Raw genomic sequence first — 230,686 nt, forward strand, 5'->3', positions numbered from 1 at the left:
CGATTACGATCTGGGCAGGCTGGACCGGCGCTTCCTCGGCGCCACCATGCGCGTCAACGCCACCAATCTGTTCGACACGCACTACCAGACCTGCCAGTCCGGTTACTGCTATGCCGGCGAGCGGCGGCAGGTCATCGGGACCTTGTCCTATCGCTGGTAGCTCGAATTTGTTGTTTAAAGCATGATCCGGAAAAGTGCGAAGCGGTTTTCCGAAAAGATCATGCTCAAACAAAGAGCTAAGGCGCGATGACGATTCAACCTAATCTCATCGCGCTTTAGACGCGTTTTCTTCACGCGAACCGGCGTCCACTTCGCTCGAAAACGCTATGTCACACCGGCACCCGCACGACGGCCCGCAGGCCGCCCATCGGGCTTTCGCTGAGCATGATGTCGCCGCCATGCGAGCGGGCGATGTCGCGAGCGATCGCAAGCCCGAGCCCGGTGCCGCCTTCGTCCTGGTTGCGGGCATCGTCGAGCCGCAGGAACGGCTTGAACACTTCCTCGCGCATGTCAGCGGGGATGCCCGGCCCGTCGTCGTCGACCGTGACGTTGAGATAGCGGTGATCGCGATGGCCGGTGATCGAGATCGTGTTGGCGTGGCGCGCCGCGTTGGAGACGAGGTTGGCGAGGCAGCGCTTGAACGAGGCCGGCTTCACCGTGACGACGGGCAGGCCGTGGAACGCAACGGTCGCGGTATGGCCGTGGCGTTCGGCGTCGCTGCGCAATTCCTCCAGCGCCAACGCCATGTCGGTCGGCTGCGCGACCTCGCCGGAATCGCCGCGGGCGAAGGCGAGATAATCCTCCAGCATCATCGACATCTCGTCGACGTCCTTGCGCATCGCGTCGATCTCGGGGCCTTCGCCGATCAGGGCAAGCTCGAGCTTGAACCGGGTCAGGATGGTGCGCAGGTCATGCGACACGCCGGCGAGCATCGCGGTGCGCTGCTCGATCGAACGTTCGACGCGCGCCTTCATCTCGATGAAGGCCTGCGCCGCGCGCCGCACCTCGCGCGCGCCGCGTGGCCGGAAGTTCGGCGCCTCGCGGCCCTTGCCGAAACTTTCGGCGGCGTCGGCCAGCCGCAGGATCGGCTTGATCTGGTTGCGCAGGAACAGCACGGCGACGATCAGGAGGATTGTCGAGGTGCCGAGCATCCAGAAGATGAAGATCTCCGAATTGGAGGCGTAGGCCGCGCTGCGCTGGGCGAAGATCCGCATCACCGAATCGTCGAGCTGCACGCGGATCTCGACCAGATTGGATTTGCCGACGGTGTCGATCCAGAACGGACGGCTGATCTGGCGGCCGAGCTGCACCGACAGGGTCTGGTCGAGCAGCGAGAAGAACGGCTTCGGCCCCGGCGGCGGCATGTCGCCGGCGGGAAGGAAGTCGACCACCAGCTGCAGTTTCTGGGCGATGCGGCGAAGCTGCGCGCGGTCCTTGTCCTGCGGGTAGCTCTTGTAGACGTCGATCAGCGCGGCGATATCGGAGACCACCGCGGCCGACAGGCGCCGCGTCACCGTGTTCCAGTGCCGCTCCATGAACACGAACGCCACCACGGTCTGCAGGATCACCATCGGCACGATCATGATCAGCAGCGCGCGGGCATAGAGGCCGGTCGGCATCCAGCTCTTGAACGCATTGCCCATCCAGCCGTTCGCCTTCGAGACGCGCTGCGAGGCGTTGCGGATCAGGGTCAGGCCGGAGTCGAGCGTGCTCATGGCAGCATCTTATGGCGAGGCGACCAGGCGATAGCCGATGCCGCGCACCGCCTGCAGGAACAGCGGATTGGCGGGATCGTGCTCGATCTTGCGGCGCAGGCGGTTGATCTGCACGTCGACCGCGCGCTCATTGACGGTGCCGCCGGAGGTCAACTCGGCGCGCGGCACGGTCTCGCCGGGCGCGCTGGCGAGGATGCGCAGCATCTCGCGCTCGCGATCGGTGAGATGGATGATCTCTTCACCCTGGCGCAGTTCGCTGCGCTCGATGTGGAAGATATAGGGGCCGAACGCGATCTGCTCGACGACTGCGACCTGCGGCGGCGCGGTGCGCTTGAGGATATTGCCGATCCGGAGCACCAGCTCGCGCGGCTCGAACGGCTTGGCGACATAATCGTCGGCGCCGATCTGCAGGCCCTCGATGCGGGCTTCCGCCTCGTGGCGCGCGGTCAGCATGATGATCGGCACCGTCGAGGAGCTGCGGATGAAGCGGGCGAGGTCGAAGCCGTTCTCGCCGGGCATCATCACGTCGAGGATCAGCAGGTCGAAATGCAGCCCGAGCAGCTTGGCGCGCGCATCGGTGGCGCTCATTGCCGTGGTGACCCGGTAGCCTTCGCCGGAGAGAAAGCGCGACAGCAGGTCGCGAATGCGGCGGTCGTCGTCGACCAGCAGAAGATGCGGCGCGTCGTCTGCCGGCTCGACCGGCGCGCGCATCATGGTTGCAGCCTGCACCGATTCACTCCCTCGTTTTTCTGCCGCCGCCGAAGATCGCTTCGAGCACCTTGTCGGGATCGTCGCGGTCGATCATCGCGCGGAGGAATTGGCGAACCGTCTCGACGCCGGCCGGATCGATGCCGGCGACCGCCCGGTTGATGCGGTCGGTCTGCAGCCCCGCGAGCTTGGCGACCAGCGCCTCGCCCTTCGGGGTGGCGTAGAGCAGGCGCTGCCGGCGGTCGTTGTTGCCGGTCTTCTGAACGATGTAGCCCTCGTCCAAGAGCTGCTTGAGCACGCGCCCGAGCGACTGCTTGGTGATGCGCAGGACGTCGAGCAGATCGGCGACCTTCAGCCCCGGATAGCGGGTGACGAAGTGGATGACGCGGTGGTGGGCGCGGCCGAAGCCGAACGCCTCCAGCTCCTGGTCGGCGTCGCCGACAAAGTCGCGGTAGGCGAAGAACAACAGCTCGATGATGTCCCAGCGCAGGTCGCGCCCCGCCCCCGGAGCGTGGTCGTCTCCCTGCGAATCGGGGTTGGCAGCCATGCCTGAGAAATTTATGTCAGTCATATTGACGTATCTTGGGTTCAATGTTACAAAACTGCCTGTCACGACGAAACATTAGGTCGTTTTGTCCTCGACAGCGTTTAAGGCGGCCTGAACGAGCCTGTGAGGCGGTTTGGGCCGCAAATTGGACTACCGTGCGATTGTCGAGCGGCATTTCGGCAAACATACTGGACTTCAGCATTCCGCAAAAGCATGTCTAAACGGCATGTTGGCGATGGAAGCTGCCGGCGCGGCCGGCGGTGTGAAGTTCGGGCCAGCCGAGCCGGAAGGCTCCGGGGGAAACAGGCCGGCGCCGGGTATCGCGCCGGTTCCGACAGCGGAAAGCAAGAAAAATGACTTTGAAATTTGACATCCAGCCTTCGCCGAATGCGACGTCCGACAAGGATCGCGCGGCGAAGCTCGTGGACCCCGGCTTCGGCCGGGTCTTTACCGATCACATGGCGATCGTCCGCTACAGTCAGGGCAAGGGCTGGCACAGCGCCCGCGTCGAGGCCCGCGCGAATTTTCCGCTCGATCCGGCCGGCGCGGTGCTGCACTACGCCCAGGAAATTTTCGAAGGTCTCAAGGCCTACAAGCGCGACGACGGCGGCGTGAACCTGTTTCGGCCGGACGCCAATGCCCGCCGCTTCCATGATTCGGCCGAGCGCATGGCGATGGCGCCGTTGCCCGAGGATTTGTTCATCGATGCGGTCGAGCAGCTGGTGCGGATCGATCGCGCCTGGATCCCGGGCGGCGAGGGCAGTCTCTATCTGCGGCCCTTCATGATCGCGAGCGAGATCTTCCTCGGCGTGAAGCCGTCGGCCGAATACATCTTCTCGGTCATCGCCTCGCCGGTCGGCTCCTATTTCAAGGGCGGCCCTGCGCCGGTGTCGATCTGGGTGTCGGAGAATTACACGCGCGCCGCGATCGGCGGCACCGGCGCCGTCAAGTGCGGCGGCAACTACGCCGCCAGCCTGCGCGCGCAGGCCGAGGCGATCGAACGGGGCTGCGACCAGGTCGTGTTCCTCGATGCGGTCGAACGCCGCTACATCGAGGAGCTCGGTGGCATGAACGTGTTCTTCGCGTTCGACGACGGCTCGCTGCTGACGCCGCCGCTCGGCACCATCCTGCCCGGCATCACCCGCGACTCGATCATCGCGCTTGCCAAGGATGCCGGCACGCGCGTGCGCGAGGAGCCCTATACGATCCAGCAATGGCGCGCTGACGCCGCCAGCGGCAAGCTGAAAGAGGCGTTCGCCTGCGGCACCGCGGCCGTCATCTCGCCGATCGGCAAGGTGTGCTCGGCGAGCGGCGATTTCCAGATCAGCGGCGGCGTGGCCGGCCCGGTCGCCATGGGCCTGCGCAAGAAGCTGGTCGACATCCAGTACGGTCGCACCAACGACCCGCATAACTGGATTAGGAACGTCGAGTGACGGACGCAACGTGATTCCGGGTTCGCGTCTTTGACGCGCCCCGGAATGACAGCCGGAAGCCGATGGCGGCGGTTGCCGCCTTGCGCGTCCACTGGTAAACGCCGCCAATGGCCGAGAAACCCAAAAAACCCCAGAAACTGAAGGCGCGCCTGCCGCGCGGGCTGGAAGATCGCGGCCCGGCCGCGATCAATGCCACGCGGGCGATGGTCGAGAAGATCCGCGCCGTCTACGAGCTCTACGGCTTCGAGCCGGTGGAGACGCCGGCGATGGAATACACCGACGCGCTCGGCAAGTTCCTGCCCGACCAGGACCGTCCCAACGAGGGCGTGTTCTCGTTCCAGGACGATGACGAGCAGTGGATCTCGCTGCGCTACGACCTCACCGCGCCGCTGGCGCGCTACGTCGCGGAAAACTTCGACGCGCTGCCGAAGCCGTATCGGTCCTATCGCTTCGGTTACGTCTTCCGCAACGAGAAGCCGGGTCCCGGCCGCTTCCGCCAGTTCATGCAGTTCGACGCCGACACGGTCGGCTCGGCGACGCCGGCGGCCGACGCCGAGATCTGCATGATGGCGGCCGACACGATGGAAGCACTCGGCATTCCGCGCGGCTCCTATGTCGTGAAGGTGAACAACCGCAAGGTGCTCGACGGCGTGCTCGAGGCGATCGGCCTCGGCGGCGACGACAATGCTGGCCGCCGCCTCACCGTGCTGCGCGCGATCGACAAGCTCGACAAATTTCCAGCCGATGAGGTCCGCAAGCTGCTTGGTCCCGGACGATGGGATGGCGGCGAAGAGGGCAAGGGCGACTTTACCAAGGGCGCCGACCTGAGCCCCGCGGATGCCGATATCGTCCTGGCCGTCACGCGGCAGCGCGACGATTGGCGAGAGGCGATTGCTGCGGCGGAGGCCTATCTGGCGAAGAGTGAAGTTGGTCAGGCCGGCGTGAGCGAGCTCGAGGAGATCGCCAAGCTGGTCGCGGCGTCCGGCTATGGCGCGGATCGCATCCGCATCGATCCCACCGTTGTTCGCGGTCTCGAATATTACACCGGCCCGGTCTACGAGGTTGAGCTGCTGCTCGACACCAAGGACGAGAAAGGCCGCCCGGTGCGGTTCGGCTCGGTCGGTGGCGGCGGCCGCTACGACGGCCTGGTCTCGCGCTTCCGCGGCGAGCCGGTGCCGGCGACCGGTTTCTCGATCGGCGTGTCGCGCCTGCAGGCCGCACTGACGATGCTCGGCCAGCTCGACGCGCGGGCCGAGTTCGGTCCCGTCGTCGTCACCGTGTTCGACCGCGACCGTGTCGCCGACTACCAGAAGATGGTCGCGCAGTTGCGCCAGGCCGGCATCCGGGCCGAGCTCTATCTCGGCAATCCGAAGAACATGGGCAATCAGCTCAAATATGCCGACCGCCGCAACTCGCCCTGCGTGATCATCCAGGGCTCGGACGAGAAGGCGCGCGGCGAGGTGCAGATCAAGGATTTGATCGAGGGCGCCAAGGCCGCCGCTGCGATTGCCTCCAACCAGGAATGGCGTGAGACGCGTCCGGCGCAGTTCTCCTGCGCAGAGGCCGATCTCGTCGCCCGGATCCGCGAGGTCCTGGCGCGGCATGACGTGGCGTGGGGATAGCCATTCGCTTGTGACGTCATGCGCGGCCTTGTGCCGGGCATCCGCCTCTTGTTTGATGCGCGGCGACGTGAATGGCCGGGAGGAGCCCGGCCATGGCGACAACAAGAGGGAGAGCAACGATGCCTGAGATCACCGTGAGCATGGCCGCCGGCCGCACCGACGAGCAGAAGCTCGGCATGATGCGCGACATCACCCAGGCGCTGGTGAAGAATCTCGGCGTCGATGCCGACGCGGTCGTGATCCAGATCAATGAGGCGCCGCTGCATCACAAGATGAAGGGCGGCAAGTCGTTCGTCGAGCGCGCGGCCGCCGCGAAGAAGTGACGCGCGAAAGCGCGTCATCCCGGGGCGCGCATTAGCGCGAACCCGGGATCTCGATGAACAATCTCCAGATTCCGGGTTCACGCTTCGCGTGCCCCGGAATGACGAGCAAGGCGCCAATGGACGCACGCGACTTCATCAGGATCGGCATGAGCGCCGAGCGCATGCTCGTGGTGCCGCCGGAGCGCACCGTCGGGCATTTCGTGCCCGGCATGCCGATCGTCTATGCGACGCCGATGATGATCCTCGAAATGGAGATAGCGTCGGGCGATGCCATCCGCGCCGCACTGCAGCCCGGCTGGGTCACGGTCGGGACCGAGGTCGATATCCGCCATCTCGCCGCCGCGCTGGTCGGCGCCACCGTGCGGACGACCTCAAAAGTGATCGCGGTCGAGCGCCGCGTGATCCGCTTCGAGGTCGAGGCCTTTGAGGGCACGCGCAAGCTCGGCGAAGGCCGCCACGCCCGCGGTCTGATCAATGTCGAAAGCTTCAACAAGCGCCTGGCCGGGACGTCGGGTTCGGCGCAGTAGGCGGCCTGTGTCGTTGGTCCGGCGAACTCGTCATGCGCGGGCCTGACCCGCGCATCCATCAAGGAAGAAAGCGTCCTTGTTCGATGGATTGCCGGGTCAAGCCCGGCAATGAGTGTGCATGCGCTATTTCGCCAATTCCCTTGAGCGCCTTGTCGCAGCGGCGATCGCGCGGGTCATCAGCGGCTGCATGCCGTCATTCGCCATCAGCACCTCGAGCGCGGCAGCGGTGGTGCCGCCGGGCGAGGTGACGTTCTGCCGCAGGGTTGCCGACGGCAGATCCGAGCGATGCAGCAATTCGCCGGAGCCGGCGACGGTCGCCCGCGCCAGCGTGGTCGCGAGCTGCTCGGGCAGGCCGGCCGCAACGCCGGCGCGGGCCAGCTCCTCGGCGAGCAGGAACACATAGGCCGGACCGGAGCCGGAGACCGCCGTCACCGCGTCCATCAGGCTCTCATCATCGACCCATTCGATGAGCCCGGTCGCTTTCAGCAGCGCATCGGTCATCGCGCGCTGCGCGGCGGTGACGCGCTTCGACGGCACCGCGACCGTGATGCCGCGGCCGATCGCCGCCGGCGTGTTCGGCATCGCGCGCACCACCGCGCCGCCGACAACCTCTTCCAGCGCTGACATGGTCGTGCCGGCCATGATCGAGACGACGAGCGTCGAGGGGCCGACGAAGGATTTCAGCGCGGCGCCGGCGTCGCGGAACGATTGCGGCTTCACCGCGACGACAAGCGTGTCGACCGTGCCGAGATCCTTCGCTTGCGGATTGAGCCGCACGCCCTTTGCGGCAAGCGCGGAGATTTCCGGCGAGAGATGCGGGTCGATCACCGCGACGCGCTCGGGTGCAAGGCCCTGCGCGAGCCAGCCGGTCAGCATGGCGCCGCCCATCTTGCCCGCGCCCGCGAGCGCGATGGTGCCGGAAGTATTCGTCAATGCGCTGCTGGATGTGCTCACAGGTGGCTCCGCAAACTCTGTGTCGTCCCTGCGAAAGCAGGGACCCATAACCACAAGCGGTTCTAGTGAAGCGAGAAGCGAGCCACAAGCAGTTTGCTCAACCACTGGGGCCGCGGAGTATGGGTCCCTGCTTTCGCAGGGACGACGCTGAGGGCGGGGATGGACCGAAACGAAACCCTTACGCCTCGCCCTCGGTGTCGAACATCGCCGCGGCCATCGCCTCGGCGGTCGACTTGCCGGCCCACACCACGAACTGGAACGCCGGGTAGTAGCGCTCGCAGGCGTGGATCGCGTTGACCACCATGGCCTCGCACTGCGCGGTGGAGGCGGTGAGACCGCCGGGCAGCACCAGCGCCTGACGATGCATCACCATGCCGGTGTGGGTCCACAGATCGAAATGGCCGACCCACAATTGTTCGTTGATCGCGGCGACCAGCCGCTGCACCTCGGCGCGGCGCGCCTGCGGCATCTTCATGTCGAAGGCGCAGGCGAGATGCAGCGCCTCGATCTCGCCCATCCAGGTGAACGAGAGCTGATAGTCGATCCAGTCTCCCTTGGAGACGATCGTCACCTCGTCTTCGCCGGAACGCTCGAACGCCCAGTTGTTGTCGGTGGCGATATCTTCGACCACCGCAAGCGGGTTGTTCCGGGAATCGATAATGCTTTCGACGAGGGACATGCCGTCTCGGACCTTGTTCTTATGATCGCTTGATACGCACACGGAAGCCGGCACTTGCGACATACTGCGTCGTGGCCGAGTGCAGTTCCTTGACCGGGCTTCCGGATGCCCCTGGACCTGACGCCGATGAAGTGATGTGATTTGCGGAATCCGCGCAACCGCACGCCGAGTCCGTCCACAGCCAAAGCGCGCATCGTCCACAGCTGATCTCCGCCACATCTGTGATTTTGAGAACAAATCGGAATCTAAGCGCTCGCGTAACGCTTTGTTAACCATTTGCAGGCGCTTTGCCGCACGCGTGAATCAGCCTTCGGGCCCTCATATCGCCTCTGTTAGGGCCGCAACGCGCTCATGGGGACATGCCGTTTCCCCATGCCAAAGGCCTTGCCCGGCTGTCGCGCTTTGGTCATATTTCGTCTCAGGCACGTCCATCCCGGGCGTGCCGATGTTCTCAGGGCGGGGTGAAAATCCCCACCGGCGGTAAGGGTGATGAGCCCAAGCCCGCGAGCGCCTTCCTCCGCGAAGCCGGCGGAAGGGTCAGCAGATTCGGTGCAATTCCGAAGCCGACGGTTACAGTCCGGATGAAAGAGAACGGTTGCGGCGGCCAACGCGATTTTCGTGTGGGCTCGTGTCGTTGTCCGTGTGCCCTGATTCTGGTCCTGAAAGAGGAAAGCCATGAATCAGATGTTGCAAGACCAAGACGTTCAAGCTTCTCAAATCCAAACCTCCCAAGCAGAAAGCGCTCCCGATACGCCGGCCATTCCGCCAGCGCCGGAGCATCCGCACTTCGCAAAGCCGCAGCGCGTTGCCTTCGTGCAGTCGTCCTGGCATCGCGAGGTGGTGGAAGAGTGCCGCATCTCCTTCCTGAAGGAGATCGAGGCGAGGCACATCACCAATGTCGACGTGTTCGAGGTGCCGGGCTCGTTCGAGATCCCGCTGCATGCGCAGCTGTTGGCGAAGACCCGCCGCTACACCGCGATCGTCGCGGCCGGGCTCGTTGTCGATGGCGGCATCTACCGCCACGAATTCGTCGCCGACACCGTGATCAAGGCGCTGATGGATGTGCAATTGCGCACCGAGGTGCCGGTGTTCTCGGCGGTGCTGACGCCGCAGCAATTCCACGAGACCGAGGTGCATTACGAGTTCTTCCGCAAGCACTTCGTCATCAAGGGGACCGAGGTCGCGGAAGCCTGCGCCAACACGCTGCTCAGCCTCGAGCGTCTGCGCGGCCAGGTCGCGGCGGGAATCCCCGGCTAGCATCGGCGGAAAAGCGATTCCGGCATGCGTGCCGGGATCGCTCTCGCCTGCGGCGCGTTCGGTTATGCTTGCGGCATAAAACCAAAACGCGCGGGAGGCGCCCCATGACCGAACAACATTCCTCCGACTGGCTCGGCCTGTCGGGCCGCGTTGCCGTCGTCACCGGCGGAGGCGGCGGTATCGGCCGCGCCACCGCGGTCAGTTTCGCGCGGGCCGGCGCCAGGGTCGCCGCACTCGATCGCGACGAGCGCTCCCTTGCGGAGACCAAGGCAGAGCTTCGCGAATTCGGCGACGGTCATCTCGTCGCGACTTGCGATACGACCAGCGAGGACAATGTCGCGGCAGCCGCCGATGCCGTCGCGCGCACGCTCGGCGCTTGCGACATCCTCGTCAACACAGCGGCGGTGCTGCGCCCGGGCGGGCTCGACACGCTCGCCCTCGCGGAATGGAATGCGGTGCTGGCGGTCAATCTCACCGGCTATTTCATCTGCGCCCAAGCGTTCGGCCGCCAGATGCGCAAGGCCGGACGCGGCAGCCTTATCCACGTCGCCTCGATCGCCGCCAGCAATGCGCAGGGGCAGAGCGGCGCCTACAGCGTCAGCAAGGCTGGCGTCGTGATGCTCTCGCAGCAACTCGCAGCGGAATGGGGACCGCATGGCATCCGCAGCAATGTGGTCAGCCCCGGCCTTGTCGTGACGCCGATGAGCCAGGCTTTCTACGACACGCCTGGGGTCACCGAGCGGCGCACCGCCGTGGTGCCGATGCGCCGGATCGGCGCACCGCAGGACATGGCGGACGCGACCCTGTTCCTGGCCAGCGACCGCGCGTCATACGTCAATGGCGAGGAGATCATCGTCGATGGCGGCTATGCGCGGACGCTGATGAGCCACGTGCCACGGCCGGGGTTTTAGCGGGGTGGCTGCAGCATACTCGGTGTCGTCCCGGCCTTGAGCCGGGACCCATCACCACCAATGCGAATTGATTTACAACGCTGGAGCCACAGCCTTCGCAACAACAAGGCCTGTGGTTATGGGTCCCTGCTTTCGCAGGGACGACAGCAAATATCGATTTAATCGAACAGGCTGGAAACCGACTCTTCCGCCGCGGTGCGGCCGATCGCTTCGGCAATCAGGCCGGCGATCGAGATCTGGCGGATGTTCGGCGCCTTGTTGACGGCTTCGGTCGGCAGGATCGAGTCGGTGATGACCAGCTCCTTCAGCCGCGACGAGGCGATGCGCGCGGCGGCGCCGCCGGACAGCACGCCGTGGGTGATATAGGCCGAGGCTTCCTTGGCGCCGTGCGCGATCAGCGCCTCGGCCGCATTCACCAGCGTGCCGCCGGAGTCGACGATGTCGTCGACCAGGATGCAATTGTAGCCGGCGACGTCGCCGATCACGTTCATCACCTCGGACTCGCCGGGGCGCTCGCGGCGCTTGTCGACGATCGCAAGCGGGGTGTTGATGCGCTTGGCGAGGCCGCGGGCACGCGCCACGCCGCCGACGTCGGGCGATACCACCATAACCTTGGCGAGGTCGAATTTCTCTTTGATGTCGCGCACCATCAGGGGCGCCGCGAACAGGTTGTCGGTCGGGATGTCGAAGAAGCCCTGGATCTGGCCGGCATGCAGGTCAAGCGTCATGACGCGGTCGACGCCGGCGTGCGAGATCAGGTTGGCGACGAGCTTGGCCGAGATCGGCGTACGCGAGCCGGACCTGCGATCCTGCCTGGCATAGCCGAAATAGGGCACCACCGCGGTGATGCGGCGCGCCGAGGAACGGCGCAGCGCGTCGGTGATGATCAACAGTTCCATCAGATTGTCGTTGGCCGGAAATGACGTCGACTGCAGGATGAACATGTCCGAGCCGCGGACGTTCTCCTGGATCTCGACGAAGATCTCCATGTCGGCGAAGCGCCGGACCACGGCCTTGGTCAGTTCGATGCCAAGTCCCTTGGCGATCTCCTGCGCCAGCGCAGGATTGGAGTTGCCGGCGACGAGTTTGATTGATCCGTTCTTTGCCGACATCGATGCTTCCCCCCGCGCCTTGCTGGATACGACGTTCAGCATCTCAAGTCCTTACAGAACCGGCGGGTTTTCGGTGCGCGAGGGAATATCAGGCAGGCGCATCCGATGGCAACCCATTAGCCGGCTTTGGCCGCCGTTTTCCTGGGCAAAAAACGCATTTCCCCGGGCTATAACGGGGTTTAGTCGGCGGAATAGCCGAGCGCCATGGTCTCGGGCGCGACGGGGGCCGGGGCACTTGCCACCGTGGGCCCGCGGAGGTCCGGTGCCGGGGCGGTCGCGGGGCTGTCCGCCGCGCCGCCATTGATCATGCCGGACAGGCCGCTGAGGCCGGCCTGGGCGATCTTGCGCAGCACCAGGTCGTCGGCGGCGGCCCAGGCGTCGCGGCCGGCCTTGCCGGCGGGCTCCTCGCCGGAGAGCCGCAGCGCGCGTTGCTGGTTGCTGTCGTAGACGTCCCACACCCACGCGATCATGGTGCGGCCGCGCACCACCTGCGCCGACAGATAGCTGCGCACGCGATAGGCGGCAGCGCCCTGGCGCGACACGATCGACAGGCTGCGCAGCTTGGACTCGCTGTCGAGCACGCCGACCATGCGGTCGAACACCTGGGGCGGAGGGCCGTCGATCGATTCGAACGCAACCGTTGCGCCGCTGCTTGCCGGCGTGGCCATGGCGTAGGAGTCGGCCACGTTGCCGCCGGCCGCGCAGCCGCCAAGCGCGCACGCGATCGCAAGCCACGAGCATGCGATCGCGGCACGCACGGCTGTCCCAGTTTGAAACTGGCGGTTCGACGCTTCCCTCATTGCGTCCTGCGATATCGTTAAAACGGCTTAACGTCTAGGGCAGGACGGCCACAGCACTTAACCGATCCGGGCGGCGCGCCGCGAGATTTCGGATTTCCCTGCTCAGTCAGAGAGATGGTGCCGCATGGCTGCGGTGATCCAGGTCCATTCGCGGTTCGGGCTCGCGTCCGGCGATTGCCCGCGCATGATGGCGACGAGCTCCCAATAGCGCGCCGCACGGGCGTCGTGCAGGGCATATTTACCGCGGATCCAGTTGCGGAATTCCAGATCAGGTTTTCGCTTCAGCAATCGCGCCGATGTTTCCAGCCAGTCGCGCGCCAGCGTCTGGCCGGCCTCCGACGTCGGGCCGAGGTCGCGCGCGATGATCTCCCTGGCTCTCGCCAGCACGGTTTGGTTGGCCGCCTGCCAGGCGGCGAGATCCAGCACGTGGTGATTCCAGACGTCCTCCGCGTTGGCGCGGATGTTGGCGACGAGGGAAGGGTCGTTGAGCATCTCCGAAAGCTCGATCCAGGCATCGCACTGCTCGGGCGTCGGCTCGTCCGGCAATTCGGGCACGCTGGTCTCGATCATCTGCCGGATCCATTTCCGGTCGATGTTGATGCCGTCGGACACCTTCTCGAAAAAGCGTTCGACGACGTTGCGGCGCTCGGCGCGGGACAGCTGCGTCATGGTCAGGAATCTCCTCAAATCTGCTTCGGTGAGTTGCGGTGAACGCAACGCAGCCCGCAGGGCCGAGGCGACGCGGCGCTGTGCCGCGATCTCCGCTTCCAGCGTCTCGAGGCGAAGCTGCAGCGCCTCGACCAGCGAGAGCTGCTTGGTCAGGACCTCACGGATGGCATCGAGACCGAGGCCCGCATCGCGCAGGCAGCGGATCAGGTCGAGGCGAACCAGTTCGTCGTCGGTGAAGACGCGATAGCCGCTCGCGGTGCGGCCGGCCGGCGGCAGCAACCCCTGGTCCGAATAGAAGCGGAGCTTGCGGACGGAAATTCCGCTGAGCCGCGCCGCCTCGCCGATGCTGTAGGTGCGTTGTGTCATGCGCCGCTTGTCCGGTCTCCAGCAGGTGGAGAGTCAAGACGCTTGTCGCACAAGAATCGCCCGATTTTATTCTGACGCGTTTCCCTCACCGCGAACCGGTATCCACTTCGCGGGAAAACGCTCTGGATGCCCGGCGTCAGCCTTCCAGTGCGATGGCGTGAACGAGCCGGCCGTAATCGGCTTCCTTGCGGTGCACGGAGCGGCGGTAGCTGAAGCAGCGCTCGTCGGAATAGGTGTCTATGCCGAGATCGTCGATCATCAGCACGCCGGCATTTTCCAGCCGCATGCGGATGAAGCCGGCAAGATCGAACATCGCGTGTCCGTCGCGTTCGGCGGGCATGAAGAACATGCCGTTCTCCGCATCGGCCTCGATGAAGCGTTCGACGAATTCGTTGCCGACCTCGTAGGACTCCTTGCGGATCAGCGGGCCGATGGCGGCGACGATGCCGCCGCGCTCCGCACCGAGCTTCTCCATCGCGTCGATGGTCGATTCCAGCACGCCGGTCAGCGCGCCCTTCCAGCCGGCATGCGCCGCGCCGATCACGCGCGCATTGGGATCGACGAACAGGATCGGGCCGCAGTCGGCCGTCGTGACCGATATCGCAAGGCCTTCGGTGCGGGTGACGAGCGCGTCCGCCTTCGGGCGCGCGCCGCCATTCCATGGACCGGTCACGGCCACGACGTCAGGCGAGTGAATCTGGTGCACGCTGACGAGGTGATCGAGCGGCACGCCGAGCTGCGCCGCCATCCGCCGCCGGTTCTCCGCGACCTTGGCCGGATCGTCGCGCGAGCCCAGCCCGCCATTGAGGGCGGCATAGATGCCCTCCGACACGCCGCCTTCACGCGAGAAGAAGGCATGGCGCAGGCCCGGAATGGCCGACAGCAGCGGTGATCCCAATGTCATTGTTCGGTCTCGTCAGGCTGATCGCTCAATCCGGCGATCGAGGTGAGGCGTGGGTCGGAGATGGCCATGACCTTGAACATCGAGCCCATCCCGCCGCGTCCGGAATCGGTCAGCCGCTTCAGCGCACCGGCAACGTCGGCGGAGACTTCGGGGCTTGCTTTCGCCATCAGCCCGGCCGCACGGGCCTCGACGCCGAGACGCTTGAGGAAGTCGCCCTGCGTCACCGGTCCGTGGACGAGCGCGCCGACATCCTCGGCGGCCCGCGCCATGGCCTGGAAATCGACATGTGCGGTCACATCGGCCTGTCCCGGGTTCTTCAGCGGGTCGGCGAAGCTGTGGCGTGCGATCGCCTGGAAAGTGTCGCCGGCGTCGCTGCGCAGATGGCCGTAATCGATGATCAGCGCGGCGCCGTCCTGGTCGCGCAGCCGCGTGGCGAGCTTCATGATCTCGTTGTCGGGCCGCCATTCGAACACCGCGCCGAGCGGCGCGGCGCGCACCAGCGGCGGCAGCAGCACCTCGAAATGCGGCACAGGCTCTGGCGCGGGAGCGAAATACAAGTTGCCATTGGCATCCATCCCGACCGTCCGCTCGTGCCAGCCGGTCTCGCGCCGGACCATCTGGTGGATCGGCAGCACGTCGAAATATTCGTTGGCGAGGATCACCGCCGGTCCCTCGGGCACGTCGTCGATGCTGTCGTGCCAGGTGACGTTGCGCACGCCCGCCAGCGTGGCGTACTGCTTCTCGCGCAGCACCGGGTTGACCTCGACGAGGTGGATGCTGAGCGACTGGTAGAGCGGCGGCAGCACGCGCAGCGCACGCAGCGCGTCGGACATCATGGTGCCGCGGCCCGGGCCGAGCTCGATCAGGCGAAGCGTCGCCGGCGAGCCGATCGCGCGCCAGATCGAGGCGCTCCACAGCCCGAGCAGCTCGCCGAACATCTGGCTGACCTCGGGCGCCGTGGTGAAATCGCCCTCGCGGCCGAGCGGATCGCGCGACAAATAGTAGCCGTACCGCGGATGCATCAGGCACAATTCCATGTAGCGCCAGACCGGCATCGGCCCGGACAGCTTGATCAGCTTCCTGATCTCATCCAGCAGCGGGGAGGGTTCGTTCACGGCCTTCCTTGGATTGCACTTGCTTTGGATTGAACTTGTTCAGGTTGAACTCGGCGCCGGACCGTTCGCCCGGCGGCGAACGGCGGCCGTGATGATGATAACGCCCACAATGATCATTGGCACCGACAGCAGCATGCCCATGGTTAGTCCGCCCCACAAGAATCCGAGTTGCGGGTCGGGCTCCCTGAAGTGCTCGCCGATGATTCGGGCAACGCCATAGATCGTGATGAAGCTGCCGAGGATCAGGCCGGGACGCTTGAGCGCGCCCATCCGGATCATGATCGCCAGCGCTGCAAACAGCACGATGCCCTCGAGCCCGGCCTCGTAGAGCTGGCTCGGATGCCGCGGCAGCGGCCCGCCATTGGGGAAGATCATGGCCCAGGGCAGGTCCGGATCGGCGTGACGGCCCCACAATTCGCTGTTGATGAAATTGGCGAGCCGGCCGAGGAACAGCCCGATCGGTGCGACCGCGGTGGTGATGTCGCCGAGCGACAGGATCGGGATGTTGTTGCGGCGGGCAAACAGCATCACCGCTGCGACGCAGCCGAGGAAGCCGCCGTGGAACGACATGCCGCCCTTCCACAATTCCAGGATTTCGCCCGGATGCGCGATGAAGAAGGGCAAATTGTAGAACAGCACGTAGCCGGTGCGGCCGCCGACGATGATGCCGATGGTGACCCAGAGGATGAAATCGTCGAGCTGCGGCAGCGTGATCGGCGCCGGGCCGCCCCACAGCCGCTCCTTCTTGATCAGCGAGCGGGCGTAGATCCAGCCCAGCACGATGCCGACGATATAGGCCAGCGCATACCAGCGGATCACGATCGGCCCGAGCGAGAGCGCTACGGGATTGAACACCGGAAAGTCGATCAGCAGGAACGGCATCGTTCGTCTTGAGACTCAGCTCACGAGGTTGCGCCGGTAAAGCGCGAGTAGCCGCTCCCAATGGCGTTCGGCGGCGTCGCGGTCATAGACCGGACGCTTGGGGAACGCAAAGCCGTGATGTGTGCCGGGATAGATCTCGACCTCGTTGTTCGATCCCTTCATGCCGGCCTTCACCTGCTCGATGATGTCCTGTGGCGCGTAGATATCGGTCTCGGCGCAGGCGAAATAGAGTTCGGCCTTTGTCTTTTGCGCGGCAAGATGCGGACTGTCGGGCTGGTCGGTCGCCAGATGCGTGCCGTAGACCGAGGCGGCGGCCTTGACGCGATCGCCGAAATGCGTCGCGGCGTTCACCGCATAGCGGCCGCTCATGCAATAGCCGACGGTGCCGATGATCGCGGTGTTGGCCGCCTTCTGCGTCTCGGCATAGGCGAGCAGGCTCTTGGTGTCTTCCATGACCAGCGGAATGTTGAGCGAGTGCATCAGCTCGAACATGCGTTTGCGTTCGGGCGATTCCGGATCGGGATTGATCGGGCCGAGCTCCATCACGCCGGCGCGGTAATACATGTTCGGCAGCATCACATAATAACCTGACGTGCCGAGCCGGCGCGCCATGTCGCGCAACTCCTCGCGGATCGCCGGCGCGTCCATGTAGAAGATGACGACGGGGAAGGGGCCGCCGCGCTCGGGATGGGTGATGAAGGTGGTGGTCTTGCCGTCCTTGGTCGGGATCTCGACGGTCTGGTCGATCATGGCGTTTCTGCTCGCGTTATGTGTGCGATTTCTGTTGTGAGTTCATACGATTGCAAGGAAACCGGAGCATGACAAGGCAAGCCTCGGGAGGCCTGCCATTCGCGGCGGACTTGAACCGGATGGCTGAGATCGCCATTGTCTTTGGCGCGAGGCAGGAACGCGGAGAGTTTTGCGAGATGACCCAGACCAGCAACCGGTTTTTCGATGAGATCGGCCGTCTGATGAACGATGCCGCGGGCGCCGCCCAGGGCGTCAAGCGCGAGGTCGACACGGTCATGCGCAACCAGGCGGAACGGATCCTGCGCGACCTCGACGTGGTCAAGCGCGAGGAATTCGACGCGGTCAAGGACATGGCCCGCCTGGCGCGCGAGGAGAACGAGGCGCTGAAGGCGAGGATCGCGGCGCTGGAAGCCAAGCTCGGCGGTACGGTCGGCTGATCTTCCACCTTCCCCTGGAGGGGGAGGGTGAAGCAAGAAAATTTCCTTCATTTCCTTGTCATTTCGGCCCTTTGGGGCTAAAAGCCCGCCACGTCCGCGGCCCCCGCACCCCTGGAGGCTTGCTGTGGACCTGAGCATGGGCCGCGCTGCGGCCTTTAACTTTTTAAATACAAGGACTTAACGCTATGGCGACCGTCAAGGAATTGAAGGCGACCGCGCGTCCGAAGAGCGGCAAGGGGGCCGCCCGGGCAGAGCGTCGCGCCGGGAGAGTTCCCGGAGTGATCTACGGAGACAACCAGCCCCCGGTGACCATCTCGGTCGACGATCGTGAACTGCGCCAGCGCATCCTGGCGGGCCGGTTCCTTACCACGCTGTTCGACATCGATCTCGAGGGCAAGAAGCATCGCGTGATTCCGCGCGACTACCACCTCGACCCGGTGAAGGACTTCCCGCTCCATGTCGACTTCATGCGGCTTGGCGAAGGCGCCACCATCCGCGTCAGCGTGCCGCTGCACATCGTGAACGGCGAAACCTCGCCTGGCGTCAAGCGCGGCGGCACCGTGAACATCGTCACCCACACCCTCGAGCTCGAATGCGCGGTCGACAACATCCCGCAATATATCGAAGCCGACGTGGGCAGCCTCGAGATCAGCTATTCGCTGCATCTCTCCGACGTCAAGTTGCCGAAGGGCGTGAAGTCGCTGACCCGCGAGGACGCGACCCTGGTCACCATCGTGCCGCCGTCCGGCTACGCCGAAGAGCAGAAGGCCGCGGCTGCGGCTGCTGCCGGTGGCGCTGCTCCGGCCGCGGGTGCTGCAGCTCCGGCCGCTGCGGCGGCTCCGGCTGCGGGTGCTGCGGCTCCGGCCGCGGGTGCCAAGGCTCCCGCCGGTGGCGACAAGAAGAAGTAATCGATCAGGTCGGCGCGCGATCGTCTGATGGCGCGCCGACGCGGGATGCCGCGCCATGCGCCTTTTTGTCGGTCTCGGTAATCCCGGCGCGAAATACGCCGGCAACCGGCACAATATCGGTTTCCTGGCGGTCGATGAGATTGCACGGCGTCATGGTTTCGCATCATGGCGCCGTCGCTTTCAGGGCGAGACCTCCGAGGGCGTCGTCGATCGCGAGAAGGTCGTGCTGCTGAAGCCGACCACCTACATGAACGAGTCCGGGCGCGCGGTACAGGAAGCGGCGAACTTCTTCAAGCTGACGCCCTCCGACGTCACCGTGTTCCAGGACGAGCTCGAACTGCCGCCGGCCAAGGTGCGGGTCAAGATCGGCGGCGGGATCGCCGGCCATAACGGCCTGCGCTCGATTTCCGCGCATATCGGCAACGAGTATCGGCGAGTGCGGCTCGGGATCGGTCATCCCGGCGTCAAGGAGCTCGTGCACAGCCACGTGCTGTCGGACTTCGCCAAGAGCGACCGGGCGTGGGTGGAGGCCCTGTGCCAGGCCGTCGCCGACAATGCCGGCCTGTTGGCGACGGGCCACGACGCTTCGTTCGCCAACAAGGTGCACCTGACGATGCAGGCCAAGGGGTTCGACAAGGGTGAGAACGGCGGCGAGAAGCCGGCCTGACCTCCTTTGTCGTCATGCCCGGCCTTGTGCCGGGCATCCACGTCTTACCTGCCGCGTGCACCGTAAGACGTGGATGGCCGGGACGAGCCCGGCCATGACAGATCAGAGAATGTTGAGGAAGACATGGGATTCAAATGCGGGATCGTCGGGCTGCCTAACGTCGGCAAGTCGACGCTGTTCAATGCGCTGACCGAAACGGCGGCCGCCCAGGCGGCGAACTATCCGTTCTGCACCATCGAGCCGAATGTCGGCGAGGTCGCGGTGCCCGATCCGCGGCTGGAGAAGCTCGCGGCTGTCGCGAAGTCCGCGCAGATCATTCCGACCCGGCTGACCTTCGTCGACATCGCGGGCCTCGTCCGCGGCGCGTCGCAGGGCGAAGGTCTCGGTAACCAGTTCCTCGCCAACATCCGCGAGGTCGACGCCATCGCCCATGTGGTGCGCTGCTTCGAGGATTCCGACATCACCCATGTCGAGGGCAAGATCGCGCCGCTCGCCGACATCGAGACCATCGAGACCGAGCTGATGCTGTCCGACCTCGACAGCCTGGAGAAGCGCGTCGACAACCTCTCGAAGAAGGCCAAGGGCAACGACAAGGAAGCCAAGGAGCAGCTCGAGCTCGTCAACCGCGCGCTGGTGCTGCTGCGCGACGGCAAGCCGGCGCGTGCGCTGGAGCGCAAGCCGGAGGAGGAGCGCGCGTTCCGCATGCTCGGGCTCCTGACCTCGAAGCCCGTGCTCTATGTCTGCAACGTCGAGGAAGCCTCGGCCAAGGACGGCAACAATTTTTCCAAGGCGGTGTTCGAGCGCGCCAAGGAGGAGGGCGCGGTCGCGGTCGTGATCTCGGCCAAGATCGAATCCGAAATCGCGACGCTGTCGCGCGAGGAACGCACTGACTTCCTGGAGACACTGGGTCTGGAAGAGGCCGGGCTCGATCGGCTGATCCGCGCCGGCTACCGGCTGCTCGATCTCATCACCTATTTCACCGTCGGCCCGAAGGAAGCACGCGCCTGGACCATCGACCGCGGCACCAAGGCGCCTGCCGCCGCCGGCGTGATCCATACCGATTTCGAGAAGGGCTTCATCCGCGCCGAGACCATCGCCTATGCCGATTACATCGCCGGCAACGGCGAGGCCGGCGCGCGCGATGCCGGCAAGCTGCGGCTTGAAGGCAAGGAGTACGTCGTCGCCGACGGCGACGTCATGCATTTCCGCTTCAATACCTGATCGCGCTGTTCAGCCGCGCATGAAGCGGCAGCGAATTCGGCACCGCTCTATCCCCACGTCGTTCCGGGCAAGCGAAGCGCGACCCGGGACCCATAACCACCAATTTTCGTGATCAATGGGGCTGTGGCCCCAGCGTCCTTTCACAACAGGCTGCTGTGGTTATGGGTCCCTGCTTTCGCAGGGACGACATCCAGTATGGGGTGGCGTTTTAGATCACCGATCCGCACGCCCGATCACGTCCATCAGCTCGGCGATCTTGCGCCGCTGGTCGGCCTTGTCGCCGGACGAGATCGCATGCTCGACGCAATGCGCCACATGATCGCGCAGCACCTCTTCCTCGACGCGGCGCAGCGCCGCGCGCGCGGCCGCGATCTGCGTCACCACGTCGATGCAATAGCGGTCGTCCTCGACCATGGCGGCCAACCCGCGGATCTGACCTTCGATCCGTTTGAGCCGTTTTAAGCAGGATGTCTTGACCTCGTCTCTCATAGACCTCATATACCCCCCTAGGGTATACAAATCAAGGGGCCGGGTTAGCGGCCGGGAAGAGTTTCGTGGCACACGCAACACACGACCATTCGCACGCGGATCATCACCACAATGGCGCGGCCGCGCATTCCTGCTGCGGCGGCAAGCATGGTCACGACACGCCGCCGGCCGAGGCGGCGTTCGCGATCGATCCGGTCTGCGGCATGAAGGTCAACCCGGCGACCGCCAAGCACCGCTTCAGCTACCAGGGCGAGGAGTACCTGTTCTGCAGCAGCCGCTGCCGCGAGCGTTTCGAGACCGACCCTGAGAAGTATCTCAAGCCGCGTGAACCCGAGCCGCCGGCGCCCGCGGGCACCATCTACACCTGCCCGATGCATCCCGAGGTGCGTCAGGTCGGTCCGGGCAGCTGCCCGATCTGCGGCATGGCGCTGGAGCCCGAGCAGGTCTCGCTCGACGACGGTCCCGATCCCGAACTGATCGACATGACGCGGCGGTTCTGGATCGGCCTCGCGCTGACCGTGCCGGTGTTCGTGCTCGAGATGGGCAGCCATCTCGGGCTGATGCAGCTGGTGCCGCAGCACTGGTCGAACTGGGTCTCACTCGTGCTGGCGACGCCGGTCGTGCTGTGGGCCGGCGCGCCGTTCTTCGTGCGCGGCTGGCAGTCGCTGGTCACCCGCAATCTCAACATGTTCACGTTGATCGCGATGGGCACCGGCGTCGCCTATGTCTACAGCGTGGTCGCGACGCTGGCGCCGCAGCTGTTCCCGCCCGCGTTCCGCGACATGCATGGCGCGGTCGCGGTGTATTTCGAGGCGGCGGCCGTGATCACGGTGCTGGTGCTGCTCGGCCAGGTGCTGGAATTGCGCGCCCGCGCGCAGACCTCGGGCGCGATCCGCGCGCTGCTCGGCCTCGCGCCGAAGACCGCGCGGCGCATCACCGAACATGGCGACGAGGACATCGACATCGACGCGATCAAGGTCGGCGACCGCCTGCGCGTGCGGCCGGGCGAGAAGGTGCCGGTCGACGGCGTCGTCGTCGAGGGCAGTGCGGTCATTGACGAGTCCATGGTCACAGGCGAGTCGATGCCGGTCACGAAGGCCGAAGGCCAGAACGTGATCGGCGGCACCGTCAACCAGAGCGGCGGCCTCGTGATGCGCGCCGAGAAGATCGGCCGCGACACCATGCTGTCGCGGATCGTCGACATGGTGGCGAAGGCGCAGCGCTCACGCGCGCCGATCCAGCGGCTCGCCGATCGCGTCGCCGGCTGGTTCGTGCCGGCGGTGATCGCCGCCGCCGTGCTCGCCTTTATCGCCTGGACGGTGTTCGGCCCCGAGCCGCGCCTGACCTTCGCGCTGGTCGCCGCCGTCACGGTGCTGATCATCGCCTGCCCGTGCGCGCTGGGATTGGCGACGCCGATGTCGATCATGGTCGGCGTCGGCCGCGGCGCGCATTCCGGCATCCTGATCCGCGACGCGCAGGCGCTGGAGCGGATGGAGGCGATCGACACGCTGGTCATCGACAAGACCGGTACGCTCACCGAGGGCAAGCCGAAGGTCGTGCACGTCATTGCCGCCGAAGGACTCGACGAGAGCGATCTGCTGCGCCTGGCGGCCAGTGTCGAGCAGGGCAGCGAGCACCCGCTGGCACAGGCGATTATCGCCGCTGCCAGGGAGCGCAAGCTCGCATCCGCCGCCGTCAGCAATTTCGCCTCGCCTTCCGGCAAGGGCGCGACCGGCACCGTCGAGGGCAGGCAAGTTGCGCTCGGCAATGCGGTGCTGATGGCCGAGCTGAAGATCGCGACGGCAGCGCTCGACGAGGCGGCCGAGGCGGCGCGGCGAGACGGCGCGACGGCCATCTATGTCGCGGTCGATGGCCGCGTCGTCGGGGTGATCGCGATAGCCGATCCGGTCAAGCCGTCTGCGACGAGCGCGCTGCAGGCGCTGCGCGCCGAGGGCCTGCGCATCGTGATGCTGACCGGCGACAACGAGACCACCGCGCGGGCGGTGGCGAAGACGCTCGGCATCGACGAGGTCGAGGCCGGCGTTCTGCCGGAGCGCAAGAGCGAGGTGGTGCAGCGGCTGCGCGGCGAGGGGCGCACCGTCGCGATGGCCGGCGACGGCGTCAATGACGCGCCGGCGCTCGCCGCTGCCGATGTCGGCATCGCGATGGGCGGCGGCACCGACGTCGCGATCGAGAGCGCCGGCGTCACGCTGCTCACGGGCGATCTGATGGGCCTCGTGCGCGCGCGGCGGCTGTCGGTCGCGACCATGCGCAACATCCGTCAGAACCTGGCGTTCGCGTTCGTCTACAACGCCGCCGGGGTGCCGATCGCAGCCGGCGTGCTGTATCCGCTGTTCGGCATCCTGCTGTCGCCGATGGTCGGCGCCGCCGCGATGGCGCTTTCCTCGGTCAGCGTGATCGGCAATGCGCTTAGGCTCGGCAGGGTGAAGCTGGACTAGACGTTTCCTACCTCGCCCCGCGTGCGGGGAGAGGTCGGATCGCATCGCAAGATGCGATCCGGGTGAGGGGGACGCTCCACGAGTCTGTCTCTCGCCTTTTTGTGCGGAAGCAGCCCATCACCCAGCCCTCTCCCCGTAAGAACGGGGAGAAAACGCGATCACGCCGGCAACAGCAGCTGTTCGCGGCGCTCCATCTCGGCATCGAGCCAGGTTGCGAGATCCTCGCTGATCTCGACCATCGGCAGCCGCACCTCGGGGCTGTCGATCAGCCCCTGCCGCCACAGCCAGTGCTTGGCCGGCGCGGGGCTTGGTTCGGCGAACAACAGCCTCGTCAGGCCGACGACGCTCTGCCAGGCGGCCAGCGCCGTGTCGCGCTGGCCCTGCTGCAGCAGCGTGCGGATCGCAGCGAAGGTGTTTGTTTCCAGATGTGCGGACAGCAGGATCGCCCCGTCGGCGCCGTCCGAGAGCGCATCGAAGGTTTGCGCATCCTCGCCGGTCAGCACGCGGAAGCCGGCCGGCCGGCGGTTGAGGAAGTCGATCGACTGCGCGCGGTCGGCGCAGCAATCCTTCATGCCGGCGATGTTCGGATGGTCCGCGAGCGCCAGCAGCGTTTCGTTGGTCAGGTTCACCGCCGTGCGATAGGGGATGTTGTAAAGCACGATCGGCCACGACGCGTGATCGGCGAGCGCGTTGAAGTGCTGCACGAGCCCGCGTTGCGAGGGCCTGATGTAATAGGGGCTGGCGATCAGATAGCCGTTGATCGGCCAGTCGGCCGTATCATCCAGCGCTTCCTTCATCCGGGCGGTCGAGGCGCCGGAGAGCCCGAGACAGACCGGCAAATGGCGGGAGCTGGCACTGAGCTCGTCGAGCACGACGCTCACCAGCCCCTCCAGTTCGTCCACGCTGAGCGCCATGCCCTCGCCGGAGGTTGCGCCGAGAATGAACCCGTCGACGGGGCCGCTGGCGTAGTGCCGTACGAGACGCCGCAGCGACGTGACGTCGAGTTCGCCGTTACGGAATGGCGTGATCAGAGGCAGCCAGAGGCCCTGCAATTGCTGGTGTAGATCGGTCATGTTCCATCTCCTGGGGAAGGCAAAGCCGGAGACGGGACCAACAAAAAACCCCGTCCAGGCGGCGGGGTTTCGGGATCGGTTTGAATGCGAAGGTGATCTTATCGCGCGCGATCTCGTGTCCCCGGGAGGGGAGCTTTTTTCGACGACAGAACGGCGCACGAAGTCGTGATCATGGGACAATGATGCTGCACTGCGAGGTTGTTGTCAATGCACATGCTGATCGGCGCGTGCGGCGCGTTTTGCGCATGACGTGGAGGTGAAAGGGCACGGCGATGAAAAAAAGCCGGGCTCAAGTGAGCCCGGCTTAAGGTATTGGCCACGTGAGGCCGACACAATCACCTTCCAAGAGGGATTACTGAACTTCCGCGCCACTGGAGGAGGGGGACATATGCGCGACGCGAACGCTCAGCGTGTAAGCAATATGATCCCCATCGACGGCCTGCAGCAACTATCCAGGTCGCATGTCAGTCATGCGGAGACCGGGGGCAGCACGGATATCCCTATAAACCAGCCCTATAAGGGCGGCTTAATCACGACGGCCAGCGCTGCGCCTTGCTGACCACGAAGTCGCGGAACACCTGCACCCGAGCCACCGTCTTCAGCTCTTCCGGATAGACGAAGTAGGTGTCGAGCGCGATCGAGTCGGACTCGCCGAACAGCTGCACGAGGTTGTTCTGTTCGACCAGATAGTCCGGCAGCGCGGCGATGCCGAGGCCCTGCTGGCAGGCGCGCACGAGGCCAAGGATGTTGTTGACCTTGAAGTAGGGCTCGCGCGGACCGGAGCCGTTGCGGCCGGCATCGATCAGCCAGCTGCGGTTCTGCAGATGCGCCGGCACCTGCGAGTCGCCGAGCATGATGATGCGGTGCGAGTCGAGATCATCGAGCGTGCGCGGCGTGCCGAAGCGCTTGATGTATTCCGGCGAGCAATAGGCATGGAAGCCGATCGAGAACAGCTTGCGCTGGATCAGGTCCGGCTGGGTCGGCTTGCGGGTGCGGATCGCGACGTCGGCCTCGCGCATCGAGAGGTCGAGATCCTCGTCGGTGACGATCAGCGAGATCCGGATGTCGGGATAGAGCGCGGTGAACTCGTCGAGCCGCGGGATCAGCCAGTTGATGCCGAGCGCCGGCGGCGTCGTGATCTTGAGGTCGCCGCTCGGCCGCTCGCGGCTGTCGGTGAGCTTTGCGCGGGCCGCCTGCAGCTGCATGAACACGTCATGCGCGGTGCGGAACAGGAGGTCGCCCTGTTCGGTGAGGATCAGGCCGCGGGCGTGGCGGTGAAACAGCGACACCGAGAGCTCCTGCTCCAGCGCGCTGACCTGGCGGGAGACCGCCGATTGCGACAGGCCAAGCTGTTCGCCGGCATGCGTGAAGCTGCCGGCCTCCGCCGCTGCGTGAAAGACCTTCAGCTTGTCCCAATCCATATCCGTAAATCCGTCGCGAGATCGTGCCATGATTATTCCGCCGCTGCGCGATCGCTCGCGCGAAGAGCCAGGAAGCGTTCCGCCTCGAGCGCAGCCATGCAGCCGAGGCCGGCGGCGGTGACCGCCTGCCGGAAGGTTTCATCCGCCACGTCGCCCGCGGCGAACAGGCCGGGCATCGAGGTCGCGGTGGAGTTCGGCGCCACCTCGACATAGCCCGACGGTTTCAATTTGATCTGGCCTTTGACGAGCTCCGTCGCCGGCGCATGGCCGATCGCGATGAAGACGCCGTCGGTTTTGAGGTTCGTGTGCGAGCCGGTCTTGACGTTCTTCAGCCGCACATGGGTGACCTTGTTCGGGTTCTCCGATCCGCAGATCTCGTCGATCGCCGAGTCCCACACCACCTTGATCTTGGGATGCTTGAACAGCCGTTCCTGCAGGATGCGCTCGGCGCGGAAATGATCGCGGCGATGCACGATGGTGACCTGGGAGGCGTGATTGGTCAGGTACAGCGCCTCCTCGACCGCGGTGTTGCCGCCGCCGACCACCACGACTTCCTTGCCGCGGTAGAAGAAGCCATCGCAGGTCGCGCAGGCCGACACGCCGCCGCCCTGGAACTTCTCTTCCGAGGGCAGGCCGAGCCAGCGCGCCTGGGCGCCGGTGGCGAGGATCACGGTCTCGGCGAGATAGATGTCGCCGGAATCGCAGGTCAGGCGAAAGGGGCGCTGGCCGAGTTCCAGCTTGTTGACGAGATCGGTGACGATCTTGGTGCCGACATGGGCCGCCTGCTTCTCCATCTGCTCCATCAGCCAGGGGCCCTGGATCACATCGGCGAAGCCGGGATAGTTCTCGACGTCGGTGGTGATGGTGAGCTGCCCGCCCGGCTGGATGCCCTGGATCAGCACCGGCTCGAGCATCGCGCGTGCCGCGTAGATCGCTGCGGTGTAGCCGGCGGGGCCGGACCCGATGATGACGACCTTGGCGTGGACAGGCGCGGGCATTAGCTGATCCCTCTCTTCTGGGGACTTTGACGGGGACTTGTGTGGGAAGCACCCCGGAAGCAGGTCACGGCGGTGCTAAAAGTGTCAAATCCAAGTCTAGGATATCTGGGAAGCTATGCAAGATTTGCAATCCATGGCAGCGATTTTTCCCCGGAACTGAAGTCACATTCGCGAAATCGTGCGCTGCACGCGCAATAAAATTGCGCAACGCCGGTTGGCTGCGCTATGAGAGTTGCCGGCGGACCCGCCAAGCCTTCCAAACCCCTAGGGAACTGTAGTCGCGTGTCGAAGAACCTTGACGAGATCGACCTCAAAATCCTCGCCGAGATCCAGGCCGATGGCCGAATCACCAATGTGGAACTGGCCAAACGCGTCGGTATCTCGCCGCCGCCCTGCCTGCGCAGGGTCCGGGCGCTGGAGGAGGAAGGCTACATCCAGGGATACCGCGGCCTGCTCGATCCGCGCCGCCTCGGCTACGACGTCACGGTGTTCGCCTCGGTGCATCTGTCGAGCCAGGCCGACGCCGACCTCCGCGCCTTCGAGAATTTCGTGCGCGCCGAGCCGCTGGTGCGGGAATGCTGGATGCTGTCGGGTGAAGTCGATTTCATCCTCAAATGCGTCGCCCCCGACATGGCGACGTTCCAGGATTTCGTCACCCATCTGACGGCGGCGCCGCATGTGCGCAACGTCAGGACGTCACTGGTGCTGCACAATTCGAAATATGAGGCCGCGGTGCCGCTGGGCGTGAAGGTGGCGGGCTGAGGTTTGCGCTATTCCGCAGCTTGTCTGAAGTGCGGCTCCTCATCGCGCGAAGCGCGCCAGATCGCCGTGTCTACGCTCACCGGCCCACCGCCTGCCGTTGCGAGGTAAAGACAGGCAAAGCAGAACAGGATTGCAGCTGTTCCGCCGTTGTTGAGCGGCAGAAGCACCGGCTCGCCGGTCTTCAGCATATGGCCGAGGAAGTAGGCGAAGGCCATTTCACCCGAAAGGATGAAGGCAGATATCCGCGAGAGCAGTCCGATCATCAAGAGCGCGCCGAGCACCAGTTCAAGCCAGCCCGCAGCCTGGATCAACGGCGGGATGTTAGCGAAGTACGCGAGCGCCGGAAACTTGAAGATTTTTGCAACGCCGTACTGGAACAGGAGCAGGCCGGTGATGAACCGGAACAGGCTCAAGAGATACGGCTGAAAGCTCGCCGCAAGTCGGTCCACATTCATTGCGCTCTCCACCATTAGTCCCCAGCGTCAACAATGGCGGAGCTGTTTGGTTCAAGGGGTTGCGAGATCGCGAGACCGCAACCTCCTCACAATTTCGTGGATACATGCGCGGGGCGCATCTTCGCCCTCTTCGTTGCGCGCCGGCGGAATGGAACTCGCGCTGCCTGCTGCAGGTCCGTCATGTCAGCACGCTTCTGCCGTTGGCGTGCTATGGCCTGCGCTTTCGCAAGGCCTCGAGGCCGAGCGGTCCGCCGCCTGCCGCGGCGAGGTAGAGGCAGACGAAGCAGAACAGTATCGCAAGCGTGCCGTCGCTAAGCAGCGGAAAGAAGCTGACAGGCGCGTGCTCGATGAAATAGGCGAATGCCATCTCGCCGGAGAGGATGAAGGCAACGATCCGGGTGAACAGGCCCAGCATCAGCATCCCGCCGAGCACCAGTTCGAACATGCCGGCGATACCGAACAGCGAGAACGGCGTCACCTGCGCGAACATCTCGACATGCGGAAACTTGAACAACTTGGCGACACCGAACTGGAAGAGCAACAGCCCGGTGATGAAACGGAGAATGCTCAGCAAAACGGGCTGAGCGGTTGCGCTGAGGCGGTCCAGGTCCATGCTATCCTCCAAAATGATAATGCGCGCCGTTGCCGGCGCGCATTATGGAGAACGAGGCGACGCTGTCACGCCCTCCGCGTGCAATTCATTCGGAGCGCTATGCGGTCTTGCCTTCGCGGATCGTGTCCAGGCTCAACGGGCCGGGGCCGGCGAACATGAAATAGAGGAAGACGAAGCAGTAGACCGCGGCGAGCTCGCCTCCGTTCAGGATCGGATAGAAGCTCTTGCCCGCGTGTGCCATGAAATAGGCGACTGCCGTGAAGCCCGCGAGGATGAACGCAACCGGACGCGTAAACAGACCAAGGATGAACAGCGCGCCGCCGACAAGCTCGATCAGTCCGCCGACGCCCATCAGCGAACCGATTTCGACGTTGGCAAACATCGGAACGGTCGGAAAGTGGAGAATCTTCGCGGTGCCGTGCTGCAGCAGGCTGAGCCCGACGTAGATGCGAAGGATGCTGAGAAGGCTTGGCGAATATCGCGCAGCCAAAGTGCTGATCATGTTGCTGGGTCCCCAGATAGTTATGCTCTATAACCATTCCGGGGCCGATTCATTAACAAGTTAATCAGCGTTGCCAAGTCACAATCGTGTCAGCGCATATCCCGTGCAGCAAAAAAGCCGCGTTGGAAAACGCGGCTCCTTTGTAGCTCCGGCTTAGGCTAAAACTACCGCCACTCGACCTTGGTGATCTCGTAGGCCTTGGCGCCGCCCGGCGCCATCACCTCGACGGTGGTCCCCTTCTTCTTGCCGATCAGCGCGCGCGCGAGCGGCGAGGTGATGGAGATGCGGCCCTTCTTGGCGTCGGCCTCGACTTCGCCGACGATCTGCCACACCGCCTTCTTCTCGGTGTCCTCATCGATCAGCGTCACGGTCGCGCCGAACTTGATGGTGTCGCCCGACAGTTTCGAAATGTCGATGATGTCGGCGCGCGCGAGCTTGTCCTCGAGCTCGGCGATGCGGCCCTCGTTGTGCGATTGCTCTTCCTTGGCGGCGTGATACTCGGCGTTCTCCGAGAGATCGCCGTGCGAGCGCGCTTCCGCGATGTGTTCGATGATGCGCGGACGATCCACCGATTGGCGATGCTTCAACTCGTCCGTCAGCGCGGCGTATCCGCCCGCGGTCATCGGAACCTTATCCATCATCTTCGTCCTTCATCGCGCGCGCCCGGCGGCCGTGCACGAATATCCAGTTCAGCTAACGCAGGAATCAGGGCGCCAACGCGCCCGGAAGCCCAGTGATATTCGGCCCCGCTAAGGGCCGTGACAACATCCAATCGCGCGGTGAGTTCCAGCCATTCGGCTAATTGACCGCTTCGGGTCTTCAGCCCGGGCAGCGGTCAGCTTTCGGAAAAGTAACTCTGAAGCGTGCGGACCTCAAGGTCCCCGGCCCGATAGGCCCGGATTCCCCGTGCGGCCGCCACCGCGCCCGAAAGAGTGGTGTAATATGGCACTTTATGCAAGAGGGCAGCCCGCCGCAGCGAGCGGCTGTCGGCCAGCGCCTGCGGACCTTCGGTGGTATTGAAGACCAGCTGGACGTCGCCATTGGTGATGGCGTCGACGATGTGCGGACGGCCTTCGAGCACCTTGTTCACCTTTTCCGTCGGCACGCCGTTGTCGCTGAGGTAGCGCTGCGTGCCCGAAGTTGCCATCACCTTGAAGCCGAGCGAGTGCAACAGCCGCACCGCATCCGCGATGCGCATCTTGTCGTCACCGCGCACCGAGACGAACACCGTGCCCTGCCGCGGCACGCGCGTGCCGCCGCCGAGCTGGCTCTTCGCGAACGCGACCTCGAAGGAGCGGTCGATGCCCATCACTTCGCCGGTCGAACGCATCTCCGGTCCGAGCACGGTATCGACGCCGGGGAAACGCGCAAACGGGAATACCGACTCCTTCACGCCGACATGGCCGAGCTTCTTCTTCTTCAGCTTGAAGTCGGCGAGCTTTTCGCCGGCCATGATCCGCGCCGCGATCTTGGCGACCGGCGTGCCGATCACCTTGGCGACGAACGGCACGGTGCGGGATGCGCGCGGGTTGACCTCGAGCACGTAGATCTCGCCGTCCTTGATCGCGTATTGCACGTTCATCAGGCCGACCACGTCGAGCCCGAGCGCGAGCTCGCGGGTCTGCCGCTCCAGCTCCTCGATGGTCTTGGCGTCGAGCGAATGCGGCGGCAGCGAGCAGGCGGAGTCGCCGGAATGGATGCCGGCTTCCTCGATGTGCTCCATGATGCCGACGATGAAGGTGTCCTTGCCGTCGCAGAGGCAGTCGACGTCGACTTCGGTCGCGTCGGACAGATAGCGGTCGAATAGCAGCGGGTTCTTGCCGAGCACGGTGTTGATCTGCCCGGTCTTGTCGTTCGGGTAGCGCGCCTTGATGTCGGCGGGCACCAGCTCGGGCAGTGTTCCCAGCAGGTAGTCGTTGAGCTGGTTCTCCTCGCGGATGATCTGCATCGCGCGGCCGCCGAGCACGTAGGACGGACGCACCACCAGCGGCAGGTCGAGATCGGCGGCGACCAGGCGGGCCTGCTCGACCGAATAGGCGATGCCGTTCTTCGGCTGCTTGAGGCGCAGCTTGTCGAGCACGCGCTTGAAGCGGTCGCGGTCCTCGGCGAGGTCGATCGCATCGGGCGAGGTGCCGAGGATCGGCACTTCGGCGGCTTCGAGCGCGCGGGCAAGCTTCAGCGGGGTCTGGCCGCCGAACTGCACGATCACGCCGTGCAGCGTGCCGTTCTTGCGCTCGGTCGCGATGATCTCCAGCACGTCCTCGGCCGTCAGCGGCTCGAAATACAGCCGGTCGGCGGTGTCGTAGTCGGTCGATACCGTTTCCGGGTTGCAGTTGACCATGATGGTCTCGTAGCCGGCGTCCTCGAGCGCGAAGCAGGCGTGGCAGCAGCAATAGTCGAACTCGATGCCCTGGCCGATGCGGTTCGGCCCGCCGCCGAGGATGATCACCTTCTTGCGGTCCGACGGCGCGCTCTCGTCGGCAAATTCGCCGGCGAACGGCCGCTCATAGGTCGAATACATGTAGGCGGTCGGCGAAGCGAACTCCGCCGCGCAGGTATCGATGCGCTTGAACACCGGGCGCACCCCGAGCGCGTGGCGCTTGGCGGTAACGTCGGCCTCGGTGGTCTCCGTGAGCACGGCGAGCCGCGCGTCCGAGAAGCCCATCGCCTTCAGCATCCGCATCGCGAACGCATTGGTCGGCAGGCCGCTGCTGCGGATCTTGCCTTCCATCTCGACGATGGCGCGCAGTTCGGCGAGGAACCAGGGATCGATCTTGCAGGAATTGAAGATATCCTCGTTGGACCAGCCGAGCCGCATCGCCTGCGCGACCTGCAGCAGGCGGTTCGGCGTCGGCGTGCCGAGCGCCGCGCGGATCGCATTCTTGTCGTCGCTGCGGCCGAGGCCCTCGATGTCGATCTCGTCGAGGCCGGTCAACCCGGTCTCGAGCCCGCGCAGGGCCTTCTGCAGGCTCTCCTGGAAGGTGCGGCCGATCGCCATCACCTCGCCGACCGACTTCATCGAGGTGGTCAGCGTGGAGGAGGCGCCGGGGAATTTCTCGAACGCAAAGCGCGGAATCTTGGTGACGACGTAGTCGATCGTCGGCTCGAACGAGGCCGGCGTCGCGCCGCCGGTGATGTCGTTGGCGATCTCGTCGAGCGTGTAGCCGATCGCAAGCTTGGCGGCGACCTTGGCGATCGGGAAGCCGGTGGCCTTCGAGGCCAGCGCCGACGAACGCGACACGCGGGGATTCATCTCGATCACGACCATGCGGCCGTCGTCCGGATTGATGCCGAACTGCACGTTGGAGCCGCCGGTCTCGACCCCGATCTCGCGCAGCACCGCAATCGATGCGTCGCGCATGATCTGGTATTCCTTGTCGGTGAGCGTCAGCGCCGGCGCCACCGTGATCGAATCGCCGGTGTGCACGCCCATCGGATCGACGTTCTCGATCGAGCAGATGATGATGCAATTGTCCTTCTTGTCGCGCACCACCTCCATCTCGAACTCTTTCCAGCCGAGAACGGATTCCTCGATCAGCACCTCGTTGGTCGGCGAGGCGTCGAGGCCGCGCTCGATGATGTCGAGATATTCTTCCTTGTTGTAGGCGATGCCGCCGCCGGTGCCGCCGAGCGTGAAGGAGGGGCGGATGATCGCGGGCAGGCCGATGTCGGACAGCGCCATCAGCGCTTCGGCCAAGGCCTGCTGCTGGTAGCGCTTGCGCCGCTCGTTCTCGCCGCCTTCCCACTGCCGTTCGAAGGCTTCGAGTTCGGGGCCGGACAGCTTGGCCTGATCGGCGAGGTACTTGTCGCGGTCGGACTTCTTCAGCGCCGACGCATTGGCGAGCCGCGACCTCGGCGTCTGCAGCCCGATCTTCTCCATGGCGTCGCGAAACAGCTGGCGGTCTTCGGCCTTGTCGATGGCGTCGGCGGTGGCGCCGATCATCTCGACGTCGAACTTCTCCAGCGTACCCTGCTTGCGCAGCGACAGCGCGCAGTTCAGCGCGGTCTGGCCGCCCATGGTCGGCAGCAGCGCGAAGCCGCCGGGCACGACGTGGCGTTCCTTTTCGATGATCTTGGCGACGATTTCGGGCGTGATCGGCTCGATATAGGTCGCATCCGCCAGCTCCGGGTCGGTCATGATCGTCGCCGGGTTGGAATTGACCAGGACGATCCGATAGCCCTCTTCCTTGAGCGTCTTGCAGGCCTGCGTGCCGGAATAGTCGAACTCGCAGGCTTGGCCGATCACGATGGGACCGGCGCCGATGATCAGGATGGTGGAGATGTCGGTTCTTTTGGGCATCAGCTCTCGCGGACTGGAATTTAGGCACAAAAAAAGGGCGCGCTTCCCGCGCGTCCCTCGAGCCATGCGCTACATGTTGTAGCACCGGAAGCGCGATCCCTCGCGCGCGGGTGGTCTTTAGACCAGTTTCCGCACCCGCGAAACCCCCAAAAACGCGCAATCAACCGCGATTCTGGGGGAAAATCCGTATTCGGCATATGCCCGGTTGGGGGTGCTCGGGATGTGGGGAGGGGCTACCGGCCCGGCTTCGCGCTGCGGGCTACGCCGTGGCAGCCTTCGCTACGAGAAGGCCTGCCGGGCCGAAGCTGCGTCAGCAGCGAAGGCTGGAGGCCCGGCCTGGATTTGAACCAGGATAAACAGTGTTGCACCACTGCCGCGTCGAAGCTTCCGCCACCGGGCCGAGCGGATCATTGCTGATTATTTCAGTGGCCGCCACGTTTACTGGTGGGTAACGTTAATAGCCGGCGCAACCTGGGATCAGTGGTGCGCCACGAACGTCATCCGCCACGGATTGTGCCCGATGTTGCGCGGCGCGCGCGTAGCGCTGAACCCGGCGGCGCCCAGCTTCGCGATCATCTCGTCCTCGCGGTAGCGCTGCAGTCCGATCCTGGTGCGAAGCTGGCGGTAGTCGGACAGGGCGGTTGAAGCCAGCCCGACCAGCGCATCGCGCAGGAAGCCGTGGGTCGCGGCGAAGCGCAGCAGGGCCACGACATCCCTCGCCATCCCGACTTCGGGCCGCAGGATATCGCCGAGCACGAACCGGCCCGTGGGCTTCAGCAGGCGGTGGATCACGTCGAACGCGGAATCGAGCTCCTGCGGCGTCATGTATTGCGCCACCGAGTTCATCACCACGAGGTCGATCGAGTCCGCGTCCATGTGCTTGAGGTCATCGAGCGAGCGGACACGGATTCGGGTGTCGGGCGCAAAGCGCGCGACCAGACGGCCGCGTACGCCGGGCGCCGGCTCCGCCAGATAGAGCTGGGCGCAGGCATTGGCGACCTTCGCCGCCGACAGCGCCTCGCCGCAGGCATAGTCGAGCACCACGGCATCCGGCGAAGCGATGTAGCCGATGATGTCGTTTGCGATGATCTGGAAATGCAGGTCACGGTGCAGTCGGCTCGCATAGATCGTATGCGTGGAATCGTAATAATCGATCCATTCATCCATCGCGTTTGGTATCCGGCAGAACGGGTTCCTGGCCTCAGGAACGGGTGGGCTGATGATGCGTTAGCGGTCCGGCGGCCAATGTTCAATGCGCCGAAATACGGGTTCCTAACAGGAAGGTCCAACGTGAGCAAAGCCAAGACTGACAAGATCTCGCCCGATCTCGACACGCCGAGCGACCTGCCGCAGGCTGCGGTGGACACGATCTCGGTCTCGCTCAACACGCTTCTGGCTGACGCCTTCGCGCTCTACCTGAAGACCAAGAATTTCCATTGGCATGTCAGCGGCCGGCATTTCCATGATTACCATTTGTTGCTGGACGAGCAATCGGAGGCGATCTTTGCGACCACCGACCAGCTCGCCGAGCGGGTGCGCAAGCTTGGCGGCGCGACGCTGAAGTCGATCGGCGATATCGCCAAGCATCAGACCATCAAGGACAATGACGACGATTATGTGCCGCCGCGCGAAATGCTGCGCGAGTTGATGGAAGACAACAAGCACATGGCGGCTGCGATGCGCAAGGCGCACAAGCTGGCTGACGAGCAGGAGGACTCCGGCACCGCAGGCCTGCTCGAAACCTTCATCGACGAAACCGAGCGTCGTACCTGGTTCCTGTTCGAGGCCAGCCGCCAGGAAGGCAGCAACGCGGCGTAGGCGTCAGCGCTTCCACAGCCGCACCAGCGGCCCGTCCTTGCCCATCACCGGATCGGTCGCGGGGATCGCGACCTGTGGGATCGTCTTCAGCGCCATGGCGTGGTTCTCCGGCGTCGGCCGCTGCAGATCCATCGGCGGGCCCGGCGGATAGGCGCCGACCACGCAGAAATCGTCGCTCGCCGACAGGCATTGATGTCCGGTGCCGGCCGGCAGGATCGCGACGTCGCCTGCCGCGATCTCCAGCGCCCGCCCATGGTCGCCGCCGAACTGCACGCGCGCGCGGCCGCGCGCGACGCCCAGCACCTCGTGCACGGTGGCGTGGTAATGCGCGAAGTCGTAGACGCCGTTGCGCCACATCGCGCCCCAGCCGTTCTTGCCGAACAGCTGCTCGATGATGGCCTCGGGATTGCTGCTGACGTCGACGGTGGCCTGGTAGACCAGGAACGGCATCGGGTTGTTCGGCACCAGGCCGTCGTCCTGGAAAACGATGGTCAAGGGTTCGATATCGGTACGGACGACCGACATGGTGGCTCTCCAGCGCTGCGAGGTGCCGTGGTCTCCAGACCAACAAACCGTCGGTCCGCAAACCGTTCCAGCTAGATTTTGAACTTCAACACGTCTTCCTTGAATTTGAGCCCGTGCCCGGGCCGCTCCGGCGCGGTGATCATGCCGTTGGCGATCTCGGGCGGGTCGACCCAGAGATCGTCGATCAGCGCCATGTTCTCGCACCAGATGCCGTTCGGAATCGAAGCCAAGAGGTGCACATTGAGTTCGGGAAACAGATGCGGCGCGATGGTGATGCCGAACGTGTCCGCGAGCGCCGCGATCTTGCGCAGGTCGGTCATGCCGCCGCGCATCGGGTCGGGTTGCAGGATCGGCAGGCAGGGATTGAGAAAGAACGGCCGCAGATCGTAGCGCGTGAAATGCGTCTCGCCGCCGACGACGCGCATGTCGAGCGCCGCCGCGATGCGCTGGTAACCGGCGAAATCATCGGCCGGCACCGGCTCCTCGAGCCAGTAGATGTCGTACTTCTCGAACTTGCGTCCCATCTCGATGGCGACATCGGCGCTCCAGCCCATGTTGACGTCGATCATGATGTCGATGTCGGGCCCGAGCGCCTCGCGCATGCGGCGCACATTGTCGAGGTCCTGCGCCGGCGTGTGGACGTGCGCGACCTGCATCTTGATCGCCTTGTAGCCCTGCTTTACGAAATGCAGCGCCTTCTCGATCATCCCGTCGCCGCCGGCACCCCGGAAGCAGCCGGAACCATAGATCGGGATTTCCGAGCGATAGTGTCCCCACAGCCGGTGCAGCGGCAGGCCGGCCCGTTTCCCCACCGCGTCCCACAGCGCGATGTCGAGCGCCGACATGGCCATCGCGGCGATGCCGCCGCGGCCATAGGTCATCGTCGCCGTCCACAGATCGCGCCAGATCGCCTCGATCGCGGTGGCGTCCTTGCCGATGACGCGCGGGATGATGCATTCCTCGAGACAGGCCGCGATCGACTTCATCGCCGGCTTGAACACAAACAGATAGCCCATGCCGGTGACACCGCCGGACGTCTCGACGTCGCAGATCAGAATGTCGCGCGTCGCGCCGAGCGCCGCGCCTTTCAGCCAGGGATCGTCGGCCCAGGGCAGCCGCAGCATCGTCACGCGGATGTCGCGGATGGTCATGTCTGAATGGGCTGAAATCATCGGCGTTCCTTTCCAGGCCGGATCATGTTTGCCTGATCTCGGACAGGGAAACTCAATCACAGAGCGCAGGCCGCGATCCAGCGCGCTTCGTCATGCCTCCAATGCGCGAAGACGCGATTGCCTTCAGGTCGTCTTGGGCAACTCGAACACCATGCAGGTCGTTGTGGCGTGCGCGAGCAGCTTGCCCTTGCCGTCGGTAATCCGCGCTTCCGCGGTCGCAGCCCGGCGCCCGGCGTTGAGCACGTGGCCCTCGGTGCGGATTTTGCCGGTGTCCTGGCTCATGCCGCGAACGAAGGAGATCTTGAACTCCAGCGTGGTGTAGCCAAAGCCCTGCGGCAGCATGGTCTGGACCGCAAGCCCCATCGCGGAATCCAAGAGAATCGCGGCGTAGCCGCCATGCACCGAGCCGATCGGGTTGTAGTGGCGCAGGCCCGGGATGCTGTGGATCACCACATGGCCGGTCTCGGCGGAGCAGTCGAACGGCTCGACATTCTCCATGATCGGCGGCTCCGGCAGGGTCCGGGCGAAGATGCCGCGCACGAAGTCGAGCCCGGACATCGATGCCATCACCGCCATCGAGGAGACGCCGTAGACGGGCTTCGGGGTGGTGGGGACGGTCATGTCGGCATTTCCCGTGATCTGATGCGAAGGCGCGTTGTCCATCGGTGCTCACAGCACAGTCCGTCATGCCCGGACTTGATCCGGGCATCCATCTTTCTTCGAGGGATGGAATGCCGGGTCAAGCCCGGCAATGACGATCGGGCTCTAAGCCGCGCGCTTGTTCTTCCGCATCAGATCGGCAAAGCGCTGGAACAGGTAGTGCGAGTCGCGCGGGCCGGGCGAGGCTTCCGGGTGATATTGCACCGAGAATACCGGCTTGCCCTCGAGTGCGATGCCGCAATTGGAGCCGTCGAACAGCGAGATATGGGTCTGAGTCGCACCTTTCGGCAGCGTCGCCTGGTCCACGGCAAAACCGTGGTTCATCGAGGTGATCTCGACCTTGCCGGTGGTCCCGTCCTTGACCGGATGGTTGGCGCCGTGATGGCCCTGATGCATCTTCATGGTCTTGGCCCCGACGGCAAGGCCAAGCATCTGATGGCCGAGGCAGATGCCGAAGGTCGGCGTCCCCGACGCGATCACCTTCTGGATGACGGGCACGGCATATTTGCCGGTGGCGGCCGGATCGCCGGGGCCGTTCGACAGGAACACGCCGTCCGGCTTCATCGCCAGGATGTCTTCGGCGGCGGTCGTCGCCGGCACCACGGTCACCTTGGCGCCGACGCCGGCGAGCAGGCGCAGGATGTTGCGCTTGATGCCGTAGTCGATCGCGACCACGTTGAATTCCGGCGCGGTTTGCTGGCCGAAACCGTTGCCCCACACCCAGGGCGTCTCGTCCCAGGTGAAGCGCTGGCCGGAGGTGACCATCGGCACCAGGTCCATGCCCTCGAGGCCGGGCCATTCGCGGGCTTCTTCCTTCAGGCCGTGCAGGTCGAACTCGCCGTTTCTGGCGTGCGCGATCACCGCATTGGGCATGCCCTTGGAGCGGATCAGCGCGGTCAGCGCGCGGGTGTCGATGCCGGACAGGCCGATGATGCCGCGCGCCTTCAACCACTGGTCGAGGTGCTTGGTGGCCCGGTAATTCGAGGGATCAGTGATCGCCGAGCGCAGGATCACGCCGCGCGCGCCGGGCGTCGCCGCCATGTTCACCGTCTCGATGTCTTCCTCGTTGGTACCGACATTGCCGATATGCGGGAAGGTGAAGGTGATGATCTGGCCGGCATAGGACGGATCGGTGAGGATCTCCTCATAGCCGGTCATCGCGGTGTTGAAGCAGACCTCGCCGACGGCGTGGCCTTCCGCGCCGAGACCGAAGCCTTCCAGCACGGTACCATCGGCGAGCACAAGGAGCGCGGTCGGTTTATGGTCCGGCCAGGCGGGAGCGTTTTCGGATGTTGTCATGAGCCCTTTAAATAGACGGCGCACCCTGCGGCGTCAAAGCGAAAGGGCACGGATTCACACGGCAATACCGGCCGATTTGACAGGCCCGAACGGCCTTTTAATCTAAAGTTCCCTGAAGCGGCCGTTTGCTTGCCGAAAATGACCCGTCCGGAGCTCCCGCATGGATAATACGATGCCGATCCTGCTCGTCCCGGGCCTCATCTGCTCGCCGCGGATTTTCGCCCCGGTCATCCCGGCGCTGTGGCGATGCGGGCCGGTGACGGTCGCCAACCATGTCAGGGACGACAATATGGGGGCGATCGCCCGCCGGATCCTGGCCGAGGCGCCGCCGCGCTTTGCGCTCGCCGGGCACTCGATGGGCGGCTACATCGCCTTCGAGATCATGCGGCAGGCGCCGGACCGGGTTGCGAAGCTGGCGCTGATGAGCACCCAGGCGCGGGCCGATACGCCGGAAGCGACCGCGCGTCGCCGCAGCATGATCGAGCGTGCCAGAACCGGCCAATATCGCAGCGTGGTCGACGAGCTTTATCCGGGCTTCGTGCATCCGTCGCGGCAGGGCGATGCAAGCCTGCGCCGGATCGTCGACGACATGAGCGAGGACGTTGGCGCCGAGGCCTTCATCCGCCAGCAGAACGCGGTGCTCAGCCGGCCGGATTCGCGGCCGAGCATGGCCTGGATCAAGTGCCCGACCTTGGTGCTGACGTCGGATACCGATAACACCGTGCCGAATTCGCTGTCGGACGAGATGGCTAACGGCATTCCCGGCGCAAAACTTGTGGTGCTCGCCAATTGCGGTCACCTGCCGCAGCTGGAACAGCCGCAGGCCTGCGCCGATGCGCTGGTCGAATGGCTGAGGAACTAAAGCGTTTTCAAGCGAAGTGGACACCGGTTCGCGCCGGAAAACGCGGCAAACAAGAGTTGTTCTGCCGCTGCAAACTGCCTAGATGAGGGGATTGCTGGTTCAAGGACAACGAAATGCTGCGCGACGACATCAATACTGCGGTCAAGGAAGCGATGAAGGCAAAGGACGAGCGCAAGCTGTCCACGCTGCGCATGGTCAATTCGACCATCAAGAACGCCGACATCGACGCGCGCGGACAGGGCAAGCCGCCTCTCTCCGATGCCGACCTGCTCGGCCTGCTGCAGAAGATGATCAAGCAGCGCCAGGAGTCGGTCGAACTCTATGACAAGGGCGGCCGCGCCGAGCTCGCGGCCCAGGAGCGCGAGGAGATCGCCGTGATCTCGGCGTACCTGCCGAAGCAGATGTCCGATGACGACGTGAAGGCCGCGATCTCGGCGATCATCGCCGAGACGGGTGCCGCCGGCATCAAGGACATGGGCAAGGTGATCGGCGCGCTGAAGGCGAAATACGCCGGCCAGATGGATTTCGGGAAGGCCAGCGGCCTGGTGAAGGCGGCGCTGACGGGCTAGCCGTTCGTCCCGGCTGGCTTGCGGCGCAAAGTGCCGCGAGCCGAATTGCGGGAACCTTTCTGCTGACGGAGCATCTGACGGGCATGACCTCGCGATGACTCCGCAAAGGAAAGGCCCCGATGAACCCGATTGTGCATGCGCTGGATCGTGCTAGAGCCGCTCAAACCGAATCCGACAAGCCGACCCGGGCCGAAGTCGAGGCCGCAGTCCGCACCATCATCCGCTGGACCGGCGACGATCCCGAGCGGGATGGTCTGCTTGAAACTCCGGCGCGTGTGACGCGTTCGTTCGAGGAATTCTTTGCGGGTTACGACCAACGTCCCGCGGAGATCCTGGAAAAGACCTTCGAGGAGATCGAAGGCTACGACGAAATGATTGCTCTGCGGGGCATCCGCTTCGAGAGCCATTGCGAGCATCATATGGCGCCGATCATCGGTCAGGCCTGGGTTGCCTACATCCCGAACGGCCGCGTGGTCGGCATCAGCAAGCTGGCACGGGTGGTCGACATCTATGCCAGGCGTTTGCAGATCCAGGAGAAGATGACGGCGCAGATCGCCAACACCATCAACGACGTCTTGAAGCCTCAGGGCGTGGGCGTCATCATCAAGGCGTCGCATCACTGCATGACGACCCGCGGCGTGCACAAGCCGGATACCGATCTCGTGACCAGCCGCATGCTGGGTTGCTTTCGCGACAATGCGCTAACCCGCCAGGAATTCCTCGGCATAGCGGTTTAGAGCGTCACAGGGCGATGGAGGAATGATATGGCCGATCAGCAAGCTCCTTCCGGTCCGGATCTGACACAAGGCGTTGCCCTCTCCGACTTCACGGGCGCGATATTGCTCGGCCATGTCGGCGACGAGGACGTGCTGCTGGTGCGCTCGGGGGCGGATATCTTCGCCATCGACGCGCATTGCAGCCATTACCACGGTCCGCTCGCCGAAGGCCTCCTTGAGGGCGAGACCGTCCATTGCCCCTGGCATCACGCCTGCTTCGATATTCGCACCGGTGAAGCGATCGCCGCGCCCGCCTTCAACGCGCTCGCTGTCTGGAAGGTCGAGCGCGAGGGCGATCGCGTCGTCGTGCGCGAGAAGCGCGCGCAGCCGAAACTCCGCGTCAAGGGCCCGGTCGATGCGCCCGGCAGGATCGTGATTGTCGGCGGCGGCGGAGCAGGGTTCGCCGCCGCCGAGATGCTGCGGCGGCAGGACTATCGCGGCAGCATCGTCATGTTGAGCGGCGAGGCCGCGGCGCCGGTGGATCGTCCGAACCTGTCGAAGGACTTCCTCGCCGGCAGCGCGCCGGAAGACTGGCTGCCGCTGAAACCGGACGATTTCTATCGTGATGCGGCGATCGATCTCAGGCTCAGGACCGAGGTCAAGTCGATCGATACCGGCCGCCGCAATGTCGTGCTCGCCGGCGGCGAAACGATTCCGTATGACCGGCTGCTGCTGGCGACCGGCGCGGAGCCGGTGCGGCTGCCGATCCCGGGCGCGGATCAGCCCCACGTTCACGTGTTGCGCACCGTCGACGATTGCCGGGCAATCATCGCCTCGGCCAGCGGAGCGCGCCGCGCGGTTGTGATCGGTGCGAGCTTCATCGGCCTCGAGGTGGCGGCCTCGCTCCGCGCGCGGGAAATCGAGGTCCACGTGGTCGGGCTGGAACAGCGGCCGATGGAGCGCGTGCTCGGGCCTGAGATGGGCGATTTCGTCCGCGCGCTGCACGAAGAGCATGGTGTCGTATTCCACCTCGGCGACACGGTGACTGCGATCGAGGGCAAGCGCGCCCGCCTGAAGAGCGGGCCAGTGCTCGATGCCGATCTCGTCGTGGTCGGTGTCGGCGTGAAGCCGCGGCTGGCGCTGGCGGAAGCGGCCGGGCTCGCGATCGATCGCGGCGTGACAGTCGATGCCTATCTCGAGACCAGTGTTCCCGGCATTTATGCGGCCGGCGATATCGCGCGCTGGCCCGATCCGCACAGCGGCGAGACGATCCGGGTCGAGCATTGGGTGGTGGCGGGGCGCCAGGGCCAGACCGCCGCGCGGAATATGCTTGGGCAGCGCGAGGTGTTCGACGCGGTGCCGTTCTTCTGGAGCCAGCATTACGACGTGCCGATCAACTATGTCGGCCATGCCGAGCAGTGGGACGAGATCGCGGTGGATGGCAGCATCGCCGGCAGGGATTGCGTGCTGCGCTACAAGCGCGGCGGGCGCGTGCTCGCGGTCGCATCGATCTATCGCGACCTCGATAGCCTCAACGCCGAGGTCGCAATGGAGCGGGCGTCAGCCTGACGGCTTTCTCCTCGAGGATGTTCGGAGCCCGGATGCAGCGAAGCGAAATCCGGGTGAGTCTGTCCACTCGATGAGAACCCCGGATTGCGCGGAGCCTGTCATCGGGCGCGCGGTCGCGCGACCCGTTGGCTCCATCCGGGCTACGCATTCTTCAACCGGGCATCACATTCTTCGTCAGCCCGGGCTTGTCCCGGGCATCGACGTCTTTACAATCTGCCACGGCAAGGCGCGGATGGCAGGGAAAAGCCCGGCCATGACGAGGGACGGAAGCAACACACACCATGCTCAAGGAAGCCGCTACTTACGACGAGCTCTATCGCAACTTTCGCTGGGACGTTCCCGCGCGCTTCAACATGGCGACCGCGTGCTGCGACCGCCATGCCGACGGCACCGGGCGGCTCGCCCTGGTCTATGTCGACGAGGATGGCGGCACCACGCGCACCTCGTTTGACGAGGTCGCGGACGCCTCGCGCCGCTTCGCCAATGTGCTGACCGCCGACGGGCTGGTGCGCGGCGACCGCGTCGCGGTGTTCCTGTCGCAATCGCTCGAACTGCCGGTCGCGCATCTCGCGGCGTTTCGCGCAGCGATGATCTCAATCCCGCTGTTTGCGCTGTTCGGCGAGGACGCGCTCGAATTCCGCCTGTCGAATTCTGCTGCCAAGGCCGTGATCACCGATGAAGCGGGCTGGGAGAAGATCGCGAAAATCCGCGATCGCCTGCCCGAGTTGAAGAGCGTCTATATCGTCGGCGAAAAGACGCCGGCGGGGACGAAACCGTTCTGGAGCGCGATCAAGTCGGCGTCTCCGGAATTTGCGACCGTCGACACCTCGGCCGACGATCCCGCGCTGATCATCTACACGTCCGGTACCACGGGCAACCCGAAGGGCGCGCTGCACGCGCATCGTGTCGTGCTCGGCCATCTGCCCAATGTCGAGATGTGCCACAACTTCCTGCCGAGGCCCGGCGACCTGATGTGGACGCCGGCCGACTGGGCCTGGATCGGCGGCCTGATCAACGGCCTGTTCGCATTCTGGTACCACGGCATCCCGATGGTCGGTCACCGCGCCCGCAAGTTCGAGCCGCAGGCGGCGATGCAGATGATGGCCGAGCTCGGCATCCGCAACGTGTTCCTGCCGCCGACCGCGCTGAAGCTGATGCGGCAGGCCAATGTGAAGAATTCCGGTGTCAGGCTGCGCAGCATCTTCACCGGCGGCGAGTCGCTCGGCGGCGAATTGCTGGATTGGGTGCGCGACACCTTCGGCATCGACGCCCATGAGGTGTTCGGCCAGACCGAATGCAATCTCGTGATCGGCAGCAATTCCAACCTGTTTCCGATCCGCCCGGGCTCGATGGGCCGCGCCACGCCGGGCTTCGACGTCCGCATCGTCAACGAGAAGGGCGAGGAGCTGTCGCGGGGCCAGCGCGGCATCATCGGCGTGCGCCAGCCGTGCCCCTGCACCATGATCGAGTACTGGCGCAATCCGGAAGCGACCGCGAAGAAATACGCCGGCGAATTCCTGCTGACCGGCGATCTCGGCGTGCAGGATCAGGACGGCTATTTCTGGTACGTCAGCCGCGAGGACGACGTCATCACCACGGCCGGTTATCGCGTCGGCCCGTCCGAGATCGAGCACACGCTGATGAAGCATCCGGCGGTTGCGATGTCGGCGGTGGTCGGCATCCCCGATCCGATCCGCACCGAATCGATCAAGGCCTGGATCGTGCTGCGGCCGGGCTACGCGCCGGGCGATGCCCTGGCGCGCGAGATCCAGGAGTTCGTCAAGGTCCAGCTCGCCGCCCACGAGTATCCGCGCTTCGTGCAGTTCGCCGACAGCCTGCCGATGACGGCGACGGGCAAGGTGCTGCGGCGGGAGCTGAGGGCGCTGGGCTAGATTCTCTCCGCTGTCGTCCCGGGCAAGCGAAGCGCGACCCGGGATCCATAACCACAGGATGCAGTTGTTACGTGACGCTGTAAGTCCAGCGAACTTCGCACGCAAAGCGGTGGTTATGGGTCCCTGCTTTCGCAGGGACGACAACGGAGTATGGAACGACTGCCTCACGTCGGCATCGGGATTCCCAATTCCTTCAGCGCGGCCATCATGCGCGCTGGCGGCTGCATCGGGATCGCCATGGCCTTGCCGGTCTCCACGAGGCTCTTCAGACTGGAGAGGATCGCCGGCCAGCCGGTGCGGCCGCCTGTGAGAATGTCGTCGCTGATCGGACGGTCATGCGATTGCAAGAGCGTCAGCTTCACGCCGTCGCCGGCCGGCTCGATCTCCCAGGTGACGAGCGTCGGCCCGAGCTTTTCGACCAGCTGCGGCCAGTTGACGTTGAAGGTGACCGTCAGCCGCTTCAGCGGATCGCACTCGATCACCTCGCCGGAGATGTGCAGCGCGCCGTCGGGCGTCCGCACGACGTAGGCGCCGCCGATTCGAAGGTCGACCTCGACCGCGTTGCCGGAGAAATACTGCCGGCTGAATTCGGCAGTCGTCAAAGCCTGCCACACCTTCTCGGGCGTGGCGGCGATGTAGATCGCGTAGACGATTGCCGGTTTGAATTTCTCGATGTTCATGTCTGTACGCACCCGTCGATAGATTTTCATTGTCATTCGAAGCCGTCGATCCCGAGCGCGGCCGGCGGGATCGTGACCGCCTTGCCGGTCTCGAGCAGGCTCTTGAGTCCCGACAGGATCGCCGGCCAGCCCTTGGAGATGCCGTCGAGCAGCTTGCTCCCCGCACCGAAGCCCTCATGGGTCACGGTCAGCTTCACGATCTTGCCATGGGCTTCGAGCGTGAAGACCACCTTGGTTACCGGCTCCTTGCGCATGTCCTCGTCGAGCACGTGCTTGAAGGTGTAGGCGAGGCGCCGCGGCCGGTCGGCCTCGAGGATCTCGCCGGTGTCGGTGGTCTTGCCGCCCATCACCAGCGCGAGCGGCGAGCCGACCTTCCAGTCCGATTGCAGCTCGGTGTCGAACCAGTATTGCCGCGTGAACGCGCTCTTGGTCAGCGCGTCCCACAGCTTGTCCGGCGTGGTCTCGATGTAGGTGACGTAGGCGAATTCGGGCTTAGGCATGGTAGGCCTCCCTGGCGCCGCTGGTGAGCAGGTCGGCCGGCAATTCGCGTCCGGTCTCGAGGAAGCTCTTCAGGCTTGCGATCACCATCGGCCAGCCGCCGGAGATGTCGCGCAGCGTCTTCGGGCCGAGATTGTTGTGCGTCACGGTCAGCTTGACGACCGTGCCGTGCGGTTCGATGTCGAAGGACACGCGCGAGACCTGTTCGCGCTCGGCGCCTTCCTTCACCACATCCCAGCTGTAGGCGAGCTTTTTCGAGGGATCGGCGATCAGCACCTCGCCCTGCACGCTGCGGCGGCCGTCCTTGGTGAGAGAATAAAGCGAGCCGACCTTCCAGTCGGAGCTGACGCGATAGCCGAACCAGAAGCGTTCGGTGAAGTCGCTCGATGTCAACGCGTGCCACAGCTTGTCGGCGGTGGTCTCGATATAGGTGACGTAGACGTAGTCCGGTTTACTCATCACGCTTCTCCAATTGTCTTTTCAACTCACTCAGCGCGGCGAGTTTCCCGCGCTCGAACTTCCTGATCCACCGCTCGCCGATCTGATGGATCGGAACCGGGTTGAGATAGTGCAACTTCTCGCGGCCATGCCTGATCGTGGTGACGAGGTTGGCCTCCTCGAGAATCACAAGGTGCTTGGTGACGGCCTGACGCGTCATGTCGAGGCCGTCGCAGAGCTCACCGAGCGTCTGCCCGTTCTGATCGTGAAGCCGGTCAAGCAGCGTTCGCCGTGAGGCATCCGCGAGGGCTTTGAAGACTTCATCCATGGGCAGGATAATAGGCAACCAAATGGTTGCATGTCAAGAGCGTGTGTTTTGGCATCGGCAGCGCCGTGCTAGCCTCGCCGGCAGCCAACGCAGATTGGCGTGGAACATTGGGTGGTGCGCATGGGCGGTCGCGTTACGGCAGTTTGCTGCACGTTGGTTCTTGTCCTGCTCGCGAATAATGCGAGCGCCCAGCAGAAGATCGGAGATCCGCCCGAAACCTCCAACATGAGGCTGGTTGGAACCAACGATTTGCAGACGCGTAGCGCCTATCAGCCGACCATCCATCATCAGGGCGACAGATGGATCGCCTATATCGGTCATCACGGCGGCACCGACGACATTCCCGATCCCGTCAACCCGATGACCGGCAAGGCCGAGCCGAACGGCACCTCGATCGTCGACGTCACCGATCCCGCGCACCCGAAATATCTGCGGCACATTCCCGGACAGGAAGGCAAATACGAATCCGGCGGCGCGCAGATGGTGCGGATCTGCGACGGCAAGGATCTGCCGAAGGGCGATCGCAACGCGGTCTACATGCTGCGCACCTTCGGCAGCGAGGCGCATGAGATCTGGAACGTCGCCGATCCCGCCAATCCGGCGTTCGTCACCCGGATCGGCGGGCTGAAGGACACGCACAAGAGTTTTTGGGAATGCGGCACCGGCATTGCCTACCTGGTGTCGGGCGCGCCGGACTGGCGCACGCGGCGCATGACACAGGTCTATGATCTCTCCGATCCCGCGCATCCCGTAAAGATCAGGGACTTCGGCCTGCCCGGGCAGGAGCCGGGCGCGACCGGCGCGGTGCCGACCGAACTGCACGGGCCGATCTCGACCGGGCCAACGGGCAACCGCGTCTATTTCGGCTATGGTACCAACAAGGGCGGTTTCCTGCAGATCGTCGACCGCGACAAGCTGTTGAACGGACCGAAGGAGCCGACCCCGGACAATCTGAAATTCCCGGAGATCGCGCGGATGCCGCTGTCCGCCATGAACGGCGCGCATACGGTGTTTCCGCTGCCCGGTATGCCGATCGCGGAATTCGCCCATGACAAGGACGGTAAGACCCGCGACATCGTGATGATCGTCGACGAGGCGATCCAGAACGAATGCGGCGAGGCGCGCCAGATGGTGTGGTTCGCCGACGTCACCACCGAGGCGCGGCCGATGCTGATCTCGAGCTATACGGTGCCCGAGGCGTCCGGGGCGTTTTGCGAGCGCGGCGGCCGGTTCGGCTCGCATTCGTCGAACGAGAGCATGGCGCCGGTCTACTACAAGAAGCTGGCCTTCATCGCCTTCTTCAACGCCGGCGTCCGCGCGATCGACATCCGCGATCCCTATCATCCGAAGGAAGCGGGGTACTTCATTCCCTCCATCACGGCGGCGACCGACAAGCGCTGTGTCACCATCGACGGCAAGGACCGCTGCAAGGTCGCGATCCAGACCAACAATGTCGAGACCGACGAGCGCGGCTACATCTATGCGGTCGACCGCGCCAACACCGGCCTGCATATTCTCGAACTGACCGGCGCGGCGCGCGCCATCGCCGGTCTGCCGTGAGCGCGCGATGATGCGCTCCTGGCCGGTCATCGCGGCGATGGTCCTCGTGCTCGGCGGGCTCTCCGCAGTTGCGGGCTACGAGATGGCGCCGCCGCGCGGGGACGCGTGGCGCGAGATCGCCTGGCCGTTCCCGCGCGACGGCTGGCCTGCCGGCCGCGCCTTCCGTTGCGGCGCGGCGGAGTGCGGTGACGACGTCGAGGTTTATCTCAGGCCAAAACTCGGCTTCTGCAATTGCGACAGCGGCGTCGCCGATGACGACGAGGTCGACCGCGTCGCCGATGTCGACATGATCAGCCCGCGCTTCGTGCCGCTGAAGGCGGGCGATGTCGTCGATGTCGCGGACATGCCGGGGCGGATCAGGGTCTATGATATCGAGATGCCCAAGGGGAAGCGCATCGCGATCGGGATCGCGGTGTCACATCGCTGCGACCTGATGGCGGTCGCTGCGCAGGGCAGGGGAGATGCCGCAGGGGTGCAGCGGGCGACGTTGAAGTTTCTGGAATCGCGAGAGATCAGAGCATGGATGATTGTGGCAATGGAGGGACATTGAGGAGTCCGTCTCTCGCATGCGAAAAAGCGGGTGGCCCAATATTCCAGAGACGCTGATGCTTGGCTGACAGGCCGCGGCGTACGGATACCCCGCTTTCGCGGGGTATGACAGAGATGATCAGGAGCCGCTTCCTCTTCGCCCGTCCTATGTGCATAATTCAGTTTGAACGTCAGTGAGCTCCCCATGTCCCTGCAAGCCTATTTCGCCTTCGTCGCCGCCTGCATCGCGCTGGCGCTGCTGCCCGGTCCGATCGTCACGATGGTGATCGCCAACGGGCTGCGCTACGGCACGCGCGCCGCGCTCACCAATGTGCTCGGCGCGCAGGTCGGACTTGCGATCGTGATCGGCACCGTCGCGGTCGGGTTGACCTCGCTGATGGCGACGATGGGCTACTGGTTCGACTGGGTGCGCTTTGCCGGCGCCGCCTATCTGGTCTGGCTCGGCTTCAAGCTGATCCGCTCGCCGGTCGAGGGCGTCAGCACCGACGACACGCCGCCGCCGCCGCGCGGCGGCTTCTTCCTGCAGGGCTTTCTGGTGCTGCTTTCGAACCCGAAGGTGCTGGTGTTCTTCGGCGCCTTCATCCCGCAGTTCATGGATATGGACAAGCCGCACGTTCCGCAGGTGGCGCTGCTCGGCCTCACCTTCATGGCGACTGCTGTGCTGACCGACGCCGCCTACGCCTTGGCGGCCGGCCGCGCCCGCAAATTCTTCTCCAAGGAGCGGACCCGGCTGATGTCGCGCATATCAGGCGGCTTCATGATCGGCGGCGGCATCTGGCTGGCGCTGACCCGGGCGCGATAGACCCGCTGGGATAGCCTCAAGATCGTCGTTGACAAAGCCGCCGATTTCCAGCCTGGGCTGGCAGCGCAGACGTTTGCTCTAGCCCGGAGGCCGTCAGCCGTGCTTTGATCGGCGACGAAAATTAACCCCTCGTCTGGGGGCATGTCTTTGACCACCGATAGCTTGGATCGGCGTCTGGCAGCGGTTCTGGCGGCCGATATCGCCGGCTACAGCCGGCTGATGGGAATCGACGAGGAAGGCACTCTGGCCAAGCTGAAGTCGGTCAGGCGGGCGTTGCTGGATCCAGCGCTGGCGGCGCATCGCGGCCGTGTCGTCAAAACGACCGGCGACGGAATCCTCGTTGAATTCGCCAGCGCCGTCGACGCGGTGCGCAGTGCCGTCGAAGTGCAGCGCCGAATGGCCGATCAGAATGCTGCCGTGCCAACGGAACAGCGGCTCGAATTCCGAATCGGAATCCACGTCGGCGACATCATCTTTGATGACAACGACATCTTTGGCGACGGCGTCAACATCGCAGCGCGCCTCGAGGGGATTGCCGAGCCGGGTGGCGTCTGCATTTCCGATGACGTGCAACGGCACATTCGCGGCAAGGTCGATGCGACCTTCGAGGACATGGGGCCGCAGGTCCTGAAGAATATTGCCGAGCCTGTTCGTACATGGAGAGTTCGCGTCGGCGGCGCCTCCGCAGCGGCCGCGGTCGCGAAGCACGCGTTCACTGCTCCGGCTTCCCCACCCGCGCTTGCCGAGAAAGCCTCCATCGCGGTGCTGCCGTTCCAGAATATGAGCGGCGATCCGGAGCAGGAATACTTTGCCGACGGCGTCGTCGAGGACATCATTACCGCGCTGTCGCGCTTCAGATCGCTGTTTGTGATCGCGCGCAATTCAAGCTTCACCTACAAGGGAAAGTCCGTCGACATCAAGCAGGTCGGGCACGAGCTCGGTGTGCGATATGTGCTGGAGGGATCAGTGCGCAAGTCGAGCGGCCGCGTTCGGATCACCGCGCAACTGATCGAGGCTGGCAGCGGCACGCATCTCTGGGCGGACAGGTTCGACGGCGAACTGAGGGACGTGTTCGATCTGCAGGACCAGGTCACCGCGAATGTCGTCAGCATCATAGCTCCGAAGATCCAGCAGAGCGAAATCGAACGAGCCCGAACCAAGCCGACCGACCGTCTCGATAGCTACGATCTCTTTCTGAGAGGCATTGCGGCCTATGCAGATCGCTCCAGGTGGGGCGACGCCGAACTCGGCGAGTGGTTCAACAAGGCCTGCGCGCTCGATCCCAACTATGCGGCCGCTCAGGTCATGCTGGCCTATTCGTCGCTGCTGAAACAGACCACGCGCGGCACGCCTCTCGGCGCGCAGGAGTTGGCGAAGGCGCTGCAGATCGCCGGGCTCGCCTGCGCGCTGGCCAGCGACGATCCGTTCGTGCTGGCGCGCGCGGCTCACATGTTTGCCTATCTCGGCCACGACTACGATCGCGCCGAGACCATGATCGAAGAGGCGATCTCGCTCAATTCGAACGATGCTGCGGCGTGGGGATATCGCGGCTGGATTTCGCTCATGTGCGTCGAGCCGGCACGCGCGATCGAAAGTTTTGAGCACAGACTCCGGCTCAGCCCGATCGATCCCGGGCGGGCGTCCATGTGGAACGGAATCAGTTTCGCGCATTTCATGCTCGGTCAGTATGAGCAGGGCCGTGCGGCCGCCGCCAAGGCGCTGGTGATCGGCGAAGACGCACACACGCTCAGCGCGTTGATCATGAACGAAGTCGGCTTGGGGCGCCTTGACGAGGCGCGCGTCATCGCCGGCCGCCTGCTCAAACTGCGGCCCGATTTCCGCGCGTCCTACGCGCGGCAGAATTTTCCGACCAGGGCCGTCGAATGGGGCGACCGCATGGTCGCCGTGCTGTGTGAGGCCGGCATTCCGGCGTAGGAATTCCTGGATCTATGCATTCCAGACGCGACGTTGCCTCGAGGCCGCGAATGGGCGCTTGATCCTACGCCACGATCCGCTCGACCACGTCGCGCACCAGGCCTGTCAGCAGCTCGAGCTTGTATCCGGTCATCGGCAGCGGCCTGGCTCCCGAGATCGCCAGCTCGGTGGCTTGCGCGATGGTCGCCGCGTTAATCTGCTTACCCTGCAGCGCCGCCGCGGCCGCGGTCAGACGCAGCGGGACCGGAGCGATGCCGCCGGCGGTGATGTGGACCTGCTGGAACGCGCCGCCGGAGATCACCGCACGCACGCAGATCTCGACCAGCGGCCATTCCGCATGCGTCCGGCTGATGGCGCGCTTGTACAGCGCGCGCTCGCCGGCGAGCGGAACGGGGAGCTCGATCCGTTCGATGCGTTCGCCCGGTGCAAGCAGATTGTCGGCCGCGCCGTTGCTGCCGTCGCCGAGCAGCTCTGAGATCGACAAGCCGCTGCGCCGGTCGGTGGTGATCTTCGAATCATAGGCGAGCAGCGCCATCGCCATCGTCGACGGATGCGGCGCGACGCATGGGCCGAGATCGAACGCGACGTGATAGAGATGGTTGCCGGATCGCGCCGGACAGTCGGCGCCGCCCTTCTTGAGGCAGGCGATCTGCAGATTGCGGAAATACCAGCAGCGCGAGCGCTGCGCGAGGTTGCCGCCGAGCGTCGCCATCTGCCGGATCTGCGGCGTGGCGAGGCCCTGCGCGGCTGCGGCGATGCCGGGGTAAGCCTCGGCGAGCCGCGGATCGGATGCGATCGCAGCGATCGTGGTCAGGGCGCCGATGCGGGCCGAACCGTCCGCATTCCACGTAACGCCGATCGTGTCGGGACTGGCGGCGAGATCGATGATCGCACCGCACGACAGGCCGCTGCGGCGGCGCTCCGACAGATCGGTGCCGGCGGCGCGGAATTCGGGTGCGGATATGACGTCTGCAGTCGCGACACTCATGCGGCATCCCTCCCTTTCAACGCGGCGACGATGCGGTCGGGCCGGATCGGAATCTCGGTGAGGCGGAGGCCGATCGCGTTGTGGATCGCGTTGGCGACGGCGGCCGAGGTCGGCACCGTCGACGCCTCGCCGATGCCGACGCTGTTGCCGAGCACATGGTCGAAGCCGGCTTCGTCGAAATGGACATCGATCTCCGGCGTGTCGGCGATCCCAGGGATGCGATAATCCTCCATCCCCGCGGTCAGGACGTCGCCAGTCTTCGGATCAAGCTCGCGCGCCTCATAGAGTGCGTAGCCGAGGCCCTGGATCACCGCGCCGCAGGCCTGGCTGCGCGCCAGCGCCGGCGCTGCGATCTTGCCGACCGCGATGCCGGTATGCACGTTGAGCACGCGGACATGGCCGAGCCAGGTGTCGACTTCCACCTCGATCACCTGCACCGAGCTCGGCACGCCGGCGCCGACCGCGATGTTCGAGAAGCGGCGCATCATCCAGCCGAAGACGAAGCCCATCAGGCCGACTTCGCGCAGCGGCGAGCGGATGCCGGGCGCAGTGTTCTTGCCGTCCTCGCCGCGCGTCTCCACCACCGCGATGTCGGGCGAGCGCGCGATCAGCTCGCGCCAGGGTGCGTTGGAGCCGGGCGCCGGCTTTCGCGTGGCCTGTTCGAGCATCGCGGCCTTCAGCTTTCGCACTGCCTGCAGCGTCGGCGGCATCACCGAGGCGGTGACGCGGCTGCCGCCGGAGCCGGGGCCTTCGGGCAGCGAGGAATCGCCGATCCGCACATCGATCTCACCGGGTTCGAGATCGAACTCGCGCGCGATCGCGTCGGCAAGCACGCTGCGGGTGCCGGTGCCGATGTCCTGCGTCGCCGTGCTGGCGACGATGCGGCCGCCCTTGACCGCGACCTCGACCTTCACCTTGGGCTGCCACAGATAGAGCCAGTAGCCCGTGGCGACCCCGATGCCGCGGCGATAGCGCCCGTTCTGCGCAGGTTTGCGATTGCGCCAGATCTCGAGCCCGGATGCCCAGTCGTAGAGCCGCTGCCGGTTGGGATCGGGATCCCAGCGTTGGCGCAAGGCGATCGGATCGACGTTGAGCCGCAGCGCGGCCTCGTCGATCGCCTGTTCCACGGCGAACGCCATCGGCGGACCGCCGGGGCCGCGGAAGGCGGCGCCGGGCGGCAGATTGCTGATGACGTCGAAATCCGAAAGATCCTTCGCCTCGGCCGGATAGATCAGCCGCGCCAGTCCCGCGATGGTCGAGTTGGTCGCGGCGCCGGTATCGGCATGCGCGGTGACCGAGAGCGCCTTCAGGCCGCCTTGCTCGGAAGGCAGCAGCGCGACCTTCAGCTCCGCGGCCGGCCGATAACCGGCGACCGAGAGTTCTTCCTGGCGATCATAGGCGACCCGCACTGGCGCTTTCGCCGCGCGCGCCAGCTCGATCGCGGCAATCGCCTCGGTCCCCAGGCTCGCCTTCGAGCCGAAGCCGCCGCCGACATGCTCGGCGATCACGCGGACCTTGTCGTGATCGAGCTTGTAGCGTTTTGCGATCTGCTCCTTCAGGTGAAACACCTGCTGGGTCGAGGCGTGCAGGGTCAGCCGGTCGCCATCGAAGCGCGCCACCGCGGCGTGGGGCTCGAGACAGGCATGCTGCTGCGTGGCGGTGCGGAAGGTCGCCTCGACGAGCAGCTTGTTGTTGGCCTGGCGCGCCTCGTCGACCCAGTTGCGGGCCTTTTTTGCGCGTGTCGAGAACACCGCGGTCGGCCCGCGGATGTTCTGCTTCCAGGGCGCCGGCCCGCCGGCCGCTTCCGAGACGTTGCCGGCCCGCTTGCGGCTCGCCTTGTCGAACACCACGGGCGCATCATCCTTGCGTCCGGCGTCGAGCCCGACCACTGCGGGCAGGCGTTCGCTGATCAACCTGATCGCGGCCAGCGAGGCAAGCGCGCTCTTACGGTCCTTTGCGGCGACCGCCGCAATCGGCTCGCCGACATAGCGCACAATCCGGTCGTCGCCGAGCAGCGACACCGCGGTAACGCCGGGGAGCTCGCGCGCCGGCGCGAGATCGAGCGTGGTGATGCGCGTATGCGCCTCGCGCGAGCGCAGGATCAGGCCTTCGAGCTGGCCGTCATGATGGATGTCGACGGTATATTTCGCCGCGCCCGTCACTTTGTCGCGCGCCTCGATGCGAGGCGCCGTGACGTGATCGCCGTCGAAGCGGCCGGCGCAGGCATCCGCCACCGCACGGAAGATCCCGTCATAGGCGCCGCAGCGGCAGAGATGGCCGGACAGCGCCGCGCCGATCTCCTCGCGCGACGGCACCGCCGTTCCCCTGGTCGCGCGCCAATGGTCGCAGAACGCGGTCGCTTCCACGATGAAGCCGGGCGTGCAGAAGCCGCATTGCAGGGCGTCATGCGCCATGAACGCCTTCTGCACCGGATGCAGACCGGACGCGCCGATGGCTTCGACCGTCGTCACCGATTTGCCGGCGGCGGCGTGTGCCGGCATCAGGCAGCTTGCTACCGGCGCGCCGTCGACCAGCACGGTGCAGGCGCCGCAGACGCCGGCGCCGCACACGAGCTTGGTGCCGGTGAGCTCGAACTGGTCGCGCACGATGTCGATCAAGAGCGCATCGGGATCATCGGGCAGGGATTCGACGCGGCCATTGACGGTCGTCGTGCTCATGGATGTCCTCCGCTTGTCCTGCGTGTCGGCCTCTTGGGGATTGCCGCCTTCTTGACGGGCGGTTTTTGCAATTTTGGCAAAGGTTTCGGCTTGGCGCCGGCGCAGAGCGTCCGCACCATCATCGCCATGTCCTTCAGGAACGCATCCGCCGGCTGCATCGCCGGATACTGCGACTTCGCTGCGTACATCGCCATCTCGACCAGCCGCGCGAATTCGGCCGGCGGGAGGTCCTGCGGCAGCGCGAGCTGCTGCTTGCGCACGATCCGCGTGATCGTCGCGACCATGCGCTCCGCATATCGCGCGGCGTAGGTCTGGTAGAGGTCGCGCGCGTGCACGAGGTGCTCGGAATACAACTCCTCGAGATGCGGCGAGCCGTCCAGCGAGCCGATCATGGTCGACATCCGCGCGGTCATGCCCGCGGCGAGGATGTCGCCGAGATCACCGCCCGCGGTCTCCGCCGCGGCAACGGCGGTCTCCTCGGCCGCGATCGCGCTCTCATGCACGCGCTCGATCACGGCGCGGAACAGCGCTTCCTTGGATTCGAAGTGGTGATAGAGCGCCTGCCGCGTCAGGCCGGCCGCCTCGGCGACCTGCTCGATCGAGGAGCGGCGAAAGCCGTGCCGGCGGAACACTAGCATGGTGGCATCGAGAATGCGGGTTTTCGGTCCCATTTGACGATTTTGACAAATATAGAAGAACTGTCAAATCGCGATTTGGTGAGGAGGCTGTGCTGGGGGCTTGATCACCATTCCGCGAGGCCCGCGCCCATGTGAACCGCCTTGCGAATGGTCGCGTCGAAGAAACGTGGAGCTCCAAAGACGACCTTCTCGTCCGGAGCTTGCGAGGATACGCACATGACCCAGGTCTTCTTCCATTGCTCGACCACGCACGGGGTGCTGATGGATCGCCGCGGCACCTCGGTGACCAGCCTCTCGGAGGCATGCGAGGCGGCGACGTGCATGATGCGATCGCTGGTCGCAACGGTCAGCCTGGAAGACTGGCGCGACTGGGTCGTGCATGTCAGCGACGAGTCCGGCGAGGAGATCGTGATCCTGTCCTTCGCATCCGTGCTCGGCAAGCCGCACTGAGAGGGCGCCATGCTGTCACCGCACGCATCATTGCTCGCTCTGCGCGACAGCTGGAACGCGATCACGACGGGCTTGCAGAATCTGATCGCGCGAATTCGCGATCCCTACCGGCCCGAGCTGCACTACATGCGCGGACCGGGTCCCAAATGGCATGCCAAGCATGCCGTGCGAGCCGCGCCGGCCGGTTGAAGGCGGCGCGGTTCAGCTCTCGCTTCTCGCCGGGCGGTGCATCTCGCGCCGCCACGCCGCCGGGCTGACTCCGACCACGGCGGAAAACACCCGCGTGAAGTGGCTTTGATTGGCAAAACCGGCCGAAATCGCGATCTCGGACAGCGACAGGTCACGCGCCGCCATCAGCTGCTTGGCCACCTTCAGGCGCTGCTGAAGCAGCCATTGGTGCGGCGGCAGGCCGGTGGAGATGCGGAAGGCGCGCGAGAAATGGCCGACCGAGAGACCAAACTCGGCTGCGATCTGCTGCAACCGGATTTTCCCGCCGAGGTCGGACGCAAGCCTGTCGCAGGCCTGCTTCGCCTGCCATGCGGCAAGGCCGCCACGGGCCGGCGCGGTGATGCGCCGCAATCCGCCATAGGTCTGCGCGACATGCGCAGTGAAGGCGAGCATCATGTGATCGACGAAAAGCTGGTTCGTCTCTTCCGGCCGCTTTAACGCTTCAAGCAGCGAGGCACCGAGATGTCGGATGACGCCGTCGTCGTGGCCGATGCCGGGCTCATATGCGAGCTCATCGACGCGCGGTGCGCCGGCCTGCCTGGCGACGTCGTCCAGCGCCGAACGCGGCAGATAGAAGAAGATCGAATGGAACGGTTTGTCGATCACGTAGCGCGGATCGCGCTTCAGGTCGTACAGATAGGTCGCGCCGCGGCGGATGTTCGATTTGGTGACATACCGGCCTTGCTCCCAGCATTCGCAATCGTCGTAATCGCGAAACTTGAGGCTGACGAGGTAGGCGTCGTCGGCGGGCAGCGAGCCGGACATATCCCGCACCGGGCTGTCATTGCGGGTTTCGGTCACCGCGAGCTCGGCGCTGCGCAGCGTACGCGTGATCAGCGAGGGCGCGTCCTTCAGTTGCAAGGGCTCTCCGAGCCTTCGTCCGTAGACGCCCGCCTGTGCCATCCTCGAAAATTTCCGCCTGCGAACCCGACCGGGCCTGCCGTGACCGGCATCCTGCGCGGTGATAGCTCATTAGCGAAAATCGGCAAGGCGCCGTTCGGCGCATCACGCGATGATGAACGGCCGGCAGACTCCGCCGCGGCAATTATTTCAAAATGATTTCAAGGTGTTTTGACGGTTTGATCCGTCGGGGCCACGAAATGCCGCACCTCCGGCGCGGCGCAGAAACGGACAAAGCATGGTGGTTTCAGGAAAGACGCTCGAGCCGCGTCGCGTTTAGTACGCTCCGACAGTTCCGCGCCTCATCGGTCGACGGAGCGGCCCGCAGGGAGGGAGCGCATGAGCCTTCAAACGCGAGCACGCCTCATGAGCAAGCCTGTCCTGCACCATCCTTTGCGCGAGCCTCCGCCCGCCGCGACCGGCACTTACCAGAACACCGTCCCAGTTGCCGAAGGGCGTCCAGATGCGGAGATGGCCCGCGTGCTCGGCACCACGCCCTTTCGCATGGCTCTGGATTCATCCGGAGCGGGAATCGCCCATTGGAAGCACAAGCCGTTGCACGACGTCGTCGAGCCGATGACCCATCATGTCATCATGGCTTATAGCGGCGCGATGCAGCGGATCGAGCGGCGAACGGGACGATCGGTCGCGATCGGAACCTTCCGTCCCGGCGTCGTGATCATCATCCCCGAGGGATCAAGCTCCCGCTGGGATATCCCGAAGCCCGCTGATATCGTTGTTCTCTATCTTCCCCGCAAGACGACTCAGCGCGTGGCCGACCAAGCCGGCGGCGGCGCTCCGATCGATCTGCTGGAGCGGACGGCGCATCCCGATCCCATCACATCCCGCCTGCTGCTCAGCGCGGCCGACGTCCTGGATGGCAGTGCGGCGCTGGATACGCTGTTCAGACAGCAACTGACGGACCTGCTCGCCACGCGTCTCTTGGCCGCGCATACCGGTTCTCCAATCCCGATCGGGCCGACCACGGGAGGGCTCTCGCCGACAGTGCTGCGCCGCGCCATCGAGCGGCTGCGCTCGGACAGCGACGCCGATGTCTCGCTCGCGGCGCTGGCGACCGACGCCGGCCTGTCGCGCTTTCACTTCTGCCGTGCATTCAAGGAAAGCACCGGGCTCTCGCCGCATGCCTGGCTGCGCCAGCACCGGCTCGAGCAGGCCATGAACATGCTGCGCGACACCGACGCATCCGTGGTCTCGATCGCGGCCGCGCTCGGCTACGGCTCGCAGACTGCGTTCGCCGCCGCGTTCAGGAAGCTGACCGGGGAGACCCCGAGCGACTGGCGGCGGCGTCTGCGGTAGCCGCAATCGCTCTTCAGGTCGCGCAATCGCTCTGGGGCACTCGCAAATCCAATTCGCTACATCACTGCCATCCAGAGGAGACATCATATGCGAATTGTCATCATCGGCGCCGGCTTTGCCGGCATGTATGCCGCGCTCTCCGCGGCCCGCCTGCGCGACATCCAGGGCGTATCGCCCGAGGAGCTCGAGATCGCGCTGGTCGCGCCGGAGCCGACCCTGGTGGTGCGCCCGCGGCTCTACGAGCCGAAGCCGGAGACGCTGACCGCGCCGCTGCTCGACGTCTTCAACGCGATCGACGTCGTCTACGTGCAGGGCAGCGCCGAAGCCGTCGACACCAAGGCCCGCACCGTGCAGATCGTCACCGCCAAGGACGCGCGCAAAACGCTACCCTATGATCGCCTTGTGGTGGCAACCGGCAGCCGGCTGTTCCGTCCGAACGTGCCCGGCCTCGCCGAGCATGGCTTCAGTGTCGACAATCTTGCGGACGCGATCGCGCTCGACCGTCATCTGCACGACCTCGCCAGGCAGCCGGCATCAGCGGCGCGCGACACCGTGGTCGTTGCCGGCGGCGGCTTCACCGGCATCGAGGCGGCGACCGAGATGCCGGCGCGGCTCCGGGACATCCTCGGCAGCGACACCAAACCGCGCGTCATCATCGTCGATCGCAACGTGGCGATCGCGCCCGACATGGGCGAGGGCCCGCGCCCGATCATCGAGGACGCGATGCGCAAGCTCGGCGTCGAAGGCCGCTTCGGCGCCGGCGTCGCCGAGGTCAGCAAGTCCGGCGTCACGCTTTCCAACGGCGAGCATATCGAGGCCGCGACCGTGGTCTGGGCGGCGGGCATTCGCGCCGCGCCGCTGACCGAGCAGATCCCGGCGGAACGCGACAATTTCGGCCGGCTGCTGGTCGACCGCGATCTGCGGGTGCCGTCGGTCGCTGGCGTGTTCGTCACCGGCGATGCGGCGCGTGCCGCTTGCGACGATGTCGGCAATTACGCGCTGATGTCGTGCCAGCACGCGACGCGGATGGGCGCCTTTGCCGGTAACAACGCCGCGGCCGAGCTGCTCGGTGTCCCGACCAAGCCTTATCACCAGAAGGCCTATGTCACTTGCCTCGACCTCGGCGAGGCCGGCGCGCTGTTCACCCGCGGCTGGGAGCGCAAGGTCGAGATGGTCGGCGACGTCGCCAAGAAGACCAAGCGGGAGATCAACACCGTCTGGATCTATCCGCCGCGCGCCGAGCGTGCCGCGGCGCTCGCATCCGCCGATCCGGAGCACGTCACCGAAGTCTGAGGCTCGGCGAGAGCACCGCAACTGCGATCATCGCTTCCGCGCGCGGCGTCGTTCGATCGCTGTGCGCGGAAGCGACTCGAAGTATCGCGGAGCGAAACGCAGTTTAGAATCGTCCTTAGAAACGCTCGAAAAATCTGAGGCGCATTGACGCAGTTTCGCTGCGTTCACGTTGCGAGCTCGCAACACCATCGGCGATAAGCCCGACACTGGACGTGTTCTAATCACCGATCGGCTGCATACGTCTTTCATCGTGTTAGTGACGGCGAAGATGAAGGCGATGTGAGTTGACGGGGGTCGGATGTTTCGTCGCACTGCGCTGGCGGCCGGGTACATGGCCGGCAGCGGTTTGTTCGTGCTGAGTGTGGTGATGCCGCGTGAAAGCGTTGCGCAATCGGCGCTGCCGCCGGTGACGGTCGAAGCGCCGAAACAACAGCAGCAGGCGCGACGAACGCAGCCAGCGCGACGCGCGGCGCGTCCTGTACGCACGACGCCGCGATCGATCGCGAACCGGGCGCCCGCGCAGAACGTTCCAGCACCGGGTGCGGGTGGCGGCGGAGAGCGCGGCAACGGGCCGGTCACCGGCTATCTCGCCAGCCAGAGCGTCACGGCAACCAAGACCGACAGCCCGGTGCTGACGACGCCGCAGTCGATCTCGATCGTCACCCAGGATCAGATCCAGGCACAGGGTGCGCAGAACATCACCGAAGCGCTGCGCTACACGCCCGGCGTGACGATCGAAAGTTTTGGCGCCAACGCGTTCTTCGACGAGTTCAAGTTGCGGGGCTTCACCGCGCCGCGTTATCTCGACGGGCTGCGGCTGCCGACCGACACCACGACCTTCGCGGTCCCGCGCATCGAGACCTATGGTCTCGAGCGGATCGAGGTCCTGAAGGGCCCGTCATCCGGCCTGTATGGACAGTCCGATCCGGGCGGCTTGTTGAACCTGGTCAGCAAGCGGCCCACCGAGACGCCGCATTACGAGTTCGAGGGCACGTTCGGCTCGTTCGATCGCTTCCAGGGCGCCTTCGATATCGGTGGTCCGGCCGACAAGGACGGCCGGTTCCTCTACCGCATCGTCGGCCTTGGCCGCGACAGCAACAGCCAGACCGACTTCGTTCAGGACAACAAGCTGTTCATCGCGCCGAGCTTCACCTGGCGGCCGACCTACGACACCAGCTTCACCGTGCTCTCGCAGTACCAGAAGGTCGACAACAAGGGTTACCAGCAATACGTCCCGGGACAGGTGTCCTTCCTGCCCAACCCCAACGGACATATTCCCTACAGTCGTTACCTCGGCGAGCCCGGGCTGGATGGCTATCATCTCGAGCAGTTCGCGGTTGGCTACGCGTTCGAGCATCGCTTCGACAACATCTTCCAGTTCCGGCAAAACCTGCGCTACACCCAGGTCAGCAACGACCTCGCATCGGTGCGGACCGAGGGCATGGTGACGGATCGTCTGGTCGCGCGCAGCTACAACTACGTCAAGGCCAATGCCGCCAATGTCGCGCTCGACAATCAGCTGCAGGCGGATTTCGCGACCGGGCCGCTGGTCCACAAGGTGCTGGCCGGTGTCGACTACTTCGATCTGTGGGCGAATACCGACTATCGCACCACGCCGATTGCGCCGATCGATGCCTATAGTCCGGTCTACGGCACCGCCGTTCCGTCAGCCAGCTCGCTGGTGCCGTTCATTCTTCGCGACGACAGGCAGTCGCAGCTCGGCGCCTATCTGCAGGATCAGATCAAGCTCGATCGCTGGACGTTGACCATGAGCGGGCGCCAGGACTGGGTCAGCTCCGGCTTCACCAGCATGGCGTTCTATCCGCCCGCCGGGCATTATTCGCGCGACGACTCGGCGCAAACCGGGCGCATCGGCCTGAGCTACCTGTTCGATATCGGCCTCGCGCCCTATGTCAGCTACGGGACCTCGTTCACACCGAATCTCGGCGCCGACAGCGCCGGCCGGTCGTTCAGGCCGACGACGGGCGAGGGCGCGGAGGTCGGCGTCAAGTTCAAGCCGAACGGCTCGAACTTCATGGCGACGGCGGCGGCGTTCGATATCCGTCAGCAGGACGTGCTGACGGCCGATCCCCTCAATCCGCTGTTCAACGTGCAGACCGATGCCGTGCGCGTCCGCGGCCTCGAGCTCGAGCTGAAGGGCAACCTCACGCGCGAGCTCGAGATCACGGCGGGATACACCCATCTCGATCCGCGGGTGACGACGAGCATCGCCGGGTATGCCGGCAAGTACATGATGAACACGGCGCAGGACCAGGTCGCGGTCTGGGGCAAGTATACCTGGTATGACGGCGCGCTCGCGGGCCTTGGGCTCGGCCTCGGCGTGCGCTATGTCGGCGAGACCTACGGCGACAACTTCAACACCTTTGTCATTCCCTCCTATTCCTTGCTCGATGCGTCGGTCAGCTACGACTTCGCCTATCTGCGGCCGGACCTGAAGGGATGGAAGGCACAGGTCAACGTGACCAATCTGACCGACCATTTCTACGTTGCGTCCTGCCTGACCGGGCTTCCCTATTGCGGCCTCGGCAATGGCCGCACGGTGCTGGGCACGATGAAGTACACCTGGAACTAAAGCATGATCCCGAAAAGTGCGAAGCGGTTTTCGGAAAGATCATGCTTCAACAAAAGCATGATCCCGAAAAGTGCGAAGCGGTTTTCCGAAAAGATCGTGCTTCAACAAGAGGCTAAAGCTCGATGACGATCCAACCTGATCTCATCGCGCTTTAGGTGACGAAATTGACTGCGACGACCAGATTCTTGCGGCGATGGGGCGCTGTCCATAAATGGACCAGCCTGATTTGCACGTTGTTCATGCTGCTGCTCTGCATCACCGGCCTGCCGCTGATCTTCCACGAGCAGATCGACGATCTGCTGCACAGCCAGGTCAAGCCGGCCGACGTGCCGCCAGGCACGCCGCCGGCCAATCTGGACCGTCTGCTCGGCAACGCGCTGGAGCAGGCGTCCGGAAAGGTCCCTCACTTCCTGATCTGGGATCGCGACGATCCGAGCGCGATGTTCGTCAGCGTCGGTCCGACCATCGATGCCGATCCGACCAACAATTTGCTGATCCGGATGGACACCCATACCGGCGCCTATCTCGATGCGCCCGATGTGACCGGCCGCTTCACCTACATCATGCTGAAGCTGCACACCGACATGTTTGCCGGACTGTCCGGCAAGCTGTTCCTCGGATTGATGGGGATCCTGTTCTGCGTCGCGATCATCTCCGGGATCGTGGTCTACGCGCCGTCGATGCGGAAGCTGCGCTTCGGCGCCTACCGCGCGCAGCGGACCCGCGTCGTGCGCTGGCTCGACGTCCATAATCTCGCGGGCATCCTGCTCGTCGCCTGGACACTGGTCGTCGGTTTCACCGGGGTCATCAACACCTGGGCCGATCTCGTCCTCAAGATGTGGCAGTTCGGCCAGCTCGCCGAAATGACCGCGCAGTACAAGGACCGGCCGGTGCCGTCGAGGCTGACCTCGCTGAATGCGGCGGTCGAAGTGGCCACCCATGCGGTGCCCGGCATGACGCCGAGCTTCGTCGCCTTCCCGGGAACCCTGTTCAGCAGTAAGAGCCACTACGCGGTGTTCCTGCATGGCGATACGCCGCTGACCTCGCGGCTGCTGAAGCCGGCGCTGATCGACGCGGAAACCGGCAAGCTGACCGATACAAGGGACATGCCCTGGTATGTGACGACCCTGTTCGTCTCGCAGCCGCTGCATTTCGGCGACTATGGCGGCATGCCGCTCAAGATCGTCTGGGCGCTGCTCGACATCCTGACCATCTTCATCCTCGTGACCGGCGTGTATCTGTGGATGCGCCGCCGCAAGGCGGGCGTGAGCCAGGAACGCGCGATCGCCAACGCCGCCTCCCTCGACAACCCCGCATTATCGTCGTGACGTCAGCATGATCTCGCATCGTTCATTGACCCAGATCTTCACCGCTCCGCTCGTCATCGCGATCGTGAGCACGGTCGGATTGATCAGCGCGCTGGTCGGCGACGGCTGGTGGGATGCGGTCTCGTGGGCCGGGCTCGGCCTGCCTGTGCTGCTCTATCTGGTGTTCATCTGGCGGCGCCAGCCGAATTGATTGGATTGGCCTGATCGCGCCTCGAATCGGTCGCGCAATCAGCAAAGCCGATCCAATCGGAATATGCCGATCCCTGCGGTGCCTCATCCGCGGAGATGCGCGAGAAGCCGAACCGGCAATCGAACAAGCAGTCGCGGCCGCGCAGGTGCCTGCGTGTGGCGTCGCGCCGGCATTGTAAGATGACGGGTTTTCACTCCGGGAGCCCCGCCATGCGTAGCGGGTTGACCAATGCATCCAGGTCGCCCTGTCGACGATACGGCAGCAGCCTGGCCCAGCGGGCCAAGCTAAAACTGGGGTGGCCCGCCAGCAGGTCGGTTGAGATGCTGCGCGCTTCATCTTGCCGGCCGAGATTCCAGAGCGCCGCTATGAGTGTCGACTGCGCGGTCAGCCAGAGCGGCCGCTGCCTCAGGACGCGGGAGGCTATATCGTGCGCCGCCGCGAAATCTCCGAGATGAAATCTTGCGCGCGCTTCGTCCACCATGGATTCGTTGCGCTCAATCGGGCTGAGCCGTTGGGCGTGTTCCTCGTAGAGGACGGCTTTTCGGAAATTGCCGGCGTAGCCGTGGTACATGCCCGCCATGTGATGGGCGTCAGAGCTGCTGGGAGCGAGGCTGATCGCCGTTTCTCCTGCTGCCACAGCTTCATCATGACGGTGTTGATAGATACGAACATAGCCGATCACCAGGTATGCTTCCCCAAAGCTAGGGTCGGCGGCGAGAGCCCGATCAGCGCAGCCCAGTGCGGCTTGATACGCTTCATTTTCATCCTTGATCCAACCGAAGCGCGCCTGGTCAGTCAGGGTAAGACCCAACAAGTAGAGCGCCGGCATAAACGAGGCATTGATCTCGACCGCCTGTTCAAAAAGCTTCCGCGCCTGTGCGTGGGTTTGCCTTGCGAAATTAACGTACAGGGCGCGTCCCTTTAAGACATACTCATAAGCCAGTGGACTGCCCGAGCGTTTTCTCCACACCCTTGCGCGTTCGCCGACGGTCAACTGGACTTCAAGCGCTTCGACGATCTCTTGCGTAATTCGGTCCTGGAGATCGAACACGTCGTCCAGGTCTCCGTCAAAGCGATCCGCCCAGAGATGACCGCCGTCTCGACCATCAATCAACTGCGCCGTCAACCTGATGCGATTGCCGATCTTTCGAACGCTCCCCTCCAGCAGATAACGAGCACCCAGGATCTGCCCGATTTCGCGAATGTCCCTGTTCTGTCCCTTGAATGCGAAGCTCGAGTTGCGAGCTATCACCATCAATTCCTGAATCTTTGACAGGGTCGTAAGGACGTCTTCCGCGATCCCGTCCGCGAAATACTCCTGCTCGCTGTCGCCGCTCATGTTCTGAAACGGCAGCACCGCGATGGACGGCTTTCCCGAAAACGGGCGCACGCGATGGGATTCGGCAGGAGTCGGATGGCGCTCAGCCGAAGTTCTGGCGCCAATCTTTATGCGCCAGGCGCGGATCGGTTCAGTGATGTTTTTCAGATTCTGTTGGCCCATGTCTTCGAAGGCTGCATCGACCTTGCTCCGGATCTGCCGGTAGGCGTCGTCAGACAGGCATATGCCGCCCGGGTCCGCGATGTTCTCCAGCCGCGCGGCGATGTTGACGCCGTCGCCGAAGATGTCGTCGTTGTCGATGATGATGTCGCCGACGTGAATGCCGATGCGAAATTCGATCCGCTGCTGTTGCGGTGCGGATGCATTAAGCTCCGCCATCCTGCTCTGAACCTCTACAGAGCTGCGCACTGCATCGACGGCGCTGCCGAATTCGACCAGCATGCCGTCGCCGGTCGTTTTGACGATGCGGCCGCGATGAGCGGCGATCGTTGGATCAATGAGATTCTTTCTGGCCGCCTTGAGCCGCGCGAGCGTGCCTTCCTCGTCCGTTCCCATCAGCCGGCTGTAGCCGGCGACATCTGCCGCCAGCACTGCTGCCAGTCGCCTTTCCACTCGCTCGGGCGCCACGGACTACCCTAACTTGGAAGTTCAACCCGCCAATTAAAGCACGTCGAGCTGGCTTCGGGCTAGAGGCCAGGCCCTGGCTGACCGTTAGTCGCTAGTGTGCTGAATGCGAAGTTCGTGCGATTTCGCGGCAGCCACTTTCACGAACTTCGCATTCATAAAGCACACTAGAATCATAAGTTTGCTAGTGTCCTTATCGAATCCGAAATTCGCTCCGAAGGTGCGGCAAATGATGCGAACTTCGGATTCGGGACACTAGATCAGCGCGTCCGTGCGCAGCGTCGCCTCGATCTCGCCGAGGATGCGCGCCAGTCGCTCGGCCCACGCCGTCTCGCCGGCCTGGTCGGAGATCAGGTCCTGGCGGATCTCGATGCCCGAGTTCATCAGGCCGCGCGTCTCGCCATGCACGGGGATCGTGTAGTCGGTCTCGTCGCTGACCGCATAGGGCTCGTTGTCGCCGACCACGAGATCGCCCTCGGCGCGCAGATGCTTCAGCAGCAGCGGCGGCAGTACCGTGTCGCGGTGGTAGAGCGTGCCGATGTGCCAGGGCCGTGCGATGCCGGCGTAGATCGGCGTAAAGCTGTGCAGCGACACCAGCACCGTCGGCAGGCCCCGACGCGCACGCGCGTCGATGATCTCGTCGATGCGTTTGTGATAGGGATCGAAGATCTGCGCGCGGCGCATCTCGGCTGCCTCGCGCGACAGGCCTTCATTGCCCGGCACCGTGGTGGCCTCGCTGATCAGCGGGATCGAGCTTGCGACATGCGGCGGACGGTTGCAGTCGATCACGAGCCGCGAATAGCGTTGCGCGATCAAATGCGCGCCGAGCCGCTCCGAGAGCCGGGTTGCGACCCCGGCGATGCCGATGTCCCAGGCGATGTGCCGCACGAGCTCGCTGTCGGACAGGCCGAGAGCGCCGAGCGGAGAGGGAATCAGCCTGCCGTAGTGGTCGCAGGTGAACAGGAACGGCGAGCGGCCGCCGGCATTGTGTTCAAGAACCGGTGAAGCGTCGGTGCTCGCGAGCAGGAACGATGGACCGCCTCCGTAATTCAAGGGCTTTTTTCCTCGACTTTGCCTATTCAGGCGGCATGCTGATCTGGAATCGGGCAGCTTTCTCTATAGATTATGCCGCCCGAAATCACGATGATTGTTTGAAGATGCCGCTGCTGACTATTCATCACAAGACCGTTTATCGCTACGCGCGCCCGGTGGCGTTCGGCGAACACCGCATCATGCTGCGCCCCCGTGACGGCCATGATCTGCGCGTGCTCGACAGCGCACTTGTGATCGATCCACAGCCGATGTCGCTGCGCTGGATCCACGACGTGTTCGGTAACAGCGTCGCGATCGCCGCCTTCGACGAGCGCGCCGACACGCTGTCCTTCGTCTCGACCGCGACGGTGGAGCACAATCCGGCCGATACGTTCGCGCTGACGCCGGACGATCCCGCCTATTTCTATCCGTTCCTCTACGACGACGAGGAATTCCCCGACCTGCAGCAGTTCATCACGCCGCAATATGGCGACCCGAACGGCGAACTGTCGGCCTGGGCGCTGCGCTTTCTCGATGTCGAGGCGCCGACGCCGACTTTCAAGATCCTCAGCGGTATGACCCACGGCATCCGCGAGGCGTTCAGCTATCGCAAGCGCTATGAGCAGGGCACCCAGCATCCGCTCGACACGCTGCGCACGCAGTCCGGCACCTGCCGCGACTATGCGCTGTTCATGATCGAGGCGCTGCGCCGGCTTGGCATCGCCGCGCGCTTCGTCTCCGGCTATCTCGCCATGCCGCTCGGCAGCGCACACGGCTATGTCGGCGGCGGCTCGACCCATGCCTGGGTGCAGGTCTATCTGCCGAGCGCGGGCTGGATCGAGTTCGATCCGACCAACGGCATCGTCGGCACGCGCGATCTGATCCGCGTCGCGGTGGCCCGCGACCCGCGCCAGGCGATCCCGCTGCACGGCGTCTATCTCGGCGCGGCGGATGCCTTTCTCGGCATGGATGTCGACATCAAGGTGGTCTCGGTCGGCGAGAATGCGGAGCAGGAGACGGCCTGACGATGCAGATCAAGGTCGGCTTCGAGATCACCTACACGGCGGCGCAGCCGACCCCGATGGTGATCATGCTGTCGATCCATCCGTCGCGCTACGCCGACATCGTCGGCACCGAGCGCCTTTCGACCGAGCCGGACGTGCCGATCGGCCTCTATCGCGACGGCTTCGGCAATGTCTGCGGGCGGCTGGTTGCCCCCAGCGGTGGCGTCACCTTCCGCGGCAGCGCGCTGGTGCGCGATTCAGGACTGCCTGACATCGTCAATTCGGTGGCGCAGCAGCTGCCGGTCGAGCAACTGCCCGACGACATGCTGCTCTATCTGATGCCGAGCCGCTATTGCGAGACCGACAAGCTGACCGATGTCGCCTGGTCGCTGTTCGGCAACACACCGCAGGGCTGGGCGCGGGTGCAGGCGATCAGCGATTTCGTGCACCACCACGTGACGTTCGGCTATCAGCACGCCCATCACATGAAGTCGGCGCACGACGTCTATGAAAGCCGCGCCGGCGTCTGCCGCGACTTCGCGCATCTGGCGCTCACCTTCTGCCGCTGCATGGGCATTCCGGCGCGCTACTGCACCGGCTATCTCGGCGACATCGGCGTGTCGCCGAACCCCGCGCCGATGGATTTCTCCGGCTGGTTCGAGGTCTATCTGTCCGGCCAGTGGTACACCTTCGATGCCCGCCACAACACGCCGCGGATCGGCCGCATCCTGATGGCGACCGGCCGCGACGCTGCCGACGTCGCCCTCACCACGAGCTTCGGCCGCATGACCCTGACGAAGTTCGTCGTGGTGACGGATGAAGTGGTGGCGGCCTAGCGTCCCTCGGGATTTTCTGTCATTCCGGGATGGTGCGTTAGCACCAGACCCGGAATTTCGAGATTCCGGGTCTGGTCCTTCGGACCATCCCGGAATGACAACTGAACCCATGACCGACCTTCTCTTCGTCTACGGCACGCTGATGCGCGGCTTCGACCATCCGATGGCCAAGCTGCTCGCGGGCAATGCCGAATTCCTCGGGCCGGCGCAGTGCCGCGGCCGGCTCTATTTGGTGAAGCATTATCCGGGTCTGGTCGTGTCGGACGATCCGGCCGACATCGTGCATGGTGAGCTGTTTCGCTTGCGTGAGCGCGAGGCCATGCTGCGTGAATTCGACATGTACGAAGCCTGCGGCGAAGGCTTTCCGCCGCCGACCGAATATGTCCGCGAGATGCTCGAGGTCACGCTCGCCGACGGCAGCACGCGTGAGGCGTGGACCTATCTCTACAACTGGCCGGTCACCGAGCTGCCGCGGATCGCGTCAGGAAAGTTTCTCGAGCATTAGCGCTCGGACGTAACCGCATATGAGGTCATGGCCGGGCTTGTCCCGGCCATCCACGTCTTTGTTGCAGCCAGCAAGGAAGACGTGGATGCCCGGGACAAGCCCGGGCATGACGATGAAGAGGGTACGTTACACCTCCCGCACCACGCGGATATCGACCTCGCGCTCGACATAGGTCCATTCCTCGGTCGCGCGCAGCATGCCGACCAGTTCGTCGAACAGGGTGACGTGGTCGGGGGCGAACTCGAACCAGGTCAGGAAGTCGAAGGGCATGCCGAGGTCGCGCGAATGAAACAGCTGGCGGGCGATCGCGGGGAGGAATTTCAGGGTGCCTTCGATGTGGTGCGACTTGTCCTCGAAGATCTTGCGGCGCTCCTCCTGCGTCAGCTCCCACCACGCCGCGGATTTCCTGATCGGGATCAGCGCCGCGTGCGTTGCCTCGCTGCGGCCGAGCCCGGCCTGCACGGCCAAGAGCTTCTCCCGCTCCTCCTTCTCGGTGTAGCGCAGATGGCTGGCGACGCCGGCGAGCCGCCAGGAGGTCTGCGCCGGCAGCAGCGGCAGCGCGATCGACTCGCTCGCAACGATCGACAGCGCCGCGACCTTCGGCAGCGTCTCGCCCTTCACCCGTGTGATGGACGTGACCTGCCAGCCGCCGCTCTGTCCGCCTCTGAATGTCGTGAACATGGCCTATCCAATCCCGGAAGCGGGGAGGGGGCAAGGTGGCCGCACAGGCTCTCCACCGTGGATTTGGGGGTAGCCCGCTCGACGGAGCCCTGACCGGCCAGACCTGTGAATAGCCCGGAAAAGCCCCACATTGTTCGGCATGGCGGCCCGTGCCGCTATATGGCTAACCGGTTGTCCGCGATTCGCCGCCCGAGCCCAAAATCCTGACTGATGCGTTTCACGCCCGAATTCCTCGATGAGCTGCGCGCCCGGCTTCCGGTCTCGGAAGTCGTGGGCAGGCGCGTCAAGCTCAAGAAGGCCGGCCGGGAGTGGAAGGGGCTGTCGCCGTTCCAGCAGGAGAAGACGCCGTCGTTCTTCGTCAACGACCAGAAGCAGGCCTGGTTCGACTTCTCGTCCGGGCTGAACGGCAACATCTTCGACTTCCTGATGAAGACCGAGGGCGTGACTTTCCCCGAGGCAGTGGAACGTCTCGCCGCGATGGCGGGTGTCCCGCTGCCGGCGGTGACGCCCGATGCCGCACGGCACGAGCAGCACCGCCGCACCCTGCACGACGTGATGGAACTGGCGACCAAGTTCTTTGCCGACACGCTGGCCTCACGGGGCGGCGCCAAGGCGCGCGGCTACCTCGCCGACCGCGCCATCTCGCCGGCGACCCAGCTTCAGTTCCGGATGGGCTATGCGCCGCCGGACCGCTTCGCGCTCAAGGAGCATCTCGGCGCGTTAGGCATCTCCACCGACGACATGGTGGAGGCCGGGCTTCTGGTGTCCGGCGAGGACAAGCCGGTGCCGTTCGATCGCTTCCGCGACCGCGTCATGTTCCCGATCACGGATGCCCGCGGCCGCGTCATCGCGTTCGGCGGGCGTGCGCTGGAGAAGGACGTTCCGGCAAAGTACCTGAACTCGCCGGAAACCACGCTATTTCACAAGGGCGACAATCTCTACAATCTGTTCACCGCACGGCAGGCCGCGCATGATGGCGCGCAGCTGATCGTCGTCGAGGGCTATGTCGATGTCATCGCCATGGTCACGTCGGGCTTTCCCGGCGCTGTCGCGCCGCTCGGCACTGCGCTGACCGAGAACCAGCTCGGCCTGCTCTGGAAGATGGTCGACGAGCCGATCCTCTGCTTCGACGGCGACCGCGCCGGACAGAAGGCGGCTTATCGTGCTGCCGACCTTGCGTTGCCGCAGCTCAAGCCCGGCAAGAGCCTGCGGATTGCGCTGCTGCCGGAAGGGCAGGATCCCGACGATCTCGCCCGCTCCGGCGGCCGCGGCGCGATCGAGGACGTGATCTCGGCCGCGCGTCCGCTCGCCGAAATGATCTGGTCGCGCGAGATCGAGGGCGGCAATTTCGATACGCCCGAGCGCCGCGCCGCGCTGGAGGCGCGGATCGGCGAGCTCACCAACGGCATCCGCGACGAGGTGGTGCGCCGCTATTACCGGCAGGACCTGCAGGAGCGGCTGCAGCGCAATTTTGCGCCCGAGGGCGGACGCGGCGGTTATGGCCGCGGCGGCTACGGTCGGGGGAATTTCGGCGGCGGCCGCGGCGGCGAATCACCCCGCCAGTTTGCCCCCCGGGGACCTGCCCAAAACGGCCGACAGGGAGGCCCACAGGGCGGCCGGTTCGGTGCCACCCCCGGGTTTTCACGGGGTCCCTATCAGGCCGCCAGCCCCCAATTGGCCAACAGCCCGATCATGCGCGGCCAGCGCAGCGCGATCTCCCGCCGCGAGGCCCTGATCCTGCAATCCCTGATCAATCACCCCTGGCTGCTGCACGACCATCTCGAGGAGGTGGCGGCGCTGGAGCTCGGCCATCCCGAGGCCCACAAGCTCAGGGCCGCCATCATCGCCGCCTTTGGCCCACGACCATCACCATTCCCCTGACGCCGAGGAGCAGGCCGAGAAGATGCGGGCCGACCTCGAAGCGGGTGGATTATCCCCGATTCTTCAAAGGGTTGAGCGGGCGATCACAACCCAGGCGGTGTGGGGCGCGCAGGTCGGCGCGGCGCGCGAGGATGTTTTATCAACCTGGCGTCAACTCGTTGCCTTGCATCAGAAAACCCACGCCTTACTTAGGGAAAGAAAAGATGCGGAAGCGGCTTTGGCTGAAGACTCCAGCGAGGCCAATCTGGCATGGTTGCAGGATATCCAGGCCCGGATGGCAGAAGCCGACGGGACCGAAGCCCTGATTGAAGGGTTCGGCGAATTATCGGGCCGGTTCCAGCGTAATGTCTGATAACAAAAATGCTGCGGACGGCGCTGGTCGCACCCGCAAAAAGACTCGCCAAATCTATGGTTTGGCTGCAAAAACAGGGTTAAGCGAAACTTAATAGCCTCGCGGCTATTGCAGATTGGAAACCGTCGAGACGGATGACAGGGGTGGCGAGATATTGCGCCGCCCTTTGTGCGTCGAGAGAGTAAATCTAGATTTCGTGCGGATGCGCGTGCGTGGCGCCATTTTGCACGACCGCGTTTCGGGAGCTTAGTGAATGGCCACCAAGGCAAAGACGCTGCAGGTTAAGGACAAGGAAAAGGACGACAAGGCAGCGGATGCTCCTGAGAAGGATGCCGCTGACGCGCCGTCGCCGTTGCTCGACCTGTCGGATGCCGCGGTGAAGAAGATGATCAAGCAGGCCAAGAAGCGCGGCTTCGTGACCTTCGATCAGCTCAACGAAGTGCTGCCCTCCGATACGACCTCGCCCGAACAGATCGAAGACATCATGTCGATGCTGTCAGACATGGGCATCAACGTCACCGAGGCCGACGATAGCGAAGGCGAGGACGAGAAGGACGACGGCGACGACGAGACCGACAACGAGCTCGTCGAGGTCACGCAGAAGGCCGTCACCGAGGTCAAGAAGTCGGAGCCCGGCGAGCGCACCGACGATCCCGTGCGCATGTATCTGCGCGAGATGGGCACCGTCGAGCTGCTGTCGCGCGAAGGCGAAATCGCGATTGCAAAACGCATCGAGGCCGGCCGCGAGGCGATGATCGCGGGCCTCTGCGAAAGCCCGCTGACCTTCCAGGCCATCATCATCTGGCGCGATGAGCTCAACGAAGGAAAGATCTTCCTCCGCGACATCATCGATCTGGAAGCCACCTATGCCGGCCCCGAGTCCAAGGGCGGCATCAATCCGAACCTGATCGGCAACAACGGCGCCGAGGGCGCCGCGGCTGAAGGCAATGGCGGCGATGCGCAAGGAAGCGCGCCGGCCCACGTCGCGCCGCCGGCAGCGCCGCCGTCGCCGACCCCGTTCCGCGCCGCGCCCGCCGGTGGCGAAGCCGCCACCGAGGAGAAGGATCCCGCCGAGGCCGCCGCCGAAGGCGACATGGACGACGACGAGTTCGAGAACCAGATGTCGCTCGCCGCCATCGAGGCCGAGCTGAAGCCGAAGGTGGTCGAGACCTTCGACAAGATCGCGTCCGAGTACAAGAAGCTGCGCCGCCTGCAGGAGCAGGACATCGCCAACCAGCTGCAGAGCGAGTCGCTGTCGCCCTCGCAGGAGCGCAAGTACAAGAAGCTGAAGGACGAGATCATCGTCGAGGTGAAGTCGCTGCGCCTCAACCAGGCCCGCATCGATTCGCTGGTCGAGCAGCTCTACGACATCAACAAGAAGCTGGTCTCGTTCGAGGGCCGCCTGCTGCGCCTCGGCGACAGCCACGGCGTCGCGCGCGAGGACTTCCTGCGCAACTACCAGGGCTCCGAGCTCGACCCGCGCTGGCTCAACCGCGTCTCCAAGCTGTCGGCCAAGGGCTGGAAGAACTTCGTCCATCACGAGAAGGACCGCATCAAGGACCTGCGCCACGAGATCCAGTCGCTGGCGGCGCTCACCGGGCTCGAGATCGGCGAATTCCGCAAGATCGTGCACGGCGTGCAGAAGGGCGAGCGCGAGGCCCGTCAGGCCAAGAAGGAGATGGTGGAAGCCAACCTCCGGCTCGTGATCTCGATCGCCAAGAAGTACACCAACCGCGGCCTGCAGTTCCTCGACCTGATCCAGGAAGGCAATATCGGCCTGATGAAGGCGGTCGATAAGTTCGAATATCGCCGCGGCTACAAGTTCTCGACCTACGCCACCTGGTGGATCCGGCAGGCGATCACCCGCTCGATCGCCGACCAGGCCCGCACCATCCGCATCCCCGTGCACATGATCGAGACGATCAACAAGATCGTCCGCACCTCGCGCCAGATGCTGAACGAGATCGGCCGCGAGCCGACCCCGGAAGAGCTCGCCGAGAAGCTCGGCATGCCCTTGGAGAAGGTGCGCAAGGTCCTCAAGATCGCCAAGGAGCCGCTGTCGCTCGAAACGCCGGTGGGCGATGAAGAGGATTCGCATCTCGGCGATTTCATCGAGGACAAGAACGCGATCCTGCCGATCGACGCCGCGATCCAGTCCAACCTGCGCGAGACCACCACGCGCGTGCTGGCCTCGCTCACCCCGCGCGAGGAGCGCGTGCTGCGCATGCGCTTCGGCATCGGCATGAACACCGACCACACGCTGGAAGAAGTCGGCCAGCAGTTCTCGGTCACCCGCGAGCGCATCCGCCAGATCGAGGCCAAGGCGCTGCGCAAGCTGAAGCACCCGTCGCGGTCGCGGAAGCTGCGGAGCTTCCTGGACAACTAATATTTCCGATTGTCATTGCCGGCTTCGACCCGGCAATCCATCGAAACAACAACGGCGGGCCTGGGGCCCGCCGTTTTCATTTTGATCCGTCTCCGACGTCATTGCGAGGAGATTGCTTCGCTGCGCTCGCAATGACGTGGATAGAGTTAACTGGACGCCGCTACTTCTTCTTCGCCCCAACTCGCTCGATGGACTTGATCTCGAGCGGCGGGCGGCCGCCCTTTTCGGCGATCTCGCGGTCCTGCTCGCGCAGGAAGGCGCGCACCGGCTCGTCGCCGTCGAGCCCGCCAATGAGCTCCGACGGCACGCGGCGGTTGGAGCGCTGCGAGCCGTCTTCATAGAACACGTTGAAGAAGGCGAATTCGCCTTTGGGATTGGTCCCGGGTTTTTTCGGCATGCGCGGCTTGTCCTCGATCGGGGCGCCGCTGTCAAAGCAAATCGCCGGTGCCCGCGCGCCGGTCTGCCCTGCGCGATCGGGTTGCGTGCGGCCCTTGCGCAACGCCGGGCGCAGTTCGGTCCGGCATGCGCTCGCGGCGCTCGTCCGGTCACATCAACGACATATACGGCTCAGCCCTCGAACAGCACGAACGCCGCCCACACGCTGGCGTCGCTCGCGCCCGCGACCTTGCCGTCGCGCGCATCGCGCCTCGTCTGGCGCAGCGCATCGGAATAGGTCAGGCCCTCCGCGAGGTGCTCGTAGAACCGCACGGTGAAGTTCGCGGTGCCCTCGTCGGCGACCGGCCACAGCGTCAGCAGCGCGCGGCGCGCGCCGGCGATGCCGAGCGCGGTCGGCAGGCCGCGCAGGCCGCTGACGAAGCTCTCGTCGCCGCGGCCGGTTTCGCAGGCCGACAGCACCAGCAAGTCGAGCCCGGACAGGTCCCAGTCCATCAATTCGAAGGCATAGAGATAGCCGTCGTTCTCGTCGCGCAGCGGAAATCGGCCGTCGCCGGCGCCCGACAGCACGATGCCGCTCTGCCACAGCGTATCGAGGCCCGACGCCGTGCTGTCGTGATAGAAGCCGTGCGTCGCCAGATGCGCGATGCGCGCCTTGCCGATCGCCGCGCGCAGCGTGCCTTCGCTGACGCCGCGCCCGGTCAGCATCTCGACCGGCGCGCCGCGGGTGCGGGCGAGTTTTGCGATCGCCTCGATCTCGGTTCGGGTTGCGGGCAGCGGCATCGGCCCCGGCTCGCCATATTCGATGCCGCCGGCGAGCAGCATCGCGCCCTGCTGATCGAGCGTCTCGCGTGCATGGATCGCGATCAGCGCATCGGGGCTGGTCAGCATCCGGATCGTGAACTTGTCCTCCAGCAGGCCGCCCTCGGCGCCGGGCAGCAGCGCGAACGGCACGGCGAACAGGAAGCCGTCGGGCACGACATAGAGCGTGGTCTTGTCCTGCAGCAGCGGCTCCAGCGGCGCGAACAGCCGCGCCCGGAGGTTCTGGAAGCGGCCTTTGACGTCGGACGCGTGAGCGTCGGGATCGGGCACGGCGGCCCGCGTCGCGCGCAGCCGCGCGATCTCGGTGCGCACGCCGGTGTCGACCATCCGGCCGGGATCGCCGAGATCGACCACGCGCGGCTCGCTCGTTGCAGTCTCGACGATCGCGTAGAGCACCGTCGCCGCCAGCGGCGCACTCGCCTGGCGATCCGCCTTCCATTGCCGGGTGATGAAATAGTTGACGACGGCTTCCTGCGCCGCGAGCAGCTGCGACGGACGGATCGGGTCCTGCGGCAGCTTCATGCCGATCGCATCGAGCCGCTTCTGCAGCGCCTTCTCGGCCGCGTCCTGCCGCCCCCACACCGATCGCGCCCAGTCGTCGATATTGCCCGACGAGAACAGCTCCTGCTTTTCGCCGTTGAGCCGGAGCGCCGTGCGCAGCAGCGTCGCGGTCTCCTCGTCCTTGCCGGCCATTTGCGTCTTGAGCTGGCGCAGCGCCGTGGCGTCGGCGCCGCCGAGTGTCTTCCAGCGCAGCACGGCGGCGGCAAAGGCCGGCTGCGCCACGGCGGAGCCGGCGCCGGTGGCGAAGCGGCCGAACGCGAACAAGAAATGGTCGGCATGGGCGCGGATCGCTTCGGCGACGGCGCGATCGCCCGATGTGCCGACCTCGCGCTTCATCCAGTCGAATATCTCGCGGTCGAGCGCGGCGAAGGCCTGCACCGCGCGGCTCGGATCAGCAGCGATCAGCGCGGCCGCGATGCCGAGCTTGATCTCGAAGCTGATCGGATGCTGCGCCGTGAAGGCACGGGTCGAAATCGCCAGCGCGGTCTCGCGCAGCCGCATCCCCTTGTCCCGCTCGCCGCGCTGCTCGCGTTGGCCGGCAGCCAGCACCGCGGATTTGATGCGCAGGAAATCCGCAAAATTCGCCTCATTGGCGACGATCGCCTCCAACCGCCCCAAGTCGGCCGGCGCGATCGCGGCGTCGCCGGCGGCGAGCATGTCGGTGTAGAACAGCCAGGCGTCGGCCTGTCCGGCAAAGCTCGGATCCTTCGGCGCCATCGCGGCCGCGATCGCGCGGTGCCGGCGGAAGTAGCGGCGGGCGTCGTCGAAGCGGCCGAGATTGAGGAAATCCTGGCCGGCGTTGTTGACCGTCACCAGCGTGTTGAGATGGTTCTCGCCATAATGTCTGGCGCGCTTCTCGATCGCGAACAGATCGAGCTCGAGCGCCTTCGCCGGCGCGCCGATCTCGCGCAGCATGTCGGCATAATTGTTGGCGAGCTTCCAGGTGGTGCGGTGGTCGGGCCCCAGCGCCTTCTCCGCGCGCTCGAAATTGTGCCGGCCCAAATTGGTCGCCGACGCCGCCGAGCCGTTGGCGGACAGCGCGACCGCGAGCTTGTCGCTCGCGATCAGCGATTCCTCGGAGCCTTCGCCCCAATAGGCGTTGAACGCCGCGATCGCCTTCATGTAGAGCGGAACGGCTTCGGCGATCCTGGCGTGGTCCGACAGCAGGATCGCGTACATCAGCAGCACGTCGGCATTGCCGGGCGGCCGTTGCGCCGCCGCCTTGCTCTGGAACGCGCGCACGAACAGTTTTTCGGCGAGATCGTCGCGCTTGACCGCGCGCAGCGTCGCGGTCGCGTCGAAATACTGCTCCATGACGAACTGGGCGTCGTCGAGCTTGTCTGCGGCATCCAGTGCTGCAAGCAGCTGTGCATAGCCGGCGTCGACCTTGCCGCCGCGCGTCAGCGCGACGGCGTTCTTCATTTGCGCGGCGATCGCCTGCGTGCTGCCGGCGCCCTGCGCCGGCGCACGCTTGGCGGGGGCGTTCTGCGCGGCGGCGGTGTCGATCGCTGCGCTCAAAACAGCGCCGAGCGCGAGCACGACACCGATCGATGCGGCAGCCCTGCGCGCGCGTGCGAAACCCCCGGCGATCGTCATCGGCAGCACATCCTCTTCCCCAGACGCGTCATCGGATGGCGTCCCCAGTGAAGGCGGCGTCGCAGCCGGCGTGCCTGGCTTTAGCGGCGCGGCTTTGCATGAACAAGACAGCGCGGCCGGCCGCCTGGCGGCGGAAGCGGCTTGCCCAGCCCGTGCTTTTGGTCGCGGCCGGCGGCTTCGGCGTTCATGCGTCGCGTCCGCAAATGCTGCCGTGCGGTGTGTCGCTCGCCCGGGCACCGCCGCTTGCATGCCACCGGCAGTCAAGCCAACGGATGATGTTACCGCCGGTAGGCCGGCCGTTCGCGCAGAAGCGAGGGAACGGCTGGCGGCGGAGCCGCGCACGCCGGCGCAGTTTCCCGGCAGCCTTCTTTCGTATTGGCGCGCAAACGAGCGACGGCCGAAAGCCGAGCTTTTTCTGACCATCGTCACTTGCGCCATGCCGTCCGATTCGCGTATGAGGCGCATCCTTCTCTTTCTACAACCATCCCTTCGAGAACCCACCGCCGATGTCCAACGCCACAATCGACGCCAACAAGGCGCTCGTGCTCGCGCATTACGACGCCGTGACCAACCGCCACGATCCCGAGGCGATCCGGGCGCAGCTGGCGCCCGACTTCTTCGACCATGCGGCGGGCAAGCGGCTGAGCGCCGAGGACGTGATCGCGCATTCGGCCGCGATGCACGAGACCTTCGCCGACCTGTCGGCGGTGGCGGAATGCCTGGTGGCCGAGCGCGACATCGTCGCCGGCCGCTTCGTCTGGCGCGGCCGGCACCGCAGCCCATGGCGCGGCATTCAACCAACCGGCCGCCACGTCGAATTCCGCGGCATGACGTTCTGGCGGATCAGGGACGGCAGAATCTCCGAGCGCTGGGCGGAGTTCGATTTTGTCGGGTTGGAGCGCCAGCTCAGGGATTGAGCTTCAGCTACGTGCCGATCGATGGATGGATGCGCCGTGGTCATTCCGCGTGCGAACATGGATTGAGGCGCGTAGCTGCCTGCCGAGGATGGAGCGTCGTGCCGACACTTTGACTGCCTTGTTTGCTCCATGGCATGATCAGCCAATCGAAGCAGGGAGATTTTTTTGCATGCTCAGGTGTCGTTTGGCGGTTGTATTCGGCGCCTTGCTGCTTGCCACCCCCTCCTACGCCGCGCGCTGCGGCGGCAGTTTTCCCGGCTTCGTCCAGTCGTTCTCGCAGGAGGCGGCGAGCGCCGGCATCCCGCAGGACGTGATCTCGGCTGCGCTCGGCGGCGTGCAGCAGGATGGCGGGGTGCTCGCCTTCGACCGGCGGCAGCGCTACACCTTCAACAAGACGTTCGAGCAGTATGTCGCAACCCGGGTTGGGCCCGGGCGCATCAATGGCGGCCGCGCGATGCTGCAGCGGCATGCCGCGCTGCTGTCGAAGATCGAGCAGCAATACGGCGTGCCGCGCCAGATCCTGGTCGCGATCTGGGGGCTCGAGACCGATTTCGGCAAGGGCGACATGGGCAAGCTGCCGGTGTTCCGCGTACTCGCGACGCTGGCGCATGATTGCCGCCGCACCGACCTGTTCCAGGGCGAGCTGCTCGCCGCGCTCAAGATCGTGCAGCGCGGCGATCTCCGTCTCAACGATATGATCGGCGCCTATGCCGGCGAGATCGGCCAGACGCAATTCTTGCCGTCGTCCTACATCAAGTACGGCGTCGATTTCGACGGCGACGGCCATGTCGACCTGCGCCACTCGGTCGCCGACGTGCTGGCCTCGACCGCGAACCTCCTGCACACTAGCGGCTTCAAGATGGGCGCGCCCTATGGCGAGGGCACCGCGAATTTCGAGGCGATGCGCGAGTGGAACAGGGCGGTGATCTATCGCAAGACCATCGGGTATTTTGCCGATCAGCTCGTGGGGCGGTGACCGCTCTGCGGTCATCCCGATGCGCAATTGCGCATCAGGGCGCGCGCCTCGGCGCGAACCCGGGATCTCGAGCCGCATATCTGCTGTCATTCCGGGATACACCGATAGGCGCAGGCCTGGAATCCATCGGGCCGCATCACGCATGGAAAAATGGATTCCGGATTCAGCCCTGCGGGCTGCCCCGGAATGACGGGTTGAGAATTCTGGTGTCTCCATGGAAACCATCGGCAGCCAAAAAATCTGGTCGTTCTTCGACCGCCGCGGATGCCAGGTCGCGAAGAACTCGGCGGTGCGGGAGGGGCCGGGCCATCGCGTCGGCTCCTATCTCGAGCTCGCCACCAAGATCGCCGAGCTGCAATTCCTCAACCGCGATCATGTGCTGCTGTTTCGCGGCCAAGGCGCCGACTACAGGAACATCAAGCGCAATTCGTCGCTGAAGCCGACGCTGTTTCGCGGCGGCCGCGGCAATCCCGATCAGGCGACGCTGGTCGGGCGGTTCGATGCGTTGCAACGCGCCGAGCGGATCCTGATCGCCGAATACGCCAGGGAAAAGCTGCTCGGACTGGAGCGGCTGAAGCGGCATCGCATCCTGCGCTGGTCGATCCTGCAGCATTACGAGGTCTGCACCACGCCGCTGCTCGACGTCACCCATTCGATCCGGATCGCCGCCTCCTTTGCCTCGCTGGCGGAGACCGGCACCGCCTTCCTCTATGTGCTCGGCGTGCCGAATTTGAGCGGCGCGATCACCGCGAGCGCCGAGGCCGGCCTGCAGATCGTGCGCCTCTCCAGCGTCTGCCCGCCGTCTGCGGTGCGCCCGCACATCCAGGAGGGCTATCTGCTCGGCGAGTATCCGGAGATGTCCGGCACCGAGCAGAAGGAGAACTACTTTCCCTACGAGATGGATTTCGGCCGGCGGCTGGTCGCCAAATTCTCGTTCACGCCGGCGTCGTTCTGGAAGAACGACAATTTCCCGCAGGTGACGAGGAGCGCGCTCTATCCGTCGGAACGGAGCGATCCGCTGTTCCGGCTGGCGCTCGCCGTGAAGAGGCAGCTGGGCGGGTAATCTCGTTTCGCGATGACGCGCAGGTGTGACTCGCAGGCATAGTATGACCCGCGGGTCGTGCAACATCCTCGGTGTCGTCCCGGGCTTGGCCCGGGACCCATAACCACAAATTTCGGTTGAGTGCACGACGCTGTGGCCCCGGCGTGTCTCGCCAACCCGATCCTGTGGTTATGGGTCCCGGCTTTCGCCGGGACGACGGCTGTATGCGCGTCGCCGCCGCAGGGCCTCGGGTCGCGGCGTCGTGCGTTCGCTCACTGATCGTGCAACATCCTCGGTGTCGTCCCGGGCTTGGCCCGGGACCCATAACCCCAAATGTCGGTGTTGCACGACGCTGTGGCCCCGGCGTGTCTCGCCAACCCGATCCCGTGGTTATGGGTCCCGGCTTTCGCCGGGACGACAGGTGTATGCGTGTCGGCGCCGCAGGGCCTCACGTCGCGGCGTCGTGCGTTCGCTCACTGCTCGTGCAACATCCCCGGTGTCGTCCCGGGCTTGACCCGGGACCCATAACCACAAATGTCGGTTGGTTGCACGACGCTGTGGCCCCCGCGTGTCTCGCCAACCCGATCCTGTGGTTATGGGTCCCGGCTTTCGCCAGGACGAAGGGTGATGCGCGGGTTGCTCCGCGCCATTGTGCTACTGGCTCGCCCTCGCGGCATCGCGCGCGATCCGCCGCGCCGCCGTCTTCTCCATCATCCGTTGCATCGTTTTCCAGTAGGTCGCCGGGCGGAAGCGTTGTAGCAGGTCCATGAAGTATGCGTCCTTGCCGATCAGGATGCGCGGCTGGTTCTTCTCGATGCCGGCGATGATGCGCTGTGCGGCCGCGGTCGGCGTGGTCCTGGCCAGCGCGTCGAAGCGCTCGATCGATTCGGCGCGGCGGGCATTGTCGGTGACGCCGGTGCCGGCGCGCGAGTTGCGCGCGATGCTGGTGGCGACGCCGCCGGGATGCACCACGGACAGGCGCACCGGGCTGTTCGCCACCGCAAGCTCGTGGCGCAGGCTCTCCGAGAAGCCGCGCACCGCGAACTTGGCCGCGCAATAGGCGCTCTGGCCGGGCGGGGCGATGATGCCGAAGATCGAGGAGACGTTGACGATATGTGCCTCGCGCTGCCGCGAAAGCTGCGGCAGGAAGGCGCGGGTGCCGCGCACCACGCCCCAGAAATTGATGTTGAACAGCCACTCCATCTGCGCCTGATCGAACTCGCCGAACTCGCCGAGCAGCGCGACGCCGGCATTGTTGACGACGATGTTGAGCGAGGGATGCGCCGCAACGGCGGCCTCCGCGAATGCCGTGATCTGGTCCGGCTCGCTGACGTCGAGGCGGTGCACGGTGACCTTGCGCGGGCTCGCTTTCGCGATCTCCGCGGCGGCGGCCTGCAGGCCGGCCTCGTCGCGGTCGGCGATCGCCAGATCGCAGCCGCGCAGCGCCAGTTCATGCGCGAGCGCGCGGCCGATGCCGCTGGCGGCTCCGGTCACGGCAGCGGCGGATCCAGGGATCGCGGTCATGTCGGGTGAGCTCCATCTCAACGGGGGTGGTGGTTGCCAGGTGAGGAACACGGCATTTCCACGCTTTTCTCAAATTGGAACTGAACCATCCAGTGATTTTGGGCATTTAATCTATGTTACGCGCTCGAACCGAAGCATTCAAACCAAGGGAGCCACACCCATGGGACAGTCAAAGCCCTATCGTGCGAAGGCCCTGGTGGTTGAGGACGACCCGATGCAGCGCGAGATGATCGGGCTGCTGCTGGAGGAAAGCGAGTTCGACGTCATCGCCTGCGAGAGCGCCGAGGCCGCCGAACTGGTGTTGCAGGGCAACGGCGACAACGTCGTGCTGATGATGACCGACGTCGAATTGGCCGGACACATGACCGGCATCGAGCTCGCTTATGCCGCGAAGAAATACAGGCCCGATCTCGACGTGATCGTCACCTCGGGCAAGCCGCTGCGGCAGCGCCTGCCCGAAGGCGCCTTGTTCTGGGCCAAGCCCTGGGCGCCGCTGGACGTGATCCGGGTCGCCGAGATGAAGGCGTCGGAGCTTTCGCATCGCGGATGGCGCAGGTCGTCATAACGGGGCGCCGGCGCCGGGCGGAGGCCGGCAGCCGCTTCCGCCGTCCCCGTCGCCGTGATATTGGCGGACGATGTCCCGCCCGCCGAGGATTTGAAGTGACGGATTTGAAGTGACCTGGTCCTTTCTGCTGACGTCGCTGATCGTGGTGGCCTCGCCCGGCACCGGCGTGCTCTATACGCTCGCGGTGGCGTTGACCCGGGGAGCGCGGGCGAGCGTGGCGGCGGCGTTCGGCTGCACGCTCGGGATCGTGCCGCAGATGATCGCGGCGATGCTCGGGCTCGCGGCCATCCTGCACACCAGCGCCGTGGCGTTCGCGGCGCTGAAATGGGGCGGCGTCGTCTATCTGCTCTACATGGCCTGGCAGGCGCTGCGCGAGCGCGGCGCGCTCGCCGTCGACACCGAGATCAAGCCGCGCTCGCGCCGGCGCGTGATCGTGACCGCGATCCTGATCAACATCCTCAATCCAAAGCTGTCGATCTTCTTCCTGGCCTTCCTGCCGCAGTTCATCGCGGTCGACGAGCCGCATCCGCTGGCGCGGATGGTCGAGCTCAGCTGTGTCTTCATGGCGATGACCTTTGCGGTGTTCGCAGTCTACGGGCTGTTCGCCGCCTCGGTGCGCGACCGCGTAATCACCCGGCCGAAGGTGATGGCCTGGCTGCGGCGGAGCTTTGCCGCGGGCTTTGCCCTGCTCGGCGCCAGGCTCGCCTTCGCGGAGCGCTGACGTCGCGGCCGTCAGGCCCTGATGCAGGCAATAAAAAAGCAGGCGTTGCGCCTGCTGCCATGCGCCCCGCCAGTTCGGGGCCGATCGATGTAGGGTGGTGAATTCGAGGTTGACGTCGCTGCGACCGGTCGTCCCGGTCCGGGTGCCCGGGCAGGGCGAGAGCCGCTACCCGGGCTGGAATTCGTTACTTCTTGGCGGCCTTCTTCTTGGTGGCCTTTTTCGCCTTCGCCTTCTTCGCCTTCTTCGCTTTCTTAGCCATAGTATCCTCTCAGGGTTTCATGGATTGAACGCGACTCCGAGGCATGCTTGGCGGAGGGCCAGCCTCGCAACATCCTCGATATCAAACTCAGCAGATTCGGAGGCTGCTGCCGCGTGCTGTCACGGCGCCGTCATCGTGTTATCCACAACTGTTACGCGTTTTCGCCAGCTTTTTCGCAAAGCGTTGCGCATGTCGCGCGTCGCGGCGTCGTCGCATCCGTCATGCTTAACGATGCGCAAACGGCGGATGCGCAGATCTTCATCGATTCAAAACCACAGCGCGGATTGGCACGTTGTGGGTGACGCTCCGTTAAGCGGCGCGGCCGCATGCTGTTCCGCAAGACAACGGGGATTGTCATTTGAGGAAGCGCCCGGAGGGGGCAGACGGTCATTTCAGGAGAGGCGAGGCCGATACGGCTCTCGAACAGGGGCGATGTTGAGCGTTCCGACGCTTTGGACGGTATTCATTATCAATTTTCTCGCGCTCGGGCTGATCTGGGCCTATGTCGCGCGGAGCTATCCTGCTTTCGGCGCGGCGCGGTTCTGGACCGCGTCGGCGCTCGTCGCCTCCGCCGGCGCCAGCTGCGCGATGCTTCGCGTGATGCTGACGGACTCGCTGCTGCCGCTGCTTGCGGCGGGGACCTTGATGGTGTTCGCCGCCGGCCTTGCCGCGATGGGCATCGAGCGGTTCTACGACAAGCCCGCGACCTGGCGCGCCACGTTGCTGACCACAGCGCTGGCCTTCGCCGGTCTCGGCACCTTCATCTTCGCCTATGACAGCATGCCGATGCGCATCCTGGTCTACACCATTGCCCAGGTCATGCCGTTCGCGCTGACGCTGAAGCTGTTGCTGTCGTCCGAGAACGGCCGCGTCAGCCCCGGTGCCCGGCTCGCCGGCATCGTCGCCTCCGTGCTGATCGGCATCTATGCGCTGCGCGCCGTCGGCGCGCTGCTGCAGCCCGGCGAGTTCTCCTTCGTCCGCTTTTCTGCGGGGCAGTCGCTGGTGATCCTGCTGATGGTGTTCCTGTCGATGGCGCTCAATTTCGGCTTCCTGCTGATGGCGATCGACCGGCTGCGCAACGAGGTCGCCGACCTCGCGCTGCTCGACGATCTCACCGGCGTCGGCAACCGCCGCCATCTCCTGCAGCGGCTGACCGAGGAATGCGCGCGCTCCGACCGCAACGGCGAGGCGTTCGCGCTGCTGGTGATCGACCTCGACGGCTTCAAGGGCATCAACGACACCCATGGCCACGCCGCCGGCGACGCCTGCCTGCAGCATTTCACGCTGATGGCGCAGACGCGGCTCCGCCCGGGCGACATGCTGGCCCGCACCGGCGGCGACGAGTTCTGCATCGTGCTGCCGTCCTCGACGCTGCGCGAGGGCGCGATGATCGCGCGCCGCGTGCTCGAGGTCTGCCGCGCCGACGCCGAGCAGTGCACCGGCAGGGACATCCCGATCGCGGTCTCGATCGGCGTCGCGCAATGGACCCGCGAGATCGGCCTGCATCCCGATCGCCTGGTCGCCGCCGCCGACCACGCACTCTACGATGCCAAGAAGGGCGGCAAGAACGGCTACGCGACCTACGAGCCGAAGCTGCCCGAGACGGTCGAGGCGAGCCTGCGCAAGCGCGCCTGAGCGTGCTAAAGCATGATCCGGAAAAGTGCGAAGCGGTTTTCCGAAAAGATCATGCTGAATAGAGAGACGACACCGGATCTTCAGTGATGATGCTTCGCCTGCTCACCGCGCTCGTTGCGCTGGTCCTGTCCGCTGCCGTGTCAGCCGAAACGCCCGATCTCGCGGCCATCGCGCGATCGCAAGGCACGCCCGAGATTCCCGGCTTGAAGATGGTCTGGCTGGCGCCCTGGGGTGACGTCGCCAAATCGCATCCCTGGCGCAATATCATCGTGCACCAGACCGAGGGGCCGCAAGGCTCGGCACGATACGGCGCCGAGGCGCAGCACAAGAACCCGACCCGGCGCGGCGTCATGGTCTGGGTCGAAACCGACGGCACGGTCTATTGGGCGGTCGCCGACAACCTCGTTCCGACCCACACAGACGGCGCCGATCGCAACGACAACAAATACGTCGACAACAGCAAGACCTATCACCAGGTGAACAAGGACACGTCGATCGGCGTCGAATTCGCCGGCAATTATCCCGACGTCACGACGGGCCCGACCGACGCACAGGTCGCGGCCTGGCGGGTGCTGGTGAAGCTGCTGCGCGCGCGTTACGGCATTCCGCCGGAGCGCGTCTACGCCCACAACTGGATCGACTTCAAGGATGCCCGCTACTGCGAGGGCTGCACGCTCGCCACCATGGCGCGAGAGTGGGGCGAGTAGGGCGGCGTACTCATCAAAATCCGGGACGCCGGCGTTCGGGGACGAAGCGGCAACCCGACCCGACCTCAGGGATACCGCCTTCTGACCCGAAGCGGTCATGTGGCTGTCCCAACCCCGACTCCCACCTTAAAGGTGACAAATTTTCAGACATTGAGAAGAGCAGGCGAAAGTTTGCTGCGTGACGTCGGAGTGCACCAAGATGAGCCCTTCCGGAGCTTTGATCGCGATCCTGCCGTGCAATGACCTTGATGCGTCGGAGCGGTTCTACAATCGGCTGGGCTTTGCGCGCCCGGACGGCGAAAGGCCTGCTCCGGGAGAGCCCGACACCTATCGCATGCTGTCGAACGGGAAGGGCGGATATCTACATCTGACGGACGCGGTCGAGGGATGGCTGACGCCGGGCAGAAACCCTTTTGGGCTTTATCTTTATCTCGAGAGTGTTGATGCCGCGGCCCGCGAATTTCAGCAATCGCCCGAAGACAAGCCGTGGGGGATGTACGAATTTGCGGTCTCTGATCCAGATGAAACGCTGGTCCGTGTCGGTTGGCCAACCCGCCTCCGCACCGGAGCGCAATAATTCGTCTGCTTTTGGCCCCTAGCCGACATAGCCAAGAGCGCCTGCTTTGTCCGCTTCGTCGGATGGGTGGGGCCGGCGATCGAATGTGGACGATGGGTGTTGCAGAACAAGGACTGGCGTTAACGACGCTTGGCGATTTCCAGCTTGAGCGACATCGCTTCGAAGCTTGTTAAAATTTGCCGGATACCCCTTCCGGGCATAGCGATCAGGGGAGAGGTATGGGTAAGCGAGCCAAACGTGGAAAGACCGAGACGCTCGCGCTACCGGTGGCCGGAAGAGTTGCAATCGGCGCAGTAGCCGCTGCCGCATTGGGGTACGGTTTGCTGTCGCGCCCGGCGAGCGTCCAACCGATACGGAAGCAAGCCGCGCACCAGGCCCCGGCGCCATCGACTCCTATTCACGTAGCGGCACCGGTTCAGGTTCCAGCGCAAGCTCCGGTTCCAATCCCGGTCCCCGCGCCCCGGATCGAAACACCAAACGTCGCTGACGCTCCCGGAAAATTTGTTCGGCAGGTGGTTGACTACGTCAGTCACCAGCCGCCGGGCACCGTCGTCATCGATACCGGAAACACATTCCTCTATCTCGTTCTGAACGGCGGGCAGGCGGTGCGCTACGGCATCGGTGTCGGCCGCGAAGGTTTCACATGGTCCGGTGAACAGGTCGTGGCCCGCAAGACAGAATGGCCGGACTGGCGTCCGCCGGCAGAGATGATTTCGCGCCAGCCTTATCTGCCGCGGTTCATGGCGGGCGGCCCCGGCAATCCGCTCGGTGCCCGGGCGATGTATCTGGGCGATACCGAATACAGAATTCACGGCACCAACAAGCCCGATACGATCGGGAAGCGGGTTTCGTCCGGCTGCATCCGGCTGACCAATGACGACGTCATGGACCTCTATGATCGGGTGAAAGTCGGCGCGAAAGTGATCGTGCTTCCGGCACAAGCCGCCCATCGACCATTCCCGGGCGCGCCGCCCGACGCTGCCGTCTCATCGCAGGAACCGGCGTCGCCGTCGAGCCGGCCCTCGGCAGCCAACGCGCAACCGCAGTCATCTCGACCGAAGATGGCCGACGCCCAGTAACTCAATTCCTCTGTCCCAGATCTACAACTTGAGAAGCAGCCCCTGATCAAAATGGGCTAGGTGGCCGCACCGGAACTTGCGGCATGCCAGGCGTCGGTGCGCTGTATGAGACCGTATGATCGCGTGCGTGGGGCATTGGTAGTAGCGCGCTGCAGCAACAGCGGTTTCTTGTGGATCAAATTCGGGAAAGTCGTAGCGTCGTGAGTAGAGGCTGTGCCGCTACAGCCTTCCAGCCCCGGCAGCCCCAGCTCACCCCCTGAGCTGGGGCTTGCCCGTTCCTCGTTCGATGGTCGATCGAGATGGATGACGTCGAGTACGGCCTGATAGGTCTAGCGATCGTTTTATTCGTCGTCGGCGGGGGCGCTCTTCTGCTCGGATGATCAGCGCTACAACCCCCACACCATCGCGATGGCCAAGAGCACCAGCATGCCTTATCGCATGGTCGAGGTGTGGTGGAACGTCGGCCAAATCCGCACGACTGAGCACATCGTAAATCGGCAAATGCCCGCGGCAATTGCCATCCCGAACTAGTCCTAACCAACAGACGGGCAGGCAAATCGCGTGCGCAAAAGTAGTAGCGCGCCGCAGCATTGCGGTTGGCAGTGGATAGAAACTGGGAAAAAGGCGCAATGTAGCGTCGTGGGCGGAGGGCGGCCGCCACAGCCTCCGAAGCCGCGTCAGTTCCAGCTCAATCCGCCTTCCAGCTGGGCGCACCGGACGGGGAGGGAGATCTCATGAAGGCAGCGCTCTTGGCATTATCGCTCGTTGGTCAGCCGCCCGTACAAATTTCAGACAGTGTTCCCAACTTCGATATCAACGCGCTTTGCGCGGACGTTTCCGTTGACGATAAAGCGTCGGGACTTCCCCAGGACGCGAGTAAGTGCGTGAGTGACGAGGCGGTTGCGCGGCAGCAGCTAAACTCGATCTGGCTAACTGTCCCGGCAGGACCGCGAGAAAGTTGCGAACTCGAGGCGGGGTCAGGGCAAGTACAAAGCTATGTCGAACTCCTCATTTGCTTGAAAATGATTGACTGGGACTCGCCATCGACAGTGCCCTCTCAGAGGCCCAAGCAAGGTTCGAAAACGCCAGGCAATTGAGCGCCGTTCGAAGAATTGCGGTTGAAAGAGGCCGCCAGCTGAGGCGGCGGTAGGTCAGTTTGAGAACTGCCCCCCGAGAGATTTTCCTTGGTTAAATAACGATGTTTACCAGCTAGGACGGAACGGCCCTATTCTTGGGCTGTGAAGCGTACGGAGAGGTCACCATCATGTTGGCCGATCAAACGCACGGACCGGCAAAATGAAATGGCTCCGATCTGGCGGCCAGACCGGAGCCATACGCGCGACCAAGACAATTCAGTCTTCCGAGCGCAGGGCCGCCTCGACGCGCTGGATCAGCCGCTCCCGCATCTCAGGCATGGCCCCGCCGAGCAGGAGGAAGACGCGGACGATCGGCAAATAGGGCTGCATCGCCGCCGTCAACGCCGCAGGGGCTATGCCGGCCAGCCGCGCATACTCCGCCTGCAGAACCGAATTGACCGTGGCCCGCTCCGGATCGTCGGCATGTTCCGGGGCAAGCTCGGCAATCAGGACATGGCACTGTGCAATCTCATAGGCGGCGGGCGCACGAGCCGCGCCGAGCCAGTCGATCAGTCTCGGACCCTGCGCCGTCATGATCACGTTGCCGGGGTGAAGGTCGGAATGGCACAGCACGTCATCGGGCGCGAGGTGCTCGATCAGCGCGAGGACGCCGGTGGTGATGCGCTCCGGAAGCACGCTGCCGCCGAACCGCAATCTGGCGTCCATCGCCTCGCGCAGCGAGAGTGCGTCCGGCGGCGGTCGCGTCTTGTGGACGGCACGGCAGAGCGTCGCAAGGATTGCGCCCGCTTGTTCACGCGTGATGGCGCCGGTGCGCGTAGCCTGCGTCAGGGTCGGCCCATCGAACCGCGGCAGCACGATGCCAAAGCGGCCGTCCAGGGTGACTTCGCCGAGCACCTCCGGCGCTGGACCGCCGGCGGCGAAGACCGCGCGGGTCATTTGCGCCTCGTGCCGGACGACCCACTGCGGGATACCTGGCCTGGACAATTTGACGACCTGACCGGGTGCCCAGGCGTGGACATCAGCGAAGACGCCTTGGCCGATCTTTTCCCCCAGCGATCCCTGCATGCCCGTTCTCCGCCGTGCAGAGGAAACACCGGCGGCGAGCAAAAAGAAACCCCTCCGTCGCGGGGCCGCCGGACACCATGATCGCCTTGTAACCTGCAGAGACCTTCGTCCACTCCGCAAACTGCGACATCAAAGAGCATCGCATGCTGCGATGTCGCACGTGGTTCAGCCCTGCCAACGTAGCCGGTTAAACCGGTACGATGCCTGCTCACCGTCTTCTGCTGTGGATCAGAACTTGGCGAGCACCCGGCTGGTCAACCGTTCGTGGAGCGGCACCAAACCGTGGCTCGAAATTCTCTGCGCTAGCGGCAAGGCTTTGGGAGTCTCGTCCGAGCCTTCAGCTCGGTTCAATCCAATGGGAAGGATTCGAGACGTACATGGTTCCTCGCGTCAAGAAAGCGGACAATTCAAGTCCCACACCTAAAAACGGCAAGTCGAGCACAATGACGCCCGAGCCCTTGGCTGCCTCGAATCCTCCGTACAGCGTGTGGAGTGCATTTCTCACGTTCTGAAGCAAGCCAATAGCCGTAAAGGTGTTTCGCGTATTCAGCGCGGGTGCCACGTACCTGCCGTTTTTCAAGCCATCGATGAAGTACTTGCTGTTGTGGATCGATTGCAGTGCCGATTTCGAGATCAGCTTTTCGGTAAATGCGACATTGACGCCCCAGTCATTCAGGGGTTCACGGTGCAACTCATATGGAACACTGAAACCAAAGCCGATAACAGCAACGGCCCCTCCGCTGCCTCCAAGACCAAGTCCCCACCGGCTGCTAATAATCTGGAGATCGAAGGTCTCCAAATCTCCCAGGTTCACGACGTACGCGGTCGTGCTCTCGATGCCGCCGATTAACAACTGTCCGCCGGACTTAACGCCGAAGCCAAGCCAACGCTTGAAGAATTTGCGTTCCTCCGGATAAAATTGAGGTTTCGATTGAGGCGGCGGTGGCGGCGGTGGCGGTGGTGGATTTGGCTTAGTCCAGACTGAGATGATCACACCGCGCCAGCTTTCGTTTTCCACCCCGTCCATTTCACCTGCATACTTGGCCGCGCGTTCCCCTTTCGCCACCTCGAGCGCAACTTTGAAATTGTTGGGCACTTGCTTGCGAAGCAAATCAATTACGGCCCGCAGCCTATTATGCGACAATTCCATGTTGAAATCGTCGCTGCCGGTACGACTTGCAAGTCCTATAATTGTAAGGCTTCCTCCGCTCCTCAATTTTGGAGCGACGACACTGATCAGCCAGTTGGAATGTTCCGGCTTTATGGCGAACTTGCCGACTTCAAAGTTGAATAACTTCGCCGCAATCGTATCCGGTGCCTGCGATCCGTACTCCTGGATTTTTCCGGGTGATGCCATGCTGACTATCTCCCAACGGAGAGACCGACTGCGGAACGGGTAGAACCCGGATTGAAATATCCGCGTATCAATGGGTCGCTTTGGAGTTTATGCCGGTTCATCGTCGCCCTCGGATTTCCCGTCAGCGACTTGAAGGGTGCCGTCGAAGTCGGTGAAGGCGAAGCCATAAGACACTCCGTGGTTTTCGGCGGAATGAGCGTACGGCGGCTTGGGTTTCATCGCGATGTCGCGGCATAGCGCGGCAGTGGGCGAGCAGGGCCACGTACTCCATTAAAATCCAGGACGCCTGCTTTCGGGGACGAAGCGGAAACCCGATCCGAGTTCGGGGATATCGCGTTCTGACCCGAAGCGGTCCGGCACGCGGATGGCGCGTCGTCGCGCGCGCCATCCGCTCCTACAATCTATCTCTTGCTATCCCTTGCGAAGAAAAAAGAGCCTAGGCCTTCAGGTCCGTGATCCGCATGATCGCGACCACATTCCCATCGTTGTACGCCTGCTCTTTTGTTTCCTTGTTACAGGTCCAGACAAAATTCTTCTTGCCGGTAAAGGTCTTTCCCTCCTGTTCAAGCCGAAGCTCCCCTTCAGTGATATGGCAGATCATGGCATTCATCATCGGGGGGCCCATGGTCTTCGATCCCGGCTGCATAATGACATCGCGCATTGAGACCGTCTTAAATCCTGGGATCAGGGATGGTGTCTCGCCTTCATATTCACGCACCACGACACCTGGCCAAGGTGCCGTATCCTTGTAGCCCGTGGCTTGAGCCGCGGCGGGCTTGATCATGGCAGTCGAAACCGCTGCCAATGCGATTCCCAGTGCGGACCTTCGATCGACCTTCCTCATCGCTTTTCTCCCGACGTTACCGAACGAGCGGCCGCAAATGCAGCGCGCAAGGTTCGTGGTGAACGGTGGTGCGAAACCGAAAAAAGAACGGCCTCTAAGAGAGCGTGCCTGCCGATAGCACCAGTGCTGCTCGTTTGCCCGGACGGTGATTTCGGCACGTCCCGCTTCAAGGGCCGTGACATTCTACGCCACCTGACGCATCCGGGGAACAGGTGGCGTTGCACGAAGACACTGCAGCCTGTCGGGAAGGTCCGAAACTGGCCCGTTAGCCGACATGACCGAGTGCGCCTCGCGTGTCCGCACCCGAGGGCTGATGCGGACATTCGTCGGCAGGCGGATTGATGGCGACACGCCCCGGATCGAGGTGCGTGCCGAGGACCACTTTGCAAACAACAAAAAAGCCGGCGTTGCCGCCGGCTTTCGTGTCTGTTGGCTTTATCGCTGCGCGATCAGTGCGCGGCTTCGAGCGCGGCTTCCTGCCGGGCGATCGTGCCCTTGACGGCCGACTGCACCTTCTCGAACGCGCGGACCTCGATCTGCCGCACGCGCTCGCGCGACACGCCGAACTCGGCGGCGAGATCTTCCAGCGTCATCGGCTCATCCGCCAGACGCCGCGCCTCGAAGATGCGGCGTTCGCGCGGGTTGAGCACGCCGATCGCACCGTTCAGGGCCTGGCGGCGATGATCGAACTCCTCGCTCTCGGCCATCAGGGCTTCGGCGTTGGGCGAGTTGTCGACCAGCCAGTCCTGCCATTCGCCGGCTTCGCCGTCGTCGCGGATCGGGGCGTTGAGCGACGCGTCACCGCCGAGGCGGCGGTTCATGTCGATCACGTCCTGGTCGGTCACGCCGAGGCGCTTGGCAATCAGCTTGACCTGGTCGGGGTGGAGATCACCCTCTTCCAGGGCGGAGATCTTGCTCTTCGCCTTGCGCAGGTTGAAGAAGAGCTTCTTCTGGTTCGCGGTGGTGCCCATCTTCACGAGCGACCAGGAACGCAGAATGTACTCTTGTATTGACGCCTTGATCCACCACATGGCGTAAGTGGCGAGACGGAAGCCCTTCTCGGGCTCGAATCGCTTCACCGCCTGCATCAGGCCGACATTGCCTTCCGAGACGACCTCGGAGATCGGCAAGCCGTAGCCGCGATAGCCCATGGCGATCTTGGCCACGAGCCTGAGATGGCTGGTGACGAGCTTATGCGCCGCGTCGCGATCGTCATGCTCGCGCCAACGCTTGGCGAGCATGTACTCCTGCTGGGGTTCCAGCATCGGGAACTTGCGGATCTCGGCGAGGTATCGAGAGAGGCCGGATTCTCCATTGAGGACCGGCAACGTAGCTGTACGGGCCATTTGAGCGCCCTCCAGTGGTTCAGGCCCCCGATAGCGGCGGGCCCGGCAGGTGGCCGCTGGGTTAAAGCCGGCCATGCTGCGATGTTCCGCGCTGGATATTCAGCGCAGGTGCAACATACACCAAACTGTCCGTGATAGGGAAGGATTGCTGACGTCACGTCCCCGTGTGGCAGGTATAACCTGTTGTCATAACGCGGCTTTTCCGGAAGGGGTGCGTCATACCGCCGCTTCCAGCGCCCGTTGCAGGAGAAGCAGGTCCTCCGGCAAGGGCGCTTCCCAGTGCAAAAATTCCCCGGTCCGGGGGTGCTCCAATGCCAGCAGATAGGCGTGGAGGGCCTGCCGGCCGAGGGCGGTGAGTGTGTCCTTACCTTCCGCGCCGAGCTGCCCGGCCTTGGTCTTGAAGTGGGCGCCGTAAACGCTGTCGCCGAGCAGCGGATGGCCGAGATGGGCAAGGTGCACGCGGATCTGATGGGTCCGCCCGGTCTCGAGCCGGCACGCCAAGAGCGAGGCGACCGGCTTGCCGTCGCGGCCGGCAAAGCTCGAGAGCACCTCGAAATGGGTGATCGCCTCGCGGCCGCCCTGGCGCACCGCCATCTTCTCGCGGGCGTGCGGGTGGCGATCGATCGGCGCGTCGATCGTGCCGTGGGGCCGGTTCGGCACGCCCCAGACGAACGCCATGTAGCCGCGCTCCATGGGGCCGGTGCGGCCATGGTCGGCGAACTGCGCGGTCAGCGACTGATGGGCCTGGTCGTTCTTGGCGACCACCATCAGTCCGGTGGTGTCCTTGTCGAGGCGGTGCACGATGCCCGGCCGCTTGACCCCGCCGATGCCCGACAGGCTCGAGCCGCAATGCGCGATCAGCGCGTTGACCAGCGTTCCGCTGGCGTGGCCGGCGGCGGGATGCACGACGAGACCCCTCGGCTTGTCGATGACGATGATGTCGTCATCCTCGAACACGATATCGAGCGCGATGTCCTCGCCCTGCGGCTCGGCGGGCGCGGCCTCCGGTACGTCGATTATGATCGTATCGCCCTTGGCGACATGATAAGCGGGGTCGCGGACGACGGCGTCCTTGACGGTCACGGAACCGGCGAGGATCAGCGCCTTCAGCCGGGACCGCGACAGTTCGGGACTGCGCTGCGCGAGCACGCGGTCGAGCCGGGCCGAGCCCTCGTCGCCGGCGACGACGACCTCCAGCTTCCGACCGCCATTCGAAGAGACTTGTTGCGAAGACACTTGCAAAGATAGAGCCTTGTGATGACCGACACCGCTGTGACCGAACCGACCCCCGACCAGGCCGCGCTGATCGCGCGGGTGCGGCGCATGATGCTGATCGCGGGCCTGACCTCGGCACTGGCCGTGGCCGTCGTATTGATTGCCATCGGCTACCGCCTTTATCGCAGCGAGGGAAGCCCCGTTTCCGTTTCCGACGTCACTGCTGCGCTGCCGAAAGGCGCGCGCATCGTCGCCACCGGCGTCGCCGGCGAACGATTGGTCCTCACGCTTGATGTGGGCGGTGCAACAGAGATCCGCACATTTGATGCAAAGACGCTGAAACCTGTCGGCAGGCTGAGCTTCGTCAACGAGCCCTGATCGCAGCGATCGCGAAGCCGGGCAGTCGATCAACCGAAAGCTGCAGCGTATTTTTTGCGCATGCATTCGCGCATCGAGAAGGTGTGCCGCCATCTTTTCGGCCGAGTTGCACGTTCAGCTTGCGCCATGTCGCGATCCAACCCCAGCGCTTCCATCGAACAGTCTGGTGAGTCCGATGTATCGGGCTCGTGCGCCGACCCGACGCGCCGCGCGGTGTTGACCGCGCTCGCGAGCTGCGCCTGTCTCGCCGCGATCGAGCCTGCGGCCGCCGACGATGACGAACAGCCCGGCGCCAATGAGCGGCCGCAAAAAGCCGATCGGCTCGTGCGCGCCGAGGGCGACAAGGCCGGCCAGGTCATCAAGTCGGAAGATCTGACCTTGGGCGGCCCGCCCATTCGCGCCTGGCCGCAGGACCCGAACACCTCGGTCGTCCGCAAGGGCTCGCGGCTGAACGAGGTCGTGCTGGTCAAGCTCGATCCGAACGAACTCGACGATGCCACGCGCGCCCGCGCCCCTGACGGCATCGTCTGCTACTCGGTCGTTTGCACGCATGCCGGATGTCCGATCACCGCCTGGTTGAAGGAAGAGCAGGGCGACAAGAACGTCCTGAAATGCCTCTGTCACAACTCCGAATACGATCCGCGGCAGAATGCGCAGGTCGTGTTCGGGCCGGCGCCACGTCGCCTCGCGGCATTGCCGCTGACGGTTGCCGACGGCGCGATCACGGTCGCAGCGCCATTCGTCGGAAAGGTGGGTGCTCAGCAGGGAGGATGAGGCCACATCGGGATTTCTGCACGACCTAAAGCATGATCCGGAAAAGTGCGATGCGGTTTTCCGAAAAGATCATGCTCAAAATAAAATTGAAAAATCAAAACAGAGCAGGGAGGTAGCATCTCATGACAAGCAAGCAGTGGTTACTGTCGAGTTGTGTCGCATTCACGTGCCTCATTTCGACCTATGCCGTCGCGGGGCCGATCGAAAACTACAGTTCGGTGACCTCAGCGCGTCTCGAAAATCCCGAACCCGGCAACTGGATGCTGTATCGCCGGACCTATGACGGACAGGGGTACAGTCCGCTCAACCAGATCAACACCTCCAACGTCAAGAACCTCAAGCCGGTCTGGACCTTCTCGACCGGCGTCATCGAGGGCCATGAGGCGCCGCCGATCGTCAACAATGGCGTGATGTTCGCCGCGACCCCGATGGGGCAGGTGATCGCGCTCAACGCCAAGACCGGCGAGGAGTACTGGCGCTACAAGCGGCAGCTTCCCGACGATCTGTTCCAACTGCATCCGACCAGCCGTGGCGTCGGCCTGTGGCAGGACAAGGTCTACTTCGCCACCACCGACGACCATGTCGTCGCGCTCGATGCCAAGACCGGCAAGGTGGTCTGGGACACCAAGGTCCAGGACTACAAGAAGGGTCAATACCTGACGCTGATGCCGCTGGTGGTCGACGGCAAGGTGATCGTCGGTGGCTCCGGCGGCGAGTTCGGCGTGCGCGGCTATGTGGTCGCCTACGATGCCGAGAGCGGCAAGGAGCTCTGGCGCACCTTCACCATCCCCGGCGAGGGCGAGCCCGGGCACGAGACCTGGAGCGGCGACGACTGGAAGTCGGGCGGCGGATCGGCCTGGATGACCGGCACCTACGACAAGGACAACAAGACGATCCTCTGGGGCGTCGGCAACGCTGCGCCGTGGCCGGGCTCGGCTCACGCCGGCGACAACCTCTACACCAGCTCGGTGATCGGTCTCGATCCCGAGACCGGCAAGATCAAGAAGCACTTCCAGTATCACCAGAACGATTCCTGGGACTGGGACGAGGTCGACGCGCCGATGCTGGTCGACCTGCAGCGTGACGGACGGTCGTTCAAGAGCCTGATCCACCCGGGACGCGACGCGATCTTCTGGATACTCGAGAACAAGCCCGACAAGATCAACTACGTGTCCGGCTGGCCGTTCGTGAAGACCAATGTCTGGAAGGGCATCGAGGCCGAGACCGGCCGGCCGATCGTCGATCCCGAGCACAAGCCGGTGATCGGCAAGCGGGTCGAGTTCTGCCCGTCGCTGTGGGGCGGCAAGGATTGGCCGTCGGCGGCGTACAGCCAGAGCACCAAGCTCGTCTACGTTCCCGCCAACGAGAACTTCTGCGGCGGCTTCACCGGCGAGAAGCAGCCGCTGGTACCCGGCCAGCTCTGGCTCGGCACCAAGCCGGAGGACATCGGACTGACGCCGGCGCCGAACGCCGATCATTTCGGCGAGTTGCAGGCGTGGGATCCGGCCACCGGCAAGAAGGTCTGGCAGCACGACTTCAAGACCTCGCAGCTGTTCGGCTCGGTGACGGCGACCGCGGGCGACCTGGTTCTCGCCGGCGGCACCAACGACCGGATGTTCCGCATCTTCAACGCCAAGACCGGCGAGCTGTTGTGGGAGCAGAAGACCAACTCCGGCATCATGGCGATGCCGATGTCCTATGAGGTCGACGGAACGCAATACATCGCGGTCCAGTCGGGTTGGGGCGTCGACGCGCAACGCATCCAGGATGCTCTGGCCGGCAAGGTCAAGGGCTTCGAGAACAACGTCCCGCAAGGCGGCGTGATCTGGGTGTTCGCGCTCGACAAGAAGTAAGCCACGTGATCCGAGCTTCGGTCCTGATTGAAGGACCGAAGCTCCGGCTCTCATGACGCGTTTTCTGCAAGCGAAACGGTGTTCGTTCGTTCGAAAACGCTTCTTACCAATAGGGGGCGATGCGATCGGGAAGCGGCGGATGGGGAGACCGCCGCTTCCCGGTCCGCGCTTGCGCTATTTGCCCTTGGTGTCGACCTTCCGCTTCTCGTCGTCGTTCATCTGCTTGATCGTGGGATCGCGGCTGGCCTCGCCGGTGGTCTGGCCGGTGGTCGCTGGCGGGCCGCTGCTTGGAACCGAGTTCTGGTCGGGCAGCACCCGCGCCGGACGCGTCGCCGTTGCGTTTGGCGGCGAGGCGGTTTGTGCGAGTGCAGCCTGTGTCGCAAAAAGAAAGACGCCCGCGGACAAGGCTGCCGCGAGCGTCCCGAATGTCTGAGGCGGGGTTCTCATCGATCTGCTTCCTCTAAAGCGCGATCGATGAGAACGGCCCGTCTCGTCTAACGTTCCAGCGTCAGGTCTCCAGCTGCTTGCCGATCGGAAGGGCGCGGATGCGCTTTCCGGTCGCGGCAAAGATCGCGTTGATCAGTGCCGGCGCGAACGGCGGCACGCCGGGCTCGCCGACGCCGCTCGGCGGGGTGTCGGCGCCGGGCGGCACGATGTGGACGTTGGTGATCGCAGGCGACTCGTCCATCCGGATCACCGGGAAGTCGTCGAAATTGCCCTGCTGCACCTTGCCGTCCTTGAAGCTGATCTCGCCGTATTTGGCGAGGCTCAGTCCCATGATCGCAGCGCCCTCGATCTGCGAGTGGATCCGTTCCGGATTGACATAGGTGCCGCAATCGATCGCGGTGTCGACCCGCGGCACCGAGAACTTGCCCTTGTCGTCGACCGCCACCTCGACGATGGTCGCGATGTAGCTGACGAACGAGCGGTGCACCGCGATGCCAAGGCCGTGGCCCTTCGGCACCTTGCGGCCCCACTCGCCCTTCTCGGCGACCAGCTCGACCACCTTGCGCAAGCGCGCGGTGTCGATCGGGTAGCTGTCATAGGGCTCGCCGTAGTTCCAGGGATCCTTCACCGAGGACAGGTTGACGATCCGCGGGCTTCCGATCAGCTCCAGCAGCATCTCCTTCTGGTCGCGGCCCGTCGCATGCGCGATTTCCCCGACCATGGATTGTACCGCGAAGGCGCGCGGGATGTTGGAGACCGAGCGGAACCAGCCGATCCGCGTGAACGCGGCCGCTTCCGGATTCTCGCACTGCAGGTTGGCGATCTCGAACGGGTTGTCGATCAGGCCCATGCCGAGTTCGAACGGCGCTTCGTGATTGGCGCCGGCGGCGAAGGTCGAGGCGATGGTCGGCGCCACGCTGCGGTGCCGCCACGCAATCACCTTGCCGCTCTTGTCGAGACCGGCCTCGATCCGTTCCACCGAGACGGTGTGCAGGAAGTCGTGATGCACGTCGTCCTCACGCGTCCACTGCACCTTGACCGGCGCGCCGAGCTCCTTCGACAGCAATGCCGCCTCGAGCGCGAAGTCGCATTTCGACTTGCGGCCGAAGCCGCCGCCGAGCAGCGTCACGTTGACGGTGACATTGTCCTCGGGGATGCCGAGCGTCTTGGCGACATCCTCGCGGGTGCCGCCGGGGCTCTGCACCGGCGCCCAGATCGTGGCCTTGTCGCCCTTGACGTCGGCCACCGCGACCGGCGGCTCCATGCTGACATGGGCGAGATGCGGCAGATAGTATTCGCCCGTTATCACCTTGTCGGCGCTCTTCAAGGCCGCATCGACGTCGCCTTCCTTGCGCACCACGAGGCCGGGCTTGCGCGCGGCTTCCTCGAGCGAGGCACGATAGGTGACGGAGTCGTATTTGGCGTTGGCGCCGTCGTCCCAGACGATCTTCAGCGCGTCGCGGCCCTTGATCGCGGCGCCGGTGTTGCGCGCGATCACGGCCACGCCGCCGAGCGGCTGGAACTTGGACGGCCACGGCCAGCCCTTCACCTCCATCACCTTCTCGACGCCCGGCACCTTCTTGGCCGCGCTGTCGTCGAACGACTTGAGCTTGCCGCCGGTGACCGGCGGACGCGCGATCACGGCGTATTTCAGGCCGGGCAGGCGGACATCGGCGCCGTAATGCGCCTTGCCGGTGGTGATGTCGTGCAGGTCGACGATCGAGACCTGGCCCTTGCCGAGATAGCGGAAGTCCTTGGGGTCCTTCAGCTTGAGGCCCTCGACGCTGGGCACCGACTCCTTCGCGGCGTCGGCAGCGAGTTCGCCGAAGCCGGCCTTGCGGCCGCTCGCGCTATGCACCACCTCGTGGTTCTGCGCCTTCACCTCGGTGACCGGCACGCCCCATCTCTTGGCGGCGGCGGCTTCCAGCATCGAGCGCGCCGAGGCGCCGATCTGGCGCATCGGAATCAGATAGTGCCGCGTGCTGCGCGAGCCGTCGGTGTCCTGGTTGCCGAACTTGACCTCGTCGCCATGCGCCTGCTGGACATGGACGCGCGACCAGTCGGCCTCCATCTCCTCGGCGACGATCAAGGGCAGGCTGGTGCGCACGCCGGTGCCCATCTCGGAGCGGTGCGCCAGGATGGTGACGATGCCGTCGGGGGCAATCGCGACGAACACGCGCGGGTCGACCACGACGCCGTGCGGCATCTTGCCGGCACCGGTCTCATAGGCGAACGCCTGGCGCGTCATCACGGGGGCGGCGAGCACGAAAGAGCCGGCGATGCCGAGCCCCTTGAGGATGCTGCGGCGCGAAACGTTCTCGACCTTCACGTGCTTCTCGAAGCCGCGAAGCTTGCTGGGGTTGGTGCGGATATTCATGTCACACCCCCGTCGATGCGAGATGGACGGCATTCTCGATCCGCTGGTAGCAGCCGCAGCGGCAGATATTGCCCGCCATGGCTTCGCGGATCTGGTCGTGGCTTGGCTTCGGGTTCTGGTCCAGCAGCGCCGCGGCCTGCATGATCTGGCCGGCCTGGCAGTAGCCGCACTGCGGCACGTTGACCTGGCGCCAGGCCTTCTGCACCGGATGGTCGCCGGTCGGATGCAGCCCCTCGATGGTGGTGACCTCGCGGCCGACGACGTCGGAGACCGAGGTGATGCAGGCGCGGACCGCCTCCTTGTCGACGATCACGGTGCAGGCGCCGCACAGCGCCTGGCCGCAGCCGAACTTGGTACCCGTGAGGCCTGCTTCGTCACGGAGATACCAGAGCAGCGAAAGATCCGGGTCGCCGTCCCAATTCTGTTCCTGGCCGTTGATTTTTAGTTTGATCATGGTCTGTCCTCGCTCTGCTTAAGCTATTGACCTGTGCGGCGCGAGGTGCGGAACGTCTTCCATGGCCTGCGACCGCGCTGATGTTTGTTGTGCCAAGATATTCGTGAGCCAAATCTGCTGTGCGCCAAGGCCGTCAAGCGCTTGCGCTTTGTTCCAAGCACTCCTCTCGCTTGTCCGGCGCCGTGCGGGGCGCAGCATGGTGAAGGGCTGCGATGTTAGCAGAGACGGACGCCGGGTGACTTCACAGCCAAGTGTTTTGCATTGCCATTTGGCGAAAGCAGGGCCGTGCACGACGACGACATGACATCTCAGGGTGGCCATCATGCAATCGCGAGGGCGGTGCCACTGTCGCGTGCAGGTGCGACGCGCTCGGGCAAGGCACGCGCGGCATTGCGCCCGGCACCGTCTTCCCCGGTGCGCAATTGCGCGCCTGAGGGCATCGCGCGGCGATGAACCCGGAATCCAGAGGTATGGCGCCGGATGCCCCCGGGGTTCGTAAAGCATGGCTGACAAAATCCCCGCCGCAATGCACAAGGCATCTTGCGGCCGCCGGATTTCGAGGCTATTGCCTTTCGTCTCAACGCTCCCTTCGTCTAGCGGTTAGGACGCGGCCCTCTCAAGGCTGAAACAGGGGTTCGATTCCCCTAGGGAGCGCCAGCCTCGCACCTTTCGACTTGATTTCCCTTTGGTTTTCGGCGTTTTCCCCAAACCTGCGGAAGTGGTTTGGGGAATCCTGTTCGCGTTGTGTCCTTCAAGTTTGATCACCGCGTCTTCAGCGAGGGCCGCCTGATCAGCCTCCTCCGTGTAGCGCTCAGCTTCAGCTAGCGTCGTGTGTCCGAGGACAGACATGATCATCTTCGCCGTTGCGCCGGCTTCGGCGAGCAAACGTCCGGCGGCTTTCCGTAGACCGTGCGGCTTGCAATCGAGAGGCAGTCCGGCCGTCGAGATAGCGTCGCGCATCCATCCACTGAAACCATCAACCGTGAAGGACTTGCCATAAGCAGTCGTAATGATCACGACGCGTTGCATGTCATATGCGTCGAGCGCCTCGATGGTGTCCCGATGCAACGGGATGAGAAGTTCGCGCCCGGTCTTCTGTTGCTTTATCCTGATCTTGCGTTCTGGCGTGATGTGCGTCTGCGCCATCCTGACTACGTCGGAGCGACGCTGACCCAGATTGAGGAACAGGTGAAACGCAGTGCGCTGCTTGGTGCCGAGCGGCCAGCATTTTTTGAATTGCTCAATTTCGTCGTCGGTCCAGGACCGAATTTTCTTGATCTTAGGCCGCTTGATACCCAATGACGGATCATGCTTCAGCCATCCGATATTGATCGCGTGACGGATCAGTATCCGAAGCTTCTTCAGTGTATCGAGTGCCGCGCCTGGGCGATTCGCATAGGGTTGAAGAATGCCAGTGATGACTCGCTCGCGCGAGAGCCCGGCGATTGTGCGATGACCGTGTTCGACCCGGAGCGTCTCAAGACGGCCATTGTAGCCCGTCTTGCTCGTGTCACGGAGGCCAATGTATTCGGCGCTCTTCATGTAGGAAGCAATAAGCGCCGCGATAGTGCCAGGCGCAGCCGGCACAAACCGATCTCGGACCGGTACAAATTGGCCGAGCAACGCGGCTTGGTACGCCACCATAAATTCTTCGCTCGTGGGATCATTCGGCAAACGAGAGCGAGGTCCTTTGCCACGGCGAAACGATAGATACGTATGGCCTTTGACATGATTACGCTCGACGTGAGGCGGCAGCTTGCGGGGCATCGACATCATTCCACGTGTCGTCTACGCGGGTATTATTGCCATCGGAAGGCAGTTGATCAATGGCGATGTCAAGTTGACGGACATCCCAAGCCCGACGCCGCTCCCCGAGCAATCGTGCTCGGGGCATTTGGCCGTTCTTCACCATCTCATCAAACGTGTTGGGCGACACGCAGACGTAAGCGGCGGCGGCTTCGCGACTGATGAGCCGTGGTGCAAGTGATGGCGGTAGCGCTGTTTGCCGTGGCATCGCGATGCCCTGTGCCAGGCGATCCATTCCGCCGATCTGTAAATCGCAACATGAAGGTGCTTGGCTCGTCCAAGCAAGGGCGCGCGGTCCCATTCCGAAGCCCATGCGTGCAATGGCGCACAAATCGGACGGTAGTACGGGACAATGCGTGTTCAGCCTCAAAATTCTCGTCGATGAATGTCGGGCCTTTGCGAAGGAACAGAAGAGGCTGTCCCGCGAGCAGGTCGGTCAGGCAGGCATGGGTCGCAAGAGCTGAAGTGACGATCAGGAATTGGCTGGCACGATTGGCGGACAGTTGGTCCGCGCTGTGCGTCCTGACAAGCTTTCGCGGATCCTCGCCGAGACCCCAAGAGTTCCACTATGCCGCCAAAGCACCCCAACTGGCTAAACATGGTTGAGATCGAGATGGGCGTTCTCGCCGCAAATGCCTCGATCGGCGCATCGACAGTTTCCCCCGCCTCGTTGCCAGACCACCGGAGAAACGGCGCAATGCTGACCACGCCAGCGTCAAATGGTCGTTACAACCCAAAAGGCTCGCGCAAAAAAGCGCGCACCTATCCACGGCCCTCGGCCAAATCAGGTCGATTTCAACGAATTAAAACCTCTGTGTTGAGGTACTAGTCAGCTTCTCGAAAGCCAACCTTCCTAGAATTCGAAATTGGTCTGGATGCCGATGCCGCCTTTGACTGAACTGGTCACGAACCCAGGGCAACCCGCTGGGCGGATCGGCGACTGGCTTTGCCACTCTTAAGAGCAAGGAGAGCATTATGGATTCCAATCGGATAAACGGTGCCGGCTCGCCAGGTTGCCAAACGGGGTACGTCTGTAGACAGGAGGATCATAATCTATTTGGGCGGGCTGTGAATGAAGCCAGGTCACTGTCTGCCGTGCCTGTACCAGCAAGGGCTCCGATTTGGAGTTCGAGCGCTCCATACGGGAACTTCTCACGCAATGGCTACACTTGGAACAACGACGTGTGGGGAGCGGGCGCTGGGCCTCAGACGATTTCTGCCCCGCGGCAACGTCAACAGCAAGACTTTCCGCGAACGAGTGATGGCGACTCTCGTCAAGGCCGACGAGCTTGGCCTCACATTGAGCGATGGGATCATGCCGTCCCTCGACCTCTACGAGGACCTCTGCAAGCACCTGGCCATTCTGACCCGGCGTGTGGAAGCGGTTTCCAAAGATAACCCGGTCTGCCGGCGGCTGATGACCGCGCCGGGTGTCGGACCGATCATCGCGCTGTCCTTTGTAACAGCCGTCGATAATCCGCTCCGCTTCTCCAACGATGAAGATATCGGTGCCTATTTCGGTCTTACGCCAAAACAGTACCAGTCAGGAGAGACGGATTATCAGGAAGGCATTTCCAGGCTTGGCAACTCCATGACGCGCGTGCACTTGGTTCAGGCCGCCACCGTCTTGCTGTCTTCGAGCAGGAAATGGTCAACACTCAGGGCCTGGGGAATGAAGGTTGCCAAAAGGCGCGGCTTCAACAGAGCGCGCATTGCCGTCGCCCGCAAGTTAGCCATCGTCCTACACCGGATGTGGATAAACGAGCAGGATTTCCGTTGGAGCAACAAGACAGAAGGTAGCGAATTGGCCAGCTCCGCAGCTGCCTGAGGAATCCTTTCGGTTCACGCCGAAAGGTATCTCCGCGAGGAGACGGAAGGGATGGTGACCGCGCAGACCGGGATGGCGGCGATAGCTCATGTTTCTATCGACATGCCGAGCTACCCATGGCGGCACCCTCTTCTGAACGAACCCTATCATGCGGCCAGCTTGACGAAACTGCGCTGATCAGACCGCGAAGAGACCCAGGCTCCCTCGTAGAGATTCTTTAAATCACGCCAGCCGCGACCGGCGTGAATGTTGGGAACGCTTGACCGTCTTAACGGCCAAACCCTGTTTTGCGTCTTGCATATGCAACACTTTGCAGCAGCCCGGCGTGTATGTTTGTCCATCTCCCTTGGCGCGACGCTTTATTATGCGGCTGCCGCCGCAAAGGCCCCTCAGGGCTTCGCCCTCGCGCGCTTCAAAGCCCCTTCCGCCCAGAACGCAAGAAAACTGCCGCCAAGCGAAGGGCGTCAATTTTCTTGCGTTCTGGTTCCCCGCGAAGGGGCTTTCCGCTTGCTACCCCAATCTCGCCGATGGGCAGGGTTGCAGCAGCAGCTGCTGCAACCCTGCAAAGGAAGCGTGACCGATCTCTTGCCAAATCCGCGGCTAGAGACCCGGTCTACACCAACGTCAACGTGGGCGGAGCGACTTGGAATGTTTTTGAAGGCTTCAACGGTCACAAGGTCATCTCGCTCCTGCGTACTTCGAAGACCAACAGCGGGACAGTGGACATCAAGAGTATCCTGCAGTGGATCAAGTCGAAGGGCTACTTCGGCGATATAAACGTTGGTAGCGTTCAATACGGCGTCGAGATCACCTCGTCCCCAGGGGGAATGAACTTCAACTTCAACACCTGGAGCGTGACCTCAAAGTGAAGATCCGCGGGCGGTGAGGTGATTTGAGAGACTTCGGGTGACGCGCGAGGCCGGCACACTATTCAGCCAAGATCAAGCGGGTCACTGTCGACGCCACCGTGCAGCCCGAAGGTCATCAGCTTCCCAACGGACGCTACGCTTTTGCATGCTGCGATCCAGGAGGTGAATCGCATCTGGCGAGGAAGCAAGACGTCAGTCTACGGCAATCCTATTCTCGCGTGGCCAACTGCGCCGGGGTCGTTACCGCGATCGAGGTGACCAGCGGCCCTGGCCCTGACGGTCTGATAATGAGGTGCGAAGCGCGCCGCCAATTCGGATGCCTTGCGGCTTCCGTGCCGCTGCCGACGAAGACGCCCTGCACGATGCTCGGCACGTAGATCGAGATGATGAAGACAACGACGGAGATGCCGCCGATCGTCGCATCGACAATCCCCCCCGGGGGGTTCGTCGCCGAGACCGCCCCTGGGAGAAACGATCGCGCCCCGCGTCAAATGGATGTTCATAACCGAAAGCCTCGCGCCAAAATGGCGTGCTCCTATCCAAGGCTCTCAGCCAAATCAGGCCTATTTCAACGAACCAAACCCTCTGTGTCGAGTTACTATAACCTATCTTAAAGTTGGCGGACCAGGATCAGCAGGCAAGCGAGCTGAACGAAAGAGGCCGAGGAGCTTCTGCGGATAGAACTCGCAGCCAACCAGAAAGCGGCGCCTCCAATGCATGCCGGCGAAGAAGCATTCGACGAGCCAGCGCCGAGAATAGCGAAGACCGAGAAACGGCCGAGCTGCTCTTAAACAACAATGAGAAACTTGCTGCGGTCCAAAGAGACCAGGCGGAGCACTTGCACAAACAGCGAGAACTCGAAGACGCCCGCAGAGAGATGGATCTCACGGTTGAGAAGAACGTACTGAACAGCTTGCCGGCGCAATGACGAAAGCCAAGCAGAAAGCCGAGCATGAGCTGATCTCAAAGCGAGGTCCTGGAGCTTGAGCTGGAAAAGTGTTCAATGCAAGGTTTCCGAACGACGTTTTGAGCCGGCAGCAAGGGGCGCACCGGGGAGCCGACGTTGGTTCAGCGTATTAACGATGCGATCGGGATGACTGCGGTGGGTGCTGGGAATCAAAACGGATCGAGAGCGTTCTGTCTGGCAACGTCACCAGTCTCGCGCGGCTGCGGCCAGCGTTCCGTTGCGACAAACCTTGGTTTAGGGTTTGCAGCCTATTCTATATTGCCCGCTTACCTTCGTAGAGTTGAGCAGCCGTCAGGTTGCTTGTACTTTCGATGTTGAAGCTGGATCATTCGATCGACGGGTCGGTGCGAAGCGTTAGGCTGAATTGATACCTTGCTCGAAGTCGTTGCGTTTCATTCAGGCGTGAGGACGAAACATCTTGGATCGGACCTCTGGTCGATTGCGCGGCAAAAAAGGACATGGGTCTCTATCCTAAGAAGGTGCTCCCCGATCCGAGATCGCGATCAGCGATCCGAATGGCAGGGCCGACTTTCATCCAGGCAACGAAGATGGTGAAGCGAAGGAGCGGGCTGTCTCTGCTTTGGAATGTGTGAGCCGTTAGAGCAGTCGTTTCCGCTTATCTCATGCTGCAGGCCTTAGCCGTAGTCGTCTCATTGATGTCCGTGGCCGTACGCGACTTGCTAGCGAATTTGCGTCACCCTCTTTGAATGCGAGTCGAAATGGCATTTACCGAGCTTTTCATCAAACGTCCGGTTTTGTCTGTCGTAGTTAGTCTCCTGATCCTGCTGATCGGCCTTCGCGCGGCTGCCGTTCTGCCGATCCGGCAGTATCCCAAGCTATCTAATACGGTCGTCAATATAACGACCTCCTATCCTGGCGCCTCCGCCGACATGATTCAGGGATTCATCACGACTCCCCTGGAGCAGGCAGTCGCTTCCGCAGAGGGCGTCGACTACGTCACTTCCTCATCGGTGCTCGGTACCTCAACGATTCAAGTCTACATCAAGCTCAATTTCGATCCCAACGAGGCGCTCACCGAGGTGCTCTCTAAGGTTAACTCTGTCAAATATTTGATCCCCAAAGAATCGAACGATCCGGTTGTCACTAAGTCAACCGGGCAGGCCACCGCTGTCATGTATATCGCCTTCTCCAGCGAGGAGCTGACGGCCAGCGCGATCTCCGATTATCTCTCGCGCGTCGTGCAACCGGTTATGTCTACTGTAGACGGCGTCGCGGCGGCAGACATCTTGGGCGGCCAGAGTTTTGCGATGCGGCTATGGCTCGACGCCGCGAAAATGGCGGGGCACGGCGTTTCGCCCGCTGATGTTTCGGCTGCAATCGCCGCCAACAACTTCCAGGCCGCGGCCGGCCAGACCAAGGGCTATTTCACTATCTCCGACGTCACGGCGAACACCGACCTGCGCAGTGTCGATGACTTCAAGCGTATGGTCGTCAAGTCCAATGACGGCGGCTTTGTGCGCATGGAGGATATTGCGACAATCGAGCTCGCCGCGCAGACCACAGATGTCAGCGTGTCCATGAACGGCGAGCACGCGGTCTTCATCGGCGTGCAGGCGAGCCCCCAAGGCAATCCGCTAAACATAGTACGAGGTGTTCGGGCTCTGTTTCCAGAAATGGAACGTAACCTGCCGCCATCACTGAAGATGAAAGTGGCCTACGATTCTACCAAATTCATTCAATCGTCGATTGATGAAGTGGAGAAGACGCTAATTGAGGCCATTGTGATCGTGGTGGTGGTGATCTTCCTATTCCTGGCATCGCTGCGGTCAGTCATCATTCCTGTCGTCACCATTCCGTTGTCGCTCGTTGGCGTCTGCAGCATGATGCTGGTGCTGGGATTTTCATTCAATCTCCTGACCCTCCTTGCGATGGTGCTCGCAATCGGTCTCGTGGTCGACGATGCGATCGTCGTGGTGGAGAACATTCACCGCCATCTAGAGGAAGGTGCGCCGCCCCTACAGGCTGCTACGAGGGGCGCTCGCGAGATCGTCGGTCCGGTTGTCTCCATGACGATTACATTGGCCGCTGTGTACGCCCCAATCGGCTTTCTCGGCGGCCTCACCGGGGCGCTGTTTCACGAATTTGCGTTTACGCTGGCGGGGGCAGTGATCGTGTCGGGCGTGATCGCTTTGACGCTGTCGCCGATGATGTGCTCGGTCCTCCTGAAGAGTGCTGAAGAGGGGCGGTTTGCCAGATCTGTGAACCGCGTGTTCGGCGCCATGACCCGCTGGTACGGGCGCAAACTCGACCGCTCACTCGATTATCGACCGATTACCGGGTTGTTTGCGCTGACCATGCTGGGCCTTGTCGGCTTTCTCTATTTGCACACGTCCAAGGAACTAGCACCCGAGGAGGATCAAGGGATTGTATTCGCACTGACCAAAGCGCCGAAATACGCCAATATCGACTACCTCGACTATTACGGCGCCAAGCTCGAAAAGGCGTTCAAGAAGTTTTCCGAGACTGATTTGAGCTTCGTGCTCAACGGTATTAGCGGCTCGCGGGGTGGCATGGCCGGCATGTTGCTCAAGCCATGGGACGAGCGCGGGCGATCATCGATCGCGCTAAAGTCCTTGGTCCAAGCCGAGCTGACCAAAATCGAAGGCATTAACGCATTTGCTTTTAGCTTGCCGCCGCTTCCAGGTGGTTCGGATGGCTTGCCAGTGCAGATGGTGATCAATTCGACGCTAGGCTTCCAATCCGTCTATGAGCAGATGTCGAAGCTGAAGGATGCTGCGCGCAAGAGCGGCCTGTTCATGGTCAGCGACTCTGACCTTGAGTTTAACCAGCCGGTGGTGCGAATCAAGGTCGATCGATCCAAGGCCAACGAGCTTGGCGTCACCATGCAGAACATCGGTAACGCGCTCGCCACTCTGCTTGGCGGAAACTACGTCAATCGCTTCAATCTGCAGGGCCGCTCCTACCAGGTGATCCCGCAGGTGCCACGGGAGCAACGCCTGGCGCCGGAAGCGATCGGGAATTATTATGTGAAGACTGCGACTGGCTCGATGCTCCCGTTGTCTACCGTAGTCTCCATCGAAACTGCGACCGATCCGAACGCGCTCACCCACTACAACCAGCTCAACTGCGCGACCTTTCAAGCCGTGCCGATGCCCGGCGTCACGATCGGTCAGGCCGTGGACTTCCTGGAAGCGGAGGCAAAGAAGCTGCCCGCAGGCTTCAGCCACGACTTCCTTGCCGACGCCCGGCAATATCTGCACGAGGGTAACCAACTGGCCATCACCTTCGCATTTGCCCTGATCGTCATATTCTTGGTGCTTGCGGCGCAGTTCGAAAGTCTGCGCGATCCCCTCATTATTATGATCAGTGTGCCGATGGCAATCGTCGGCGCCTTGATACCCTTATTCTTTGGCTGGGCGACGATGAACATCTACACTCAGGTTGGACTGCTGACGCTGGTCGGTTTGATTTCCAAGCACGGGATCCTGATGGTTGAGTTCGCCAATGAGCTCCAGATCAAGGAGAGACTCGACCGTCGCGCGGCGATAGAAATGGCGGCGCGCGTCCGACTTCGTCCAATCTTGATGACGACGGCCGCGATGGTCACGGGCCTGGTACCCCTATTGACCGCAACGGGAGCTGGTGCGGCGAGCCGCTTCTCAATCGGGCTCGTGATCGTCGCTGGCATGTCTGTTGGCACGCTATTCACGCTCTTCGTGCTGCCGGCGGTCTACGTCGCGATCGCGTCCGATCATCGTGTCGACACGAGTTCCGGCCACGAGAATAACGCCACCGAACTCGACTTCACCGTCGCCGCTGATGCCCAGCTGGCCAAGCAATGACACAAAAATCGATCCGGGTTGGCTCGATTGCTGCTCTCGATAGTCGTCCGTGAAGAATGCAGATCGGCCTGAGAGGTAGGCAGAAGTTGTCTCGATAAAGTATTCGATTTTGCAGGAAAGCCGGGTGTTGGGCTGTGCTTTCTTGCGTTTTTGGATTTTGCTTTCGAGCGATTCGTGATTCCCTGACGGCGGGTCGTCGGCATTGGGAAAGCGATGAGCAAACCGCGGGATGATCGCCAGAAAGACCTGTTGCTTCCTGCGCTCGATCAAATCATCGACATGGGCCACCCGCTGGTGCGGCTGGCAACGCTGATTGACTGGAAGTTTCTGGATGACCGCTTTGGTTCGGTGTGCCAAACCGGTCCGGGGCAGCCTGGTCTGCCGACGCGGCTCGTCGCCGGCCTGTTCATTCTGAAGCACATGCACAATCTCTCGGATGAGGTGCTGTGCGCCCGTTGGATCGAGAACCCCTATTACCAATACTTCTGCGGCGAGTTGAGCTTCTGCCACCGGCTGCCGTTCGATCGATCGTCGATGACGCGCTGGCGCCAGCGGCTCGGCGAGGAGCAACTCGTCGCGCTGATCCAGGAAAGTCTGTCGGTGGCGCACAAGACTGGCGCCCTCGGCCCTACGGACCTGGAGCGGGTGGCGGTCGATACCACGGTGCAGCCCAAGGCCGTTGCGCATCCGACCGACGCACGGCTGATGCATCGGGCCATCACCAAGCTCGTCGGGCACGCCAAGCGCAACCGTGTGCCGCTGCGTCAGAGCTATCTGCGCCTGGCCAAGCGCGCTGCCATCATGGTGGGCCGCTATACCCACGCTCACCAGTTCAAACGCGCCCGGCGCCAGCTCAAGTTCCTGCGGACACGGCTTGGCCGGGTCATTCGCGACATCCGCCGCAAGATTGATGGCGATATGGTATTGGAAGCTCGCTTCGACCCGCTGCTCGGTTTAGCGCAGCAGGTACGCAGCCAAGACCAGCATCAGCGCGGTCCAAAGGTTTATGCGTTACATGCCCCAGAGGTCGAGTGCATCGGCAAGGGTAAAGCCCGCGCGCCTTACGAGTTCGGCTGCAAGGTTAGTATTGCCACACCCGTGACGTCTCCAAAGGGCGGACAGTTCGTGCTCCATGCTAAAGCCCTGCATGGTAATCCCTTCGACGGGCACACGCTCGGCCCCGTGGTCGCCGACATGGAGAAGCTCACCGGCGTGGAGGCTCGCCGCATCCATGTCGACAAAGGGTACCGCGGCCACAACCACCCGCATCGGTTCAGGGTTTGGATCTCGGGGCCGGTCCGCCGCGTCACGGCTTCCATCCGGCGCGAGATGAAGCGTCGTGCGGCTGTCGAGCCCGTCATCGGCCACGTCAAGGCCGAGCACCGCATGGACCGCAACTATCTCAAAGGCCGGGTCGGCGACCGCATCAACGCCGTCCTCGCCGCGGCCGGCTACAACTTCGGCCTGCTCCTGCGATGGTTCGCAGAACTTTTGCGCGCCATCATCCGGGCGCTTGCTGAAACTGTCCCGGCTTAAAACATCGCTTAAATCAGCGGTCGTCCGCGTTCTTCACGGAGGACTCGATAAGGGCATTGCCTGCCGACCGCGGTAATTTGATAGGCCCGAAAATTCGTGACGAACCGAAGGATGATCCTGGTTGCTGAGCTCGTCGATCCATCGTTCGCCCGCGAAGAACTACGCCGCCAAGAAATACGATCCTTTCAGGACGCCGGTGTGGTGAGCGACGGAGTCTGGGATGGCTTCACGTTCCCTTGCACAACGAGCTCTTCATGCCTGTGCTGCCGAGCTTGGCATGCATCAGGTGCTCAGCGAAAAACATGTCAGCGATCCGTTGCTGCTCGGCCAGGGCGAATTGCCGGACGGTGACGGCCGCGGAACGCCCAAATTCGTACTCGCCGGGGGCGAGAGAATTTATACTCCCCTGATGAAAAAGAGGCGTTGCCATTATTCCGGCGCCTCTTGAAGTAGAATTATTTACTCCGCGTGGCCGCCGTATTGGCTGTGTGATCGTAGTCAGGTAGTGGGAAGTACGGCATGGCTTCTCAACTGAAGCCGATAATAGGAGCAGATGTTGAACCGGTGCACTTGACCACATCCACTGCCACTATGAAGGCGGCATGAGCTGTCAAACGACTGGTCAGAATCCGCCTCAATCCAGATTGACCAATGTTCGGGTCTGATTCCCTGACGCATGGCGCGACGCCCTCCTAAGTGCGAAAGTTACGAATGCCTGAGTTTGATGCAGCTATGTTGTTTTTGGCCGCCACAACGTGTTTTGCGGCCTTTGTAAATGGAGCCATCGGATATGGGTTTTCGTCGCTCACTGTACCCCTAGCGCTGGTCTTCTACACCAATCGCATTCTCAACCCAGCGATTGTTATTGTCGAGGTCTTCGTCAACGTTTGCGTCCTCTTCATCAATCTGAAGGGCGTGCCGGCGGTTTGGAGACGAGTGTTTCCCATTTTGCTTGGGCTCTTGCCGGGCATTGCGCTCGGCGGCTATGCGTTGGCCTCGCTGCAGCCGGGCTGGATCAAATTCGCCACCTACACGATCATGCTGCCCCTTATCCTGCTGCAAGCCGCGGGTTGGCGCCGCCCTATCGAAGCAAGCTGGCTGATCGGTCTGCCATTTGGGTGGATGCTGGGAATCCTTTATTCGGTGACGACCATCTCCGGTCCGCCTTTGGCGATGTTGTTTAACAATCAGGGCCTAGTCAAAAACGAATTTCGCGCCGGTCTAGCCCTGGTTCGCGTGGTTGAATCGAGCGTGACCGCCTTCGTCTATTACAAGCTAGGCCTGTTTATCTCCGAAAGCGGCAGCCTTCTCTATGCGTTTATACCCAGTGTTGTGCTCGGTATCCCGCTGGGATCTTACGCCATCCGCCGGCTTGATCCGGAGATATTCCGACGCATCTGCATGAGCTTTGATGCTTGGATCGTCGGCTTCGGCCTCTCACGGGTGCTGATCGAGCTCGATCTAGTGCGGAGCTCTTGGGCTTATAGCGTGATGTCGGCGACGATACTGATCGATCTTTGTCTGCTATACTCGTTCTTTACCACGCACAGTCCGGCCTGGTCAGAGCGACGGTCTCGGCGCGCTGCGGATATTAGCGCCTGAACGATGTCGGTGAGCACCTCAGTATCGAACGCGCGCGCGTCCTGGACCTAACCAGCCCGATAGAAAAGGTAATCGATGACTGCGCGCGATGCTGATGTGGGCCCGTCGGCGTCAACGATAATGACACGGAGCATCTTGCTGATTGCCTCACGACAACTAGGTGTTTAGTCCCGGCATTTTCTGGAGCGGGTTGAGTTTGAATCGTTCTGGCTGGGAAGTCCAGGATTTGCAGATGTATTCGTAAGGAGTGAGACCCTTCAGGGTCTTGAGCCGCCGAGCGTAGTTGTAGGCGTTGATGAAGTCGGCAAGGTGAGCTTCGAGCTGATCGTGTCGATCGTAGTGATAGCGTTGGACGGTCGCTTCCTTGATCGTGCGGTTCATGCGTTCGACCTGGCCATTGGTCCAGGGATGCTTGATCTTAGTCAGCCGATGTTCGATGCCATTCTCTTGGCAGCGCATATCGAACATATGTGTCACATATCTTGCCGTCGGGCCGTCTGCGTAGCGCGGCGGGAAGGTGAACTGGATCCCATTGTCGGTGAGAACCGTGTGGATCTTGTAGGGGACAGCCGCGATTAGAGCTTTGAGGAAGGCCGCGGCGGAGGTCCTTCCCGTCTTGCTGACCAATTGCACGAAGGCGAACTTACTGGTGCGATCGATCGCGACGTAGAGGTAGAGCTTGCCTTCAGCGGTCTGGAGCTCAGCAATGTCAATGTGGAAATAACCGATCGGGTAAGCCTTGAACTTTTTCTTCGGAGGCTTGCTGCCTTCGACCTCCGGCAATCGGCTGATGCCGTGGCGCTGGAGGCAGCGATGCAGGGATGATCGCGTCAGATGCGGGATGGTCGGCTGCAGCGCATAGAGGCAATCGTCGAGCGGCAATAGCGTATGCCGCCGGAAAGCGACGATGATCGCCTCCTCCTCGATGGAAAGGGTAGTCGACTTGGCTTCCTTTGGGCCAGTCGGAAGATCAGCGACGGTGTCGCGCTGCTTCCACTTCGCGACAGTCTTCTGGTTGATCCCGTAGCGCTTGGCGAGTGTTCTCAGGCTCTCTTGACTATTCTGTATTGCTCGACGGACTGCCTCCGTCGTCCTGGCGCAGCCGTGTAAAACTTGTCCCATAGCGCTTCCTTCGAATCGTGCGATAAGGATGCACCATCAAAGCTTGGGACAAAACACCTAAGGCTCCGGTGGAATCACAGTTCTGAAACCGTCGGATCAGTGCCGTTGCTTTTGGTGTGAACTTCCGGATTGGCATCGCATGCTGTCGAGGATCTTACGGCCGTGTTCGCGCTAGCTGTAGCCTTCTCCTCGAAGTACACGCAATTCTGGGTGCCGTCGGCTTTGTACGTTTTGCAACAAAGCCAGCTTTAGCTGTTGCGCCTCTGACTGTCGGAGACGAGCAAAAATAGCGTCCCCGCAAGGCTAGCCCGAGAGAGATAGGCCGAAACACGCATCCGGATGCTTCACGATCACTCCTCTTTACTCGCCTGTTTTGAGGTGGCCCGAACTTTTTGCGGTGGCATCGCATTTGCAGGGATGAAAATGTCAACGTGAGGCCATCATCGCCGAGCTGCGGGCCGCTTGCAGGCGACGCACAGGATGAGGGGCGCCGTGCTCACGAGCCCGTTCTCTCAGGAGTGCCTGTGATACCATCTGCCAGTTGGGCTGCCGGCCTGCTTGGGACGCGGCTTGCGTTTTTTGTCGCCGGATTTGGCCTGGCGGCGTGGGCGCCTTTGGTGCCGCTCGCCAAGGAGCGGCTCGCGGTAGACGACCGCATGCTTGGGCTTCTGCTGCTCTGTCTCGGCGCGGGATCCGTTCTCGCTATGCTTTTGACCAGCGTGTCGAACGCGCGGTACGGCAGCAAGCCCATTATCCTCGTGGGTGGACTCGGCCTGGCGCTTATCCTGCCTTGGCTTGCTATCGCCGGAACACCTCTTGCACTCGGTGTCACGCTGTTTGCTTTCGGAGTTTCACTCGGTTCGATCGATGTCGCCATGAACATTTATGCGCTCGAATTGGAGCGCGGCGCCGGCCGCCCACTGATGTCCGGTTTCCATGCCCATTACAGCATCGGAGAGTTCACCGGCTCTGCCGCCGTGACCTCGTTCCTCTCGCTTCAGCTTGGTCCGCTTTTTTCGACGTTGGTCTGTTCGGCGTTAATGATGACCGCGATTGTGTTGGCTTGGCCGCGGTTGACGGCGACGACTGTGACGCAGCAAGGGCCATTGTTTGTCTTGCCCCATCGCAGTGTATTGCTGATAGCTGCGCTCGCGGCGATCACTTTTCTCGTTGAAGGTGCAATGCTTGATTGGAGCGCTTTGCTTCTTGTTGGGCAAGATCTTCTCGCGGAGGCACATGGAGGTCTTGGTTGTATGCTCTTCGCCGTCGCGATGACCGCAGGACGTCTCGGCGGAGATGCCGTGGTGGAGCGAATCGGCGACCGTGCCACGTTGATGCTTGGAACTCTACCGATCATGACAGGCTTCTTGGCTGTGGTCGCCGCGCCGGTTGCGGTGGTTGCCATGGCGGGGTTCCTGCTTATTGGATTGGGTATTTCAAATGTTGTACCTGTACTGTGTCGCCGCGCCGGCAAACAGAAAGTGATGCCGGTAGGCGTTGCGATCGCGGTCATCACGACAGCCGGGTACGCCGGTATACTGATGGGGCCCGCCAGCATCGGGCTCGTCGCACATATGACTGGCCTGCCTTTTGCGTTCGGGATGTTAGGCGCGCTCATGTGCATCGTCATGCTGTCGGCGCGGATGGTGATGGCCGACCCTCGATAGGCCGCTGATCGTGAGGAAAAGGACACCGGCACGTTCCGAGCTAATGATCGGTCGGGGCGGCGTTCGAGATTGGGGTCGATCAGGTTCAACTGGGTAGCAGTAGAGCAGCACATCTCGAGCATGACATTTTTGTCTCCTGCGAGATGGTTGGCTGAGCCGTAACCAGAATATGTGGGGTCACTCGGGTGATCGGACGTCCAACCGAGCGCTCTTGTTGACGAAGAGCGTTGGGCGACGCGTGGCAAGGTTAATCATTACGCGAGGACGGGGCCAGCTAGGCTGGGACATTTGCTGCCCCGCGGATCCTCGGATGGGTCTGCTTGCGCTCGCTTGTCGGGGACAAGCAGTTCACTCTGGCGCAGTCCATTTGCTGTCGGCGAGAAATGCCCGGTACGCTAGCTGAATCCCGTCCTCCAGCGTGGTCTGGGCGCGCCAGCCGAGCCTGGCCAGACGGCTGACGTCGAGCAGCTTGCGCGGCGTGCCGTCCGGACGCGAGGTGTCGAAGCTGATCTCGCCGCGAAAACCGACCGCCGCCGCGACCATGAGCGCGAACTCGGCGATGGTGATGTCCTCGCCGGTGCCGATATTGACCAGTTCCGGCGAGGAGTAGGTCTTCATCAGATGGACGCAGGCGTCTGCGAGATCGTCGACATAGAGGAATTCGCGGCGCGGCGTGCCGGTGCCCCACACCGCGACGTTGCCGGCACCCGAAACCTTGGCCTCGTGGAAGCGGCGGATCAGCGCGGCGACGACGTGGCTGTATTCGGGGTGATAGTTGTCGCCGGGGCCGTAGAGATTGGTCGGCATCACGCTGATGAAATCGGCGCCGTACTGGCTGCGATAGGCCTCGGCCATCTTGATGCCAGCGATCTTGGCGATGGCATAGGGCTCGTTGGTCGGCTCCAGCGCGCCGGTCAGCATCGAATCCTCGCGCAGCGGCTGCGGCGCCAGGCGCGGATAGATGCAGGACGAGCCGAAGAACATCAGCTTCTCGCAGCCATTGGCGTGCGCTGCCTGGATCACGTTGCTCGAGATCGCCAGATTGTCGTAGAGAAATTCGGCCCGCAGCGTGTTGTTGGCGACGATGCCGCCGACCTTGGCGGCGGCGAGGAATACAGCCTGAGGCCGCTTCGCGGCAAACCAGGCGCTGACCGCGGTTTGGTCGCGCAAATCGACTTCGCTGCGCGACACCGTCAGGAGATCGGCCTCCTCGCGCGCCAGCCGGCGCATCAGCGCCGAGCCAACCATGCCGCGATGGCCGGCGACGAAGACCGTCTTGCCCTTCAGCTCAAACGCCGTGCTTGCCATTGGCCGCGTCCTGCCTGGCCTCGACGAGATCGCTGGCGACCATTTCCTTCACCAGCTGCGCGAACGGCGTCTTCGGCGTCCAGCCGAGCTTGGCGCGCGCCTTGCTGGCGTCGCCGATCAGAAGATCGACCTCGGTCGGGCGGAAATAGGTCGGATCGATCTGCACCAGGGTGTTGCCGGACGCCTTGTCGACACCGACCTCCTCGACGCCCTTGCCGCGCCATTCGATGCAGCGGCCGACCTCGGCAAACGCCAGCTCGACGAACTCGCGGACCGACCGCGTCTCGCCGGTCGCGAGCACGAAGTCGCCGGGCTCGTCGACCTGCAGGATCCTGTGCATGCCCTCGACATAGTCGCGGGCGTGGCCCCAGTCGCGCTTGGCGTCGAGATTGCCGAGATAGAGCTTGTTCTCGAGGCCGACCTCGATGCGGGCGACGGCGCGGGTGATCTTGCGCGTCACGAAGGTCTCGCCGCGAATCGGGCTCTCATGGTTGAACAGGATGCCGTTGCTGGCGAACATGCCATAGGCCTCACGGTAGTTCACCGTGATCCAGTAGCCGTAGAGCTTGGCGACGCCATAAGGCGAGCGCGGATAGAACGGCGTGGTTTCCTTCTGCGGCACCTCCTGCACGAGCCCGTAAAGCTCCGAGGTCGAGGCCTGGTAGAACCGCGTCTCCTTTTCCATGCCGAGGATGCGGATTGCCTCCAGCAGCCGCAGCACGCCGATCGCATCGGCGTTGGCGGTGTATTCCGGGCTCTCGAAGCTGACCTGGACGTGGCTCTGGGCCGCCAGGTTGTAGATCTCGGTCGGCCGGATCTGCTGCACCAGGCGGATCAGATTGGTCGAATCGGTCATGTCGCCATAGTGCATCAGGAACGGCACGTTGCCGGCGTGCGGATCCTGGTAGAGATGGTCGACGCGCGCGGTGTTGAACGAGGACGACCGGCGCTTGATCCCGTGCACGGTGTAGCCGAGACCGAGCAGATATTCGGCGAGATACGCGCCGTCCTGCCCGGTCACGCCGGTGATCAGCGCAACGCGCCGCTTTGAGTCCTGAGCCGCCATGGTCTTTCTTGGTTGCGCCGGAAAGAAAGCGCCCCTTCGAACCGCGATTGCGGAGCGCTTCCTCGAGATATCTAGATCCGCAAGCGCGCGACATCCACAACTAGAGAAATCAATCGTTAGCTCCAGTCATACACTTCATAGAGAAATGCGCACTATATACATTGATTTATCTGGACTAGAGAGGCGAGAACCATTCAGATTGGAAAAAGAACGGCAGTTAACAAACGCAACCCGCCTGACACCCGCGATGATCCTAAGCAAACGAGCTGGGAGCTAAATGACGATGGTCTGTGTTCCTATCCATGTTCGGCGCATGTTATGTTCATCTTGCGTGGTCTCGCCGCACTGGCCAATAGGGGCATCGACCTCCGCACTTCTTAATAGCGCGACTCTGCAGAGAGTGGACGGCCGACGCAAGACGGAATGAGAAAGGCTAGCAAACGTTTGTATCTTTCTTCGAACGTTTCGATATTGAAGACTTACGTTCGTACAATAGAGCGTTCGACGACGATCGTTTAAGTCGTCGTCCCGCCGAGTATAGCTTGCACCCAAGTACGATGAGCCTCTTAAGCCAGCACGACAGAAATGTCTCCAATAACACGGGCCAAGTCACACCAGAGCGGCTGCGTAAAACACCGAGAAGACCATGTGGAAAGTGAAGCTGCATCCTTCTACCTGTCTAATGGAGCGCGGCCGGTGCAAGCCTACCTAGGAGACCCTCGGTGAGGCGCGGGGATTTAGTTGCCCATGCGCCAGCTGCTAACCCGATCGGCCGCGTCGCCGTTCGCTCCATTGGGATTTGGAGCTGAAGAGTCGTGAATGAGGTTCATCAGCGACGATATGACGGCTTACGCGATATATCCTCGCCGTGGTACGTCGACGCCGACGGTTATCGTCGTCATCGAGCAAAGGGTTTGTTCGTGTAGGGATTAGATGCCGTACAAAGCCGATCGAGATCACCTCGAAGCAATCACGCCATTCGCGGCCGCGTCGCAGTTTGTACTCGATGGTGACAACCAAAAAGCGGAGTGTGGCTGAGCGAGGCGATGATGGTTGAAAGTCACGCTTGTAAATGGCAGCCATACAGGCAGCCACATCGAATTCAGAACTTGATATCCATCACCATCGGCTAAGCGATCCTCCAAAGGGGCGTTCTGGCTCCTTGAACTTGGGCTGCATTGATCGACATGTGTGGAATAGTCGGCATCTTGGGACGTGGTCCTGTCGCTGGGCAATTGGTCGCCTCGCTCAAGCGATTGGAATATCGTGGCTACGACTCCGCGGGCGTCGCGACGCTCGAAGGTCTCTGTATCGAGCGCCGGCGCGCTGAAGGTAAGCTGAAAAACCTTGAGGAGCGGCTGCGCGATTATCCGCCGTCGGGCCATAGCGGTATTGGTCACACTCGCTGGGCGACGCATGGAAAACCCACCGAGAACAATGCTCATCCGCATGCAACGGATAATGTCGCGGTCGTTCATAACGGAATCATTGAGAATTTTCGCGAGCTGCGAGCTGAGCTGGAGCAGAATGGAGCCCATTTTAGCTCGGAGACGGACACCGAGGTGGTGGCGCATCTCGTCGAATCTTATCTCAAGAATGGCTACTCGCCGCAGGATGCGGTACAAGCCGCGCTGCCACGGCTGCGCGGGGCCTTCGCTCTGGCATTCCTGTTCAAAGCCCACGACGATCTTCTGATCGGTGCGCGCAAGGGATCGCCCCTTGCAATCGGGCATGGTGACGGCGAAATGTATCTGGGATCGGACGCGATCGCGCTCGCGCCCTTGACCGATACTATAACCTATCTTGAAGACGGCGACTGGGCCGTGCTTAACCGCACGGTCTGCGTGATCTATAGCATAGACGGGACCGTTGTCCGTCGGGAGCCATCAAGGTCTGGAGCGTCGTCATTCCTGGTCGACAAAGCGAACTATCGCCACTTCATGGCCAAGGAAATCTACGAGCAGCCGACGGTAGTCGGTCAGACATTGGCGCATTATCTCGATATGGTGACCGAGCGCGTAGTCCTACCGCTCTCATTACCGTTCGACTTTAACTTTGTTCAGCGCATCTCGATTGCCGCGTGCGGCACGGCAAGCTATGCCGGTCACATCGCCAAATACTGGTTCGAGCGGTTGGCACGCTTGCCGGTGGAGATTGATGTAGCGTCCGAGTTCCGTTATAGGGAGGCGCCCTTGCGCCAGGGCGATCTCGCGATCGTCATCTCGCAGTCGGGAGAAACCGCTGACACATTGGCTGCATTGCGCTATGCCAAGAGCCAGGGCCTACACACAATATCTGTAGTCAACGTCTTGACGTCGACGATTGCGCGGGAGAGCGAATCCGTCTTGCCGACGCTGGCGGGACCTGAAATCGGCGTTGCCTCCACCAAGGCATTCGTGTGTCAACTTGTAGTGATGGCGACGCTTGCCATCGCGGCAGGCAAAGCGCGCGGTGAGTTGTCCGAGATTGATGAATCGAGGCTCGTGCGCGAGCTCATCGAAGTGCCGCGGCTAATTGCTGCTGCGCTGTTGGTCGAACCGCAGATCGAGAAACTCGCGCGATATATCGCCAAGTCGAACGACGTTCTCTATCTCGGCCGAGGGACATCGGCGCCGCTAGCATCGGAAGGTGCGCTCAAGCTGAAGGAAATCTCCTATATCCACTCAGAAGGCTATGCCGCCGGCGAGCTCAAGCACGGACCGATCGCATTGATCGACGAGACCGTACCCGTTGTGGTGATCGCGCCTTACGATCAGGTCTTCGAGAAAACCGTCTCGAATATGCAGGAAGTCGCTGCTCGAGGCGGCAACATCATCTTGATCACCAATTCGACGGGGGCATCGGAAGCAACGGTGGATACGCTCATGACCATTGTGTTGCCAGACATGGCTGCAAGCTTTACTCCGATGGTCTATGCGATCCCCGTGCAGCTTTTAGCTTACCATACCGCCGTCGTTATGGGGACGGATGTGGATCAGCCGCGCAATCTTGCAAAATCGGTCACAGTCGAATAGGCGCCGCCTCAACGCCGAGGTGCTCTTCCGTCGTCTAGCCAATAGGTTGTATTGGCTACGGCAGTTCTGCGAATGCACGACGGATAGCATGGTCATGATTGGTCTTTGACTGCTGCTGGGGGTTGAGCCGCGCGCCGCCGGAATTTCGAGACCACGATCTGGATGATCTAGCGCTAACACGAGCCACGTCAGCTTGTGGTAAGCCAAGCTGCCTATCACCTCCGCAGGGCCTGACTGGCCTGAACTAAATGCGGAAATGTATGCCCGATCGGAGCACCAATCGTCATGTATAATCGGATCAATGGCTCGTCCTATTACCAATCCTCGCGCTTTGCCGAAGATGACGAGCAAACGGATGCAAGCAGCTTCGCTGATGCGTTTGCCAATATGCGCTTAACCGAATCGACGTCGAGTGGCGGCTCATCTTCAGCAACAAGACCGTATTCGCTCGTTTCAGATCCTCCCATAATAGAGTTTAAAGATCGTCATTCATTCCGAGAGGCGGCGAAGACCTATCATAGCGATGAAATCAAGCACATCGCCGATAACCCGCAAGAGTACTCGAAATTCGTCTCCGATAAGGCAAAGCGAACTGTAGAAGTTGCTAAGGACTATGGAACAACTCGAGATTCCGACGATGCGAGATATTTCAGCTACCAATTAGGGAACAAGAGTGTCGGACTTCTGAGAATGGAGGGCGGCGACAGCATGACGGTGTTCGACGTGGAAAGATGGCAGGAGCTTTTTCCCGGACGGACTGGGACTACCTCTACCGTGGACTTTCAAGTTGTTCATCCGCTTGTCGAGAACGCCGGCGATATCCTGCTTGAGCATCAACTGAGAGAGGATGGCAAAAGGCCGTTGCTCAATTTGCGTCCGGCGAATCAGGAAGCAAGAGCCCGTGCGGCAAAGATGGGGTTCGTTGAGGTCGATGCCGACAACATGGTTCTCGACCCAGAGAAGTCAGGCAAGTGGATCAGGAACGGTGACGGTGATTGGCAGCGAAAAGGCACCAATTCGCGCTATCTTTCAAAAGCTGACGACAGTGAAGGCAGCGATACTAAGATCGCAGAAAGCTCCTCGACATACGATTATGAAGACGATTTTATGTGATCATAAGATCTGCTGAAAATTCCGGTTCTCGCGCGATCGTCACTTCGCTCGGCGGTCGTTTGCCACTTACAATCAGAAGAGCTCCCGCTGATTCTAGCCAAAAACTGCCCAACGTGCACCGGATAGTTATTCTTGCCGAGCCATTGACTCAGGAGCAGAGCCTCCGACAGGCAAGCTAATAGTTTGAATTGCTCGGAAGGGGGATGAACTGCGTGAGGATCGGGCAAAAAACGCCCGGCCGCCGTAAGGCGGCCGGGCGCTTTTCACGTTGAATATCTGGGACAGCTTGACGGTGTCCAGGCCATCTAATGATGCGCACGAGTTCACGTGGGCTGAAGGCGCCGGCAGGAAGGGGAGGTCCGAAGGAGGCACGGAACGATGCTGCGCTCCAATAGACAAGAAGTTCAGGTCTGTGACGGGCGCGTCGCCGCGAACAGGAGCTCGTGCCGCAGAGCTCTTTGGCTGCCAACCAAGATCACCCTAAGTTGTCAGCAATTGTTCCCCTAAAGGCACTCACAGATCATCTGGGGTGAGGGGGGAGCTCTTTGTCGTACATAAGTGGTATCCAGTCGCTACGAGCCTAAGCGAAGCAAGCGCTCGTCTGTCGGGAGCTTCCGGTAAACATTATCCGGCCATCAACAGGCTGGAATGAGCGGACACAGTGCCACGCACTCCGGCCTCGGGCGGCAAGCTCGTTCTGGCCGGCCTGAGCGCCTGTTGGTCAGGTCACGGACCAACAACGCAACTAGATAGAGCTTGCCCGCTGCCGATGCCTTCTAATTTCGGAGTGCTATAGGAGATCGTAGCGGGTCACGATAGAGATTCAGCACTCAAATTCGCTTGGGCGAGCTCAGGGTGACAAGCCGAGAAGACGGGTGAAATAGACTTGTCAAGGAGCCCAGCCCGACCTCAGCGGAGACTAACGACAGGGCGACGGCGGCCGGCGGATGGTTTCAGATGTCTCCGCCCTCCAGTGCGGCATCAAGGCACTCGATCAGGGCATGTCCTGTGAAGGGCTTGGCCAAGAATCCGGTCGCTCCCGCGCTCAGGGCTGAGGTGCGCACGCGATCGTTGGGAAACGCCGTAATGAAAATGAACGGCACGCTGTAACCTCTGTTCCGCATTTCTGTCAGGAGGTCCAAGCCGGTCATAATGGGCATCTGCACATCCGTGACGACACAGGAGGTTTCGTTCAACCGCGGTGACCTCAAGAACTCCTCAGCCGACGCAAATGTTTGGACTATATAGCCACGCGATTTCAAAAGGTTCTCTGTCGCCGCACGGACCGATGCGTCGTCATCAACGACAGAAATCAAAGGCGTGGACAAGGCAAGCCCTCCTGGCGCGGGACTAGCGTTTGCCGAGGCATTAGCCGACCCTGGGCGAAAAGTGGGCTTGAGTGGTTAAATTGTAAAATCATACTTAGGTTTGTTCAGGGCGGTTAGCACGGATTCCGAGCGCCTCAGTCATTCTAATCAAATCCGCCAGCGACCGGGCGCGCATCTTTTTCATCACGTGTCCCCGGTAGATCTTAACCGTAATCTCGGCGAGCCCCAACTCGGCGGCTATCTGCTTGTTCATCAGGCCGGTGGCGACCAGTTTCATCACCGCCTGCTCGCGCGGGCTTAATGTTTCAAATAGGGACTTCAGGTTCGCGACGGTCTTCTCGTCCTCTCGTCTTTTGCGATCGCGTTCGGTCGCTGCGATCACGGCGTCCAGCAGTTCCTGATCGCGGAACGGTTTGGTAAGAAAATCGACCGCTCCGCCCTTCATGGCCCTGACGCTCATGGGAATGTCGCCATGGCCCGTAATGAAGATGATAGGAATATGAATGCTCGACTTGGCTAGCTCGGTCTGAAACTCAAGGCCGCTCAAGCCTGGCAGCCGGACGTCAAGAACCAGGCAGCTAACGACATCCGGAAGTGTGCTTTGCAGCATTTCGCGGGCCGATCCGAACGCAACGACGTCCAGGCCCACCGATTGAAAAAGGTTCGTGAGCGATCGGCGCATCGAAACGTCATCTTCGACAACGAAGACAATCGCATTTGCCGACGTCTCGGCCTTGCTGCCTTCGCGCTGGGAGTTAGAGCGTTCGCTCACGACACGACCTCCTGGTGCAATGGCAGATCAAACCGAAAGCTTGCTCCCGGCCCCCGCTTGCGGGCGATTGAAAGGCGACCTCCATGAGCTTCCACAATCGAGCGACAGATCGAAAGGCCCATGCCAAGGCCATTCGACTTTGTCGTGAAAAACGGGTCTAACACTCGGTCGGCGTCATTCTCGGCGATGCCAACGCCACTATCAGTCACAGCAAGCCACACGTGTCCCATATCGTCCCTGGATGACTGAATCACTAGTTCGCGCGTCCGGTCCGTAACTGCGTCCATAGCTTCGATCCCGTTCATCACCAGATTGATAATCACCTGTTGCAACTGAATTCGGTCTCCGTAGATCGCGGGCAGCGCCGCCGTCAAATCAGTCTTTAGCGCCACTTGGTGGCTAATCAGCTCTCGCGTCACGAGCGCAATGACGTCCTTAACGACGTCATTAATGTCGAGTGGTAGCATCTCGATCTCGCCTTTCTTCGCAAGCGCGCGAACCCGACGGATCACCTCGCTTGCTCGGATTGCGTCTTCGATTATCCACTCAACCGATGACCTTGCGGCGGAAAGATCGGGGGGGGCGCGGTTCATCCAACCGAGGCACGCGTCGGCGTTGCTGATAATAGCGGCAAGTGGTTGGTTGATTTCATGGGCGATGGTGGCTGTCAGCTCTCCTAACGTCGTCACACGCGTCACATGCGCAAGCTCCGCCCGAGCCTTTCGCAGCTGTTGTTCGGCTTGATCTGCGCGAATGATAGCCGTGATGTCCGTGCTGACGCCGCGGTAGCCCAGAAAATTACCGTCGACACTAAAGAAAGGCTTGCCACTCGTTCGGACGTAGATCGGAGTTCCCATCCGATTGATGGTGCGATAGACCAGATCCCGAAATGGGAGGTGCGCCTCCAGGGTCGCTCGATGCTGCCGCCACTTCTCAGGCTCTTCTTCGACGTCGCACGCGATATCCCAACGAAGCATACCCATCAATCCTGTCGCCAAAATTCCCGCAGCGCTGGTGTGCTCGGACAGGTGGGTGACCTGATGATCCGGCCCGGTCTCCCAGAGCCAGTCGGAAGCCGTTTCGGCGTAGTCGCGAAAGCGCTGCTCGCTTTCCAGCAGCGCGGCAAGTGTGCTTTCCAGGCGGTCTCTGGCTGCGTATTGCTCCGTGACATCCATATGTGTTCCAATGAGCTCGCTGACATTGCCGTCGCTGCCAACCACGACATGGGCCACAGAATGTATGTGCCTCATCGAGCCATCAGGGAGGAGGATTCGAAAATCATACTCGAATCGCCCATCCTTGTCGTCTCTAGCCAGGCGCTGCACTTCCTGAAGGCGAGGCAGGTCGTCCGGATGGATACGCGAACGAATGGTCTCTATCGATACAGCCTCTTGCGGCTTGAAGCCGAAGAGACGATCCACTTCGGCGGAGCGATAGATGAAATCGAGACGGTAGACGTCCCAGGACCAACTGCCCGTGTGACTGAGACGTTGGGCTTCGGCAAGATAGGCCTCGCTACGGCGCAATTGTTGCTCTGCTTGCCTTGCGGCCGTGATATCCGTCGCCGCCCCGACGAAGTCGATGTCACCAGTCGCGGTTCTCGTCGTTCGTGCCCGCGCATGGATATGCTTCACCGATCCGTCCGGTAGCACAAGCCGGTATTCATGCTCGAAGTTCTTTGGATCTCGCATCGCTTGATCGATGGTCTCCTTGACCGACGCCCTATCGTCTGGATGCGTGCGTGCGACGATCAGTTCCGGCGCGGGAACGGTCTGCGGATCCAACTGGAGAATCCGATATAGCTCTTTTGACCAAAAGGCCTCGCCGGTGGCGACGTTCCAGCTGAAGCTGCCTGTATTGCTCAACTCCTGTGCCTGAGTCAAATGTGCCTCGCTTCGCTGCAGGGCAAGTTCGGTCCGCTTTCGTTCTGTGATATCTTCGCAGGCTATGAGGACAACGGGCCGCTCATCGGCCCAGAGCATCGCTTTGGCGTTTTCACGTACCCACAATATCGAGCCGTCTTTCCTAACTTTCTGCGCCTCCCAGGTTTGCGATTGACCGATCTCTTCAAGGCACGTCCGAATGCATTTGTGAGCAAACGCGCGATCCTCCTCCAGAAAGACTCCCAGGATGGATTGACCAATCAGTTCGGAACACGCATAGCCGAGTTGTGTCGCGCCGAACGTATTGACGTTGAGGACGGTGCCGGCTTCATCGACCATCACGTACATGGACGGATTGTGCTCAAAGATTGCGCGCCACCGCTTTTCACGATCTTTCAGGTCGGCAGCGCTGCGCCGGAGTTCGGCCGCGGTCTCACGCGCAGCCTCTCTTTCCTGGCGGACCTTTCCAATCAGGTGCGTTCCGACGATCGAGACAGTGAAGAAAGCGACAACTACCAGAAGAACTTGAGGGTCGTCGATCCGCAAACTAAACGCCGGCGGCGCAAAGTAGTATGCCAAAGCAGCGATAGCTAAGACCGAGAGCGCGGATGATGCAACAAAGCTGCCGATCAACGAAAACAGCAATATCACTAGCAAATAGCCAAACGCCGTCGCAGCGAAATGTGTTTGAAGGTGCAAGGAGGCGAGCGTCACTATCGCCAGCGTTATGCTGCCGAAAGTAAACTGCGTGGCTGACCGCTTGAAATTATTGATCTGGTCATACATTCTTGGACCGTCCGGCCTTTCTCCGGCGGGAGAGCTATAACATTTTAGGCGAAAATGGGGCAACCCTTCCGGCCCTGAGGGACGCACTCGCCTTCGGTTCCGGTCAATTGCTTGCGGCTGAACTCAGCACGTGCCGAAGAAAGGCGCATTACAAACGTAGGTATAGTTGTCCTAAACCTTTCATTATGGCGCGCTGACATGCGTACGACCGAGGCTGAGATGTCCGCTTTCCTTCGCTGACTATATTGCTCGGCGGGCGCTCGAGGGCTGCGAAGGCCGCGGCCGAACCACAGCTGCGCGGCGCCAAGGCACGTTCCAACGACGCGGACAACGCCTACATCGAGTCAACGAAGACACTGACCCTGCCCAATGAGGCACGCGTCGCCAAATTCATAAAGATCCACGATACGCTGTGGAGCCCTGACGTGACGTCAGTTCGACGAGTCCATTTCAGCCCGCGAAAGTGCCAGACTGGTCCACGGTGATCATACGCGCGCCGGCCTGATGTTGCAACGCGCGCCGGAACAAACGGATGACTGAGTCGGAGATCGCCGCCACTCGTCGGCCGGAAGAGGCCTGTTCAGTGGCCAAACGGGCCAGGCTAACTGTGGCTAGACCCAGTACCTCGGCCCGTCAGGCAGGCAGGTCTTGCCGGAATCTATTGTTCTTCCGCGGTTACGTCGGCATTGGCTAGGGAAATAATCGTCGAAAAAGCTATTTCGTCATCCACGTTTGCATGGATGTTGGGCGTGACACGGAACAAGTGGCGGTCCGCAGGTCCCGCAGAGAAGTTCTGGCTCGCAGTTTCAAGTCGGCTGTGCCGATTTGGAACTGCGAAAGAACTACGGAGTTGGCGACGCTCAGTCGAGCGCCTTGAAATCACGAATAGGGCCTACCTGCTTGAGCTTCGTGTATCGATATCGCTGGAAACGGTGGACTGCTTGAGCCGGGCGTGCAGTCTCGCGTTGTCGAGCTCGCCTTCCCACCAGGATACAAACACCGCCGCGATGCCATTGCCGGTAATGTTGGTGAGAGCTCGCACCTCGCTCATGAATTTGTCGATCGAGAATACGATCGCCATGCCCGGCACCAGCGCTGGATTGACCACCGACAATGTCGCGGCGAGCGTGATGAAGCCTGCGCCGGTGACGCCACTTGCTCCCTTCGATGTGAGCATTGCCACGAGCAAGATCGTGAGTTGCTGGCCAAAGGTAAGATCGACCCCGAGTGCCTGGGCAATAAACAATGTCGCAAGCGTCATATAGATGTTGGTGCCGTCGAGGTTGAAGGAGTAGCCGGTTGGCACCACGAGACCCACCACGGGCTTTGAGCAGCCCAGCCGCTCGAGCTTCTCCATCAATTGCGGCAGCGCGCTTTCCGAGGACGAGGTGCCGAGCACGATCAGAAGCTCGTCCTTGATATAGATAATGAATTTGAAGATCGAAAAGCCGACGATCCGCGCAATCAGGCCGAGTACGACGACTACAAATATCGCGGCCGTCGCATAGAATAGCACGATAAGCCCGATCAGATTACCGAGCGCCGCCGGCCCGAACTTGCCTATCGTGAAAGCCATCGCGCCGAACGCACCGATCGGGGCCGCTTTCATGATGATGGCGATCACGCCGAACACCGCGTGCGCGATGTCGTCAATCATGCCGCGCAGCCGTTCTCCACGCTCCCCCAGCGCCATCAGCGAAAAGCCAAACAGGATCGCGAACAGGAGAACTTGCAGTACATCGCCGCGAGCGAGGGCGCCGACCACAGTATCGGGAATGATATTGAGAAAGAAATCGACGGTCTTCGAGGCTTCCGCCTGCTTGACGTAACTGGCGACCGCCGCAGCGTCCGGTTTGACCGCAAGACCATGGCCGATTTGGACCAGATTGCCCATGACAAGGCCCAATACCAAGGCAAAGCTCGATACGATCTCGAAATAGACCAGCGCTTTGACGCCGACGCGCCCGACTTTCTTTGCATCCTGAATATGCGCGATGCCGGATGCGACGGTGCAGAATATGATCGGCGCGATCACCATCTTGATCAGCTTGATGAAGCCGTCACCGAGCGCCTTGACCCAGTCGTTGGTCGCGACCGACGGCCACAGCCAGCCGACGATGGCGCCAATCACGATCGCGATCAACACCTGGACGTAGAGAATTTTATACCAAGCCTGCGACGCGCGCACAGGCGCCGCAGTTGCCATGGTGGTCATGACGCTTCCTTCCCGAATACACTCGAATGCGAGCCGCTGCGTCGTTGAGAGGCGACGGCATCATACGAGGCTGTCATTTTAGCCGTGTCCGATTGAAGACGGTTCCGAGAGCCGGCGCGTCATTCCAAAGGCAGGCGTTCAGTTACGTTATCTTTTTTCGTCAAGCAAGATCTGCACCAGAGGCCTAACGCGCCGACGACCGGGGCGTCATTGGATACGCCGCCTGTCTTCTGACGAGGTCTGTTTGAATTGTCGAACAGCATTTGTGAGGTCGATCGCAAAGGCGTTGCTCAACGTCACGCCGCATTTTGCTGGCAAATCACCGAGTCTCGTCTCGGCACAGAAGTACTAGAGTGATCGGTACGCTTCGATAGCTAAGGTTGATGCAACAATACGCAACATTGGTAAAATTGATTATTTGGATCGCAGGCATCCAGGCGGTGGAAGCTGTGACATCTAGCGGTGATGTGAGGCGTATCCGCATCGGCGCTCGCTGAGCCGTTTAGGCGTCTGGGTGTTACGATGGAGCTCTCAACTCGATCATTCCACTTTTGGCAGTTTTGAACGTTCTTTTTCTGAGCGCTTTTCCTGGCAGGACGAGACCAATGTGACTAGTTCTGGCTGCGATTGTACATTTGCGACGATCGAATGACGGAGCGCAGCAGTATAAAAGTATAGAGGGCGCGGTGAAACCGGATGGTTCGGCAGATTTCTGCGCAAAAGCGATTCTGCTTCCGCATTGCGAAGGCGCCCGATCACCGTGCGCATATCCTTCTGTGCAAGGTGCGTCTTTGCAGCCGCGAGCCCGGCGCTAAGAAGAGGGCTTTGCGCCCACGGCGTAGGAGACGAGCGGCGCCTTCAACTTGGGGTGCCGAAAGCCGCTTCCTCGATATTCGGTATCCCTCCAGAGAGCGCGCTTCTCCATGATGATGGTGCGAACAAAGTGCCGCCATTCGCGGCCGGCCTCTCACCTGGAGCTCTCAAATGCCCGATCCGATGTCACGTCTATCCACGCGGTTCCTGCGTACACCGGAGGCTGCGCGTTATCTTAGCCTATCCGGCCGCACGCTCGAAAAGCACCGCACATATGGCGCGGGGCCAGCGTATCGAAAGATCGGCGGTCGCGTCATCTACGCACTAGGTGTTTTGTCCCGAGCTTTGATGGTGCATCCTTATCGCACGATTCGAAGGAAGCGCTATGGGACAAGTTTTACACGGCTGCGCCAGGACGACGGAGGCAGTCCGTCGAGCAATACAGAATAGTCAAGAGAGCCTGAGAACACTCGCCAAGCGCTACGGGATCAACCAGAAGACTGTCGCGAAGTGGAAGCAGCGCGACACCGTCGCTGATCTTCCGACTGGCCCAAAGGAAGCCAAGTCGACTACCCTTTCCATCGAGGAGGAGGCGATCATCGTCGCTTTCCGGCGGCATACGCTATTGCCGCTCGACGATTGCCTCTATGCGCTGCAGCGTAAGCGGAAAAGAGACCCCGTCTGGCGCAAGGGGTGAGCAATCGGCTATCGGCTGCTGAGTTTGTGAGCCGATGTGAGCTTCTATGTCTGCGCCTAGTTCTGGAACTAGAACCTTCCATATGATCGAAGCGGTCGCCGACCGTCTTGAGGGAGCGCCGCGGCAGCTTCGTCGACGCTGGTCGGACGAGTTCAAGGCGCAAATTGTGACAGAGGCGCTGGAGCCTGGCGCGAGCGTATCGGCGATCGCTCGTCGGATCGGCATTCACCCGTCGCAGCTGTTCGCGTGGCGCCGTGACGCTCGGGCGGAACGACATTATCGCGAGCGGCACTCGAGTTGCGGGGGTGAGATGGCGTCTGTGTCAGGCGCGGTGATCGAAATTGCCATTGGCGAGGTGATCGTGCGCGCCGGCGTGGACGTCGACGAGGCGCAGCTACAGCGGGTGATCCGGGCGGTACGTTCGGCATGATCCCCTCCGGCGTGAAGGTGTTCCTGGCCAGCCATCCCGTCGACTTCCGCAAGGGTATCGATGGGCTTGTTGCGCTGGTGCGCGATGCGGGCTCAGATCCGTTCGACGGTGCGCTTTATGTGTTCCGGGCCAAAAGAGCCGACAGAATCAAGATCGTATGGTGGGATGGCTCCGGCGTGTGCCTCTATTTAAAACGTCTCGAGAAGGCGAGGTTCTGCTGGCCGCGGATCGGACATCATCGGGTACAGATGAACCCCGCGCAGTTGATGGCACTGGTGGATGGGATGGACTGGAAGCGGGTCCGGACCGTGGCGGTCAAGCGGCCGGAGATTGTTGGGTAAAAGCACTGCGGCGAAGTGAATCAGCGGCCTGAAAGGGCAAGAGAAACGGAGCAAAATGTGCTCTGGTCGGGTCAATGACGCCGCCTGATCTTAGTCTCCCGAATGACGTAGAGACGCTGAAGGCCATGGTTCTTGCCATGGCCGAGAAAGCGGCCCGCGCCGATGCTCTGGAGAGCGAGGTCGCCGATCTCAAGGCCCGCAGCGCCGATGCCGATGCGCGCATCGAGCGGCTGACGCAGATCCTGAAGGCCTTCGACCGCGCCCGGTTCGGCCGACGATCGGAAAAGCTCGGCTCGGCGAACGGCGACGATGAACAGCAGGCCTTCGTCTTCGAGGAGATCGAGACCGGCATCGCTGCGATCAAGGCCCAGGTCGGCAAGGGCCGTGCGCAGGCGGATGGCACGCGTGCACCGCGTCGGCGCAAGGGCTTTGCGCCCCATCTGGAACGGATCGAAACTGTCATTGAGCCGCACGAGCTGGCTGAGCATGCAGGCAAGCAGAAGGTGCTGATCGGCGAGGACGTGTCGGAGCGCCTGGATGTGGTGCCGGCGAAGTTCCGTGTGATCGTCACGCGCCGTCCCAAGTATGCCTTCAAGAACGCGGACGGCGTCATCCAGGCGCCGGCCCCGGCCCATATCATTGAAGGAGGCATTCCGACGGAAGCGCTTCTGGCCCAGATCGCCGTCGCCAAATATGCCGATGGCCTGCCGCTCTACCGGCAGGAGGCTATCTACGCCCGCGATCATGTCGAGTTGGACCGCCAGCTGATGGCACAATGGATGGGCAAGCTCGGCTTCGAGCTCGAGATCATGGCCGACTACATCTTCAGCGAGGTCAAGAAGGCCGAACGGGTCTTTGCCGACGAAACCACTTTGCCGACGCTCGCTCCGGGCTCCGGATCGACAAAGACGGCCTACTTATGGGCCTATGCCCGAGATGACCGAACCTTTGGCCGCAACGGTCCGCCGATGGTGGCTTATCGCTTCGAAGACAGCCGCGCCAGCGAATGCGCGGTCCGACACCTCAATGGTTATCGCGGCATCCTGCAGGTGGATGGCTATGCCGCCTATAACAAGCTCGCGCGATCCGATCGCGGCAATGATGGCATCACCTTGGCTGGCTGCTGGTCACACTGCAGGCGCAAGTTCTACGAGCTGCATGTTGCTGGGAGCTCAGAAGTGGCAACGGCGACGGTCGAGCGGATGGCGAAGCTCTGGCAGGTCGAGAAAACCGTGCGCGGTCAAAGCCCCGACGCTCGCGTTGCCGCGCGCCAGCAAGCCTCCGCGGCGATCGTCACAGATCTCTTCGATCTCTGGCAGCAGACCTTGCGGCGGATCTCCGGCAAATCAAAATTGGCCGAGGCGATCCGTTATGCCGTCTCGCGCCGTGCCATCTTCGAACGCTTCCTGACCGATGGCCGCATCGAGCTCGACTCCAACATCGTCGAACGCGCCATCCGGCCACAAACAATCACGAGAAAGAATAGCCTCTTCGCGGGCAGCGACGGCGGCGGACGAACCTGGGCAACCATCGCAACGCTGCTGCAGACGGCGAAAATGAACAACGTCGATCCGTTCGCCTGGCTTGCCCTAACACTTCAGCGTATCGCCAACGGCTGGCCGAGCAGCGAAATCGACGCGCTTATGCCATGGAACCACGCCGCCTAACGGCCTCAGCTTGCCGCTTACGCTGCAGCCGACCATCCCGCATCTGACGCGATCATCCCTGCATCGCTGCCTCCAGCGCCACGGCATCAGCCGATTGCCGGAGGTCGAAGGCAGCAAGCCTCCGAAGAAAAAGTTCAAGGCTTACCCGATCGGTTATTTCCACATTGACATTGCTGAGCTCCAGACCGCTGAAGGCAAGCTCTACCTCTACGTCGCGATCGATCGCACCAGTAAGTTCGCCTTCGTGCAATTGGTCAGCAAGACGGGAAGGACCTCCGCCGCGGCCTTCCTCAAAGCTCTAATCGCGGCTGTCCCCTACAAGATCCACACGGTTCTCACCGACAATGGGATCCAGTTCACCTTCCCGCCGCGCTACGCAGACGGCCCGACGGCAAGATATGTGACACATATGTTCGATATGCGCTGCCAAGAGAATGGCATCGAACATCGGCTGACTAAGATCAAGCATCCCTGGACCAATGGCCAGGTCGAACGCATGAACCGCACGATCAAGGAAGCGACCGTCCAACGCTATCACTACGATCGACACGATCAGCTCGAAGCTCACCTTGCCGACTTCATCAACGCCTACAACTACGCTCGGCGGCTCAAGACCCTGAAGGGTCTCACTCCTTACGAATACATCTGCAAATCCTGGACTTCCCAGCCAGAACGATTCAAACTCAACCCGCTCCAGAAAATGCCGGGACTAAACACCTAGAGGATTTGAGAGCATGGGCCGATCTCGGCACCAAGACGTCGACGTCCGATCCCGGCAGGGCGACTGTGCTGCCGGCTAAGAAGCGCCCAATGTTGCGCCCCTACGCAGGCCAGGAACATCGCCGATAGCCGTACGAAGCCGCGACAGTGCAGGACGAGGTGCGGCGGGATGTACACGATGGCGAGCTCGGATTGAGCCGGCAGCTGTTTTGGTTAGCGGTACCACCGATGTTTTGTTAGGGCCGAGGTGAAGTCGATGAGCTTCTCGTTGACCCTTCTCTGTATACAGAGGTGCCATCACAAGCCCGTATATTCGTCAATTTTCTGGCTTGTTTTGAGGTCACTGTATACAGACAGTGTCCAATGCAAGGAGCCGCCTATGAGCCGTTGCTTTCCGACGAATGTCTGGTACGTGGCCGCTTGGGATGCTGAGGTGAGGCAGGCGCTGTTGCCGCGCACAATCTGCGGCAAGCACGTCGTGATGTATCGGCGCGCCAACGGTGAGGTGGCGGCATTGGAGGATGCCTGTTGGCATCGGTTGGTGCCGCTTTCAAAAGGGCGTCTTGAGGGCGACAGCGTCGTCTGCGGCTACCACGGGCTGAAATTCAACGCGCAGGGCCGCTGCATCTTCATGCCCTCGCAAGAGACGATCAACCCCTCCGCCTGTGTGCGTGCCTATCCTGTGGTCGAGCGCGATCGCTTCGTCTGGCTGTGGATGGGTGATCCGGCGCTAGCCGACCCGCGCTTGGTGCCGGATATGCACTGGAACGATGATTCCGCCTGGGCCGGTGATGGCGACACCATCCACCTGAAATGCGATTATCGTCTGGTTGTCGACAATCTCATGGACCTGACGCACGAAACTTTTGTGCATGGAGCCAGCATCGGCAATGACGCCATCGCGGAAGCACCGTTTGACGTCACCCATGGTGAGAAGACCGCTACCGTAACGCGCTGGATGAAGGGGATTACCGCGCCGCCGTTCTGGGCCAAGCAATTGCAAAAACCTGGTCCGGTGGACCGCTGGCAAATCATTCGTTTCGAGGCGCCGTGCACCATCAATATCGACGTCGGAGTGGCGCCCGCTGGAAGTGGCGCGCCGGAAGGCAACCGATCGGCTGGCGTCAATGGCATTGTCCTCAACACCATTACGCCCGAAACGGAAACGAGCTGCCATTACTTCTGGGCCTTCGTGCGCAATTATCGCCTGAACGAACAGCGCCTGACCACTGAACTCCGCCAAGGCGTTTCTAGCATCTTCCGTGAGGACGAGGTCATTCTCGAGGCGCAGCAGCGTGCGATCGACGAAAATCCTGACCGGGTCTTCTATAACCTCAACATCGATGCGGGCGCGATGTGGGCCCGCCGCTTGATAGATCGCATGATCGAGGCCGAGGATCCACAGCACAGTCGGCAGGCCGCGGAGTAGGGCATGGTCGAGCGCGACAGTGATCGCTCCGTCTCACAGACGGTGCGCGCCCAGCTCAGCTTGCGCGATCTGATCCTGTCGGGCGACTTGCGGCCGGGCGAACGGATCTCCGAGTTGCAAGCTGTGGAGACGATCGGCGCATCGCGTACTCCGGTGCGAATGGCATTGGTTCGACTGGAGGAGGAAGGACTTCTGGAAGCGATCCCTTCTGGCGGCTTCATGGTGAAGGCATTTTCCGAACGAGATGTCCTGGATTCGATCGAACTGCGTGGCACGGTGGAGGGGCTGGCCGCGCGATTCGCCGCCGAGCGCGGCGTTTCGTCGCGCGATCTTGAGCCTCTTAAAGGATGTCTCGACGAGATCGACGGCTTGGTGAGGCAGGATCCAATCTCCGTCGAGGCTTTCTCCTCCTACGTCGCGCTCAATGCGCGTTTTCACGCGCTGTTGACTGAATTGTCGCGCAGTCCGCCCTTGATCCGGCAGGTCGATCGCGCGTCGGCGCTACCATTCGCTTCGCCTAGCGGCTTTGTGATGACCCAATCGACGCTACCGAATGCGCGCCACACGCTCTTGATTGCGCAAGATCAACATCGCGTCGTGATCGATGCAATCGAAAACCGCGAAGGCGCACGAGCCGAGGCAATCATGCGCGAGCACGCCCGAGTGGCGGCACGCAATCTGCGCGTTGTGCTCAGGAATAAGACGCATTCTGATCTGCTGCCGGGACTGGCGCTCATCAAGATGCCAGGCGATTAAAGGAAATCTCCATGCGGTTCATTGAAAGCTGGACACAAGCAGCGCTCGTCGCGTCGCGCGATCTGACACCGTCGATCCGTGAGTTCCTGATCAAACCGGAAAACTTTGATGGCGCGGCCTATCCGGTCGGCAGCCATATCAACATCGCCGTCACTATCGATGGACGTCCTGAGACGCGGTCCTATTCCCTGGTCGGCGAAGCTGACCGAGCCGGCTATCGTATCGCCGTGCGGCGCGCGGAGGACTCCCGCGGCGGCTCGCAGTATATGTGGTCGCTCGCGCCGGGCGCGCGGTTGACCATTACATCGCCCGCCTCGCTGCTGCCGATCGACTGGGCGCGCAGGCACTACTGCCTAATTGCGGGTGGGATCGGCATTACGCCACTGGTTGGGGCAGCTCAGGCGCTGGCGCGCCGCAATGCCGACTTCACTCTGCACTATGCAGTGCCTTCCCGTGAGCAATCCGTATACTTGGATGTTCTCTCTCCCTTGCTGAACGATCAGCTTTTTGTCCATGCAGGCAACGAAGGGCGCCGGCTTGATTTCGACGACTTATTCGCATCACTGCCGCCTGACGCCTTGACTCTCTTCTGTGGTCCGATGCGGATGCTCGATGCCGCGCGCCGGGCCTGGACCGGCGCGGGACGCGCACTATCCGACCTACGCTACGAGACCTTCGGTTCGAGCGGCTCGCTGCCGGCTGAAGGTTTCCGGGTGCGCCTTGCAGATCGGGCCCTCGAAGTGGAGATTCCGCGCGATCGCTCGTTGCTGGACGTGCTCAACGAGGCCGGTTACGAGGTGATGGCAGATTGCCGGCGCGGCGAGTGCGGCGTCTGCGCCATCGACATCGTCCACATTGACGGTGAGCTTGACCACCGCGACGTTTTCTTCAGCGAACAGCAAAAGCACGCCAACGAAAAGATCTGTGCATGTGTCTCTCGCGCCCGTGGTACTATTACCGTCGACATACTGCATCGCCCAGACGCGCTGTAAGTTCGCTGCAACGTGTTGGCTTCGGTAGCAGGTCCTGGCCCAGTCGCTCGGCATAATGGCCATGTCCAAAGGTAGTGCTACGTTACCATAGAACGGTGCGCGCATGCTTACCGGACGAAGACGATCGGCGACGCCTGGTTATCCTTCTTCCAAGTAAGAAAAAAGTCGAGCACGACATGTACTTCTAAACCTCTGTTCAGCCGCGTTCATTCCCGCAAGGGATTTGGCGGGCCGTCTGCGCCTGCACGCGCTGGCCCTCGAGGGGTCCTAAACAGACCAGCCAATCCTACGAAGCAGAATCCACACGAGGATTTGCATCGAGTGATCACGGAGCGTCGCAACACCCAAGAGCATCTCGGGCGGCAAGCTCTGCCGCTTGATTGTGTCGTCGCTGTCTGCTTGAGAACAAAGATGCCGGAAATCTGACAGCGCGTTAGGTCCACTCCACAGCGAAAGGGCATCTAGGCGCACTTTTCTTACGTTAAGCACAGAGCGCGCCAAATCTCGCGAGCGGCACGGGGATTGCTGGGTGGCGAGCGAGGAGCTGCCGCCGCCAGACCGGGCGAAGCGGCGCTGTCACCGGAGTTTCCGATGAGGTGTTTGCGATGCTGATTTTGCTCGCAGAAGCGACGGGCGTCAGTGTCGCGGCCGCCACGCCGGACGATAAGCTTGCCGGGTGGTCGACTGAGGCAGGACGACCCGAGACCGTGTCGAATATTGGCGCGAGCGACGATCTCTACGGTCATGCCACGCAGTTAGCAACATTTCAGGCGTTTCGTTCGGGCGACAGCATTCGCCCGACTGGACTGCATGAGAACGGCCCTGCGGCCCCCGAAAGCCGCTTCAAATCGGCGGCATCGACTTCGAACGCGAGCTGAAGAGGAGACGCGCAAGCCATCGTCGTTCACGGTGCTGTCGATCTCCAGGCATATCGCGGCTTGGACGAACACAATGAATCCGGTTGCCGTGCCGCAGGCGGCGCGGCTGGTGCAGGGGGCACCCGCCCCACAGGCCGATCGATTGCTTGCGACCGGAGACCCAGACTACAGCTCCGCTGCACTGTCGCTAACAGGCTATAAGGCAGGTATGCGCTGGCTGTTAGCGAGGCGTCTTATGGAGCGATCCGGCAAGGCGCTCCGTTCTTGGAGGTTCGACCTGACCAAAATGCGGTACGCGCCAAATCCCTCAGCGAACTGGACGTGCAGGCGATCGCTGCGCCGGTTTCGCGGCGGGCTCTCACAGATGGGCTGACGCACATGGACGCCCTTTCGCCCGAGATCTGGCAATCCGTTGCGCTCACGATCGAGCTCGCCAGCGTGACGACGACGATCCTGCTGGCTGTTGGCGCGCCGCTCGCGTGGTGGCTAGCACGCTCGAAGACCGTTTTGAGCCAGGCGGTTGCAACGATCGTCGCGCTGCCGCTTGTGCTGCCGCCGACGGCGCTCGGGTTCTGCGTACTCGTCCTGCTCGGCCCGAACGGACCCGGAGGTCTTCTCGCCTCCTTCTGGGGCGAGCACACGCTCGCCTTTACCTTTGCGGGAATCGTAATCGGGTCGGTCCTCTCCGCGCTCCCCTTGGTGGTGCAGCCGATCCGTAATGCCTTTGTTGCAATAGGTGAGCTTCCGCTGGATGTCGTGGCCAGTCAGCGCGGTTCTGCGCTGTATGACTTCATGACCATTGGCCTGCCGCTGGCGAGATTTGAGTTTTTCAAGGCTGGCGTCGTCGGCTTTGCTCATACGATCGGCACGTTTGGCGTCGTGATGATGATTGGCGGCAACATTCCTGGGCGCACCAAGGTGTTGTCGGCTTACGTCATAGACTACGTTCAAGCATCGCGCTGGCGGGAGGCAAGTTGGGTTGCTGGCGGTATGGTGATGTTCGCGCTTGCGGTCATTCTCACCTTGACCCTCATCGACAAACGTTGTGCCAGGAGAAGTACATGAGCGCAGGCCGGCGCAAAACACCTTCGGCGCGCCGGCCAGATACATTCGATCACGACGGCAGCCGTCTCGCAAGTCAGGTCCATCCATCCATTGGCGAGAGCTCAATGAACAAGCTTGTTGTGGCCGCGGCGGCCGCTGGAATCGGTTTCAAATCAGTACACTCTGCGCCTCTGCCCGAGGCCAGCGCGGATGACGTCGGCCTTTCTCAGCAGCGCCTTGCGAAACTAGACGAGTTCTTCGCTCGCGAGATCGCAAGCGAGCTCGTGCCGGGCGCGGTGGTTGCAATCGCCAGAGACGGCAAGTTGATTCACTACAAGGCGTACGGGCAGCTCGATCCACCAAAAGGAACGTCGATGCGGCTGGATGCAATATTCGCCCTCGCGTCTATGACCAAGCCGATGGTGGCGGTTGCTGGGCTTAGCCTCACGGAACAGGGGCGCCTGCCTTTGCGGGCCAAGCTTACGGATTACTATCCGCAATTCGCCAACATGAAGGTGGCGGTGCCGCAGCCTGACGGTTCATTAGAATTCGAAGCGCAGAGTTCTCCGATCTACATCCACGATCTTTATCGCCACACATCAGGCCTAACTTATGGCGCGCCGAATAGCTCAGATCAAGTGGCGCGTCTCTATCCGGAGTTCGCAGCTCCGCCAATCAAGGGCGATAAGGAGGCTTTCATCGAAGGCATCACCAAGCTGCCGCTGGCGCACCAGCCGGGAACAGAATACGAATACGGTTTCTCGACTGACGTGCTTGGAGCTGTCGTGGAACAGGTTAGCGGGCAGCGAATGGGCGATTATCTTGCCGACAACTTGTGGAAGCCGATTGGAATGCTAGACCCACTTTCCATCTGTCGACATCACAACGCGAACGCCTCGCGCGTCCATTTCCAAACGACCCGCTGACGGGAAAGCCACAAAGCATCGAGCTCCTCGGAAGTCCGACGAGGTTTGACTGCGGGGGAGCCTGCGCATTTGCGACAGTTGGTGACTACGTGCGCTTTGGACAAATGCTGCTCAACGGCGGGGAGCTCGACGGGCAGCGCGTTCTCGGCCCCAAAACGGTGCATCACATGATTCCAATCACCTTGGGCCGGAGATCAAGAACAAAGTCGGCAATGTGGAGCCGCACCGTGCCGGCTTTGAGTTCGGGCTCGGAGTAGCTGTACGCATAAGCGACGGTCTGTCGGCCGTTCCAGGTAATCCAGGGAGTTCACCTGGACCGGCGCTTACGGAACTCAATTTTTCTGTGACCCCAAGGAGCGTCTGATCGTGGTGGTTGGAACGGCGGCACCCGGAGAGATCCGCAAGTACTACCGCGAGCAAGTCCAGAATATCGTTTATGCCGCAATAATCCGATAGTTCGCCTGGTGGTTGCCCGTCAACTGCAACAACTGCTGTTCAGCATTGTCATGCCGCACGCCTGTCACGGCTGCGTCGAAAGTGAGCATGACGCATTCATCGTATAGGGCGATACCCTACTGTTTTGTTGGAGTTCTCACATCGACGTTCAAAACCGGACGCTATTGGCGCGGTGGACGGTAGTCACAGGCGCAGCTTGTGCCTCGCTAGCCGGCCTTGCTCATCCGCATTGCGCCCGGCGAGCGGCGGTTTGGTACCTGTCAAGTGTTTCACGCACCGTGGCCTGCTTCTTGCTGCTTAACATGAGTAAGCGGTATAGCCCGGCGAGTACTTGGAAGGGATCATGGGCGAGGCAACGGAAACTTTCTACGGCGTGATCAGACGTCAGGGCATCACGCGTCGCAGTTTCCATAAATTCTGCAGTTTGACCGCTGCGAGCTTCGGACTCGGCCCGCTCGCCGCAAGCACTATTGCCATTGCGCTAGAGACCAAGCCGCGTGTGCCCGTCATCTGGCTGCACGGCCTTGAGTGTACCTGCTGCTCGGAAAGCTTTATCCGCTCGGCCCATCCGTTGATCAAAGACGCGTTGCTGTCAATGATTTCGCTCGACTATGACGATACGATCATGGCGGCGGCAGGATACCAGGCCGAAGCCATCCTGGAGGAAACCCGTGCCAGATACAAAGGCAAGTATGTGCTTGCCGTCGAAGGCAATCCACCGCTGAACGAGGCGGGCATGTTCTGCATCGACGGTGGCAAGCCATTCGTTGAAAAACTCAGGTCGATGGCGGAGGAGTCCATGGCGATCATCGCTTGGGGCACGTGTGCGTCCTGGGGCTGTGTGCAAGCTGCCAAACCCAATCCGACTGGTGCGACGCCGATCGATCAGGTGATCACCAACAAGCCGATCATCAAGGTGCCCGGATGTCCGCCCATTGCGGAAGTCATGACCGGCCTGGTGACCTTCATCACGACGTTCGGAAAGCTTCCGGAACTCGATCGCCAGGGGCGGCCAAAGATGTTTTATTCCGAGCGCATCCACGACAAGTGCTATCGGCGTTCGCATTTCGACGCCGGCCAATTTGTCGAAGAGTGGGACGACGAGTGCGCACGCAAAGGCTATTGTCTCTACAAAATGGGGTGCAAGGGCCCGACCACCTACAACGCCTGTTCGGCCGTTCGCTGGAACGGCGGCGTTTCGTTCCCGATTCAATCCGGCCACGGCTGCCTCAGTTGCTCCGAAGACGGCTTTTGGGACAAAGGTTCGTTTTACGATCGACTCACGACCATCAAGCAATTCGGCATCGAGAAGAACGCCGACCAGATCGGCATGGCCGCTGCCGGTGCGGTTGGCCTGACCGTCGCCGCGCATGCGGCGGTGACGGCCGTGAAACGGTTGACCGACAAGGCGCATCGCGCAGCTCACAAAAGTAAACCGAATTGAGGGAAAGGTCGACGGTGGCCGTCCGGACACCCAATGGGTTCAATCTCGATCGTTCTGGCAAGCGTATTGTCATCGATCCACTGACGCGGATCGAAGGCCATCTGCGCGTCGAGGCCAATCTCGATTCGGACAGCGTGATCCGCAACGCCGTCTCGAGCGGGACGATGTGGCGCGGCATCGAAGTAATTCTGCGCGGGCGCGATCCGCGCGACGCCTGGGCGTTCACCGAACGGATTTGCGGTGTCTGCACCGGCACCCATGCGCTCACCTCGGTGCGCGCCGTTGAAAACGCGCTAGGGATCACCATTCCGGAGAATGCCAACTCGATCCGCAACATCATGCAGCTGTGCCTGCTTGTGCATGACCACCTCGTACATTTCTATCATTTGCACGCGCTGGATTGGGTCGACGTGGTCTCCGCGCTCAAGGCCGATCCCAAGTCGACCTCGGCGCTGGTGCAGTCTATCTCGCCCTGGCCGCTGTCATCACCCGGCTATTTCAAAGATTTGCAGATCAGGCTGACTAAATTCTTTGAATCAGGGCAACACGGTCCGTTCAAGAATGGCTATTGGGGTCATCCGGCTTACAAGCTGCCACCGGAAGCGAACCTGATGGCTGTGGCGCATTATCTGGAGGCGCTCGATTTCCAGAAGGAAATCGTCAAGATCCAAGCCGTCTATGGGGGGAAGAACCCGCATCCAAACTGGCTAGTCGGCGGCGTGCCTTGCCCAATCAATATGGATGGGACAGGCGCGGTGGGGGCGCTCAATATGGAGCGTCTCAACCTGATCTCCTCGATCATTGACCGTTCAATCGAGTTTGTCGAGCAGGTCTATCTGCCCGATATCGCAGTGATCGGCTCGTTCTATAAGGACTGGCTCCATGGCGGCGGACTTTCAGGCCAAAGCGTGATGTCCTACGGCGACATTCCCGAAAACGCCAACGACTGTTCGGCGAAAAGCCTCAAGTTGCCGCGCGGCGTCATTCTCGGTGGCAATCTGAATGAGATCCTGCCGATTGACCATGGTGATCCCGAGCAAATCCAGGAATACGTCGCGCATTCCTGGTATAAATACCCCAGCGAGTTCTCCGGACTACACCCTTGGGATGGCATCACCGAGCCGAGTTTTCAGCTTGGGGCAAAGGTCAAAGGCAGCAGGACAAATATCCAGGAACTCGACGAAGGCGGCAAGTATTCCTGGATCAAAGCGCCGCGCTGGCGCGGCCACGCTGTCGAGGTCGGGCCGTTGGCGCGATACATCATCGGTTATGCGCAAGGCAAAGCCGAATTCAAGGAGCCGGCGGACAGATTACTCAAGGGGCTCAGTCTTCCCCTGACTGCGCTATTTTCGACGCTCGGCCGCACCGCGGCGCGGGCGCTCGAATGCCAGTGGGCGGCGCATCAGATGCGCTATTTCCAAGGTAAGCTCGTACTCCACATCAAGGCGGGCAATAGCGCAACTGCCAACGTCAGCAAGTGGAAGCCGGAAAGCTGGCCTAAGGAGGCCAAGGGCTACGGTTTCACTGAGGCGCCACGGGGGGCGCTCGGGCACTGGATCAAGATCAAGGACACCAAGATCGACAACTACCAATGTGTCGTGCCGACGACGTGGAATGGATCTCCTCGCGATTCCAAGGGCAATATTGGCGCTTTTGAAGCCTCCCTGATCGGTACCCCGATGGCCGACCCGCAGCGGCCGCTGGAGATCTTACGCACGATCCATTCCTTTGATCCATGCTTGGCGTGCTCGACCCATGTGATCAGTCCTGCCGGCCAAGAACTGGCCTCAGTCAATGTTCGTTAGGGACATGCTGGATAAATCTCCGCAACGCCTTGCCGCCGTCGATTCGGCGCAAGCTGGTCGCGGCGTCGGCCGTGACGTCACCTACGTTTATGAAGCGCCGGTGCGGCTGTGGCATTGGGTCAATGCGGCGGCCATTCTGGTGCTCGGTGTCACCGGCTATCTCATTGGAACGGGGACGCCTGCGATGCCGGGGGAGGCTAGTGGCAATCTCCTATTCGGCTATATCCGCTTTGCGCATTTCTCTGCGGGATATGTGCTGAGCGTCGGCTTTCTGCTGCGCATCTACTGGGCCTTGATGGGAAACTCGCATGCCATGCGGATCTTTTGCGTGCCGCTCTGGCGCAGGTGCTTTTGGCGCGAGGTGTACCACGAGATTCGCTGGTACGCCTTCGTTGCAGTCGAGCCGGAGAGGCACGTCGGGCACAACCGGCTGGCTCAGCTCGCGATCTTCTTCATGTTCACGCAGACGATGACGTTCATGGTCGTGACAGGCTTTGCACTTTATGGGCAGGGTGCCGGTGATGATAGCTGGCAGTACGAGCTGTTCGGCTGGGCATTTGCAATCTGGCCGAACAGTCAGGACGTCCATACCTGGCATCATCTCGGCCTATGGGTGATCGTGACCTTTGCGGTGGTCCACATCTACGTGGTGATCCGCGAAGACATCATGTCGCGCCGGAGCATCTCCTCAATAATTTCCGGCGAACGCGAGTTACGCGATTGACCGGGAAGCGGTTGTCGGGTCCGGAGAATAAGAAAAGGATCCTGGTGCTCGGCATCGGGAACATCCTATGGGCGGACGAGGGATTCGGCGTGCGCGTAGTAGAGGAGTTTCACCGCCGCTACGCCATCGAGGACAACGTCACTATGCTCGATGGCGGAACGCAGGGTCTCTACCTCGTCAGCTTTCTTGAGCAGGCCGATTGCCTGATCGTGTTCGATGCCATCGACTATGGACTTCCGCCCGGGAAGTTGAAGCTCGTGAGAGATGACGAGGTACCAAAATTTAGCGCTGCCAGGAAGATCAGCCTGCATCAGACCGGCTTTCAGGAGGTCCTGAGCGCGGCCGACCTGCTCGGACGCTGCCCGCGAGAGCTCGCTCTCATCGGCTGTCAGCCGCTGGACCTGGATCATTGGGGTGGTCCGCTGACTGATCCTGTGCGCTTTCAGATTAACCCCGCGATTGAACTGGCTTGCAAACTGCTTGCCCAGTGGGGCTCGCCGGCAAAACTGCGGATCGCGCCGCTGCCTGCTTCAGAATGGCTGTTGGCGAACAATATCGACCGTACAAATTATGAGATAGGGAGCGCAGCCGATCTAGCGGCCTGCGGCTGACCATGTGCCTTGGCTTGCCAATGACGATCGTTGAGACCGACGGCATCACCGCGCTGTGCCAGCATGGCAATGAACAGCGGCATGTTTCGGTGATGCTGCTCTCCGGCGCGTCGGTCTGCGCTAAGGTGCTCGTCCATATCGATACCGCAGTGCGGCTCTTGGACGAGGGTGAAGCGAGGCTGATATCGCGAGCACTCGACGGACTTGAGGCCTGCCTCAACGGCCAGGACTGCGATCGCTTCTTTGCGGACTTGATCGGTCATGAGCCGCAATTGCCCGAGCACCTACGCTAGCGGTACCGCTTGCGGACATTGGGCTGCGTGCTCTTGCTCCCAACTGGAGTTTGCAATCGCAGCGCAACATTCACACGAAAATGTCGAGCCGCTGGTTCGAGCGGGGAATGTGATCGGGCGAGACGATGATGGCATGTGGCTTGCTAATACCTCGCCTAGCAGAACCAAAAACTATCACAAAGGTGTCCGATGAAGTTCCATTCGGTGCAGCACGATCTGCCGTGGCCCGGTCCGTCCGATGTGGAGAGAGCGGGGGGCGCGGCGCTGCTGCCGGCGGCCAATCCCCCGCATTCGCTCTGGGCCATCCACGTGGCCATCGGGCTTTCTGAATGGATCAAGTCGTTCCGGCGGCGCGTGCGGAGGGCAGTGACTGCGCGGGGCGCCGGTGACGAGCCGGGCGGGCGCCGCAGCCTGCTCGGCTCGCAGACGCCGATCGAGTGCCATCAGCAGGGTACACGGCGCATGATCCTCACGAGCCTGGTCCGTTTGCTCAAGATCGACCCCACCTTGGCACCGACCGCTCGACCACGCGCCGGTGGCGCTCGTATCGCCAAAAGCACCGCCTCTCGGCATGCCCAACGGAAGGCCGCATCATGAAAGCAGCGGCCCGCGTCGGATCCGACGGCGCCGAGCAGGCGGTGAGCGAGTTTCCCTTGGGGTTGAAAAGTCTCGACGTAATCCATGGCGGACTGACGACTGTGGTGGCGCCGGTCAAGTGCGCTTGGCGCGATGGCGACGAGCTTGCAAGGGACCGTGCGAATGCCGTCGCGCTATTATCGAAGGCCGCTGCCGCCGCCGGCGGCCAAAGAGGCGGCGCGCGGATGCAACTGTACGGGCTGGCGAACCTCAGTGATCTCGAACGCACGCTGATTGCCGAAGTGCTTGGGGAAGGCGAGGTTGCTGGCGTTGTCGCGCTGCCGGATGGCTCCCTAGCGCAAATTTGGGAATCCGTGCTTGCGGGAATCTGGCGCGTGCGCATCGGGACCGAGCCCGCACATGAATATGTCGAGGTCGGCGCGATCCCGCAGATTGTGCGGCGTGCCGCAACCGACCTGACTTCCACTGATCTTGTGATCGCCGCTCCGCCGGACGGCGCGATGAACGTGCTGCCGGTGCTCGCCGAAATACGCGAGCGGGCCCGTGCCTGGCGGTCTGGCATGCGCGCGCATGTCATCAACCTCACGCTGCTCCCGATGAACGCTGTCGATCTGGCGTTTCTGCACGAAAGCGTGGGCAACGGTCCGACCCAGCTAGTCTTCCGCGGCTACGGCACATGCCGGGTGCAGGCGACCGGGATCCGGAACGTCTGGTCGGTGCAGTTCTTCAATTCTACGGACAACATCATCCTGGATACGCTGGAGGTCGGCGGCGTGCCGATTGTTGCGTTGGCCGCGGACGAGGATTTCGAGGATTCCGCCGAACGCCTGCGGGAAATGATCGAGGTTTACGCCACATGAATAGCTTGGAGAATAGGTGGCATCGGACGGATTCCGGCAGACGGCGCGCCTGCAATTGGCGTTGGCTGGATCATGCGCAACGGACCGAAGAGCGATGGCGGCGCAACTGCTGCGCGAGCGCGTGGCGCCAAGAATGAAAAGTTTTTCAGATTTCGCACCTTCAGGTTCGGCTTCGCGTCCGTTGAAAATGGTGCTTGAGCGCGAACGGGACGATCGTAGGAGCAAGCACGCCGATGTGTCGACGTCTGAGAAGATGCTCGCAGCAGCCTATTGGGTTATCGCCGGTCGAACCATGCGCACGCGACCGACCTTGAACGATCCGTGTACAGGGTCGAAGCGATCGGGTTTCGCACACGCGCAGGGGAGGGCCGTTAGCATGAAGGGCGCGACTTGGGCCATGAACGTGGTTATCTTCCTGCGTAACGGTACCTGCCAACGGCATGCTGGGCAGAGATCGAACCTGCGCTTGCGAGTTCGATCCGGTGACATTGAACTTGCTGTCAGCGAAATCGCGTCGTTGAGCTCGATTGCCCGTTGCTCCCTGCTCTCGGCGACCTCGGCACACAAAGACAAGGGGGACGTCCGTGCCGAAGCAGTGGTCGGTGCTATGATATGGCCGGACATGCGCCGAGCTCAATATCATATTCATGCACCACATCTCTGTTTGATCGACCGCCGGCATTTCTTGCGCGAGATGATGGCGGAGCGCTGCGCATGACTCTTTTCGCCCGCAACAAAATCGATGTCACCATATTGCTTGCTGCCGACGTCATCGCCGCGGTCGAGATCCTGCCGCGAGCCAGGCCGCCGTTGGCGCGGCTGTTCACCGGCAGGCCGGCCTCGTCGTTGTTCGAGGCGCTGCCGCGCCTCTTCACGTTATGCGCCGCTGCGCAGCAAGCCGCATTGCAGTCCGCGACCGAGGCGGCGCGCGACGAAGAGATCGTTCTGGCGACCAAACAGCGTCGTATTATGCTGGTCGTTGCCGAGCGCATTGCAGAATTGCTGCGGAGCCTCTTTGTCGGACATCATACGCCGAGCAGCACTGCGTCGGCGATCCGGTCCCTCATACAGGGATTGTCAGCGCTTGTCGGCAGCGCACGGCCAGCTCGCGGTTCAGCTCGACGCGAGGCTACAGCACAGATTGTGGCTGCGCTCGCTGCACTCGGCATGCCGGATGAAGATGGCGCGCCGATGCCCGGTAGCCCGTTCGCGCTTTGCATTGCAGCGCTTGACGAGGTCGACTTGAAGTCTATCCCGATCGCGCACTCGTTCCTGTCCGTTGCCGACGACCGCAACATCATTGAACGGCTGCTCGGCGATGACCCGACGTTTTGCCATTGTCCTTACCTTGGGGGGCATGCGCCCGAGACGGGTCCATGGGCGCGCCAAATGACGCGTGATCGGCTCTGGCTGGGTCGGTCGGGTGCCGTCGAGCGGCTGAAGGCCAGAATTGCAGAAATCGTTCGGCTATGCGACTGGCTCAAGGCCGGTGCTCATATCGAGTCGGCGGAGCCTGGGATCATCGAAAGCTACAGGCTAGGTCCTGGCCGTGCAGCGGCCGCGGTCGAATGCGCCAGGGGCCGGCTCTATCACGCGGTTGAGCTCGATCCTCAGGGGCAGATATACCGCTTCGAGTTTCTTGCGCCGACGGAATGGAATTTCCATTGGCGCGGTCCGCTTGTCCGGAACCTGCAGGGCGCGGTGCTGACGGCGAGACGACATCAGCAAGCGGTTCGTGCAGTGATTACATCGCTTGATCCCTGCGTCGGATTCACACTCAAGTTTCGCGAAGTTGACGATGCATGAAATGGCGCTTTGTCAAAGCATCATCGAAATCATCGAGGACGAGGCGCGCCGCCGATCGCGTTCGCAGGTGCGCAGCGTCTGTCTGGAGATCGGGACCCTGAGCCATGTCGCGCCTGAAGCGATCAAGTTCTGCTTTGCAGTCGTTGCAGCGCGGACCATTGCCGAAAGCGCGGCTCTTAAAATTGTCGAACTTCCCGGTGGGGCCTGGTGCATGAGCTGTTCGAAGAGCGTCGAAATTCCCCGGCGCGGTGAGCGCTGCCCTTGCTGCGGCAGCTACCAGTTGCAAGTAACCGCGGGCGAACAGATGCGGGTAAAGGAGCTGGAGTTCGATTGATGTGTACCATATGCGGCTGCAGCGAAGGAATGCCTTCAGCGGAAGTTATCCAAGCGCATGATGCGCGAGACCAAGGGCGTCACCATGCTCATGGGCAGGACGATTGCGATCGCCATCATGCCCATCGTCATCGTGACCAGGGCCAGCCGCATTCGCGCGATGCTCGCCGCCGCCATGATCACGATCATCATCCTGGCCATCACCAGGCGCATCGGGAGCAGGCGCCTGCGAGCTGCGGCGCCGGACCGGCCACGTTGAAGCTCGCGCCCATGAACAGCGAGCGGCTCGTTCAGATCGAGCGCGACATCCTTGGCAAGAACAACAGGATCGCCGCAGACAACCGCGCGCGTTTCGTGGCCGATAACGTGCTGGTTTTTAACCTTGTGTCCAGCCCGGGTGCAGGCAAGACCTCGCTGCTGGTCCGCGCCGTGTCAGAGCTCAAGCGCAGTCGCCCGATCGGGGTTATCGAAGGCGACCAGCAGACCTCGAATGATGCCGAACGCATTCGCTCGGTCGGCGTGCCGGCTATTCAAGTCAATACCGGCAAGGGTTGCCATCTCGATGCAGCAATGATTGGCGAGGCTTATCGCCGCTTGCCGCTGCTGACGCGCGGTATTCTCTTTATCGAGAACGTCGGTAATCTGGTTTGTCCGGCAGCCTTCGATCTCGGCGAGGCCTGCAAGATCGTGGTGTTGTCGACCACCGAAGGCGAAGACAAGCCGCTTAAATATCCGGATATGTTTGCTGCTTCGTCGCTCATGCTGATCAACAAGATTGATCTGACCTCGCTGCTAGCGTTCGATTTGCCAAAGACGGTCGAATACGCAAGACGAGTCAATCCAAAGGTCGAAGTGCTGACGGTCTCGGCGCGCACCGGCGAGGGTTTTGGCGCCCTGTACGCCTGGATCGATCGGCAGGGGCGCATCAAGGATGCGCCGGAGAGGACATAGGGCGATGAGCGCCGCGGCTATCGCCTGCGATCCGACACGGCTGCGCGTGCGCGTGAGCGGGGCTGTGCAAGGGGTCGGCTTTCGCCCCTACGTGTATGGCCTTGCCAAGCGATACGGATTGGTGGGGTTTGTCGTCAATGACTCCGAGGGCGTCACAATCGAAGTCGAGGGCAACTGGGCTGCGGAGTTTGTTGTCGCTTTGCCGCTCGAGGCGCCTCCACTGGCACGCATCGACGAGATCTGCGTTCAACAGACCGCGGCGCTCGGGACGAAAAACTTTTCGGTCACCACGAGCCAAGCTGGCAGATTGTCGACGCGGATCGTCGCCGATGCCGCGACCTGCGAGCAATGCCTCAGTGAGCTGTTCGATCCCGAAAATCGTCATTACCTTTATCCCTTCATCAGCTGCTCCCATTGCGGTCCACGCTATACCATCGCCGAACGGCTTCCATACGATCGCCGCAACACGGTTATGAAGGCCTTCAGCCTGTGTGCCGCCTGCGCGGCCGACTATGCCGATCCGGCGAGCCGCAGGTTCCATGCGGAAACGATCGCGTGTCCGACCTGCGGCCCTCGGCTCAGCCATGGGATCAATGCCATTGTCGCGGCAATCGCCGGCGGCCAAATCGTCGCGATAAAGGGGCTGGGCGGGTATCAGTTGCTTTGCAACGCGCGTAACCAGCGCGCCGTTCAGCGTTTGCGCAGCAGAAAGCAGCGCCCTCAGAAGCCATTCGCGGTCATGGTCGGTTCCATCGCGCAGGTCAACGAGATCGCGGAAGCGAATGGGCCGGAGCTTGCGCTGCTCGAATCCTCAGCACGTCCCATCATCCTTCTACCTACGCGCAATGATCTGGCGCCTGCCATAGCTCCTGGCTTGTCGCGCGTGGGTGTTATGCTGCCGCTAGCCCCGCTGCATCACCTGATCTTCCATGAGTTTCGCTCCACAGCAGCATGGCTTGCGGGACCCGGCCCGGTTATCGTTGCCACCAGTGCCAATCCTTGCGGCGAACCGCTTCTGATCGACAACGCGCAGGCGCGGCGGCGGCTTGAGGGGATCGCCGATCTTATCGTGATCCATGATCGCGAGATTCTGACGCGTGCCGATGATTCCGTGATGTCAGTGGTGGCAGGCCGACCTCAATTCATTCGCCGTGCGCGCGGCTATGTTCCCGAACCGACCCGTCTTGCGCGGTCGGTGCCGCCCGTGCTTGCCGTCGGCGGCGCACTGAAATCGACCGTCACCATTACGCGGGGCAACGAAGCGTTCGTCTCCCAGCATATTGGCGATCTCGACACGGCTGAAGGCCTCCGTGCGTTCGAGGAGACGATCCGGCATCTCACTTCGACCCTTGACGTGGAGCCCGTCGTCATTGCCCACGATCTGCATCCCAATATGGCGTCGACCCGGTTTGCGGAAGCGAGTGGTCGCACGCTGATCGCTGTCCAGCATCACCACGCACACGCCGCCGCCGCCATCGCTGAGCATGGCCATGCGGGACCTGCGCTTGCCCTGGTGCTCGACGGCCATGGCTTCGGCTGCGACGGCGGAAACTGGGGTGGTGAGCTATTGTTGTGCGAAGAATCGAGGTTTCGACGCATCGGGCATCTCGCGCCCCTGCAGATGCCCGGCGGCGATCGTGCAGCCCGCGAGCCGTGGCGCATGGCGAGCGCAGTATTACACCAGCTCGGGCGGGGAAACGAAATCGGGCCTCGCTTTGCAGCGCAACGACAGGCTGAGCGCGTGCCGGCATTGCTCGATCGGCCGGGCGGGGCCACCACGACCAGCGCGGGCCGCTTGTTCGATGCCGCGGCGGCATTGCTGGGGGTCGCGAGTTTGCAGAGCTATGAGGGCGAAGCTGCGATGAAGCTCGAGGCGCTGGTGCGGCGGACTGCTATTCTCGAAGCCGGCTGGACCATCGAGCGCGGCATGCTGTCGCTTCGTTCGCTATTTTCGCGGTTGATTGCAGGCGACCTCGACGCCGTGGACGGAGCCGGCCTGTTTCATGGCACCTTTGCCGCCGCCTGCATTGACTGGGTCACGCACGCTGCGCGGAGAACCGGTGTCAGTACCATCGTACTAAGCGGCGGCTGCTTCCTGAACGCGGTGCTGGCGGAAGAGATTGACCGCGGTTGCCGCAGCGCAGGCCTCACCCCGCTGGTGCCACGCCAGCTGCCGCCCAACGACGGTGGTTTGAGCCTTGGACAGGCCTGGATTGCCGCTCTGCGGATTACGAACAGTCGTCAGCCCTAGACGGAGCAGCCTGATATGTGTCTTTCGATCCCGGCAAAAATCGCGAAAATCCTACCCGACGATATGGCGATCGTGTCCGTTGATGGGGTCAGCCTGGAGATATCGATCGCTCTCGTTGAGGAGCTCGACGTCGGCGACACCGTTCTTGTCCATGTCGGCTATGCGCTGTCCAAGATCAATCCGACAGAAGCCAAGCGCACGTTGGAGCTGCTGCAGGAGCTGGGCAGTGCAGGCCAGGAACGCTGATCATGAAATATGCCGACGAATTTCGTGACAAGACCATCGCGCAGGGGCTCGCGCGCGCGATCGGCGCCGAAGCCGGACCGCGACGGACTTACCGCTTCATGGAATTCTGCGGCGGACATACTCATGCGATCTCCCGGTACGGGCTGGAGGATTTGCTGCCCGCGAATGTGCGCATGATCCACGGGCCCGGTTGTCCCGTCTGCGTTCTGCCCGCCAGCCGGATTGACATGGCGATCCGGCTCGTCGAGCGGCCGGAGGTCACTCTGTGCGTCTATGGCGACCTGATGCGCGTGCCTGGCTCGCAGGGGCAGTCCCTGCTGCGAGCCAAAGCCCTCGGCGCAGACATTCGGATGGTCTATTCGACGCTCGACGCAATCCGGCTCGCCGAACGGGTGCCAAGCCGCGAGGTGGTGTTCTTTGCCATCGGATTTGAGACCACGACGCCGCCGACGGCGGTGATGGTCCGGATTGCCGATAAGAAGCGGCTGAAGGGCCTCAGCGTGTTCTGCAACCACGTGCTTACGCCTTCTGCGATGCACAGCATTCTCGAGAACCCGAACATGCGCAAGATCGGTGGGGTCGCAATCGACGGCTTCGTTGGTCCTGCGCACGTCAGCACCATCATCGGTACGCAGCCTTACGAGCCCTTGGCCGAACAATTCGGTAAGCCGGTCGTCATCGCGGGATTTGAACCGCTCGACGTGATGCAGGCGATCCTGATGCTGGTGCGGCAGGTGAACGAAGGCCGCTACGAGGTGGAGAACCAATACAGCCGTGCGGTTACGAGCCAAGGCAATCGACGCGCCAAGGACGAGATCTCGCAGGTATTCGAACTGCGTGAGCAGTTCGAATGGCGTGGGCTTGGGCTCGTCCCCAACAGTGGACTGAAGCTGAAGCGGGCTTACGCGGGATTCGATGCCGAGGCGCGTTTTGCGATGCACGAGCTGCGTGTCGCCGACAATCCGGCATGCGAGTGCTGTGCGATCCTGCGCGGCGCCAAGCGGCCGGTCGACTGCAAGCTGTTTGGAACCATCTGCACGCCAGAAACACCCATAGGATCTTGCATGGTTTCCTCGGAAGGCGCTTGTGCCGCGTATTGGACCTATGGCCGAGTTCGCGATGATCAGGCGAGGCGGATGTCATGAGCGTAAAGGCCTATCAGCGCAAGCTCGACGTCGAGAACGGACGCGTTGATCTTTCCCACGGATCCGGGGGGCGTGCCATGGCACAACTGATCTCCGGTATTTTTCACCAAGCCTTCGGTAATGAATGGCTTGCCCGCTGCAATGATCAGTCGGCGTTTGACGTTGCGGCAGGCAGGATGGTGATGACGACGGACGGCTATGTGGTCTCGCCGCTGTTCTTTCCCGGCGGCAATATCGGGTCACTGGCTGTGCACGGCACAATCAATGATGTCGTGATGGCCGGCGCGCGTCCGCTCTATCTATCGGCTAGCTTCATCATCGAGGAGGGGTTCCGGTTTTCAGATCTAAGGACGATTGCGCAGTCGATGGGCGCGGCGGCGCGCGGTGCCGGCGTTTACATCATCACTGGAGACACCAAGGTCGTTGAGCGCGGCAAGGCCGATGGTCTGTTCATCTCTACGACTGGGATTGGGGTTCTGGCCGATGGGCTCGATCTTTCCGCGGACAAAGCAAGGATCGGGGACCGTGTGCTGGTGTCGGGCAGCCTTGGCGATCATGGAGTGGCGATCATGTCAACGCGCCAGCACGCTGCTCTTCAAATTGAGATCGTCTCGGATTCCGCATCGCTGCATAACCTAGTGGCTGTCATGATGGCGGCTGGCGGCAGCGGCATCCGGGTGATGCGTGACCCTACGCGCGGCGGTCTTGCAGCGGCTCTCCATGAGATTGCGCATCAATCTGGCCTTGGGTTCAGTCTGCAGGAAGCAGCCATTCCCGTAAAGCCTGCGGTTGCGGCGACCTGCGAGCTCCTTGGGCTTGATCCGATCCATGTCGCCAATGAGGGCAAGCTCGTTGCGATCGTCGCGCCTGATACGGCTGATGCCGTGCTTGCAGCCATGAAGACGCATCCGCTCGGGTGCGATGCAGCCGATATTGGCGAGGCGGTTGCTGACGATCACAAATTTGTCCAGATGGCGACCAGCTTCGGCGGCGGACGAATTGTCGATTGGTTGTCGGGTGAACAATTGCCTCGAATCTGTTGAAGGCGCCGCGCCCACCTGCGGCGAGCCTGAACGAAACAATGGTTAAGTAAGCGAACATAGTCAATCAATCCGCTCGGCATCTGTTTGTTTGAAATCCTGCGTAGCTGGCCAAAGATCGCTGAATTCCTGCGCCATTTAGCCGCCTGCATCGCAATATCGCTGTGCTCTTGCGATTAAAAAGGCCCTCCAGGCAGGGAGTTTTCAAATGAAGGTCGGAGTCCCCAAGGAAATCAAGGCGCACGAATATCGCGTGGGCCTTACCCCTGGAGCCGTCCGCGAATACGTGGCAGCGGGCCACCGCGTCGTGATCGAGACCAATGCCGGCGCCGGCATTGGTGCAACCAATGACGATTATCGCGCCGCCGGCGCAACGATTCTGGATTCCGCAGCCGAGGTATTCGCATCGAGCGAGATGATCGTAAAGGTTAAGGAGCCTCAGCAATCCGAATGGAGCCAGCTGCGGGAGAGCCAGATCCTCTTCACTTACCTGCATCTGGCGCCAGATCCGGAGCAGGCCAAAGGGCTCCTAAAATCCGGGTGCACCGCGATCGCCTATGAGACCGTAACTGATGCCCATGGTGGTCTTCCACTGTTGGCGCCGATGAGCGAGGTCGCAGGTAGGCTTGCGATCGAAGCGGCGGGTAGCGCGCTGAAGCGGAGTGCAGGTGGACGAGGGCTGTTGATCGGTGGAGTGCCCGGTGTTCAGCCGGCTCGGATCGTGGTGATCGGAGGTGGCGTCGTTGGCACGCACGCGGCACGCATGGCGGCCGGTTTGGGCGCAGAGGTCACCGTCATCGACCGTTCGATACCCCGGCTCCGCGAGTTGGACGAGCTATTCGAAGGGCGCGTTCGTACCAGGTTTTCCACCATTGAATCCGTGGAGGAGGAGGTATTTGCGGCGGATGTGGTAATTGGTGCGGTGCTCGTTCCAGGAGCGAGCGCGCCGAAGCTGGTGCGCCGGAGCATGCTGAGCTCAATGCGCAAGAGGGCGGTCATCGTGGACGTCGCCATCGATCAGGGCGGCTGCTTTGAGACATCGCATCCAACCACTCACGCCGATCCAACTTACGAAGTGGATGGTATCATTCATTACTGCGTGGCCAATATGCCCGGCGCTGTTCCGCTGACCTCGAGCCAGGCACTGAATAATGCCACGCTGCCGTTTGGTTTAGCTCTGGCCAACAAGGGTTTTTCCGCCGTGCTCGAGAATCCGCACCTGCGCGCGGGCCTTAATGTCCATCGGGGCCGGCTAACTTACAAGGCCGTCGCCGAGAGCCTCGGACTTCCCTTCTCTCCGATCGAACAGGCTGCGGCCTGATCAGAGAGGCCCCACACGGGCGTTTCCTCCCTGACTTGGGCCACCCTTCGGGGTGGCTTTTTTTTCGGCTCTATCAATCTGCTCAGCACCGCTGGGATTTCTTTGGAACGCGGAGCGAAGGATCCCAGACGATCGCGCTCGGCTCGCAGTCGTGGCCGCATGCGAGAAAAACCACTTTCGTCCCATACAGGGTATAGAATGCAGGCCTGCCGGTAATCCGCGGAGAGTGAATATTGCCTGCAGCGGCTTGCTCTGAAGGCATGCGATCATCGAAGCGACTTTATCTGCGCGATCGCCGCGACGTTTCTGGCTGTGCTGCGGAGACGCGGACCGGCGACGACTGCACCAGCTCTTCATCGTCGCGCTGTAGCTCGATCCGCTCTGTTCGGTGAGAGAACCGATGTGCAGCAGAGCACTCGGAAGAGGCGGTGCCCGATTGTAGCCGCGCCACCGCGGCCATGCGAAGGATCATGCCTTTGAGTCGGCGGGCGCGGTTCACCTCGCCGGCTGACCGCCGCCGGATCGACTTGAGCTCAAACTAGGCGTTCAGATCAAGCCGCCGTGATGCCGATTGTCGCATTTGCGACAACCGTTGAGGCGGCGAGATGCGCTTTGGAAAATAGCCGAGACAAATCAAGCCTAAGATCTTTGGCATAAGACTTGAAAGCAAGAAGTGGTCCCGCACTTTTGCTTATGGAATCGCAGTGATGGCCTACAAGATAATCGCATCCCAGTGCACCGTCTGCGGCGCATGTGAGTTCGAATGTCCCAACGCCGCGATCAGCCTGAAGAACGACATATATGTCATCAATCCGGCCCAGTGCACCCAATGTGAGGGGCATTTTGACGCGCCGCGATGCGCTGTCGTTTGCCCAGTGCCCGATACCTGCGTGCCGGCATAAGGGTGGCCGATGAGGGGGGCCGGTGCAAAACATGATGAAGACTCGAGCGACGGCAACAGCTGCCTGGATCGATCATCTGATTCTCTTACTCGCTGGTCCCGTAACGTGCGCGATCAGCGGAGGCGGCGCGGAGCAACCATCGTCGACTGAAGTCGTCCATGCGCGAGCGGAGTAGGCAGTGGTAGCCGTGCCAGAGACGATCGAGCGCGTCCGGCGCATCGACGTCGACCAGTATCGATATGGGTTTGAGACGCTGATCGAGTCCGACAAGGCCCCGAAGGGGCTGTCGGAAGACACCGTCCGCTTCATCTCCGCAAAGAAGAATGAGCCGGCCTGGATGCTGGAATGGCGCCTGGAGGCGTATCGCCGCTGGTTGACCATGACCGAGCCGACCTGGGCGCGCGTCGACTATCCGAAGATCGACTACCAGGACATCTACTACTACGCGGCGCCGAAGCCGAAGAAGACGCTGTCCTCGATCGACGAGATCGATCCGGAAATCCTCAAGACCTACGAGAAGCTCGGCATCCCCTTGCGCGAGGTCGCGATCCTCGAGGGCGTCGAGCCGCCGCCCGGTGGTGAGCAGACGCCGAACCGCAAGATCGCAGTCGACGCCGTGTTCGACTCGGTTTCGGTCGCGACCACCTTCCAGAAGGAGCTCAAGGCGGCCGGCGTGATCTTCATGCCGATCTCGGAGGCGATCCGCGAGCATCCCGAGCTGGTGCAGAAATATCTCGGCACCGTGGTGCCGACCTCGGACAATTACTTCGCGACGCTGAATTCGGCGGTGTTCTCTGACGGCTCGTTCGTCTACGTCCCGCCGGGCGTGCGCTGCCCGATGGAGCTGTCGACCTATTTCCGTATCAACGAGCGCAACACCGGCCAGTTCGAGCGCACGCTGATCATCGCCGACAAGGGCTCCTACGTCTCCTATCTCGAGGGCTGCACCGCGCCGCAGCGCGACGAGAACCAGCTGCACGCCGCCGTGGTCGAGCTCGTCACGCTCGACGATGCCGAGATCAAGTATTCGACGGTGCAGAACTGGTACCCGGGCAATTCGGAAGGCAAGGGCGGCATCTACAATTTCGTCACCAAGCGTGGCGACTGCCGTGGTCGTAATTCGAAGATCTCCTGGACCCAGGTCGAGACCGGTTCGGCGATCACCTGGAAATATCCGAGCTGCATCTTGCGCGGCGACAATTCGAGCGGCGAGTTCTACTCGATCGCGATCTCGAACGGTTTCCAGCAGGTCGATAGCGGCACCAAGATGATCCATCTCGGCAAGGATACGTCGAGCCGGATCATTTCGAAGGGCATCGCCGCCGGCAAGTCGCAGAACACCTATCGCGGCCTGGTCAGCGCGCATCGCAAGGCAACCGGCGCGCGCAACTATACCGCTTGTGACTCGCTTCTGATCGGCGACAAATGCGGCGCGCACACCGTGCCCTATGTCGAGGCCAAGAATTCCTCGGCGACGTTCGAGCATGAGGCGACCACGTCGAAGATCTCCGAGGACGTGCTGTTCTATTGTGCGCAGAGAGGTTTGAGCGAGCAACGGGCCATTGGCCTCGTCGTCAATGGTTTCGCGAAAGACGTTCTGCAAAAATTGCCGATGGAATTCGCGGTGGAAGCGCAGAAGTTGATCTCAATCTCGCTCGAGGGATCCGTCGGATAACCAAACGTTCCGCGAGCCCTCCCGATTGCGGCTTGCGTTCCGGATGACGCATTTCAGGGGTCAGATCACAATGGCGCTACTCGAAGTTCGAGATTTGCATGCCGGTATCGAGGACTGCAAAATTCTTCGCGGCCTCGATCTTACGGTCAATGCGGGTGAGGTGCATGCGATCATGGGGCCGAACGGCTCCGGAAAGTCCACACTCAGCCACATTATCTCCGGCAAGCCTGGCTATCGAGTGAGCACTGGTCGAATCCTGTTCAAGGATGAAGACCTACTCGCGATGGAAGCAGACGAGCGCGCCGCCAAGGGCGTATTTCTTGCATTCCAGTATCCGGTGGCAGTTCCCGGGGTGACCACCATGAACTTCCTCCGCGCGGCGCTCAACGCCCAGCGTGGGGCGCGCGCACAAATGGAGTTTTCGACCCCCGATTTTCTGAAACGAGTTCGCGAGGTCGCTAAGTCGCTCAACATCCCGGAAGGCGTGCTCAAGCGCGGCCTCAATGTCGGATTTTCCGGCGGCGAGAAGAAGCGCAACGAGATTTTGCAGATGGCGCTGCTCGAGCCGAGCCTGTGCATCCTGGATGAGATAGATTCCGGCCTCGATATCGACGCGCTGCGGATTGTCGCGGACGGCATCAACGCTCTGCGTTCGCCGGAACGAGCGATGATCGTGATCACCCACTATCGGCGGCTGCTCGACTACATCGAGCCGGACGTTGTCCACGTAATGTCGAAAGGGCAGGTAAGGAAGAGCGGCGGCAAGGAACTCGCGCTGGAGCTTGAGGCTTGTGGCTACGCCCAATTCGAAGGCGCGGCGTGACCGCTCAAGGAACTTCCCGATGAAGCAAATTGTGGCCAAAGCCGCCGCCGGGCGCGCGATGGGCAATCTCTTCGCCGCGGCGCATGGACGGCTGCCTGGCTCCGGGCCCGTCGCGCATATTCGTGCGAGGGCATTTGAGGCCTACGAGCGTGCCGGCCTCCCGCATCGGCGCATCGAGGCTTGGAAATATACCGATCTGCGCGCCCTGATTGGCGAGGTCCTTCCACTCGCTCCGCGACCCGATGCGGCTGCGCTGGTGCGCGCAGCGAGGTCGGTTAAGCAAGCGGCAGCCGATCAGGCGGTCAAGCTCGTCTTGGTGGATGGTATATTCGCCCCCGAGCTTTCCGATGTCGGCAGGCTAGAAAACGGGGTCGATGTGCGGTCGCTCCGAGAGGTCCTGGAAAATTCTGCCGATAGCGCGATAGCCGCTCTGGTGCTGTCGACGACGACTGACGCGGTGATCTCGCTCAATGCGGCAATGGCGACCGATGGCTTGGTAATTTCGATCGCTGAGGGCAGAGCGGTAAAACGTCCGATACAGATCGTTCACGTCGCAACCGGATCGTTGGTGTCCACCTTCACGCGTTCCTATCTGCAGCTCGGCCAAGGCGCGCATGCGGCGGTGCTGGAAAGCTTTGTCTCGGCCGAAGGCACGAGCGCCTATCAGACCAACGATGCGACCATCGTCCTGGTTGGTGACGAGGCGAGCCTTTCGCATATCCGACTAGCAGCCGATGCTGCTGACGCGGTGAACATCTCGTCAGGGATCATCGCGGTCGGCGCCGGGGCGAGGCTTGATCTCTTCAGCATGACCTGCAGCGGCTCCATCAGTCGCTATCAGGGATTCGTCACGTTGGCCGGCGAGGGATCCGAGCTTTCGGCGAACGGGGTCAATCTCATCAGGCACAAGCAGCACGTCGACACGACAATCGTCGTCGACCACGCCGTGCCTCATTGCACCAGCCGGGAGAAGTTCCGTGCGGTTGTCGACGATTGCGGTCGTTCGGTGTTCCAAGGCCGGATTGTCGTTCGTCCCGGCGCGCAGAAAACGGACGCCACGCTGACGACGGGAGCGCTGCTTCTGTCCGACGAGGCCGAGGCCGACAACAAGCCCGAACTTGAAATCGTTGCCGAGGACGTGACTTGCCGTCATGGATCGACATTAGGCGCGCTGGACGGCGCTCTCGTATTCTATATGCGCGCTCGCGGTCTATCCGAGAAGGACGCGCAGGCGTTGCTGATTAAAGCATTCCTGGGTGAGCCGATTGAGGAAATCGCTACCGAAAATCTGCGCGATCTTGTGAGCGCGCAAGCTGAACACTGGCTGCTGGCGCGGCGATGAGCATGCATCCCGCGATGAGCAATGGCAGGTACGACGTTGACCGGCTGCGTGCGGACTTTCCAGCGCTGAGCATGACGGTCTACGACAAGCCGCTAGTCTATCTCGACAATGCTGCCTCGGCGCAGAAGCCGAAGGCGGTACTTGACCGCATGATGCGGGTGTACTCAAGCGAATATGCCAACGTACATCGCGGTTTGCACTACCTCGCTAACGCGGCGACCGAGGCGTATGAAGGCGCCCGCACCAAGTTGGCTCGATTTGTGAACGCCCATCTATGCGAAGAGATCATCTTCACCCGCAGCGCCACAGAGGCAATCAATCTGGTCGCCCAGACCTTCGGCCGCGAACGCGTCACCCCAGGGGATGAGATCGTTCTCTCGGTGATGGAACACCATTCCAACATCGTGCCGTGGCATTTTCTCAGGGAACGGCACGGTGCGGTGATCAAATGGGCGCCAGTGGATGATGACGGCAACTTCCTGCTGGATGAATTTGAGCAGCTTCTGACCCGGCGCACCAAGATGGTTGCGATCACACACATGTCGAATGTGCTCGGGACTGTCTTGCCGGTAAAGGAGGTGGTGAGCATCGCGCACGATCGTGGTATCCCGGTGTTGATCGATGGTTCGCAAGGATGCGTCCATTTGAACGCCGACGTCTGCGACATCGATTGCGATTTCTATGTGATGACGGGCCACAAACTCTATGGTCCGACGGGCATCGGCGTGCTTTACGGCAAATCTGAGCATCTGGCGTTGATGTCACCCTTCAATGGCGGCGGCGAGATGATCCGTGAGGTCTCACGTGCCGGCGTCATCTATGGTGATCCGCCGCACCGGTTCGAGGCGGGTACCCCGCCGATCGTCGAGGCGGTCGGTCTGGGGGCGGCTGTGGATTACATCAATTCGATAAGCAAGGAGCAGATCCGCGAGCACGAGAGCGGGTTGCTTGCTTACGCTCAGCAGCGGCTGGGGGACATCAATTCCCTGCGCATGGTCGGGACACCGGCCGAGAAGGGGCCGATCATCTCGTTTGATATGAAGGGTGCCCATGCGCACGATATTGCCACCGTCATCGACCGGGAGGGTGTAGCGGTGCGGGCAGGGGCCCATTGCGCGATGCCGCTGCTCAAGCGCTTCGGTGTTCTGGCGACGTGCCGTGCGTCCTTCGGCCTCTACAACACATGCGAAGAGATTGATGCGCTTGTCCGTGCTCTTATCAAGGCGCGGCAGCTGTTCTCGTGAGCCGGCGCGTGGGCCACGTCTAAGTGGCTAGGCAGCTTGTATCGACCTCCGCAGGCGATGACGTCATGCACAAGATCATCATCGTCATCGCTGATGATAAGCATCGGTCGTCTCGGCAAACATAGGTGGTATTGGCAAGCCGGAGCCGCCCAGCCGGCTTTACTTATTACTGGCCGCTTCCGACCGAGCGCGATTGCTAGGTGCTGCAAACAACGGCTATTCCGCGGCTGCGAGAATTGCGACGTAATTTGAAGCCTATCCAGGCCTTGTTCCATTTCGAACAGGGCCAAGACGAAGAATTCTCCGTGCAAAGCGCGATGTCGCCTTCGCAACAACAACCAGCCCCATCGGACGAAACGCGCTAACTGTTTTTATTTATTATGCTTTTTGTGCTCGCGCCGCGCTGGCATGCTCGTTGCAGTCTTGTTCAAGAAGCTGCTCCCGCAACAGCCAATTCTTGAAGGACATCAGCATGAGTCTCGCCACGACCCAGAGCATCGCAGAAATCAGGGCTCGCAACAAAGAGCTGATCGAGGAGGTGCTGAAAGTCTATCCGGAGAAGACCGCGAAACGGCGTGCCAAGCACCTCAACGTTCACCAAGCCGGCAAGTCGGACTGCGGGGTCAAGTCCAACATCAAATCAATACCTGGTGTGATGACAATCAGAGGCTGCGCCTATGCAGGATCCAAAGGGGTGGTCTGGGGACCGATCAAGGACATGGTCCATATCAGCCATGGCCCGGTCGGCTGCGGTCAGTATTCGTGGGGCTCGCGTCGCAACTATTATGTTGGCACGACGGGCGTCGATAGTTTCGTGACCCTGCAGTTCACCTCCGACTTCCAGGAAAAGGACATCGTATTTGGCGGCGACAAGAAGCTGATCAAAGTCCTTGACGAAATCCAGGAGCTGTTCCCGCTCAACAACGGCATCACCATCCAATCGGAATGCCCGATCGGACTGATCGGGGACGACATCGAGGCCGTGTCAAGATCGAAATCCAAGGAATACGGCGGCAAGACCATCGTGCCTGTTCGCTGTGAGGGCTTTCGCGGCGTGTCGCAATCGCTTGGCCACCACATTGCCAATGACGCGGTGCGCGATTGGATCTTCGACAAGCTAGAGCCCGACGACGAACCAAAGTTCCAGCCGACGCCCTACGACGTTGCGATCATCGGAGACTACAATATTGGCGGCGATGCCTGGTCATCGCGAATTCTGCTGGAAGAAATGGGCTTGCGGGTGATTGCGCAGTGGTCCGGCGACGGTTCCCTCGCCGAACTCGAAGCAACGCCGAAGGCAAAGCTCAATATTCTGCATTGCTACCGTTCCATGAACTACATCTCCCGCCACATGGAGGAGAAGTTCGGCATCCCCTGGTGCGAGTATAACTTCTTCGGACCGTCGAAGATCGCAGAATCGCTGCGCAAGATTGCGGGCTATTTCGACGACAAGATCAAGGAAGGCGCCGAACGAGTAATTGAAAAATACCAGCCACTGGTGGACGCCGTAATTGCAAAATATCGCCCCCGCCTGGAGGGCAAGACTGTGATGCTGTACGTCGGCGGGCTTCGTCCACGTCATGTGATTGGCGCGTACGAGGATCTCGGCATGGAAGTCGTGGGCACCGGATACGAGTTCGGCCACAACGACGATTATCAGCGCACCGCCCAGCACTACGTTAAGGACAGCACGCTCATCTACGACGACGTCAATGGCTATGAATTCGAGCGCTTCGTCGAAAAGGTCCAACCAGATCTGGTTGGCTCGGGCATCAAGGAAAAATATGTTTTTCAAAAGATGGGTGTGCCGTTCCGGCAGATGCATTCCTGGGACTATTCCGGTCCATATCACGGCTATGACGGCTTTGCGATCTTCGCGCGGGACATGGACATGGCTGTCAACTCGCCGATCTGGAAGAAGACGAAGGCCCCCTGGAAGGAAGCTGCGAAGCCGAAGCTCTTGGCTGCAGAATAACAAGCACTTGGTTCCACAATAGAGCGACCAATCCCGCTCTCTGCGGAGAGCTTGGGCGACATCATTTCGATAGTGAAGGATCTTAACAATGGCGCAGAGTGCAGACCATGTGCTCGATCATCTCGAACTGTTCCGCGGTCCAGAATACCAACAAATGCTGGCCGACAAGAAGATGTTCGAGAATCCCCGCGATCCTGCCGAGGTCGAACGTATCAAGCAATGGACGAAAACGCCCGAATATCGCGAGAAGAATTTCGCGCGGGAGGCGCTTGCGGTAAATCCGGCCAAGGCTTGCCAGCCGCTTGGCGCCGTATTCGTCTCGGTTGGTTTTGAGGGCACGCTGCCCTTCGTCCATGGCTCGCAGGGCTGCGTGGCCTATTACCGCAGCCATCTGTCGCGGCACTTCAAGGAGCCGAGCTCCTGCGTGTCTTCGTCGATGACGGAAGACGCCGCTGTATTCGGGGGGCTGAACAATATGATCGATGGCCTCGCCAACAGCTACAACATGTACAAACCCAAGATGATTGCGGTCTCGACGACCTGCATGGCCGAGGTGATCGGCGATGACCTGAACGCCTTCATCAAGACATCAAAGGAAAAAGGCTCGGTTCCGGCGGAGTTCGACGTGCCTTTCGCGCACACTCCAGCGTTCGTCGGCAGCCACGTCACCGGCTATGACAACGCACTCAAGGGCATTCTCGAGCATTTTTGGAACGGCAAGGCCGGAACGGCGCCGAAGCTGGAGCGCAAACCAAACGAGGCAATCAACATCATCGGCGGTTTCGATGGCAATACCGTTGGAAACCTTCGTGAGATCAAGCGAATCTTAGCGTTGATGGGCATCAAACACACGATTCTCGCCGATAACTCTGAAGTCTTTGATACCCCGACTGATGGCGAGTTCCGGATGTATGACGGCGGTACCACGCTGGAGGACACGGCCAACGCGATTCACGCCAAGGCGACAATCTCCATGCAGCAATGGTGTACGGAAAAAACGCTGCCGTTCGTGTCCGAGCATGGACAGGACGTTGTGTCTTTCAATTACCCGGTAGGTGTATCCGCGACGGATGATCTTCTCGTGGCCTTATCACGCATCAGCGGCAAGGAGATTCCGGAGCAACTCGCGCGAGAGCGTGGCCGCTTGGTTGATGCTATCGCGGATTCCAGCGCGCATATCCATGGCAAGAAGTTCGCGATCTACGGCGATCCAGATCTCTGCTATGGGTTGGCTGCCTTTCTGCTCGAACTCGGCGCCGAGCCAACTCATGTGCTGTCCACCAACGGCAACAAGGCGTGGCAGGAAAAAATGCAGGCGCTGTTTGCCGGCTCGCCATTTGGACAGGCTTGCCAAGCCTATCCGGGACGAGACCTCTGGCACATGCGCTCGCTCTTGTTCACAGAGCCGGTCGACTTTCTAATTGGCAACACCCATGGCAAGTACCTGGAGCGTGACACTGGAACGCCATTGATCCGCATCGGCTTTCCAATCTTTGATCGGCATCACCATCACCGCTTCCCTGTATGGGGCTATCAGGGCGGCCTGAATGTGCTGGTGAAGATCCTCGACAAGATCTTCGACGAAATCGACAAGAAGACCAGCGTTCTTGGCAAAACTGACTACAGTTTCGACATCATTCGTTAATGACGGGCAGTGCGCGTGCCGTCGACGAAACACGCGGCGATGGCACGCGCGCAGGATGGTTGACATTGAAATTTGCTTCCGCTGAGAGGAAAATGCTGATGAGTTCGCTAGCGGCCACGGTCCAGGGTATTTTCAGCGAACCGGGCTGCGCCAAGAATGGAAGTAAGTCGGAGGCTGAGCGCAAGAAGGGCTGCGCCAAGCAACTGCAGCCGGGCAGCGCTGCGGGTGGCTGTGCCTTCGATGGCGCCAAGATTGCGCTTCAGCCTTTTACCGACGTCGTTCACCTCGTGCATGGTCCGATCGCGTGCGAGGGCAATTCGTGGGACAATCGCGGCGCGGCGTCTTCCGGCTCTAGTCTGTGGCGCACCGCATTCACAACCGATATGAGCGAAACCGATATCGTATTCGGGGGCGAGAATCGGCTCTGCAAAGCGATCAAGGAGATTATCGATAAATACGACCCGCCGGCGATCTTCGTCTATCAGACCTGCATCCCGGCCATGATCGGGGACGATATCGACGCAATCTGTAAGGCGGCCTCGCAAAGGTTCGGCAAGCCGGTGATCCCGATCAATTCTCCGGGGTTCGTTGGTTCCAAGAACCTTGGTAACAAGCTCGCCGGCGAGGCCTTGCTCGATTATGTGATCGGAACGCAAGAGCCGGACTACACCACACCGTACGATGTCAACCTGATCGGCGAATACAATCTCTCGGGCGAACTCTGGCAGGTAAAGCCGTTGTTCGATGAGCTTGGCATCCGGATTCTCTCTTGCATTTCGGGCGATGGCAAATATCGCGAGGTCGCTTCATCCCATCGTGCGCGGGCGGCGATGTTGGTGTGCTCGAAGGCCATGGTCAACGTCGCACGCAAGATGAAGGAACGCTACGGGATCCCGTTCTTCGAAGGGTCGTTCTACGGTATTCAGGACTCAAGCGATTCGTTGCGTCAGATTGCCCGCTTGTTGGTTGAGCGCGGCGCGCCGAAAGATCTGCTCGGGCGCGCCGAAGCTGTGATCGCACGCGAGGAAGCGAGGGCGTGGGCTGCGATCGAGCCGTACAAGCCACGAATCACAGGCAAGAAGGCTTTGTTGATTACCGGCGGCGTCAAGTCATGGTCAGTCGTTGCGGCATTACAGGAAGCCGGCCTCGAACTGGTCGGAACCAGTGTGAAGAAATCGACAAGGGAGGACAAGGAACGCATCAAGCTGCTCATGGGGCAGGATGCTCACATGATCGAGGATATGACGCCCCGCGAAATGTACAAGCTGTTGAAGGACGCTAAGGCAGACATCATGCTCTCGGGCGGCAAATCGCAGTTCGTTGCACTGAAGGCGGCGATGCCCTGGCTCGATATCAACCAGGAGCGTTGCCACGCCTATATGGGCTATGTCGGAATGGTCAAGCTAGTGGAGGAGATCGATAAGTCGCTCTCCAACCCGATGTGGGAGCAGTTACGCCGACCGGCGCCCTGGGAGGCATTGGCCAAGGCGATGGTGCAGTTGAAATCACCGGTCGCCGCGATCGCCTGCGATCCGGCGGTCTCGGAGGCGGCGCGGCGCGGGAGGAAGGTCTGTTTTTGCAATACCGTCGATCTCGGCACAATCGAGGATGCGATCTACGCGCATGGCCTGACGAGCGTCGAGGCAGTCAGAGACCACACAAATGCATTCGGTGGCTGCTGCAAGCGACGCATCGAGGACGTCCTGGCGTCCACGCCGCTCGCTGGGCTGCAGGCCGCCGAATAGGGAGATGTCATGGCCATCGCCATGGTGCCGACAAAAGCATGCGCCGTTAACCCGTTGAAGATGAGCCAGCCGATCGGCGGCGCATTTGCCTTCATGGGCATATGTGGAGCGATGCCGCTTCTGCACGGCTCACAAGGTTGCACGTCCTTCGGGCTCACGCTCTTTGTGCGGCATTTCAAGGAGGCTGTACCTCTGCAGACCACCGCAATGAGCGAGGTTGCGACCGTGCTCGGCGGCTATGAAAATCTCGAGCAAGCGATACTCAATATCTACAACCGTACTAAGCCAAAGATCATCGGAATCTGCTCAACCGGCGTCACCGAGACCAATGGAGACGATGTGGATGCCTACCTCAAGTTGATCAGGGACAAGCATCCGCAACTTGCGAAATTGCCGCTGGTCTATGTCTCGACGCCTGATTTCAAGGGAGCATTCCAGGACGGCTGGGAGAAGGCTGTGGCGCGCACAGTGGAGTTGCTGGTGGAAGGGTCAAATGTCAATGGCCTGCGCGATCCATCGAGGGTGAATGTTCTTCCAGGATGTCACCTCACGCCGGGTGATCTCGATGAACTCCGCGCCATCCTTGAGGATTTTGGGTTGCGGCCGTCCTTCTTGCCTGATCTGGCGGGGTCGCTCGATGGGCATATCCCCGACGAGTTTACGGCAACGACCATCGGCGGCATCGGCGTCGACGAGATTGCGAGCATGGGCCGCGCCGGGTGGACCATTGCAGTCGGCGCGCAGATGCGGCGAGCAGCAGAGCTCATGCAGGCCAAGACTGGCGTGCCATTTCGCCTGTTCGAACGCCTGTGCGGTCTCGGTCCGAACGACGACTTCATGACGTTTCTGAGCGAGATCAGCGGCCGCCCCGTGCCACCGAAATATCGGCGCCTGCGCGGTCAACTTGCCGATGCAATGCTGGACGCGCACTTCCATATTGGCGGTCGTAGAGTTGCGATCGCGGCCGAGCCAGATCTCCTATTCGACCTCTCCAGTATGCTGCACGACATGGGCGCGCACGTGACTGCGGCCGTGACGACCACGCAGTCGGCGGTGATCGAACGCATCAAGACGGAGGAGGTGCTGATTGGCGATCTCGAGGATCTGGAAGAGGTTGCCAGAACCAAGCATTGCGACCTGCTGATCACGCATTCGCATGGCAGGCAAGCGGCGGCTCGGCTGAAAATTCCGTTCTATCGAGCCGGCTTTCCGATGTTCGATCGGCTTGGCGCGGGGCACCAACTAACCATCGGTTATCGTGGCACGCGGGATCTGATCTTCGATATCGCCAATCTTGTGATCGCGGACCGCGAGGAAAACCATCAGCCGACGCCCGATAAATGGCGCGCGTCGGCCGCACTGCCACTAATGTCGGGCCATCGCAGTGCAGCTGAGAGGGCGATCGCATGAAGGTCGCATTCGCAACACAAGACCTAAGACGCGTCGATGCCCATTTTGGTTGGGCAAAGAATATCGCCATCTACGATGTCGCGCCAAACGGACACGTGTTTCTCAAAGCGGTTGAGTTCGAGGGAGATCTCGCGGAAGACGGCAACGATGACAAGTTGGCTCCGAAGATCGAAGCGATCAAGGATTGCGCAATCCTGTACGTTGCGGCCATCGGCGGTGCAGGCGCTGCGCGGGTGGTCGCCAACAACATCCATCCCATCAAGGTAAGCAAGCCAGAAAATATCCTTGTGCTGCTCGAAAAGCTCGAGCACGTCCTGAAGGGCACGCCGCCGCCTTGGCTCCGCAAGGCCTTGGCGAAGGACCAACGGCGCACATTCGAGTTCGACGGATGAGGTGAAATGACCGAGGCAGCAGAAAAAGAGCGGCAGGGCGGCACCCTCGATGGGCCCTTCCTCAAGGAGCTAGTCAAGATATGGCGCGCTCAAGATACCAACGGAGCCTGGGAGGCCAAGAGCGATTTCGACCTGCTCGAACCTTATATCTTGGACAAGGAGAAACGGCGTGCAATACCGATTGTCGGCGATCCTGATCCCGATACCCTGTGGCGGCTGGAGCTGTTCTTCAATGCGATCGCACTCTCAATTGAGAAGGAAACGGGCGTGATGATCCAGCCGATGCTGAAGATGCATCATGAAGGCTTTGGCCGCATGGTGCTGATCGGAGGTCGGTTGATCGCAGTGAACAAGCAGCTGCGCGATGTGCATCGCTTCGGCTTCGATAATCTCGCAAAACTCGCAGAGGAGGGCGACAAATATGTCAGGGGCGGAATCGACTTTATTCGGAAGTTTCCGGACGTTGCAAACTATTGAGGGCACTCATGAGCGATCGTGAAACACTGAAGGCAGAACTAAAGAAGTTGTCAGCCAAAGCGCTGCAAGCAAAAATGGATCTGCACGACCTTTCAGAAGAACTTCCCATCAACTGGACTTCGATCATGGTGGTAGCGCAGGAGGCGCACGATGCCTATGCCGAACTTGAACGCAAGAGCCATGATTTGAAATCGCTAGAAAAAACTTGAAGGGTTTCGAAGCATGTCATTTGCAACGCGCGATGGCCGTGACTGGACGCCGGATTACCTGATCTCGATCGATGCCAAGAATTGCATTGGCTGTGGCCGTTGCTTCAAGGTGTGCGGTCGAGACGTCATGACGTTGAAAGGAATCAACGAAGAGGGCGAACTTGTCGATCTCGACGACGACGATGAGATCGAAAAGAAGGTCATGGTTCTGAGTGATCAGGGCGCTTGCATCGGATGCGGTGCCTGCGGCAGGGTTTGCCCGACGAATTGCCAGACACACGTTCTAGCCACAGCAGAAGCTGCCTGAGTGACGGCAAGGTCCCCCTCGCGGCTGGCGCGATATATGCGAGGGAATAGTCGCATTAAGCGTTCCAACCTGCTGTTGTCTCAATGACGAAGAGATGGTGGTGTAGACCTGTGCCGTTAAGCCAGTCCTTGATGGATCGACCGTCGAGGGGATCATGCAATGCCTGCCTATAGATTGCGGCTTGATGACTGGCGGTTGTTTGCCGGTCGCGCGGATAACTGCTCGTTGTGTGGGACTTCGGACAGATGCTCTGCGCCTATGGGTCAGCTTGTAGTCAGCTAAGTTACTTATTCTCGTCCGCGAGCTCGCGCGGCACGAGCTCAACAGGTGCAATTTTGCCGATAGGAAAGCGATCTGATGTATGGCAGAATCGTCGGCTCATCCAGCCAGTCTACACGCGCTAGCCAAGCTGATGAATCGGGAGAGGCTGGTGATAGCCCCCGCTTTGCGGAAACAGTTGCGGGCATCGAGTCAGGTGGATCGTCGTCGGCGCCGTATTCTAACGATTCCGATCCGCCCATTATAGAGATCGAAGACCGATCTACCTTCATGGAAGGAGTGAGGAGATATTTGGGTGGCGACATCAGGGACATCGTTAGTAACCCACAAGAATACTCGCGTTTCGTATCCAAGAAAGCTGAGCGCGCAGCAATGGTCGCCGGAGGCTATTCCAGTAAATACGATGATCCGAACATAGAGGCGAAATTTTACAGCTATCAACTGGGTGACGAAAGTGTTGGCCTTCTAAGAGTAGGAAGCGGCCCGGTTGAGATCAATGAAGAACGTCTTCGCCGGCAGTTTGGGCGCGACGATATCACATCTGTGGTGGACCTTCGGGTGACTCATCCGCTGGTCGAGAACGCGGGCGATATTCTGCTGGAACATCAACTGCGAATCGACGGCGCTAATCCGTTGGTCCTGTCACGTCCTGCCTTGGACGGCATGGAACGCCGCCTAGGGGAAATGGGCTTTGTTCACGTGGGTGATAATGACTGGGTGCTTGATCCTAATCGGCATCCCGAAGTGTGGACAAAGAACGAGAACAGCCAGTGGCAGCGAGTAGACAGGCCTACGAAGTATCTTTCCAAAGTAGTAGAGGACGAAGTACAAGGAGCGGACAATGATTCCGATGCTGCAACCAGCATCGAATCAAATGCTTCTTCCGACGATGATCCATCGTTCTACCTGGAGCGCTACCTTCAAGGACTGCGCATGGGGTAAAGCAGGCGCGATCTCGACACCCGCGCGGAAGATGACCGGCTTTTCCTGACTGCACGCGCCGGCGCAATAGTCTCCGCCTAGGGAGCGTACGCCTGCAGCGTGCGCTCCGTTGCCACCTAGGCTAGAGATCAAAACGGCTGAAGACGCTGGCCGCCAACTCTTGATGGACGATCGCAGCGTGCGACGGGTTGAGTTTACAATGTCGCTCCAGCTGGCGAGAAAAGGCCGGCACATCTCTTGACAAGAACTCCGGTGTCCGCGCCTGCAGGTCCGCGTTGCCAGATTTTTGGTGCAGTTGGTTAGTTGGAAGAGCCATGAATGCAGTCAGATGTCATCTACGCGATTTGCAGCTTTAAAGATATTCCAAGCCGCCGGGCCATGGGATTCCATCTTATGGTCATCGATGACGAGGGCAATCAACGGCCGTGGTCCATCGTTGTGATCCGATGGGGCAAGAAGGTGTTTGGCTATATCAACAAATGCCCGCACGACAGCGTCAATCTAGATTGGGAACGAAACGAATTCCTCGATCCATGCGGTGTCCGGCTGATGTGCGGCAAACACGGATCGACCTTCGAACTCGGCACCGGGCGGTGCGTCGACGGTCCATGTAAGGGGAGAGCGCTGACGCCGATCGCGTTGACAGTGCTGGACGGCGATATCTGCGCCGTCGGCGTCCGTCTTGTCGAAGGCGATGCGCCCTCCAACGAATGAACCGTTGCGCTCAGACCGGTCGATTTTCGTTGCGATTCTTGACGGGTTCCATCCTCTTCAGTCCATCTTCGTACGAGATCTCGTCATAGGACAGATCGAGATTCTTTGCCGCATCGAGCAGGTAATCAAGCTTGCCACCTGAATCGAGCTTCTTGATGTCGTCCTTGTTGATCCCGACCAGGTCCATCATCTCCTTCCAAACTGTGGACTCATCGCACGGGAGGACGTGGAACGTAGCATTGCCAAGCTTGACTCGGTATTTCGCCAGCAGATCTATATTGTTGCAGAACATGAAGTAGCTGCCGTCGCGGCTTAGCGCGCCGTCCAGCACGCCTGCAACGTCGGCAAGATACGCGAAGGAATGCAGATAGCCGGCCAGCACCGGAATGGTTTGCTCTCCGTCCTGCGCGATGGTCAGAACCTGCTCGATCGAATAGTCCGGCGGCCGTTTCTCGTCCGCGACTTGGGCCTGGAATTTCAGTGCGACGTCGCCGCGAAAGCCGAACCGGCCAGGCTTAATGGTCCCGCCTTTGAATACGGCATTGAGCAGGCGGCCCTCCTTCTCAAGTCTACCGAGTGCGGTGTTCTCGATTGCAGTCATTAAAATCGTCCTCGATCTAAGCGTTTAACCGACGCGCTGGCCGGTGCGAGACGCAATGCAAATTGCTTGCCGCCCGTGCGCAGCAGTCTTCGGCGTTGCTTGCAAGGAAGGGACGTAAATGGCTCCGACCGCATCAAGCCGACTTGTCGGAAATTCGACACGAGTTCCAAAGCCGACAGGCACGACCCGAAAAGGTGAACATCATCAAACGTCTGCATGCTGGCACATGACTTGCCATTGGCAGGCAGCCCTGAGCAGATGAAGGATAAGTCATGATCAACCTGACGGATAGCGCGGTGAATGCGGTCAAGAGCGCGATATCATCATCGACGCAGCCGGCAAGTGGCCTGCGCATTATGGTCGAAGCAGGTGGCTGCAACGGGTTCAAATACAGGATGGGTCTGGCCGAGGAACCGAAGCCCGACGACAAGGTGATCGAGTGCGGTGGCCTGAAGGTGTTTGTCGACAGCAAGAGCCATGAGCATCTGGTCGGTACAACCATCGATTTCGCGATGGCGCTGGAGAGCCCGGGCTTCACCTTTCATAACCCGAACGCCGCCTCGAGTTGCTCCTGCGGAAAATCGTTCAGCTAGGCTGGAAGAGACGTCAAGCATGCTGCCTGAATCAGAGCAACTGAGGCAATTGCGGACAGCCGCGAACGGCCGAGAACTGCGTATTCGCGCTGTAATCGAGGTTATCCGATCCATTTTGCAACGCGGCGGCCACAGTCGGCTGATTCGGCTCGATGGCAGCGGATCACGGTCAGCCTGGTGCCTGCGCGTTCTGCAAGCTTCCGGGCGGGTCGCTGGAAAGCATTCAGGCGTGGCTTGCCGATAGGCTAGGCGAATTCGTCTGTCATCCCGGTTGCTGCCGCAGCCAAGGCATGAGATTGAGCGAGGGGCAAGTGGCGATTTATCTCGATAACAATGCGACGACGCGGACCGATCCATCCGTCGTGCAAGCCATGTTGCCCTTCTTCACCGAGCAATTCGGCAATGCGTCATCCAGCCATGCCTTTGGCGGCGAGGTCACGATTGCGATGAAGCAGGCGCGCCGTAGCTTGCAGGATCTGTTGGGGAATGCCCACGATCATGAGATCGTTTTTACCTCCGGTGGGACCGAGGCGAATAACGCCGCCATCCTCTCGGCGCTTGCGACCCAGGAGGACCGCGACGAGATCGTCACCACCTCGGTTGAGCACTCCGCCATCCTTTCGCTGGTCGAGCAATTGTCGACGAAAGGCGTCAAGACGCATATCGTGCCCGTAGATTCCCGCGGCCGGCTCGACGTCGAGGCGTTTCGCTGCGCGCTCGGTCCACGCACAGCGATCGTCTCGATCATGTGGGCTAATAACGAGACCGGTACGATTTTTCCGGTGGAGTTTCTAGCCGGGTTGACCCGTGAGGCAGGCGCGCTGTTTCACACAGATGCGGTCCAGGCCATAGGTAAGATACGTGTTGACCTAAAGGATAGTGCGGTGGACATGCTGTCGCTTTCAGCGCATAAGCTGCATGGCCCGAAAGGGATCGGCGCGCTCTATCTGCGCAAAGGGACAAAATTCCGCCCGCTGATCTCGGGCGGACCGCAGGAACATCGGCGCCGCGGCGGAACTGAGAATATCCCCGGCATCGTCGGTCTTGGAAAAGCTGCGGAGTTGGCGGTCGAGCGGCTCGAGCCGGAGCGTGTTCGCATTGGTGCGTTGCGCGACCGCCTGGAGCAGGGGATTTTGCACAATGGCGAGTGCGCGGTGCTCGGCGGTGCCAGCAACCGGCTACCGAACACGGCCAATATCGCCTTCGATGATCTCGATGGCGAAGCTATCGTCCATCATCTCAATCGTGCGGGCATTGCCGTGTCGCTGGGATCAGCTTGCAACTCCGGCTCAATGGAGCCGTCGCATGTTCTGCGCGCTATGCAGGTGCCATCGCGGAGCATGCGCGGCGCGGTGCGTTTTTCCCTGTCGCGTGAAACCTCTGTTGCGGAGGTCGATGAGGTCGTATGCGTACTGTCCGACATCGTGGCTCGCCTGCGCGCCAACTTGCGGGAGTCTGCCAGTCTGACCAACCATGCTACGCATTCGGGGGAGTTGAGTTCGTGAAGATCATGATCCGCCGCTCCCCCGACGCGGGCCTGTCGATCTACGTGCCGAAAAAGGATCTCGAAGAGCCGATCGTGGAATCCGAGCACGAAACGCTATGGGGCGGCTGGATCAAAATAGCTAATGGCTGGGTGCTCGATTTGCCGCAGATGGCAAGCGATACGCGCTTGCCGGTGACAATCAACGCCAAAAAACGGGGCGAAAACGGTGACGATCCGTGAAGACGACCCAGCAAATCGATTTTGTCCACGCGACCGATGCTAAGGCCATTCTCGCGGACGTCACTGCCGGGCTGAGGGCTGCGAGCGTTGTTCCCTATCTCGGTCCTGGCCTCGCCGAACTGTCGAGACCCGACGTGCCGACGACCCCCGAGGCGTTATCTGATTTCTTCGGCAGCAAGGTTGCGCTGCCGCGGCGGGCCAAGGGTAACGTATGGGCCGCGGCGCAGCACATCGAGATCAGCAAAAATCGCTCCACAGTGACGGCATTGATGGCGCACGCCTTCGCTCGGCCGGTCGCGCCGATCCCGTTGCACCATCATCTTGCGTCTCTGTCACTGCCCATCATAGTTGACACTTGGTATGATGGGTCGATGCGCAGCGGCGCTGGACAAGCACGATGGATGGGGCGAAGTGCAGGGTACCACCCGCGCCGGCATTGGCGAGAATCGCTGGTATCGCTTTTATGACCCGGCTGGCCAGGAGGTCGACAGTATCGTAGCGGACGGCTGGGCGACGGTGTTGTACAAGCCGCACGGCAGCGTGCAGCCGGCAAAGAACTTCCTGATTTCCGACTCCGATTATGTCGAGGTGCTGACCGAAATCGACATCCAGACACCTATTCCGGACATCATCAAGCAAAGGCGGATCGGACAGAGCTTTCTCTTTCTCGGTTGTCGCTTTAACGATCAACTGTTGCGTAGCTACGCCCGGCAAATCATCAAACGGTCGGCCAACACGCACTATGCGATCATTGACGTGGATGCACTTTCACGCAATGAGCTCCGTTTTCTACGTGAGCAAGGCTTGACACCGCTTGCGGTTGCACTGCCTCGCGCGGTCGAGATACTGCTCGCCCGTTAATGGCGTTGCGAAGCCGGATCGCCCAGCTCGCATTGGCCTGTTGTGAGAGGCCGCATCGCATCAAAGCCAATAGGGATGGGAGCCGGGCGCGCGAGCCTGGCGGGTAAATGAATGCACGCGGCCGTGGAGCTCGGCGGCAGAAACACGACGTACTTGTCGCGTTTCCTGCATACGCATGATCGTTTTTCCTGTATGCGTTGGCGTCAATGTTCCCGCTAACACTTTGGCGCATGGCTGCAATGTCAGCGTCTCCGCGATGGCATGTGAGTTGCTACTGCTCTTCTTGAGGCGCTCGGGCTGATCCTGAGAAGCCGATGATTGCCTGCAGGGAGAAGTGGAAAATGAACGCGGTCGTCGGGCGCGAATATGCCAAAGCTGCGGTAGATGCCGGCAAGATGGTGCAGCCGACCGCCGAGCATAAGGGCTGCCGCACCTCGTCCAACATCGGCCAAGCGAGCTGCGGCTCGCGGGCGGGGCAAGGCGATCTGCCGACCGAGACCTGGAAAAAGGTGAAGAACCATCCCTGCTACAGCGAAGAGGCGCATCATCATTACGCCCGCATGCACGTCGCGGTGGCGCCAGCCTGCAACATCCAGTGCAATTACTGCAACCGCAAATACGACTGCGCCAACGAATCACGCCCGGGCGTGGTGAGCGAGAAGCTCACGCCTGAGCAGGCGGTAAAGAAAGTGCTTGTGGTAGCCGCCACTATTCCTCAGATGAGCGTGCTTGGCATCGCCGGTCCCGGCGATCCGCTGGCCAATCCAGAAAAGACGTTCAAGACGTTCGAACTCGTCGCCAAAGCGGCTCCGGACATTAAGCTGTGTCTGTCAACCAATGGGCTGAGTCTGCCAGATTACGTTGACGTCATCGCCAAGTCCAAGATTGACCATGTCACGATCACCATCAACATGATCGATCCCGAAATCGGCGCCAAGATCTATCCCTGGATTTTCTTCAACCACAGGCGCTACACCGGAATTGACGCGGCAAGGATACTCACTGATCGCCAGCTGCTAGGCCTGGAGATGCTTAGCGAACGGGGAATCTTGTGCAAGGTCAACTCTGTGATGATCCCGCATATCAACGACCATCACCTGGTCGAAGTCAACCAGGCGGTGAAGTCACGCGGCGCCTTCCTCCACAATATCATGCCGCTGATCTCCGCACCCGAGTACGGCACAGTATTTGGCCTCAACGGTCAGCGCGGGCCGACAGCGCGGGAATTGAAGGCGCTGCAAGATTCTTGTGAAGGGGAGATAATTATGATGCGGCACTGCCGTCAGTGCCGGGCCGATGCTGTGGGTCTGCTCGGAGAGGATCGCAGCGCAGAGTTTACCACCGATCAGGTCATGAAGATGGACATCGAATATGACCTCGAGATGCGCAAGGCTTATCAAGACCGCCTAGAGGATGAGCGTGCCGCCAAAGCCGCGGCCAGCAAAGCCGAGCTCGGGAAATTGGCTGGGGAAGCGAGTGAGATCTCGCTTCTGGTGGCAGTCGCAACCAAAGGCTCGGGGCTAATCAACGAGCACTTCGGACATGCGAAGGAATTCCAAATCTACGAACTTTCCACTTCGGGCACAAAATTCGTCGGCCACCGCCGGGTGGACGCCTACTGCCAGGGCGATTATGGCGAGGAGGATAGGCTTTCGACCATCATCCGAAGCATCCATGACTGCCATGCGGTGTTTGTGGCCAAAATCGGCGGTTGCCCGAAAAGCAATCTGATCAAGGCTGGAATCGAGCCGATCGATCAATACGCGCATGAGTTCATCGAGAAGTCGGCGGTCGCCTGGTTCCGGTGCTATCTCGACAGGGTGAAAAGCGGTGAGATCCAGCACGCGAAGCGCGGCGACGCGTCGATTCGGCAAGGAGCCCTGATCTCTGCCGCGTAGGGAGGTTATGTGCCATTCAAGATCATTGCCTCGCAATGTACGAGCTGCTCAGCCTGCGAACCCTTATGCCCGAACGTGGCAATCTCGGAGAAGGCGGGAAGCTTCGTGATTGAATCAGCAAAATGCACCGAATGCATAGGTTATTTCGACGAGCCGCAATGTGTCGCCGTCTGTCCGGTCGACAATACTTGTGTCGTTGACACGTCCTTGCCGCGCTACCAGGCGCCGGCCTAAAGGGTGAACTCCATGAACGGATTGCCGGTGCTTGATGATGTGGACGAAACAGTGTCCAGGAATGCGGCCTCATGCGCTTGGTTGCGAAACGAACCCCATCGCAGCCTCGCCGTCTGGCCCGGATCTTCGTTTGATGCGAGGGACTGATGCCGATGCTGGCCGGCCAGGACGATGAAGTTAATCGTGCCGTCGCGCGCCGCATCACGCCGCAGCCGTTCGACCGATTGATGAGCGATGAGGAGGTCGAGTTCCACCACATTGTGGCACGCGATGTCCAGAATGAGTGGCCGCTAGCCATAGCGATCGACCCGGACGCCTCCGTGCGGTTCGAAAACACACAACGGTTGCTGCCGAAGGCGCAAACTGCTCCACACTGCGATCCTGACCGGCACGTCCGCCATGAAATGGCGCGCTGCATTGCCGCTGGTGAATCGCCAAACGTCTTCGAGGCTGAGGACAAATCGATGCAGGACCTCGCTCGCGCGGGTATGGCAGCGTTTGAGGGAGAGCTGCATGAATAAAATCGTCCGCGACAGCGACGTGATCGAGCTCAGCGGGCCGCCTGTCTTCAGCTTTAGCGAGAAGGTGCGAGCCAATCGCACCATCCGCAATGATGGCACCTATCGCGGCAAGGAGATTGGCGAGATTTTGGTCAAGAAGGGCGACGTGGGTTACGTCGTTTCGATCGGCACGTTCCTGCAGCAATTCTACATCTACGGCGTCGAGTTTCTGGAAAGCGGCTATCGCGTTGGCATGAAGCGCAAGGAGCTTGAGCCGGTGGACCCGGGCGAGGAGATCGATGATTTGCCATTGCCGGAAAAGGTTGTGTCATGACTGAGGTCCGCTTTCCGAAGTATCGGCGGGGCCAGCGCGTTAAAGCCGTAGTCGATCTCATCAACGATGGTTCGTTTCCCAATACGGAACCGGAGGGGCTCGTTCTCGGCGCCGGAGCAACCGGCGAGATCGTCGGGGTCGCTATCCATACCGAAGCGGACGTGCCGATCTATACTGTCGATTTTGGTGAGCAGCTGCTCATTGGCTGTCTCGAAGAAGAAATCACGGTGCTCTGAAGGGGGGCTTTCGCGATGACTGCCGCGCTGATGAGGAAGGTAAAGACCGGGCTGGTCCCTCACCCAAACGAGGTCGATCGCAAGCGGATCGAGCGCGGCTTGAGCTCGCGCAAGCGCTATCTCTACGTCTTGCCGAATGTGACGCCGGTGAGGGGTGGCTATCTGATCGAGAGTCCCTGTTGCTCGCGCAATATCGACAAGGATGGCGGTCTCGTTGATGTCGCGCTAATTCTATATGATGCGGTGAGTGGGATTTGGAAGCTGTTTTGCAAGGATCACGCGCGAGGGATCTGGGAGTTTTACAGCCTTTACCACCGCCTGACTTCAGCAATCGATGAATTGAACGCAGATCCGGAGCGTCTGTTCTGGCAATGACGACCGCCTTTGACGAGTGATAGAGGAGCCATGATGGCGCTCACAGCGGAGGAACTGTTCGAAATCGAACGGCTACTTGCGGCTGATGCCCCTGCACTGGCCCCTTTGCGGAGCTGCGGCGCCGTTTTCCGCGGCTAGCGTGCGTGCGCTGCGAAAAGTCGGATGTGGCGGATCGGCCGTTCCGGCAGTTTCCTCGCTTTGACTTGCATTTGCTCGATGGGTCGGATCACTGCGTGCAGATTACAGCGGATCCGGCGCGGGCAACCGGCATCGTATTGGCAAAAAGGAATGTTGCCCGGTGAGTGGCATTGAATTCGCAGACCATCGGCTTGATGGCGCGGAGAAGATGGAGGCAAATACATCCTTCATTCCACTGTCTGATCCCGATATCAGCTTCGCCGAGCTCTCCGCCGTGGAAACGGGTCTGTGCTCACCGCAGATCTCCAATGGGTGGGGCACTGAGGCGTTCGAGCAGGCTTTTGCAGCCTATCTTGGCCGCAAATATGCCGTTGCGGTCTCGAGCGGCCCCATCGGGCTCCTGCTGGCGCTCAAGGCGCTCGACATCGGGCCAGGGCAGGAGGTCATCGCCTCGCCCTATTCCTTTCGCGAGACGGTCCATGCGATCGGTCTTGCGGGCGCACGGGCGGTGTTTGCTGACATTGACTATTGGTCGGGAACCCTGGTCCCAGAGAAAGCCGAAGAGCGCATTACGGCCAACACGCGGGCGATGGTCGCCGGCAATCCCAATGGTCACCCCGCGCCGTGGTCTGAACTGCGGGCGATCGCGCAGCGCCATCATTTGGCGCTTTTGGAGGATTCCACCGAAGCAATCGGATCGCGCTACAGGGGCGAGCTCGTCGGCCGGTTTGGCGATGTGGCGGTGTTCGACTTTGCCCAGCCCTCGGCTCTAAGCTGTGGCGAAGGCGCAATGGTGGTAACGGACGATATCGACATCGCGGTTGGCTTGCGTCGCTGTCGTGCCCACCGCCTGGACGAGCGCTCCTCAGTGATCGTCGGTGCCACAGCACCATACCAGGCCGGCATGAGTGATCTCACGGCCGCCTTGGGGCTGGCGCAGCTCAAGCGTCTCGATGAAATCCTGGAGCGTCGTCGGCTGGTAGATCAGCTCTACAACGCGCATATGCAATCATTTGAGGGAATCAAGCCGCCTTATGTTGGTCCCCATGTGACCGAGGTGAACTGGTTGCTCTATCTCGTCCATCTCGGGACACGCTTCACTCGATCCAGCCGCGATGCCATCGTCGATGATCTGCGCGCCGCTCGAATTGAATCCGCCGCCTATAGCCATCCGCTGCACTTGCAACGCCACTATTTTGAGCTCGGCTATCGACGTGGCGATTTCATGGTTGCGGAAAAGATCGCCGATCGCGCTTTGGTCCTGCCGTTTCACACCCATCTCACGAATAACAAGATCGAGTTTATTGTCGAGACCATGAAAGATGCGTCGGTCAACGTGGGCGCAGGGGCAGCGATCTACTGAGCGTGCGTTATCCACCACATGGAAGGAGGACGATTGAATGGCGATGATGCGACTTTTGTGACATTGCGCGAGATGAGCAAGGCGAGCGAGGACCGGCCCGCGCGCGAAGAAGACCTGCTTGCAGGTAGCGAGGCGCGGTCTCCAAGCCGCGGTCGAGGCGCGCCAAGCTCGGGTCTTTAAAGTCGGCCAAATACCGGATTGCTATGAACTCGCAACAAGTCATCATTCACGTCCGCTTCGCTCCGAACGGGAGGGTGATCCAAATTAGCGAGCGCCCAGCGAAGCTCACGCCGACCCAATGGTTTGATGTTCTCAGCAGCCGCGCTGGATCGACCTATCGGCCGCTTGCACGTGGCCGCGGCGCTTTTCGCCCGGCCCGGGCAGCGGTCGAAGCCTTCAAGCAGGAAACTGTGAGGCCCGGATGAGCAAAGGGATGGTCGGCCCGATCGGTGATCAGATCGAGGTGTTCGCCGTGTGTCCGGCCGACGCCATCGAGCGGAGTAACGCCAGGGGCTTTAGCTTGTCGCGGATCGACGACAGCGGCGAGAGCCGGCCTTTTCCAATTGTCGTGGTTCGCACCTTCGGCGACGACTATCTAGGGTACGTCAATCGTTGTCCTCATGACAGCGTATGGCTCAACATCGGCTCCGGCGAGTTTTTCTCCTCCGATCGCTCCTTTCTTAGATGCGGACGGCACGGTGCGAGATTTGAGATCGACACTGGATTGTGCATCGATGGTCCGTGCAATGGACAAGCGCTTGAGCCGGTTGCGCTCGCCGTCATCGAAGGTGACGTCTGCCTTTGTGGCGTCAAGCTGCTGGAGGACGATCGGTTTTCCAATGCGTTTGAGGACAGCGACGAAACCATGGATATAACGATCCATCCCGATTAACAGGCGTATCACTTGGCCGTTGCTCAAGTTGCTGCCCCGGCGCGTTGCCACCGAATAATGTCATCGTACTTGTGAGTGCTGGCGCGGCCGCGCGTCAATGCCTTTGAACTTGAGGGGCAAACAGGCGGCCCGTCGTATCCCGGGCATGCAACCGCGATCTTGGGCGGTACCAACGAGGTGATTTGGCGCTAGCTCACTAAATCAAGCCAGCAGGCCATTGCCCCCGCTGAATACAATATCTTCGCGAAGGAAATGCCCTCGGCGGTTACAAGTTCGCCGAGGGCATCGTCTGGGCTGGGTGAAATGGGGGGACCCAGACTGACAGGACCGTTTGGTCTGGAGGAATGACGATCCTGTGTCGCGATCCTTGGACGGTCGCCGAAGCGGGCGTAGCAATTGCAATTCCACGCTTCCGTTCATGCGATGCCCTTAGCGAGTGCCGTCACGATGGTCAGCCGACGGCGGCGGCCAAGGTTGAACGCATGAGCGGGCACGTGCGCGTGGCCCGGCGATTTTGCGTGCGGACTCGAAATGCAAAAAGGCGGAAGCGGCAGCGTGTCAAGCGCGATGCGACACTTGTCATGCACGAAACAGTGGAGGGCGACATTGTCGCAACCTTGGCATAATTGTCAGTCGCGCCGGCGTGGAGAATGAAATCGATTGCAGAAATGAGCGCCACGCATCTGGTGCGGAACTTGCTTGGAGAGGTTGATGGTTGCGTAAATGATACGGAGGAAGAGTATCGCGAGGGTGAAACTCTGTTCTAGATGCTGAGAATCTGTCGCTGATTCAGCGATAATCATCATTATGTCGCCCGCTCATTTCGCCTGCTTTCGCAAGCTCGAGTGGGAATTAGTAGGATCAATTGGTCGATGCGGCGTTCGACTGAAGAGCAGATTATACGAGCGGATACGCTCGGATCCTGTCTTTTTCAGATGACGGAGCCCATTGATTGCAGGATAGGCGCATGAACGCAGAAACTGAATTCGAGCTTCCTCAACTTTATAGACATCACGTCTTTGCCTGCCACACGCAGCGTCCGCCGAATCATCCGCATGGCAGCTGCGGCGCTTCTGGGGCGCAGGCCCTCTGGGATCGTTTGGGTAAGGCAATTGAAGCCCAAGGTCTCACCGATGTCGGTTTCACGGTGGCGGGCTGCCTTGGCTTTTGTAACTCCGGTCCCTTGATGGTTGTCTATCCTGACGGAGTCTGGTATCGCGCCACCACTCCTGAGGACGTTGATGAAATCGTAGAATCCCATCTCAAGCAGGGCAAACGTGTCGACCGCCTTGTGATGGTGCTGAGGCGAAGCTAAAGACCTCGCTTTAGCGCCGCTCGTCCCGGGGTATCAAACGTGGCTGGCCTATCCGGCCAATAGCTGGCATCTCGGAACAGTTGACGATGACCGGTGCCCTAATGCTTCCAGTACGTGCGCAGCGGCGGACGACTGACCCGTCGCTATGGCTCTGTCCGCAACATTCGGTTGGAGGGAGGCTCGATTGAGTCTTGCTCATGATCGCAGTCGAAGAGCCATGAGCTCAAGTTCTCGCAAGGCGGTCATTTTCACACGGTAGCGTGCCGGCTTGAATTCTAGGCTCTGATAAGCGAGCAGCCGCTTCTGCTATCGCCGATAAACACGAGCAGGATCATTTGAATCGCTATTGGTTCGATCTGTTTGTGTTCCACAGCTTACCGCCACGTTCGTAGTCCGCAGCGAGTGCAATGCTGCGAATGGCTCCCGGCCTTCGGCGAGACGACGTGTCTTTTACACATCATCTCGCTTACCTTTGGACTGCACTAAGCGGGGGGAGACGCACCCGACGATTCGGCGCGTCCGAAAGTTCACTGAAGCGTGTGTCTAGCTTCAGAACTTGTAAGTGACGCCGCCGCTGACGAGCCATGGGTCGATATTGGCGCGGCCGGTGACGGCGATCGCATTGTTTACGGTCGCCGTATAATCCGGCCGCAACCACAACTTCTTCACGTCGAAGTTGAGGCCCCAATGGCGGTCAAGCATGTAATCGAAGCCGAATTGGACCGCAGCGCCGAACTGGTTGCCGATGTGCAAATCCGTCACCGCCAGGCCGGCGAGCGATGTATTGGCTGCCGATTGCTTGAAGAATACGGTGTAGTTGATGCCCGCGCCGATGTAGGGCTTGAACGGGCTGAAATCGGTGAAGTGATATTGCAGTGTCAGTGTTGGCGGCAACAGCCAAGCTTTGCCAATATCCAGGCCATTTAGCGTGCCGGTGCCGCTGATGTGATGGCGGGTCACGCCGAGAATGAGTTCGGCGGCAACGTTGTTTGTGAAGAAATAGGTGATATCGAGCTCCGGTACCGCTTGGTCGCTGATCGATAGGCCGGAAGCGGGCGAGGACAGCAGCGGCGCCCCGGCGACATTGACGGAGCTGCCTGCGGTATCCGGCAAAACGCCCAGCGCGCGCAGGCGGATCATCCACGGATTGATGGGTTCGATTTGAGGTGCTTTGTAGTAGATTGGGGCCCGCGCCAGGTCCGCGGCCTGTACCGAGATGCTTTCCAACGGACACGTGAGCGCAAGGAGCGATGCCGTCGTCAGAATTGTTTTTGTCCTCATCGAATTCTCCATTCCAAAGTTCGCGCGCAAAGTCGCGCGAGATCTCTGTCACACATGGAGGACGGCGAAAGATTTGATGCTGATCAAATGGCGAGACGGCGTAGCGCAATTATGCAGCCACGTTGCATAAGGATCACGAAGCGTCGCTGTTCCGTGCGAATCGTTATTCAGTTTAATGTTCTGTCTGAGCCGAATCTATTCAATAAGCCGTATCTCGGCTTGAAGCTCCGAGCAAACGCAGGCTGCAGGAATCATGCGCAATAAACGCGGTCGAACTGGGCGGTGTCATATATCGCTGGCGACGGAAAGGTCATATTCAAACCGAGCAAATCTGAGCGCCGCTGGTTACGAAGAGCCACGTACGTCGGCGTTCTCAGCGAACTGCCGTCGGTCATATTGAAAAAGCCGGAAGTGGGAGGGACGTTGTTCCATTGGTTGGCGGCATGGTATTATGATCGATCGCATCCTCACATTTACGGACAGTGAGTGCTCTTTTGTTCCTGGTAGCATCCCTCAAGGCCATCTGGCGTGTCCCGGCCAAGCAGCGACAGCACAGATTCATGATCAAATCCGGCGCATCTAGAGCCATCGACGTTGATTAGCGGGCGCCTGATCAGCAAGCATCAACGCGAGTGCACTCGCTGCGTCGACTGCGTCAGGATTGACTTCGCCCGACTTGATACGAGGTGCGGCTCGGTTAAACCAGGATGCGATCGGCATATTGCTGAAGAAGCGTCGCAATTGCTCCGCAGCCCACGGCTCCTTCAATATATCCTTGGCTATCACATCATGGCCAGCGGCCTTCAGCGCCAGCATCTGACGCGCATTGCTTACGCAGCCGGGCTTCTGATAAAAGAGGATTGTCGCCATGCTATACCTATGTCGGTAAGCTGAGCTGAACGATCGGCGCAGAGCTGGACCTCATTTAGCTTCGACCTGCAGGGCCCTTGTAAGGCAGCTTCTTGCTGCCATTAAGCTATGCGCGCCGATCTGATGAGATGGATGAATCGGGAGGTCAGCCGCACAATTGATCTCGTCATCCTCGACCACGAACCCCATCGCCGGCCACTTGCCTTAGAGGTTGTGACCTCGACCTGCATATTGCTCTCCGCAAATTGCCGCCACCTTCTTGCAAGAAGAGGAGCAAGTCCCGTTCCAGTTGAGGAAATTGAACCAGATCATGCCAAACCGGCGTTTTCCGGTTGATGGGTGTGGCCGTTGTTCGTTTTCTGACAGCCGCGCAGATCCTGTCCAGTGCAAATCTCCCTGGGGTCGCTCAGCGTTTCGTTGGCTTTTTAGAGCGTAATCAGAAGCTTAATAAGCGCGGACAGTGTTGGCATGGCGATTGCTGTTGAGCTGCAGCAACACTGAGTGAGGGCTGGGTGCACGCCGACGCGTAAGACGAGCGATGCGCTCCTTCCCTTGAGCCCGTGTGCCCCGTTTCTGAGAGAGAAACAAGCTCGCGTGTCGGAAGCACGCAACTTTTGGCAATCGGTTGATGGAGAACAACATGTCTTCACTGAGACAAATCGCGTTCTACGGAAAGGGCGGCATCGGCAAGTCGACCACTTCCCAGAATACGCTGGCGGCACTGGCCGAGATGGGCCAGAAAATCCTGATCGTGGGATGCGATCCTAAGGCGGACTCGACCCGCCTCATCCTGCACGCCAAGGCGCAGGACACGATTTTGAGCCTTGCAGCGAGCGCTGGCAGCGTGGAAGACCTCGAACTCGAGGACGTGATGAAGGTCGGCTACAAGGACATCCGCTGCGTGGAGTCCGGTGGTCCTGAGCCGGGTGTCGGCTGCGCCGGCCGCGGCGTCATCACCTCGATCAATTTCCTGGAGGAGAACGGCGCCTATGAGAACATTGACTATGTCTCATACGACGTGCTCGGCGACGTCGTTTGCGGTGGCTTTGCGATGCCGATCCGCGAAAACAAAGCGCAGGAGATCTATATCGTGATGTCTGGAGAAATGATGGCAATGTATGCCGCAAACAATATCTCCAAAGGTATCCTGAAATACGCAAACTCTGGCGGCGTGCGGCTGGGCGGTCTGATCTGCAACGAGCGGCAGACCGATAAGGAGCTGGAACTGGCGGAGGCGCTGGCCAAGAAGTTAGGCACTCAGCTGATCTACTTCGTGCCGCGCGACAATGTGGTGCAGCATGCCGAGCTACGGCGCATGACGGTGCTGGAGTATGCGCCCGATTCGCAGCAGGCCGATCATTATCGCAATCTGGCGACCAAGGTTCACAACAATGGCGGCAAAGGCATCATTCCGACCCCAATCTCCATGGACGAGCTCGAGGACATGCTGATGGAGCATGGCATAATGAAGCCCGTCGACGAATCCATCGTCGGCAAGACCGCCGCCGAACTCGCGGCCTCGTAAAGGTCGCGGGTCGCGGCCTTGTGAAGGCGCGCGACGGATGCCGGTCTCCCTCACCCCCCATCCGGGGAGACCGGCATTCTGACGATTATCTGACAGCCAGAGTGGAGCGGGGCAAACGTGACAGCTGCGGGAACCCAAGACATCATGCCAGAAGCGCACTTCCTTCCGCTTATGGCTTCTTGCGCCGTCGACGCGAGCAGCAAGGTGCAAAGAGGAATTGCGACCTACCGAGCGCTCACTGGCGTGTCTCCTGAAGATGCCGACATTGCGACCGACAGCAGTTTCGATTGCCATGTCCTGGCGTCAATCCTGGCGGCCGCCTCGATGGATGGTGGCCCGCTTCCCGAGAAGGCCGGCCTGTCCGGCCACCAGCTGGCGACCCTGCTGGCGCAGCAATTTCCATCGGTTGAGGTCAATATCTCGGAGCAGCTCCTAGCGTTTAAGTGCGATGAGAATGACGAGATCGCGATGGTGCGCGATCTCTTGCTCAAGCAACGCTCGACGGAAGGGCATATCGGCGGCTGGCTGGCCGCGATGATCGCGCGCCGCGCCATAGAGCCAGATCACCTGTGGGAAGATCTCGGATTACGCAATCGTGGCGAACTCTCTCGGCTGCTAAGCCGCCACTTCTCGCCGCTCGCCGCGCGCAATATCAACAATATGCGCTGGAAGCGCTTCTTCTACCGCTCGGTGTGCGAGGACGAAGGTCTCGCCATGTGCACAACGCCCGTGTGCACGCAATGTGACGACTTCAATCTCTGTTTCGGCGAAGAGGGCGGCGAGAGCCGGATGGCCGAGCGCCGCCGCGACCTTCTGTTGCAGGCGGCTCGCCCGGACGTCAGCGGCGACTGGCCCATTTGAGTTGTCACAAGGATCGTCGATCTCACAGTCATCTGAGAACGCCTCACGGGCTTTGGCGACCTCCGCAGGAGTCGAGGGGCGCGGCTCACGCCGTTTCGATGCGAGAGCGACGATGAGTCCAAGGTGGCAAGCCGCAAGGGCTCCGCGACAATTCCTGCATCCCGGCGTGCCACAACCGGGTTAGCGTTCGAGCCAGCGTGGCAAGAGGCAAGGTGAGGCGTCCGCTTCCTAAATCTGTCGCGTTTGCGACAAATCATTTGAAGGAAGCTAGCCGAGGGAGACTGCGGTTTTTCAATGGGTTGCCAGGGATGGCGGGCTGGCACGCGGGTTGCTGAAGCGTAGGTGGATCAAAGAACAATAAGGAGCCCTTTCGTGATGGCCGCCACCACCAAACAGTCTTGGCCCGAGCAGGCGCGCGCCAAGCCGACTGTGCTCAACGATACGACGTTACGTGACGGCGAGCAGGCGCCCGGCGTTGCGTTCACCACAGAAGAAAAGCTGGCGATCGCGCAGGCGCTGGCCCGGGCCGGCGTGACGGAGATCGAGGCGGGAACGCCCGCGATGGGCAAGGAGGAGATCGCCGCCATCCGCGCTGTCGTCGAAGCAGAGCTTCCACTGACCACCATAGGCTGGTGCCGGATGCGGGAAGCAGACATCGACGCGGCGATCGAAGCGAAGGTGTCCATGGTCAATATGTCGATCCCGAGTTCCGATGTACAGATCGCGGCCAAGCTTGGCGGTTGTCGCGATCTGGCGCTGGAACAAGTGAAGCGAGTGGTAGATTATGCGCGTGAGCGGGGACTTGAGGTCGCCGTCGGCGGCGAGGACTCCTCCCGCGCCGATATCGATTTTCTCATTAGACTGATAGCTGCGGCAAGAGCGGCGGGAGCGCGTCGATTTCGTATTGCCGATACGCTTAGTGTACTCGACCCCGACACAACCTTTGCGCTGGTCGGAAGTTTGCGTGCGACCACGGATCTCGAACTCGAGTTTCATGGTCACGACGATCTCGGCCTCGCAACCGCCAATACGCTCTCTGCCATCAAGGCTGGCGCGAGCCACGCGTCGGTAACCGTTATCGGCCTCGGCGAACGGGCCGGAAATGCACCGCTCGAAGAAGTCGCAGTCGCGCTCAAGCAGCTCTATGGCTGCGAGACCGGCATCATATTGCCGGAACTCGAGAACGTCGCCGTGGTGGTTGCAGCCGCAGCCGCACGTGCGATTCCTCTGAACAAGGCCATCGTCGGAGAGCATGTGTTTACGCACGAATCGGGCATTCATGTGGATGGCCTGTTAAAGGATCAACGCACCTACCAGTCGCTTGATCCGGCTCTGCTTGGGCGCTGCAACCGTTTTGTGATAGGCAAGCATTCTGGGCTCTCGGCGATCACTGCGTTGCTCACTGAATTACAGCTCGTCGCCAGCGCCGATCAGGCTAGACAGATCCTGTCGCAAGTCCGCAGGCATGCCATCGAGCACAAGCTACCAGTCGAGCGCGAAGCAGTCGCGGCGATCTGGCGCGAAGTGTGCGGAAGCTTGGCGCCCCGCCCCGCGTGAAGAGGCCTGCCCAGCAACGTTTGCGCAGACCATTCTAAAGCCAGGCGCCGCGATGACGGTCTGTTAGTTGATCGGCGGCAACGATGACGGCCTGCCTCCGCTTGGTTGTACGAGGTCGGGGCTGCAGGAGGATCACCGGGCACTGCCGCGTTTCCGCCGAATGTCCACAAGCAAATTCAAAAGGAGATTTTGGATGAGTAACTCGCACCCAGCAGCCGGTATCCTGGACCGGCTCGGCAAGGCCTCGTCAGCGGAAGAATTTTTTTTGCTGTTAGACGTCGAGTACGATCCCAGGATCGTCAATGTCGCGCGCCTTCACATCCTAAAGCGCATGGGACAATATTTTGCCAAGGAGCAATTCGCTGGTGCCGTGGAGCCGGACATCAGAGCTCGTTGCAAAGCGATGCTGGAGCAGGCTTATGCCGACTTCGTGGCATCGTCACCAATCGACGAGCGAGTATTTAAGGTTTTGAAGGATGCGACCACGGAGCATGACAAGCCGAAGGCCTTTGTCCCTTTGAGCGAGTTGAAGTGATCTTGCGCTCCACCGCAGCGAGGTTTGTCCCGAATGGCGTCGTGGCAGCCCCTCGTGCAGTCTTTCTCTTCATACAGATCAGCTGCCTGCAATTATGGTTCGAGCGGCGCTGTCGTATTCCCGACCCATGTTCGGACTGGCCATGTCCTGGGTGTTAGCAGCCATTCTAGGTGTCTCCCAACTCGTTGCTTCCGCGCGCCTTTTCTTGGTTCTTGCAACTGGTACGACACTTGCTGTTGTGGTGCCGATCCCGTCATCGATGCCGACAAATGGTAGCCGTCCAAGATGAGACTTGAAGGAAAAGCTTTCACGTTAATTCTACTGCCTGCCGAGAGCTGCGGCATCATCTCGTGGCTCATGCTCACGCAGTGCCATCCGAATGTGATTGAAGCCGGTATCGAGCGCAAAATGGTGATCAATGGGTAAGTCGTCCGTCCACGCTGCTGCCAGGGAAGGTATGCATCGCATCAAGTTGGTGCCCGATTTTGCGCGGGTCCACATCTACCCCGCGGCCGATAGCAATATTGGTCTGGAGAAGGGGCGCATGTTGGCCCACGGGCGCTGGAGGCTAAACACGGATCGCATGACAATGTGGTGGCAAAATAACCCTGCTTGTCACAGCCAATGTGGACCGCTAGGTCGAAAGCGAGGTGAAGCTACTGCGCAGCAAGCGGAGCCGCGTACTCGAGCATGGAGAGGGTCGGACAGAGCGATCGACGCGGCCTCGCCGCCTCGCTGGCGCTGGTCGAATAGAGTGCGCAAGAAACCTGTATCGTGGCGCTCTCGGAATCTGACACGCCAGGTACGCTCACCCCAGGCGACGTCCCTCGTTGCGCGATTGGGCCGCACCGAGCAGACAGGACCACCGAGCAGCCGGCCACATGCTGATCAAAGGTGATCCTAGCCAACCGAAGTGGAAAGCGATCCTGTGGCGCGGGCGCCCGTATTATTGAGGGGAATTTAAAGCATGAGCAATGTCACCAAAACGGCCGCGCCGACGGCGGCCGGCCGCGCGGCGGCCAAAAAAGAGCTGCCGGAGCACTTTAAGGCATACAAGCATGTCTGGGTTTTCGTCGAGCAGGAGCGAGGCCAGGTGCATCCGGTTTCCTGGGAGCTCATGGGTGCGGGGCGCAGGCTTGCTGACAGGCTGAAGGTGAATCTCGCCGCGGTCGTTATCGGTCCGGAAGGGCAGCCGACGCGCAACGCCGCGCTGGAGTCATTTTGCTATGGGGCCGATCTAGCCTATCTCGTGAGCGATAATGTTCTGTCGAATTACCGCAACGAATCCTATACGAAAGCGCTAACGGAACTCGTCAACACCTACAAGCCTGAAATTCTGCTGTTGGGCGCGACGACACTCGGTCGCGATCTTGCGGGTTCGGTGGCGACCACCTTGTCGACGGGGCTCACCGCCGACTGCACCGCCCTCGACGTCGACGCCGATGGTTCGCTTGCGGCGACGCGTCCGACCTTTGGCGGCTCGCTGCTGTGCACGATCTATACCTTGAACTATCGTCCGCAGATGGCAACCGTCCGCCCGCGCGTCATGCCGATGCCGGAGCGCATCGTACGCGATGCCGCTCGCATTATTATCCATCCGCTGGGCCTCGTTGAAGACGATATCGTCACGAAAGTGCTGACGTTCATTCCCGACCGAGATTCCGAAACGTCCAATCTAGCCTATGCCGATGTCGTTGTGGCCGGCGGCTTGGGACTGGGATCGCCCGAGAATTTTCGGCTGGTGCGCGAACTGGCGGCTCTGCTTGGCGCCGAGTTTGGCTGCTCGCGTCCTCTGGTGCAAAAGGGGTGGGTGACGTCTGACCGGCAGATCGGCCAGACGGGCAAGACCATTCGGCCAAAGCTCTATATTGCGGCCGGCATTTCCGGCGCGATCCAGCACAGGGTCGGCGTGGAGGGCGCGGACCTGATCGTCGCCATCAATACCGACAAGAATGCGCCGATCTTCGACTTCGCCCACGTCGCGATCGTCAGTGATGCCATGCAGTTGCTCCCGTCGCTGACGGCAGCATTTCGCGCCAGGCTTTTGCCGAATTCGCGAGCCCGCATCGCGGTCTAGAGGAGATGATGTGATGATTGAAAGAGAGGTTCGACGCGATCGTTGTTGGAGCCGGTATGGCCGGCAACGCGGCGGCATTGACGATGGCAAAGCGCGGCCTGAAGGTGCTACAGCTCGAGCGGGGTGAATATCCCGGATCGAAGAATGTGCAGGGCGCAATTCTCTATGCCGACATGATGGAAAAGCTGATCCCCGAGTTTCGCGAGGAGGCTCCGCTGGAACGCCATCTGGTCGAACAGCGCTTCTGGATGATGGACGATCGCTCCCATGTCGGGATGCACTACCGCTCGGATGACTTCAACGAGGAGCGGCCCAACCGATACACGATCATACGCGCGCAGTTTGACAAATGGTTCTCCTCAAAGGTGCGGGAGGCGGGCGCGACCGTGCTGTGCGAGACCACAGTCACCGAACTCGTACGGGACGACCATGAGAGAATCGTCGGAGTTCGTACAGATCGCCGCGACGGCGAAATACACGCCGACGTCGTCGTGCTGGCCGAGGGTGTCAATGGCCTGCTCGGCACGCGAGCGGGTCTGCGCTCACGGCCAACGCCGGATAATGTTGCGCTCGCGGTGAAGGAAATGCACTTTCTGCCTCGCGAGACTATCGAGGCGCGGTTCAATCTCAAGGGCGACGAAGGCGTCGTGATCGAGGCGGCCGGTACCATTTCTCGCGGCATGACCGGAATGGGTTTCATTTATGCCAACAAGGAGTGCATTTCGCTCGGCATCGGCTGTCTCGTCGCCGATTTCCAGCGCACCGGCCAGACGCCCTACGGCATGCTCGACCATTTCAAGCAACATCCGTCCGTGGCGCCGCTGATCGCAGGTTCCGAAGTCAAGGAATATGCGGCGCATCTCATTCCCGAAGGCGGTTACAAAGCAATCCCGCAGCTCTACGGTGAGGGCTGGGTGGTGGTGGGGGACGCGGCACAGCTCAACAATGCCATTCATCGCGAAGGCTCCAATCTTGCGATGACCTCAGGCCGCATCGCGGCCGAAGCGATCGCCCAGGTGAAATCGCGCCGCGAGCCGATGTCCACGAAAAATCTGTCGCTCTACAAGACGATGCTGGACGAGTCCTTCGTCATCAAAGACCTCAAGAAATACAAAGACATGCCGACGCTGATGCACACTCATTCGCAAAGCTTCTTTCTTACCTATCCGCAGCTCATCTCCAAGGCGCTGCAGAACTTTGTACGCGTCGATGGTACGCCGAAAGTTGAGAAGGAGAAGGCGACCCTGAAATCCTTCGTCAAGGCGCGTTCATGGACAGGTCTGTTCGGAGATGCGTGTCGTTTTGCTCGAGCCTGGCGCTGAGCGGCAACGGTGTGAAGTCCTGCAATTGGAAGGTCAAAACATGAATGTCGAGCCCTCAGTGCGCGTCGAAGACAAGCTGTACTACAATCGCTATCTCGTCGATGTCGGTCACCCTCACGTCACCGTGCGCGCACACACGACGCCGTCGCCGCAGCTACGTGCGCTTTTGAAAGTCTGCCCTGCGCGATGCTACGAACTCAACGACAATGGCCAAGTTGAGATAACCGTCGACGGCTGCATCGAGTGCGGCACCTGTCGCGTGATCGCTGAACCTACCGGCGACATCAAATGGAGCCATCCGCGCGGCGGGTACGGCGTGCTGTTCAAGTTTGGGTGAGAGTGCAACGAAGGGCCCGCGGTGTGATCGCCATAAAGCAGGGCACTTTGTGGCGCATTCCTGCTCGTCTGCACGGAGGGTGAAGTTCGAACGAGCGCGCACCCGAGGGGACGCGCAGCAAGACAGCTTGAGGATACTACACGCGCTTAGGATTGGCGAAGGAATGGTCGTAGTGCCGTTGAATGGCGCCACAACCGATGACGCGCAAAGGAAATCAACCCTTCGCCTTCGAGGGGGCGAGCCCGGCGGCCTCGATCGCAACCGCCACTGATTGCACAATCGCAGCAAAGCGCACGGCAGTCTGGATCACTCCGGAACTGACGCCCTCAGCCCGCAGCGTCTTCTCGTGAGCGTCGACACAGGCACCGCAGCCGTTTATGGCCGAGACCGCCAAAGACCACAGCTCGAAATCGGACTTGTCCACGCCAGGATTGCCGATCACGTTCATGCGCAGTCGTGGCGGCATGCTCTTGTATTCCGGGTTGGATACGAGGTGAACGAATCGGTAGTAGACGTTGTTCATCGCCATCACAGAGGCTGCGGATTTCGCTGCGGCAATCGCGGCAGGTGCCATCACGGCAGCGGCTGCCGCTTCGATCGCGGCAATCAGGGCTGCATTGCGAGTGGCAATCGCAGTCGCCAGCAGCAGGCCGTATTGTCGCTGCGGCGACAGCGTATCATCGCCCAGCAAGGACGCCAGGTTAAGCCTGACGTCCTTGGCGAAATCGGGGATCGTCTCATTCAACTGCTCAATTGACGACATGCTGCCTCACGCAACCTTCAGGGTTTCCCCGCCGACCTCGCGGTTGCAGGCACAGAGTTCGTCGGTTTGCAGCGCGTCCAGAACGCGGAGCGTGTCCTTGGGGCTGCGCCCGACATTGAGATTGGTCGCATAGACGTGTTGGATCGTGTTGTCGGGATCGACGATAAAGGTGTAGCGGTAGGCGACGCCCTCGGGCGAACGCACGCCAAGGCCATCGACTAAGGTCCCTTTGGTGTCCGCAAACTGCCAAATCGGTAGATTGTGCAGGTCCGCATGCGAACGTCGCCAGGCGAGCTTACAGAACTCATTGTCAGTCGAACCACCCAGTACAACAGCATCGCGATCGGCGAACTCCTTGGACAGTCGGCCGAACTCGGCGATCTCGGTCGGACAGACGAACGTGAAATCTTTGGGGTAGAAAAAGATGATCTTCCATTTCTCTGGAAAGCTTGTTTCGGTCAGCGTCTCGAATGCGCTGCGTCCGTCTTCTTCTTGCGCCTGAAAGCCGGGCTTCACGCCCGTGATTTCGAACGGCGGCAACTGACTTCCAATTCCGAGCATGCTGACCTCACAAGTGTGCTTTGCGTAAGTTGTGCCATCACTGGTGAAGCAAGCGACATGCCATCCGTTCTCAAGATCGGATTGTCCCAATTGACCAGCGGCCTGGCTGCAGACACTGATCCTGAGGTCTGATGGCTCATACATCCACCGCCAATCATGCTGTCTGGATACGAGATGCTTGATCGCTTGGAACGCCGTGTGAGCGCCGCGTAAGTGATGAGTGGAGCGCCGCAGTGCAAAAGTCGCAGCCAAATTCTTCGACCAGCGATTGATCCGCTGGTTGAGACGTCTAAGTGGCGACCGAGAATGGATCCTCCGCGCCCTCGCAGAGCATCACGGTAGCTCACGGTGTGAAACGGCCGCCGAAGCTAAGGCTGTTTTCGTAGGGAGCGAAGGAGCCCGACCGGCGATGGCTGTGTCGACACTGGCGATATTCTCGCAGCCGTCATCAAGCTGTCCGGTATCATCGTCCCAAAATAGCCCCAGCTCGGGCTGAAGGTGTGGCGCCGCGCCAAGCGCGTGGCGACGTCGCACCACCATTTCTCTACGGCTTGGCGATCGCAATGTAGCAGCGTGCCAACATCACCGGTAAAAGCTCTCCAGTCGGCAAGGCATTTTCTTGGAACCGCTGTCAAGAGCGGGACACCCCGAGTGATCGCGTCAACGAATTCAGCGCGCAGGCCGCGGCCAGCGGCTTCTTGTTTGGCGAATTTGCTGATCACGAGGAGATCGATCTTGTTGCGAAGCGCCTGGGAAACGACAACTGCGGCCTCGGCTAGTCCGTTTGGATCGAGCTTACAGGATGCCGCCCCGCTGCCGAGCAGCTGGGAAATCGAGATCTCTCGCCCTGTCGCAACGTCGACTGCGAGGATAACGTGCGTGCCGCTTGCATTCCTGAAGTGTCGCTGGACGAGGCCGCCGACGCGTACGTGATGCCGCGCGAGATCCTGGACGAAATCGGCAAGCAGCTTGTCGGCGTCGTCTTCTGGCTGGTAGAGAATCGCTGCCACATCTGTCGGATCGATATTATCAAGCTTGTCGATCATGGTCGTGGTCCTATTTCCGTTCGCTTCGTGTGTCCGCGCTCAGCTGTAAAAGACCTCCTACCGGTGTCGCAGGCGTTATGAGCAATCGCTCGGGGGTCGAGACCGGCAAGGCTCGCGCGACCTCGGCGAATACGTCCATTCCGTTACTGAGCCTTAGCGCATCAAAGGAGCGGCGTGTGATGCGGGCCAAAAGCGGCACGCCCGAGCGGCCAGTTTCGAGCGCCAGAACCAGCGTGATCTCAGCTTCGTCGAACGGCAGGGAGGCTTTGATGCGTGCCGGAAAGACATTCAGGAAGGAGCTTGCGCGCGGAGCTTCGCGCACGATGCTGACGTCGGCAGCTGCGATGCGCAGCCGTAGCTGCGCGCCAGGTTTGAGCGGCGCCCCAGGTATCAACAGACGCGCGCCTCTGAGGCGGACGATGACCAGTCCATAGCGCCCGTCATAGCCGCCGACCACGGTATCAACGCAAACCGCCGCTTCGCCCCGCGCTGCAAGCGCTGGATTGCTCTGAACGACGTGCAGCGGCCCGGCCGCAGTCACAATGCCATCTTTCATCATGACGAGATAATCGGCGAAGCGCTCGATGTCGGCCATGTCGTGGCAAACATAGATCATCGGCAACGTGAGCTCCTCACGCATGCGCTCGAGAAATGGCAGAATCTCGCGCTTGGCGGCACGGTCGAGCACAATGAGCGGGTCGTCCAGCAAAAGTAGCCGCGGTTGAGCTAGTAGCGCGCTGCCTAGAGCAAGTCGCTGTCGCTCGGCGCCAGAAAGATGTGACGGCGAACGGTCCAGCAATGGCGCCAAATCGAGCAACTGAACCACGCCATCAAAGTCGATCACTGTCGATGTCGATTTCGATGCGTTGTACAGAAGGGTGTGCTTGACAGACAAATGAGAAAAAAGAATCGGTCGCTGGAATACATATGCGACGGGACGCAGATGAGGCGGCCGAAACGTCGTTTCGTCCTGCCAAATTTCACCATCGATGCCGCAGAATCCACCCGGCAGACGTTGGACGCCGGCGATGCAGCGCGCGAGCGTGGTTTTGCCGCACCCTGGCGGACCGAAAATTGCTGTGACACCCTTGGCCGGCACGCTGAATCGCGCATCCAACGGGATGTTTGCGGGGGCGCCGTTGAAGGCGACTTCGATATAGCCCGGTTTTGCTTCTCTCACGAGCCCGCGCCTATGCTGTATCTTTCCATCAAATCACGACGAGAATGGCCGCAAAGGCGATGATCACCATGCTAGCGAAAATCCACTCCGTTTTGCACCAGCGCGGCGTTTCCGCCCCGAGGAGGCCAAAAGGTGCCGCGGAGCATTGCAGATCGACGGTGTTACGACGGCCGGCATCTTGAGCATCTCCCTGTCATCGAGGAACGTGGCGATCGACGCTGCCGGAAGCGCTGACCGATCACACATGCAAGGCGGGCGTCTAGTATCGCGGAATCCTCAGCCGGCTTGGCCGGACGCAGTTTGTCCGCCGGATGAATTGGCGTGGCTTGCGTCGTTTGGCTGTAGACGCGTCGGGTACCCCCAGGGCTTGATACCGCCTCGTGGTCGGCAATCGGCTCGAACGGCGCCACAGCGTTAAGGGCCGATGTGAAGTGTTCGCCGACGGCAGGGTTCATGGCTTCTGCGACTCCAGGTGCAAGCAGCATCAAAGCCAGGTCAAATCGGATAAGCCTCATTGGGACTCCGAAGATGGTCCGCTGCGGCCGCTTTTTCTCGCGGCAGCTCCTTGTTCCTCACCCAGCAATCTGCGTGCCGGTTAATAGCATGGTGCACGGGGAGGCTTCGAGCTCGTATGGGCCCCCACCCCGCGTGTGAATCGCCCCATCGTGTCGTCGAGTTCCAGACGTCCGCGTCGCGAACCGGCCATGCAGGATGGACGGGATGGAAGCTGAAGATGATACCGTCGGCTCTTGCGGCGAGAATGGGTTGGAGAGGCCACGACCGCGACATTCGCCCCTCATGATTTGTCGTCTGGCTGTTCTGCGCCGACGAAAAGGGGGTGCTCTCATTGGCTGCATTTGGCCACTTAACTAGAAGGTAGTGATCTCCTGGACGGTCCACAGCCTTTGCGATCGCCCTTGCAGTTCTGAGGGCGATGTCTCAATGCGAATTCACAATTGATCTCCTGATCTCATTACCCGCACGCAGGCGTTTTCGTCTGCGAACAATCGCTTGCGCCAACCACTCTCGCGTCCTGATACGCGCGCGTATGAGAGGCTATGACTATCGCCCCGCTGCGCATCAGCGCACCGCAGTTGCCGTATCGAGATTGCGACATCGCAGTCTTGGATGAAGCGGACCCGACGGCACCGGCTAGGGTCATCTCCACTGATGTCGCCACGGGCTTGATCGTCGGCAGCCCGTCAATTGCACCGGACCGCTGGGACGGTCAATAAAATGTCAACGCAGACGAGGTCATCCATCTGATCGGCGGCACTGAGCGCCTAGCGTCGATAGGCGTTGAGATCGGGGCGCGCGATTTGGCGAGGCAGAGCCGTCGGGTATCTGATGAACTGCAGCTACGCCGGCGTTTGTGGCGAAGGAAGAGGCGGGCGTCGCGTTGTTAGCTCTCACGGCGCATTCATTTTGAACACGCGGTGCTCGCTCGCGGACTGGCGTCGTCTGCCTCAGGTGATCGCGCGCAGCATGCGTGTTGTGCTCGGCCCCTGATGCGCGCCTTGTTCAACACCATCGATCTTGTTGCGCTGACGGCATCGTGGTCAAAAAAGCCGCGGGCTTGCGGATCAGTTTGTTGGCATAAATTCTGCTTACCACAAGCGGCGTGCAAGTGATGCGACAATGTCGGCGAATTGTTCGTCAGAGTACCATACGGCTCTGCCTCGAGGCTGATTGCAAGTTTCATGTCGCTTAACCTGCAACAAGGTCAGCCAAATGGCGAATTGCATACCGCGAAGTAATCTCAGATCGGTGTCGGCATGCAAGAGGAGAGGTTGATCATCAAGTACAAAGTTGGTGCCCTAATGCTTGCACTGTTGGTTCAGCAGGAATGCAAAGCTGCGCACGGCCTGGTAGACGAGGTCGTGAATGCGCCGGTTGGACGGTCCGATTACGAGCGTGCGCTCACGATTGAGAGCCGATATAGCCGGCTTACTGTCAATGTTCCCGACGTGCCGTTCTGGCTCGGCGAGGGCGAGGCGTTCGTCTATCGGCGGACGACCCAAGGCAAGCACCAGTTCATGCTGGTTGATGCCGACGAAGGCTCAAAGCAGCCGGCTTTTGATCAAGCCCGCCTCGCGGCGGCGCTGAGCAGGGCGAGCCACAAGAACTATTGGCCCGAGGATCTTCCGTTCGACCGTTTCGAGCTGGCCGACAAGGGTGGCAAGATTACCTTCAATCTCGCGCATACGCATTGGAGTTGCGATCTTGTACGCTATGACTGCACAGGCAATGCCACGCACCCGGGCACCTATCCGCAGAGCCCGTACGACGACACGCCGCTGGCAGAGAACGATCCGAACAAGACAAGCGCGTCACCTGACGGCAAATGGCTGGCCTACATTAGAAACTACAATATCTTCCTGCGCAGCCAGGACGACTTGCAGGACATCCCGTTGACCTGGGACGGGGCTGAGAGTGACTATTATGCTCTCTCGACGCTAAGATGGTCTCCAGCTTCAACTCACCTGGCCGTCTACCGAGTCCGTCCCGGCCACCGACGGGAGGTCCATTACCTCGAATCATCGCCGGCGGACCAGCGTCAGCCCAGACATTCGACCATGGTGTATCCCAAACCGGGCGATACCCTGACGCGACTCCAGCCCGTGCTGTTTGAGGTCAGCAGCCGACGCGCGATCGCAATCGATAATGCAGCGTTCCGAAATCCTTACGGTCTTTCGGCGATCCAGTGGTGGAAGGATGGGCGGGGATTCACTTTCGAATACAATCAGCGTGGGCACCAGCTCTATCGCGTGGTGGAGGTCGACGGCGCCACGGGCCGAGCGCGCTCGCTGATTGATGAGGCAAGCAAGACCTTTGTCGACTACCAGCCATTGGTGATGAACCGTGTTAACACTGGAAAAACGTTCCGCTACGACGTCGATGATGGGAGGGAGATCATCTGGGCCTCGGAGCGTGACGGTTACGAGCACCTCTATCTGTTCAACGGCCGGACAGGCGAACTCAAGAACCAGATCACCAGAGGAGAGTGGGTGGTCCGTGCGGTGTATTGTATCGACCCGATAAAGCGTCAGATCTGGTTTGGCGCCAGCGGCATGAACCCTGGCGAGGATCCCTATTTCGTCCATGCCTATCGCATTGACTTCGATGGAAAAGGACTCACGGCGCTGACGCCTGAGCCAGCCAATCACCATATCGAGTTCTCGCCCAGCGGTCGCTACTATGTCGACCTGTGGTCACGCATCGGCGTTCCGCCCCGTATGGTGTTGTACCGTGTCAGTGATAATGCCGAACTGATGCAGGTTGAGAGCGCCGACATTTCTGAGCTCCTTGCCGCTGGCTGGCAGCCACCGCTCAGCTTCCACGCCAAGGGGCGCGACGGCGATACGGACATATGGGGTGTCATTCACTTGCCGATCAATTTCGATCAGCGCAAAAGGTATCCCGTGGTGGAGCACATCTATGCGGGCCCCACTGGTTCCTTCGTTCCCAAGTCCTTCTCGGCTTCAATCGAGCCGCTCACACAACTCGGTTTTATCGTTGTTCAGATCGATGGAATGGGTACCAACCATCGCTCACGCGCGTTCCACGACATTGCCTGGAAAAATCTGAAGGATGCCGGCTTTCCCGACCGGATCCTATGGCACAAGGCGGCGAGCGCGAAGTATTCCTGGTATGATATATCCAACGTCGGCATTTTTGGCACTTCCGCCGGTGGGCAGAACGCGGTGAGCGCGTTACTTTTCCATCCTGATTTCTATAGGGTCGCGGTCGCGAACAGTGGCTGCTACGATAACCGGCTAGACAAGATCTGGTGGAACGAACAATGGATGGGGTGGCCGGTCGGCATCGAATACTCGCAGTCCTCCGCGATCGACAATGCCGACAAACTACAAGGTAAGCTGCTGCTCATAGTCGGCGAAATGGACCGCAACGTCGATCCGTCCGCCACGTTTCAGCTTGCTGATCGGCTCATCAAGGCGGGAAAATACTTCGATATGCTTTATGTGCCAGGCGCAGATCACGGAACACCGGGCAGTTATACACAGCTCAAGCTCCTGGAGTTCTTCGTCCGTAACATTCTCGAGCAGACACCGCCAAACTGGAACGCGGAATCAATCGAGCTGCCGAAGAGCAAACCAGGCCATGATGGCTGACGATCCATCGAGATCCACGCCCCGGGCCGTAGCGCTCCACGAACACGTTCTCGAAATTGAGGAATGCTCGTTGCCTCGAGAGGCGGACGGGCTCAGGCAAGTATTTGCTTCTGTGGCAGAAGCCGAGGAGCCAGCCGGAGGAACTCAGAGCCGGAGTGTTGGACTGCAAGCTCGAGTCTGAAACGGTGCATTCTGACTTGGCTGCGGAAAGCTTGAGTCCCCGCGCCATTTCCCTCTTCGCAGTTGACGAGTGCTTGGCACCGTTAGGTGACAGTCCTATTTGTCCATAGAGGGCTTTGGCGTTGTATCGGTACGCGTGGGCAATATCGGATAATCAATCTTAGGCAGCTGGCCGGTAAGCGAATTTAGAAACGCGACGATGTCGTCTTTTTCTGTATCGTTGAGCTTCGCTCCGAGTTGTATCTCACTCATCACGCCAACAGCTTGCTTGAGGCTCCAAACTTGGCCCGAATGGAAGTAGGGAGGACGCAATGCGACGTTGCGCAACGGCGCGGAGCGGAAAACATACTCGTCGCTGGGCAGCTTGGTGACGGCGAAGCGGCCCTTGTCGTCCCTCGGCAGCAGGCTTGCGGTTGGCCGTTCCATCACGCCGAACGGGAAGTAATCCTGGCCACCGACGTTGATACCATTGTGGCAGGATGAGCATCCCTTTTCTATGAATAGCTTTAATCCTGCTTTCTGCTGAGCACTGAGAGCATACGGATCGCCCTCGAGGTATTGATCGAAAGGAGCGGCGGGCGTGATCAAAGTTGCCTCGAAGGCCTCGATGGCCTTGGCGAAATTGTCAAAGGTAACGGGCGTCGCATCGTTAGGGAATGCCTTGCTGAACATGACGATATAATCCGTCATTGAATTCAATGTGTTGAGAAGGCGAGCGGGCGTCGCGTTCATTTCCGCACTGGCCTGGACTGGGCCTGCAGCCTGCGCCTTGAGGTCAGCCGCGCGCCCATCCCAGAACTGCGCCACATTGAAGACCGCGTTATAGACCGTTGGCGCGCGACGTGAACCTAGCTGCCAGCGATGACCAACCGACTTCGGGCCGGCATCAACTCCACCGGTCCCAAGGTTGTGACATGTATTGCAGCTAATGACCCCGCTCGCCGATAGCCTCGGATCGAAGAACAGGGTCTTGCCGAGTGTGACTTTTTCGTGGGTGATAGGGTTGTCCTTGACCGCAGGAACGATAGAGGGGATCGGCTTGAAAATCTGCCTCGCCGCACTTATCAAATCATCATCGGCGCCTGCCGTTGACGAAGCCAGAATCCCAGCGGCCAGAACACATAACCTGCCTACGGTGTAAAGCTCTCGTACCGCTGATTTCCTCATCCCAGGCTTCGCCCTTGTCATAATTCGTGCGCGAACAGGTGCGGGTCGCCGCTCGCCCGCCTGTCATCGGAATGAGTCCCTACAGTCAAGGACGAATGGCGTCTTTTCGGTATCTCGCCAAGATCTCATCCGGTATCGTTGTTGGTAGCAACCGCTGTGCCAGTTTGGTAGCAACCGCTGTGCCAGTAGAGAAGGTCCGGCTGTTTGATGTGGTCTTCAGTTACAGGAACGGCAGCAGTCGGTCCGAACCCTTGGAATCAACCGATCGTCCCACACGCGACAATCAGCACCCTGAGAAGGCATTCCGGCCCACGATTTTGGCAGGTCGTAAAGCTGTCGGTCCCATGATTTGAGCGCGCAGGCTTGCGACCTAGGTCGGGCGCTTATCAAAACGAGCAGCGTCGACGTAATTCGTCGCGTGTGATCGACGCGATGGAATCATGTGCCCTTGCGAAGCCTTCAACAATGTGTTGGCCCTCGCGTAGCCGGGCAGTTACCGGTCGGCGTTGGGTGATGTCTGACACGCGCTGCCGCCGGTGAAGTGTCTAGTTGTCAAGAAACTCTCCTTATTGTCTCTCGTCAAGATATGGATATGCCCTTCTTGGAGCGCATTGGTAATACGATCAAAGTGCTTGAATCGACCGTAGCGTCAGGTTGTAGGCAATGCGGGACCGACCGCCTTTGCAGAAATGTCATGTTGGGAACTGACGTCGCGAATGTCACAAGACCTAAACACATTAGCTAAAGTGGGCTGCAGTGCGCTGGAATGCAGCCATCCTGTGCTGTGCTGTGCTGTGCTTTGATCTTGACCGCAATGCCTGGCGCGCGATGCAACGATGATTCGGATGTCCCGCAACAACGACACCAAGTCCGCTCCTGCCAATGCGGCGACCTGCTTTGCTAGGCAGACGATACTCGCAAGGGCAAAAAACAATAGTGAAGGGTATGCAGCTTAAGAGAGGTTTGTTGAGGCAAAAGCGACGGACGGGTTGGACTTACCCTGCGCTTTGCCATGTAACCGCCCTTGTTGCGATTGCGATCGCAGCCACAGGATTCGCTCGCGCGCGAGAACGAAGATCAGAAGAGATCTTGACGTCTTGCAGACCAGACGTGATGCGCTTCTGTGACCGATTTACAGGGCGTAGCGACGTGGACGCGGCCATGTTCTGTCTTAGAGACAATTTCAAGGGGTTGCGTGTCGAATGTCGCCGGGTGATGCCAACCGCGGCGGAGAGAAAGAGCGGATCAAGAAAACGAGGTGTCAACAACGTTCCGGTCCTGCATCGAGACTGAGACACCGGAGCAGAAGCGCTTCTTAAGCAGGCCCCCTGATGATTGACCGCGCAGCCACGAGAAGCCGCTCGCATTAGCCGCCGATCGAGCTCCCGACGGAGCCGGTTGATGCCGTTGAGGCGTTCTCAACAAGCGCTTCGGTGGATTCACTTAAACCGATCGGATTGCTTTCGGACGATTTCACTCCAGAACTCAAGACCAGAGGAAATGCGGTCGTCAAGAGCCGTTCGAAGGCGGAAAGCTGTTCAAGGAGGCGCTTCTCAACGGCCGCACTCTCCTCGCGAGGCAATTCCGTCTTAAGCAACCTACGACAGCGCCAGATCTCGTTTCGCACCCATCTGATTTCACTTAACTTATCATCAATCGAAGTCATCACAGATGCAAGTTTACTTGGACATTGGAAGTAGAACCAACGCGTACGCGTCAGCACTGAGACGCTCCATCCGCATTCATGCCGATAGAGTTACGCGTGATAACACGCCATTCGTCGCCATTGCCTGGCGGATGTGGCAAGCGGTTCAATGTATTCAAGACTGTCATCAACACATATCACCTTACGCTGGGCGTGCGACCGTAATTTGCTGCGGATCACCGCGGTTTTTCGGCGCTACGATCGTGTGAGTTGCGTAATTCCTGCCCTCCACAGGGTTGATCGGCGTCGAACTCACAGCAGTAGTTTACGAGGGGGAACGTAGCGATGTTGACTCCAGCAGCGTGGGTACGACCGTCGCGGCTTCATTGCGCTCGCCGTCCCCGGCGGTGATCAGTGTCGCGCTTGCGCCGGACAATCGCAATCGTTTCTCAATGGGCATGTCTACGATTAGGGTTGTCGCGCTCACCAGCATCATGGAAATGGCTAGGCGGCAAGATAAGACGAGCTTACCGCGAGATCCTGCGCGTGCGACTCGATCGAATGAGGCGCAGGAGGGGGCTTGGGACCTCAGGGGGTAAATGTCATTCGAAGTCGTGTCGAACTGAATAAGGGCTGCGATCGTCACCTTGATTGTCGTCTGTGCAAGGTCCACGCCACGATACCCATTTAATAGCTTGAACCCCACGCCGCGTCAGGTTGTAGTCTCGTAAAGACAAGCAGTTCAATATGTTCGGGCAGAGGTGGCTTCCTAATTGCCGATGTTGTCGCTTGCGGGCCATTGGCAAGAAAACAATTGGCATCCATCGGCGCGGGCGATGCCGTGCTGGGCGTTGTCAATCGCCCTGCTACGGCTGGAATCGTGATGTATCATGAGGTAATGGAATGATGCGCGCAGTAGAATGTCGCTGACAAATTCTACAATCGCATTTCTTGCTGTGCAGCGAGGGCTCGCCAAGTGAGCAGCCCGGCTCTCGCAAGCAGGTGCTTCAACTGCAAGGCGGTTAATATTCAGCCGGGAGCGGTGACCGGTCGCATTGAGCTGGTAGCCGCACAAGGTGCTGCGGCGAAAGATCGAAAGGTCCCATGTCTGCTCAAGCCAATCTGACGACGGCGCTAAGCGAGATCGATCGTGCTCGCGACATCGTTGAATTCTCAACCGTGGTGGTTGCTCGGGACAAACAGCTGCGCAAGACGGACCATCCGGTTTTTCTGCAAAAGGCAGCCATTGAGTTTCAATCTAGATTCCTGCCGGGTTTCGAGGAAAGCATCCGTGCCGGGAGATCGTGGGGCTATGCCACGACATGCAATGCGGTGAGCCGAAAGGCCGGAGGTCAGGCGGGCCGGGACGCTTGCGAGAGAATAGCGTCTCGCGTGTCGTTGCTTGACCATGGGTTGATTGGGAAAATTGGAATAAGAGCTCTTTCTATTTTTGCAGCATCATTCGGTCGGCACTCCAATAGAGCGGAATGTCGCAAAGGGGCGATCAGAATAGCTAAGTTTTGTCGTGAGGAAAGCAGGCCGCTTCAAGAATTGAACAATCTGAGCCTGGCGGCGCTGGTAAACGGCTTCAGCAAATGGCCGGAAGAGAAAGAGTTTCGCCAAGCCGCCGTTACAATCGCGGGCGATGTCATTCGGCGCGCGCGCCGTCATCACCAGCTCTCTGACTTTACACAGCAAGGGTTGGTGAGCCTGGTCAACGGATTTAGCAAGTGGCCGGACGAAGCGGCCTCGCGCCAGGCCGCAGCCGCGCTTGCACTTGAAATTCTGCATCGTTCCGGCCCGCTCTGCGAGTTTCCTCAGCAGGGATTGGCCATCCTGGTGAACGGTTTCAGCAAGTGGCCGGAAGAGCTGGCCTGTGGTCAAGTCACGATTGCGATCGCAAGCGAAGTTCTTGAACGGGTCGCCCGGCTTCATGAGTATAGCGAGCAGGATCTAGCAAATTTGGTGAATGGCTTCAGTAAATGGCCAGATGAGGCGGTCTCTCGTCAAGCCACTGTCGCGATCGCAAGTGAGCTCCTGCGCCGTGCTGACCAACTTCCTCATTATAGCCAGCAGGGACTAGCGAATCTGGTGAACGGGTTTTGCAAATGGCCTGACGATGCGACCTGCCGTAAGGCTACAGTCGCGATCGCTGGGGAGGTACTTTGGCGTGCTGATCAGCTCCCCGATCTTACTCAGCAGGGCTTGGCAAACCTGGTGAATGGTTTTAGCAAGTGGCCGGAAGAGCCGGCGTTTCGCCGAGCAGCGGTTTCACTCGCTCGTGAGGTTCTACGCCGTGCCACTCAGCTCTGCGACTTTTCTCAGCAGGGACTCGCGAACTTAGTGAACGGCTTCAGCAATTGGCCGGAGGAACTGCAGTGTGGTCAAGTGACCGTGGTGCTCGCGGGCGAAGTCCTTCGTCGTGCCGGCCGCAAGTCGGGGCTCTCAGACTTCACCGCCCAGGACCTCAGGGGCTTGCTGATCGGTTTTAACAGATGGCCGCAGGAGAGCGCAGCTCGGCAAGCCACGATCGCGATTGTCACGGAGGTCCTTGGCCGCGGTGTCCGGTTCTTTGACTTTACCAAGTCGGAATCGGAGAGTCTGTTGGATGACTTCAGCAGATGGCCGCAAGGCGCAACGGGCCATGAGGCGATAGCGAAGATCATCGGGGAACTGCAACTCATACAAAGTGAAGCTACCCAGCCTCGTACGGGCAAGAAGTGGTCCCACCAAACGAGGTAATCGACCAAAGAAATCTCTTCCTAGCGGTGTTCAACGCACATGATGCGGCGACGTCGCAATGCGACAATCCCACGCAGCGATGCCCTCGTGATGCCGTCGGCGGCGTCTACAGTTCACAGAATTGAGCAAACAATCAGGAGGATGTAGTTCTTGATCCAGGCTGAGGAGGCTGTCGTCGAGCAGATGCTCTCATCGTTGGCGATCAGCTTGTTGCAGAATCGTGTTGCGCCTTCCTACGAACAGGTGATGCACCATTTCGGTTTAGCCTGCGAGAGGGCAGGGTTGATCGCTACGGAAGAGGTGGCAATTCGGATATTAAAGCGCGTCTCACGCGAGATCAACGAGTCGCAATCGGTGCTCGAGTTTATCGGTCGCGGGGCGAATCTACTACATTGAGCTCGAGGCGAAGGACTTCCATCGCATCTGCAGATGCAGCTATCAATCGTTCAACCGAGAAGGCATTCCGGCAAGAGAGGCCGATGGCTAGCCATCCGCCCCTTGTTCCTCGCTCCGAAGCCCGTCAGCTTATCGACAGCTCGGTCTCGTAGCATAAGGTCTTTGCTGGTTGGCTGGCAGGTCCGGCTTCAGATCTGGCGGAACAGATTGGATGGATTCAATCATCAAGCGATACCACCAAGCCTTGGTGCGGGCGCTCTGCGTCCGCCTGCAGCGGACCGGCCGAAAGACCGGCAGGGCGTTTGCGCCAGTCGTGGGTCGTGACCGCGCGATGATCGCCAGCTTTGTATCATCTGCCGATGAGCGCAACAACCATGGTGAGGTCTGACGGCTTAAACGTGCGGCTCCGGACGCATTCGCTTCATTTGGACAGGAATAAACGGCGTCGATGAATACAGAACAACTTGGCTCAGGCTCTCCTTCCGAAACTTCCGATTCGGAAACCTCCGAGCCGGGGTCTCCGGCCACAACGCAGTGGCGCGAAGCCCTGACGGATGCGTTGGCATTCGCCGGTGAGGCATCCAGCCGACAGCACGAGACCTTGGCGGGCTGGGCTGCCGAATACGGGCAGGGGCAACATGAGAATCGCCAACAGGCGGTAAGTCGAACGATGGATTGGCGGCAGACGGGCGACGTCAATGAGGCCCTAGATCTGTCGTCGCTGTCCCTGACCGCCTTGTCTGGACCGATCCTGGCCGGGCTGCGTCGCCTGAACGTCGACGACAATCAACTGAACAGCCTTCCCGCGGACCTTCCGGCTGGTCTCCGGTGGCTCTATGCCAGCAATAATCGGCTGACCAATCTGCCTGAGCTGCCAGCTGGCCTGCGACGGCTATATGTCATCAGCAACGGGCTGACCAACCTGCCGGCACAGTTACCGCCCGGGTTGCGGCGCCTGAACGTCGATAACAATCAGCTGGCCAGTCTGCCTGATCGCCTTCCGGCGACGCTTGAGGAACTGGACGCCAGCGGCAATCGTCTGACCAGTCTGCCCGAGCTTCCAGGTGGGCTCCAGCGCCTGAACGTCGATTACAATCAGTTGACGGCTCTGCCCGAGCCTCTTCCGGCCGGGCTCGAATGGCTCAGCGCTAGCCATAACGAGCTGACCAGTCTGCCCGAAACGATGCCTCCCGAACTGCTATGGCTCGGCGCCAGCAACAACCAGCTAACCAGCGTACCCGACACCTTGCTGACACAGCTAAGCCGTGACTCGAGCGTTGATCTGGAGAATAACCCGCTCCCCGATTGGGTGCAGGCCGGCCTGGCGACAGCGGTACATGCCGCAGGCTATGCAGGTCCGCAGTTTTTTTTCTCGACCGCCGAAGGAGCTGTGGAAGTCGAGCCGCGGTCTCTGCAAGAGGTTATTGCGGACTGGCTCGAGGCCGAGCCATCGGTAATGGCCACCTGGCATCGCTTCGAACAAGAAAGAGGGGCCCCGGAATACGCGCGGTTCCTCGACCGGCTGTCGAGAACAGTGAACTCTAGCGATGAGGGGTTCCGACGGACGGTGGTTAATGATCTGCGGCAGGCCACGACGAACAGCAACTTGCGCAAGCAGTATTTCGACCTGGCCCTTGACGCCAGTGAAACGTGCGAAGATCGGGTCACGTTGACCTGGAACGCCATGCAAAACGCACGCATGATCGAGAACGTCAAGAATGGCGTCTATGATAATGACGGCCGCCTTGCCGTTCTCATCGATCTAGGCCGGGTCATGTTCCGCCTGGACGCGCTGGAGGGGATTGCCCGCGAGAAGGTCAAATCGCTGCAAACCGATGGTCGCATCGGCGATGTCGACGATATCGAGGTCTACCTTGCCTATCAGACGAAGCTGAGGGAGCGCTTGGGACTGGAGCACATCGCTCCAGCTATGCGCTTTTTCGACGTCTCGGAAGTCACTGACGCTGATATCGACAGGGCAGAAACGATCGTGCGGGACAAGGAGGCGACGGAATTCGCCAACTATTTGGCGACGCGCTGGGAGCCTTGGGAGATTGTGGTGAAGCGCATTGCACCGGAAGCCCATAACGTGATGGAGACCCGGCTCCACGAAGCGATGGGGGACGAGTTCAAGCACCGGCTGAATCACCGGCTCGCGGGTCTTCACCTGATCGGCGACGAGGACGCCGAGCGGTTGCTCGGACCCGAGATCTCAAATGAGATCGCCAGCGAGATCAAGGGCGAGCTAATGCGCCAGGTACTTGCTGAGCGCGGCCTCCAGCTGTGAAGCCGCATTCAATTCCAGGGCCCGCTAGTCCGATGCTTCCTATCGGCGGGTGTCATGACGGCGGGGCAATCTGGGTAGGCGGAGCCAGGCAATCAGAGGGTCTTCCGCATACTTTGTGCCGCATGAGCGATCAGGATTAGATAGGTTGTCCGGTCGTTCTCAAGCAGCCAAGAGCGCGCGACGACGCATGCGGGTGGCGCCAAGCACATTTGTGTGCTGTTGCACCAGAGCTATCTACGCCTCGCTAAGCGCGCAGCCATCATGACGACCGCTATACTCACGCTCATCAGTTCAAGCGCGCCCGGTGCCAGCCAAGCTCCTTCGGACACGGCTTGGCCGGATCATTCGTGATATCCGCCGCAAGATCGGTGACGATACAATGCTGGAAGCTCGCTTCGGCCAACTGCTCCGGTTTAGCGCAGCGGGGGAGGGGGGGGGCGCAGCCAGGATCAGCATCAGCGCGGTCCAAGATCTAAGCGTTACATGCGCCGGAGGTCGAGCGCAACGGCAAGGGCAAAGCCGGCGCTCCTTACGAGTTCGGCTGCAGGGTCAGTATCGGCACCCCTTGACGTCTCCGAAGGGCAGAGAGTTCCTGCTCCTTGCCAAAGCATTGCATGGCAATCTCTTCGACGGGCACACGCTCGGCCTTGTCATTGCCTACATGGAGAAGCTCACCCGCGTGGAGCCTTGCCGCATCCACGCGACAAAGAGGCGCCATGGTCACAACCACCCGCATCGGCTCAGGGTCTGGATCTCGGGCCAGGTCCGCCGCGTCACCGCTTCCATCCGTCGCGAGATGAAGCGTCGCGCGGCTATCCATCGAAATAGATGGCGAGTCGGAACTTCAAGTTACCCTTGTTCGCCGTAGGCTCTCGATATTCGTCGCCCGGGATCGATAAGGCCCCCGCAGCATTACGTTCGATTCCAGATCGCGAAACATGGTATAATTTCGTCGGATCCACTGATGCAGCTCGGAGGACCAGTCCTTCTCGTTGCGCAGATATCCGGTAAAGGAAAAGCTAAGTCGGTCTATATATCTCTTTAGAAACAGGGGCAGCGCGGGAATTCGAAGCACCCGCTCTGTATCCATTGCTTCAGGCAATCCTCCGCACAGCACGAATTCATTGTGGACGGTGACCAGCGACGCCGCAGGAACCTGCCGCCGCAGCATTTCATAGCCACGAAAGGAGATGCGGTCAGCGCCCGCAACGAAGAGGATGATAGGCGCGACACGGCAGCGCGCAGCCTCTTTCATAAAGCCGATCTCCTCGCACATCTTGAAAAATTCATCGAAGGCGTGGAAGCCGAGGTCGATCACCTTGGCTACCCGATCGTGAATGATCAGCGGGTCCATCAGCTGCATCTTGCCATAAGTATCGATCACATCTGCGGTCTCCGTGATGTTGGGGAGGTAATCGAGCAATGACGGCTCCTTCAGATTGACATCGAAGGAGAGCGCCGTGCCATTCTTCAGCAGCAAGTACTCGCTCACGAGGCGAGCGAGGAGAGTTTTGCCGACCTGCGGGCTAGGAGAGCAGATGATGTAGATGGGTGTCGCTAACATAGCCAGCAGATCAATCTCGCGTCGTGCTTGGGCTCAACCCGTCGTTCGTTGATAATGCGACTACTTCTCGGCACTCCGGGCCGCTGACTTGGCGCCGGCCAATTCCGTCAAGTTGATTCGATCAAATTCGCTCCAGACATTAGCCAACCAGTGCCGTACATAGCCGCGCAGCACGAAGGAGTTGTTCGCCGGCTCATCGTTCCGCCCCTTGTTTGCAACGAAGTCTACGAATGGGACAGAAGCGACTTCGACCTGCTCATAGGCCATCTCGTTGAGCTTCGGTATGGTCAATTCGGTCGCATGCTTGATGCGATGAAAATAGGAATTGTAGGTCGACTGGTCCCACTGGAAGAACTGAGTGTCGTTGATGAAGTTCTTGACCAGATAATACTTTGCGCCTTCCATGAAGGTCGCAGTCTCGGCGATTTCGTCCAGCGAAGCGATGGATGATCCCAGGATATGGAATACGGCAAAGGTGATCCGGCCGGACCGCGCCGAATCCAAAAAGCCGATGTCGCGCAAGGAGGTCAACGCTGTGGATAGTAAGCCGGCGCGAGCGTCGATGACAGTGACGGACAGCCCTGAGTTCAGGGTATCGAAGATCTTCATCTGGTCCGCAGTCGTCGTCATATCGACGATTTCCGTGATTGCGGGATAGAAGCGCTTCAGCGTTCCTCGCGGCGACTCCGTGTCGAATGCGCGTGTTTGCACGTTATTGACATTAAAGTAGTCCAGAAGCGTTCGTGACACGGTCGTCTTGCCGACACCTCCCTTGTCTGCACCCACCACAATCACAACTGGCTTCACCATAGAATTCTCCTGAGACACACTCGCTATTGCCGTGCGCGAAGTGCGCAAACGGCGAGTCTCTGCTTTGGGTGTGAACATGGCAGAAAGAAGGGGCAATTGAATCTTCGATGCGGGAGCGGCGCAACTGATGAGTTTTGGCAACGTCGAGCCATCAGAGCTTTTTGATTGCAACGGCGATGCAGTCGAGAACAGTAGCTAATCGCCCGTGGTCGTGCTTCACGTGAGGTTCGTGAAGAGCTGAAAGAGCAATTCGTCAAGAGCCGCTGTGCGCAGGTGGTGACCATCGCGATCACCATCAACTGCACAGTTCTGTTGATCATTGATCAGCATTAAATGACTTGAATCTCACGTAACGTCAGATGGTAGGCTTAGTGGAAGCATGATCGAGGCGGTGCCGCGCGGGTGCGCAGGCGCTTTCCGCCCGTCGGGTTGCGCGGCTGTGATGACCTGGTCGATCATCAAACGTCTAACTCGACAATCATGGCGGCCGTCGTCTTCAGCAGGTGACGTGGCTAGTCAGTTCGAAGATGACAATGAAAGAGTCGAGCCATGGTCTGCGCGATCTGCAGAACTCGAGCTGGAAGCCAAACGCGCGCCCGATTTTTTGCAGTGTTTCGGAGTTCCGATTCGCTACGCCGAGCTCGATCTCGGCGACCTGACGCGTCGTAAGCGCGAAGAGCTTCGCGGGCTCGGGTTGCGTTAGCCCCAGACCATGCCGCACAATGATCGATGTGAAGGCAATTCGGAAGAAGGTCGGACTGACGCAGGAGGAATGTGCCCCGCGCTTCTCTGTAAAGCTGGCCAGCCTGCGAGATTGGGAGCAAGGGCGATATGCTCCCGATCAGACCGCGCGCCTATCTGACGATTATCGATCGTGATCCGGTCGCCGTGGAGCGTACGCTGGCGCAAGAGTGTGAAGCAGCTTGAGTGTCTCTAGGGGCGCCAGTCTCGCGCGCGCCCGACGTGAGGAGTCTTCCACGGCGTACCCTAGACGACATGCACCGGGTGATCTGTGCATCGCTGGCGCCACGGTACATATCGCCAGTCCTCGACGGTAGCACTAGCTGAGCACAACTGTAAGGCGCCTAAAGGCAGAGTTTACCTCAGCAGATCGAGTAAGGATCGGAAACGGGAAGCGTCGACCTCATAGCTCCTGCTTCTTCGTCCCGGAATCCTCCAAAAGGAGCAATTTATAGCGCTGTGAAGACTTCAGGGTGCCGCGGATCGCTGCTTGAGCCAGAAGGTGAAAGATTAGCAACAAGGCAATCGGCGAGCGGTCATTTGTGTGGCCCAGCCGTTGGTCCGCGAGTTTGAGCCGGATCCCCCGGGGTAGTCAAGTGCCAGTTCTCCATCGGAAGGAGAAATGGAGAGCGAGCCTTGTGGCTACGACGCCGAGCTGCCCAAAAGCTAATTTGGTTCTCTCGGTAAGGTGGGTGATGGCGTGGCGCTTAGCTGGTCGACGTGTGGCGGGGACGTCGTGGCCGATGGGACAGGGGACGACCGGTCTGCGCCCAGCGGGGCGCGCCCGACAATAACCGTGAGTAGACCCTGGCCCCACAGCCGCTGCGCGACCCTCTTGGCGTCCTCCAACGTCACGGAATCGACGACGGCGTTGTGCTTTTCGAAATAGTCGATCGGGAGCTTGTCAAGCTGATGCTGCAGCAGTGTTCGCGCAAGCTTTGATGATGAGTTGAGCGCCAGCATCTGCGAGCCTTTCAGGCAAGACTTTGCGTCATCGAGTTCCTGCTGGGTGGGCCCTGCCTCGGCGATGTGGCGGGCTTGCTTCTCGATCTGTTCGACCGTCTCGCCGGCGCGATCGCTCGGGTCCCGCTTTTGCCGACAAACATGGCCGAATGATCCCTCCAGACCAGGTGCTCGCGTACGAAATAGGCTAGCCCGCGCTTCTCGCGGACTTCGCGGAACAGCCGCGACCTCAGACCGGCACCGCCGAGGATATGGTTGACGACATAGGCGGCCATGAAATCGGGCTCGCTGCGGCGAACGCCGGGACCGCCGAAAGCCACGACTGTCTGCGGCACGTCGAACGGAATGAACACGCGCTGCGGCGGCTTTGCCGCGACCACGTCGGGTACCGGCGTCGCGTCCGCCTTGGCGGGCAGGTCGCCAAAGGTCTTGTCGAGAAGCTTGCAGAGAACCTCTGGATCGACGTTGCCAACCACCGCGATCTTGAGCGTATCTCTTGCGATCACGCGTCGGACATGGCTCTTGAGATCCGCGACCTTGATCTTCGGCAAGCTTTCGATCGAGCCTGCGGCTGGGCGAGCATAAGGATGATCGTTAAAGGCGACCTCGAGGAACTTGCGATCGGCGAGCGACGATGGATCTGTCGAGTAATGCCGAAGGCGCGCGAGCATGCTGGCACGGATCCGTTGGACATCGGTCGGGTCGAAGCGGGGCGAGATTAGCGCCATCCGTAAAAGGTCGAAGGCCTCGTCCCCGTTGTCCTCGAGGGTGCGCAAGGCACCACAGAAGTGATCGTGGGTCGATCCAAAGCTTAGCTCAATGGCACGACGGTCGAGTCGCTCATGAAAGGCCTTGAAGTCGAGATCGCCGGAACCTTCGTTGAGGAGGCCAGCAACCATGTGGCCAACCCCAGGTTTGTCGGTGGGATCTTGGGTCGCGCCGCCGCCGAAAGCGAATTCCATCGCGATCAACGGGACAGTGGAATCTCGGACGAACCAGGCTTCTATACCGCAAGACGAGACCAGACGCTGGACCTTGGTCGTAATGGCGGCAAGCGAAGGTGGAGAGGCGAGCATCGCGATTGAGAGCGACGCTCCGCCGAGGTGAACTTCACGTCGTGCACAAGAATAGGTCACTGCAGGTTCTCCCGGTGCTGTGGCGCTGACTCTTTGATGAGATACCCGGTCACCGAGCGTCTCTTGTCGAGCCATTTCCGCGTGGCCTCCTGCACCTGCTGGGCGCCGACGGCGCGGATGCCGTCCGGCCAGCCTCGGATATCGTCGATGCAAAGTCCCGTCGCCAGGCCGCGGCCATACCAGAACGCGAGCATTTCGTGATTGTCCTGGGCGTAGATTGCTTGCGCGATCAGCCGGGTCTTGACCCGCTCGAGATCTTCGGTACTCGCGGGATGATGCGCAATGTCGGCGATCTCCTCGTCGGTCGCGCGCTCAATCTGGCCGAACTCGACGCCAGGTTTTGGTGTGACGGAAATCAGAATTATGAGGGATCGAGTGCGGTAGCGTGGTAGCCCGCCGAGGCACTGACCGCGAGCTACTTGTCGTTTACCAGCGCGCGATAATGATATGAGTTGACGCCACTGCCCATCAGTTTCTCGAGCACCTCGAGCGCTGCACTGTCCCCGGCGTCCGCGGTGTGAGCCGACGGTGCGAGATAGCAGCGGTGCAAGGCAGGTTGCTCGACGAGGGGATCGGCCAGCGTCACGGTGCGCGGCGCGGCCGGCGTCGGCTCCTGCGGTCGCAGGCGGTCCGCGGGGATCGATGGCTGCGGGGGGATGCCGCCAAAATTCTTCTGCACCATCGGGCGGATCTCACTGACCTCGACGTCACCCGTGATGATCAGGATGGCATTGTTCGGCGCGTAGAAGCCCTTGTAGAAGGCGAGCGCGTCCTCGCGGTCGAGCTTTTCATTCTCCTGCCGCCAACCGATCACAGGCCGGCCGTAGGGATGGTTGAGGTAAAGCGCTGCCATCATTTGCTCGAAGAGCCGCGCACCTGGAACGTTGGCGACGCGTATATTGAGTTCCTCGAGCACGACGTCGCGCTCGGACAGCACATTTTCGTCTTTGAGAATGAGACCAGTCATGCAGTCAGCTTCAAATTCCATCATCTTGCCGAGGTGCTCGCGCGGCACATGCTGGTAATAGCTGGTATAGTCCTTCCCGGTGAAGGCATTTCGGTAGCCGCCGACGCGCAATACGGTCTGGGAAAACTCATCCGACGGATGTTTGGAGGTGCCCTTGAACATCAGGTGTTCGAGGAAATGCGCCAGCCCCGATTTGCCCGCCGGCTCGTCCGCCGAGCCGACCTTATACCAGATCATCTGAGTAACAACGGGTATCCGATGATCCGGGATTACCACCACCTGCAGGCCGTTCTGAAGCGCGAAGCTAGCTGGTCGATCCGACCTGATCGTGTCCTGGGCAAAGATGCTCTCCCTCCGCAAGAAAGGATAGGTTACGATCTGTGCTATCATCCGTTCTGTGTTCGACCGCCAGGGCGGTGCGCCTCATCAAATCTATGGCGCTAGTGGCGATATCTTGCGCCGCAGCGGTGACCGAAAGCCGGTTCTTCATCACATCGCCTTTCGATCCATCGAGAGTCACGTTCCGTGCCGGACAGACCGACAAAGCCGACAGCTGCACACCGGTTAGCAAGCGACGGAGCAAAGGGCGGGCCAATTGCCCGATAACCCGCGCACGAACGAACGGCGCGCCAAGCGGGTGCAAAACAGAACCGACGTGCATGCTCTTGCCAAAGGTCGACAGCCGGCATGTCGTGAACACGACATTGCGCACGAAAGCGCACAGTGTTCGCCAACTGGCAACCTACAGGGAAGGACGGATTGAGCCGCGATATGACGGCTGATCAAGTTTCGTACGGCTCGCTGTTACAGTCTCGCTCTACACCGTGAGTGGCTTGGCAATATTTCTCATGGTCGCGAGACGAGAGTTGGCGAGCAGCTCCTTTGAGTACACTGTGCCGAAGTAATCCAGGACGAAGGTGCCGCAATAGCGTAGATTATCGCTCGCGCGGATTAGGTTATCGAGGATTGGGCCGACTTGGCCAATGCGGTCGCGATAGCGCGCGCGAATAACGTTAACAGCATTCATCGAATGAACCGCCTCGTCGGCAATTACCTCTCGCAGCCAAAGATGGAACGTCTTGTTCCCAAGACCGTCATAAAACGGCTTTTCTGCTGCGTAGGCGCGGCAAGTGCACATCTCATCAAATGCGATCATAACCATTAGGGAGAATTCGTCCTTCAGGTGTTCAATGATCGGACCAAAATCATGCGGTCGAACGTCCAATCTCTCCCGAAGATCCTTTTCGGAATCATTAGCGACAAGTTCAATGATGCGGATGAAGCCATCGGTGTGGCGCTCTTCATCGATCGCCCAGGCGTTGAGAAATGCCGCAGCTTCATCGGTAACGACGAGATTTCGGATGGCCAATTCTTGCTTCAAGTACCGGGCGTCATATTCCGTGTACAGATCAGGCCACAATTTATCCCAACGTGCGCGTACGGCCGATGGTTCGGCGGTGAACATCGTAGGCGTAAGACCATTGAATAATTCTTTTGGACTCCAGTTCCGTCGAACCGGCGTGATCATCCGAGTCCCCTGGTCGCGAGCGGTGCGATCGCTCTGGCTAAAAACTATCTTTCGAGCAGTCGCATAGGATCCTCGTTCAAACAAAACGTGCTGTCACCTCCTTATTTTGGTGGGATGCTAGTTCCTGCGCCACAAACATTTCGGCCCGGCGTAAAGTGTCGTGAACGGCGCAGCACAGAGGTTCGCGATGCTCAAGCGGCCAAGCCAGGAATGCTTTTGATTACCAGTCTCCGGTCGGGGACACGTTTTGCTACGGGACGAAGCTGCACGACCAAATCTGCGAACTAGGTGAGCGGCTGCAGCGATCGGCCTCACGCTCGAGCGACGTGCGGGCAAGGATTGCGCGTCGGCGGGTGGCACTTATCAAGTGGTCCTCGGCTTCGGTGTGGCCGTAGGAGGCAGGCAATCTAATTCTCCTGCCGCCGGCGCGACACGCCTAGGCAGCGCGGTGCGGACATCCACGATGGCCCGCCGACGTTTCGGGCTGGCATAGTGTGCCTGAGCGCGCCTTCACGTCCCGCTCGACAGTGCACAGTTAGACGAAGTGCCGAAGCATCTTGATATACAAGGCTGGTTTGATTTCCCGCGGGGAGGAGCTCATCATAGGACATCGGGCTAGCAAGGTTTTGCCAACCATTTGCGCTTTCTGCTCTGACCGCTAACGGATCGAAAACAATTCTGCGCCAAGCTCTCGCCCCGAACAGCAGGTGGAGAGATCAGACATGACAGGAATGGCCGTTATGGAAAACGTGCGCCGCTATCGCGCGATAGCTTCGCTGTGCCGTCAGACCGCGGCATTTCGGCCAATCCAAGGGTGTTCATTGCTGGCGCAAGCCGCGGAGTGGGAGGAACGGGCAGTTGCGGAGCTCGAGAGACATTTTATGAGTTCGCGCGTGCTTACCTGATGGATTGCTCGGCAGCCAAAAATCTCATAATGATCTGAGTCTAATGGCGCGCCCGACACGAGTCGAACATACTTTGCCTTCTGAGCAGATAACGTGCCCATAGCGAGTATGGACTACGTGCATTATTGAGCGCCTTGGTCGAGGCCATCCGGCTGTCCAAGCCTATATCGGCAGATTTCAGTGCTCCGCTGCCTGAGCGCCGGTGGCGAGATCAAGAATAGCTGCCTGATCTCGCCAGCGATCTTGTGACGACTCCCATTCCACCAAAGACGTCACTTCCCAGGAAAGCGGTGCTCGAGCATCGCGGCGAATAGTCAACGTTCGGGCAAGCATCAAGCATCTGTGGTTCGCTCTTAGTCGCTGGTCTATCTCGATCGGGCCAATGCCTGTCGGCCGTCCCACTGCGGTCGGGGGCTGGCGTTCTCTGGTTCTGTCTTGCCGTCAAGTGCGAGCGATAGCGTGAGATTGTTGCGCAACATCGGATTTGCCGGTTCGGCTGCGAGAGCTTGGCGGTACAGCGCTTGGGCCTCCTGGTGGCGGCCTTGGTGATCGAGGACGACGGCTTTGGCGTTCAGTGCGCGCAGGTCGCCGGGTGACGCCAACAAGACGGTATCAAGCACCTCAATCGCCTCGCCCGGGCATTTACGAGCCAGCAGTGCCCGCGCAACAGGAATCGCCGTATCGGCGTTGTCCGGTCTTTGCTTCAGCGCATCGCACAAGTGCTGCTCGTCAGCGTCCCGAACGAGGGCGTGAGCGATGGGCTCTCGCATAGCGGGATCGATCTCCGCAACGCCAACCAACTCTGCTGTGGGCGTCTGCTGTGATGAAAGGCCGGAGTGATCTAGGTTAGCGCAGCCTGCGAGCAGCAAAACGGCGAGAATTGGGAGAAGGACTGAGCACGAGTGCGGACGAAAGCTGCGCCGGCACCGCAGAACGTCAATTTCATGTGATTTCATGGTTATCTCACGCCCACAGCTTTACTCGTCAGCCGGCCGCACGGAGAAGATCGCGATGCTCTCCTGTGGGGGTCTTGTCCTTGCCCGCGGAAAGCTTGACGGAGCCAATCGGCTGGACCGTGAAGTCCGCGGCAAGATCCTGATACGAGAGAACTGGCAGATCGATCCCGTTGCGGGTGAGGAAGCCGCGGACGAAACGCCGGATATCCATCGAGCCAAGAATGACTGGCTGGCTCTGACTCCGCGCGAGGCCGGCATGGATCTGATGGAATTGTGAAAGCAGCATCTCACTTTGCCGATCCTCCAAAACAAGATAGGGACCGACAGCGGTTTCGCGCACGGCACCACGCACGATATCCTCGGTTTGGCGCTCGACGATAAAGGCAGCGACAACACGATGGGCGTTGGCATAGCGATGACAGATCTGCCGTTTCAGACCGGAGCGGACATATTCGGTCAGCAGCACGGCATTCTGCTCCCGTTCGCTCCATTCTGCGAGCGCCTCCAGCACTAAACGAGTGTTGCGGATCGGGATGCCCTCATCCAGCAAACGGCGCAGGACGTCCGCGATGCGGGGGATCGGCGTCGTGCGTAGCACCTCCTTCACGAGATCAGCATATTCTTGCTCCATCCGGCCAAGCAGCTGACGGGTTTCCTGAATGCCCACTAAGCGTTGGGCATAGCGCCTCAACGTTGACTGGACCCGCAAAGCGATCACATCGCTTGCACGGTGATATCCTATTCCGGCTGCTTTGAGAGCAGTAGCATGAGCTTGTTCGATCCAGATCCGGTTCGTGTCTGGCTCCTGCCGAAAGGGAATTCCGCTCAATTCAATGTTTACGGCGTCGTCGTTGAGCAAGAGTTGTGTCGGCTTGAGGCTGTCCGCTTCGACGGGCACTCCCTCGACATCCACCCTGAATTGCGAATCCGCCAACTGTTGGTCGACCTGGGTTGGAATGCGTGGAATTGTGATGCCAAGATCAGATGAGACCAGTGCCGAAACCCGTCCAATGCCCTGCTCGAGGTCTGCTTTGTCGATCGCTTGTGTCAGGTTCGGTGCTAGCAGGAGCGTGATCGGAAGTGCTTCCGCAGGCACGGTTTGCTTCTGACCCTGTGCGGGAGTGGGAGCCGAGCCGGTCGAACTGGCGCCTGTCTTGATGTCCGCTTTGCCATCCCGCGTACCAACCTTGAGAAAGCTCGCCGCACAGAAAAGTGCGGCCAGAATGACGAAGGGTGGCAAGGGGAAGCCGGGAACAAGCCCCATCACAACGAGGACGCAGGCGGCCAGCCGTAGCGCTTGTGTGCTGGCAGTAAGCTGGTTGACGATATCGGCGCCAAGATTAAGCCTGGAGGGACCGTTGACGCGAGTGACGATGGTCGCGGCTGTAATTGAAAGCAACAAGGCCGGAATCTGCGAAATGAGCGCATCGCCTATAGTCAGGATGGTATATTGATGCATCGCCTCCTCAAGGGACATGCCCTTCGAAAGCGAACCGATCGCGATGCCGCCCAGCATGTTGATGCAGATGACGATGAGGCCGGCGATGGCGTCGCCCTTCACGAATTTCATAGCGCCGTCCATGGCCCCGTGAAGTTGGCTTTCTCGCTCCAGCGCGCTACGCCGGTTGCGGGCTTCGTGCTGATCCATGTGGCCGTTGCGCAGCTCCGCGTCGATAGCCATCTGCTTGCCAGGCAGGGCGTCGAGCGTGAAGCGCGCCGACACCTCTGCGACGCGTTCGGCACCCTTAGCGAGAACCATGAACTGCACCATGGTCACGATGAGGAATATGACAATTCCGACGGCGATGTTGCCCGATATGACGAAATCGCCAAACGTATGGATGATGCTGCCGGCATCGCCTTCGGCGAGTATCAGCCGCGTCGTTGCAACGGTAAGGGCTAGACGAAAGACGGTGGAGATAAGGATGACGCCCGGCAGCGACGAAAAGTCGAGCGGCGTATTGAGATAAAGGGCGACCATCAGCAGCAATATGGCAAAGCCCAGATTGAAGCCGATCAGCATATCGAGCACCACGATTGGGATCGGCATGATCATCATTCCGATCGCCAGAAGCAGCATCAACGCGACCATCAAATCCGGGTGAGACGGCGCGCGGGCGACGAGATTTCGTAGGTGCCTGGCCATGCAAAGCCTTATTGTTTGACCGGAGCCGTGCTGCCCCGCAATGAAACATAGCGCTTGAAAGTGGCCTGCGCCTCGACCATGCGGCCAGCCTGACGCAGAGCATGGCTGCGCAGTAGCAGCAATGGCAGGCGAGACGATGGCTGATCATCAAGCACGTCCAGCCTGTCCAATACCGATAGCGCTTTCTCGCCGAGACGCTCTGAGATGAGAGCATAGGCGAGGATACGAAGCAGCTCGACGTCTTGAGAATGTTCGTGAACGACGGGCCGTAAAAGAGCCAGACCGTGTGCGCTCTGCCCGCACGCAAGGTGGACATAGGAAAGCGCGCAGAGCAAATCGCGCTCGGGCCCAGAGATCGGCACCACCCCATCGGTTTTGGAAACATTCGACGACTGGGCAGGTGTGAAGTGTTGCACTGCGCGCGGATCTGACATTGCTAGCCTTGGATCAAGCCGTTGTGATTCTGCCGGAGCAGGATTAAGCGCCGCAGCTCTAGCTGCAGAAGCGCGGCCCCTTCGCGTGCCACCGAGCCCTCTGGCGCGGCTGACAGCGCATCGGCCAGCCGCTCGAGGAGAAGGCCGTGTTGTTCTGGACGCACAACAGAATGACGCAGGCGGGGCGTGACGAAGGAGAGCAGGCTATCCGCGAGATTGGGGCCGGTCAGCCAGGCGAGTTCCGAACTCGTTTCGATCTTACCAGCGTGTTCGGTGGCATCGGTGGGATTGATCCGCGAGATTGGATCGATTGACTTGAGTTCGAGCGCGTTATCGATCGTGTTGGCAGCCAAACGCTCCTGCGTTTCGCGGTCTTGGACAACTGACGTGTGACCATTGCCGCCATTTCCATGGACCTTGTCGATGCCGAGACTGCTGGCGTGAGGTGTGGCCGGGGCGATGACAAATGCATGATGCTCGTTGTTGATTCCCTGAAAGGCGGTGCCAGGCTCTACGGACCGCTGCGGCAGCCTAGTCATGAAACGTTCCTTCGTTGCCCGCGGGCTAAAACTCTAATAGGACAGAGCAGCTAGCTGGCCATTGCGTGTCAGCAGCACACGTCCGTCCTCGATCTCCTTTACGGTCCATCCATTGCTCAGGAGCGCGCCCACGAAATACTTTTGACCAGCAATGACCAGATAAGGGTCGTTTCCGCGCCAAACTGCCTGGACGGCAATCGCGGGGGGCGTCTTCTCCTCCTTGATGGCGACCGCGCTGACGAGCGTATAAGCACCATTGCTTTGGACATCGAACCGCTGCTGGACTTCCCGCCATTTAGCGAGCGAGGCAGGCGGAATGGTGCCATCGGCGGTCACAACGCCTGGCCCAGAACCGACTTTGATACCGAGTAGGCCCGCTGCATCAACTTCCTCTTGCAGCCGTTGAGCAGCTGCGTCGGTGGCCGGAGCATCAGGGGCGGCGAGCGCGACTTTGGGGCCAATGTCCGTGGCGGGGGACGAAGTGCTCAGTGCGACGCCTTCGGACCGGACAAAGCCCGTTGAGACGGTGCCAACTGCGGCAGAGCTGATCAGGACCAAGGTGAGTGCGGTAATCGGTACATGCCAGCGGCCGGTAGAGCCGGCTTGTTGAGAGCCTTCGATCGACCAGCGAATGGACATCGCGCCCATATGGATGACGGCAGGAAGAGGGACAACAACGGTCTCATTTGGCGAAATAGGGGCGCGGCCCTCGATCGCGACGTCCGCGGCAAGGACCTCGATCTCGATCGAGCTGATATGCCAGCTGACGCGAAGATGGTGCGGTTCGAGGCCTTGCTCGATGAAGACCAAATCAGCATCGAGGCTGCTGCCAATTAAGCACGAGCCGCCACCCGCTTTGCCGGTCAGCCCGGAATAACACCCCGACAACACTTCGAAAAGCGGGGAAGCTGATTCATTCACGGTCGCCTCCTGAACGAAGAACGAGGCCGTACGGCAAAGCCGTACGGCCCGTTGCGACTTCACAGATCATTGCGGCCGGCGAAAGCGGGAGGATATAACGCCGTCCTGCTTCATCCGTTACTGCACCCGCTCGTCGGCCGCCTTCTTGACGGTCGAAAGCTCTGTCGAGACGACGCGAAGTTCTACATCCCTTTCAGCAGCCTTCGTGCTGCTGGCGGTCAGGGCGGCGAGTTGCCTGTTGAATGCCGCTTCTCCCGCAGCTTCAGCAGCGGCGGAACCAGCGGCTGCAGTAGCGGTACCAGCTGCGCCACCCGCAGTCGAGCTATGAGAAGCACCAACCTTATCAGCCATATTTTTTCTCCTGTTTATTCGAACATTGCCGCGCCTTGCGGCTCCGATTTTCCTGACGCCGCAACATGCGAGGTCAGGAATCCTGCTCTGTCTCGGCCATGGCGTCGTCGAAACGACCCATTTCACTATTTACAAATTGCATAGCGGCGGCGCCGAGAGCGACGTTGAACGCTTGCTGCATAGCAGCGGCTTGCGGGTCAGCGTCTGGACCAGACGTGCCGCCATTTACGGGAACTCCTGCACTAGGCGATTGGCCACGATCATCGTGCTCGCCAGGGGCCCGAGATCCCTTTTTGCCGCCGCCAGTCGCATGGAGGTCAGAATCAAGATGCCCAGCGGCGTTTGAGCTGGAAATGCGCATCGGGGTTCTCCTACTTCAAACTTCGTTCGTGCGGAGGAAGCAGTCTCCGTCACGTCCACTATGGAAGCATTAGCTTTCGACAAGCTGACGAGCCTCAGAAATAAAATGAGCCGATCTCTTTGATGTTGCTTGAAAAGGCCGCCTCATATGTCGGCAGTGTGCCGGCGAAGGCTGCAGATCAGAGCGTTGGAAGACATCGCCTATGTGGCACTTGATCAGGCAAGCCCGTTGTTCGTGAAAGCGCAGCTTTGATGAACTGAATGTAAGCGCCGGGACGGATAAAATGGGCTTAAGCTTTGACGTGGCCCAATCTCGGGGGCCGCCGGCCGGGACCACTCACAATTCGTTCGGAAATATACTTGCTTCGAACCACTCAACGTTTTGTCTCCAACCTGCCCCAGGGCGCTGCGGCAGGTTAAAGTTGCTCATGCGAGTCAGTAACGAAGAGCGATCCTCCAGTTCCGCTCGTGGCAGATCCATAAAAATTGATCCACTTTGTCTGACAGCGATCAGGAGGCGCTGGAGACAAGCACCTTGAGCGTCACGTCCACTAATGTGCTCTCGATCCGACGACTAAACTGGTCAGGTTCGCCGCTCGGTCGTACGCATCCGGTCAGCACCCCGGGCAGGCGCGCCGATCAGCCGTGGCGCTCAGGCGGCAGCGGCTTTGGACTGTCGGGTCGCCTTCCAATTCCACGGGAGTAGGTCGGCGACACTGTTGGCGGGGTGATCTGGAAGCCTGGCCAGCATGTCAGCGAGCCAGGCTTGCGGATCAACGTTGTTCATCTTGCAGGTCTCGATCAGGGTATAGACGGCGGCGGCACGATTGCCGCCAGCATCTGAACCGGCGAAGGTCCAATTTCGTCTCCCGACAGCCACACCGCGTAACGCTCGTTCGGCAGCATTGTTCGAGAGGCAGACGCGGCCATCGTCCAAGAAGCGAGTGAACGCCGCCCAGCGGTTAAGCAGGTAGTTGATCGCCTTTGCGGTATCATTGTTTGAGGAGAGCAAGGTCCGCTGCTGGCGCATCCAGATCTCAAGATCAGCAACGATCGGCACGGACTTCTCTCGACGTACCGCAAGCCGCTGTTCTGGCGTTTTGCCGTTGATAGTGCGCTCGATCTCGAACAGGATATCGATGCGCCGCACGGCCTCGCTGGCAATCGGCGCCTCTCCAGATTTCGCCAGGTCGAAGAACTTTCTGCGACCGTGGCTCCAACAGGCCGCTTCAAGGATCGGAGCTGGCTTCCTTTGCGCCTTGTAGAGCTGGTTATATCCATCAAAGGCGTCGGCCTGCATCAGGCCCACATAGCCGGCAAGATGGCTTTGCGGGTGCTCTCCAGCCCGGTTGCGTGAGTAGTAGAACAGGGCCGCCGGCGGACCTGTGCCGCCAAACGGCCGGTCATCGCGAACATAGGTCCAGATCCGGCCGGTAACCGTCTTAAGCTTGGCCAGTACCGGCACCGTCGTATCGTCGGCGTGGATGCGTTCCGCGCTCATGACGTGGATCCGGATGGCCTCAATAATGGGATCGAGTGCCACCACGCAGGCGCCGACCCGATCCGCCAAGGTCGAGACGTCGATCTCGATCCCTTCGCGGGCATAGGTCTTGCTCTGTCGGTTCAACGGCTGATGCAGCAGGAACTTGTTGACCAGCACCATCGCCAGCAGGTTCGGCCCGGCAAAGCCTCGCGGGATCGGATGGAAGGGCGCCGGAGCCTCTGTGATCGCCTCGCAATCTCGACAGGAGAACTTTTCGCGGACATGCTCGATAATCTTCCAGCGCCGCGGCTCGCATTCCAGGGTCTTCGATACCACCTCGCCGAGCTTGTGCAGTCGCTCGCTGCCGCACTTGCCACATACGCAAGGAGCGGGTTCGACGACGCGTTCGATCGGAAGATTGTCCGGTAACGGAGGTCGCGGCGGCCGTGGATTTCGCACGCGCTGCTGTTTGGCGGCTCCCGGCGCTGCAAGCTCGGCCTTGATCTCCTGCTCCGCCTGGGTCGCTTCAAGATCCTCGATGGCGAGTTCAAGCTGCTCGACCAGCAGCTTGCCGCGCTCAGAAGATTGCCCGAACTGCTCTCGCCGTGCCTTGGCCAGCATCAGCTTCAGTCGCTCGATCTCCAGCCGGCCGACGGTCACCTCGCTCTTGGCCAGCGTCAACTGCTCGCGCTGCGCAAGGATCATCGCGTGTGCTGCGGCAAGGTCGGTGGGAAGCTGATCGGAGGGCGTCGTCACGAAGACGAATCAACCATATTCGTCGCAAAAAATCCCGCTCGATTTAACCGGAAGCCTGTGGACGCCAGGTTGCCTGCGGCATCCGCCAATCAATTCCGGACAGAAGATACGATAGCTGCGCAACGCTGATCGTCACAACGCCGTCCGCCAGTAACGGCCACAAAAAGCGCCCGCGCTCCAGCCGCTTCGTGAACAGACACGCGCCCTGGCCATCATGCCAAATAATTTTGATCAGGTCGCCGCGGCGGCCCCTAAAAACGTAGAGATCACCAGCGTGCGGATCACGCTTCAAGCTCTCCTGGACCAACCGCGCAAGGCTTGGAAAGCCGCGGCGCATATCGGTGTGGCCGGTCGCAAGCCACACCCGCACATTACCCGGTATGGCAATCATCGGCGCTCAAGTACCTCGAGGACCCGCGCCAGCGCTTCCGGATCGACGTGCGCGTCCACTCGGATGCGTCGCCGGTTGCCAAGGTCGATCTCGATCAAACCAATACGCGCGGCTGCTGCCACAGACCGCCCTCGGCCATCACCCGCAGATAAGAGCTTCGGAGTCTCCTCCGCTTCCGTAGCGGCGATCTGCACCGGCACAAAAGATGGTACGGCCTGCTCGGATGTCCGCGCTTGTCGACGCCAGGTGAACACCAGGCTGGCCGCTACGCCGTTGCGACGCGCAACCGCAGTGACCTTTGCGCCCGGCGCCAATGTCTCCTCGACAATCCGCGCCTTGTCATCCTGCGACCAGCGCCGCCGCCGCTCCAGCCCGCCTAAAACCTCGACCCGCATCGCCTGATGACCTTAAAGCTAGACTTAAGGTTACACGCTTGGCCAATTACAGCGCCTCAGACAAGACGGCGCCCGTCGGATGCGTACGCTCGGTCTGTGGCGGCGCGAAGGCATCGACAAGTTCACCGTCCGCGATGAACGGCGCAATTAGCGCGGCGAGACCTTCGCGGTGGCGCCCGCGATGTGAGAATGCCCGTCGGGCGCTCGAGACAGCCGACAAATGCGCCGGTTTAGCGAGCGACAAAATACGCTCGTCGCTGTAAGCATCGAATATGCTGGCGGAGCTTGCGGGACCTGCGCGGCGCGGGCGACCTAACTGCGCCGTGGCCTCGCAAGCTAACCTTTGTTCCAGCTTTATTCTGTGTCGATAGCGCCGCTAAGCGTAGGCACCTGCAGCTTGCGTGCGCTCAGATTCAATCCGTACCTTCAGGTTATTCAGATAGTCCTCCGCGTAGGACTGAGCCATTGACACCGGCAGGTTGATGCCGGCCGTCGCAGCTTCTTGAATTGCCTGCTTCACCAAGCCTTCCCGAATCGCTATCTTGACCTCGGGGCCGGCGATGCAGCCCACGGCCTGCGCCGCAAGACTGAGCCCGGCTTCCTCCAGCGCCTTCTTTATGTTGCCGCCGCTGATCGCGGTGTGCAGAAGATTTGCAGCTTGCGCCTCGGCCTCGATCACCATTGAAGCAAGATCGGCCAGTTCGCCCAGCCCTGGAATGAAGCCGAGTACACCAACGGCCGTCGCTGTCCAGTCGAGCACCTTCGAGCCTACCTTGAGCACGTCATCAAGTGCGTGCATGAGAGCGCCGCCGTTCTTCTTGGGAGACTTGATGTCGGGCTGGTCCGCCACGCCAATCATCATGTCCGCGGTGGCTTCCTGTTCGGCCGGCGTTCGAGCGGCATGCGTCTTCAGTTGCGGAGCGGCGCGGTTCGCGCCAGACATGTTGTTGAAGAACTGGTTGAAATCGTTTCTGCTGATGTTTCCGGAATCAACCGTATGGCCGCCGCCGAAGTCGAAAAACTTGTGGTGGGTTTTGTAGCCGGTAATCGCGTTATTCATCAACCCGAACAGCACAGGATCCGAGAGCAGCTGGGAGGCCGCTTGTCGTACCTCGGGAGAAAGGCTCTTGTCGTCCACCATACTCACGAGCGTTTCCCGGGTCAGAACGCCATTTCCAAAGAAAGCGTCCTGGTTCTTGTTGATCGTGTTTAGTGTACCCAGCTCGGGGCGAGTGAGACTCATCGATGATGAAGCGACCTGCAGAAAGTCCTCTTTGTGGACCTGATCTATCGAGCCGCCGTACAACTGCTTCCATTGATCCGGGTGGTCGAGAAAATATTGAGCCGCCGCGAGGACCTGTGGGGGGCATTTGCCAATGTCGGCGTTGCCGTCCACGATGTGCCTGAAATCCGCAAGGCTCAAGTTCTTGGGCAGGTTATCGGAATAGCGGTAGAGTTCGCGCAGGGCGTCGGTCAGGGTCATGACCGATGGCTCACCATTCCCGGTCCCGTCGGATGGTATGTAGTTCTGCTCGTAGGTCTGCGCCCGCTGCTCCTGGAACGTGGCAACTTGGGGGTGGTGATCGGAAAAGCCGCAGAGATCGCCCGCTTTGATTTTGCCGCCACAGCGGCCGTCGCCTTGCGAACCGATCGCATAGAAGAGCTCCGGGTCCTGTTGCAGTGCCTCGATCGCCGCCTTTAGATCCGGCGGTGTCGAGGGATCGTTGGCCAAATCTCCCAAAGACTTCCAATCAAGCGGGCATTTGTCCTTGTGGCGGTTCAGCACAGAGACAATATGCAGTTCCGCATTAGTCAGCGTGCCACCGTTCCAGGTGATCCTTGAGCTTTGTACGGGTGCCTCCGCAATGATAGGGCTGCTCGCAGCACAGGACGGCTGTGGGTCATCCTGATATGCATTCAGTGCTGCCCTAATCTCTGGTGGCAGGATATTCCGCGTCTCCTGCGTGAGTTCCTCCGTCAGTTGCTTGGCTGCGTCTGTGGGGGCCGGCTTCTGCGGTGCGGAATGATCGTTGGTCGTGTCTTTCGACGAGAGGCTCGCCAGCATCGCCTGAAAGCTGGAAAAGTCCTGCGCCGAAGACGGCGGGGCGGGCATTCCGGGTAAAGCCACAGCTGAGTTGGCGGTTGCCGATAGGTCGACTGACATTATACGTCCTCCGATATAAGAGTGCACCACAAGACGGTCACGTAACGCGCCCCGAGACCGCGACGAACAAGGAGTGTTGATCGACAGAGTTCAACAGGTGCTGCGACTTGCATCCTGTTGCTCAGTGCGGCTCCAGCGCTCAGTTCCGCGACTATCCATGGGAACACCGCCGTCTAGATATTCACGCCGTATGGTAAGACGGACAAGCTTTCGAGAAGCTGACGGCCCATAGACGCTTTCGAGGTGATTGATGAATTGGCCTTGCCAACAAGGCCGGACGTATTTTCAATGCCGGTGCCAGATTCGTTTGGTTGCGTTCGCCTGGCCTGGTGCCATGTCGGCGGGTTAACGGCCTCACGTCTGCCTATCCGCAGCATTCGTTGATTTGATCCAACAATCTCGCAAGAGCTCCGGAGCATCTCGAGGTGGACGCTGATTTCGCAGTAGCCACCCCGCGCCTGCGCCAAAAAGTGCTGGCGCCCTCTGGAGCCGCGCATCCAGCATGGTCGGATCAGATACCGGTCGTCGACCAAGTCCTCGAAAAACTCGATCGTCAAAGGCGTTGAACGGACCCAGGTTGCTCTGACAAACGTCAAAGCCCGGACGCCCCGGCCTTTGTTCTTTTATTCGTCCTTAGCCGCCGCGATCGTTCGACCCGGCATCGAATCCATGTCCCGAGCTCAGTACGGGATAACCGTTGGATCACCCGGTGTAAGAAGGGTGGACGCAAACTGGCTCCAAGAGCGGGTCTAGCGACTTTTGAGACGAATAAGTCTTCTCCTCGCCATTCGGCCGTGTGAGGCACACCCACGATGGCGAAGGTTGTTGTCCCGAGATGCCTGCCCGACATCACATTGCAGCTTCTCAATGATGGCTCGGCGCGTGACGGCGCGGCTGCCAGCTTCGGCCAAATCAGATCCTAGTCAAATTCGTCCGCTTCATGCGGTCCCGTCAGTTTCTGCTCAAAGCTCGTTGGATTGACCGTGCATGTCGCTTATTGGCGCGTT

199 protein-coding genes, 2 tRNA genes, 12 pseudogenes and 1 riboswitch (1 of these 214 only partly in view) are annotated in these 230,686 nt (G+C 61.2%); of the genes and pseudogenes, 131 read left to right on the forward strand and 82 right to left on the reverse strand.

Translation table 11 applies throughout. The features are described 5' to 3' along the window. A protein-coding gene (locus ACVWY5_RS04060) for a TonB-dependent siderophore receptor (protein WP_244978689.1) crosses the window boundary here: on the forward strand, positions 1 to 160 show its final stretch. It extends 1,820 nt beyond the left edge of the window; 160 of the gene's 1,980 nt are visible here — the last part of the coding sequence; its start codon lies beyond the left edge, outside the window; it ends in the stop codon at positions 158 to 160. A 169-nt stretch (positions 161 to 329) separates the two neighbouring features. On the opposite strand, the gene ACVWY5_RS04065 is transcribed toward ACVWY5_RS04060, so the two are convergent. Genes ACVWY5_RS04065 through ACVWY5_RS04075 form a run of 3 tightly spaced genes read right to left on the reverse strand, consistent with a single transcriptional unit; the run spans position 330 to position 2,994 of the window. Further along, positions 330 to 1,715 (reverse strand): ATP-binding protein, encoded by a 1,386-nt coding sequence (locus tag ACVWY5_RS04065; protein WP_028333083.1) that lies wholly within the window; start codon positions 1,713 to 1,715, stop codon positions 330 to 332. Positions 1,716 to 1,724: 9 nt separating this feature from the next. Beyond that, complete coding sequence (locus ACVWY5_RS04070; RefSeq protein WP_038377300.1) at positions 1,725 to 2,429, reverse strand: response regulator; 705 nt, start codon at positions 2,427 to 2,429, stop codon at positions 1,725 to 1,727. A gap of 19 nt (positions 2,430 to 2,448) precedes the next feature. Beyond that, a complete protein-coding gene (locus ACVWY5_RS04075; RefSeq protein ID WP_028333084.1) occupies positions 2,449 to 2,994 on the reverse strand; it encodes a MarR family winged helix-turn-helix transcriptional regulator in 546 nt (181 codons plus the stop codon). A 121-nt stretch (positions 2,995 to 3,115) separates the two neighbouring features. Between ACVWY5_RS04075 and ACVWY5_RS04080 the strand changes: the two genes are divergently transcribed. The 5 genes from ACVWY5_RS04080 to ACVWY5_RS04100 all read left to right on the forward strand — a co-directional run bounded on the left by ACVWY5_RS04080 (position 3,116) and on the right by ACVWY5_RS04100 (position 6,875). Continuing rightward, entirely contained in the window at positions 3,116 to 3,340 is a 225-nt protein-coding gene (locus tag ACVWY5_RS04080) for a hypothetical protein (RefSeq protein WP_321176634.1), read from the forward strand. Beyond that, positions 3,324 to 4,403 (forward strand): branched-chain amino acid aminotransferase, encoded by a 1,080-nt coding sequence (locus ACVWY5_RS04085; RefSeq protein WP_028333085.1) that lies wholly within the window; start codon positions 3,324 to 3,326, stop codon positions 4,401 to 4,403. The genes ACVWY5_RS04080 and ACVWY5_RS04085 overlap by 17 nt, the downstream gene beginning before the upstream one ends. A gap of 107 nt (positions 4,404 to 4,510) precedes the next feature. Then, on the forward strand, positions 4,511 to 6,025 hold the full coding sequence (hisS, locus tag ACVWY5_RS04090; protein ID WP_028333086.1) for a histidine--tRNA ligase: 1,515 nt from the start codon (positions 4,511 to 4,513) through the stop codon (positions 6,023 to 6,025). Between the two features lie 119 nt (positions 6,026 to 6,144). Then, the gene (locus tag ACVWY5_RS04095; protein WP_018269806.1) at positions 6,145 to 6,348 is read left to right on the forward strand and encodes a tautomerase family protein; all 204 of its coding nucleotides are present in this window, start codon (positions 6,145 to 6,147) and stop codon (positions 6,346 to 6,348) included. A 116-nt stretch (positions 6,349 to 6,464) separates the two neighbouring features. Continuing rightward, complete coding sequence (locus ACVWY5_RS04100) at positions 6,465 to 6,875, forward strand: thioesterase family protein (RefSeq protein WP_028333087.1); 411 nt, start codon at positions 6,465 to 6,467, stop codon at positions 6,873 to 6,875. A gap of 123 nt (positions 6,876 to 6,998) precedes the next feature. Here ACVWY5_RS04100 and proC read toward each other — a convergent pair whose 3' ends face one another. Both proC and ACVWY5_RS04110 read right to left on the reverse strand, forming a co-directional pair. Then, positions 6,999 to 7,877 (reverse strand): pyrroline-5-carboxylate reductase, encoded by an 879-nt coding sequence (proC, locus tag ACVWY5_RS04105; protein WP_051376056.1) that lies wholly within the window; start codon positions 7,875 to 7,877, stop codon positions 6,999 to 7,001. A gap of 130 nt (positions 7,878 to 8,007) precedes the next feature. Then, positions 8,008 to 8,508: a type III secretion system chaperone family protein gene (locus tag ACVWY5_RS04110; protein ID WP_028333089.1), complete on the reverse strand. Its 501-nt coding sequence runs from the start codon at positions 8,506 to 8,508 to the stop codon at positions 8,008 to 8,010. A 443-nt stretch (positions 8,509 to 8,951) separates the two neighbouring features. Beyond that, a riboswitch (FMN riboswitch) is annotated at positions 8,952 to 9,105 on the forward strand. A 78-nt stretch (positions 9,106 to 9,183) separates the two neighbouring features. On the opposite strand from ACVWY5_RS04110, the gene ACVWY5_RS04115 reads away from it, so the two are divergent. Next, complete coding sequence (locus ACVWY5_RS04115) at positions 9,184 to 9,765, forward strand: 6,7-dimethyl-8-ribityllumazine synthase (protein ID WP_028333090.1); 582 nt, start codon at positions 9,184 to 9,186, stop codon at positions 9,763 to 9,765. 104 nt (positions 9,766 to 9,869) lie between these two features. Next, positions 9,870 to 10,676 carry an SDR family NAD(P)-dependent oxidoreductase gene (locus tag ACVWY5_RS04120; protein ID WP_028333091.1) on the forward strand — a complete coding sequence of 269 codons (807 nt, stop codon included), beginning with the start codon at positions 9,870 to 9,872 and terminating at the stop codon, positions 10,674 to 10,676. A gap of 158 nt (positions 10,677 to 10,834) precedes the next feature. Here the strand turns inward: ACVWY5_RS04120 and ACVWY5_RS04125 are convergent, their stop codons facing one another. From ACVWY5_RS04125 to ACVWY5_RS04155, 7 genes are all read right to left on the reverse strand, one after another. Then, complete coding sequence (locus ACVWY5_RS04125) at positions 10,835 to 11,788, reverse strand: ribose-phosphate pyrophosphokinase (RefSeq protein WP_028333092.1); 954 nt, start codon at positions 11,786 to 11,788, stop codon at positions 10,835 to 10,837. 179 nt (positions 11,789 to 11,967) lie between these two features. Further along, complete coding sequence (locus ACVWY5_RS04130) at positions 11,968 to 12,588, reverse strand: hypothetical protein (protein ID WP_028333093.1); 621 nt, start codon at positions 12,586 to 12,588, stop codon at positions 11,968 to 11,970. Positions 12,589 to 12,690: 102 nt separating this feature from the next. Beyond that, positions 12,691 to 13,623, reverse strand: coding sequence for a MerR family transcriptional regulator (locus ACVWY5_RS04135; RefSeq protein WP_028333094.1), 933 nt, complete (start codon positions 13,621 to 13,623; stop codon positions 12,691 to 12,693). Positions 13,624 to 13,759: 136 nt separating this feature from the next. Continuing rightward, positions 13,760 to 14,527, reverse strand: coding sequence for a peptidoglycan editing factor PgeF (pgeF, locus tag ACVWY5_RS04140; protein WP_028333095.1), 768 nt, complete (start codon positions 14,525 to 14,527; stop codon positions 13,760 to 13,762). Beyond that, positions 14,524 to 15,582 (reverse strand): class I SAM-dependent methyltransferase, encoded by a 1,059-nt coding sequence (locus ACVWY5_RS04145; protein ID WP_050384262.1) that lies wholly within the window; start codon positions 15,580 to 15,582, stop codon positions 14,524 to 14,526. The genes pgeF and ACVWY5_RS04145 overlap by 4 nt, the downstream gene beginning before the upstream one ends. Before the next feature lie 99 nt (positions 15,583 to 15,681). Continuing rightward, a complete protein-coding gene (gene lgt / locus ACVWY5_RS04150; RefSeq protein ID WP_028333097.1) occupies positions 15,682 to 16,524 on the reverse strand; it encodes a prolipoprotein diacylglyceryl transferase in 843 nt (280 codons plus the stop codon). A gap of 15 nt (positions 16,525 to 16,539) precedes the next feature. Next, on the reverse strand, positions 16,540 to 17,274 hold the full coding sequence (locus ACVWY5_RS04155; RefSeq protein ID WP_028333098.1) for a dienelactone hydrolase family protein: 735 nt from the start codon (positions 17,272 to 17,274) through the stop codon (positions 16,540 to 16,542). A gap of 176 nt (positions 17,275 to 17,450) precedes the next feature. Here ACVWY5_RS04155 and ACVWY5_RS04160 point away from each other — a divergent pair, with 176 nt between their 5' ends. From ACVWY5_RS04160 to ychF, 4 genes are all read left to right on the forward strand, one after another. Beyond that, entirely contained in the window at positions 17,451 to 17,711 is a 261-nt protein-coding gene (locus ACVWY5_RS04160; RefSeq protein WP_028333099.1) for an accessory factor UbiK family protein, read from the forward strand. A gap of 185 nt (positions 17,712 to 17,896) precedes the next feature. Further along, a complete protein-coding gene (locus ACVWY5_RS04165) occupies positions 17,897 to 18,619 on the forward strand; it encodes a 50S ribosomal protein L25/general stress protein Ctc (protein WP_028333100.1) in 723 nt (240 codons plus the stop codon). A 55-nt stretch (positions 18,620 to 18,674) separates the two neighbouring features. Next, positions 18,675 to 19,286, forward strand: a complete 612-nt coding sequence (gene pth, locus ACVWY5_RS04170; RefSeq protein ID WP_028333101.1) for an aminoacyl-tRNA hydrolase — start codon at positions 18,675 to 18,677, stop codon at positions 19,284 to 19,286. A gap of 123 nt (positions 19,287 to 19,409) precedes the next feature. Next, on the forward strand, positions 19,410 to 20,507 hold the full coding sequence (gene ychF / locus ACVWY5_RS04175) for a redox-regulated ATPase YchF (protein ID WP_028333102.1): 1,098 nt from the start codon (positions 19,410 to 19,412) through the stop codon (positions 20,505 to 20,507). A 213-nt stretch (positions 20,508 to 20,720) separates the two neighbouring features. On the opposite strand, the gene ACVWY5_RS04180 is transcribed toward ychF, so the two are convergent. After that, positions 20,721 to 20,996, reverse strand: coding sequence for a metal-sensitive transcriptional regulator (locus tag ACVWY5_RS04180; protein ID WP_018269815.1), 276 nt, complete (start codon positions 20,994 to 20,996; stop codon positions 20,721 to 20,723). A 65-nt stretch (positions 20,997 to 21,061) separates the two neighbouring features. Here ACVWY5_RS04180 and ACVWY5_RS04185 point away from each other — a divergent pair, with 65 nt between their 5' ends. Beyond that, the gene (locus tag ACVWY5_RS04185) at positions 21,062 to 23,455 is read left to right on the forward strand and encodes a heavy metal translocating P-type ATPase (protein WP_028333103.1); all 2,394 of its coding nucleotides are present in this window, start codon (positions 21,062 to 21,064) and stop codon (positions 23,453 to 23,455) included. Between the two features lie 158 nt (positions 23,456 to 23,613). Here ACVWY5_RS04185 and ACVWY5_RS04190 read toward each other — a convergent pair whose 3' ends face one another. The 3 genes from ACVWY5_RS04190 to trxB form a co-directional block, all read right to left on the reverse strand. Beyond that, the gene (locus ACVWY5_RS04190) at positions 23,614 to 24,528 is read right to left on the reverse strand and encodes a 4-hydroxy-tetrahydrodipicolinate synthase family protein (protein WP_028333104.1); all 915 of its coding nucleotides are present in this window, start codon (positions 24,526 to 24,528) and stop codon (positions 23,614 to 23,616) included. A 530-nt stretch (positions 24,529 to 25,058) separates the two neighbouring features. After that, a complete protein-coding gene (locus ACVWY5_RS04195; RefSeq protein WP_026192264.1) occupies positions 25,059 to 25,979 on the reverse strand; it encodes a LysR family transcriptional regulator in 921 nt (306 codons plus the stop codon). A gap of 2 nt (positions 25,980 to 25,981) precedes the next feature. After that, positions 25,982 to 26,947, reverse strand: a complete 966-nt coding sequence (gene trxB, locus ACVWY5_RS04200) for a thioredoxin-disulfide reductase (RefSeq protein ID WP_028333105.1) — start codon at positions 26,945 to 26,947, stop codon at positions 25,982 to 25,984. Between the two features lie 282 nt (positions 26,948 to 27,229). Between trxB and ACVWY5_RS04205 the strand changes: the two genes are divergently transcribed. Further along, positions 27,230 to 27,709 carry an Lrp/AsnC family transcriptional regulator gene (locus ACVWY5_RS04205; RefSeq protein ID WP_028333106.1) on the forward strand — a complete coding sequence of 160 codons (480 nt, stop codon included), beginning with the start codon at positions 27,230 to 27,232 and terminating at the stop codon, positions 27,707 to 27,709. 8 nt (positions 27,710 to 27,717) lie between these two features. Here ACVWY5_RS04205 and ACVWY5_RS04210 read toward each other — a convergent pair whose 3' ends face one another. The 7 genes from ACVWY5_RS04210 to ACVWY5_RS04240 form a co-directional block, all read right to left on the reverse strand. Beyond that, positions 27,718 to 28,164 (reverse strand): DoxX family protein, encoded by a 447-nt coding sequence (locus ACVWY5_RS04210; RefSeq protein ID WP_050384260.1) that lies wholly within the window; start codon positions 28,162 to 28,164, stop codon positions 27,718 to 27,720. Between the two features lie 208 nt (positions 28,165 to 28,372). Next, positions 28,373 to 28,777: a DoxX family protein gene (locus tag ACVWY5_RS04215; protein WP_152977537.1), complete on the reverse strand. Its 405-nt coding sequence runs from the start codon at positions 28,775 to 28,777 to the stop codon at positions 28,373 to 28,375. Positions 28,778 to 28,874: 97 nt separating this feature from the next. Further along, complete coding sequence (locus ACVWY5_RS04220) at positions 28,875 to 29,279, reverse strand: DoxX family protein (protein ID WP_028333108.1); 405 nt, start codon at positions 29,277 to 29,279, stop codon at positions 28,875 to 28,877. 164 nt (positions 29,280 to 29,443) lie between these two features. After that, positions 29,444 to 29,917, reverse strand: coding sequence for a transcription elongation factor GreA (gene greA, locus ACVWY5_RS04225; protein ID WP_018269816.1), 474 nt, complete (start codon positions 29,915 to 29,917; stop codon positions 29,444 to 29,446). A 197-nt stretch (positions 29,918 to 30,114) separates the two neighbouring features. Then, positions 30,115 to 33,579: a carbamoyl-phosphate synthase large subunit gene (gene carB, locus ACVWY5_RS04230; RefSeq protein ID WP_028333109.1), complete on the reverse strand. Its 3,465-nt coding sequence runs from the start codon at positions 33,577 to 33,579 to the stop codon at positions 30,115 to 30,117. Between the two features lie 324 nt (positions 33,580 to 33,903). Further along, positions 33,904 to 33,979: transfer RNA gene (locus ACVWY5_RS04235), tRNA-OTHER, on the reverse strand. 77 nt (positions 33,980 to 34,056) lie between these two features. After that, the gene (locus ACVWY5_RS04240) at positions 34,057 to 34,746 is read right to left on the reverse strand and encodes a class I SAM-dependent methyltransferase (protein ID WP_028333110.1); all 690 of its coding nucleotides are present in this window, start codon (positions 34,744 to 34,746) and stop codon (positions 34,057 to 34,059) included. 123 nt (positions 34,747 to 34,869) lie between these two features. On the opposite strand from ACVWY5_RS04240, the gene ACVWY5_RS04245 reads away from it, so the two are divergent. Next, entirely contained in the window at positions 34,870 to 35,397 is a 528-nt protein-coding gene (locus ACVWY5_RS04245; RefSeq protein WP_028333111.1) for a Dps family protein, read from the forward strand. Between the two features lie 3 nt (positions 35,398 to 35,400). On the opposite strand, the gene ACVWY5_RS04250 is transcribed toward ACVWY5_RS04245, so the two are convergent. From ACVWY5_RS04250 to carA, 4 genes are all read right to left on the reverse strand, one after another. Next, positions 35,401 to 35,922: a cupin domain-containing protein gene (locus ACVWY5_RS04250; RefSeq protein WP_028333112.1), complete on the reverse strand. Its 522-nt coding sequence runs from the start codon at positions 35,920 to 35,922 to the stop codon at positions 35,401 to 35,403. Positions 35,923 to 35,993: 71 nt separating this feature from the next. Then, positions 35,994 to 37,094: a mandelate racemase/muconate lactonizing enzyme family protein gene (locus tag ACVWY5_RS04255; RefSeq protein ID WP_080666992.1), complete on the reverse strand. Its 1,101-nt coding sequence runs from the start codon at positions 37,092 to 37,094 to the stop codon at positions 35,994 to 35,996. A 123-nt stretch (positions 37,095 to 37,217) separates the two neighbouring features. Continuing rightward, positions 37,218 to 37,715 carry a PaaI family thioesterase gene (locus ACVWY5_RS04260; protein WP_028333114.1) on the reverse strand — a complete coding sequence of 166 codons (498 nt, stop codon included), beginning with the start codon at positions 37,713 to 37,715 and terminating at the stop codon, positions 37,218 to 37,220. Positions 37,716 to 37,859: 144 nt separating this feature from the next. Then, complete coding sequence (gene carA, locus ACVWY5_RS04265; RefSeq protein WP_028333115.1) at positions 37,860 to 39,053, reverse strand: glutamine-hydrolyzing carbamoyl-phosphate synthase small subunit; 1,194 nt, start codon at positions 39,051 to 39,053, stop codon at positions 37,860 to 37,862. A 160-nt stretch (positions 39,054 to 39,213) separates the two neighbouring features. Here carA and ACVWY5_RS04270 point away from each other — a divergent pair, with 160 nt between their 5' ends. The 5 genes from ACVWY5_RS04270 (at position 39,214) to ACVWY5_RS04290 (ending at position 44,661) form a co-directional block, all read left to right on the forward strand. Then, the gene (locus ACVWY5_RS04270; RefSeq protein WP_028333116.1) at positions 39,214 to 39,915 is read left to right on the forward strand and encodes an alpha/beta fold hydrolase; all 702 of its coding nucleotides are present in this window, start codon (positions 39,214 to 39,216) and stop codon (positions 39,913 to 39,915) included. A gap of 113 nt (positions 39,916 to 40,028) precedes the next feature. Continuing rightward, positions 40,029 to 40,484 carry a GatB/YqeY domain-containing protein gene (locus ACVWY5_RS04275; protein WP_028333117.1) on the forward strand — a complete coding sequence of 152 codons (456 nt, stop codon included), beginning with the start codon at positions 40,029 to 40,031 and terminating at the stop codon, positions 40,482 to 40,484. Positions 40,485 to 40,603: 119 nt separating this feature from the next. Further along, the gene (folE, locus tag ACVWY5_RS04280) at positions 40,604 to 41,221 is read left to right on the forward strand and encodes a GTP cyclohydrolase I FolE (protein WP_028333118.1); all 618 of its coding nucleotides are present in this window, start codon (positions 40,604 to 40,606) and stop codon (positions 41,219 to 41,221) included. Positions 41,222 to 41,248: 27 nt separating this feature from the next. Further along, a complete protein-coding gene (locus tag ACVWY5_RS04285; RefSeq protein ID WP_028333119.1) occupies positions 41,249 to 42,769 on the forward strand; it encodes an FAD-dependent oxidoreductase in 1,521 nt (506 codons plus the stop codon). Between the two features lie 281 nt (positions 42,770 to 43,050). Continuing rightward, positions 43,051 to 44,661: an acyl-CoA synthetase gene (locus ACVWY5_RS04290; protein WP_028333120.1), complete on the forward strand. Its 1,611-nt coding sequence runs from the start codon at positions 43,051 to 43,053 to the stop codon at positions 44,659 to 44,661. 164 nt (positions 44,662 to 44,825) lie between these two features. Here the strand turns inward: ACVWY5_RS04290 and ACVWY5_RS04295 are convergent, their stop codons facing one another. From ACVWY5_RS04295 to ACVWY5_RS04310, 4 genes are read right to left on the reverse strand one after another with little or no spacing between them, the layout of a single operon-like run. Next, positions 44,826 to 45,341: an SRPBCC family protein gene (locus tag ACVWY5_RS04295; protein WP_028333121.1), complete on the reverse strand. Its 516-nt coding sequence runs from the start codon at positions 45,339 to 45,341 to the stop codon at positions 44,826 to 44,828. 32 nt (positions 45,342 to 45,373) lie between these two features. Then, positions 45,374 to 45,841 carry an SRPBCC family protein gene (locus ACVWY5_RS04300; RefSeq protein ID WP_028333122.1) on the reverse strand — a complete coding sequence of 156 codons (468 nt, stop codon included), beginning with the start codon at positions 45,839 to 45,841 and terminating at the stop codon, positions 45,374 to 45,376. Beyond that, positions 45,834 to 46,298 (reverse strand): SRPBCC family protein, encoded by a 465-nt coding sequence (locus ACVWY5_RS04305; RefSeq protein WP_028333123.1) that lies wholly within the window; start codon positions 46,296 to 46,298, stop codon positions 45,834 to 45,836. Before ACVWY5_RS04305 ends, ACVWY5_RS04300 begins: the two co-directional genes overlap by 8 nt. Next, a complete protein-coding gene (locus tag ACVWY5_RS04310) occupies positions 46,291 to 46,605 on the reverse strand; it encodes an ArsR/SmtB family transcription factor (RefSeq protein ID WP_028333124.1) in 315 nt (104 codons plus the stop codon). The genes ACVWY5_RS04305 and ACVWY5_RS04310 overlap by 8 nt, the downstream gene beginning before the upstream one ends. A gap of 120 nt (positions 46,606 to 46,725) precedes the next feature. Between ACVWY5_RS04310 and ACVWY5_RS04315 the strand changes: the two genes are divergently transcribed. The 4 genes from ACVWY5_RS04315 (at position 46,726) to ACVWY5_RS04330 (ending at position 51,451) form a co-directional block, all read left to right on the forward strand. Beyond that, complete coding sequence (locus ACVWY5_RS04315) at positions 46,726 to 48,165, forward strand: LVIVD repeat-containing protein (RefSeq protein ID WP_028333125.1); 1,440 nt, start codon at positions 46,726 to 46,728, stop codon at positions 48,163 to 48,165. A 7-nt stretch (positions 48,166 to 48,172) separates the two neighbouring features. Beyond that, positions 48,173 to 48,715 carry a hypothetical protein gene (locus tag ACVWY5_RS04320; RefSeq protein WP_028333126.1) on the forward strand — a complete coding sequence of 181 codons (543 nt, stop codon included), beginning with the start codon at positions 48,173 to 48,175 and terminating at the stop codon, positions 48,713 to 48,715. A 183-nt stretch (positions 48,716 to 48,898) separates the two neighbouring features. Further along, positions 48,899 to 49,516 (forward strand): LysE family translocator, encoded by a 618-nt coding sequence (locus tag ACVWY5_RS04325; protein WP_028333127.1) that lies wholly within the window; start codon positions 48,899 to 48,901, stop codon positions 49,514 to 49,516. Between the two features lie 219 nt (positions 49,517 to 49,735). Beyond that, the gene (locus tag ACVWY5_RS04330) at positions 49,736 to 51,451 is read left to right on the forward strand and encodes an adenylate/guanylate cyclase domain-containing protein (RefSeq protein WP_321177532.1); all 1,716 of its coding nucleotides are present in this window, start codon (positions 49,736 to 49,738) and stop codon (positions 51,449 to 51,451) included. A gap of 64 nt (positions 51,452 to 51,515) precedes the next feature. On the opposite strand, the gene ACVWY5_RS04335 is transcribed toward ACVWY5_RS04330, so the two are convergent. From ACVWY5_RS04335 to ACVWY5_RS04345, 3 genes are read right to left on the reverse strand one after another with little or no spacing between them, the layout of a single operon-like run. Beyond that, on the reverse strand, positions 51,516 to 52,439 hold the full coding sequence (locus ACVWY5_RS04335; RefSeq protein WP_028333129.1) for an FAD binding domain-containing protein: 924 nt from the start codon (positions 52,437 to 52,439) through the stop codon (positions 51,516 to 51,518). Further along, positions 52,436 to 55,117, reverse strand: a complete 2,682-nt coding sequence (locus tag ACVWY5_RS04340; protein WP_028333130.1) for a molybdopterin-dependent oxidoreductase — start codon at positions 55,115 to 55,117, stop codon at positions 52,436 to 52,438. Before ACVWY5_RS04340 ends, ACVWY5_RS04335 begins: the two co-directional genes overlap by 4 nt. Continuing rightward, on the reverse strand, positions 55,114 to 55,788 hold the full coding sequence (locus tag ACVWY5_RS04345) for a TetR/AcrR family transcriptional regulator (RefSeq protein ID WP_028333131.1): 675 nt from the start codon (positions 55,786 to 55,788) through the stop codon (positions 55,114 to 55,116). Before ACVWY5_RS04345 ends, ACVWY5_RS04340 begins: the two co-directional genes overlap by 4 nt. A gap of 183 nt (positions 55,789 to 55,971) precedes the next feature. Between ACVWY5_RS04345 and ACVWY5_RS04350 the strand changes: the two genes are divergently transcribed. Together ACVWY5_RS04350 and ACVWY5_RS04355 are read left to right on the forward strand one after the other, a co-directional pair. Beyond that, positions 55,972 to 56,205: a DUF6894 family protein gene (locus ACVWY5_RS04350; protein ID WP_028333132.1), complete on the forward strand. Its 234-nt coding sequence runs from the start codon at positions 55,972 to 55,974 to the stop codon at positions 56,203 to 56,205. 9 nt (positions 56,206 to 56,214) lie between these two features. After that, entirely contained in the window at positions 56,215 to 56,394 is a 180-nt protein-coding gene (locus ACVWY5_RS04355) for a hypothetical protein (protein WP_028333133.1), read from the forward strand. Positions 56,395 to 56,406: 12 nt separating this feature from the next. Here the strand turns inward: ACVWY5_RS04355 and ACVWY5_RS04360 are convergent, their stop codons facing one another. Next, complete coding sequence (locus tag ACVWY5_RS04360) at positions 56,407 to 57,336, reverse strand: helix-turn-helix domain-containing protein (RefSeq protein WP_028333134.1); 930 nt, start codon at positions 57,334 to 57,336, stop codon at positions 56,407 to 56,409. Between the two features lie 363 nt (positions 57,337 to 57,699). Between ACVWY5_RS04360 and ACVWY5_RS04365 the strand changes: the two genes are divergently transcribed. The 5 genes from ACVWY5_RS04365 to ACVWY5_RS04385 all read left to right on the forward strand — a co-directional run bounded on the left by ACVWY5_RS04365 (position 57,700) and on the right by ACVWY5_RS04385 (position 64,054). Beyond that, positions 57,700 to 58,650 (forward strand): helix-turn-helix domain-containing protein, encoded by a 951-nt coding sequence (locus ACVWY5_RS04365; RefSeq protein WP_028333135.1) that lies wholly within the window; start codon positions 57,700 to 57,702, stop codon positions 58,648 to 58,650. A gap of 87 nt (positions 58,651 to 58,737) precedes the next feature. Further along, on the forward strand, positions 58,738 to 59,943 hold the full coding sequence (locus tag ACVWY5_RS04370; protein ID WP_028333136.1) for an NAD(P)/FAD-dependent oxidoreductase: 1,206 nt from the start codon (positions 58,738 to 58,740) through the stop codon (positions 59,941 to 59,943). Positions 59,944 to 60,274: 331 nt separating this feature from the next. Continuing rightward, entirely contained in the window at positions 60,275 to 62,536 is a 2,262-nt protein-coding gene (locus tag ACVWY5_RS04375; RefSeq protein ID WP_028333137.1) for a TonB-dependent siderophore receptor, read from the forward strand. Positions 62,537 to 62,721: 185 nt separating this feature from the next. After that, the gene (locus ACVWY5_RS04380) at positions 62,722 to 63,864 is read left to right on the forward strand and encodes a PepSY domain-containing protein (RefSeq protein ID WP_028333138.1); all 1,143 of its coding nucleotides are present in this window, start codon (positions 62,722 to 62,724) and stop codon (positions 63,862 to 63,864) included. A gap of 7 nt (positions 63,865 to 63,871) precedes the next feature. Further along, positions 63,872 to 64,054 (forward strand): hypothetical protein, encoded by a 183-nt coding sequence (locus ACVWY5_RS04385; RefSeq protein WP_028333139.1) that lies wholly within the window; start codon positions 63,872 to 63,874, stop codon positions 64,052 to 64,054. Between the two features lie 190 nt (positions 64,055 to 64,244). Here ACVWY5_RS04385 and ACVWY5_RS04390 read toward each other — a convergent pair whose 3' ends face one another. Together ACVWY5_RS04390 and ACVWY5_RS04395 are read right to left on the reverse strand one after the other, a co-directional pair. Next, the gene (locus ACVWY5_RS04390; RefSeq protein ID WP_244481920.1) at positions 64,245 to 65,984 is read right to left on the reverse strand and encodes an adenylate/guanylate cyclase domain-containing protein; all 1,740 of its coding nucleotides are present in this window, start codon (positions 65,982 to 65,984) and stop codon (positions 64,245 to 64,247) included. Positions 65,985 to 66,272: 288 nt separating this feature from the next. Beyond that, complete coding sequence (locus ACVWY5_RS04395; protein WP_038377302.1) at positions 66,273 to 67,070, reverse strand: N-formylglutamate amidohydrolase; 798 nt, start codon at positions 67,068 to 67,070, stop codon at positions 66,273 to 66,275. 104 nt (positions 67,071 to 67,174) lie between these two features. Between ACVWY5_RS04395 and ACVWY5_RS04400 the strand changes: the two genes are divergently transcribed. From ACVWY5_RS04400 to ACVWY5_RS04410, 3 genes are all read left to right on the forward strand, one after another. Continuing rightward, positions 67,175 to 68,074 carry a transglutaminase-like domain-containing protein gene (locus ACVWY5_RS04400; protein ID WP_028333142.1) on the forward strand — a complete coding sequence of 300 codons (900 nt, stop codon included), beginning with the start codon at positions 67,175 to 67,177 and terminating at the stop codon, positions 68,072 to 68,074. 2 nt (positions 68,075 to 68,076) lie between these two features. Continuing rightward, on the forward strand, positions 68,077 to 68,889 hold the full coding sequence (locus ACVWY5_RS04405; protein WP_028333143.1) for a transglutaminase-like domain-containing protein: 813 nt from the start codon (positions 68,077 to 68,079) through the stop codon (positions 68,887 to 68,889). A gap of 109 nt (positions 68,890 to 68,998) precedes the next feature. Further along, entirely contained in the window at positions 68,999 to 69,394 is a 396-nt protein-coding gene (locus ACVWY5_RS04410; protein WP_028333144.1) for a gamma-glutamylcyclotransferase family protein, read from the forward strand. A 126-nt stretch (positions 69,395 to 69,520) separates the two neighbouring features. Here the strand turns inward: ACVWY5_RS04410 and ACVWY5_RS04415 are convergent, their stop codons facing one another. Beyond that, positions 69,521 to 70,075 (reverse strand): chlorite dismutase family protein, encoded by a 555-nt coding sequence (locus tag ACVWY5_RS04415; RefSeq protein WP_028333145.1) that lies wholly within the window; start codon positions 70,073 to 70,075, stop codon positions 69,521 to 69,523. A gap of 210 nt (positions 70,076 to 70,285) precedes the next feature. On the opposite strand from ACVWY5_RS04415, the pseudogene dnaG reads away from it, so the two are divergent. Together dnaG and rpoD are read left to right on the forward strand one after the other, a co-directional pair. Continuing rightward, positions 70,286 to 72,308, forward strand: a pseudogene (gene dnaG / locus ACVWY5_RS04420) (DNA primase). 253 nt (positions 72,309 to 72,561) lie between these two features. Further along, the gene (rpoD, locus tag ACVWY5_RS04425) at positions 72,562 to 74,694 is read left to right on the forward strand and encodes an RNA polymerase sigma factor RpoD (RefSeq protein ID WP_018269832.1); all 2,133 of its coding nucleotides are present in this window, start codon (positions 72,562 to 72,564) and stop codon (positions 74,692 to 74,694) included. Between the two features lie 160 nt (positions 74,695 to 74,854). Here rpoD and ACVWY5_RS04430 read toward each other — a convergent pair whose 3' ends face one another. Continuing rightward, entirely contained in the window at positions 74,855 to 75,091 is a 237-nt protein-coding gene (locus ACVWY5_RS04430; protein WP_026192271.1) for a hypothetical protein, read from the reverse strand. A gap of 170 nt (positions 75,092 to 75,261) precedes the next feature. Beyond that, entirely contained in the window at positions 75,262 to 78,066 is a 2,805-nt protein-coding gene (locus ACVWY5_RS04435) for a CHAT domain-containing tetratricopeptide repeat protein (protein WP_321176632.1), read from the reverse strand. 506 nt (positions 78,067 to 78,572) lie between these two features. Between ACVWY5_RS04435 and ACVWY5_RS04440 the strand changes: the two genes are divergently transcribed. The 3 genes from ACVWY5_RS04440 to ACVWY5_RS04450 all read left to right on the forward strand — a co-directional run bounded on the left by ACVWY5_RS04440 (position 78,573) and on the right by ACVWY5_RS04450 (position 81,022). Then, entirely contained in the window at positions 78,573 to 78,983 is a 411-nt protein-coding gene (locus ACVWY5_RS04440) for an ester cyclase (RefSeq protein ID WP_051376057.1), read from the forward strand. 169 nt (positions 78,984 to 79,152) lie between these two features. Beyond that, complete coding sequence (locus ACVWY5_RS04445) at positions 79,153 to 79,959, forward strand: lytic murein transglycosylase (RefSeq protein WP_028333148.1); 807 nt, start codon at positions 79,153 to 79,155, stop codon at positions 79,957 to 79,959. A 214-nt stretch (positions 79,960 to 80,173) separates the two neighbouring features. Further along, positions 80,174 to 81,022 carry an FRG domain-containing protein gene (locus tag ACVWY5_RS04450; protein ID WP_028333149.1) on the forward strand — a complete coding sequence of 283 codons (849 nt, stop codon included), beginning with the start codon at positions 80,174 to 80,176 and terminating at the stop codon, positions 81,020 to 81,022. A gap of 633 nt (positions 81,023 to 81,655) precedes the next feature. On the opposite strand, the gene ACVWY5_RS04455 is transcribed toward ACVWY5_RS04450, so the two are convergent. After that, positions 81,656 to 82,525: an SDR family NAD(P)-dependent oxidoreductase gene (locus ACVWY5_RS04455; RefSeq protein ID WP_028333150.1), complete on the reverse strand. Its 870-nt coding sequence runs from the start codon at positions 82,523 to 82,525 to the stop codon at positions 81,656 to 81,658. A 160-nt stretch (positions 82,526 to 82,685) separates the two neighbouring features. Here ACVWY5_RS04455 and ACVWY5_RS04460 point away from each other — a divergent pair, with 160 nt between their 5' ends. From ACVWY5_RS04460 to ACVWY5_RS04485, 6 genes are all read left to right on the forward strand, one after another. After that, entirely contained in the window at positions 82,686 to 83,090 is a 405-nt protein-coding gene (locus ACVWY5_RS04460; protein WP_028333151.1) for a response regulator, read from the forward strand. Positions 83,091 to 83,199: 109 nt separating this feature from the next. After that, positions 83,200 to 83,811, forward strand: coding sequence for a LysE family translocator (locus tag ACVWY5_RS04465; protein ID WP_028333152.1), 612 nt, complete (start codon positions 83,200 to 83,202; stop codon positions 83,809 to 83,811). Positions 83,812 to 84,502: 691 nt separating this feature from the next. After that, on the forward strand, positions 84,503 to 85,705 hold the full coding sequence (locus tag ACVWY5_RS04470; protein WP_028333153.1) for a GGDEF domain-containing protein: 1,203 nt from the start codon (positions 84,503 to 84,505) through the stop codon (positions 85,703 to 85,705). Between the two features lie 86 nt (positions 85,706 to 85,791). Then, positions 85,792 to 86,412, forward strand: a complete 621-nt coding sequence (locus tag ACVWY5_RS04475) for a peptidoglycan recognition protein family protein (RefSeq protein WP_038377305.1) — start codon at positions 85,792 to 85,794, stop codon at positions 86,410 to 86,412. Positions 86,413 to 86,611: 199 nt separating this feature from the next. Next, the gene (locus ACVWY5_RS04480; protein WP_028333155.1) at positions 86,612 to 86,989 is read left to right on the forward strand and encodes a VOC family protein; all 378 of its coding nucleotides are present in this window, start codon (positions 86,612 to 86,614) and stop codon (positions 86,987 to 86,989) included. A 218-nt stretch (positions 86,990 to 87,207) separates the two neighbouring features. Beyond that, positions 87,208 to 88,068 (forward strand): L,D-transpeptidase, encoded by an 861-nt coding sequence (locus ACVWY5_RS04485; RefSeq protein WP_028333156.1) that lies wholly within the window; start codon positions 87,208 to 87,210, stop codon positions 88,066 to 88,068. 1,352 nt (positions 88,069 to 89,420) lie between these two features. Here the strand turns inward: ACVWY5_RS04485 and ACVWY5_RS04490 are convergent. From ACVWY5_RS04490 to ACVWY5_RS04510, 5 genes are all read right to left on the reverse strand, one after another. Continuing rightward, positions 89,421 to 90,230, reverse strand: a complete 810-nt coding sequence (locus ACVWY5_RS04490) for a phosphotransferase (protein WP_028333157.1) — start codon at positions 90,228 to 90,230, stop codon at positions 89,421 to 89,423. Positions 90,231 to 90,567: 337 nt separating this feature from the next. Next, a complete protein-coding gene (locus ACVWY5_RS04495) occupies positions 90,568 to 91,587 on the reverse strand; it encodes a hypothetical protein (RefSeq protein ID WP_321176631.1) in 1,020 nt (339 codons plus the stop codon). Positions 91,588 to 92,023: 436 nt separating this feature from the next. Further along, on the reverse strand, positions 92,024 to 92,431 hold the full coding sequence (locus ACVWY5_RS04500) for a hypothetical protein (RefSeq protein WP_028333159.1): 408 nt from the start codon (positions 92,429 to 92,431) through the stop codon (positions 92,024 to 92,026). A gap of 449 nt (positions 92,432 to 92,880) precedes the next feature. Continuing rightward, the gene (rpoH, locus tag ACVWY5_RS04505) at positions 92,881 to 93,777 is read right to left on the reverse strand and encodes an RNA polymerase sigma factor RpoH (RefSeq protein ID WP_024581019.1); all 897 of its coding nucleotides are present in this window, start codon (positions 93,775 to 93,777) and stop codon (positions 92,881 to 92,883) included. Positions 93,778 to 93,993: 216 nt separating this feature from the next. After that, positions 93,994 to 95,013 (reverse strand): RluA family pseudouridine synthase, encoded by a 1,020-nt coding sequence (locus tag ACVWY5_RS04510; protein ID WP_283089496.1) that lies wholly within the window; start codon positions 95,011 to 95,013, stop codon positions 93,994 to 93,996. Positions 95,014 to 95,034: 21 nt separating this feature from the next. Between ACVWY5_RS04510 and ACVWY5_RS04515 the strand changes: the two genes are divergently transcribed. The 3 genes from ACVWY5_RS04515 (at position 95,035) to ACVWY5_RS04525 (ending at position 97,997) form a co-directional block, all read left to right on the forward strand. Next, positions 95,035 to 95,370, forward strand: coding sequence for a hypothetical protein (locus ACVWY5_RS04515; RefSeq protein ID WP_028333161.1), 336 nt, complete (start codon positions 95,035 to 95,037; stop codon positions 95,368 to 95,370). 126 nt (positions 95,371 to 95,496) lie between these two features. Next, the gene (locus ACVWY5_RS04520) at positions 95,497 to 96,144 is read left to right on the forward strand and encodes a Rieske (2Fe-2S) protein (RefSeq protein ID WP_028333162.1); all 648 of its coding nucleotides are present in this window, start codon (positions 95,497 to 95,499) and stop codon (positions 96,142 to 96,144) included. A 122-nt stretch (positions 96,145 to 96,266) separates the two neighbouring features. Then, positions 96,267 to 97,997, forward strand: coding sequence for a methanol/ethanol family PQQ-dependent dehydrogenase (locus tag ACVWY5_RS04525; RefSeq protein ID WP_028333163.1), 1,731 nt, complete (start codon positions 96,267 to 96,269; stop codon positions 97,995 to 97,997). 174 nt (positions 97,998 to 98,171) lie between these two features. Here the strand turns inward: ACVWY5_RS04525 and ACVWY5_RS04530 are convergent, their stop codons facing one another. From ACVWY5_RS04530 to ACVWY5_RS04540, 3 genes are all read right to left on the reverse strand, one after another. After that, positions 98,172 to 98,444 (reverse strand): hypothetical protein, encoded by a 273-nt coding sequence (locus ACVWY5_RS04530; RefSeq protein ID WP_028333164.1) that lies wholly within the window; start codon positions 98,442 to 98,444, stop codon positions 98,172 to 98,174. Positions 98,445 to 98,505: 61 nt separating this feature from the next. Continuing rightward, the gene (locus ACVWY5_RS04535; protein ID WP_028333165.1) at positions 98,506 to 100,821 is read right to left on the reverse strand and encodes a molybdopterin cofactor-binding domain-containing protein; all 2,316 of its coding nucleotides are present in this window, start codon (positions 100,819 to 100,821) and stop codon (positions 98,506 to 98,508) included. 1 nt (position 100,822) lies between these two features. Next, positions 100,823 to 101,275: a (2Fe-2S)-binding protein gene (locus ACVWY5_RS04540; RefSeq protein ID WP_028333166.1), complete on the reverse strand. Its 453-nt coding sequence runs from the start codon at positions 101,273 to 101,275 to the stop codon at positions 100,823 to 100,825. 582 nt (positions 101,276 to 101,857) lie between these two features. Here ACVWY5_RS04540 and ACVWY5_RS04545 point away from each other — a divergent pair. Then, positions 101,858 to 101,932: transfer RNA gene (locus tag ACVWY5_RS04545), tRNA-Glu, on the forward strand. Positions 101,933 to 102,121: 189 nt separating this feature from the next. Here ACVWY5_RS04545 and ACVWY5_RS04550 read toward each other — a convergent pair. Both ACVWY5_RS04550 and ACVWY5_RS04555 read right to left on the reverse strand, forming a co-directional pair. After that, positions 102,122 to 103,051 (reverse strand): annotated as a pseudogene (locus tag ACVWY5_RS04550) (tyrosine-type recombinase/integrase); the annotation flags it as partial. Further along, positions 103,008 to 103,316: a helix-turn-helix transcriptional regulator gene (locus tag ACVWY5_RS04555; protein ID WP_310885476.1), complete on the reverse strand. Its 309-nt coding sequence runs from the start codon at positions 103,314 to 103,316 to the stop codon at positions 103,008 to 103,010. The gene ACVWY5_RS04555 and the pseudogene ACVWY5_RS04550, both read right to left, overlap by 44 nt. 924 nt (positions 103,317 to 104,240) lie before the next feature. Between ACVWY5_RS04555 and ACVWY5_RS04560 the strand changes: the two genes are divergently transcribed. From ACVWY5_RS04560 to ACVWY5_RS04590, 7 genes and pseudogenes are all read left to right on the forward strand, one after another. Next, positions 104,241 to 104,909, forward strand: coding sequence for a transposase (locus ACVWY5_RS04560; RefSeq protein WP_431016650.1), 669 nt, complete (start codon positions 104,241 to 104,243; stop codon positions 104,907 to 104,909). A gap of 527 nt (positions 104,910 to 105,436) precedes the next feature. Then, positions 105,437 to 105,778, forward strand: a complete 342-nt coding sequence (locus tag ACVWY5_RS04565) for a GH12 family glycosyl hydrolase domain-containing protein (protein ID WP_028333169.1) — start codon at positions 105,437 to 105,439, stop codon at positions 105,776 to 105,778. Between the two features lie 25 nt (positions 105,779 to 105,803). Continuing rightward, positions 105,804 to 106,020: pseudogene (locus tag ACVWY5_RS04570) on the forward strand (IS5/IS1182 family transposase); the annotation flags it as partial. 1,444 nt (positions 106,021 to 107,464) lie between these two features. After that, the gene (locus tag ACVWY5_RS04575) at positions 107,465 to 110,569 is read left to right on the forward strand and encodes a multidrug efflux RND transporter permease subunit (protein WP_028333170.1); all 3,105 of its coding nucleotides are present in this window, start codon (positions 107,465 to 107,467) and stop codon (positions 110,567 to 110,569) included. Between the two features lie 213 nt (positions 110,570 to 110,782). Then, positions 110,783 to 112,105, forward strand: coding sequence for an IS5 family transposase (locus ACVWY5_RS04580; protein ID WP_028333171.1), 1,323 nt, complete (start codon positions 110,783 to 110,785; stop codon positions 112,103 to 112,105). 220 nt (positions 112,106 to 112,325) lie between these two features. Then, positions 112,326 to 112,553: a hypothetical protein gene (locus tag ACVWY5_RS04585; RefSeq protein WP_321176630.1), complete on the forward strand. Its 228-nt coding sequence runs from the start codon at positions 112,326 to 112,328 to the stop codon at positions 112,551 to 112,553. A 263-nt stretch (positions 112,554 to 112,816) separates the two neighbouring features. Next, complete coding sequence (locus ACVWY5_RS04590) at positions 112,817 to 113,707, forward strand: sulfite exporter TauE/SafE family protein (RefSeq protein ID WP_028333173.1); 891 nt, start codon at positions 112,817 to 112,819, stop codon at positions 113,705 to 113,707. Between the two features lie 156 nt (positions 113,708 to 113,863). Here ACVWY5_RS04590 and ACVWY5_RS04595 read toward each other — a convergent pair whose 3' ends face one another. Then, a complete protein-coding gene (locus ACVWY5_RS04595) occupies positions 113,864 to 114,829 on the reverse strand; it encodes an IS481 family transposase (RefSeq protein WP_431014454.1) in 966 nt (321 codons plus the stop codon). A 524-nt stretch (positions 114,830 to 115,353) separates the two neighbouring features. On the opposite strand from ACVWY5_RS04595, the gene ACVWY5_RS04600 reads away from it, so the two are divergent. Next, positions 115,354 to 116,496, forward strand: a complete 1,143-nt coding sequence (locus ACVWY5_RS04600) for an MFS transporter (RefSeq protein WP_080667374.1) — start codon at positions 115,354 to 115,356, stop codon at positions 116,494 to 116,496. 348 nt (positions 116,497 to 116,844) lie between these two features. Here ACVWY5_RS04600 and fcl read toward each other — a convergent pair whose 3' ends face one another. Next, positions 116,845 to 117,804 carry a GDP-L-fucose synthase gene (gene fcl, locus ACVWY5_RS04605; RefSeq protein ID WP_028338119.1) on the reverse strand — a complete coding sequence of 320 codons (960 nt, stop codon included), beginning with the start codon at positions 117,802 to 117,804 and terminating at the stop codon, positions 116,845 to 116,847. Then, entirely contained in the window at positions 117,785 to 118,870 is a 1,086-nt protein-coding gene (gene gmd / locus ACVWY5_RS04610; protein ID WP_028338118.1) for a GDP-mannose 4,6-dehydratase, read from the reverse strand. Before gmd ends, fcl begins: the two co-directional genes overlap by 20 nt. 1,187 nt (positions 118,871 to 120,057) lie before the next feature. Between gmd and glmS the strand changes: the two genes are divergently transcribed. Further along, on the forward strand, positions 120,058 to 121,884 hold the full coding sequence (glmS, locus tag ACVWY5_RS04615) for a glutamine--fructose-6-phosphate transaminase (isomerizing) (RefSeq protein WP_028352401.1): 1,827 nt from the start codon (positions 120,058 to 120,060) through the stop codon (positions 121,882 to 121,884). 285 nt (positions 121,885 to 122,169) lie between these two features. Then, a complete protein-coding gene (locus tag ACVWY5_RS04620) occupies positions 122,170 to 122,997 on the forward strand; it encodes a hypothetical protein (RefSeq protein ID WP_028338116.1) in 828 nt (275 codons plus the stop codon). A gap of 953 nt (positions 122,998 to 123,950) precedes the next feature. Here the strand turns inward: ACVWY5_RS04620 and ACVWY5_RS04625 are convergent. The 4 genes from ACVWY5_RS04625 to ACVWY5_RS04640 form a co-directional block, all read right to left on the reverse strand. Beyond that, on the reverse strand, positions 123,951 to 124,325 hold the full coding sequence (locus ACVWY5_RS04625) for a response regulator transcription factor (RefSeq protein ID WP_028338115.1): 375 nt from the start codon (positions 124,323 to 124,325) through the stop codon (positions 123,951 to 123,953). A gap of 94 nt (positions 124,326 to 124,419) precedes the next feature. Further along, on the reverse strand, positions 124,420 to 125,097 hold the full coding sequence (locus ACVWY5_RS04630; protein ID WP_028338114.1) for a response regulator transcription factor: 678 nt from the start codon (positions 125,095 to 125,097) through the stop codon (positions 124,420 to 124,422). After that, complete coding sequence (locus ACVWY5_RS04635) at positions 125,094 to 127,766, reverse strand: PAS domain S-box protein (protein ID WP_028352400.1); 2,673 nt, start codon at positions 127,764 to 127,766, stop codon at positions 125,094 to 125,096. The genes ACVWY5_RS04630 and ACVWY5_RS04635 overlap by 4 nt, the downstream gene beginning before the upstream one ends. Before the next feature lie 892 nt (positions 127,767 to 128,658). Further along, complete coding sequence (locus tag ACVWY5_RS04640; RefSeq protein WP_028338112.1) at positions 128,659 to 129,981, reverse strand: dicarboxylate/amino acid:cation symporter; 1,323 nt, start codon at positions 129,979 to 129,981, stop codon at positions 128,659 to 128,661. 984 nt (positions 129,982 to 130,965) lie between these two features. Between ACVWY5_RS04640 and ACVWY5_RS04645 the strand changes: the two genes are divergently transcribed. The 43 genes and pseudogenes from ACVWY5_RS04645 (at position 130,966) to ACVWY5_RS04855 (ending at position 172,638) form a co-directional block, all read left to right on the forward strand. Continuing rightward, the gene (locus ACVWY5_RS04645; protein WP_431016652.1) at positions 130,966 to 131,244 is read left to right on the forward strand and encodes a helix-turn-helix transcriptional regulator; all 279 of its coding nucleotides are present in this window, start codon (positions 130,966 to 130,968) and stop codon (positions 131,242 to 131,244) included. Then, positions 131,180 to 131,452, forward strand: a pseudogene (locus ACVWY5_RS04650) (IS481 family transposase); the annotation flags it as partial. The gene ACVWY5_RS04645 and the pseudogene ACVWY5_RS04650, both read left to right, overlap by 65 nt. Before the next feature lie 121 nt (positions 131,453 to 131,573). Then, entirely contained in the window at positions 131,574 to 131,921 is a 348-nt protein-coding gene (locus ACVWY5_RS04655; RefSeq protein WP_028352414.1) for a transposase, read from the forward strand. Next, entirely contained in the window at positions 131,918 to 132,262 is a 345-nt protein-coding gene (tnpB, locus tag ACVWY5_RS04660) for an IS66 family insertion sequence element accessory protein TnpB (RefSeq protein WP_028338262.1), read from the forward strand. The genes ACVWY5_RS04655 and tnpB (ACVWY5_RS04660) overlap by 4 nt, the downstream gene beginning before the upstream one ends. Before the next feature lie 74 nt (positions 132,263 to 132,336). Beyond that, a complete protein-coding gene (gene tnpC / locus ACVWY5_RS04665; protein ID WP_456671629.1) occupies positions 132,337 to 133,929 on the forward strand; it encodes an IS66 family transposase in 1,593 nt (530 codons plus the stop codon). A gap of 22 nt (positions 133,930 to 133,951) precedes the next feature. Beyond that, positions 133,952 to 134,650, forward strand: a pseudogene (locus ACVWY5_RS04670) (IS481 family transposase); the annotation flags it as partial. Between the two features lie 378 nt (positions 134,651 to 135,028). Further along, entirely contained in the window at positions 135,029 to 136,078 is a 1,050-nt protein-coding gene (locus ACVWY5_RS04675) for an aromatic ring-hydroxylating dioxygenase subunit alpha (RefSeq protein ID WP_028336751.1), read from the forward strand. A gap of 3 nt (positions 136,079 to 136,081) precedes the next feature. Further along, entirely contained in the window at positions 136,082 to 136,834 is a 753-nt protein-coding gene (locus ACVWY5_RS04680; protein WP_028336750.1) for a GntR family transcriptional regulator, read from the forward strand. Positions 136,835 to 136,845: 11 nt separating this feature from the next. Then, positions 136,846 to 137,826: a PDR/VanB family oxidoreductase gene (locus ACVWY5_RS04685; protein ID WP_028336749.1), complete on the forward strand. Its 981-nt coding sequence runs from the start codon at positions 136,846 to 136,848 to the stop codon at positions 137,824 to 137,826. 605 nt (positions 137,827 to 138,431) lie between these two features. Continuing rightward, positions 138,432 to 138,704 carry a hypothetical protein gene (locus ACVWY5_RS04690; RefSeq protein ID WP_321177298.1) on the forward strand — a complete coding sequence of 91 codons (273 nt, stop codon included), beginning with the start codon at positions 138,432 to 138,434 and terminating at the stop codon, positions 138,702 to 138,704. Positions 138,705 to 139,082: 378 nt separating this feature from the next. Beyond that, on the forward strand, positions 139,083 to 139,769 hold the full coding sequence (locus ACVWY5_RS04695; protein ID WP_028336748.1) for a molybdate ABC transporter permease subunit: 687 nt from the start codon (positions 139,083 to 139,085) through the stop codon (positions 139,767 to 139,769). A gap of 104 nt (positions 139,770 to 139,873) precedes the next feature. Beyond that, positions 139,874 to 141,130: pseudogene (locus ACVWY5_RS04700) on the forward strand (serine hydrolase domain-containing protein). Between the two features lie 343 nt (positions 141,131 to 141,473). Then, positions 141,474 to 142,574 carry a hydrogenase small subunit gene (locus ACVWY5_RS04705; protein ID WP_028336747.1) on the forward strand — a complete coding sequence of 367 codons (1,101 nt, stop codon included), beginning with the start codon at positions 141,474 to 141,476 and terminating at the stop codon, positions 142,572 to 142,574. A 14-nt stretch (positions 142,575 to 142,588) separates the two neighbouring features. Then, complete coding sequence (locus ACVWY5_RS04710; protein ID WP_028336746.1) at positions 142,589 to 144,379, forward strand: nickel-dependent hydrogenase large subunit; 1,791 nt, start codon at positions 142,589 to 142,591, stop codon at positions 144,377 to 144,379. A 4-nt stretch (positions 144,380 to 144,383) separates the two neighbouring features. Further along, entirely contained in the window at positions 144,384 to 145,103 is a 720-nt protein-coding gene (gene cybH / locus ACVWY5_RS04715) for a Ni/Fe-hydrogenase, b-type cytochrome subunit (protein WP_028336745.1), read from the forward strand. A gap of 11 nt (positions 145,104 to 145,114) precedes the next feature. Further along, entirely contained in the window at positions 145,115 to 145,714 is a 600-nt protein-coding gene (locus tag ACVWY5_RS04720; protein WP_028336744.1) for a HyaD/HybD family hydrogenase maturation endopeptidase, read from the forward strand. A gap of 2 nt (positions 145,715 to 145,716) precedes the next feature. Then, a complete protein-coding gene (locus ACVWY5_RS04725; RefSeq protein WP_028336743.1) occupies positions 145,717 to 146,007 on the forward strand; it encodes a HypC/HybG/HupF family hydrogenase formation chaperone in 291 nt (96 codons plus the stop codon). A gap of 189 nt (positions 146,008 to 146,196) precedes the next feature. Beyond that, the gene (locus ACVWY5_RS04730; RefSeq protein WP_028336742.1) at positions 146,197 to 146,604 is read left to right on the forward strand and encodes a hypothetical protein; all 408 of its coding nucleotides are present in this window, start codon (positions 146,197 to 146,199) and stop codon (positions 146,602 to 146,604) included. Next, positions 146,601 to 147,464 carry a hydrogenase expression/formation protein gene (locus ACVWY5_RS04735; protein WP_028336741.1) on the forward strand — a complete coding sequence of 288 codons (864 nt, stop codon included), beginning with the start codon at positions 146,601 to 146,603 and terminating at the stop codon, positions 147,462 to 147,464. Before ACVWY5_RS04730 ends, ACVWY5_RS04735 begins: the two co-directional genes overlap by 4 nt. A gap of 94 nt (positions 147,465 to 147,558) precedes the next feature. Beyond that, positions 147,559 to 148,182 carry a [NiFe]-hydrogenase assembly chaperone HybE gene (gene hybE / locus ACVWY5_RS04740; RefSeq protein WP_080667219.1) on the forward strand — a complete coding sequence of 208 codons (624 nt, stop codon included), beginning with the start codon at positions 147,559 to 147,561 and terminating at the stop codon, positions 148,180 to 148,182. Further along, complete coding sequence (locus tag ACVWY5_RS04745; RefSeq protein WP_028336739.1) at positions 148,179 to 149,270, forward strand: hypothetical protein; 1,092 nt, start codon at positions 148,179 to 148,181, stop codon at positions 149,268 to 149,270. Before hybE ends, ACVWY5_RS04745 begins: the two co-directional genes overlap by 4 nt. Further along, on the forward strand, positions 149,263 to 149,604 hold the full coding sequence (hypA, locus tag ACVWY5_RS04750; protein ID WP_028336738.1) for a hydrogenase maturation nickel metallochaperone HypA: 342 nt from the start codon (positions 149,263 to 149,265) through the stop codon (positions 149,602 to 149,604). Before ACVWY5_RS04745 ends, hypA begins: the two co-directional genes overlap by 8 nt. Beyond that, complete coding sequence (gene hypB / locus ACVWY5_RS04755; protein ID WP_028336737.1) at positions 149,604 to 150,554, forward strand: hydrogenase nickel incorporation protein HypB; 951 nt, start codon at positions 149,604 to 149,606, stop codon at positions 150,552 to 150,554. Before hypA ends, hypB begins: the two co-directional genes overlap by 1 nt. Before the next feature lie 4 nt (positions 150,555 to 150,558). Beyond that, complete coding sequence (gene hypF, locus ACVWY5_RS04760) at positions 150,559 to 152,805, forward strand: carbamoyltransferase HypF (RefSeq protein ID WP_028336736.1); 2,247 nt, start codon at positions 150,559 to 150,561, stop codon at positions 152,803 to 152,805. Between the two features lie 15 nt (positions 152,806 to 152,820). Next, complete coding sequence (locus ACVWY5_RS04765) at positions 152,821 to 153,051, forward strand: HypC/HybG/HupF family hydrogenase formation chaperone (protein ID WP_028336735.1); 231 nt, start codon at positions 152,821 to 152,823, stop codon at positions 153,049 to 153,051. A gap of 2 nt (positions 153,052 to 153,053) precedes the next feature. Beyond that, positions 153,054 to 154,196, forward strand: coding sequence for a hydrogenase formation protein HypD (gene hypD / locus ACVWY5_RS04770; protein ID WP_028336734.1), 1,143 nt, complete (start codon positions 153,054 to 153,056; stop codon positions 154,194 to 154,196). Beyond that, on the forward strand, positions 154,193 to 155,239 hold the full coding sequence (gene hypE, locus ACVWY5_RS04775; RefSeq protein ID WP_028336733.1) for a hydrogenase expression/formation protein HypE: 1,047 nt from the start codon (positions 154,193 to 154,195) through the stop codon (positions 155,237 to 155,239). Before hypD ends, hypE begins: the two co-directional genes overlap by 4 nt. 205 nt (positions 155,240 to 155,444) lie before the next feature. Further along, positions 155,445 to 156,557 carry an alanine dehydrogenase gene (gene ald, locus ACVWY5_RS04780; protein ID WP_028336732.1) on the forward strand — a complete coding sequence of 371 codons (1,113 nt, stop codon included), beginning with the start codon at positions 155,445 to 155,447 and terminating at the stop codon, positions 156,555 to 156,557. A 707-nt stretch (positions 156,558 to 157,264) separates the two neighbouring features. Next, positions 157,265 to 157,459, forward strand: coding sequence for a 4Fe-4S binding protein (locus tag ACVWY5_RS04785; protein ID WP_080667218.1), 195 nt, complete (start codon positions 157,265 to 157,267; stop codon positions 157,457 to 157,459). 178 nt (positions 157,460 to 157,637) lie between these two features. Then, a complete protein-coding gene (gene sufB, locus ACVWY5_RS04790) occupies positions 157,638 to 159,134 on the forward strand; it encodes a Fe-S cluster assembly protein SufB (RefSeq protein ID WP_028336731.1) in 1,497 nt (498 codons plus the stop codon). Between the two features lie 70 nt (positions 159,135 to 159,204). Continuing rightward, positions 159,205 to 159,957 carry a Fe-S cluster assembly ATPase SufC gene (gene sufC, locus ACVWY5_RS04795; protein ID WP_028336730.1) on the forward strand — a complete coding sequence of 251 codons (753 nt, stop codon included), beginning with the start codon at positions 159,205 to 159,207 and terminating at the stop codon, positions 159,955 to 159,957. Positions 159,958 to 159,976: 19 nt separating this feature from the next. Beyond that, entirely contained in the window at positions 159,977 to 161,299 is a 1,323-nt protein-coding gene (sufD, locus tag ACVWY5_RS04800) for a Fe-S cluster assembly protein SufD (protein WP_028336729.1), read from the forward strand. Next, positions 161,296 to 162,543, forward strand: coding sequence for a cysteine desulfurase (locus ACVWY5_RS04805; RefSeq protein ID WP_028336728.1), 1,248 nt, complete (start codon positions 161,296 to 161,298; stop codon positions 162,541 to 162,543). Before sufD ends, ACVWY5_RS04805 begins: the two co-directional genes overlap by 4 nt. Before the next feature lie 472 nt (positions 162,544 to 163,015). Then, a complete protein-coding gene (gene nifD / locus ACVWY5_RS04810) occupies positions 163,016 to 164,518 on the forward strand; it encodes a nitrogenase molybdenum-iron protein alpha chain (protein ID WP_028336727.1) in 1,503 nt (500 codons plus the stop codon). An 88-nt stretch (positions 164,519 to 164,606) separates the two neighbouring features. Then, positions 164,607 to 166,163 carry a nitrogenase molybdenum-iron protein subunit beta gene (nifK, locus tag ACVWY5_RS04815; protein WP_028336726.1) on the forward strand — a complete coding sequence of 519 codons (1,557 nt, stop codon included), beginning with the start codon at positions 164,607 to 164,609 and terminating at the stop codon, positions 166,161 to 166,163. Between the two features lie 98 nt (positions 166,164 to 166,261). Next, entirely contained in the window at positions 166,262 to 167,908 is a 1,647-nt protein-coding gene (gene nifE / locus ACVWY5_RS04820) for a nitrogenase iron-molybdenum cofactor biosynthesis protein NifE (protein ID WP_028336725.1), read from the forward strand. 9 nt (positions 167,909 to 167,917) lie between these two features. Continuing rightward, entirely contained in the window at positions 167,918 to 169,318 is a 1,401-nt protein-coding gene (nifN, locus tag ACVWY5_RS04825; protein WP_028336724.1) for a nitrogenase iron-molybdenum cofactor biosynthesis protein NifN, read from the forward strand. Further along, positions 169,315 to 169,710, forward strand: a complete 396-nt coding sequence (gene nifX, locus ACVWY5_RS04830) for a nitrogen fixation protein NifX (protein ID WP_028336723.1) — start codon at positions 169,315 to 169,317, stop codon at positions 169,708 to 169,710. The genes nifN and nifX overlap by 4 nt, the downstream gene beginning before the upstream one ends. A gap of 6 nt (positions 169,711 to 169,716) precedes the next feature. Beyond that, a complete protein-coding gene (locus ACVWY5_RS04835) occupies positions 169,717 to 170,187 on the forward strand; it encodes a NifX-associated nitrogen fixation protein (protein WP_028336722.1) in 471 nt (156 codons plus the stop codon). A gap of 8 nt (positions 170,188 to 170,195) precedes the next feature. Further along, a complete protein-coding gene (locus ACVWY5_RS04840) occupies positions 170,196 to 170,396 on the forward strand; it encodes a CCE_0567 family metalloprotein (protein WP_028336721.1) in 201 nt (66 codons plus the stop codon). 13 nt (positions 170,397 to 170,409) lie between these two features. Next, entirely contained in the window at positions 170,410 to 170,703 is a 294-nt protein-coding gene (gene fdxB / locus ACVWY5_RS04845; protein ID WP_028336720.1) for a ferredoxin III, nif-specific, read from the forward strand. 357 nt (positions 170,704 to 171,060) lie between these two features. After that, complete coding sequence (locus ACVWY5_RS04850; RefSeq protein ID WP_028336719.1) at positions 171,061 to 171,924, forward strand: hypothetical protein; 864 nt, start codon at positions 171,061 to 171,063, stop codon at positions 171,922 to 171,924. Positions 171,925 to 172,242: 318 nt separating this feature from the next. Further along, positions 172,243 to 172,638, forward strand: a complete 396-nt coding sequence (locus ACVWY5_RS04855) for a Rieske (2Fe-2S) protein (RefSeq protein ID WP_028336718.1) — start codon at positions 172,243 to 172,245, stop codon at positions 172,636 to 172,638. A 10-nt stretch (positions 172,639 to 172,648) separates the two neighbouring features. Here the strand turns inward: ACVWY5_RS04855 and ACVWY5_RS04860 are convergent, their stop codons facing one another. Continuing rightward, positions 172,649 to 173,239 (reverse strand): hypothetical protein, encoded by a 591-nt coding sequence (locus ACVWY5_RS04860; RefSeq protein WP_028336717.1) that lies wholly within the window; start codon positions 173,237 to 173,239, stop codon positions 172,649 to 172,651. A 272-nt stretch (positions 173,240 to 173,511) separates the two neighbouring features. Between ACVWY5_RS04860 and ACVWY5_RS04865 the strand changes: the two genes are divergently transcribed. From ACVWY5_RS04865 to ACVWY5_RS04930, 14 genes and pseudogenes are all read left to right on the forward strand, one after another. Continuing rightward, positions 173,512 to 173,832 carry a HesB/IscA family protein gene (locus ACVWY5_RS04865; RefSeq protein ID WP_028336716.1) on the forward strand — a complete coding sequence of 107 codons (321 nt, stop codon included), beginning with the start codon at positions 173,512 to 173,514 and terminating at the stop codon, positions 173,830 to 173,832. Between the two features lie 290 nt (positions 173,833 to 174,122). Next, positions 174,123 to 175,337 carry a cysteine desulfurase NifS gene (gene nifS / locus ACVWY5_RS04870; RefSeq protein ID WP_038377807.1) on the forward strand — a complete coding sequence of 405 codons (1,215 nt, stop codon included), beginning with the start codon at positions 174,123 to 174,125 and terminating at the stop codon, positions 175,335 to 175,337. Then, positions 175,334 to 175,558, forward strand: coding sequence for a putative nitrogen fixation protein NifT (nifT, locus tag ACVWY5_RS04875; RefSeq protein ID WP_028336714.1), 225 nt, complete (start codon positions 175,334 to 175,336; stop codon positions 175,556 to 175,558). Before nifS ends, nifT begins: the two co-directional genes overlap by 4 nt. Next, positions 175,555 to 176,419, forward strand: a pseudogene (locus ACVWY5_RS04880) (SIR2 family NAD-dependent protein deacylase). Before nifT ends, ACVWY5_RS04880 begins: the two are co-directional and overlap by 4 nt. Before the next feature lie 341 nt (positions 176,420 to 176,760). Further along, entirely contained in the window at positions 176,761 to 178,317 is a 1,557-nt protein-coding gene (nifB, locus tag ACVWY5_RS04885; RefSeq protein WP_028336713.1) for a nitrogenase cofactor biosynthesis protein NifB, read from the forward strand. Between the two features lie 9 nt (positions 178,318 to 178,326). After that, the gene (locus ACVWY5_RS04890; RefSeq protein ID WP_080667217.1) at positions 178,327 to 178,551 is read left to right on the forward strand and encodes a 4Fe-4S binding protein; all 225 of its coding nucleotides are present in this window, start codon (positions 178,327 to 178,329) and stop codon (positions 178,549 to 178,551) included. A gap of 146 nt (positions 178,552 to 178,697) precedes the next feature. Further along, positions 178,698 to 179,072 carry a hypothetical protein gene (locus ACVWY5_RS04895; protein WP_051376292.1) on the forward strand — a complete coding sequence of 125 codons (375 nt, stop codon included), beginning with the start codon at positions 178,698 to 178,700 and terminating at the stop codon, positions 179,070 to 179,072. After that, the gene (locus ACVWY5_RS04900) at positions 179,065 to 179,385 is read left to right on the forward strand and encodes a nitrogen fixation protein NifZ (RefSeq protein ID WP_028336712.1); all 321 of its coding nucleotides are present in this window, start codon (positions 179,065 to 179,067) and stop codon (positions 179,383 to 179,385) included. Before ACVWY5_RS04895 ends, ACVWY5_RS04900 begins: the two co-directional genes overlap by 8 nt. After that, entirely contained in the window at positions 179,382 to 179,621 is a 240-nt protein-coding gene (locus ACVWY5_RS04905) for a nitrogen fixation protein NifZ (RefSeq protein WP_028336711.1), read from the forward strand. Before ACVWY5_RS04900 ends, ACVWY5_RS04905 begins: the two co-directional genes overlap by 4 nt. Before the next feature lie 15 nt (positions 179,622 to 179,636). After that, positions 179,637 to 179,996, forward strand: coding sequence for a DUF3024 domain-containing protein (locus ACVWY5_RS04910; RefSeq protein ID WP_028336710.1), 360 nt, complete (start codon positions 179,637 to 179,639; stop codon positions 179,994 to 179,996). A 33-nt stretch (positions 179,997 to 180,029) separates the two neighbouring features. Then, a pseudogene (locus ACVWY5_RS04915) lies at positions 180,030 to 180,298 on the forward strand (hypothetical protein). Between the two features lie 44 nt (positions 180,299 to 180,342). After that, on the forward strand, positions 180,343 to 181,497 hold the full coding sequence (locus ACVWY5_RS04920; RefSeq protein ID WP_028336709.1) for a DegT/DnrJ/EryC1/StrS family aminotransferase: 1,155 nt from the start codon (positions 180,343 to 180,345) through the stop codon (positions 181,495 to 181,497). A gap of 433 nt (positions 181,498 to 181,930) precedes the next feature. After that, complete coding sequence (locus ACVWY5_RS04925; RefSeq protein WP_028336708.1) at positions 181,931 to 182,389, forward strand: Rieske (2Fe-2S) protein; 459 nt, start codon at positions 181,931 to 181,933, stop codon at positions 182,387 to 182,389. A 967-nt stretch (positions 182,390 to 183,356) separates the two neighbouring features. After that, positions 183,357 to 183,704, forward strand: a complete 348-nt coding sequence (locus tag ACVWY5_RS04930; RefSeq protein WP_080667215.1) for a (2Fe-2S) ferredoxin domain-containing protein — start codon at positions 183,357 to 183,359, stop codon at positions 183,702 to 183,704. Between the two features lie 549 nt (positions 183,705 to 184,253). Here the strand turns inward: ACVWY5_RS04930 and ACVWY5_RS04935 are convergent. Together ACVWY5_RS04935 and ACVWY5_RS04940 are read right to left on the reverse strand one after the other, a co-directional pair. Next, positions 184,254 to 184,997 carry an OmpW/AlkL family protein gene (locus ACVWY5_RS04935; RefSeq protein ID WP_028336706.1) on the reverse strand — a complete coding sequence of 248 codons (744 nt, stop codon included), beginning with the start codon at positions 184,995 to 184,997 and terminating at the stop codon, positions 184,254 to 184,256. Between the two features lie 461 nt (positions 184,998 to 185,458). Continuing rightward, a pseudogene (locus tag ACVWY5_RS04940) lies at positions 185,459 to 185,855 on the reverse strand (ArsC/Spx/MgsR family protein). Positions 185,856 to 186,495: 640 nt separating this feature from the next. On the opposite strand from ACVWY5_RS04940, the gene nifH reads away from it, so the two are divergent. From nifH to ACVWY5_RS04975, 7 genes are all read left to right on the forward strand, one after another. Then, on the forward strand, positions 186,496 to 187,380 hold the full coding sequence (gene nifH / locus ACVWY5_RS04945; RefSeq protein WP_028336705.1) for a nitrogenase iron protein: 885 nt from the start codon (positions 186,496 to 186,498) through the stop codon (positions 187,378 to 187,380). 144 nt (positions 187,381 to 187,524) lie between these two features. Beyond that, entirely contained in the window at positions 187,525 to 188,241 is a 717-nt protein-coding gene (locus ACVWY5_RS04950) for a nitrogen fixation protein NifQ (protein WP_431016657.1), read from the forward strand. A 375-nt stretch (positions 188,242 to 188,616) separates the two neighbouring features. Continuing rightward, positions 188,617 to 189,798, forward strand: coding sequence for a homocitrate synthase (gene nifV, locus ACVWY5_RS04955; protein ID WP_028336703.1), 1,182 nt, complete (start codon positions 188,617 to 188,619; stop codon positions 189,796 to 189,798). 193 nt (positions 189,799 to 189,991) lie between these two features. Further along, positions 189,992 to 190,333 carry a nitrogenase stabilizing/protective protein NifW gene (gene nifW / locus ACVWY5_RS04960; RefSeq protein ID WP_028336702.1) on the forward strand — a complete coding sequence of 114 codons (342 nt, stop codon included), beginning with the start codon at positions 189,992 to 189,994 and terminating at the stop codon, positions 190,331 to 190,333. A 967-nt stretch (positions 190,334 to 191,300) separates the two neighbouring features. Next, a complete protein-coding gene (locus ACVWY5_RS04965) occupies positions 191,301 to 192,410 on the forward strand; it encodes an electron transfer flavoprotein subunit alpha/FixB family protein (RefSeq protein WP_028336701.1) in 1,110 nt (369 codons plus the stop codon). Between the two features lie 17 nt (positions 192,411 to 192,427). Then, positions 192,428 to 193,732 carry an FAD-dependent oxidoreductase gene (locus ACVWY5_RS04970; protein ID WP_456671646.1) on the forward strand — a complete coding sequence of 435 codons (1,305 nt, stop codon included), beginning with the start codon at positions 192,428 to 192,430 and terminating at the stop codon, positions 193,730 to 193,732. Positions 193,733 to 193,772: 40 nt separating this feature from the next. After that, on the forward strand, positions 193,773 to 194,069 hold the full coding sequence (locus tag ACVWY5_RS04975) for a ferredoxin family protein (RefSeq protein WP_028336699.1): 297 nt from the start codon (positions 193,773 to 193,775) through the stop codon (positions 194,067 to 194,069). 214 nt (positions 194,070 to 194,283) lie between these two features. Here ACVWY5_RS04975 and ACVWY5_RS04980 read toward each other — a convergent pair whose 3' ends face one another. From ACVWY5_RS04980 to modC, 4 genes are all read right to left on the reverse strand, one after another. Next, positions 194,284 to 194,832, reverse strand: coding sequence for a carboxymuconolactone decarboxylase family protein (locus ACVWY5_RS04980; protein ID WP_028336698.1), 549 nt, complete (start codon positions 194,830 to 194,832; stop codon positions 194,284 to 194,286). Between the two features lie 6 nt (positions 194,833 to 194,838). Further along, positions 194,839 to 195,393: a peroxiredoxin gene (locus ACVWY5_RS04985; protein WP_028336697.1), complete on the reverse strand. Its 555-nt coding sequence runs from the start codon at positions 195,391 to 195,393 to the stop codon at positions 194,839 to 194,841. 368 nt (positions 195,394 to 195,761) lie between these two features. Next, entirely contained in the window at positions 195,762 to 196,439 is a 678-nt protein-coding gene (locus ACVWY5_RS04990; RefSeq protein ID WP_063616705.1) for a DUF2478 domain-containing protein, read from the reverse strand. Positions 196,440 to 196,449: 10 nt separating this feature from the next. Next, the gene (gene modC, locus ACVWY5_RS04995; RefSeq protein WP_080667214.1) at positions 196,450 to 197,619 is read right to left on the reverse strand and encodes a molybdenum ABC transporter ATP-binding protein; all 1,170 of its coding nucleotides are present in this window, start codon (positions 197,617 to 197,619) and stop codon (positions 196,450 to 196,452) included. Positions 197,620 to 199,439: 1,820 nt separating this feature from the next. Between modC and ACVWY5_RS05000 the strand changes: the two genes are divergently transcribed. Next, positions 199,440 to 201,752 (forward strand): S9 family peptidase, encoded by a 2,313-nt coding sequence (locus tag ACVWY5_RS05000; protein ID WP_028336696.1) that lies wholly within the window; start codon positions 199,440 to 199,442, stop codon positions 201,750 to 201,752. A gap of 276 nt (positions 201,753 to 202,028) precedes the next feature. Here ACVWY5_RS05000 and ACVWY5_RS05005 read toward each other — a convergent pair whose 3' ends face one another. Beyond that, on the reverse strand, positions 202,029 to 203,099 hold the full coding sequence (locus tag ACVWY5_RS05005) for a cytochrome-c peroxidase (protein ID WP_028336695.1): 1,071 nt from the start codon (positions 203,097 to 203,099) through the stop codon (positions 202,029 to 202,031). Positions 203,100 to 204,465: 1,366 nt separating this feature from the next. After that, the gene (locus ACVWY5_RS05010; protein WP_321177295.1) at positions 204,466 to 204,822 is read right to left on the reverse strand and encodes a hypothetical protein; all 357 of its coding nucleotides are present in this window, start codon (positions 204,820 to 204,822) and stop codon (positions 204,466 to 204,468) included. Between the two features lie 1,026 nt (positions 204,823 to 205,848). On the opposite strand from ACVWY5_RS05010, the gene ACVWY5_RS05015 reads away from it, so the two are divergent. From ACVWY5_RS05015 to ACVWY5_RS05030, 4 genes and pseudogenes are all read left to right on the forward strand, one after another. Continuing rightward, complete coding sequence (locus tag ACVWY5_RS05015) at positions 205,849 to 207,486, forward strand: hypothetical protein (protein ID WP_051376291.1); 1,638 nt, start codon at positions 205,849 to 205,851, stop codon at positions 207,484 to 207,486. 150 nt (positions 207,487 to 207,636) lie between these two features. Further along, a complete protein-coding gene (locus ACVWY5_RS05020) occupies positions 207,637 to 207,882 on the forward strand; it encodes a hypothetical protein (protein ID WP_028336693.1) in 246 nt (81 codons plus the stop codon). A gap of 448 nt (positions 207,883 to 208,330) precedes the next feature. Continuing rightward, positions 208,331 to 210,169, forward strand: coding sequence for an NEL-type E3 ubiquitin ligase domain-containing protein (locus ACVWY5_RS05025; protein WP_028336692.1), 1,839 nt, complete (start codon positions 208,331 to 208,333; stop codon positions 210,167 to 210,169). Positions 210,170 to 210,367: 198 nt separating this feature from the next. Then, a pseudogene (locus ACVWY5_RS05030) lies at positions 210,368 to 210,986 on the forward strand (IS5/IS1182 family transposase); the annotation flags it as partial. Between the two features lie 27 nt (positions 210,987 to 211,013). Here ACVWY5_RS05030 and ACVWY5_RS05035 read toward each other — a convergent pair. Next, complete coding sequence (locus tag ACVWY5_RS05035; RefSeq protein ID WP_028336690.1) at positions 211,014 to 211,733, reverse strand: hypothetical protein; 720 nt, start codon at positions 211,731 to 211,733, stop codon at positions 211,014 to 211,016. Positions 211,734 to 211,793: 60 nt separating this feature from the next. Then, positions 211,794 to 212,543: a P-loop NTPase family protein gene (locus tag ACVWY5_RS05040; protein WP_028336689.1), complete on the reverse strand. Its 750-nt coding sequence runs from the start codon at positions 212,541 to 212,543 to the stop codon at positions 211,794 to 211,796. A gap of 442 nt (positions 212,544 to 212,985) precedes the next feature. Between ACVWY5_RS05040 and ACVWY5_RS05045 the strand changes: the two genes are divergently transcribed. Together ACVWY5_RS05045 and ACVWY5_RS05050 are read left to right on the forward strand one after the other, a co-directional pair. Continuing rightward, positions 212,986 to 213,246, forward strand: coding sequence for a hypothetical protein (locus ACVWY5_RS05045; RefSeq protein WP_321177294.1), 261 nt, complete (start codon positions 212,986 to 212,988; stop codon positions 213,244 to 213,246). A 19-nt stretch (positions 213,247 to 213,265) separates the two neighbouring features. Next, complete coding sequence (locus ACVWY5_RS05050) at positions 213,266 to 213,421, forward strand: helix-turn-helix domain-containing protein (RefSeq protein WP_152977411.1); 156 nt, start codon at positions 213,266 to 213,268, stop codon at positions 213,419 to 213,421. Between the two features lie 529 nt (positions 213,422 to 213,950). Here ACVWY5_RS05050 and ACVWY5_RS05055 read toward each other — a convergent pair. From ACVWY5_RS05055 to ACVWY5_RS05065, 3 genes and pseudogenes are all read right to left on the reverse strand, one after another. Beyond that, positions 213,951 to 215,323: pseudogene (locus ACVWY5_RS05055) on the reverse strand (M16 family metallopeptidase). Positions 215,324 to 215,379: 56 nt separating this feature from the next. Next, a pseudogene (locus ACVWY5_RS05060) lies at positions 215,380 to 216,740 on the reverse strand (M16 family metallopeptidase). A gap of 427 nt (positions 216,741 to 217,167) precedes the next feature. Further along, positions 217,168 to 217,878: a hypothetical protein gene (locus ACVWY5_RS05065; RefSeq protein WP_321177293.1), complete on the reverse strand. Its 711-nt coding sequence runs from the start codon at positions 217,876 to 217,878 to the stop codon at positions 217,168 to 217,170. Between the two features lie 722 nt (positions 217,879 to 218,600). On the opposite strand from ACVWY5_RS05065, the gene ACVWY5_RS05070 reads away from it, so the two are divergent. Continuing rightward, on the forward strand, positions 218,601 to 218,783 hold the full coding sequence (locus ACVWY5_RS05070; protein WP_080667211.1) for a hypothetical protein: 183 nt from the start codon (positions 218,601 to 218,603) through the stop codon (positions 218,781 to 218,783). A gap of 365 nt (positions 218,784 to 219,148) precedes the next feature. On the opposite strand, the gene ACVWY5_RS05075 is transcribed toward ACVWY5_RS05070, so the two are convergent. The 10 genes from ACVWY5_RS05075 to ACVWY5_RS05120 form a co-directional block, all read right to left on the reverse strand. Then, the gene (locus tag ACVWY5_RS05075; RefSeq protein ID WP_028336687.1) at positions 219,149 to 219,739 is read right to left on the reverse strand and encodes a hypothetical protein; all 591 of its coding nucleotides are present in this window, start codon (positions 219,737 to 219,739) and stop codon (positions 219,149 to 219,151) included. 28 nt (positions 219,740 to 219,767) lie between these two features. Beyond that, entirely contained in the window at positions 219,768 to 221,885 is a 2,118-nt protein-coding gene (gene sctV, locus ACVWY5_RS05080) for a type III secretion system export apparatus subunit SctV (RefSeq protein ID WP_028336686.1), read from the reverse strand. An 8-nt stretch (positions 221,886 to 221,893) separates the two neighbouring features. Continuing rightward, entirely contained in the window at positions 221,894 to 222,319 is a 426-nt protein-coding gene (locus tag ACVWY5_RS05085) for a hypothetical protein (protein ID WP_028336685.1), read from the reverse strand. Between the two features lie 2 nt (positions 222,320 to 222,321). Further along, positions 222,322 to 222,858 (reverse strand): hypothetical protein, encoded by a 537-nt coding sequence (locus ACVWY5_RS05090; RefSeq protein ID WP_028336684.1) that lies wholly within the window; start codon positions 222,856 to 222,858, stop codon positions 222,322 to 222,324. Positions 222,859 to 222,891: 33 nt separating this feature from the next. Further along, on the reverse strand, positions 222,892 to 223,779 hold the full coding sequence (locus ACVWY5_RS05095) for a SctD/MshK family protein (protein WP_028336683.1): 888 nt from the start codon (positions 223,777 to 223,779) through the stop codon (positions 222,892 to 222,894). Positions 223,780 to 223,896: 117 nt separating this feature from the next. Continuing rightward, the gene (locus tag ACVWY5_RS05100) at positions 223,897 to 224,130 is read right to left on the reverse strand and encodes a hypothetical protein (protein ID WP_028352434.1); all 234 of its coding nucleotides are present in this window, start codon (positions 224,128 to 224,130) and stop codon (positions 223,897 to 223,899) included. A gap of 1,012 nt (positions 224,131 to 225,142) precedes the next feature. After that, positions 225,143 to 226,678, reverse strand: a complete 1,536-nt coding sequence (tnpC, locus tag ACVWY5_RS05105) for an IS66 family transposase (RefSeq protein WP_431017467.1) — start codon at positions 226,676 to 226,678, stop codon at positions 225,143 to 225,145. A 94-nt stretch (positions 226,679 to 226,772) separates the two neighbouring features. Continuing rightward, entirely contained in the window at positions 226,773 to 227,120 is a 348-nt protein-coding gene (gene tnpB / locus ACVWY5_RS05110) for an IS66 family insertion sequence element accessory protein TnpB (RefSeq protein WP_028338269.1), read from the reverse strand. After that, positions 227,117 to 227,515 (reverse strand): IS66-like element accessory protein TnpA, encoded by a 399-nt coding sequence (gene tnpA / locus ACVWY5_RS05115; protein WP_028338270.1) that lies wholly within the window; start codon positions 227,513 to 227,515, stop codon positions 227,117 to 227,119. The genes tnpB (ACVWY5_RS05110) and tnpA overlap by 4 nt, the downstream gene beginning before the upstream one ends. 376 nt (positions 227,516 to 227,891) lie before the next feature. Continuing rightward, positions 227,892 to 229,580 carry an HrpF/NolX family T3SS translocon protein gene (locus tag ACVWY5_RS05120; RefSeq protein WP_028352306.1) on the reverse strand — a complete coding sequence of 563 codons (1,689 nt, stop codon included), beginning with the start codon at positions 229,578 to 229,580 and terminating at the stop codon, positions 227,892 to 227,894. Between the last annotated feature and the right edge of the window lie 1,106 nt (positions 229,581 to 230,686).

The organism is Bradyrhizobium sp. USDA 3256, assembly GCF_054058275.1.

Coding starts and splice junctions, on each gene's coding strand:
- ACVWY5_RS04065 (WP_028333083.1), bottom strand. CDS start 1,715: ATGAGCACGCTCGACTCCGGCCTGACCCTGATCCGCAACGCCTCGCAG.
- ACVWY5_RS04070 (WP_038377300.1), bottom strand. CDS start 2,429: ATGATGCGCGCGCCGGTCGAGCCGGCAGACGACGCGCCGCATCTTCTG.
- ACVWY5_RS04075 (WP_028333084.1), bottom strand. CDS start 2,994: ATGACTGACATAAATTTCTCAGGCATGGCTGCCAACCCCGATTCGCAG.
- ACVWY5_RS04085 (WP_028333085.1), top strand. CDS start 3,324: ATGACTTTGAAATTTGACATCCAGCCTTCGCCGAATGCGACGTCCGAC.
- hisS (WP_028333086.1), top strand. CDS start 4,511: ATGGCCGAGAAACCCAAAAAACCCCAGAAACTGAAGGCGCGCCTGCCG.
- ACVWY5_RS04095 (WP_018269806.1), top strand. CDS start 6,145: ATGCCTGAGATCACCGTGAGCATGGCCGCCGGCCGCACCGACGAGCAG.
- ACVWY5_RS04100 (WP_028333087.1), top strand. CDS start 6,465: ATGGACGCACGCGACTTCATCAGGATCGGCATGAGCGCCGAGCGCATG.
- proC (WP_051376056.1), bottom strand. CDS start 7,877: ATGGGTCCCTGCTTTCGCAGGGACGACACAGAGTTTGCGGAGCCACCT.
- ACVWY5_RS04110 (WP_028333089.1), bottom strand. CDS start 8,508: ATGTCCCTCGTCGAAAGCATTATCGATTCCCGGAACAACCCGCTTGCG.
- ACVWY5_RS04115 (WP_028333090.1), top strand. CDS start 9,184: ATGAATCAGATGTTGCAAGACCAAGACGTTCAAGCTTCTCAAATCCAA.
- ACVWY5_RS04120 (WP_028333091.1), top strand. CDS start 9,870: ATGACCGAACAACATTCCTCCGACTGGCTCGGCCTGTCGGGCCGCGTT.
- ACVWY5_RS04125 (WP_028333092.1), bottom strand. CDS start 11,788: ATGTCGGCAAAGAACGGATCAATCAAACTCGTCGCCGGCAACTCCAAT.
- ACVWY5_RS04130 (WP_028333093.1), bottom strand. CDS start 12,588: ATGAGGGAAGCGTCGAACCGCCAGTTTCAAACTGGGACAGCCGTGCGT.
- ACVWY5_RS04135 (WP_028333094.1), bottom strand. CDS start 13,623: ATGACACAACGCACCTACAGCATCGGCGAGGCGGCGCGGCTCAGCGGA.
- pgeF (WP_028333095.1), bottom strand. CDS start 14,527: ATGACATTGGGATCACCGCTGCTGTCGGCCATTCCGGGCCTGCGCCAT.
- ACVWY5_RS04145 (WP_050384262.1), bottom strand. CDS start 15,582: ATGCCGGTCTGGCGCTACATGGAATTGTGCCTGATGCATCCGCGGTAC.
- lgt (WP_028333097.1), bottom strand. CDS start 16,524: ATGCCGTTCCTGCTGATCGACTTTCCGGTGTTCAATCCCGTAGCGCTC.
- ACVWY5_RS04155 (WP_028333098.1), bottom strand. CDS start 17,274: ATGATCGACCAGACCGTCGAGATCCCGACCAAGGACGGCAAGACCACC.
- ACVWY5_RS04160 (WP_028333099.1), top strand. CDS start 17,451: ATGACCCAGACCAGCAACCGGTTTTTCGATGAGATCGGCCGTCTGATG.
- ACVWY5_RS04165 (WP_028333100.1), top strand. CDS start 17,897: ATGGCGACCGTCAAGGAATTGAAGGCGACCGCGCGTCCGAAGAGCGGC.
- pth (WP_028333101.1), top strand. CDS start 18,675: ATGCGCCTTTTTGTCGGTCTCGGTAATCCCGGCGCGAAATACGCCGGC.
- ychF (WP_028333102.1), top strand. CDS start 19,410: ATGGGATTCAAATGCGGGATCGTCGGGCTGCCTAACGTCGGCAAGTCG.
- ACVWY5_RS04180 (WP_018269815.1), bottom strand. CDS start 20,996: ATGAGAGACGAGGTCAAGACATCCTGCTTAAAACGGCTCAAACGGATC.
- ACVWY5_RS04190 (WP_028333104.1), bottom strand. CDS start 24,528: ATGACCGATCTACACCAGCAATTGCAGGGCCTCTGGCTGCCTCTGATC.
- ACVWY5_RS04195 (WP_026192264.1), bottom strand. CDS start 25,979: ATGGCACGATCTCGCGACGGATTTACGGATATGGATTGGGACAAGCTG.
- trxB (WP_028333105.1), bottom strand. CDS start 26,947: ATGCCCGCGCCTGTCCACGCCAAGGTCGTCATCATCGGGTCCGGCCCC.
- ACVWY5_RS04210 (WP_050384260.1), bottom strand. CDS start 28,164: ATGAATGTGGACCGACTTGCGGCGAGCTTTCAGCCGTATCTCTTGAGC.
- ACVWY5_RS04215 (WP_152977537.1), bottom strand. CDS start 28,777: ATGGACCTGGACCGCCTCAGCGCAACCGCTCAGCCCGTTTTGCTGAGC.
- ACVWY5_RS04220 (WP_028333108.1), bottom strand. CDS start 29,279: ATGATCAGCACTTTGGCTGCGCGATATTCGCCAAGCCTTCTCAGCATC.
- greA (WP_018269816.1), bottom strand. CDS start 29,917: ATGGATAAGGTTCCGATGACCGCGGGCGGATACGCCGCGCTGACGGAC.
- carB (WP_028333109.1), bottom strand. CDS start 33,579: ATGCCCAAAAGAACCGACATCTCCACCATCCTGATCATCGGCGCCGGT.
- ACVWY5_RS04240 (WP_028333110.1), bottom strand. CDS start 34,746: ATGGATGAATGGATCGATTATTACGATTCCACGCATACGATCTATGCG.
- ACVWY5_RS04250 (WP_028333112.1), bottom strand. CDS start 35,922: ATGTCGGTCGTCCGTACCGATATCGAACCCTTGACCATCGTTTTCCAG.
- ACVWY5_RS04255 (WP_080666992.1), bottom strand. CDS start 37,094: ATGATTTCAGCCCATTCAGACATGACCATCCGCGACATCCGCGTGACG.
- ACVWY5_RS04260 (WP_028333114.1), bottom strand. CDS start 37,715: ATGACCGTCCCCACCACCCCGAAGCCCGTCTACGGCGTCTCCTCGATG.
- carA (WP_028333115.1), bottom strand. CDS start 39,053: ATGACAACATCCGAAAACGCTCCCGCCTGGCCGGACCATAAACCGACC.
- ACVWY5_RS04270 (WP_028333116.1), top strand. CDS start 39,214: ATGGATAATACGATGCCGATCCTGCTCGTCCCGGGCCTCATCTGCTCG.
- ACVWY5_RS04275 (WP_028333117.1), top strand. CDS start 40,029: ATGCTGCGCGACGACATCAATACTGCGGTCAAGGAAGCGATGAAGGCA.
- folE (WP_028333118.1), top strand. CDS start 40,604: ATGAACCCGATTGTGCATGCGCTGGATCGTGCTAGAGCCGCTCAAACC.
- ACVWY5_RS04285 (WP_028333119.1), top strand. CDS start 41,249: ATGGCCGATCAGCAAGCTCCTTCCGGTCCGGATCTGACACAAGGCGTT.
- ACVWY5_RS04290 (WP_028333120.1), top strand. CDS start 43,051: ATGCTCAAGGAAGCCGCTACTTACGACGAGCTCTATCGCAACTTTCGC.
- ACVWY5_RS04295 (WP_028333121.1), bottom strand. CDS start 45,341: ATGAACATCGAGAAATTCAAACCGGCAATCGTCTACGCGATCTACATC.
- ACVWY5_RS04300 (WP_028333122.1), bottom strand. CDS start 45,841: ATGCCTAAGCCCGAATTCGCCTACGTCACCTACATCGAGACCACGCCG.
- ACVWY5_RS04305 (WP_028333123.1), bottom strand. CDS start 46,298: ATGAGTAAACCGGACTACGTCTACGTCACCTATATCGAGACCACCGCC.
- ACVWY5_RS04310 (WP_028333124.1), bottom strand. CDS start 46,605: ATGGATGAAGTCTTCAAAGCCCTCGCGGATGCCTCACGGCGAACGCTG.
- ACVWY5_RS04315 (WP_028333125.1), top strand. CDS start 46,726: ATGGGCGGTCGCGTTACGGCAGTTTGCTGCACGTTGGTTCTTGTCCTG.
- ACVWY5_RS04320 (WP_028333126.1), top strand. CDS start 48,173: ATGATGCGCTCCTGGCCGGTCATCGCGGCGATGGTCCTCGTGCTCGGC.
- ACVWY5_RS04325 (WP_028333127.1), top strand. CDS start 48,899: ATGTCCCTGCAAGCCTATTTCGCCTTCGTCGCCGCCTGCATCGCGCTG.
- ACVWY5_RS04330 (WP_321177532.1), top strand. CDS start 49,736: ATGGGAATCGACGAGGAAGGCACTCTGGCCAAGCTGAAGTCGGTCAGG.
- ACVWY5_RS04335 (WP_028333129.1), bottom strand. CDS start 52,439: ATGAGTGTCGCGACTGCAGACGTCATATCCGCACCCGAATTCCGCGCC.
- ACVWY5_RS04340 (WP_028333130.1), bottom strand. CDS start 55,117: ATGAGCACGACGACCGTCAATGGCCGCGTCGAATCCCTGCCCGATGAT.
- ACVWY5_RS04345 (WP_028333131.1), bottom strand. CDS start 55,788: ATGGGACCGAAAACCCGCATTCTCGATGCCACCATGCTAGTGTTCCGC.
- ACVWY5_RS04350 (WP_028333132.1), top strand. CDS start 55,972: ATGACCCAGGTCTTCTTCCATTGCTCGACCACGCACGGGGTGCTGATG.
- ACVWY5_RS04355 (WP_028333133.1), top strand. CDS start 56,215: ATGCTGTCACCGCACGCATCATTGCTCGCTCTGCGCGACAGCTGGAAC.
- ACVWY5_RS04360 (WP_028333134.1), bottom strand. CDS start 57,336: ATGGCACAGGCGGGCGTCTACGGACGAAGGCTCGGAGAGCCCTTGCAA.
- ACVWY5_RS04365 (WP_028333135.1), top strand. CDS start 57,700: ATGAGCAAGCCTGTCCTGCACCATCCTTTGCGCGAGCCTCCGCCCGCC.
- ACVWY5_RS04370 (WP_028333136.1), top strand. CDS start 58,738: ATGCGAATTGTCATCATCGGCGCCGGCTTTGCCGGCATGTATGCCGCG.
- ACVWY5_RS04375 (WP_028333137.1), top strand. CDS start 60,275: ATGGCCGGCAGCGGTTTGTTCGTGCTGAGTGTGGTGATGCCGCGTGAA.
- ACVWY5_RS04385 (WP_028333139.1), top strand. CDS start 63,872: ATGATCTCGCATCGTTCATTGACCCAGATCTTCACCGCTCCGCTCGTC.
- ACVWY5_RS04400 (WP_028333142.1), top strand. CDS start 67,175: ATGCCGCTGCTGACTATTCATCACAAGACCGTTTATCGCTACGCGCGC.
- ACVWY5_RS04405 (WP_028333143.1), top strand. CDS start 68,077: ATGCAGATCAAGGTCGGCTTCGAGATCACCTACACGGCGGCGCAGCCG.
- ACVWY5_RS04410 (WP_028333144.1), top strand. CDS start 68,999: ATGACCGACCTTCTCTTCGTCTACGGCACGCTGATGCGCGGCTTCGAC.
- ACVWY5_RS04415 (WP_028333145.1), bottom strand. CDS start 70,075: ATGTTCACGACATTCAGAGGCGGACAGAGCGGCGGCTGGCAGGTCACG.
- rpoD (WP_018269832.1), top strand. CDS start 72,562: ATGGCCACCAAGGCAAAGACGCTGCAGGTTAAGGACAAGGAAAAGGAC.
- ACVWY5_RS04430 (WP_026192271.1), bottom strand. CDS start 75,091: ATGCCGAAAAAACCCGGGACCAATCCCAAAGGCGAATTCGCCTTCTTC.
- ACVWY5_RS04435 (WP_321176632.1), bottom strand. CDS start 78,066: ATGACGATCGCCGGGGGTTTCGCACGCGCGCGCAGGGCTGCCGCATCG.
- ACVWY5_RS04440 (WP_051376057.1), top strand. CDS start 78,573: ATGTCCAACGCCACAATCGACGCCAACAAGGCGCTCGTGCTCGCGCAT.
- ACVWY5_RS04445 (WP_028333148.1), top strand. CDS start 79,153: ATGCTCAGGTGTCGTTTGGCGGTTGTATTCGGCGCCTTGCTGCTTGCC.
- ACVWY5_RS04450 (WP_028333149.1), top strand. CDS start 80,174: ATGGAAACCATCGGCAGCCAAAAAATCTGGTCGTTCTTCGACCGCCGC.
- ACVWY5_RS04455 (WP_028333150.1), bottom strand. CDS start 82,525: ATGACCGCGATCCCTGGATCCGCCGCTGCCGTGACCGGAGCCGCCAGC.
- ACVWY5_RS04460 (WP_028333151.1), top strand. CDS start 82,686: ATGGGACAGTCAAAGCCCTATCGTGCGAAGGCCCTGGTGGTTGAGGAC.
- ACVWY5_RS04470 (WP_028333153.1), top strand. CDS start 84,503: ATGTTGAGCGTTCCGACGCTTTGGACGGTATTCATTATCAATTTTCTC.
- ACVWY5_RS04475 (WP_038377305.1), top strand. CDS start 85,792: ATGATGCTTCGCCTGCTCACCGCGCTCGTTGCGCTGGTCCTGTCCGCT.
- ACVWY5_RS04480 (WP_028333155.1), top strand. CDS start 86,612: ATGAGCCCTTCCGGAGCTTTGATCGCGATCCTGCCGTGCAATGACCTT.
- ACVWY5_RS04485 (WP_028333156.1), top strand. CDS start 87,208: ATGGGTAAGCGAGCCAAACGTGGAAAGACCGAGACGCTCGCGCTACCG.
- ACVWY5_RS04490 (WP_028333157.1), bottom strand. CDS start 90,230: ATGCAGGGATCGCTGGGGGAAAAGATCGGCCAAGGCGTCTTCGCTGAT.
- ACVWY5_RS04495 (WP_321176631.1), bottom strand. CDS start 91,587: ATGGCATCACCCGGAAAAATCCAGGAGTACGGATCGCAGGCACCGGAT.
- ACVWY5_RS04500 (WP_028333159.1), bottom strand. CDS start 92,431: ATGAGGAAGGTCGATCGAAGGTCCGCACTGGGAATCGCATTGGCAGCG.
- rpoH (WP_024581019.1), bottom strand. CDS start 93,777: ATGGCCCGTACAGCTACGTTGCCGGTCCTCAATGGAGAATCCGGCCTC.
- ACVWY5_RS04515 (WP_028333161.1), top strand. CDS start 95,035: ATGACCGACACCGCTGTGACCGAACCGACCCCCGACCAGGCCGCGCTG.
- ACVWY5_RS04520 (WP_028333162.1), top strand. CDS start 95,497: ATGTCGCGATCCAACCCCAGCGCTTCCATCGAACAGTCTGGTGAGTCC.
- ACVWY5_RS04525 (WP_028333163.1), top strand. CDS start 96,267: ATGACAAGCAAGCAGTGGTTACTGTCGAGTTGTGTCGCATTCACGTGC.
- ACVWY5_RS04530 (WP_028333164.1), bottom strand. CDS start 98,444: ATGAGAACCCCGCCTCAGACATTCGGGACGCTCGCGGCAGCCTTGTCC.
- ACVWY5_RS04535 (WP_028333165.1), bottom strand. CDS start 100,821: ATGAATATCCGCACCAACCCCAGCAAGCTTCGCGGCTTCGAGAAGCAC.
- ACVWY5_RS04540 (WP_028333166.1), bottom strand. CDS start 101,275: ATGATCAAACTAAAAATCAACGGCCAGGAACAGAATTGGGACGGCGAC.
- ACVWY5_RS04555 (WP_310885476.1), bottom strand. CDS start 103,316: ATGGATCGCCTGGCACAGGGCATCGCGATGCCACGGCAAACAGCGCTA.
- ACVWY5_RS04560 (WP_431016650.1), top strand. CDS start 104,241: ATGGCTACACTTGGAACAACGACGTGTGGGGAGCGGGCGCTGGGCCTC.
- ACVWY5_RS04565 (WP_028333169.1), top strand. CDS start 105,437: ATGGGCAGGGTTGCAGCAGCAGCTGCTGCAACCCTGCAAAGGAAGCGT.
- ACVWY5_RS04575 (WP_028333170.1), top strand. CDS start 107,465: ATGGCATTTACCGAGCTTTTCATCAAACGTCCGGTTTTGTCTGTCGTA.
- ACVWY5_RS04580 (WP_028333171.1), top strand. CDS start 110,783: ATGAGCAAACCGCGGGATGATCGCCAGAAAGACCTGTTGCTTCCTGCG.
- ACVWY5_RS04585 (WP_321176630.1), top strand. CDS start 112,326: ATGGCTTCACGTTCCCTTGCACAACGAGCTCTTCATGCCTGTGCTGCC.
- ACVWY5_RS04590 (WP_028333173.1), top strand. CDS start 112,817: ATGCCTGAGTTTGATGCAGCTATGTTGTTTTTGGCCGCCACAACGTGT.
- ACVWY5_RS04595 (WP_431014454.1), bottom strand. CDS start 114,829: ATGGGACAAGTTTTACACGGCTGCGCCAGGACGACGGAGGCAGTCCGT.
- fcl (WP_028338119.1), bottom strand. CDS start 117,804: ATGGCAAGCACGGCGTTTGAGCTGAAGGGCAAGACGGTCTTCGTCGCC.
- gmd (WP_028338118.1), bottom strand. CDS start 118,870: ATGGCGGCTCAGGACTCAAAGCGGCGCGTTGCGCTGATCACCGGCGTG.
- glmS (WP_028352401.1), top strand. CDS start 120,058: ATGTGTGGAATAGTCGGCATCTTGGGACGTGGTCCTGTCGCTGGGCAA.
- ACVWY5_RS04620 (WP_028338116.1), top strand. CDS start 122,170: ATGTATAATCGGATCAATGGCTCGTCCTATTACCAATCCTCGCGCTTT.
- ACVWY5_RS04635 (WP_028352400.1), bottom strand. CDS start 127,766: ATGTATGACCAGATCAATAATTTCAAGCGGTCAGCCACGCAGTTTACT.
- ACVWY5_RS04640 (WP_028338112.1), bottom strand. CDS start 129,981: ATGACCACCATGGCAACTGCGGCGCCTGTGCGCGCGTCGCAGGCTTGG.
- ACVWY5_RS04645 (WP_431016652.1), top strand. CDS start 130,966: ATGCCCGATCCGATGTCACGTCTATCCACGCGGTTCCTGCGTACACCG.
- ACVWY5_RS04655 (WP_028352414.1), top strand. CDS start 131,574: ATGATCGAAGCGGTCGCCGACCGTCTTGAGGGAGCGCCGCGGCAGCTT.
- tnpB (WP_028338262.1), top strand. CDS start 131,918: ATGATCCCCTCCGGCGTGAAGGTGTTCCTGGCCAGCCATCCCGTCGAC.
- tnpC (WP_456671629.1), top strand. CDS start 132,337: ATGACGCCGCCTGATCTTAGTCTCCCGAATGACGTAGAGACGCTGAAG.
- ACVWY5_RS04675 (WP_028336751.1), top strand. CDS start 135,029: ATGAGCCGTTGCTTTCCGACGAATGTCTGGTACGTGGCCGCTTGGGAT.
- ACVWY5_RS04680 (WP_028336750.1), top strand. CDS start 136,082: ATGGTCGAGCGCGACAGTGATCGCTCCGTCTCACAGACGGTGCGCGCC.
- ACVWY5_RS04685 (WP_028336749.1), top strand. CDS start 136,846: ATGCGGTTCATTGAAAGCTGGACACAAGCAGCGCTCGTCGCGTCGCGC.
- ACVWY5_RS04690 (WP_321177298.1), top strand. CDS start 138,432: ATGCTGATTTTGCTCGCAGAAGCGACGGGCGTCAGTGTCGCGGCCGCC.
- ACVWY5_RS04695 (WP_028336748.1), top strand. CDS start 139,083: ATGGACGCCCTTTCGCCCGAGATCTGGCAATCCGTTGCGCTCACGATC.
- ACVWY5_RS04705 (WP_028336747.1), top strand. CDS start 141,474: ATGGGCGAGGCAACGGAAACTTTCTACGGCGTGATCAGACGTCAGGGC.
- cybH (WP_028336745.1), top strand. CDS start 144,384: ATGCTGGATAAATCTCCGCAACGCCTTGCCGCCGTCGATTCGGCGCAA.
- ACVWY5_RS04725 (WP_028336743.1), top strand. CDS start 145,717: ATGTGCCTTGGCTTGCCAATGACGATCGTTGAGACCGACGGCATCACC.
- ACVWY5_RS04730 (WP_028336742.1), top strand. CDS start 146,197: ATGAAGTTCCATTCGGTGCAGCACGATCTGCCGTGGCCCGGTCCGTCC.
- ACVWY5_RS04735 (WP_028336741.1), top strand. CDS start 146,601: ATGAAAGCAGCGGCCCGCGTCGGATCCGACGGCGCCGAGCAGGCGGTG.
- hybE (WP_080667219.1), top strand. CDS start 147,559: ATGGCGGCGCAACTGCTGCGCGAGCGCGTGGCGCCAAGAATGAAAAGT.
- ACVWY5_RS04745 (WP_028336739.1), top strand. CDS start 148,179: ATGACTCTTTTCGCCCGCAACAAAATCGATGTCACCATATTGCTTGCT.
- hypA (WP_028336738.1), top strand. CDS start 149,263: ATGCATGAAATGGCGCTTTGTCAAAGCATCATCGAAATCATCGAGGAC.
- hypB (WP_028336737.1), top strand. CDS start 149,604: ATGTGTACCATATGCGGCTGCAGCGAAGGAATGCCTTCAGCGGAAGTT.
- hypF (WP_028336736.1), top strand. CDS start 150,559: ATGAGCGCCGCGGCTATCGCCTGCGATCCGACACGGCTGCGCGTGCGC.
- ACVWY5_RS04765 (WP_028336735.1), top strand. CDS start 152,821: ATGTGTCTTTCGATCCCGGCAAAAATCGCGAAAATCCTACCCGACGAT.
- hypD (WP_028336734.1), top strand. CDS start 153,054: ATGAAATATGCCGACGAATTTCGTGACAAGACCATCGCGCAGGGGCTC.
- hypE (WP_028336733.1), top strand. CDS start 154,193: ATGAGCGTAAAGGCCTATCAGCGCAAGCTCGACGTCGAGAACGGACGC.
- ald (WP_028336732.1), top strand. CDS start 155,445: ATGAAGGTCGGAGTCCCCAAGGAAATCAAGGCGCACGAATATCGCGTG.
- ACVWY5_RS04785 (WP_080667218.1), top strand. CDS start 157,265: ATGGCCTACAAGATAATCGCATCCCAGTGCACCGTCTGCGGCGCATGT.
- sufC (WP_028336730.1), top strand. CDS start 159,205: ATGGCGCTACTCGAAGTTCGAGATTTGCATGCCGGTATCGAGGACTGC.
- sufD (WP_028336729.1), top strand. CDS start 159,977: ATGAAGCAAATTGTGGCCAAAGCCGCCGCCGGGCGCGCGATGGGCAAT.
- ACVWY5_RS04805 (WP_028336728.1), top strand. CDS start 161,296: ATGAGCATGCATCCCGCGATGAGCAATGGCAGGTACGACGTTGACCGG.
- nifD (WP_028336727.1), top strand. CDS start 163,016: ATGAGTCTCGCCACGACCCAGAGCATCGCAGAAATCAGGGCTCGCAAC.
- nifK (WP_028336726.1), top strand. CDS start 164,607: ATGGCGCAGAGTGCAGACCATGTGCTCGATCATCTCGAACTGTTCCGC.
- nifE (WP_028336725.1), top strand. CDS start 166,262: ATGAGTTCGCTAGCGGCCACGGTCCAGGGTATTTTCAGCGAACCGGGC.
- nifN (WP_028336724.1), top strand. CDS start 167,918: ATGGCCATCGCCATGGTGCCGACAAAAGCATGCGCCGTTAACCCGTTG.
- nifX (WP_028336723.1), top strand. CDS start 169,315: ATGAAGGTCGCATTCGCAACACAAGACCTAAGACGCGTCGATGCCCAT.
- ACVWY5_RS04835 (WP_028336722.1), top strand. CDS start 169,717: ATGACCGAGGCAGCAGAAAAAGAGCGGCAGGGCGGCACCCTCGATGGG.
- ACVWY5_RS04840 (WP_028336721.1), top strand. CDS start 170,196: ATGAGCGATCGTGAAACACTGAAGGCAGAACTAAAGAAGTTGTCAGCC.
- fdxB (WP_028336720.1), top strand. CDS start 170,410: ATGTCATTTGCAACGCGCGATGGCCGTGACTGGACGCCGGATTACCTG.
- ACVWY5_RS04850 (WP_028336719.1), top strand. CDS start 171,061: ATGTATGGCAGAATCGTCGGCTCATCCAGCCAGTCTACACGCGCTAGC.
- ACVWY5_RS04855 (WP_028336718.1), top strand. CDS start 172,243: ATGCAGTCAGATGTCATCTACGCGATTTGCAGCTTTAAAGATATTCCA.
- ACVWY5_RS04860 (WP_028336717.1), bottom strand. CDS start 173,239: ATGACTGCAATCGAGAACACCGCACTCGGTAGACTTGAGAAGGAGGGC.
- ACVWY5_RS04865 (WP_028336716.1), top strand. CDS start 173,512: ATGATCAACCTGACGGATAGCGCGGTGAATGCGGTCAAGAGCGCGATA.
- nifS (WP_038377807.1), top strand. CDS start 174,123: ATGAGATTGAGCGAGGGGCAAGTGGCGATTTATCTCGATAACAATGCG.
- nifB (WP_028336713.1), top strand. CDS start 176,761: ATGAACGCGGTCGTCGGGCGCGAATATGCCAAAGCTGCGGTAGATGCC.
- ACVWY5_RS04895 (WP_051376292.1), top strand. CDS start 178,698: ATGCCGATGCTGGCCGGCCAGGACGATGAAGTTAATCGTGCCGTCGCG.
- ACVWY5_RS04900 (WP_028336712.1), top strand. CDS start 179,065: ATGAATAAAATCGTCCGCGACAGCGACGTGATCGAGCTCAGCGGGCCG.
- ACVWY5_RS04905 (WP_028336711.1), top strand. CDS start 179,382: ATGACTGAGGTCCGCTTTCCGAAGTATCGGCGGGGCCAGCGCGTTAAA.
- ACVWY5_RS04910 (WP_028336710.1), top strand. CDS start 179,637: ATGACTGCCGCGCTGATGAGGAAGGTAAAGACCGGGCTGGTCCCTCAC.
- ACVWY5_RS04920 (WP_028336709.1), top strand. CDS start 180,343: ATGGAGGCAAATACATCCTTCATTCCACTGTCTGATCCCGATATCAGC.
- ACVWY5_RS04925 (WP_028336708.1), top strand. CDS start 181,931: ATGGTCGGCCCGATCGGTGATCAGATCGAGGTGTTCGCCGTGTGTCCG.
- ACVWY5_RS04930 (WP_080667215.1), top strand. CDS start 183,357: ATGAACGCAGAAACTGAATTCGAGCTTCCTCAACTTTATAGACATCAC.
- ACVWY5_RS04935 (WP_028336706.1), bottom strand. CDS start 184,997: ATGGAGAATTCGATGAGGACAAAAACAATTCTGACGACGGCATCGCTC.
- nifH (WP_028336705.1), top strand. CDS start 186,496: ATGTCTTCACTGAGACAAATCGCGTTCTACGGAAAGGGCGGCATCGGC.
- ACVWY5_RS04950 (WP_431016657.1), top strand. CDS start 187,525: ATGCCAGAAGCGCACTTCCTTCCGCTTATGGCTTCTTGCGCCGTCGAC.
- nifV (WP_028336703.1), top strand. CDS start 188,617: ATGGCCGCCACCACCAAACAGTCTTGGCCCGAGCAGGCGCGCGCCAAG.
- nifW (WP_028336702.1), top strand. CDS start 189,992: ATGAGTAACTCGCACCCAGCAGCCGGTATCCTGGACCGGCTCGGCAAG.
- ACVWY5_RS04965 (WP_028336701.1), top strand. CDS start 191,301: ATGAGCAATGTCACCAAAACGGCCGCGCCGACGGCGGCCGGCCGCGCG.
- ACVWY5_RS04975 (WP_028336699.1), top strand. CDS start 193,773: ATGAATGTCGAGCCCTCAGTGCGCGTCGAAGACAAGCTGTACTACAAT.
- ACVWY5_RS04980 (WP_028336698.1), bottom strand. CDS start 194,832: ATGTCGTCAATTGAGCAGTTGAATGAGACGATCCCCGATTTCGCCAAG.
- ACVWY5_RS04985 (WP_028336697.1), bottom strand. CDS start 195,393: ATGCTCGGAATTGGAAGTCAGTTGCCGCCGTTCGAAATCACGGGCGTG.
- ACVWY5_RS04990 (WP_063616705.1), bottom strand. CDS start 196,439: ATGATCGACAAGCTTGATAATATCGATCCGACAGATGTGGCAGCGATT.
- ACVWY5_RS05000 (WP_028336696.1), top strand. CDS start 199,440: ATGCTTGCACTGTTGGTTCAGCAGGAATGCAAAGCTGCGCACGGCCTG.
- ACVWY5_RS05005 (WP_028336695.1), bottom strand. CDS start 203,099: ATGAGGAAATCAGCGGTACGAGAGCTTTACACCGTAGGCAGGTTATGT.
- ACVWY5_RS05015 (WP_051376291.1), top strand. CDS start 205,849: ATGTCTGCTCAAGCCAATCTGACGACGGCGCTAAGCGAGATCGATCGT.
- ACVWY5_RS05025 (WP_028336692.1), top strand. CDS start 208,331: ATGAATACAGAACAACTTGGCTCAGGCTCTCCTTCCGAAACTTCCGAT.
- ACVWY5_RS05035 (WP_028336690.1), bottom strand. CDS start 211,733: ATGTTAGCGACACCCATCTACATCATCTGCTCTCCTAGCCCGCAGGTC.
- ACVWY5_RS05040 (WP_028336689.1), bottom strand. CDS start 212,543: ATGGTGAAGCCAGTTGTGATTGTGGTGGGTGCAGACAAGGGAGGTGTC.
- ACVWY5_RS05045 (WP_321177294.1), top strand. CDS start 212,986: ATGACCTGGTCGATCATCAAACGTCTAACTCGACAATCATGGCGGCCG.
- ACVWY5_RS05050 (WP_152977411.1), top strand. CDS start 213,266: ATGATCGATGTGAAGGCAATTCGGAAGAAGGTCGGACTGACGCAGGAG.
- ACVWY5_RS05065 (WP_321177293.1), bottom strand. CDS start 217,878: ATGATCACGCCGGTTCGACGGAACTGGAGTCCAAAAGAATTATTCAAT.
- ACVWY5_RS05070 (WP_080667211.1), top strand. CDS start 218,601: ATGACAGGAATGGCCGTTATGGAAAACGTGCGCCGCTATCGCGCGATA.
- ACVWY5_RS05075 (WP_028336687.1), bottom strand. CDS start 219,739: ATGAAATCACATGAAATTGACGTTCTGCGGTGCCGGCGCAGCTTTCGT.
- sctV (WP_028336686.1), bottom strand. CDS start 221,885: ATGGCCAGGCACCTACGAAATCTCGTCGCCCGCGCGCCGTCTCACCCG.
- ACVWY5_RS05085 (WP_028336685.1), bottom strand. CDS start 222,319: ATGTCAGATCCGCGCGCAGTGCAACACTTCACACCTGCCCAGTCGTCG.
- ACVWY5_RS05090 (WP_028336684.1), bottom strand. CDS start 222,858: ATGACTAGGCTGCCGCAGCGGTCCGTAGAGCCTGGCACCGCCTTTCAG.
- ACVWY5_RS05100 (WP_028352434.1), bottom strand. CDS start 224,130: ATGGCTGATAAGGTTGGTGCTTCTCATAGCTCGACTGCGGGTGGCGCA.
- tnpC (WP_431017467.1), bottom strand. CDS start 226,678: ATGATCCTTGCGCAGCGCGAGCAGTTGACGCTGGCCAAGAGCGAGGTG.
- tnpB (WP_028338269.1), bottom strand. CDS start 227,120: ATGATTGCCATACCGGGTAATGTGCGGGTGTGGCTTGCGACCGGCCAC.
- tnpA (WP_028338270.1), bottom strand. CDS start 227,515: ATGCGGGTCGAGGTTTTAGGCGGGCTGGAGCGGCGGCGGCGCTGGTCG.
- ACVWY5_RS05120 (WP_028352306.1), bottom strand. CDS start 229,580: ATGCTGGCGAGCCTCTCGTCGAAAGACACGACCAACGATCATTCCGCA.